The 230,686-nt window shown below is 58.3% G+C and carries 211 protein-coding genes (1 of these 211 cut by a window edge); 98 read left to right on the forward strand and 113 right to left on the reverse strand.

Features of this window, described 5'->3' with window-relative positions:
• Positions 1 to 445 precede the first annotated feature (445 nt).
• Positions 446 to 1,333 (forward strand): threonine/homoserine exporter RhtA, encoded by an 888-nt coding sequence (gene rhtA, locus CKW14_RS08060; RefSeq protein WP_095048642.1) that lies wholly within the window; start codon positions 446 to 448, stop codon positions 1,331 to 1,333.
• Positions 1,334 to 1,501: 168 nt separating this feature from the next.
• Entirely contained in the window at positions 1,502 to 1,783 is a 282-nt protein-coding gene (locus CKW14_RS08065) for a hypothetical protein (RefSeq protein WP_093434980.1), read from the forward strand.
• Between the two features lies 1 nt (position 1,784).
• Here CKW14_RS08065 and CKW14_RS08070 read toward each other — a convergent pair whose 3' ends face one another.
• Positions 1,785 to 2,348 carry a TetR/AcrR family transcriptional regulator gene (locus tag CKW14_RS08070; protein ID WP_095125116.1) on the reverse strand — a complete coding sequence of 188 codons (564 nt, stop codon included), beginning with the start codon at positions 2,346 to 2,348 and terminating at the stop codon, positions 1,785 to 1,787.
• A 91-nt stretch (positions 2,349 to 2,439) separates the two neighbouring features.
• Here CKW14_RS08070 and CKW14_RS08075 point away from each other — a divergent pair, with 91 nt between their 5' ends.
• Positions 2,440 to 3,168 (forward strand): SDR family oxidoreductase, encoded by a 729-nt coding sequence (locus CKW14_RS08075; protein ID WP_095048398.1) that lies wholly within the window; start codon positions 2,440 to 2,442, stop codon positions 3,166 to 3,168.
• 35 nt (positions 3,169 to 3,203) lie between these two features.
• Positions 3,204 to 3,800, forward strand: a complete 597-nt coding sequence (locus CKW14_RS08080) for a 2-hydroxychromene-2-carboxylate isomerase (protein ID WP_093434986.1) — start codon at positions 3,204 to 3,206, stop codon at positions 3,798 to 3,800.
• A 42-nt stretch (positions 3,801 to 3,842) separates the two neighbouring features.
• Here CKW14_RS08080 and CKW14_RS08085 read toward each other — a convergent pair whose 3' ends face one another.
• The 4 genes from CKW14_RS08085 to CKW14_RS08100 form a co-directional block, all read right to left on the reverse strand.
• On the reverse strand, positions 3,843 to 5,651 hold the full coding sequence (locus tag CKW14_RS08085; protein ID WP_095048399.1) for an aminopeptidase P family protein: 1,809 nt from the start codon (positions 5,649 to 5,651) through the stop codon (positions 3,843 to 3,845).
• A 56-nt stretch (positions 5,652 to 5,707) separates the two neighbouring features.
• Positions 5,708 to 6,874: a cysteine desulfurase family protein gene (locus CKW14_RS08090; protein ID WP_095048400.1), complete on the reverse strand. Its 1,167-nt coding sequence runs from the start codon at positions 6,872 to 6,874 to the stop codon at positions 5,708 to 5,710.
• A gap of 205 nt (positions 6,875 to 7,079) precedes the next feature.
• Positions 7,080 to 7,694 (reverse strand): LysE family translocator, encoded by a 615-nt coding sequence (locus CKW14_RS08095; RefSeq protein WP_034155169.1) that lies wholly within the window; start codon positions 7,692 to 7,694, stop codon positions 7,080 to 7,082.
• A 101-nt stretch (positions 7,695 to 7,795) separates the two neighbouring features.
• A complete protein-coding gene (locus CKW14_RS08100; RefSeq protein WP_007917547.1) occupies positions 7,796 to 8,053 on the reverse strand; it encodes a hypothetical protein in 258 nt (85 codons plus the stop codon).
• A 390-nt stretch (positions 8,054 to 8,443) separates the two neighbouring features.
• Between CKW14_RS08100 and msuE the strand changes: the two genes are divergently transcribed.
• From msuE to CKW14_RS08120, 4 genes are all read left to right on the forward strand, one after another.
• A complete protein-coding gene (gene msuE, locus CKW14_RS08105; protein WP_095125117.1) occupies positions 8,444 to 9,007 on the forward strand; it encodes an FMN reductase in 564 nt (187 codons plus the stop codon).
• Between the two features lie 10 nt (positions 9,008 to 9,017).
• The gene (ssuD, locus tag CKW14_RS08110; protein WP_007949711.1) at positions 9,018 to 10,163 is read left to right on the forward strand and encodes an FMNH2-dependent alkanesulfonate monooxygenase; all 1,146 of its coding nucleotides are present in this window, start codon (positions 9,018 to 9,020) and stop codon (positions 10,161 to 10,163) included.
• 123 nt (positions 10,164 to 10,286) lie between these two features.
• On the forward strand, positions 10,287 to 11,474 hold the full coding sequence (locus tag CKW14_RS08115) for an acyl-CoA dehydrogenase family protein (protein WP_095125118.1): 1,188 nt from the start codon (positions 10,287 to 10,289) through the stop codon (positions 11,472 to 11,474).
• A 36-nt stretch (positions 11,475 to 11,510) separates the two neighbouring features.
• On the forward strand, positions 11,511 to 12,614 hold the full coding sequence (locus CKW14_RS08120) for a sigma-54-dependent Fis family transcriptional regulator (protein ID WP_007917735.1): 1,104 nt from the start codon (positions 11,511 to 11,513) through the stop codon (positions 12,612 to 12,614).
• On the opposite strand, the gene CKW14_RS08125 is transcribed toward CKW14_RS08120, so the two are convergent.
• On the reverse strand, positions 12,611 to 12,964 hold the full coding sequence (locus CKW14_RS08125; protein ID WP_095048403.1) for an antibiotic biosynthesis monooxygenase: 354 nt from the start codon (positions 12,962 to 12,964) through the stop codon (positions 12,611 to 12,613). The two genes, CKW14_RS08120 and CKW14_RS08125, sit on opposite strands and share 4 nt — an antisense overlap.
• Before the next feature lie 93 nt (positions 12,965 to 13,057).
• Between CKW14_RS08125 and soxR the strand changes: the two genes are divergently transcribed.
• From soxR to CKW14_RS08145, 4 genes are all read left to right on the forward strand, one after another.
• A complete protein-coding gene (gene soxR / locus CKW14_RS08130; protein WP_007917730.1) occupies positions 13,058 to 13,510 on the forward strand; it encodes a redox-sensitive transcriptional activator SoxR in 453 nt (150 codons plus the stop codon).
• 105 nt (positions 13,511 to 13,615) lie between these two features.
• On the forward strand, positions 13,616 to 14,074 hold the full coding sequence (locus tag CKW14_RS08135; protein WP_095048404.1) for a VOC family protein: 459 nt from the start codon (positions 13,616 to 13,618) through the stop codon (positions 14,072 to 14,074).
• Between the two features lie 240 nt (positions 14,075 to 14,314).
• Complete coding sequence (locus tag CKW14_RS08140; protein ID WP_095125119.1) at positions 14,315 to 15,190, forward strand: alpha/beta fold hydrolase; 876 nt, start codon at positions 14,315 to 14,317, stop codon at positions 15,188 to 15,190.
• A 61-nt stretch (positions 15,191 to 15,251) separates the two neighbouring features.
• The gene (locus CKW14_RS08145) at positions 15,252 to 16,166 is read left to right on the forward strand and encodes a LysR substrate-binding domain-containing protein (protein ID WP_095048643.1); all 915 of its coding nucleotides are present in this window, start codon (positions 15,252 to 15,254) and stop codon (positions 16,164 to 16,166) included.
• A 150-nt stretch (positions 16,167 to 16,316) separates the two neighbouring features.
• Here CKW14_RS08145 and leuD read toward each other — a convergent pair whose 3' ends face one another.
• Positions 16,317 to 16,931 carry a 3-isopropylmalate dehydratase small subunit gene (gene leuD / locus CKW14_RS08150; protein WP_095125120.1) on the reverse strand — a complete coding sequence of 205 codons (615 nt, stop codon included), beginning with the start codon at positions 16,929 to 16,931 and terminating at the stop codon, positions 16,317 to 16,319.
• Entirely contained in the window at positions 16,928 to 18,346 is a 1,419-nt protein-coding gene (gene leuC / locus CKW14_RS08155; RefSeq protein ID WP_095125121.1) for a 3-isopropylmalate dehydratase large subunit, read from the reverse strand. The genes leuD and leuC overlap by 4 nt, the downstream gene beginning before the upstream one ends.
• Positions 18,347 to 18,752: 406 nt before the next feature.
• Between leuC and CKW14_RS08160 the strand changes: the two genes are divergently transcribed.
• Genes CKW14_RS08160 through CKW14_RS08195 form a run of 8 tightly spaced genes read left to right on the forward strand, consistent with a single transcriptional unit; the run spans position 18,753 to position 25,028 of the window.
• Positions 18,753 to 19,952, forward strand: coding sequence for a PepSY domain-containing protein (locus CKW14_RS08160; protein WP_095048408.1), 1,200 nt, complete (start codon positions 18,753 to 18,755; stop codon positions 19,950 to 19,952).
• Positions 19,949 to 20,491, forward strand: a complete 543-nt coding sequence (locus CKW14_RS08165) for a thiamine pyrophosphate-binding protein (protein ID WP_095048409.1) — start codon at positions 19,949 to 19,951, stop codon at positions 20,489 to 20,491. Before CKW14_RS08160 ends, CKW14_RS08165 begins: the two co-directional genes overlap by 4 nt.
• A complete protein-coding gene (locus tag CKW14_RS08170) occupies positions 20,488 to 20,829 on the forward strand; it encodes a hypothetical protein (RefSeq protein WP_095125122.1) in 342 nt (113 codons plus the stop codon). Before CKW14_RS08165 ends, CKW14_RS08170 begins: the two co-directional genes overlap by 4 nt.
• A complete protein-coding gene (locus tag CKW14_RS08175; RefSeq protein ID WP_095048411.1) occupies positions 20,826 to 21,401 on the forward strand; it encodes a DUF6162 family protein in 576 nt (191 codons plus the stop codon). Before CKW14_RS08170 ends, CKW14_RS08175 begins: the two co-directional genes overlap by 4 nt.
• Positions 21,402 to 21,436: 35 nt before the next feature.
• Positions 21,437 to 22,366 carry a metal ABC transporter substrate-binding protein gene (locus CKW14_RS08180; protein WP_093435032.1) on the forward strand — a complete coding sequence of 310 codons (930 nt, stop codon included), beginning with the start codon at positions 21,437 to 21,439 and terminating at the stop codon, positions 22,364 to 22,366.
• The gene (locus tag CKW14_RS08185; protein WP_095048412.1) at positions 22,363 to 23,223 is read left to right on the forward strand and encodes a metal ABC transporter ATP-binding protein; all 861 of its coding nucleotides are present in this window, start codon (positions 22,363 to 22,365) and stop codon (positions 23,221 to 23,223) included. The genes CKW14_RS08180 and CKW14_RS08185 overlap by 4 nt, the downstream gene beginning before the upstream one ends.
• Positions 23,223 to 24,122 (forward strand): metal ABC transporter permease, encoded by a 900-nt coding sequence (locus CKW14_RS08190; protein ID WP_007917717.1) that lies wholly within the window; start codon positions 23,223 to 23,225, stop codon positions 24,120 to 24,122. The genes CKW14_RS08185 and CKW14_RS08190 overlap by 1 nt, the downstream gene beginning before the upstream one ends.
• The gene (locus CKW14_RS08195) at positions 24,123 to 25,028 is read left to right on the forward strand and encodes a metal ABC transporter solute-binding protein, Zn/Mn family (protein WP_095125123.1); all 906 of its coding nucleotides are present in this window, start codon (positions 24,123 to 24,125) and stop codon (positions 25,026 to 25,028) included. It begins immediately after the preceding gene.
• A 178-nt stretch (positions 25,029 to 25,206) separates the two neighbouring features.
• Here CKW14_RS08195 and CKW14_RS08200 read toward each other — a convergent pair whose 3' ends face one another.
• The 5 genes from CKW14_RS08200 to CKW14_RS08220 form a co-directional block, all read right to left on the reverse strand.
• Positions 25,207 to 25,431 (reverse strand): MbtH family protein, encoded by a 225-nt coding sequence (locus tag CKW14_RS08200; protein ID WP_038364139.1) that lies wholly within the window; start codon positions 25,429 to 25,431, stop codon positions 25,207 to 25,209.
• A gap of 83 nt (positions 25,432 to 25,514) precedes the next feature.
• Complete coding sequence (locus CKW14_RS08205) at positions 25,515 to 26,927, reverse strand: aspartate aminotransferase family protein (protein ID WP_095048414.1); 1,413 nt, start codon at positions 26,925 to 26,927, stop codon at positions 25,515 to 25,517.
• Positions 26,928 to 27,069: 142 nt separating this feature from the next.
• A complete protein-coding gene (locus tag CKW14_RS08210) occupies positions 27,070 to 27,555 on the reverse strand; it encodes a GNAT family N-acetyltransferase (RefSeq protein WP_095048415.1) in 486 nt (161 codons plus the stop codon).
• A 208-nt stretch (positions 27,556 to 27,763) separates the two neighbouring features.
• Positions 27,764 to 29,086, reverse strand: a complete 1,323-nt coding sequence (locus CKW14_RS08215; RefSeq protein ID WP_095048416.1) for an ATP-binding protein — start codon at positions 29,084 to 29,086, stop codon at positions 27,764 to 27,766.
• Positions 29,086 to 29,766, reverse strand: a complete 681-nt coding sequence (locus CKW14_RS08220; protein ID WP_095125124.1) for a response regulator — start codon at positions 29,764 to 29,766, stop codon at positions 29,086 to 29,088. The genes CKW14_RS08215 and CKW14_RS08220 overlap by 1 nt, the downstream gene beginning before the upstream one ends.
• Positions 29,767 to 29,919: 153 nt before the next feature.
• On the opposite strand from CKW14_RS08220, the gene dsbD reads away from it, so the two are divergent.
• From dsbD to dsbG, 3 genes are read left to right on the forward strand one after another with little or no spacing between them, the layout of a single operon-like run.
• Positions 29,920 to 31,677 (forward strand): protein-disulfide reductase DsbD, encoded by a 1,758-nt coding sequence (dsbD, locus tag CKW14_RS08225; protein ID WP_095125125.1) that lies wholly within the window; start codon positions 29,920 to 29,922, stop codon positions 31,675 to 31,677.
• Complete coding sequence (locus CKW14_RS08230; protein WP_095048418.1) at positions 31,677 to 32,558, forward strand: TlpA disulfide reductase family protein; 882 nt, start codon at positions 31,677 to 31,679, stop codon at positions 32,556 to 32,558. Before dsbD ends, CKW14_RS08230 begins: the two co-directional genes overlap by 1 nt.
• Positions 32,534 to 33,304, forward strand: a complete 771-nt coding sequence (gene dsbG, locus CKW14_RS08235) for a thiol:disulfide interchange protein DsbG (RefSeq protein WP_095048419.1) — start codon at positions 32,534 to 32,536, stop codon at positions 33,302 to 33,304. The genes CKW14_RS08230 and dsbG overlap by 25 nt, the downstream gene beginning before the upstream one ends.
• A 33-nt stretch (positions 33,305 to 33,337) precedes the next feature.
• On the opposite strand, the gene CKW14_RS08240 is transcribed toward dsbG, so the two are convergent.
• From CKW14_RS08240 to CKW14_RS08250, 3 genes are all read right to left on the reverse strand, one after another.
• Entirely contained in the window at positions 33,338 to 34,366 is a 1,029-nt protein-coding gene (locus tag CKW14_RS08240; protein ID WP_095125126.1) for a ParB/Srx family N-terminal domain-containing protein, read from the reverse strand.
• Positions 34,367 to 34,543: 177 nt separating this feature from the next.
• A complete protein-coding gene (locus CKW14_RS08245) occupies positions 34,544 to 35,368 on the reverse strand; it encodes an alpha/beta fold hydrolase (protein WP_095048421.1) in 825 nt (274 codons plus the stop codon).
• 182 nt (positions 35,369 to 35,550) lie between these two features.
• On the reverse strand, positions 35,551 to 48,549 hold the full coding sequence (locus tag CKW14_RS08250; RefSeq protein WP_095125127.1) for a non-ribosomal peptide synthetase: 12,999 nt from the start codon (positions 48,547 to 48,549) through the stop codon (positions 35,551 to 35,553).
• 372 nt (positions 48,550 to 48,921) lie between these two features.
• Here CKW14_RS08250 and CKW14_RS08255 point away from each other — a divergent pair, with 372 nt between their 5' ends.
• On the forward strand, positions 48,922 to 49,476 hold the full coding sequence (locus tag CKW14_RS08255) for an RNA polymerase factor sigma-70 (protein ID WP_095048423.1): 555 nt from the start codon (positions 48,922 to 48,924) through the stop codon (positions 49,474 to 49,476).
• Positions 49,477 to 49,584: 108 nt separating this feature from the next.
• Here the strand turns inward: CKW14_RS08255 and CKW14_RS08260 are convergent, their stop codons facing one another.
• The 3 genes from CKW14_RS08260 to CKW14_RS08270 all read right to left on the reverse strand — a co-directional run bounded on the left by CKW14_RS08260 (position 49,585) and on the right by CKW14_RS08270 (position 52,199).
• Complete coding sequence (locus tag CKW14_RS08260; RefSeq protein ID WP_095048424.1) at positions 49,585 to 50,598, reverse strand: GNAT family N-acetyltransferase; 1,014 nt, start codon at positions 50,596 to 50,598, stop codon at positions 49,585 to 49,587.
• A gap of 87 nt (positions 50,599 to 50,685) precedes the next feature.
• A complete protein-coding gene (locus tag CKW14_RS08265) occupies positions 50,686 to 51,483 on the reverse strand; it encodes an ABC transporter substrate-binding protein (RefSeq protein WP_093435061.1) in 798 nt (265 codons plus the stop codon).
• Between the two features lie 92 nt (positions 51,484 to 51,575).
• Positions 51,576 to 52,199 (reverse strand): TetR/AcrR family transcriptional regulator, encoded by a 624-nt coding sequence (locus CKW14_RS08270; RefSeq protein WP_095048426.1) that lies wholly within the window; start codon positions 52,197 to 52,199, stop codon positions 51,576 to 51,578.
• Between the two features lie 184 nt (positions 52,200 to 52,383).
• Between CKW14_RS08270 and CKW14_RS08275 the strand changes: the two genes are divergently transcribed.
• The 8 genes from CKW14_RS08275 (at position 52,384) to CKW14_RS08310 (ending at position 61,728) form a co-directional block, all read left to right on the forward strand.
• A complete protein-coding gene (locus tag CKW14_RS08275; protein WP_095048427.1) occupies positions 52,384 to 54,168 on the forward strand; it encodes an acyclic terpene utilization AtuA family protein in 1,785 nt (594 codons plus the stop codon).
• Positions 54,169 to 54,180: 12 nt separating this feature from the next.
• On the forward strand, positions 54,181 to 55,050 hold the full coding sequence (locus CKW14_RS08280; RefSeq protein ID WP_095125128.1) for an SDR family oxidoreductase: 870 nt from the start codon (positions 54,181 to 54,183) through the stop codon (positions 55,048 to 55,050).
• Positions 55,051 to 55,053: 3 nt separating this feature from the next.
• The gene (gene atuC / locus CKW14_RS08285) at positions 55,054 to 56,670 is read left to right on the forward strand and encodes a geranyl-CoA carboxylase subunit beta (protein ID WP_095048429.1); all 1,617 of its coding nucleotides are present in this window, start codon (positions 55,054 to 55,056) and stop codon (positions 56,668 to 56,670) included.
• A 30-nt stretch (positions 56,671 to 56,700) separates the two neighbouring features.
• The gene (atuD, locus tag CKW14_RS08290; protein ID WP_095048430.1) at positions 56,701 to 57,858 is read left to right on the forward strand and encodes a citronellyl-CoA dehydrogenase; all 1,158 of its coding nucleotides are present in this window, start codon (positions 56,701 to 56,703) and stop codon (positions 57,856 to 57,858) included.
• Entirely contained in the window at positions 57,855 to 58,652 is a 798-nt protein-coding gene (locus CKW14_RS08295) for an enoyl-CoA hydratase/isomerase family protein (protein WP_095048431.1), read from the forward strand. Before atuD ends, CKW14_RS08295 begins: the two co-directional genes overlap by 4 nt.
• Positions 58,653 to 58,763: 111 nt before the next feature.
• Positions 58,764 to 60,725 carry an acetyl/propionyl/methylcrotonyl-CoA carboxylase subunit alpha gene (locus tag CKW14_RS08300; protein WP_095048432.1) on the forward strand — a complete coding sequence of 654 codons (1,962 nt, stop codon included), beginning with the start codon at positions 58,764 to 58,766 and terminating at the stop codon, positions 60,723 to 60,725.
• A gap of 70 nt (positions 60,726 to 60,795) precedes the next feature.
• A complete protein-coding gene (locus CKW14_RS08305) occupies positions 60,796 to 61,338 on the forward strand; it encodes an exonuclease domain-containing protein (RefSeq protein WP_095048433.1) in 543 nt (180 codons plus the stop codon).
• A gap of 105 nt (positions 61,339 to 61,443) precedes the next feature.
• Entirely contained in the window at positions 61,444 to 61,728 is a 285-nt protein-coding gene (locus CKW14_RS08310; protein ID WP_003226701.1) for a pyrimidine/purine nucleoside phosphorylase, read from the forward strand.
• A gap of 70 nt (positions 61,729 to 61,798) precedes the next feature.
• Here the strand turns inward: CKW14_RS08310 and CKW14_RS08315 are convergent, their stop codons facing one another.
• On the reverse strand, positions 61,799 to 62,605 hold the full coding sequence (locus CKW14_RS08315; RefSeq protein ID WP_095048434.1) for an MOSC domain-containing protein: 807 nt from the start codon (positions 62,603 to 62,605) through the stop codon (positions 61,799 to 61,801).
• A 167-nt stretch (positions 62,606 to 62,772) separates the two neighbouring features.
• Positions 62,773 to 63,708 (reverse strand): chemotaxis protein CheV, encoded by a 936-nt coding sequence (locus tag CKW14_RS08320; RefSeq protein ID WP_064391361.1) that lies wholly within the window; start codon positions 63,706 to 63,708, stop codon positions 62,773 to 62,775.
• Between the two features lie 454 nt (positions 63,709 to 64,162).
• Here CKW14_RS08320 and CKW14_RS08325 point away from each other — a divergent pair, with 454 nt between their 5' ends.
• The 3 genes from CKW14_RS08325 (at position 64,163) to CKW14_RS08335 (ending at position 66,665) form a co-directional block, all read left to right on the forward strand.
• Positions 64,163 to 64,630 (forward strand): hypothetical protein, encoded by a 468-nt coding sequence (locus tag CKW14_RS08325; protein WP_095048435.1) that lies wholly within the window; start codon positions 64,163 to 64,165, stop codon positions 64,628 to 64,630.
• Between the two features lie 485 nt (positions 64,631 to 65,115).
• Complete coding sequence (locus CKW14_RS08330) at positions 65,116 to 66,009, forward strand: sensor histidine kinase (protein WP_095048436.1); 894 nt, start codon at positions 65,116 to 65,118, stop codon at positions 66,007 to 66,009.
• On the forward strand, positions 66,006 to 66,665 hold the full coding sequence (locus CKW14_RS08335) for a response regulator transcription factor (RefSeq protein WP_093435094.1): 660 nt from the start codon (positions 66,006 to 66,008) through the stop codon (positions 66,663 to 66,665). The genes CKW14_RS08330 and CKW14_RS08335 overlap by 4 nt, the downstream gene beginning before the upstream one ends.
• On the opposite strand, the gene yegS is transcribed toward CKW14_RS08335, so the two are convergent.
• Positions 66,649 to 67,566 carry a lipid kinase YegS gene (gene yegS / locus CKW14_RS08340; RefSeq protein WP_093435097.1) on the reverse strand — a complete coding sequence of 306 codons (918 nt, stop codon included), beginning with the start codon at positions 67,564 to 67,566 and terminating at the stop codon, positions 66,649 to 66,651. The two genes, CKW14_RS08335 and yegS, sit on opposite strands and share 17 nt — an antisense overlap.
• Before the next feature lie 312 nt (positions 67,567 to 67,878).
• On the opposite strand from yegS, the gene CKW14_RS29935 reads away from it, so the two are divergent.
• Positions 67,879 to 68,187 carry a hypothetical protein gene (locus CKW14_RS29935; RefSeq protein ID WP_175559630.1) on the forward strand — a complete coding sequence of 103 codons (309 nt, stop codon included), beginning with the start codon at positions 67,879 to 67,881 and terminating at the stop codon, positions 68,185 to 68,187.
• A 61-nt stretch (positions 68,188 to 68,248) separates the two neighbouring features.
• On the opposite strand, the gene glp is transcribed toward CKW14_RS29935, so the two are convergent.
• Both glp and moaB read right to left on the reverse strand, forming a co-directional pair.
• A complete protein-coding gene (glp, locus tag CKW14_RS08350; RefSeq protein WP_095048437.1) occupies positions 68,249 to 69,475 on the reverse strand; it encodes a gephyrin-like molybdotransferase Glp in 1,227 nt (408 codons plus the stop codon).
• On the reverse strand, positions 69,459 to 69,998 hold the full coding sequence (gene moaB / locus CKW14_RS08355; RefSeq protein ID WP_095048438.1) for a molybdenum cofactor biosynthesis protein B: 540 nt from the start codon (positions 69,996 to 69,998) through the stop codon (positions 69,459 to 69,461). The genes glp and moaB overlap by 17 nt, the downstream gene beginning before the upstream one ends.
• Before the next feature lie 81 nt (positions 69,999 to 70,079).
• Between moaB and mobA the strand changes: the two genes are divergently transcribed.
• Entirely contained in the window at positions 70,080 to 70,682 is a 603-nt protein-coding gene (mobA, locus tag CKW14_RS08360; protein WP_095125129.1) for a molybdenum cofactor guanylyltransferase MobA, read from the forward strand.
• A gap of 78 nt (positions 70,683 to 70,760) precedes the next feature.
• The gene (locus CKW14_RS08365; protein ID WP_007908660.1) at positions 70,761 to 70,982 is read left to right on the forward strand and encodes a YgdI/YgdR family lipoprotein; all 222 of its coding nucleotides are present in this window, start codon (positions 70,761 to 70,763) and stop codon (positions 70,980 to 70,982) included.
• 80 nt (positions 70,983 to 71,062) lie between these two features.
• Here CKW14_RS08365 and CKW14_RS08370 read toward each other — a convergent pair whose 3' ends face one another.
• From CKW14_RS08370 to CKW14_RS08380, 3 genes are all read right to left on the reverse strand, one after another.
• Positions 71,063 to 71,953 carry a pseudouridine synthase gene (locus tag CKW14_RS08370; protein ID WP_095125130.1) on the reverse strand — a complete coding sequence of 297 codons (891 nt, stop codon included), beginning with the start codon at positions 71,951 to 71,953 and terminating at the stop codon, positions 71,063 to 71,065.
• A 70-nt stretch (positions 71,954 to 72,023) separates the two neighbouring features.
• Positions 72,024 to 72,341, reverse strand: a complete 318-nt coding sequence (locus CKW14_RS08375; RefSeq protein WP_093435111.1) for a transcriptional regulator — start codon at positions 72,339 to 72,341, stop codon at positions 72,024 to 72,026.
• 112 nt (positions 72,342 to 72,453) lie between these two features.
• Positions 72,454 to 72,690, reverse strand: a complete 237-nt coding sequence (locus CKW14_RS08380) for a glutaredoxin family protein (protein WP_016985470.1) — start codon at positions 72,688 to 72,690, stop codon at positions 72,454 to 72,456.
• Positions 72,691 to 72,897: 207 nt separating this feature from the next.
• Between CKW14_RS08380 and CKW14_RS08385 the strand changes: the two genes are divergently transcribed.
• On the forward strand, positions 72,898 to 74,610 hold the full coding sequence (locus CKW14_RS08385) for a monovalent cation:proton antiporter-2 (CPA2) family protein (RefSeq protein WP_095048441.1): 1,713 nt from the start codon (positions 72,898 to 72,900) through the stop codon (positions 74,608 to 74,610).
• On the opposite strand, the gene CKW14_RS08390 is transcribed toward CKW14_RS08385, so the two are convergent.
• Positions 74,607 to 75,815, reverse strand: coding sequence for an ammonium transporter (locus CKW14_RS08390; RefSeq protein ID WP_095048442.1), 1,209 nt, complete (start codon positions 75,813 to 75,815; stop codon positions 74,607 to 74,609). The two genes, CKW14_RS08385 and CKW14_RS08390, sit on opposite strands and share 4 nt — an antisense overlap.
• A 305-nt stretch (positions 75,816 to 76,120) precedes the next feature.
• On the opposite strand from CKW14_RS08390, the gene CKW14_RS08395 reads away from it, so the two are divergent.
• From CKW14_RS08395 to CKW14_RS08430, 8 genes are all read left to right on the forward strand, one after another.
• Positions 76,121 to 76,435 carry a YqjD family protein gene (locus CKW14_RS08395; protein WP_007908653.1) on the forward strand — a complete coding sequence of 105 codons (315 nt, stop codon included), beginning with the start codon at positions 76,121 to 76,123 and terminating at the stop codon, positions 76,433 to 76,435.
• Between the two features lie 2 nt (positions 76,436 to 76,437).
• A complete protein-coding gene (locus CKW14_RS08400; RefSeq protein WP_007908652.1) occupies positions 76,438 to 76,824 on the forward strand; it encodes a phage holin family protein in 387 nt (128 codons plus the stop codon).
• Positions 76,821 to 77,159: a hypothetical protein gene (locus CKW14_RS08405; protein WP_093435122.1), complete on the forward strand. Its 339-nt coding sequence runs from the start codon at positions 76,821 to 76,823 to the stop codon at positions 77,157 to 77,159. The genes CKW14_RS08400 and CKW14_RS08405 overlap by 4 nt, the downstream gene beginning before the upstream one ends.
• Before the next feature lie 123 nt (positions 77,160 to 77,282).
• Positions 77,283 to 78,446 (forward strand): EAL domain-containing protein, encoded by a 1,164-nt coding sequence (locus CKW14_RS08410; protein ID WP_093435124.1) that lies wholly within the window; start codon positions 77,283 to 77,285, stop codon positions 78,444 to 78,446.
• A 76-nt stretch (positions 78,447 to 78,522) separates the two neighbouring features.
• The gene (locus CKW14_RS08415; protein ID WP_095048444.1) at positions 78,523 to 79,851 is read left to right on the forward strand and encodes a deoxyguanosinetriphosphate triphosphohydrolase; all 1,329 of its coding nucleotides are present in this window, start codon (positions 78,523 to 78,525) and stop codon (positions 79,849 to 79,851) included.
• A gap of 367 nt (positions 79,852 to 80,218) precedes the next feature.
• Entirely contained in the window at positions 80,219 to 80,845 is a 627-nt protein-coding gene (locus CKW14_RS08420) for a response regulator transcription factor (RefSeq protein WP_007908640.1), read from the forward strand.
• Between the two features lie 8 nt (positions 80,846 to 80,853).
• Complete coding sequence (locus CKW14_RS08425) at positions 80,854 to 84,498, forward strand: transporter substrate-binding domain-containing protein (RefSeq protein WP_095125131.1); 3,645 nt, start codon at positions 80,854 to 80,856, stop codon at positions 84,496 to 84,498.
• A 47-nt stretch (positions 84,499 to 84,545) separates the two neighbouring features.
• A complete protein-coding gene (locus CKW14_RS08430; protein ID WP_095125132.1) occupies positions 84,546 to 87,491 on the forward strand; it encodes an HD domain-containing phosphohydrolase in 2,946 nt (981 codons plus the stop codon).
• On the opposite strand, the gene CKW14_RS08435 is transcribed toward CKW14_RS08430, so the two are convergent.
• A complete protein-coding gene (locus tag CKW14_RS08435) occupies positions 87,492 to 87,974 on the reverse strand; it encodes a GAF domain-containing protein (RefSeq protein ID WP_095048447.1) in 483 nt (160 codons plus the stop codon).
• Positions 87,971 to 88,861 carry an ATP-binding protein gene (locus CKW14_RS08440; RefSeq protein ID WP_095048448.1) on the reverse strand — a complete coding sequence of 297 codons (891 nt, stop codon included), beginning with the start codon at positions 88,859 to 88,861 and terminating at the stop codon, positions 87,971 to 87,973. Before CKW14_RS08440 ends, CKW14_RS08435 begins: the two co-directional genes overlap by 4 nt.
• Positions 88,862 to 89,028: 167 nt before the next feature.
• On the opposite strand from CKW14_RS08440, the gene CKW14_RS08445 reads away from it, so the two are divergent.
• The gene (locus tag CKW14_RS08445; protein ID WP_095048449.1) at positions 89,029 to 91,350 is read left to right on the forward strand and encodes a response regulator; all 2,322 of its coding nucleotides are present in this window, start codon (positions 89,029 to 89,031) and stop codon (positions 91,348 to 91,350) included.
• Here the strand turns inward: CKW14_RS08445 and CKW14_RS08450 are convergent.
• The 3 genes from CKW14_RS08450 to msrB all read right to left on the reverse strand — a co-directional run bounded on the left by CKW14_RS08450 (position 91,334) and on the right by msrB (position 92,782).
• Positions 91,334 to 91,795 (reverse strand): MarR family winged helix-turn-helix transcriptional regulator, encoded by a 462-nt coding sequence (locus CKW14_RS08450; protein ID WP_095125133.1) that lies wholly within the window; start codon positions 91,793 to 91,795, stop codon positions 91,334 to 91,336. The genes CKW14_RS08445 and CKW14_RS08450 overlap by 17 nt on opposite strands.
• Positions 91,792 to 92,277, reverse strand: coding sequence for a glutathione peroxidase (locus CKW14_RS08455; RefSeq protein WP_016985485.1), 486 nt, complete (start codon positions 92,275 to 92,277; stop codon positions 91,792 to 91,794). Before CKW14_RS08455 ends, CKW14_RS08450 begins: the two co-directional genes overlap by 4 nt.
• A 109-nt stretch (positions 92,278 to 92,386) precedes the next feature.
• On the reverse strand, positions 92,387 to 92,782 hold the full coding sequence (msrB, locus tag CKW14_RS08460) for a peptide-methionine (R)-S-oxide reductase MsrB (protein WP_095125134.1): 396 nt from the start codon (positions 92,780 to 92,782) through the stop codon (positions 92,387 to 92,389).
• A gap of 224 nt (positions 92,783 to 93,006) precedes the next feature.
• On the opposite strand from msrB, the gene CKW14_RS08465 reads away from it, so the two are divergent.
• On the forward strand, positions 93,007 to 94,218 hold the full coding sequence (locus CKW14_RS08465) for a pyridoxal phosphate-dependent aminotransferase (protein WP_007908620.1): 1,212 nt from the start codon (positions 93,007 to 93,009) through the stop codon (positions 94,216 to 94,218).
• Between the two features lie 303 nt (positions 94,219 to 94,521).
• Positions 94,522 to 95,409, forward strand: coding sequence for a protease HtpX (gene htpX / locus CKW14_RS08470; protein WP_007908619.1), 888 nt, complete (start codon positions 94,522 to 94,524; stop codon positions 95,407 to 95,409).
• Between the two features lie 184 nt (positions 95,410 to 95,593).
• Here the strand turns inward: htpX and CKW14_RS08475 are convergent, their stop codons facing one another.
• Positions 95,594 to 96,241 carry a thiopurine S-methyltransferase gene (locus CKW14_RS08475; RefSeq protein WP_095048452.1) on the reverse strand — a complete coding sequence of 216 codons (648 nt, stop codon included), beginning with the start codon at positions 96,239 to 96,241 and terminating at the stop codon, positions 95,594 to 95,596.
• Between the two features lie 103 nt (positions 96,242 to 96,344).
• Here CKW14_RS08475 and CKW14_RS08480 point away from each other — a divergent pair, with 103 nt between their 5' ends.
• Complete coding sequence (locus CKW14_RS08480; RefSeq protein WP_095125135.1) at positions 96,345 to 97,112, forward strand: class III extradiol ring-cleavage dioxygenase; 768 nt, start codon at positions 96,345 to 96,347, stop codon at positions 97,110 to 97,112.
• Between the two features lie 94 nt (positions 97,113 to 97,206).
• Here CKW14_RS08480 and CKW14_RS08485 read toward each other — a convergent pair whose 3' ends face one another.
• Positions 97,207 to 98,880 (reverse strand): DEAD/DEAH box helicase, encoded by a 1,674-nt coding sequence (locus tag CKW14_RS08485; RefSeq protein ID WP_008088238.1) that lies wholly within the window; start codon positions 98,878 to 98,880, stop codon positions 97,207 to 97,209.
• A 422-nt stretch (positions 98,881 to 99,302) separates the two neighbouring features.
• Between CKW14_RS08485 and CKW14_RS08490 the strand changes: the two genes are divergently transcribed.
• On the forward strand, positions 99,303 to 100,094 hold the full coding sequence (locus CKW14_RS08490; RefSeq protein ID WP_034155234.1) for a crotonase/enoyl-CoA hydratase family protein: 792 nt from the start codon (positions 99,303 to 99,305) through the stop codon (positions 100,092 to 100,094).
• Positions 100,095 to 100,226: 132 nt separating this feature from the next.
• Here the strand turns inward: CKW14_RS08490 and CKW14_RS08495 are convergent, their stop codons facing one another.
• A complete protein-coding gene (locus CKW14_RS08495; protein WP_095125136.1) occupies positions 100,227 to 100,982 on the reverse strand; it encodes a spermidine synthase in 756 nt (251 codons plus the stop codon).
• A gap of 153 nt (positions 100,983 to 101,135) precedes the next feature.
• Here CKW14_RS08495 and CKW14_RS08500 point away from each other — a divergent pair, with 153 nt between their 5' ends.
• Positions 101,136 to 102,482 (forward strand): class II 3-deoxy-7-phosphoheptulonate synthase, encoded by a 1,347-nt coding sequence (locus CKW14_RS08500; protein ID WP_077573929.1) that lies wholly within the window; start codon positions 101,136 to 101,138, stop codon positions 102,480 to 102,482.
• 98 nt (positions 102,483 to 102,580) lie between these two features.
• Here CKW14_RS08500 and CKW14_RS08505 read toward each other — a convergent pair whose 3' ends face one another.
• Positions 102,581 to 103,807, reverse strand: coding sequence for a winged helix-turn-helix domain-containing protein (locus tag CKW14_RS08505; protein ID WP_095125137.1), 1,227 nt, complete (start codon positions 103,805 to 103,807; stop codon positions 102,581 to 102,583).
• 80 nt (positions 103,808 to 103,887) lie between these two features.
• Positions 103,888 to 104,109, reverse strand: a complete 222-nt coding sequence (locus CKW14_RS08510; protein WP_095125138.1) for a DUF1127 domain-containing protein — start codon at positions 104,107 to 104,109, stop codon at positions 103,888 to 103,890.
• A gap of 96 nt (positions 104,110 to 104,205) precedes the next feature.
• Between CKW14_RS08510 and CKW14_RS08515 the strand changes: the two genes are divergently transcribed.
• Positions 104,206 to 105,060, forward strand: coding sequence for a LysR substrate-binding domain-containing protein (locus tag CKW14_RS08515; RefSeq protein ID WP_007908606.1), 855 nt, complete (start codon positions 104,206 to 104,208; stop codon positions 105,058 to 105,060).
• Here CKW14_RS08515 and CKW14_RS08520 read toward each other — a convergent pair.
• Positions 105,050 to 105,799 carry a sulfite exporter TauE/SafE family protein gene (locus CKW14_RS08520; protein ID WP_176471265.1) on the reverse strand — a complete coding sequence of 250 codons (750 nt, stop codon included), beginning with the start codon at positions 105,797 to 105,799 and terminating at the stop codon, positions 105,050 to 105,052. The two genes, CKW14_RS08515 and CKW14_RS08520, sit on opposite strands and share 11 nt — an antisense overlap.
• Positions 105,800 to 105,908: 109 nt before the next feature.
• On the opposite strand from CKW14_RS08520, the gene CKW14_RS08525 reads away from it, so the two are divergent.
• The 4 genes from CKW14_RS08525 to CKW14_RS08540 all read left to right on the forward strand — a co-directional run bounded on the left by CKW14_RS08525 (position 105,909) and on the right by CKW14_RS08540 (position 109,184).
• Positions 105,909 to 106,865 (forward strand): LysR family transcriptional regulator, encoded by a 957-nt coding sequence (locus CKW14_RS08525; protein WP_095125139.1) that lies wholly within the window; start codon positions 105,909 to 105,911, stop codon positions 106,863 to 106,865.
• Positions 106,866 to 106,937: 72 nt separating this feature from the next.
• Positions 106,938 to 107,393 (forward strand): MarR family winged helix-turn-helix transcriptional regulator, encoded by a 456-nt coding sequence (locus tag CKW14_RS08530; RefSeq protein WP_176471266.1) that lies wholly within the window; start codon positions 106,938 to 106,940, stop codon positions 107,391 to 107,393.
• A 326-nt stretch (positions 107,394 to 107,719) separates the two neighbouring features.
• Positions 107,720 to 108,139, forward strand: a complete 420-nt coding sequence (locus tag CKW14_RS08535) for an organic hydroperoxide resistance protein (protein WP_007908600.1) — start codon at positions 107,720 to 107,722, stop codon at positions 108,137 to 108,139.
• A 34-nt stretch (positions 108,140 to 108,173) separates the two neighbouring features.
• Positions 108,174 to 109,184 (forward strand): alpha/beta hydrolase, encoded by a 1,011-nt coding sequence (locus tag CKW14_RS08540; RefSeq protein WP_095048460.1) that lies wholly within the window; start codon positions 108,174 to 108,176, stop codon positions 109,182 to 109,184.
• A 122-nt stretch (positions 109,185 to 109,306) separates the two neighbouring features.
• Here the strand turns inward: CKW14_RS08540 and CKW14_RS08545 are convergent, their stop codons facing one another.
• Both CKW14_RS08545 and earP read right to left on the reverse strand, forming a co-directional pair.
• Entirely contained in the window at positions 109,307 to 109,876 is a 570-nt protein-coding gene (locus tag CKW14_RS08545; RefSeq protein WP_007908599.1) for an elongation factor P, read from the reverse strand.
• Positions 109,877 to 109,924: 48 nt separating this feature from the next.
• Complete coding sequence (earP, locus tag CKW14_RS08550; protein ID WP_095048461.1) at positions 109,925 to 111,067, reverse strand: elongation factor P maturation arginine rhamnosyltransferase EarP; 1,143 nt, start codon at positions 111,065 to 111,067, stop codon at positions 109,925 to 109,927.
• Between the two features lie 124 nt (positions 111,068 to 111,191).
• Between earP and CKW14_RS08555 the strand changes: the two genes are divergently transcribed.
• A complete protein-coding gene (locus CKW14_RS08555) occupies positions 111,192 to 111,599 on the forward strand; it encodes a hypothetical protein (protein ID WP_095048462.1) in 408 nt (135 codons plus the stop codon).
• Between the two features lie 2 nt (positions 111,600 to 111,601).
• Positions 111,602 to 112,084 carry a GreA/GreB family elongation factor gene (locus CKW14_RS08560; RefSeq protein WP_095048463.1) on the forward strand — a complete coding sequence of 161 codons (483 nt, stop codon included), beginning with the start codon at positions 111,602 to 111,604 and terminating at the stop codon, positions 112,082 to 112,084.
• A gap of 9 nt (positions 112,085 to 112,093) precedes the next feature.
• On the opposite strand, the gene cysB is transcribed toward CKW14_RS08560, so the two are convergent.
• The 5 genes from cysB to CKW14_RS08585 form a co-directional block, all read right to left on the reverse strand.
• The gene (cysB, locus tag CKW14_RS08565; RefSeq protein ID WP_003183769.1) at positions 112,094 to 113,068 is read right to left on the reverse strand and encodes an HTH-type transcriptional regulator CysB; all 975 of its coding nucleotides are present in this window, start codon (positions 113,066 to 113,068) and stop codon (positions 112,094 to 112,096) included.
• 113 nt (positions 113,069 to 113,181) lie between these two features.
• The gene (locus tag CKW14_RS08570; protein WP_095048464.1) at positions 113,182 to 113,685 is read right to left on the reverse strand and encodes a universal stress protein; all 504 of its coding nucleotides are present in this window, start codon (positions 113,683 to 113,685) and stop codon (positions 113,182 to 113,184) included.
• Between the two features lie 97 nt (positions 113,686 to 113,782).
• Positions 113,783 to 114,688, reverse strand: a complete 906-nt coding sequence (locus CKW14_RS08575) for a 5'-nucleotidase (protein WP_034155247.1) — start codon at positions 114,686 to 114,688, stop codon at positions 113,783 to 113,785.
• Between the two features lie 22 nt (positions 114,689 to 114,710).
• Positions 114,711 to 115,667: a putative 2-dehydropantoate 2-reductase gene (locus CKW14_RS08580; RefSeq protein ID WP_095125140.1), complete on the reverse strand. Its 957-nt coding sequence runs from the start codon at positions 115,665 to 115,667 to the stop codon at positions 114,711 to 114,713.
• Positions 115,664 to 116,050 (reverse strand): co-chaperone YbbN, encoded by a 387-nt coding sequence (locus CKW14_RS08585; protein WP_095125141.1) that lies wholly within the window; start codon positions 116,048 to 116,050, stop codon positions 115,664 to 115,666. Before CKW14_RS08585 ends, CKW14_RS08580 begins: the two co-directional genes overlap by 4 nt.
• On the opposite strand from CKW14_RS08585, the gene CKW14_RS08590 reads away from it, so the two are divergent.
• Entirely contained in the window at positions 116,049 to 116,492 is a 444-nt protein-coding gene (locus tag CKW14_RS08590; protein WP_095048467.1) for a PilZ domain-containing protein, read from the forward strand. The genes CKW14_RS08585 and CKW14_RS08590 overlap by 2 nt on opposite strands.
• Positions 116,493 to 116,622: 130 nt before the next feature.
• On the forward strand, positions 116,623 to 117,699 hold the full coding sequence (locus tag CKW14_RS08595) for a 3-deoxy-7-phosphoheptulonate synthase (RefSeq protein ID WP_007908583.1): 1,077 nt from the start codon (positions 116,623 to 116,625) through the stop codon (positions 117,697 to 117,699).
• A 60-nt stretch (positions 117,700 to 117,759) separates the two neighbouring features.
• Here the strand turns inward: CKW14_RS08595 and CKW14_RS08600 are convergent, their stop codons facing one another.
• Positions 117,760 to 118,041, reverse strand: a complete 282-nt coding sequence (locus CKW14_RS08600) for a GNAT family N-acetyltransferase (protein WP_003226804.1) — start codon at positions 118,039 to 118,041, stop codon at positions 117,760 to 117,762.
• Positions 118,042 to 118,680: 639 nt separating this feature from the next.
• On the opposite strand from CKW14_RS08600, the gene oprI reads away from it, so the two are divergent.
• Positions 118,681 to 118,932, forward strand: coding sequence for an outer membrane lipoprotei OprI (gene oprI / locus CKW14_RS08605; protein WP_003199355.1), 252 nt, complete (start codon positions 118,681 to 118,683; stop codon positions 118,930 to 118,932).
• 126 nt (positions 118,933 to 119,058) lie between these two features.
• Here oprI and CKW14_RS08610 read toward each other — a convergent pair whose 3' ends face one another.
• The 3 genes from CKW14_RS08610 to CKW14_RS08620 all read right to left on the reverse strand — a co-directional run bounded on the left by CKW14_RS08610 (position 119,059) and on the right by CKW14_RS08620 (position 121,167).
• The gene (locus CKW14_RS08610; RefSeq protein WP_093435185.1) at positions 119,059 to 120,030 is read right to left on the reverse strand and encodes a L,D-transpeptidase family protein; all 972 of its coding nucleotides are present in this window, start codon (positions 120,028 to 120,030) and stop codon (positions 119,059 to 119,061) included.
• A 180-nt stretch (positions 120,031 to 120,210) separates the two neighbouring features.
• Complete coding sequence (locus CKW14_RS08615; protein WP_007908575.1) at positions 120,211 to 120,504, reverse strand: hypothetical protein; 294 nt, start codon at positions 120,502 to 120,504, stop codon at positions 120,211 to 120,213.
• 57 nt (positions 120,505 to 120,561) lie between these two features.
• Positions 120,562 to 121,167: an arylesterase gene (locus CKW14_RS08620; protein ID WP_016985507.1), complete on the reverse strand. Its 606-nt coding sequence runs from the start codon at positions 121,165 to 121,167 to the stop codon at positions 120,562 to 120,564.
• Positions 121,168 to 121,177: 10 nt separating this feature from the next.
• Between CKW14_RS08620 and CKW14_RS08625 the strand changes: the two genes are divergently transcribed.
• Genes CKW14_RS08625 through greB form a run of 3 tightly spaced genes read left to right on the forward strand, consistent with a single transcriptional unit; the run spans position 121,178 to position 124,897 of the window.
• Positions 121,178 to 121,861: an ABC transporter ATP-binding protein gene (locus tag CKW14_RS08625; protein ID WP_007908572.1), complete on the forward strand. Its 684-nt coding sequence runs from the start codon at positions 121,178 to 121,180 to the stop codon at positions 121,859 to 121,861.
• A complete protein-coding gene (locus CKW14_RS08630; RefSeq protein WP_095125142.1) occupies positions 121,861 to 124,365 on the forward strand; it encodes an ABC transporter permease in 2,505 nt (834 codons plus the stop codon). The genes CKW14_RS08625 and CKW14_RS08630 overlap by 1 nt, the downstream gene beginning before the upstream one ends.
• 34 nt (positions 124,366 to 124,399) lie before the next feature.
• Positions 124,400 to 124,897 carry a transcription elongation factor GreB gene (gene greB / locus CKW14_RS08635; protein ID WP_003226818.1) on the forward strand — a complete coding sequence of 166 codons (498 nt, stop codon included), beginning with the start codon at positions 124,400 to 124,402 and terminating at the stop codon, positions 124,895 to 124,897.
• Positions 124,898 to 124,903: 6 nt separating this feature from the next.
• Here the strand turns inward: greB and CKW14_RS08640 are convergent, their stop codons facing one another.
• From CKW14_RS08640 to CKW14_RS08650, 3 genes are all read right to left on the reverse strand, one after another.
• Entirely contained in the window at positions 124,904 to 125,212 is a 309-nt protein-coding gene (locus tag CKW14_RS08640; RefSeq protein ID WP_093435191.1) for a hypothetical protein, read from the reverse strand.
• 248 nt (positions 125,213 to 125,460) lie between these two features.
• Positions 125,461 to 125,895 (reverse strand): DoxX family protein, encoded by a 435-nt coding sequence (locus CKW14_RS08645; RefSeq protein ID WP_007908568.1) that lies wholly within the window; start codon positions 125,893 to 125,895, stop codon positions 125,461 to 125,463.
• Between the two features lie 111 nt (positions 125,896 to 126,006).
• Positions 126,007 to 127,428 (reverse strand): transglycosylase SLT domain-containing protein, encoded by a 1,422-nt coding sequence (locus CKW14_RS08650; RefSeq protein ID WP_095048524.1) that lies wholly within the window; start codon positions 127,426 to 127,428, stop codon positions 126,007 to 126,009.
• A 236-nt stretch (positions 127,429 to 127,664) separates the two neighbouring features.
• Here CKW14_RS08650 and CKW14_RS08655 point away from each other — a divergent pair, with 236 nt between their 5' ends.
• From CKW14_RS08655 to CKW14_RS08665, 3 genes are all read left to right on the forward strand, one after another.
• Entirely contained in the window at positions 127,665 to 128,471 is an 807-nt protein-coding gene (locus CKW14_RS08655; protein WP_095125143.1) for a TatD family hydrolase, read from the forward strand.
• 175 nt (positions 128,472 to 128,646) lie between these two features.
• Positions 128,647 to 130,128 (forward strand): methyl-accepting chemotaxis protein, encoded by a 1,482-nt coding sequence (locus CKW14_RS08660; protein ID WP_095125144.1) that lies wholly within the window; start codon positions 128,647 to 128,649, stop codon positions 130,126 to 130,128.
• 213 nt (positions 130,129 to 130,341) lie between these two features.
• Entirely contained in the window at positions 130,342 to 130,707 is a 366-nt protein-coding gene (locus CKW14_RS08665) for a terminase (protein WP_095048527.1), read from the forward strand.
• A gap of 1 nt (position 130,708) precedes the next feature.
• On the opposite strand, the gene CKW14_RS08670 is transcribed toward CKW14_RS08665, so the two are convergent.
• From CKW14_RS08670 to CKW14_RS08680, 3 genes are all read right to left on the reverse strand, one after another.
• Complete coding sequence (locus tag CKW14_RS08670; protein WP_093435202.1) at positions 130,709 to 131,503, reverse strand: acyl-CoA thioesterase II; 795 nt, start codon at positions 131,501 to 131,503, stop codon at positions 130,709 to 130,711.
• A gap of 234 nt (positions 131,504 to 131,737) precedes the next feature.
• Positions 131,738 to 132,502 (reverse strand): CHAD domain-containing protein, encoded by a 765-nt coding sequence (locus tag CKW14_RS08675; RefSeq protein WP_095048528.1) that lies wholly within the window; start codon positions 132,500 to 132,502, stop codon positions 131,738 to 131,740.
• A gap of 78 nt (positions 132,503 to 132,580) precedes the next feature.
• Positions 132,581 to 132,859, reverse strand: coding sequence for a hypothetical protein (locus CKW14_RS08680; RefSeq protein WP_007908543.1), 279 nt, complete (start codon positions 132,857 to 132,859; stop codon positions 132,581 to 132,583).
• Between the two features lie 216 nt (positions 132,860 to 133,075).
• Here CKW14_RS08680 and CKW14_RS08685 point away from each other — a divergent pair, with 216 nt between their 5' ends.
• Positions 133,076 to 134,125: a patatin-like phospholipase family protein gene (locus tag CKW14_RS08685; RefSeq protein ID WP_095048529.1), complete on the forward strand. Its 1,050-nt coding sequence runs from the start codon at positions 133,076 to 133,078 to the stop codon at positions 134,123 to 134,125.
• 141 nt (positions 134,126 to 134,266) lie between these two features.
• Here the strand turns inward: CKW14_RS08685 and CKW14_RS08690 are convergent, their stop codons facing one another.
• The 6 genes from CKW14_RS08690 to kdpF form a co-directional block, all read right to left on the reverse strand.
• Complete coding sequence (locus tag CKW14_RS08690) at positions 134,267 to 134,965, reverse strand: response regulator (protein WP_095048530.1); 699 nt, start codon at positions 134,963 to 134,965, stop codon at positions 134,267 to 134,269.
• 48 nt (positions 134,966 to 135,013) lie between these two features.
• Positions 135,014 to 137,665, reverse strand: coding sequence for a sensor histidine kinase KdpD (locus CKW14_RS08695; RefSeq protein ID WP_095125145.1), 2,652 nt, complete (start codon positions 137,663 to 137,665; stop codon positions 135,014 to 135,016).
• A gap of 130 nt (positions 137,666 to 137,795) precedes the next feature.
• Complete coding sequence (gene kdpC, locus CKW14_RS08700; protein ID WP_095125146.1) at positions 137,796 to 138,341, reverse strand: potassium-transporting ATPase subunit KdpC; 546 nt, start codon at positions 138,339 to 138,341, stop codon at positions 137,796 to 137,798.
• Positions 138,342 to 138,910: 569 nt separating this feature from the next.
• Positions 138,911 to 140,974, reverse strand: coding sequence for a potassium-transporting ATPase subunit KdpB (kdpB, locus tag CKW14_RS08705; RefSeq protein WP_095125147.1), 2,064 nt, complete (start codon positions 140,972 to 140,974; stop codon positions 138,911 to 138,913).
• A 10-nt stretch (positions 140,975 to 140,984) separates the two neighbouring features.
• A complete protein-coding gene (gene kdpA, locus CKW14_RS08710) occupies positions 140,985 to 142,679 on the reverse strand; it encodes a potassium-transporting ATPase subunit KdpA (RefSeq protein ID WP_095125148.1) in 1,695 nt (564 codons plus the stop codon).
• A gap of 8 nt (positions 142,680 to 142,687) precedes the next feature.
• A complete protein-coding gene (gene kdpF, locus CKW14_RS08715) occupies positions 142,688 to 142,777 on the reverse strand; it encodes a K(+)-transporting ATPase subunit F (protein ID WP_007899818.1) in 90 nt (29 codons plus the stop codon).
• Positions 142,778 to 143,176: 399 nt separating this feature from the next.
• Here kdpF and eat point away from each other — a divergent pair, with 399 nt between their 5' ends.
• From eat to CKW14_RS08730, 3 genes are all read left to right on the forward strand, one after another.
• The gene (eat, locus tag CKW14_RS08720) at positions 143,177 to 144,541 is read left to right on the forward strand and encodes an ethanolamine permease (protein ID WP_095125149.1); all 1,365 of its coding nucleotides are present in this window, start codon (positions 143,177 to 143,179) and stop codon (positions 144,539 to 144,541) included.
• Between the two features lie 221 nt (positions 144,542 to 144,762).
• Positions 144,763 to 144,930, forward strand: coding sequence for a DUF2897 family protein (locus CKW14_RS08725; RefSeq protein ID WP_007908505.1), 168 nt, complete (start codon positions 144,763 to 144,765; stop codon positions 144,928 to 144,930).
• 137 nt (positions 144,931 to 145,067) lie between these two features.
• Positions 145,068 to 145,622 (forward strand): TetR/AcrR family transcriptional regulator, encoded by a 555-nt coding sequence (locus tag CKW14_RS08730; RefSeq protein WP_095125150.1) that lies wholly within the window; start codon positions 145,068 to 145,070, stop codon positions 145,620 to 145,622.
• Here the strand turns inward: CKW14_RS08730 and fabF are convergent.
• The 10 genes from fabF to gmd form a co-directional block, all read right to left on the reverse strand.
• Entirely contained in the window at positions 145,619 to 146,893 is a 1,275-nt protein-coding gene (gene fabF / locus CKW14_RS08735; protein WP_095048537.1) for a beta-ketoacyl-ACP synthase II, read from the reverse strand. The genes CKW14_RS08730 and fabF overlap by 4 nt on opposite strands.
• Positions 146,894 to 146,915: 22 nt before the next feature.
• Positions 146,916 to 147,719, reverse strand: a complete 804-nt coding sequence (locus CKW14_RS08740; RefSeq protein ID WP_095125151.1) for an SDR family oxidoreductase — start codon at positions 147,717 to 147,719, stop codon at positions 146,916 to 146,918.
• Between the two features lie 216 nt (positions 147,720 to 147,935).
• Positions 147,936 to 148,271: a helix-hairpin-helix domain-containing protein gene (locus CKW14_RS08745; RefSeq protein WP_093435238.1), complete on the reverse strand. Its 336-nt coding sequence runs from the start codon at positions 148,269 to 148,271 to the stop codon at positions 147,936 to 147,938.
• Between the two features lie 110 nt (positions 148,272 to 148,381).
• Complete coding sequence (locus CKW14_RS08750; RefSeq protein ID WP_095048539.1) at positions 148,382 to 150,376, reverse strand: nucleoside-diphosphate sugar epimerase/dehydratase; 1,995 nt, start codon at positions 150,374 to 150,376, stop codon at positions 148,382 to 148,384.
• Between the two features lie 84 nt (positions 150,377 to 150,460).
• Positions 150,461 to 151,510, reverse strand: a complete 1,050-nt coding sequence (locus CKW14_RS08755; RefSeq protein ID WP_095125152.1) for a glycosyltransferase family 4 protein — start codon at positions 151,508 to 151,510, stop codon at positions 150,461 to 150,463.
• Positions 151,507 to 152,478, reverse strand: a complete 972-nt coding sequence (locus tag CKW14_RS08760) for an SDR family oxidoreductase (RefSeq protein ID WP_095125153.1) — start codon at positions 152,476 to 152,478, stop codon at positions 151,507 to 151,509. Before CKW14_RS08760 ends, CKW14_RS08755 begins: the two co-directional genes overlap by 4 nt.
• Positions 152,479 to 152,936: 458 nt before the next feature.
• Positions 152,937 to 154,046: a glycosyltransferase family 4 protein gene (locus CKW14_RS08765; RefSeq protein ID WP_095125154.1), complete on the reverse strand. Its 1,110-nt coding sequence runs from the start codon at positions 154,044 to 154,046 to the stop codon at positions 152,937 to 152,939.
• On the reverse strand, positions 154,043 to 155,188 hold the full coding sequence (locus CKW14_RS08770) for a glycosyltransferase family 1 protein (protein WP_095125155.1): 1,146 nt from the start codon (positions 155,186 to 155,188) through the stop codon (positions 154,043 to 154,045). Before CKW14_RS08770 ends, CKW14_RS08765 begins: the two co-directional genes overlap by 4 nt.
• On the reverse strand, positions 155,185 to 156,084 hold the full coding sequence (locus tag CKW14_RS08775) for a GDP-mannose 4,6-dehydratase (RefSeq protein ID WP_095125156.1): 900 nt from the start codon (positions 156,082 to 156,084) through the stop codon (positions 155,185 to 155,187). The genes CKW14_RS08770 and CKW14_RS08775 overlap by 4 nt, the downstream gene beginning before the upstream one ends.
• A complete protein-coding gene (gene gmd, locus CKW14_RS08780; RefSeq protein ID WP_095048546.1) occupies positions 156,084 to 157,115 on the reverse strand; it encodes a GDP-mannose 4,6-dehydratase in 1,032 nt (343 codons plus the stop codon). The genes CKW14_RS08775 and gmd overlap by 1 nt, the downstream gene beginning before the upstream one ends.
• A gap of 572 nt (positions 157,116 to 157,687) precedes the next feature.
• Between gmd and CKW14_RS08785 the strand changes: the two genes are divergently transcribed.
• From CKW14_RS08785 to CKW14_RS08835, 11 genes are all read left to right on the forward strand, one after another.
• Complete coding sequence (locus CKW14_RS08785) at positions 157,688 to 158,488, forward strand: ABC transporter permease (RefSeq protein ID WP_095125157.1); 801 nt, start codon at positions 157,688 to 157,690, stop codon at positions 158,486 to 158,488.
• A gap of 14 nt (positions 158,489 to 158,502) precedes the next feature.
• Positions 158,503 to 159,246: an ABC transporter ATP-binding protein gene (locus CKW14_RS08790; RefSeq protein WP_095125158.1), complete on the forward strand. Its 744-nt coding sequence runs from the start codon at positions 158,503 to 158,505 to the stop codon at positions 159,244 to 159,246.
• An 80-nt stretch (positions 159,247 to 159,326) separates the two neighbouring features.
• Positions 159,327 to 160,091: a glycosyltransferase family 2 protein gene (locus tag CKW14_RS08795; protein WP_095125159.1), complete on the forward strand. Its 765-nt coding sequence runs from the start codon at positions 159,327 to 159,329 to the stop codon at positions 160,089 to 160,091.
• Entirely contained in the window at positions 160,082 to 160,711 is a 630-nt protein-coding gene (locus CKW14_RS08800) for a phosphodiesterase (protein WP_095125160.1), read from the forward strand. Before CKW14_RS08795 ends, CKW14_RS08800 begins: the two co-directional genes overlap by 10 nt.
• Positions 160,708 to 161,331 (forward strand): HAD family phosphatase, encoded by a 624-nt coding sequence (locus CKW14_RS08805; RefSeq protein ID WP_095125161.1) that lies wholly within the window; start codon positions 160,708 to 160,710, stop codon positions 161,329 to 161,331. The genes CKW14_RS08800 and CKW14_RS08805 overlap by 4 nt, the downstream gene beginning before the upstream one ends.
• A 1-nt stretch (position 161,332) precedes the next feature.
• Complete coding sequence (locus CKW14_RS08810) at positions 161,333 to 162,061, forward strand: glycosyltransferase family 2 protein (RefSeq protein WP_095125162.1); 729 nt, start codon at positions 161,333 to 161,335, stop codon at positions 162,059 to 162,061.
• 1 nt (position 162,062) lies between these two features.
• On the forward strand, positions 162,063 to 162,392 hold the full coding sequence (locus CKW14_RS08815) for a hypothetical protein (protein ID WP_095125163.1): 330 nt from the start codon (positions 162,063 to 162,065) through the stop codon (positions 162,390 to 162,392).
• 5 nt (positions 162,393 to 162,397) lie between these two features.
• A complete protein-coding gene (locus tag CKW14_RS08820; RefSeq protein WP_095125164.1) occupies positions 162,398 to 163,438 on the forward strand; it encodes an FkbM family methyltransferase in 1,041 nt (346 codons plus the stop codon).
• A 16-nt stretch (positions 163,439 to 163,454) separates the two neighbouring features.
• A complete protein-coding gene (locus CKW14_RS08825; protein WP_095125165.1) occupies positions 163,455 to 165,452 on the forward strand; it encodes a hypothetical protein in 1,998 nt (665 codons plus the stop codon).
• A 39-nt stretch (positions 165,453 to 165,491) separates the two neighbouring features.
• Complete coding sequence (locus CKW14_RS08830; RefSeq protein WP_095125166.1) at positions 165,492 to 166,676, forward strand: glycosyltransferase; 1,185 nt, start codon at positions 165,492 to 165,494, stop codon at positions 166,674 to 166,676.
• Between the two features lie 192 nt (positions 166,677 to 166,868).
• Complete coding sequence (locus CKW14_RS08835; RefSeq protein WP_095125167.1) at positions 166,869 to 167,924, forward strand: acyltransferase; 1,056 nt, start codon at positions 166,869 to 166,871, stop codon at positions 167,922 to 167,924.
• Between the two features lie 269 nt (positions 167,925 to 168,193).
• Here the strand turns inward: CKW14_RS08835 and CKW14_RS08840 are convergent, their stop codons facing one another.
• The 18 genes from CKW14_RS08840 to mtnA form a co-directional block, all read right to left on the reverse strand.
• Entirely contained in the window at positions 168,194 to 169,582 is a 1,389-nt protein-coding gene (locus CKW14_RS08840; protein ID WP_095125168.1) for a glycosyltransferase family 1 protein, read from the reverse strand.
• Positions 169,582 to 170,688: a glycosyltransferase family 1 protein gene (locus tag CKW14_RS08845; protein ID WP_095125169.1), complete on the reverse strand. Its 1,107-nt coding sequence runs from the start codon at positions 170,686 to 170,688 to the stop codon at positions 169,582 to 169,584. Before CKW14_RS08845 ends, CKW14_RS08840 begins: the two co-directional genes overlap by 1 nt.
• 207 nt (positions 170,689 to 170,895) lie before the next feature.
• On the reverse strand, positions 170,896 to 172,260 hold the full coding sequence (locus CKW14_RS08850) for a phosphomannomutase (protein ID WP_095125170.1): 1,365 nt from the start codon (positions 172,258 to 172,260) through the stop codon (positions 170,896 to 170,898).
• A gap of 147 nt (positions 172,261 to 172,407) precedes the next feature.
• Positions 172,408 to 173,850: a mannose-1-phosphate guanylyltransferase/mannose-6-phosphate isomerase gene (locus CKW14_RS08855; RefSeq protein ID WP_095125171.1), complete on the reverse strand. Its 1,443-nt coding sequence runs from the start codon at positions 173,848 to 173,850 to the stop codon at positions 172,408 to 172,410.
• Between the two features lie 436 nt (positions 173,851 to 174,286).
• Positions 174,287 to 175,183, reverse strand: a complete 897-nt coding sequence (gene rfbA / locus CKW14_RS08860; RefSeq protein WP_095125172.1) for a glucose-1-phosphate thymidylyltransferase RfbA — start codon at positions 175,181 to 175,183, stop codon at positions 174,287 to 174,289.
• Positions 175,180 to 176,073, reverse strand: a complete 894-nt coding sequence (gene rfbD / locus CKW14_RS08865; protein ID WP_095125173.1) for a dTDP-4-dehydrorhamnose reductase — start codon at positions 176,071 to 176,073, stop codon at positions 175,180 to 175,182. Before rfbD ends, rfbA begins: the two co-directional genes overlap by 4 nt.
• Complete coding sequence (gene rfbB / locus CKW14_RS08870; RefSeq protein ID WP_095048559.1) at positions 176,070 to 177,146, reverse strand: dTDP-glucose 4,6-dehydratase; 1,077 nt, start codon at positions 177,144 to 177,146, stop codon at positions 176,070 to 176,072. Before rfbB ends, rfbD begins: the two co-directional genes overlap by 4 nt.
• 203 nt (positions 177,147 to 177,349) lie before the next feature.
• Positions 177,350 to 177,610 (reverse strand): lipopolysaccharide assembly protein LapA domain-containing protein, encoded by a 261-nt coding sequence (locus tag CKW14_RS08875; RefSeq protein ID WP_095125174.1) that lies wholly within the window; start codon positions 177,608 to 177,610, stop codon positions 177,350 to 177,352.
• Between the two features lie 27 nt (positions 177,611 to 177,637).
• The gene (gene ihfB / locus CKW14_RS08880; protein ID WP_003189779.1) at positions 177,638 to 177,934 is read right to left on the reverse strand and encodes an integration host factor subunit beta; all 297 of its coding nucleotides are present in this window, start codon (positions 177,932 to 177,934) and stop codon (positions 177,638 to 177,640) included.
• 152 nt (positions 177,935 to 178,086) lie between these two features.
• A complete protein-coding gene (locus CKW14_RS08885; RefSeq protein WP_095048561.1) occupies positions 178,087 to 178,365 on the reverse strand; it encodes a hypothetical protein in 279 nt (92 codons plus the stop codon).
• Between the two features lie 203 nt (positions 178,366 to 178,568).
• Entirely contained in the window at positions 178,569 to 180,254 is a 1,686-nt protein-coding gene (rpsA, locus tag CKW14_RS08890) for a 30S ribosomal protein S1 (RefSeq protein ID WP_093435292.1), read from the reverse strand.
• 119 nt (positions 180,255 to 180,373) lie between these two features.
• Entirely contained in the window at positions 180,374 to 181,063 is a 690-nt protein-coding gene (cmk, locus tag CKW14_RS08895; RefSeq protein WP_064391442.1) for a (d)CMP kinase, read from the reverse strand.
• Positions 181,060 to 183,267, reverse strand: coding sequence for a bifunctional prephenate dehydrogenase/3-phosphoshikimate 1-carboxyvinyltransferase (locus CKW14_RS08900; protein WP_256587195.1), 2,208 nt, complete (start codon positions 183,265 to 183,267; stop codon positions 181,060 to 181,062). The genes cmk and CKW14_RS08900 overlap by 4 nt, the downstream gene beginning before the upstream one ends.
• A 28-nt stretch (positions 183,268 to 183,295) precedes the next feature.
• Positions 183,296 to 184,408, reverse strand: a complete 1,113-nt coding sequence (gene hisC / locus CKW14_RS08905; RefSeq protein ID WP_095125176.1) for a histidinol-phosphate transaminase — start codon at positions 184,406 to 184,408, stop codon at positions 183,296 to 183,298.
• 12 nt (positions 184,409 to 184,420) lie between these two features.
• On the reverse strand, positions 184,421 to 185,515 hold the full coding sequence (pheA, locus tag CKW14_RS08910) for a prephenate dehydratase (RefSeq protein ID WP_016770924.1): 1,095 nt from the start codon (positions 185,513 to 185,515) through the stop codon (positions 184,421 to 184,423).
• Complete coding sequence (serC, locus tag CKW14_RS08915; RefSeq protein ID WP_095125177.1) at positions 185,515 to 186,600, reverse strand: 3-phosphoserine/phosphohydroxythreonine transaminase; 1,086 nt, start codon at positions 186,598 to 186,600, stop codon at positions 185,515 to 185,517. Before serC ends, pheA begins: the two co-directional genes overlap by 1 nt.
• Positions 186,601 to 186,831: 231 nt before the next feature.
• Positions 186,832 to 189,606 (reverse strand): DNA gyrase subunit A, encoded by a 2,775-nt coding sequence (gyrA, locus tag CKW14_RS08920; RefSeq protein WP_093435302.1) that lies wholly within the window; start codon positions 189,604 to 189,606, stop codon positions 186,832 to 186,834.
• A 434-nt stretch (positions 189,607 to 190,040) separates the two neighbouring features.
• Positions 190,041 to 191,117, reverse strand: a complete 1,077-nt coding sequence (gene mtnA, locus CKW14_RS08925; protein WP_095048565.1) for an S-methyl-5-thioribose-1-phosphate isomerase — start codon at positions 191,115 to 191,117, stop codon at positions 190,041 to 190,043.
• A gap of 108 nt (positions 191,118 to 191,225) precedes the next feature.
• On the opposite strand from mtnA, the gene CKW14_RS08930 reads away from it, so the two are divergent.
• The 5 genes from CKW14_RS08930 to CKW14_RS08950 all read left to right on the forward strand — a co-directional run bounded on the left by CKW14_RS08930 (position 191,226) and on the right by CKW14_RS08950 (position 196,094).
• Positions 191,226 to 192,560: a TRZ/ATZ family hydrolase gene (locus CKW14_RS08930; protein ID WP_095125178.1), complete on the forward strand. Its 1,335-nt coding sequence runs from the start codon at positions 191,226 to 191,228 to the stop codon at positions 192,558 to 192,560.
• 56 nt (positions 192,561 to 192,616) lie between these two features.
• The gene (gene ubiG, locus CKW14_RS08935) at positions 192,617 to 193,315 is read left to right on the forward strand and encodes a bifunctional 2-polyprenyl-6-hydroxyphenol methylase/3-demethylubiquinol 3-O-methyltransferase UbiG (RefSeq protein ID WP_093435309.1); all 699 of its coding nucleotides are present in this window, start codon (positions 192,617 to 192,619) and stop codon (positions 193,313 to 193,315) included.
• 4 nt (positions 193,316 to 193,319) lie between these two features.
• A complete protein-coding gene (mupP, locus tag CKW14_RS08940; RefSeq protein WP_095048567.1) occupies positions 193,320 to 193,991 on the forward strand; it encodes an N-acetylmuramic acid 6-phosphate phosphatase MupP in 672 nt (223 codons plus the stop codon).
• Between the two features lie 72 nt (positions 193,992 to 194,063).
• Positions 194,064 to 194,804 carry a YciK family oxidoreductase gene (locus CKW14_RS08945; RefSeq protein ID WP_095125179.1) on the forward strand — a complete coding sequence of 247 codons (741 nt, stop codon included), beginning with the start codon at positions 194,064 to 194,066 and terminating at the stop codon, positions 194,802 to 194,804.
• 363 nt (positions 194,805 to 195,167) lie between these two features.
• Positions 195,168 to 196,094, forward strand: coding sequence for a GGDEF domain-containing protein (locus tag CKW14_RS08950; RefSeq protein WP_095048569.1), 927 nt, complete (start codon positions 195,168 to 195,170; stop codon positions 196,092 to 196,094).
• 135 nt (positions 196,095 to 196,229) lie between these two features.
• On the opposite strand, the gene CKW14_RS08955 is transcribed toward CKW14_RS08950, so the two are convergent.
• The 7 genes from CKW14_RS08955 to CKW14_RS08985 all read right to left on the reverse strand — a co-directional run bounded on the left by CKW14_RS08955 (position 196,230) and on the right by CKW14_RS08985 (position 204,066).
• Positions 196,230 to 196,991 (reverse strand): TenA family transcriptional regulator, encoded by a 762-nt coding sequence (locus CKW14_RS08955; protein ID WP_371857736.1) that lies wholly within the window; start codon positions 196,989 to 196,991, stop codon positions 196,230 to 196,232.
• A gap of 79 nt (positions 196,992 to 197,070) precedes the next feature.
• Entirely contained in the window at positions 197,071 to 199,530 is a 2,460-nt protein-coding gene (locus CKW14_RS08960; protein ID WP_095125181.1) for an EAL domain-containing protein, read from the reverse strand.
• A gap of 201 nt (positions 199,531 to 199,731) precedes the next feature.
• On the reverse strand, positions 199,732 to 201,558 hold the full coding sequence (locus CKW14_RS08965; protein WP_095048572.1) for an ABC transporter ATP-binding protein: 1,827 nt from the start codon (positions 201,556 to 201,558) through the stop codon (positions 199,732 to 199,734).
• Positions 201,551 to 202,153, reverse strand: coding sequence for a DsbA family protein (locus CKW14_RS08970; protein ID WP_176471270.1), 603 nt, complete (start codon positions 202,151 to 202,153; stop codon positions 201,551 to 201,553). Before CKW14_RS08970 ends, CKW14_RS08965 begins: the two co-directional genes overlap by 8 nt.
• Positions 202,154 to 202,188: 35 nt before the next feature.
• Positions 202,189 to 203,130, reverse strand: coding sequence for a rhodanese-related sulfurtransferase (locus tag CKW14_RS08975; protein WP_095048574.1), 942 nt, complete (start codon positions 203,128 to 203,130; stop codon positions 202,189 to 202,191).
• A 102-nt stretch (positions 203,131 to 203,232) separates the two neighbouring features.
• Positions 203,233 to 203,532, reverse strand: coding sequence for a BolA family transcriptional regulator (locus CKW14_RS08980; protein WP_095125183.1), 300 nt, complete (start codon positions 203,530 to 203,532; stop codon positions 203,233 to 203,235).
• Between the two features lie 12 nt (positions 203,533 to 203,544).
• Positions 203,545 to 204,066 carry a DUF2059 domain-containing protein gene (locus tag CKW14_RS08985; RefSeq protein WP_095120531.1) on the reverse strand — a complete coding sequence of 174 codons (522 nt, stop codon included), beginning with the start codon at positions 204,064 to 204,066 and terminating at the stop codon, positions 203,545 to 203,547.
• Between the two features lie 193 nt (positions 204,067 to 204,259).
• On the opposite strand from CKW14_RS08985, the gene CKW14_RS08990 reads away from it, so the two are divergent.
• The gene (locus tag CKW14_RS08990; RefSeq protein WP_007908383.1) at positions 204,260 to 205,654 is read left to right on the forward strand and encodes a class II fumarate hydratase; all 1,395 of its coding nucleotides are present in this window, start codon (positions 204,260 to 204,262) and stop codon (positions 205,652 to 205,654) included.
• 85 nt (positions 205,655 to 205,739) lie between these two features.
• Here CKW14_RS08990 and CKW14_RS08995 read toward each other — a convergent pair whose 3' ends face one another.
• Entirely contained in the window at positions 205,740 to 206,693 is a 954-nt protein-coding gene (locus tag CKW14_RS08995; protein WP_095125184.1) for a DMT family transporter, read from the reverse strand.
• Positions 206,694 to 206,903: 210 nt separating this feature from the next.
• Between CKW14_RS08995 and CKW14_RS30155 the strand changes: the two genes are divergently transcribed.
• A complete protein-coding gene (locus CKW14_RS30155) occupies positions 206,904 to 207,098 on the forward strand; it encodes a DUF6316 family protein (RefSeq protein WP_095125185.1) in 195 nt (64 codons plus the stop codon).
• 135 nt (positions 207,099 to 207,233) lie between these two features.
• On the opposite strand, the gene CKW14_RS09005 is transcribed toward CKW14_RS30155, so the two are convergent.
• Both CKW14_RS09005 and pap read right to left on the reverse strand, forming a co-directional pair.
• Positions 207,234 to 208,418, reverse strand: a complete 1,185-nt coding sequence (locus tag CKW14_RS09005; protein WP_095125186.1) for a thiolase family protein — start codon at positions 208,416 to 208,418, stop codon at positions 207,234 to 207,236.
• 102 nt (positions 208,419 to 208,520) lie between these two features.
• Positions 208,521 to 210,035, reverse strand: a complete 1,515-nt coding sequence (gene pap, locus CKW14_RS09010; RefSeq protein WP_095048579.1) for a polyphosphate:AMP phosphotransferase — start codon at positions 210,033 to 210,035, stop codon at positions 208,521 to 208,523.
• A 172-nt stretch (positions 210,036 to 210,207) separates the two neighbouring features.
• On the opposite strand from pap, the gene mnmC reads away from it, so the two are divergent.
• From mnmC to CKW14_RS09040, 5 genes are all read left to right on the forward strand, one after another.
• Positions 210,208 to 212,187: a bifunctional tRNA (5-methylaminomethyl-2-thiouridine)(34)-methyltransferase MnmD/FAD-dependent 5-carboxymethylaminomethyl-2-thiouridine(34) oxidoreductase MnmC gene (mnmC, locus tag CKW14_RS09015; protein ID WP_095048580.1), complete on the forward strand. Its 1,980-nt coding sequence runs from the start codon at positions 210,208 to 210,210 to the stop codon at positions 212,185 to 212,187.
• A gap of 162 nt (positions 212,188 to 212,349) precedes the next feature.
• Entirely contained in the window at positions 212,350 to 214,122 is a 1,773-nt protein-coding gene (locus CKW14_RS09020; RefSeq protein WP_093435339.1) for an N-acetylglutaminylglutamine amidotransferase, read from the forward strand.
• 3 nt (positions 214,123 to 214,125) lie between these two features.
• The gene (gene ngg / locus CKW14_RS09025; protein WP_095125187.1) at positions 214,126 to 215,871 is read left to right on the forward strand and encodes an N-acetylglutaminylglutamine synthetase; all 1,746 of its coding nucleotides are present in this window, start codon (positions 214,126 to 214,128) and stop codon (positions 215,869 to 215,871) included.
• 156 nt (positions 215,872 to 216,027) lie between these two features.
• Positions 216,028 to 217,218: an osmoprotectant NAGGN system M42 family peptidase gene (locus CKW14_RS09035; RefSeq protein ID WP_095125188.1), complete on the forward strand. Its 1,191-nt coding sequence runs from the start codon at positions 216,028 to 216,030 to the stop codon at positions 217,216 to 217,218.
• Positions 217,219 to 217,416: 198 nt separating this feature from the next.
• Complete coding sequence (locus CKW14_RS09040) at positions 217,417 to 217,644, forward strand: YheU family protein (protein WP_003199186.1); 228 nt, start codon at positions 217,417 to 217,419, stop codon at positions 217,642 to 217,644.
• A gap of 5 nt (positions 217,645 to 217,649) precedes the next feature.
• Here CKW14_RS09040 and csrA read toward each other — a convergent pair whose 3' ends face one another.
• The 3 genes from csrA to CKW14_RS09055 form a co-directional block, all read right to left on the reverse strand.
• Entirely contained in the window at positions 217,650 to 217,835 is a 186-nt protein-coding gene (gene csrA / locus CKW14_RS09045; protein WP_016985988.1) for a carbon storage regulator CsrA, read from the reverse strand.
• A 135-nt stretch (positions 217,836 to 217,970) separates the two neighbouring features.
• Entirely contained in the window at positions 217,971 to 218,303 is a 333-nt protein-coding gene (locus CKW14_RS09050; RefSeq protein ID WP_008088571.1) for a YnfA family protein, read from the reverse strand.
• Between the two features lie 63 nt (positions 218,304 to 218,366).
• The gene (locus CKW14_RS09055) at positions 218,367 to 219,182 is read right to left on the reverse strand and encodes an SDR family oxidoreductase (protein ID WP_095048583.1); all 816 of its coding nucleotides are present in this window, start codon (positions 219,180 to 219,182) and stop codon (positions 218,367 to 218,369) included.
• A gap of 323 nt (positions 219,183 to 219,505) precedes the next feature.
• Here CKW14_RS09055 and CKW14_RS09060 point away from each other — a divergent pair, with 323 nt between their 5' ends.
• A complete protein-coding gene (locus CKW14_RS09060; protein ID WP_169432680.1) occupies positions 219,506 to 219,664 on the forward strand; it encodes a DUF3309 family protein in 159 nt (52 codons plus the stop codon).
• 74 nt (positions 219,665 to 219,738) lie between these two features.
• On the opposite strand, the gene CKW14_RS09065 is transcribed toward CKW14_RS09060, so the two are convergent.
• The 10 genes from CKW14_RS09065 to CKW14_RS09110 all read right to left on the reverse strand — a co-directional run bounded on the left by CKW14_RS09065 (position 219,739) and on the right by CKW14_RS09110 (position 229,147).
• On the reverse strand, positions 219,739 to 221,832 hold the full coding sequence (locus tag CKW14_RS09065; protein ID WP_095048584.1) for an LTA synthase family protein: 2,094 nt from the start codon (positions 221,830 to 221,832) through the stop codon (positions 219,739 to 219,741).
• A 300-nt stretch (positions 221,833 to 222,132) separates the two neighbouring features.
• Complete coding sequence (locus CKW14_RS09070; RefSeq protein WP_095048585.1) at positions 222,133 to 222,738, reverse strand: START domain-containing protein; 606 nt, start codon at positions 222,736 to 222,738, stop codon at positions 222,133 to 222,135.
• Between the two features lie 41 nt (positions 222,739 to 222,779).
• Positions 222,780 to 223,034, reverse strand: a complete 255-nt coding sequence (locus CKW14_RS09075) for a YkgJ family cysteine cluster protein (RefSeq protein WP_007908349.1) — start codon at positions 223,032 to 223,034, stop codon at positions 222,780 to 222,782.
• Positions 223,035 to 223,200: 166 nt separating this feature from the next.
• On the reverse strand, positions 223,201 to 223,671 hold the full coding sequence (locus tag CKW14_RS09080) for a translation initiation factor 2 (protein WP_095048648.1): 471 nt from the start codon (positions 223,669 to 223,671) through the stop codon (positions 223,201 to 223,203).
• A gap of 79 nt (positions 223,672 to 223,750) precedes the next feature.
• The gene (locus tag CKW14_RS09085) at positions 223,751 to 225,190 is read right to left on the reverse strand and encodes a PLP-dependent aminotransferase family protein (protein ID WP_016985994.1); all 1,440 of its coding nucleotides are present in this window, start codon (positions 225,188 to 225,190) and stop codon (positions 223,751 to 223,753) included.
• 201 nt (positions 225,191 to 225,391) lie between these two features.
• Positions 225,392 to 226,204, reverse strand: a complete 813-nt coding sequence (locus CKW14_RS09090) for an OmpA family protein (RefSeq protein WP_034155321.1) — start codon at positions 226,202 to 226,204, stop codon at positions 225,392 to 225,394.
• Entirely contained in the window at positions 226,201 to 226,557 is a 357-nt protein-coding gene (locus tag CKW14_RS09095) for a DUF4398 domain-containing protein (RefSeq protein WP_093435356.1), read from the reverse strand. The genes CKW14_RS09090 and CKW14_RS09095 overlap by 4 nt, the downstream gene beginning before the upstream one ends.
• A gap of 9 nt (positions 226,558 to 226,566) precedes the next feature.
• Complete coding sequence (locus tag CKW14_RS09100) at positions 226,567 to 227,388, reverse strand: ABC transporter substrate-binding protein (protein WP_095048587.1); 822 nt, start codon at positions 227,386 to 227,388, stop codon at positions 226,567 to 226,569.
• A gap of 79 nt (positions 227,389 to 227,467) precedes the next feature.
• Entirely contained in the window at positions 227,468 to 228,397 is a 930-nt protein-coding gene (locus tag CKW14_RS09105) for an electron transfer flavoprotein subunit alpha/FixB family protein (RefSeq protein ID WP_093435361.1), read from the reverse strand.
• The gene (locus tag CKW14_RS09110) at positions 228,398 to 229,147 is read right to left on the reverse strand and encodes an electron transfer flavoprotein subunit beta/FixA family protein (protein WP_095048588.1); all 750 of its coding nucleotides are present in this window, start codon (positions 229,145 to 229,147) and stop codon (positions 228,398 to 228,400) included. It lies immediately after the preceding gene.
• A 548-nt stretch (positions 229,148 to 229,695) separates the two neighbouring features.
• Here CKW14_RS09110 and CKW14_RS09115 point away from each other — a divergent pair.
• Positions 229,696 to 230,686, forward strand: partial view of an electron transfer flavoprotein-ubiquinone oxidoreductase gene (locus tag CKW14_RS09115; RefSeq protein ID WP_064120345.1) — the 5' portion only. It continues 674 nt past the right edge of the window; the window shows 991 of its 1,665 coding nt (coding positions 1-991); it begins with the start codon at positions 229,696 to 229,698; its stop codon lies beyond the right edge, outside the window.

Raw genomic sequence — 230,686 nt, forward strand, 5'->3', positions numbered from 1 at the left:
TTAAGATCTTTCGTCTCAACCGAGGCGCGCATTCTACAGCAGCCTCATTTGCTGTCAAGTGATTATTTTCAGAAGTTTTCGAAGAATTCTTCAACAACTTCAACCACTTGCGCTTCCGATCTCTCGTCAGCGGGAGGCGAATTCTACAGCGTTACACGCTGCTGTCAACACCTCTTTTTCAACTTCCTTTTGGCTTCGATGAACTGAAGCAACCTGCCGCCAAAACCTACATAACTCATTGAATCTCAAGGAGTTTTCCGTTTCGACTGCGCCGGAAGTGGGGCGAATTATAGACATCCTGAATCTGCCGTCAACCGTTAATTTCACTTTTCTATCGATTGGCGGAAAAGACGGCCTCTATATAGACGTAATCGCAACGAATGCGCAGTATATTGCCCACTATCAAAATAAAACCCTGCTTTTTTACCTTGGACGATGCCGCGCAATGAATGACCAGCCACGCTCTCTTGCCTCAATGCTGTTCCCGGTTGGCCTGCTATTAATAGCCATGGCATCAATCCAGTCCGGCGCCTCACTTGCCAAAAGCATGTTCCCCATCGTTGGCGCTCAGGGAACCACTACGCTGCGGCTGATCTTTGCCAGTGTAATCATGCTGTTGATACTGCGTCCCTGGCGAGCCAGGCTGACCGCCAAGTCGCTACGCACGGTCATCGTTTACGGCATGGCTCTAGGCGGAATGAATTTCCTCTTCTATATGTCATTGCGCACTGTACCGCTGGGGATTGCCGTTGCCCTCGAGTTCACCGGGCCGCTGGCCGTAGCCATCTATGCCTCCCGTCGTGCTATCGACTTTCTCTGGATCGCTCTCGCCGCCGCGGGATTGATGTTGCTGATTCCAACAGGTGCCACCAGCGCCGGAATCGATCTGGTCGGCGCTGGGTATGCATTGGGAGCAGGTATCTGTTGGGCGCTCTATATCCTGTTCGGCCAGAAGGCAGGTGCCGATAACGGTGTGACGACCGCTGCATTAGGCGTAATGATCGCGGCATTGTTCGTGGCCCCTATTGGCATCGTGCATGCTGGTTCAGCGCTTTTGACCCCCTCCCTGATTCCCATTGCCATTGGCGTAGCCATTCTATCCACCGCCCTGCCCTACACACTGGAGATGGTCGCACTTACCCGCATGCCGGCACGTACATTCGGCACACTGATGAGTATCGAACCGGCTTTCGGAGCCTTATCGGGCCTGCTGTTTCTGCACGAATTCCTCACACTGTCACAATGGATGGCGATCCTATGCATTATTCTGGCGTCTGTCGGCGCAACCATGACCATGGGTAGCGCCGCGAAGCCTGCAATAGCGGCTGACTGAAAGAGGTTTTGACGAAGGTCTGGCAATTGGTGCGTATTTAGGCCATGTTTAGACCCGTCACCCAATGCCAGACATGGATTTTTTCGGACAGGGATTTCAAAACGCTTAGAGCGCAGGCGAACACAGGCAAACCCGGGCATTAGACTCGTGGCCGCTATAAGGACGGTAATGAAACGAATTTTGATACTGATCGCCATACTGGCTATTGCGGGTTGTGCGGCGACTTCGGAAACCAAGGTAAAACGCGGAAAAAAAGGGCTGCACATCAACTGCTCAGGGCTATCGTCCTCCTGGGACAAATGCTACGCCAGCGCCGCCAATGCTTGCTTGCCGAAAGGCTATAAGGTCATCGCCAAATCCGGTGACACCGTGGAAGAACCCGGCGATTACCCGTTCGGTCTCAATCCTGCGGGTTACACCAGTCGCAGCATGATTGTCATCTGTAAATAGATCAGCGCTGCGCGGCAATCTGCCGGCCAATTTCTTTATGGCTGGACTTCAGCACCGCTTGCTGAAGGTCCGGCGTGGCCAACATGCGCGCCACCACCAAGGCCCCGACGCATTGCGACAGCACCGACCACGCCAGGGTCTCACTCTCAAGTATCTGTGCCCAGCGCTCTTGCAGCCGACGAATCCATAACTCGGCTTGCTCCCGTACTTGGATATCCGATCGGGCAATTTCCGCGCCCAGCGCCGGCAACGCGCAACCGGCTTCAGGTTGTTCTACGTGAGCCATGCTCAGATAGTGCTTGAGACAGCGCTCCAGTCGCTCACGATCCTGCGCGCCCTCGCCCCCCAGTCGCTCAAGGCTTTGCCCCAACTCTCGCTCGACGATGGCGGTGAACAACGCATCTTTCGACGAAAAGTGACTATAGAACGCCGCGCCACTCAATCCGATAGCCTTCATCAAGCCGTCGACGCCTACCGTGGAAAACCCCGAACGCTTTGCTGACAGCGAGCTGCTCTGCAATAGCTTTTCCCGAGTTTCCAACTTGTGACTGGCGGAGTAACGCATGTGTTTGCCCTCGAATCGACTGCCTTGACGTGGTCTGGATCCTAGCATAACGTTCGTTCACTTAACGATCGTTTAATAAAGGCATCTATCCATGAATAACAAGAAGGTCGTATTAGTGGTTGGCGCCGGCGATGCCACGGGAGGGGCGATTGCCAAGCGTTTTGCCAAAGAAGGATTCATCGCCTGCGTCACCCGACGCAGCGCCGACAAATTGCAGCCGCTGGTGGACGCGATCAAGGCTGAAGGCGGTGAAGCCCACGGTTTTGCCTGCGATGCGCGCAAAGAAGAAGACGTAATCGCTCTGATTGAAGACATCGAGACTCGCCTCGGTCCGATCGAAGCTTTTGTATTCAATATCGGCGCCAATGTGCCGTGCAGCATTCTTGAAGAAACCGCACGCAAGTATTTCAAGATTTGGGAAATGGCCTGTTTCTCAGGCTTCCTCAATGCCCGTGAAGTGGCCAAACGCATGGTCACGCGCAATCGCGGCACGATTCTCTTCACCGGTGCCACCGCTGGGCTGCGTGGCGCTTCCGGATTCGCCGCATTCGCCGGCGCTAAGCACGGCATCCGCGCACTGGCGCAAAGCATGGCGCGGGAACTCGGGCCGATGAACATCCACGTCGCCCATGTGGTGGTCGATGGTGCGATCGACACCGATTTCATTCGCAACAGTTTCCCCGAGAAGTACGCCACCAAAGATCAGGATGGCATCCTCAATCCCGAGCACATCGCCGAGAACTACTGGTATCTGCACAGTCAGCCACGGGATGCCTGGACGTTCGAGCTGGATCTGCGCCCCTGGAACGAACGCTGGTAAGGCCCCGCCATAACAATAACGACAGAGACGCGAAAATGACTAAAACCGTGGAGTTCTATTTCGACCTTGGCAGCCCTGCCACCTATCTGGCCTACACCCAATTGCCGAAGATTTGTGCCGAGACGAACAGTGAGCTGATTTACATCCCGATGCTGCTCGGTGGCGTATTCAAGGCAACCGGCAACGCGTCACCGGCAATGATTCCGGCGAAGGGTCGGTATATGTTTCAGGATCTGGATCGCTACGCGAAACGCTACGGGGTACCGCTGAGATTTAATCCGCATTTCCCGATCAACACACTGATGCTGATGCGTGCGGTCACGGGTATCCAATTACGTCAGCCAGAACGCTTTGAGGCGTTTATCGATTGTCTGTTCACGGCGCTATGGGTTGAAGGACGCAGCCTTGACGAGCCCGCGACTGTCGCCGCTGTACTGAGCGAACACGGTTTCGACCCACAGGAAGTTCTGGCGCTGAGCAACGATGAATCTGTCAAAGCAGCGCTTAAGGAGAACACCGAAACGGCGGTTAAACGCGGCGTGTTCGGCGCACCGAGCATGTTCATCGGTAATCAGCTGTTCTTCGGCCAGGATCGGCTCGACTTCGTTGAGGAAGCCTTGCGCCAAGGCTAAGCGATCATTCAGGCGCTGGACACAGCGCCTGAATTCAGCCGATCAGATCGCAGCAGTACGGGTGTTCAACCACTCCAGCGCAGCCCCCTCAAGCAACGGACTCAGGCGCTCACGCACTTCTGTGTGGTAGCTGTTGAACCATTGCTTCTCTTCCTCAGTCAGCAGCGCCGGCAGCAGGCATCGCGTATCGATCGGGCACAGCGTCAAGGTTTCAAACTTGAGGAATTCACCGAATTCGCTGCTACCCGCCTCACGGTTCATCGCCAGATTCTCGATACGCACGCCCCAACGGCCCGGACGATACGTACCCGGCTCGATCGACGTGATCATCCCCGGCTGCATGGCCGTCTGCGGCGCAGGCGCGGCCTGATAGGCAATCACCTGTGGTCCTTCATGGACGTTAAGGAAGTAGCCAACGCCGTGACCAGTGCCGTGGCCGTAATCCACGCTGTCGGCCCAGATCGGCGCACGGGCGATGGCGTCCAGCAGCGGCGAGAGAATGCCTTTCGGGAACTGCGCGCGCGACAGCGCGATCACGCCCTTGAGCACGCGCGTGCAATCGCGCTTCTGCTCTTCGCTCGGCGTACCGACCGGCACCATCCGCGTGATGTCCGTGGTGCCGCCCAGGTACTGTCCACCCGAGTCGATCAGCAGCAAGCCGTCACCCTCGATCACCGCGTGTTCTTCTTCGGTCGCGTGGTAATGCGGCATCGCGCCATTGGCGTTAAACGCAGCAATGGTGTTGAAACTCAGCGAGACATAATCCGGACGACGCTCGCGAGCAGCGGTGAGCTTCTCATCGATGGTCAGTTCGGTAATGCGTTCGCGGCCCCAAGCAGATTCCAGCCAGGTAAAGAATTCGCACAGCGCCGCACCGTCCTGCTCCATGGCTTGGCGGATGTGTTGAGCATCGGCTTCACTTTTCTGCGACTTGGCCAGCGTGGTCGGATTCAAGCCTTCGACCAGTTTCACTGCGCTGTCGAGATTATCCAGTAAACCGCTGGTCACTCGTGCCGGATCGACCAGCAGGCTCGCGCCACTCGGTACGGCACGCAGGGCATCAGCGACTTCGCTGTAATCACGCAGCGTTACGCCATCCTGTTCCAGCACAGCGCGCAATTCGCCATCAACTTTGCTCAGCGCCACGAACAACGTCGCCTGCTGCTGATCGATCAAAGCAAACGAAACAAACACCGGGTTGAACGACACATCGCCGCCGCGCAGGTTGAACAGCCAGGCAATGTCGTCGAGGGTGGCGATGAAATGCCAGTCGGCCCCGCGCTCCCGCAAAGTTTCGCGCAGTTTGGCGAGTTTCTCGCCACGGCTGACCGTCGCCTGCGGTGGCAGATGCTGATAGATCGGTGCATTCGGCAGGCTCGGGCGATCACTCCAGACTTCCTGCAGCAGATCGATATCGGTACGCAGGCGCGCACCGCGTGCTTCAAGCTTGCTGCTCAGGGTACGCGCCGACGCCACGGCCATCACCGCACCGTCAACCGCGACCACACCACCTTCCGGTGTTTGCTCGGCCAGCCAGTCCAGCGGACTCGGCTGACCCGGTTGCAGTTTGACCAGTTCGATGCCGCTGCCCTTGAGTTCCTTGGTCGCTTGCTCCCAATAACGGCTGTCGGCCCAGACACCGGCGAAATCAACGGTGACAATCAACGTCCCGACCGAACCATGGAAGCCCGACAACCACTGCCGGCCCTGCCAGTAACCCGGCAGGTATTCCGACAAGTGCGGGTCGGCGGACGGCACCAACAACGCATGAATGCCTTCACGGCGCATCAGTTCACGGGTCTGCGCCAGGCGCTGGGGCACCGATCCTTCGGTCGAGGTCTGGGTACTCATCATGTCTCCTGCTAATCACTTCATCGTTATTGTTCGTAGCCGAGAGATCGGCTCGTTTAAAGCCCGGTCGCCCAGAATGCCGGAGCACTGGCGCAGGCGGTCTTGATCAATGCACAAGCCTTGTCGATATCCTCGGCGGTGGTGAAACGACCGAGGCTCAGCCGAATGGTGCGACCGGCCAGGTGCGCGTCATGCCCCAGCGCCAACAACACGTGGGATGGCGTGTTACTGGCCGAGTTGCAGGCCGAGGTCGCGGAAAAGGCAATCGAATGACTCAACGCCGCACTGTTGAATTCACCTTCGCTGAAGGTCAGGCTCAAGGTGTGCGGAATGCGTTGAGTGGCGCAACCATTGAGACGTACGCCCGGCAGGCTGAGCAGTTGTTCGAGCAAGCGTTCACGCAACACGACGATAGTTTTTTTCTCGTCATCGAACGTCTCGGCGGCCAGCGCGAACGCTGCGCCCATGCCGGCAATCTGGTGCGTCGCCAACGTCCCGGAGCGCAAGCCACCTTCATGTCCGCCGCCGTGAATCTGCGCCTGTAACCGCTGCTGCGCCCGTGGGCCGACATACAATGCGCCGATGCCTTTGGGGCCGTAGAGTTTGTGTGCGGAGAAGGACATCAGATCCACCGGCCATTGCCCCAGATCGATTGCCACTTTGCCGGCGCCCTGCGCCGCATCGACGTGGAACAATGCCTCGCGACTACGCACCACTTCGCCAATCGCTTGAACATCATTGACGGTACCCAACTCGTTGTTGACCAGCATCAGCGACACCAGAAAGGTGTCGTCGCGCATAGCTTCACTGACCGCTTGCGGGGTGATCAGGCCATCGGCATCCGGCACCAGATAGGTTACGGCGACGCCGGCGTCCTGCAATTGGCGGGCGGTATCGAGAATGGCTTTGTGTTCGATCTGACTGGTAATGATGTGGCCGCCGGGGACACCGCGGGCCTGCGCCACGCCTTTGAGGGCGAGATTATTGGACTCGGTGGCACCGGAGGTCCAGACGATCTGCTCAGCCTTGGCGCCGACCAGTTCGGCGACCTGTCGGCGGGCCTGCTCGACCGTGTGTCGGGCTTGCTGGCCGAACGCGTGGGAGCTGGAAGCCGGGTTGCCAAAGTTACCGTGAAACCCCAGACACTCGATCATCACCTGGATGACCCGCTCGTCAACCGGGGTGGTGGCGGCGTAATCGAAATACAACGGACGTGTGTTCATAAAAGACTCGCAGAGCGTGTTCCGGGATCAGGAGGCTCGTGTCTGCAAACGGCACGGCGCAGCCTTGTGAGCTGCGCGTCGGTTCGAGAGCGTCATCAATACCTGATCGGATGCCGTTAAAGAAGAACAACTTCATTTAAAAGTGCGTAGGAACGCTCCTGAGGCCGAGCTTAACAGGCATCCGGCCTGCGGTTGAAGCAATGCGTCAGCTAAAGCTTTCGAGAAGTAACGGGTACAGCGAAATCACCAGCAATGCGGCCATGCCCCAGTTGAACACGCGCAACCAGCGCGGATCCTTCAGCACATTGCGCAACAAAGTACCGCAGGCGGCCCAGACGCCGACGCTCGGCAGGTTGATGATGGCGAACACTGCAGCAATCACCACGACATTGGTGAAATAGCCCTGCATCGGCGTGTAGGTGCTGATGGCCCCGATGGCCATGATCCACGCCTTGGGATTGACCCACTGAAACGCGGCCGCGCCGAGGTAGCTGATCGGCTTCGCCTCGCCTTCGGCGCTGTCGCCGACCGGTCCCGAGTGAGCAATTTTCCAAGCCAGATACAGCAGATAGGCCGCGCCGACATAGCGCAGAACCGTGTAGAGAATCGGGTAGGTCTGAAACACCGCACCGAGGCCAAAGCCCACGGCCACGACCAGAACGAAGAAGCCGCAAGTGATCCCGAGCATGTGCGGGATGGTGCGGTTGAAGCCGAAATTCACTCCCGATGCCAGCAACATGGTGTTGTTCGGCCCCGGCGTAATAGAGGTGACTAGGGCAAACAGGGCAAAGCCCAACAGCAGGTCAAGCGAGAGGTTCATGGCAGGCAATCCATCAGGGTCATTCAGGTGTAGACCCTATCCCACGCCGCTCGGCAAGCCCACGGACAGTTGGGGAAAACTTCCACCAGTACAGTTTGTTTTCAGCTAGGACGACCGTGCAGCTGTACGGCACGTTCGGCGCTCATTTCAGCTTTCTTGTCGAACTGAGTCTGACCGAGCAATTGCGCTTTTTTTGCGTGGTATTCGTCGAAGGACAAGCCGCTGCGATTCAGTGCTTCCATCGCCAATTCACGGGATTCTTCATCGGTGTAAGGGCGCAGTTCCGGTGATACATGCCCAGCACAACCGGCGAGTACGGAGACAGCGAGCAACAGGGAAACGGTGAGTAAACGATTCATGGGAGCGTCCTGGCGAGCAATGGGGGGTCGATGGACAAAGGCTACGCCCGGGCACGCTTGCGCAGAAATCAACGCTCTCAATAGTGGCTATCAGGAAATCGACACGTGCTGGCACATATCTCTTAACGATCTATAAATATCAATTAACGTTCTTTTACGGAATAACAAACTGCCTCTATAACTCCCTGCATGCGCTGAGCACTGTTGCTCCAGCAACTGTTGCTCAGCCAACACTGATTCAACAAAGCACCCTGCTACTCACAGGCGCGACCGCCGCGCTAACGCTCAACGCCTTGTAAACCGGGGCTTCCAGGAATTGGTACAGCGCTTGCTCTGACCCGGTGACTCACTCACTGCTCGCTGAGCAACTGTTGAAAAAAGGAACTGATCATGTCGCGTCCCCTGAAAGTCGTCGCCCTCTCCGGCGGCACCTGGCGTCCGTCCCGTACTTTGGTGCTGACCCAAGCCTTGCTCGCCGAACTGGCCGGGCATCTGACCATCGAAAGCCATTTGATCGAACTCGGTGATATCGCTCGCCCGCTCGGTGGCGCGCTGTCGCGTCAGGAGCTCAGTGCCGAGGTTGAAGCCGAGTTGCAGGCCATTGAACAGGCCGATCTGCTGATCGTTGCCGCGCCGGTTTATCGCGGTTCTTATCCGGGCTTGCTCAAGCATCTGTTCGACCTGATCGACCTCAACGCCTTGATCGACACCCCGGTGCTGCTCGCCGCTACCGGCGGCAGCGAACGCCATGCGCTGGTGCTCGATCACCAGTTGCGGCCGCTGTTGAGCTTCTTCCAGGCCATGACCTTGCCGATCGGCGTGTACGCCACCGAAGCCGACTTCGCCGATTACCAGATCACCAGCGAGCTGCTGAAGGCGCGCATCCGCCTGGCGGCCGAACGCGCCGCGCCGCTGTTCGCCACCCAAATCAAACCTTTGCTGAAAATCGCCTGAGGAGCCGTTCATGGATGTTTTCTGGTTCCTGCCGACCCACGGTGACGGCCACTATCTGGGCACTACCCAAGGTGCGCGCCCGGTCACCCTCAATTATCTGAAACAAGTGGCGCAGGCGGCTGACAGCCTCGGCTACCACGGCGTGCTGATCCCCACCGGACGCTCCTGCGAAGACTCCTGGGTGATCGCCTCGGCGCTGGTGCCGCTGACCGAACGTCTGCGTTATCTGGTGGCGATCCGTCCGGGAATCATCTCGCCGACGGTGTCGGCGCGCATGGCTGCGACGCTTGACCGGTTATCCAACGGCCGCTTGCTGATCAACGTCGTGACCGGCGGCGATCCGGACGAAAACCGTGGCGACGGCAGTTTTCTCAGTCACGCCGAGCGCTATGAAGTTACCGATGAATTCCTGAAAATCTGGCGCCGCGTGTTGCAGGGCGAGGCGGTGGATTTCGACGGCAAACACCTGAAGGTGCAGAACGCCAAAGCCCTCTATCCGCCCGTGCAGAAACCCTATCCGCCGCTGTACTTCGGCGGCTCATCCGATGCCGCGCATGATCTGGCCGCCGAACAGGTCGATGTCTATCTGACCTGGGGCGAACCGCCGGCCGCGGTTGCGGAAAAACTCGCCGACGTGCGCGAACGAGCGGCGCGGCATGGGCGCAAAGTGAAGTTCGGCATCCGCTTGCACGTGATCGTGCGCGAGACCGCCGAAGAGGCGTGGAAAGCGGCGGACAAACTGATCGAACACATCAGCGACGAGACTATTGAGGCGGCACAGAAATCCTTTTCCCGGTTCGACTCCGAAGGCCAGCGACGCATGGCGGCTTTGCACGATGGTCGTCGCGACAACCTCGAAATTGCCCCCAACCTGTGGGCCGGTGTCGGTCTGGTGCGTGGCGGTGCCGGTACGGCGCTGGTCGGCGATCCGCAGCAAGTGGCGGCGCGGATCAAGGAATACGCGGATCTGGGCATCGAGAGTTTCATCTTCTCCGGTTATCCGCATCTGGAAGAGGCTTACCGCTTTGCCGAGCTGGTGTTCCCGCTGTTGCCCGAGCCTTACGCCAGTCTGGCCGGGCGTGGCGTGACCAATCTGACCGGGCCGTTTGGCGAAATGATTGCCAATGATGTGTTGCCCACAAAAGCCTCGGCGTAAACAAATCCCCTGTAGGAGCTACTGCAGGCTGCGATCTTTTGACTTTGATTTCTAAAAACCAGATCAAAAGATCGCAGCCTGCGGCAGCTCCTACAAGGGCAGTTTGAATTCAGGAGTGTTGGTGTGACCGCCAAACCGCAAAGTACCTTGTTATCCCCATTGCAGACCGCCCGCCAACTGGCTGCCGAGTTTGCCCTGACCGCCGTCGAACGTGACGAACGTGGTGGCACGCCAAAAGTCGAGCGCGATGCCCTGCGCGACAGCGGCCTGCTGGCCCTGAGCATTCCCACCCGCTACGGCGGCCTCGGCGCGAGTTGGAGCGAAACCCTGCAGGTCGTTCGCGAATTCGCCAAGATCGACAGCTCGATCGCCCACGTTTTCGGTTTTCATCATTTGATGCTCGCCACCGTGCGCCTGTTTTCCCGGCCGGAACAATGGCAGCCGTGGTTCGAACAGACCGCGCGGCAGAACTGGTTCTGGGGCAATGCGCTCAACCCGCTCGACACTCGGACCGTGGTCAAGGATCTCGGCGGCTGGCGCGAATTTTCCGGGAAGAAAAGCTTCTGTTCCGGCGCCAGCGACTCACAAATGCTGATCGCCTCGGCCGTCGATGAGAGCGCTGGCGGCAAATTACTGATCGCGGCGATTCCCAGCGGCCGCAGTGGTATCACCCTGCACAACGACTGGAACAACATCGGCCAGCGCCAGACCGACAGCGGCAGCGCGACCTTTGAACGGGTGCGGGTCGAAGAGTCGGAATTGCTCCTCGATCCCGGCCCGCTGAGCACGCCGTTCGCCTGCCTGCGGCCATTGATCGCGCAACTGACTTTCACGCATATGTTTCTCGGGATTGCCGAAGGCGCCTTTGAAGACGCGCGGCAATACACCCTCAATGAAACCCGGCTCTGGCACAAATCCTCGGCGCGCGATGTGCGCGAAGATCCGTACGTGCTCGCGCATTACGGCGAGTTCTGGGTGGCGCTGGAAGGCATTCGTCTGCTGGTCGAACGCGCGGCCGCATTGCTCGATGAAGCCTGGGCCAAGGGTGCGAATCTCAGTGCCGAGGAGCGCGGCCAAGTCGCGACAGCGATTGCCACCGCGAAAGTTGCCGCCAGCCGTCAGGGCCTGGAGATTTGCAGCCGTCTGTTCGAAGTGACCGGCGCGCGTTCCACCCATGCTTCCCTGCGCCTCGATCGTCACTGGCGCAATCTGCGCACGCAAACCCTGCACGACCCGCTGGACTACAAACTCCATGAGCTGGGCGACTGGGCGCTGAACCAGTCGCTGCCGGTGCCGACTTTCTATTCCTGACTTGCCTGCATTTGAACTAAAAAGAAGGACGAGCCCATGCAACTGCTGACCCTACCGCCCTCCCCCGCGCTCGCCACGTCGATCCGCGCCACCGCGCAGGTGTTCGAAGACCCGAAATCCCAGGCCCTGCTCGCGCATTTGCAACAGGTCGCGCCGAGTGAAGCCAGTGTGCTGATCATCGGTGAGACCGGCACCGGCAAAGAGCTGGTAGCGCGGCATATTCATAACCTCAGCAACCGCCGTCATCGGCCGTTTATCGCGGTCAATTGCGGGGCGTTTTCCGAGTCGCTGGTGGAAGCGGAATTGTTCGGTCATGAAAAAGGCGCGTTCACCGGTGCGCTGAGCGCCAAGGCCGGATGGTTCGAGGAAGCGGACGGCGGCACCTTGTTTCTCGATGAGATCGGCGATCTGCCGATGGCGATTCAGGTGAAGTTGCTGCGGGTGTTGCAGGAGCGCGAAGTGGTGCGGCTGGGCTCGCGCAAAAGCATTCCCATCGATGTGCGGGTGCTGGCAGCGACCAACGTGCAGCTGGAGAAGGCCATCAATGCCGGCCATTTCCGCGAGGATCTGTATTACCGCCTCAACGTGGTCAATCTGGAATTGAGCCCGTTGCGTGAGCGTCCTGGCGACATACTGCCGCTGACCCGCCATTTCATCGAGGCCTATAGCCAACGCCTCGGTTACGGGCGGGTCAGCATCAGCCCCGGCGCCGAACACAAACTGCGCGCTTACAGTTGGCCGGGCAATATTCGCGAGCTGGAGAACGTCATCCATCACACCTTGCTGATCTGCCGCAACGGCGTGATCGAACGCGATGATTTGCGTCTGTCGAACCTGCGCATCGAACGCCCGGACGATCATCACAGCAGTGCCGATGATTCACCGGAGGCCTTACTGGAACAGGCCTTTCAAAAACTCTTCGCGCAACAGGCCGGCGCGCTGCACGAAAAAGTCGAAGACGCTTTGCTGCGCGCGGCGTATCGCTTCTGCCATTACAACCAGGTGCACACCGCCGCGTTGCTCGGTCTGAGCCGCAACGTCACCCGCACGCGACTGATCAAGATCGGCGAACTGGCGGTAAACAAGCGGCGGCTCACGGAAAATCTGCAGGGCGAACGCCTGATCCAGTTGTCGATCTAGCCGACCAGGTGACAGTGCAGCGCATCGTCGTGACTGCGGGCGATGCTGCTTAGCACCTGGAACGAATTGAAGTTGATGGTTTTCGCCTGGTGGGCGTGAATCAGTTGCCAGAAGTCCTGCTCGCCGCTTTCGAAGCTGCGAAATGCCGCTTCACCCGCCTCGCGGGACTGCCATTGGAGGAAACTCAGCACGCGCCGGCCGTCATCGCTGGCCTGCACACTGGCGCTGACAAAACCGGCATAACGTTGCGCCAGGCGCTCGGTTTGCATTGATAGTGCAGTGACCAAGGCGGGTTGTTGGCGTGGTTCGATTTCGAATTCGATCAATTGGGTAAAACTGCGGTTGTTCATGGAATGCCCCCACTCAGCGTAAGACGAGCCTTGCGACTCGAAGACCTGCAGGGTAAAACCTCTAGTTAAGTCAAGGTCAAGAGCTGTCTTCAAATGATCAGCAAAGAAAATGTGCACAAACAGTTAACGGTTGGTGAAGTCGCAGCGCGCAGTGGCGTGGCCGTCACCGCCCTGCACTTTTATGAATCCAAAGGCCTGATCAAGAGCCAGCGCAATGCCGGCAATCAGCGGCGCTATCCGCGCGAAGTACTGCGCCGCGTAGCGTTGATCAAAGTCGCGCAGCGGCTGGGGATTCCGCTGGCGGAAATTGGCGAGGCATTGAAAATCCTCCCGGAGGATCGTGCGCCCAGCGCGGCAGACTGGAAAATCCTCTCACAGCAATGGCGACAGGAACTGGACGCGCGGATCGAGCAACTGACGCTGCTGCGCGATCGGCTCAATGGCTGCATCGGATGTGGCTGTTTGTCGATGGAGGCCTGTCCGCTGCGCAATCAGGGCGATGTACTCGGCGAACAAGGGCCTGGCCCGCACTTTCCAAAGGATTGACTGCTCGTCGGGCAAAAGTCTGCACGGCGAGGACGGTTCTATAGTGAATCTTCCACAAATTCGGTGGAGTCCTGTCCCATAGAACAACAATTCAGGGAGAACGTCATGAGCGTCAAACCCATTCCCGAGGGGTATCACAGCATTACCCCGTATCTCGGCATCCACAAAGCCGCCGAGGCCATCGACTTCTATAAAACAGCCTTCGGCGCCACCGAGGTCATGCGTCTGGCCATGCCTGACGGCGGCATCGGCCACGCCGAACTGCGCATTGGCGACAGCGCGATCATGCTCGGTTCGCCGTGCGATCAGGGGCCACTGAGCAATCCGGATCAAGCAGTGTCGGTTGGTTTGCATCTGTATGTGACTGATGTCGACAAATCGTTTCAACGGGCGCTGGAGGCCGGGGCGACGACAGTATCCGAGGTCAAGGATCAGTTTTACGGGGATCGCAGCGGGACGTTGAAGGATCCGTATGGGCATCTGTGGTTTCTCGCCTCGCGCAAGGAGGATCTGACCGAGGAGCAGATCAAACAGCGGGCGATGGAGATGTTTAGCCAAGGCTGATTTTTTCTGTGTGTTCAATGGCCTCATCGCGGGCAAGCCCGCTCCCACAGGGTTTTGTGGTTGGACATAGATCGTGACCACACCAAAGATCCCTGTGGGAGCGGGCTTGCCCGCGATGGGGCCGGAACGGCCAACAACCATCACACTTCATGAACCTGCCGACCACGCTTTGCCCCTTGCCGCAAACGCCGGACAATTTCAGGATGCAGCCAACCAGAACCCTGAACAAGGATCAGCCCGATGTTTGCCGGATTCCGCAAAGACCAGCGCCACGTCAACGGCGTCGACATCGCCTACCGCCTCGGCGGCAGCGGCCCCGGCCTGTTGCTGTTGCACGGCCACCCGCAGACCCATGTGATCTGGCACAAGATTGCCGAACAACTGGCCGAACACTTCACCGTGGTCGCCGCCGACCTGCGCGGTTACGGCGACAGCAGTCGCCCGGCCGCTGATGAGCTGCACGCCCATTACTCGAAACGCGAAATGGCCCGCGACAATGTCGAGTTGATGCAGTCGCTGGGCTTCGAGCAGTTTTCGATTCTCGCTCACGACCGTGGCGCGCGGGTCGCCCATCGTCTCGCGCTTGATCACCCGAACGCCGTGCAGCGCATGATGCTGCTCGACATCGCCCCGACCCTGTCGATGTATACGCAAACCAACGAAGCCTTTGCCCGCGCGTATTGGCACTGGTTCTTCCTGATCCGCCCGGCACCACTGCCGGAAACCCTGATCGAAGCGGATCCGGAAGGCTATCTGCGCAGCGTGATGGGCAGCCGCAGCGCCGGACTCAAGCCGTTTACCGATGAAGCCTTTGGCGAATACCTGCGCTGCCTGCAACGACCGGGCAGCGCTCGCGGCATCTGCGAAGACTATCGCGCCAGCGCCGGCATCGATCTTGCGCACGACCGCGCCGACATCGCCGCCGGGCATCAGCTGAATCTACCGCTGCGCGTGTTGTGGGGCGCCGAAGGTACGGTCGGGCGCTGCTTCGATCCGCTCAAGGAATGGCAGCAAGTGGCGTCGAACGTCAGCGGTCAGGCATTGCCCGCTGGCCATTACATTGCCGAAGAAGTCCCCGAACGGTTGCTCGCCGAAGCACTGGCCTTTCTGCGCTGACCGGAAACACTGGATCTCGGTGCTATGCTGGCGGCTTCTGCCGCCAGTGTTCGTTTTTGACATGTCCCAGAAGAAAGACACCGTGCCCCTGCCCGAAGACCTGCGCGTACTGCTCACCGTAATCCGCAAGAACGGCTTTGCCGCTGCAGCGGATGAGTTGGGCCTGTCACCGGCCTACGTCAGCAAACGCATCCAGATTCTCGAAACCACCCTCGGCACGCGTCTGTTGCACCGCACCAGCCGTCGCGTCTCGCTGACCGAGGACGGTGAGCGCGTGCAGCGCTGGGCGTTGCGCATTCTCGATGATTTCCAGCAGTTGCACGATGAACTCTCCGACGCCCACGGCAGCCCGCGTGGGCGTTTGCACATTTGCAGCAGTTTCGGTTTCGGTCGCAATCACGTAGCCCCGGCGGTGTCGTTGCTGGCCGAACGTTATCCAGAACTGGAGATTCGCCTCGACCTGTTTGACCGGGTGGTGGACATCATCAACGAAGGCTTCGATCTGGAGATCCGCGTCGGCGATGACCTGCCCGGCCAGCACATCGGTCGACGCCTGGTCAGTAACCGGCGGGTGCTGTGCGCCGCTCCCGGTTATCTGCAACGTCGCGGCACACCGCAGACGCTGGACGAACTGCAACAGCACGATTGCCTGGTGATCAAGGAGCGCGACAACGCCTTTGGGATCTGGAATCTGGATCGCGATGGCGGACAAGAGAGCGTGCGCGTCAGTGGGCCGTTGTCGTCAAACAATGGCGAAATCGTTTTGCAATGGGCGCTGGATGGACGTGGGGTTTTGTTGCGGTCGTTGTGGGATGTGAAGCCGTTGCTGGAGCAAGGACGCCTGGTGCAGGTGCTAGAGGATTACAGCCAGAGTGCCAATGTCTGGGCGGTGTACCCGACGCGGCTGGCACATTCGGGGAAGTTGCGCGCGTGTGTGGAGTTTTTGCAGGCGCATTTCAAAAGCCTGTCGCTATAGCTCAAAACACCACAAAAACCTGTGGGAGCTGGCTTGTCGGAACGCCGCATCGCAGCGATGGCGTCAGCTCAGCCAACACAAATGCTGGAAGTGCCGGCCTCATCGCTGCGATGCGGCGTTCCGACAAGCCAGCTCCCACAGGTTATGCGTTCAGCCTAACCAAGGGTTGTTGGCCAGATGTTGGCGTTCGAAGGTTTTGATCTGCTCGCGCCGTTGCAAGGTACTGCCGATAGCATCCAGACCGAGGATCAACGCAGTCTTGCGCAGGGTGTCGATCTGAAAGTCGATTACGCTGCCATCCGCCAGGCCAATCTGCTGCGTCTCTAAATCAATACTGATCCGCGCCGTTTCAGCCTGACCGACAAGCTGTCCGATGCGTTGCACCTGCGCGTCCTCCAGCGTGATCAACAACACCCCGTTACGCTGGCAATTGTCGTAGAAGATCCCGGCAAAACTGCTGCCGATCAACGCGCGGATGCCCATCTGCTGCAAGCCCCAAACCGCATGTTCGCGGCTGGAACCGCAGCCAAAATTCGCTCCGACTACTAGAAAACTCGCGCCCTGCCATGTCGGTTTGTTCAACACAAAATCGGGATCGGGGCTGCCATCGCGCAGAAACCGCAGATCGAAAAACAGCCCGCGATCGAGTCCTTGGCGATCAATGCCTTTGAGGAATTGTTTGGGCATGATCACGTCCGTGTCGACGTTGGCCGCCAGTAACGGTGCGGCCCGACCGCTGATGTGGGTGAAGGGTTGCAGGCTCATGGGCGTTCTCCAAATTGGCGAATATCGGTGAGTCGACCGCAGATCGCAGCGGCGGCGACCATGGCCGGGCTCATCAAATGAGTGCGCGCACCGGCGCCCTGACGGCCTTCGAAATTGCGGTTGGTACTCGACGCGCAGCGGTCGCCGGGCGCAAGTACGTCGTCGTTCATCGCCAGGCACATCGAGCAGCCAGACTGACGCCATTCAAAACCGGCATCGATAAAGATCTGCGCCAACCCTTCGGCCTCGGCCTGAGCGCGAACTTCGCTGGAGCCGGGGACGATCATCGCCCGCACATGTCCGGCCACTTGCTGACCGCGCACGACGCTGGCGGCATCGCGCAGGTCTTCTATCCGCGCGTTGGTGCACGAGCCGATAAAGGCGTGGCTGATAACAATGTCGCTGAGCGCCATGCCCGCTTCGAGGCCCATATAGTTGAGGGCGCGGCGCATGTCCTGACGCAGGATCGGATCGCTGATCGCTTGCGGATCTGGTACCCGCGCACCAATTGCAGCTGCCTGATCGGGGCTGGTGCCCCAGGTGACCATCGGTTCCAGGCCGCTGGCGTCAAGGTGAATCTCGCGGTCAAACAGCGCACCGGGATCACTGCGCAGTTCGCGCCACTTCTTCACGCCCTGTTCCCATAGCTCTCCTTGCGGCGTTCGCGGCTTGCCCTTGAGATAGGCGAAGACTTTGTCATCCGGGGCCATGAATGCGCCGCGCGCTCCAGCCTCGACAGCCATGTTGCAAATGGTCATGCGCGCTTCAACGCTGAGGGCATCAATGGTCGAGCCGCAGAATTCGATCGCGTAACCGCTGGCCCCGGAAGCACCGATGCGGCCGATCAGGGCCATGATCACGTCTTTCGAGGTCAAACCCGGCGCCAACTCGCCGTCGACGGTCACGCGCAGGCTTTTCAGTCGTTTGTAGACCAGCGTCTGCGAAGCCAGCAGGTGTTCGATCTCGGAGGTGCCGATGCCGAAACCGAAAGCACCGAGTGCGCCATAGGTGGTGGTGTGGCTGTCGCCAGCGGCAATGACCATGCCAGGCAGAATAAAGCCCTGCTCGGGGGCGATAACGTGTTCGATGCCCTGACGCTTGTCGAGGATGTCCAGCAACTCGATGCCGAAGTCCCGGCAGTTCTCCGCCAGATACGACACTTGCCGCGCGCCGCCGGCGTCGGGCATTGCTGCGATACGCACAGGCGTGGTCGGGTTGACGTGATCGACCACCGCCAGCGCCGTGCCCGGCCGCCAGACGTCGCGCCCGGCCGCGCGCAAACCGCTGAAAGCCTGCGGGCTGGTGTATTCGTTGATCACCTGACGATCGATATACAACAGGACATGACCCTGATCGTCGAGGCGGCACACCGTGTGCGAATCGATGTGTTTGTCATAGAGGGTTCTGGCGGTCATCAAGGCGCTCACTCAGGGAAATCAGGTGATTCCCATCATAGGGAGCGCGGGTCGGCCATCAATTGGCAGACAGTGATGGCGTGGATCATGAATCGTGTTTGATCCCCTGTACGCAGCAAAGCCCTGTGGGAGCGAGCCTGCTCGCGAAAGCGGTGGATCAGGCAACGGATGAAGTGACTGACCCGGCGCTTTCGCGAGCAGGCTCGCTCCCACAAAGGGATTTGTGGTGAGCGGGGAATTGGGAAACATTTGCTTTCATATCACCTTTCGGGATTTGTCCCGCTCATTCGTCCTATAGAGATGCAGGCCGTTCGCGTAGGCAAAAGCCACGTTCGGTCTTTCGGGGTCTGCCGTGCTGCGAAGCCCGTAGCCACGCGCCCTTTCACCGCTATAAAGACGCGCAATCATGTCGAAGAAATCCCGCTCCAAACTGTGGTTCCTCGTTCATAGCTGGCTGGCGTTACCGATCTGGTTCTTTGTCCTGATCGTCTGTGTCACCGGCACGCTGGCGGTGGTCAGCCAGGAAATCGTCTGGCTGGCCAACCCGCAGATGCGCGCCAGCCAGCCTGCGGACGATGCGCCGCTGCTCAGCTATGACCAGATCATGGCAGCGATCAAAACAGCCGAACCACAGACCATCGTTGAAAGTATCAGTCGTCCCGACGAATCCCACTTCGCCCTCGACGTTGCGGTCAGCTATCCGGACGGTCGTTCGCAGACGGTCTACGTCAATCCTTACACCGGGGTGATTCAGGGCCCTGCCCCGACGTTCGATTTCAAGGCCTTCACCCGCGCCCTGCATGGCTGGTGGCTGGTGCCGTTCACCAACGGTTTCAGTTGGGGCTGGTATCTGGTGTCGTTCCTCGGCGTGCCGATGCTGGTGTCGCTGATCACAGGTCTAGTGGTCTACAAGCGCTTCTGGAAAGGTTTTCTGCGTCCGACCCTGCGCGTGCGTCACGGCGCGCGGATCTTCTGGGGTGACTTCCATCGCTTGTGCGGTATCTGGTCGATCTGGTTCATTGCGGTGATTTCCATCACCGGGATCTGGTTTCTGATTCGGGCGATTCTGTTCGACAACCAGATCGCCATTTCCAGCGAGCCGATCATTCCGGCCATGTCCCGCGAGAGCGTGCCGATCTCTGCCGCCGGCACACCGCCGCCACGGATCAGCCTGGACCGTGCCGTCGAGCTCGCGCAAGAGAAGATTCCGGGGCTGGAAGCCAGCTTCGTCAGCCTGCCGGGCAATGCCTACAGCCACATGAGCGTCGGTGGGCGCGGCTGGTATCCGTTGATGTTCCAGACCGCCACGCTCAATCCGTACAACGGCGACATCGCCGCTTCACGGCTTCTGTCCGATCGTTCGTCGCTGGAGTTCGTCACCGAGTCCATGCGGCCACTGCACACCGGCGACTTCGGCGGCATCTGGATCAAGCTGATCTGGTTCTTCTTCGGTTTGATCCTGAGCATGATGATCCTCAGCGGCTTGTTGATCTGGACCAAACGCACCGCGCTGGCCACCGCCAACGCGTTGAAGCGCGAAGACAAGAAACACCGCCTCAAGGCACAACCGGCGATGAGCCGTGAAACCTCGGAGGCCAGCCTGTGAGCAAATCAATCACCAAGGCACAGCCTTCTCGACTCGCGCGTTTCTGGCACAAATGGCGCTTCCACATCAATGTCCTGCTGCTGTTGATCCCGCTGGGGTTCATGCCCAAATACTTCGCCGACGCCTCTCTGTTTCGCGGTGACAGCGGGCTGGGCCAACATGAAATCGGCAATATCCAGGTTGGCCCGTGGAGCCTGCGCCTGGCCGAACTGCGCAACGAAGCGCCGGTGCTCACTGGCCCGGCCGGCTACATGAAAGACTTCAGCGCCGCCCTTTGCGATGCCTGTGTCGAGCAGGTCAAGGCCACCTACCTGCGCATCGGCAAGCCACGCAGCCTGCGCGCCGCCGGTACGATTTTCTTTGGCACGCCATACCGCATGGGCACGCAGATGCCGATCCCGGAGAAGACCAGACCCGACGCCGAACTGTGGATCACCATGGAAGGCTGGGACGGCAGCATGCATCAGGCTTCGATTCCCCTGAGTCAGGCCTCCCCCGCCACCTTCGCCTGGCTGAACAAACAAGGAGTCAAACCATGACTTGTTCCCAACGCCCTTCCCGCCTGCGCCTGAAGGCCGTGCTGCTGGTGCTGTGCGCCGGTTTCAGCGCCAGTGCGCTGGCTCACAACCCGATGTGCGAATGTAAAGCCATCGACGCCGAGCAGATCAAATGCACCGGCGGGTTCTCCGACGGCAGCGGCGCGCCGGGGGTGACCCTCGATGTGATCGGTTACGACGAAACCATTCTGGTGCCGGGCAAACTCGGCGCCGATTCCACACTGACGTTCAAGAAACCCGGCAGCGAATTTTACGTGCTGTTCGACGCGGGCCCGGGCCACGTGGTGGAAATCGACCAAGCGGATATCGAAGCCCCATGAGTACGCCCACTCGACAAATCGTGCGTCCGGCCGGTGCCGGTCATGAAACCCTCAATGTGCTGCTGTTGTGCCTGTTGATCCTCGCGGTCGCAGGTTCTGTGGTCGCGTGGCGCGGGGTTTCCCATGAGCCCGAGCCAGTGGCGACTAACCAGCTCGACGCACGCCGCGACCTCAGTGCTGCCGAGCAAGGCATCTATGCCGACCTGCGGGTGACCCTCGATGAAATCCGCTTGCTGCGCGAGGAACAACAAGCCCTGCCGACGCCGCAGAATCTGGCCGACGAAGGGTTTGCGCCATTTGCCCAGGATGCGAGTTCGGTCAGCCGCGGCGGTCATGCCTGGCAATTGCTGGCGGACGCCGCGTATTTCGGCCAAAGCCAGAATCCGGCCGTCGCCGGTTCGTTTGTGATGCTGCTCAGCGCCGATGACAAGGCTGCGCCGGACATCTGGCTCAGCCGCGATGCTGCCGCTCAAGCCCCGGCGCAACTCACTGCGGCGGCGCTGTCCGCTGCCGGCTGGAAACAGATCGTCGCGCAATACGATGCCGGGGTTACCCGCGAACATCGCCATTGATTCCTCGCCCTCCTCCGAGAGAAGACCGCTTGCCCATGTCTATTTCATCGCCACGCCGTCCATTGTTACGCCTCTTTTTATTGGGCCTGTGTGCCTGTCTGCTGAGCCCTTTGGCCAGCGCCGATCAGGCCAAACGCCTGCGCATTGGCATCACCCTGCACCCTTACTACAGCTATGTGGCCAACATCGTCGGCGACAAGGCCGAGGTGGTGCCGCTGATCCCGGCCGGTTTCAACCCGCATGCCTACGAGCCACGGGCCGAAGACATCAAACGCATCAGCGGGCTGGATGTGATCGTGCTCAACGGCGTTGGCCATGACGACTTCGCCGACCGCATGATCGCCGCCAGCGAAACGCCAAACATCAAAACCATCGAAGCCAACGAAAACGTGCCGTTGCTGGCGGCCACCGGGGTCGCCGCACGCGGGGCCGGCAAAGTGGTGAACCCGCACACGTTCCTGTCGATCAGCGCTTCTATTGCCCAGGTCAACAACATTGCTCGCGAACTGGGCAAACTAGATCCGGACAACGCCAAGACCTACACCCAGAACGCCCGCGCCTACGGCAAACGCCTGCGGCAGATGCGCGCCGACGCGCTGGCAAAACTGACGCAAGCGCCGAACGCGGAACTGCGCGTGGCCACGGTGCACGCGGCTTACGACTATCTGCTGCGTGAGTTCGGCCTGGAAGTGACCGCCGTGGTCGAGCCGGCCCACGGTATCGAGCCGAGCCCAAGCCAGTTGAAGAAGACCATCGACCAGTTGCGTGAACTGGACGTGAAAGTGATCTTCTCGGAGATGGATTTCCCGTCCACTTACGTCGACACCATTCAGCGTGAGTCTGGCGTCAAGCTGTATCCGCTGTCGCACATTTCCTACGGCGAATACACCGCCGACAAGTACGAAAAGGAAATGACCGGCAACCTCAACACCGTGGTGCGGGCGATTCAGGAGTCTGGCGCATGACTTCCAGAGAAACGATCTCGACCGAACTCCAGTCCCCTGGGGGAGCGAGCCTGCTCGCGAAGGCGCCGGATCAGCCAACATCTGTATTGAATGACACGCCGCATTCGCGAGCAGGTCGAATCGTCGCACCGTCGCTCCCACAGACCTGCGGGCCGACGCTGGATTTTGCGGAGGTTTGTCTGACGCTGGGGCGCACGACGATTTTGGATAACGTCACCTTCCAGGTGCAGCCCGGCAGCGTACATGCCCTGGTCGGCCCAAACGGTGGCGGCAAGAGTTCGCTGATCAAGACCCTGCTCGGGCAAATGCCCCATCAGGGCCAGCTCAGCCTGCAATGGCCCGGCGAACCCGGCACCATCGGTTATGTACCGCAGGCGCTGGAATTCGATCGCGGTCTGCCGATGACCGTCGACGATTTCATGGCTGCCATGTGCCAGCGACGTCCGGCGTTTCTCGGTTTGAGCAAGCGTTACGCCGGCGCCATTGGTGAAGCGCTGGAACGCGTCGGCATGCAGGACAAACGCAAGCGCCGCATGGGCGCGCTGTCTGGCGGTGAGCGGCAGCGGGTGCTGCTCGCCCAAGGTTTGATTCCGGCGCCGCAATTGCTGGTGCTGGATGAACCGATGTCGGCCCTTGATGAAGCAGGGATTCAAGTGTTCGAACGTCTGCTCGGCGATTGGCGTGCAGCGGGCATCACCGTGCTGTGGATCGAGCACGATCTGGAAGCGGTTGGGCGTCTGGCCAGCCGTGTCACTGGTCTAAACCGCCGCGTGCTGTTCGATGCCTCACCGCAAGAGGCGCTGACCCCGGAACGTCTGCTGACCTTGTTCTCGACCCATCCACGGAGCGCTGCCTGATGAGTTACGAAGCCTTTCGTTTGATGGTGCAAGGCTGGGCCTCGTCCGGTTATCTGCCGGAAGCGCTGGCCTACGGTTTTGTGGTCAATGCGTTGCTTGCCGGCCTGTTGATCGGCCCGGTACTCGGCGGCCTTGGCACTCTGGTAGTGGTCAAGCGCTTCGCGTTTTTTTCCGAAGCGGTGGGCCATGCGGCGCTCACCGGTGTAGCCATCGGCATTCTGCTCGGCGAGCCTTACACCGGGCCCTACGGCAGCCTGTTCGGCTACTGCCTGCTGTTCGGCATCCTGCTCAATTACCTGCGCAACCGTACCGGTCTGGCACCGGACACTTTGATCGGCGTATTCCTCTCGGTGTCACTGGCACTGGGCGCAAGCCTGCTGCTGATTCTGGCGGGCAAGATCAATGTGCACATTCTCGAGAACGTACTGTTCGGTTCGGTACTGACGGTCAACGGCAACGATCTGGCGGTATTGGCCATCGTCGGTTCGCTGGTCATGGCGTTGGCCCTGCCGCTGTACAACCGCATCATGCTTGCCAGTTTCAACCCACAACTGGCGGCGGTGCGCGGGGTGGCGGTGAAGACCCTGGATTATCTGTTCGTGATTCTGGTGACGCTGATCACCGTCGCAGCGGTGAAAGTCATCGGCGCGATTCTGGTCGGCGCGCTGCTGGTGATTCCAGCGGCGGCGGCACGTTTGCTCAGCCAGTCGCTCAAGGGCTTCTTCTGGTGCTCGGTGTTGATCGCCACGGTCAGCACACTGTGCGGGATCCTCGCGCCGATCGTGTTTGATCTGCCGATTCCGTCCGGCGCCGCGATCATTCTGGTCGCCGGCATTGCCTTCGCCCTCGCCGCCATTGCGCGTGGGGTTGTCCCGAGTCTGAAAGGGAATCTTGGATAAATGAGTTTTTCACTGCGCAAACTGACCCTGGCCATGACCCTGTGCGGTGTGATCTGCACGCCGTTGATGGCCGCCGAAAACACTAAACCGCTGCGAGTGCTGGCCTCGTTGCCGATCACCTATGGCTTGGGCGAAGTGCTGCTAAAAGGCACTGACGTCAGTCTGGAACGTGCAGCCCCCGCCAATTTGCCGGGCAGTCGCCAGACCGCGTATTTCACCGGTCGCGGTGCGCCGGCGCTGAGCAAACTGGCAACCGGCGCGGACGCGGTCATTGGCGTGCGTTCACTGTGGGCCGATGATCCGCTGTACCCGATCGCCCGTCGCAGCAATATTCGCATCGTTGAAGTTGATGCGGCGCGCCCGGTCGACGGCGCCCTCCCGGGCATTGCCGTGCAACCGGATCTGAAGGTTGATGGTTTGAACAGTCAACCGTGGCTGGCGAGCAACAACATGGGGCGCATGGCGGACGTGATGGCGGCGGATCTGGTGCGCCTGGCACCTAGCGCCAAGCCTGCGATCGAGGCGAATCTGGCGACGTTGAAGCAGCGTTTGCTGAAGCTCAGCGCCGACAGCGAGGCGCGGTTGGCGAGTGCCGACAATCTGAGTGTGATGAGTTTGAGTGATCACTTTGGTTATCTGATCGGTAGTCTGAATCTGGAACTGATCGGCGAGGATCCACGCCCTGATGCGGAATGGACGCCGCAGGATCTGAAAAAACTGACGGCGACGCTCAAGGACAATGATGTGGCGGTGGTGGTGCATCATCGGCAGCCATCGGAGCCGGTGAAAGCGGCAATTGCTGAGTCAGGCAGTCGTTTGGTGGTGTTGAGTACCGATGCGGTAGATCCGGTGGCGGAGCTGGAAGGCAATGTGGATTTGTTGCTTAAGGGTTTGAGCGGGGCTTAGTTTCAGCCGGAACCGCGTTATCGTTCATCGCGAGCAGGATCACTCCTACAGGGCGAGCGCATTCCAAATGTAGGAGTGAGCCTGCTCGCGATGAGGCCAGCCCCGCCGACACAAATTCAAGGCAAGAAAAAACCCGCTGACTGTTTCCAGTCCAGCGGGTTTCTTTTTGCCCGGCCGCTTATTGCGCGGCGGCCTGGGCTTCCATCTTCTGACGCAGACTCAGCGGACGCATGTCGGTCCAGACTTCTTCGATATAGGCCAGGCATTCCTTTTTCAGGCCGCTCTTGCCCACGGTGCGCCAGCCTTGCGGCACGGCTTTGTAGTCCGGCCAGATCGAGTATTGCTCTTCGTGGTTGACCACGACCTGAAAGAGGATGTCCTCGCGGTCGAATACTGACGTCATGCTGGTTCTCCATCGTTATAAGGGTGGGCTGCACGCTGAGTGCAGCCGGGTATGTAGAAAGAACGTTCGGCGCGGCGAAAAATTTACAGCGCAGCGGTGGCAGCGGCCAAAGCACGGCCAAAGATTTCTGCGACACGGTCGATTTCGGCGGCAGTGATCACCAGCGGCGGCAGGAAACGTACTACTGCGCCATGCCGACCGCCCAGCTCCAGAATCAGCCCACGCTTGAGGCATTCGCGCTGGACCAGCGGCGCCAGTCGTGCGAACGCCGGCGGATGACCGAGCGCATCCGGTGTGCCGTTCGGCTCGACCAGCTCGACGCCGAGCATCAGGCCGCGACCACGAATGTCGCCCAATTGCGGGAAGTCCCGTTGCAGGATGCGCAGGTGCTCGCTGAGGCGCTCGCCCATGGCAGCAGCGTGTTCGCAGACCTTGTGCTCAACCAGATAACGCATCACCGCAGAACCTGCCGCCATGGCCATTTGATTGCCACGGAACGTGCCGGCGTGCGCGCCCGGCTGCCAGGTGTCGAGCCAGTCGCGATAGACCACCACGGCCAACGGCAGGCTGCCGCCGATGGCTTTGGACAACACCACCACATCCGGGGTGATACCGGCGTGTTCGAAGGCAAACATCTTGCCGGTGCGGGCGAAACCGCTCTGGATCTCGTCGACGATCAACGCCACGCCGGCCTTTTCGGTGATCCGGCGCAAGCCGCGCAGCCACTCGATATCCGCCGGAATCACACCGCCCTCGCCCTGCACCGCTTCGACGATCACCGCTGCGGGCAGTTGCACGCCGGCTTCCGGGTCGTTGAGCAAGTTTTCCAGATAGCTCAGGTTAGCCTTCACGCCCGCCGCGCCACCAAGGCCGAACGGGCAACGGTAGTCATACGGGAACGGCATGAACTGCACGCCATTGCTGAGCAACGCACCTAGCGGTTTTTTCGGCCCCAGGCTGCCCATCAGGCTCAGCGCGCCCTGGCTCATACCGTGATAACCACCGGAGAACGACAGCACGGTGCTGCGCCCGGTCGCCGTGCGTACCAGCTTCAATGCCGCTTCCACGGCATCGGTACCGGTCGGGCCGCAGAACTGGATTTTCGCTTCAGCCGCGAGGGCAGATGGCAGCAGGCCGAACAGGTCCTGGACGAACTGATCCTTGACCGGCGTGGTCAGGTCGAGGGTATGCAATGGCAATTCATCGGCCAGTACCTGCTGGATCGCTTCGATCACCACCGGGTGGTTATGCCCCAGCGCCAGCGTGCCGGCCCCGGCGAGGCAGTCGATGAACGTGCGCCCTTCAACGTCTTCGACATACAGGCCTTTGGCGCGCTTCAGTGCCAATGGAATGCGTCGTGGATAGCTGCGCGCGTTGGACTCCTGCCGGGCCTGACGAGCCAGCAATGGCGATTCATTGAACTGGTACAGCGTTTCGGCCGGCGCCGAGGTAACCCGGGCCGACGACTCTTCGATAAGGCTGGTGGCGACTGACATCTCTCGACCCCTCAATTGGCTATGGATAGTGACCAAAACAGCACACCGGACAGGTGCGCATTCCGATCGCGGGGCGCACTTGCAGGTTTTCCTGTTCTGGAAACGCTTAAGGGGCCTGAGGATTTAGCCCGTGATCGTGTTGTCAGGCCGGCGCTGCCAACGACTTGTGCATGGGCAGGGTCTGCACGCCTTGATATTCGACGGGCGGCGCTGACTCGCGATAGCCCAGACGGCGATAAAAAGCACGGCCGGTGCGCGTGCTGTTGAGATTCGCTTGAGCAACGTCGCGAACCCGCAACCAGCCTTCCAGATCGTGCATCAACGCGCGCCCGACGCCCCGGCGAAAGGATTCCGGCTGCACGTAACACAGGGAAATGTCACCACTGGCCTGTGCCATGCCGACACCGACCGGTTTGTCCGCCAGTAAAGCCATGCATAAATAGAAGTGCGGGTCGGCGAGGCGGGCGCTGATGAAGTCGGCGGATTGCTGAGTGATCCAGGTGCTGACCCGTGTCGGATCGTTACGGTGGTCGAGCGCACAACCGATACGGATCGAACGTTCGATGATGCGGCTGATGATGCCGGCGTCGGCCAGTGTGGCGGGACGAATGCAGATGGGTGCTTCCATGGCGCAATTCCCTCAATCCATTGAGTCAAAGCTGCGTTGACCTTACCCCCACCTCTGCCGGATAGCGAATGTCGAAAAGTTACATTTGATGTGTCTGGCGCGATTTCCTGTAGGAGCTGCCGAAGGCTGCGATCTTTTGATCTTGATCTTGAAAAACAAAATCAAAAGATCGCAGCCTTCGGCAGCTCCTACACAAGCTCTACTGGAATCAGACAGGTTGCAATGGCATGGTCAGCTCGACACTCAGGCCATCCGGGCGGCTGTCGAAATGCAGGGCGCAGTCGCAGCGCTGGACGATCGCCTGAACAATCGCCAGGCCAAGGCCGCAACCGGTGCTCTGGCCGTTGCGCCAGAAGCGTTGGGTCAGGTGTTGCAGATCATCCGCCGCAATCCCCGGGCCATGGTCGCGCACGACAAACCGCACACGGTTGCCAATGGTTTCCAGGCTCAGCTCAACCGCGCAGTCTTCTGGCGTATGGCGCAGGGCGTTGTCGAGCAGATTGCGCAGCGCCGCAATCGACAGCACCGCCGGCATTTGCAGCGGTGCAACGGAAAGTCCGGTCGGCAGTTGCAGTTTGATGCGCTGGTGCTCGCCACCGGTGGCGTCCTGAATGGCCAGGCGTGCCACTTGCTCGGCGCTGCACTGCGAACCGTCATCGAACGACAGACTACCCTCGACCCGCGCCAGCAACAGCAACTGTTCGAGGGTGCGATGCAAGCGATCGGCGCCCTCCTCGGCCCGCGCCAGCGACTGATCGCGGGCGCTGCCATCGGTCATGCGCGCAACTTGCAGGTGGGTCTTGATCGCCGTCAGCGGGCTGCGCAGTTCATGCGCCGCGTCACCGGTCAGGCGCCGCTCGCGCTCGATGGTTTTGCCGATGCGTTGAAACAACTGATTTTGCGTTTCCAGCAGCGGCTTCAATTCGCTGGGGAAGGTCTGGATCTGCAACGGCTCAAGCGAGTCGGCATTGCGCCGCATCAACGCTTCACGTAGACGGTTGAGCGGCGCCAGCCCTTGGCCGATACCCAGCCACAACAGGCACAGACAACCGAGCAGCGCCACGCCCACCGGCACCGACGCTGCCAGCAGGATCGACATGTTCAGCGCCTCGCGCTCGATCTGCCGGTCGGCTGTGGTAATGCGCACATCGCCCCGGGCGAGGGTGAAGCTGCGCCACGGTGCACCGTCGATCATCTGGTCATGGAAGCCCATTTTCTCGGCTTCCAGCGCTTGTTCGGGATTGTTGTGGCTGCGCGCAAGAATTTCCCCACGCAAGGAGCTGACCTGACAGGCCATGCCACCGGGGATATTCAGTTGTTCGGCACTGAAATGCGTGCCCTCGCCTTTGCTCGGCAGCGTCGGCAACTGTTCCAGCAGCCCGGCGACCATGCGCGCCGAGGCCACCAGACGCTGGTCGAGAGAGAACATCATCTGATTGCGCAGGTCACTGAGCATCCAGGCCGCCGCCAGCGCCCAGATCAGCGCAAACGCAGCACCGAGGGTCAGGCTCAGGCGCAGTCGCAGGCTCATCACTTGTCTTGATCTCCACCGTCGGCCGGGCCGAGGCGATAGCCCAGACCGCGCACGGTTTCGACGATGCCTTTGCCCAGCTTGCTGCGCAGGTGATGGATGTGCACGTTCAGCGCGTTGCTTTCCAGTTCATCGTTGAAGCCGTAGACACTGTCCTTCAATTGCTCGGTGGACAGCACCCGGCCACGATTGTGCAGCAGCGCCTGCAACAGCGACTGCTCGCGACGCGACAGGTCCACCGGTTGCCCGGCCAGCGTGGTTTCGCGGCTGCTCGGGTCGTACGTCAGTGCGCCATGCTCGATCAGGTTGACGCTGCGCCCGGCGACCCGGCGCAACAGGGTTTGCAGGCGGGCGAACAGTTCACGCAGATCAAACGGTTTGAGCAGGTAATCGTCAGCCCCGGCCTGCAAGCCGTCAACGCGGTCGGTGACCGAGTCGCGCGCGGTCAGAATCAGCACTGGAATCTCCAGACCACTCTGACGCAGTTGTTGCAGCAACTTGAGGCCATCTTCGTCGGGCAGGCCGAGATCGAGCACCATCACGTCAAATTCGGCAACCTTGAGCATCGCCCGCGCTTTCGATGCGGTGTTGACGTGCTCAACGGTCAAACCCTGAGCCGTGAGACCGGCAACGATGCCGCTGGCAATCAGCTCATCGTCTTCGCAAACCAGTACGTGCATGGTGAGTCCCGTAGAAAAAAGCCGATTAGGCAGTTGGCCGATTAAGCTGACATTATGCCCCGAACGTCACAGCGACAAGGGCGTGGCGGTTAATCATCGGTTAATCGCCGCCGCCCATTGTGCACCTCACTTGCACAGGGACAAGGCTCCTCCATGCGTCATTTTTTTCTTTTGTTTGCTCTGCTGATCTCCAGCCTGGCCCAGGCCGGGAACAATCCATTTGAGACAAAACCGGAGTTTCTCCTGGTCGACCAGGCATTCGTGCTGACATCCGAGCGCCTGGAATCCGGTGAGACCCAGTTGTTCTGGCAAATCGCCGACGGTTATTACCTGTATCAGAAACGCCTGAAATTCGAAGGGCTGAGCGCAGAGCAACAGCCCGCGCTGCCTGAAGGCGAATCCCACAGCGACGAGTTTTTCGGTGAGCAACCGGTCTATCGCCAAGGGCTGGAAATTAAAATTCCAGCCTCGGCCACGGGGCAGATCAAGGTCGGCTATCAGGGCTGTGCCGATGCCGGCCTGTGCTATCCACCGCAAACCCGGGTCATCGACCTGGGCGGTAAAGCGCCAGCCACGACAACACCGGCGACAACAGCGACAACGAACGACCAGGCACCGGATCAAGCCCTGGCCAGCAGCCTGCAAGAACACGCGTTGGGCTGGAGCTTGCTGGCGTTTTTCGGTTTCGGCTTGCTGCTGGCATTTGCGCCGTGCTCATTGCCGATGCTGCCGATTCTGGCCGGAATGGTCGTCGGCAGTGGTGCCACCCCGCGTCGCGGATTTGTACTGGCCGGCAGTTATGTGATTTGCATGGCGCTGGTGTATGCAGCGATGGGCGTGATTGCCGCGCTGCTCGGCGCGAACCTGCAGGCATGGTTGCAAAATCCATGGCTGCTGGGGACCTTTGCCGCGATCTTCGTGGTGTTGGCGTTGCCGATGTTTGGCTTCTTTGAACTGCAATTGCCGGTGGCCCTGCGCGATCGCCTGGAACACGCCTCGCGCAGTCGCAGCGGTGGCAGCGTGATCGGTGCCGGAGCGCTCGGTGCATTGTCCGGTCTGCTGGTCGGCCCGTGCATGACCGCGCCACTGGCGGGTGTCTTACTGTATATCGCGCAGACCGGCAACGCGCTGCACGGTGGTTTGATTCTGTTTTCGCTGGGCATCGGCATCGGTGTGCCGCTGCTGTTGCTGGTGACCGTTGGCAATGGCTTCCTGCCCAAACCCGGTGCGTGGATGAACCTGCTCAAAGGCGTGTTCGGATTCTTCTTCCTCGCCACTGCGCTGGTGATGTTGCGCCCGGTGCTGGATGCGTCGTTATGGCTGGGCCTGTGCGGCGCGCTGCTGTTGATCGCCGCGTTCTGCGCCTGGAAACAGTCCGAAGGTTTTGGCCGCGTTGCGCAGTTGTTCGGCGCCAGTTCGCTGCTGCTCGGGCTGTGGGGCAGTTTGCTGGTGATTGGTGCGGCGGGCGGCAGCGATGATCCGTATCAACCGTTGCAGGTCTACAGTGCCGGCCGCGCTGGCGCCGCCGCGCCTTCGGGTCATGAAGCGTTCACCACGATCAAGGAGCCGGCGGCGCTGCAACGCGAACTCGATGCCGCCAAGGCTCAGGGTCAGTGGGTGCTGCTCGATTACTACGCCGACTGGTGCAAGTCTTGCCTGATCATGGAGAAGCAGGTGTTCGGTAAGGACAACGTGATGCAGGCGTTGAGCAACGTGCGCCTGCTCAGGCTTGATGTCACCGACGACAATGCCGCCAGCGCTGAACTGCTCAGCCGCTACAAAGTGCCGGGACCGCCGACGTTCATCTGGATCGGTGCTGATGGTCTGGAGCGCCGCAGCCAGCGCATCACCGGCGAAGTCGACGCCGAGACGTTCCTGCAACACTGGACTGCCACCCGAGATGCCCATTAATGCTGACTTTCACCCTCGGCACCTTTGCCATCGCGCTTAACCACCTGCTGCTGATCAGTGCCCTGGCGCTGGCGACCTTTGTCGGCTGGCGGGTGGCCAAGCGTGGCGGTGATAACCCCGAGTCAGCATTGTTCAGCCTGTTTCTGCTGGGCATGCTCGCGGCGCGAATTGCCTTTGTGCTGCTGTACTGGTCGCACTATCGCAATGACCCGTGGCAGATCATCGATTTGCGCGACGGTGGTTTCCTCGCCTGGCCGGGGGTGATCGTGCTGTTGCTGGTCGCCCTGTATCGCGGCTGGCGGCGTCCAGGGCTGCGTCGCCCGTTGGGTTTTGGCGTGGCCAGCGGCGTGGCGTTCTGGCTGTTGGCGACGTTGTCGTTAAACCTCTACGAACAAGGCACCCGACTGCCGGACATCTCTCTGCGCAACGCGGCCGGGGAAACCATCCAGCTCAGCGATTATCAGGGCGGCCCGCTGGTAATCAACCTGTGGGCGACCTGGTGCCCGCCGTGCCGGCGCGAGATGCCGGTGCTGGAAAGCGCTCAGCAACAACGCCCGGATCTGACCTTCCTGTTCGTCAATCAGGCCGAAAGCATGCAGAGCGTGGCGACGTTTCTCGAAACCCAGGGCCTGAGCCTCAATAACGTGCTGTTCGACCGCAGTGGTCGGCTGGGTCAGGCCGTCGGTTCCATGGCATTGCCGACTACGCTGTTCTATAGCCCTGACGGTCGGCTGCTGACCAGCCACCTGGGTGAGCTGTCCAACGCCAGCCTGGCGCGCGCGCTGGAAAACTTCGCCACCCCAACCCCGAATTCGAACCCGGCCACTGCACCGGCCACCTCTGCAAGGAAACTGCCATGCCCCGCCTCCGCCACCTGCTGACGCTGACTCTGGGCACCGCCCTGCTGCACTTGCCGTCGGTGCAGGCTGCTGAAGAACTGCCCGCGGCGATCAAGCAGATCGAAGCCAAAGGCGCGAAAATCGTCGGCCAGTTCGACGCCCCCGATGGCCTGCGCGGGTATGCGGCGCAGTATCAGAATCGCGGCATGGCGCTGTACCTGACCCCGGATGGCAAACACGTGTTGCTGGGCAATCTGTACGACGCCGACGGTAAAGACCTGAGCAGCGAGCCACTGCAAAAACTGGTCTATGCGCCGATGGCCAAGGAAGTCTGGGCCAAATTCGAGGCGAGCAACTGGATTCAGGACGGCAACAAGGATGCACCGCGCACGGTGTACCTGTTCAGCGATCCGAACTGCCCGTACTGCAACATGTTCTGGGAACAGGCACGGCCATGGGTCAAGGCCGGCAAGGTGCAACTGCGGCACATCATGGTTGGCATCATCCGCGAGGACAGCCCGGGCAAATCCGCCGCGTTGCTGGCCGCGAAAGATCCGGCCAAGGCCCTGGAGGATCACGAAAAAGCAGGCAAGGGCAGCTCGCTCAAAGCGCTGAAAGACATTCCGGCGGCCGTGCAGACCAAACTGGCAGCGAACATGCAGTTGATGGAAGACCTGGATTTGCAGGCGACGCCGGCGATTTTCTACATGGATGACAAGGGTGAGTTGCAACAGCAACAAGGCGCGCCTTCGCCGGACAAGTTGGTGAAGATTCTCGGCCCCAAGTAACGATTACTGGCTCCCGCCTCAGTGCGGGAGCCATCAATATTCGCTTCGGCCGATAATGTCCTCCAGATGCTCCGTTGTCCCCTGCTCTTTCAGGAACGTCGTAACCTCAGCGATCCACTGTTGATCCGACGCGATGCCCGCCCAGGCGTGCGTACCCGCCCAGTGATAGGGACGATCATCAAAGGTGCTGATCAGCGCCTGATTCAATGTTCGTACATCAAAATCCGGATTTTTTGCGCTTTGCATCATCAGTGAGCTGAACACTCGCTGTTGTGTGTCTTCGCACAATTTGACCTGCCGGGCCTCTGTGGAGCTCAAAACGATAAAGTCGGGCTTGATGCCCTCGTCGAGCGCTGCCTGCAACCGGTAGTGGCCATCGATGATCACGTACGAGCACAACGCGCCCACATACCAGAGCAAGATGGGCGGCAAGCTGCCTTCCCTGGCTTTTTTACGCCACCATTTCATCCGGCCTGCCAATGGATCCACCGTGTGCAAGCCGATCAGATGACCCAGATCCCAATCGAGCCAATGCACGGTTTGCGGCTGCACATTGTCGAGAATGCCGTCACCGCGCGCGTACCATTTCGGCAAATGGCTGGAAGCTTCTGCAGGCGTTGAGAAATACCAGCCCTTTGCGCCTTCGCCGTAGGTATAGCGGGCAGCAGCGGGCAGCAGAGGACGCGCCACCCAATGGCCGGGATAGAGAAAGTCCGCCTGATTATCCATCAACCTGTTGATGAAATAACGGCACCAGTGGCGGATGCGCTCATCAGGGGGTAAATCAAAATGTTCCTGAACGTCAGCCGCACCAATGGCAGGAACCGGTGACGAGTCCAGTTGAGTGGACTGCGGATTGCGAACCAGCCACGCACCGTAATACGAGGTGGCGATGGTGCCCCAAAACAACGGGATGTCGTTGAGCATCAGCTTCATCCGACCGTTGTTACCGCTCTGCAGATGCAGCGGAGGTTTGGCTGATTTCGCTCGTTTGACTTCAACGCTCAAGCCGGCCCACTTGTCCTCAAGATCCTTGAGATCGCGCCAGTAAAATTGCTCCACATCAGTCCCTTAATGATTGTCTTTGCGGGCGGCAGTATCTCAGATTTCAGCTTTGCGGTGCCTGGGCTGGCCCCATCGGCGGATCTGCGCGCGAAGCCGGCTCGCTCCTGCTTTTAGCCGCGCGTCCTCAGTCAGGGTGCGGTCGAGTATCGGAGCGAGCTTGCCCGCGAAGTGCAATTACCCGGTAATTCGGTTGCGCTCGCTGAGGAAGGTAAGCAACGCCTCGGTGACAAACTGCGGATTCTCCAGATTGGAGATATGCCCCGCTTCCGGCACCAACACCCACGGGCAACCGATCAACTCAGCCATTTCCTGCGCTTCCGACGGTGGTCGCGGCTTGTCCTGATCGCCGCACATGACCAGCGTGGTCGCCGCATTCAACTTGCCCAACCGTGGCAACAAGTCATCACGGCCAAAGGTGATTCGCCCCATCGGCACGATGCTTTCGCGCAGCCGATCCGAAGAGTACGCCGCCAGTTTCGCGCGGAAATCCTGATACAGCGCCGACTGCGGATCGATCCCCGGACGGAAGAAAATCGGCACAACGATATCCAGTAGTTGCTCGGAGATTTCGCCGGTTTCCTCAATTTGCTTGAACAGCGAGAAGTAATACTGACGGGTGGGTTCAGGTTCGACGCCAACGTAGGTGTCCATCAATACCAGACCGTTGATCCGTTGCGGTGCCGACAACGCCAGACGCACGCCCCACATGCCGCCGACCGACAGGCCAATCAGGGTGACACGTTCGATATCCAGATGATCGAGCAGAGCCTGCGCCTGACTGGCAATGTCATCCAGTGATGTCGTGCCTTCAGGCAACCGTCCCGACTCACCGTGGCCCCACAGATCCAACGCAATCACCCGATAGTGCGGCGATAACGCGGCGATCTGCGGCGCCCACATGGCCTGATCCCACAGATAACTGCCGGCCAGCAAAACTGCCGGACCAGTGCCTTGATCAATGTAATGCAGCGCTTGTCCGTCAACCGTGAAAAAAGGCATCGACCACCCCCGCGACAAAAAAGAGAACCGGCAGACTGAGCTGCCGGTTCTTTATCGTCAACCTTGGAAATGTACATGAATGTACCGGCCTCATCGCGAGCAGGCTCACTCCTACATTTTGGAATGCGTTCCCCTGTAGGAGTGAGCCTGCTCGCGATGAGGCCATTGCAGGCGCTAAGGAACTAGAAGCCCTCCAGCTCCGCCATCAGATCATTCAACCGATCAACCTTCTCCTCGGTGATATCACTCGCCGCCAATCCATCGACGTACTCAGCCAACTCCTCCACCGTGCTGCACTCGAACATCGCCCGCAGCGGCACATCGCGTTGCAGGGTTTTCTGCACCCGCGAGGCGATCTGCGTGGCCAGCAACGAATGCCCGCCCAGCTCGAAGAAGTTGTCGCGTACACCGACCTTTTCGACCTTCAGCACCTCGGCCCAAATATCAGCCAACGTCTGTTCAAGATCATTGCGCGGGGCCAGATAATCCTGGCTCTGCAACAGGCCGATCTCCAGCGCCGGGAGGGCCTTGCGGTCGAGCTTGCCGTTGGCATTCAGCGGCATTTGCTCGAGCCACAACCAGTGCAGCGGCACCATGTACTCTGGCAGTTCGGCGCGCAGGCGCTGCTTGATCCGCTCCAGGCGTTCGCTCGGATTGAGTGCTGAATCGGCCGCAACCAGATAACCGACCAAGTGTTTACCGTTGACGCCCTCCTGCACAGCGACCGCGCCATCGCGCACTTCCGGCTGTTCATGCAGGCGCGCTTCGATCTCACCCAGCTCGATGCGATAACCGCGAATCTTCACTTGGTGATCGACCCGGCCGACGTACTCCAGCACACCGTCACTGCGACGCCGCGCCAAGTCACCGGTGCGATACAGACGCTCGCCCGGCGCACCGAACGGGTTTGGTACAAACACCGGCGCCGTACGCAACGGATCGCTGACATAACCGCGCCCGACGCCGGTCCCGGCAACACACAACTCACCCACTGCGCCCAACGGCACCAGTTCCAGCGCGCCATCGACCAGGTACAGCAAGTTGTTGTCGGTCGGCGTGCCGATCGGCAGGTAACTGCCGCGCGTCGAGGCCATGTCGACGCGGAAGAACGCCACGTCGTCCGAGCACTCCGCCGGGCCGTACGCATTGACCAAACCAATGTCCGGATAACGCAGCAGCCATTGGTGCGCCAGCTCCGGCGGCATTGCTTCACCGGTCGGCAGCATCCAGCGCAAGCCATCAAGACTCAGGCGCTCCGAGGCGAGCATGCCCTGAATCAACGAGGGCACACTCTCCAGCACGGTGATGCCCTGCGCTTGCACATGCACCAGCAAACCTTGCGGATCGTGGGCGATGGTGTTCGGCACGATGTCCACTCGCGCTCCGAACAACGGCGCGGCAAGGAACTGCCAGACCGAAATATCGAAGCTTTGCGAAGCGGTCTGTGCAATCACATCGGCATCACTCAGATCCAAGTACGGCACCTTGCTCAACTGGTTATTGAGCATCCCGCGCTGCTCGACCATCACGCCTTTCGGCAGGCCGGTGGAGCCCGAGGTGTAGATCACGTAGGCGAGGTTGTCCGGGCCGCTGTAAATGCCCAGGTTCTGCGCCGAAGTCGCTGCCGCCTGAATCTCCTCCCACACCAGCAAGCGCGGGCGATTGGCGCAGCTGAATTCATCCAGCAAAGTCTGCGCTTGTTCAAAGCATGCTTTGGAGCAGACCAGCACCGGCGTGCGACTCAGCTCGATGATGCGTTGCAGACGCTGGCTCGGCAGGCCCGGATCCAGCGGCAGATAACCCGCGCCGGCCTTGAAGCTACCGATGATCATGCCGAGAAGATCAAGGTTACGTTCGCCGAGCAAGGCCACCGGTTGATCCATCTGCACACCGGCGGCGATCAGTGCATGACCGAGACGGTTGGCGTTGTGGTTCAGCTCGACGTAGCTCTGTTGTTGATCAAGGCACGTAGCGGCAATCCGTTGCGGATGCGCAGCGACCTGCGCTTCGAACAGCGCAACGTAGCTTTGCTCCAGCGGATAATCGTGGGCACTCTGGTTGCAACCGTGCAGCAGGAAGTCCTGTTCCTCTGTGCCTAGCAGCGGCAGATCGGCCATGTCGCCATGGAAGCCATCGACCAGCGCCAGCAGCAGACGTTTGAACTCGCCGAGCATGCGTTCGATGGTCGATTCGTCGAAATAACGCTGGTCATACGACAGGTGCAGACCGAGGTCATCGCCTGGGTAACACACCGCCGTCAGCGGGAAGTTGGTGTGCGTACGGCCCGAGTCCGAAGTCGCATTCAAGCTCTGCGCATGATCGAGTACCGAAACTTCCACCGGGGCGTTTTCGAAGACAAACAGGCTGTCGAACAGCGGCTGGCCTTTCGGCAATTCGCTCTGTTCCTGGATGTTCACCAGCGGCAGGTATTCGTACTCGCGCAGTTGCATGTTGCTGTCGAGCAAACCACTGAGCCACTGACGCACGCTGCTGCGCTGATCGTCCTCAGGCATTTTCACCCGCAGCGCGATGCTGTTGATGAACAGGCCGACAGTTCGCTGCATTTCCGGCATGTCCACCGGGCGCCCGGCCACGGTCACACCGAAGAGCACGTCACGATCGCCGCTCAGGCGCCGCAGGACCAAGGCCCACGCCGCTTGGGCGAAGGTGTTGATGGTCAGTTGATGGGCCTGCGCCAGTTCCCGCAGACGCGCCCCGTCCTCGACTTTGAGGCGGGTGTAGCGGTCGCCGACGACCATGCCGCCGCTTTCACCGGCATGTTCACGCAGGAATGGACGGTCGCTCGGGATCGGCGTGGTGCGCTCAAACCCTTGCAGATTGTGCTGCCACCACTGCCGCGCCTCGGCCAGGCTCTGACGTTGCAGCCAGCCAATGTAATCACGATAACGCGGCGGCACGGCGAGTTGCGTTTCACGGTCCTCACCCAGTGCGGTGTAAATCTCGAAGAAGTCGTTCATCAGCAACGAGCGGCACCAGGCATCGATGAGGATGTGGTGGTTGCTCATCATGAACCAGTAACGCGCCGCGCCGACCTTGATCAGGCGCAAGTGGAACGGCGCCTGATTGAGCAGATCGAAACCGGCCTCGCGCTCGCTTTTCAGCAGGGCTTGCAGCTTCGGTTCCTGCTCGTTTTCAGCAATGGCGCTCCAGTCCAGATATTCGATTGGCGTACGACCCGGCGTATGAATCACTTGCAGCATGTCTTCGCCGACGTTCCAGCAGAACGAGGCTCGCAGCGCTTCGTGACGGGCGACCACCGCTTGCCAGGCCTCAGCGAAACGCTGCGGGTCGAGTTCGCTGTTGATGCGGTAGCGATCCTGCATGTAGTACAGGCCAGTGCCCGGTTCGAGCAAGGTGTGCAGCAACATGCCTTCCTGCATCGGCGTCAGCGGATAAACGTCTTCGATGTGCGCGGCCGGCACCGGCAAGGCATCGAGTTGCGCCTGAGTCAGTCTGGCCAGCGGGAAGTCCGATGGCGTCAGGCCGCCGGCCTCGTCTTGCAGGCAATGGGTGATCAGGCTTTGCAGTTCACCAAGGTAGGCGTCGGCCAGATCGTTGATGGTTTGCGCGTCATAACGCTCGGCGCTGAAGGTCCAGCGCAGGAGCAATTCACCGCCGTAAACCTGGCTGTCGATGCTCAACTCGTTGGGCAATGGCGCCTGCGGATCGTGGGCGCCACCGACCGGCTCGTCCAGCGGACGGAACAGCGCATCACTGCCGAAGCTCTGGTCGAACTGGCCGAGGTAGTTGAAGGTGACCGGCGCATGCGGCAGCGCGGCCATGCTGCGCTGGCTGAGGTCATCGGCGAGATAACGCAGCACGCCATAACCGAGGCCTTTGTGCGGCACCGCGCGCAGTTGCTCCTTGATTGCCTTGATCGAAGCGCCCTGCCCCGCAGCTTCTTCGATGTTGTGCGGGGTCAGACGCAGCGGGTAAGCGCTGGTGAACCAGCCGACGGTGCGGGTCAGGTCGATCTCGTCGAACAGGGTTTCGCGGCCGTGACCTTCCAGTTGAATCAGCGCCGACGGTTGACCGCTCCAGCGGCACAACACTCGGGCCAACGCCGTCAGCAGCAGGTCATTGACCTGCGTGCGATAGGCCGCCGGAGCCTGTTGCAATAACTGTTTGGTGTGCTCGGCATCGAGGCGCACGCTGACGGTTTGTGCGTGACGATTCTGCTGGCCGCCCTGTGGATTTTCGCAGGGCAGATCAGCGTTCGGCCCGGCCAGTTGGGTCTGCCACCAGTCGAGTTCTTCGCGCAGTGATTCGCTGCCGGCGTAGGCCTGCAAACGCGCAGCCCAGTCCTTGAAAGAGCTGGTTTTCGCCGGCAGTTTTACCGCTTGTTCGGCGTCGAGTTGGCGATACACGGTTTGCAGATCGTCGAGCAAAACGCGCCACGACACGCCGTCGACCACCAAGTGATGAATCGCGATGAACAGGCGTTGCTGAACTTCAGGGCCGTCAACCAGCAGGGCACGCAACAACGGACCTTGCGCAAGATTCAAGCTGCGTTGGGCATCAGCGAACAGCGCTTCGCACTTGTCCATCGATGCGACGCGTACTTGCCAGAGAACAGCAACGTCGGACACCGGTTGATGCGTGGCTTGCCACTCAGCATTGGCCTCGGTGAAGCGCAGACGCAAGGCGTCATGCTGCTCAATCACCGCCAGCAGCGCCTGCTCCAGACGATGCGGTTCCAGCGCCACAGTTGGCTCCAGCAACAACGCCTGGTTCCAGTGCTGACGTTCAGGGATTTCTGTGTCGAAGAACCAATGTTGAATCGGCGTCAGGGCCGATTCGCCAGCCACCAGGCCCTGCTCGGCCGTCACCTGCTCGGTACGACTGGCTACAGCGGCCAAAGTCTGTACGGTCTGATGCTGGAACAGATCACGCGGGCTGAAATGAATACTTTGCTGACGCGCACGGCTGACCACTTGAATCGACAGAATCGAATCGCCGCCGAGTTCGAAGAAGTTGTCGTTGAGGCCGACCTGTTCGACGTTGAGCACCTCGCACCAGATCTGCGCCAGGGTCTGCTCCAGTTCGTTACTCGGCGCGACGTAGTCCTGACGATTCAACTCAGGATCCGGCGCCGGCAAGGCGCGGCGGTCGAGTTTGCCGTTGGCGGTCAGCGGCATGCTCGCCAGCAGAATCAGGTGGGTCGGCACCATGTAATCCGGCAGTTGTGCCTTGAGGTGCGCCTTGAGGGCGTCGCGCAGTTCAGCCTGACGGGCTTCACTTTGCTCAGCAACTTCGGTGACCAGATAGCCAACCAGTTGTTTGCCGCTCGGGGCATCCAGTGCGAGCACCACGGCTTCACGGATCGAATCGTGATCAAGCAGACGCGTTTCGATTTCGCCCAGTTCGATACGGAATCCACGGATTTTCACCTGATGGTCGATTCGTCCCAAATATTCCACCAAACCATCGGCACGCTGGCGCACCAGGTCACCGGTGCGATACATGCGCCCGCCATCGGTGGCGAACGGGTCAGCGACAAAACGCTCGGCGGTAATGCCCGGACGGTCGTGATACGCCTGCGCCAGACCGGCCCCACCGACGAACAACTCACCGGTCGCACCTTGCGGTACCAATGCCAAATCGGCGTCGAGAATGTACGCGACACGCGCGCCAATCACGCTGCCAATCGGCACGCTGCCGGCGCCCTCGTCCAGCACCTCCGGCGCCAGACTGGCCAGCGGCATGACCACGGTTTCGGTCGGGCCGTAAGCGTTGAAGAACATCGCCGGTTTGAACGCCGCGCGAATCCGTTGCAGGTGTTCACCGGTCAGCGCTTCGCCGCCGGTAATGATCATCCGCACCGGCAAGATTTCGTTTTGCGTTGAGAGGAACTGCGCCAACTGGCTGCCGTAGCTCGGGGTGAAACCAAGCACGTTGATTTTATACGTGCGGATCAAACCGCAGATTTCTTCCGCGTCCCACTGACCCTGCGCACGCAACACCACCTGCGCGCCACTGAGCAACGGCACCAACAGACGCTCGGTCGCCGCGTCGAAGTTGATCGAATAGAAATGCAGTTCGCAGTCGTCCGGGCGCATGCCGAAACGTTCGATCACGGCTTGGCAGTGCATAGCAATTTCACCGTGGGAGACCACCACGCCTTTCGGTTTACCGGTCGAACCCGAGGTGTAAATCAGGTACGCCTGATGCTGCGGCAGACTGATAAACGGCAGCTCGCTGGCCGGGTAAGCGGCGAGTGCCGCGCTGTCGTCTTCCAGACACCAGCGCGCCACACTTGGCGGCAGATCGCCGAGAGCTTTGAACATGGCGCGATCACTGAGCAGCAGGCCGATGCGGCTGTCTTCGATCATGTAATGCAGACGGTCGAGCGGGTATTCCGGGTCTAGCGGCACGTACGCACCGCCGGCCTTGAGAATCGCCAGCAGGCCGATGACCATTTCCAGCGAACGCTCCAGCGCCAGGCCAACGCGCACTTGCGGGCCGACACCGCGCTCACGCAAGGCCCAGGCCAGACGATTGGCGCGGGCGTCGAGTTCGGCGTAGTTCAGGGTCTGCCCGGCGAAGGTCAGGGCCGGCGCGTCTTTGCGCGCCAGCGCCTGTTCGGCGAACAGGTGATGGATGCACTGATCGAGACGATGCTCACCCGACTCGATGCCGAGGCTATCGAGCAGGTGCTGTTGCTCAGGCGCATCGAGCAGCGGCAATTCACTGAGGCGCTGTTGCGGATCGGCGATCAGCGCTTCGAGCAGATTGCGCCAATGCTTGGCCATGCGCGCGATGGTCGGCTCGTCGAACAGATCGGTGCTGTAAGTCAGGCAGCAACCGAGGCGATGGTCGAGGTCGGTGACTTCCAGGTTGAGGTCGAACTTGGTCGCTCGTGCATCGTTGGCCAGGTACTCGACGGTCATGCCAGCGAGCATGCGGCTCTGCTGGAATTCCCAGCGCTGCACGTTGCACATCACCTGAAACAGCGGGTTGTACGCAGCGCTGCGCGGCGGTTGCAAGGCTTCAACCAGATGATCGAATGGCAGATCCTGATGCGACTGGCCTTCGATCACGGTGTGACGCACCTGCTCGAAGAGTTCGCCGACCGACATCATGCCGTCGAGCTGGCAACGTAGCACTTGGGTGTTGAGGAATGCACCGATCAGCCCTTCACTTTCCGGGCGAATGCGGTTGGCCACCGGCGCGCCAATGCGCAGATCAGTCTGGCCGCTATAGCGGTAAAGCAGCGTCGCGAGTGCGGCGGTCATGGTCATGAACAGGGTCAGACCGTTTTGCGCGTTGAACGCACGAACCCGCGCGGCGAGTTCGTCGCTAAGGTCGAAACGGAACAGCTCACCCTGATGGCTTTGCACTGGGGGACGCGGACGGTCACCCGGCAATTCCAGCAGCGGATGTTCACGACCGAGTTGCGCGGTCCAGTAGTCGAGTTGGCGCTGACGCTCGCCGGATTCCAGCCAGTTGCGTTGCCAGACGCTGTAGTCGAGGTACTGCACCGGCAGCGGCTCAAGCGGCGAATCACGGTCATCGACAAAGGCTTCGTACAGCGCACTGAGTTCTCGGGCGAAAATATCCATCGCCCAGCCTTCGGTGACGATGTGGTGCAGAGTCAGGACAAAGTAATGTTCGTGCTCGGCAGTCTTCACCAGACAGGCGCGCAGCAGCGGGCCGGTTTCCAGATCGAACGGCAGATGAGCTTCGTCATCGGCCAGTTGCTGAACCTTTTGCTCACGCACATCGGCGGCAAGTTTTGAAAAATCCTTCCAACCCATGCGCACACCGGTTTCGCCATGCACCTGCTGACGGGCGACGCCGTCGACGCTCGGGAACGTGGTGCGCAGGGTTTCGTGGCGCAGGATCAGCGCTTGCAACGCCGCCTCGAAACACTCGACATGCAACACGCCGCGCAGGCGCGCCATGCCGCCAACGTTGTACGCCGGGCTGTCCGGCTCCATCTGCCAGAGGAACCACATGCGCTGTTGCGAGTACGACAACGGCACCGGTTGGCTGCGATCGACCTTGTCGATCGGTGGCTGTTTGTTCGTGCGACCGCTGGCCTGGATCAGGTGGATCTGTTCGGCAAAATCACCGAGTTCGCTGTGTTCGAACAAGGCGCGCAACGGCAGCTCGACGTCGCAGGCCTGACGAGTACGCGAGATGATTTGCGTGGCCAGCAGCGAGTGGCCACCAAGGGCGAAGAAGTCGTCGCGCAGACCGACTTGAGGCAGACCGAGCACTTCGCGCCAGATCGCGGCGATCTGCTGTTCAAGTGCAGTGACCGGTTCGACGTGTTCACGCACTTGCCATTGCGGCTCGGGCAAGGCGCGGCGGTCGAGTTTGCCGCTGGGGCTGAGTGGCATGGCGTCGAGACGCATCAGTTGCGCCGGGACCATGTATTCCGGCAGCTCGGCGGCCAGCGCGGTTTTCAGGCGAGTGTTTTGTTCGTCGTGATCTTCGCTGGCATCGGTGGCGGTGAAGTAGCCGATCAATTGCGCGCCGGCAGCGGTTTCACGCACCAGGACCACGGCTTGGGCGACGCCGTCCTGGGCGAGCAAGCGTGCTTCGATTTCTTCCGGTTCGACGCGAAAGCCACGCAGTTTGACTTGCTGATCGAGACGGCCGAGGTATTCGATCACGCCATCGGAGGTCCAGCGCGCGCGGTCGCCGGTGCGGTACAACCGCGCGCCCTGCTCGCCCAATGGATCGACCACAAAACGTTCAGCGGTCATCGATGGACGACCAAGGTAACCACGAGCCAGGCCGATACCGCTGATGCACAACTCACCCGGCACGCCTGCCGGCACTGGATTGAGATCGGCGTCGAGCACGCGGCAGATCACGTTGCCCAGCGGACGACCAATCGGCGAGCGCTCACCATCGGCAGTGGTGCAATGCCAGTGGGTGACGTTGATCGCGGTTTCGGTCGGGCCGTAACGGTTGTGCAGTTGCACCGCTGGCAGTTGCGCGAGGACGCGGTTGCGCAGTTCGGCTGGCAGCGCTTCGCCGCCGGAGAACACCCGGCGCAGGCTGGTGCATTCAGTGCTCAGTGGTTCGTCGATGAACAGCGAGAGCAATGGCGGCACAAAGTGCAGCGTGGTCACGCCATAGGCCTGAACCAACTGGGCGATGCGATGCGGATCGCGATGTTCGCCGGGGCCGGCAATCAACAGACGCGCGCCGGTGATCAGTGGCCAGAAGCATTCCCACACCGACACGTCGAAACTGATCGGTGCCTTTTGCATCAGCACATCGGTTTCATCGAGGCGGTAGGTGTTCTGCATCCATTGCAGACGCTCGGCCAGTGCCGCGTGGGTGTTGCCGACGCCTTTCGGTTGGCCGGTGGAACCCGAGGTGTAAATCACGTAAGCGAGGTTGTCGCCGTGCAGGTGCAAGCCCGGTGCCTGGCTCGGCCAGTTTTCCAAGTGCAACGCGTCCATGGCGATGACACTGACGCCATCGCTGGCCGGCAAGCGGCCGAGCAATTCGGTTTGGGTCAGCAGCAGTTCGACGCCGCTGTCGCTGAGCATGTAAGCCAGGCGATCCGCCGGGTAATCCGGGTCCAATGGCACATAGGCGCCGCCGGCCTTGATGATCGCCAGCAGGCCGATCAGCAGTTGCGGCGAACGCTCGGCGGCGATGGCCACGCAGACATCCGGGCCGACGCCTTTGTCGCGCAGATAATGCGCAAGGCGGTTGGCTTGCGTGTGCAGTTCGGCGAAATCGAGGCTGCCACCGTCCCACACCAGTGCGGTGCGTTCCGGGGTCAGGCGCGCCTGTTCATTGAGCAGTTCTGGCAGCCATTGTTGCGCCGGGGTGCATGGCGCAACGCCCCAGTGTTGTTGCTGATCGTGCTCAGTGGCGGTCAGCAGTTGCAGATCACCGATGGCTTGCTCCGGACGTTCGCAGACGTCGCGCAACAGGTTGCTGAAATGCTCGGCCAGACGCTCGATGGTCGCCACATCGAACAGTTCGCTGGCGTAGTCGAACGACAGGGTCAGGCGACCGTTACGGTCTTCTTCGCTGTGCAATTGCAGGTCGAACTTGGCTTCGCGGCTGTGCCACGGCAGTTCTTCGGCGAGCAGACCCGGCAGACGTTTGAGCGCACTCAGATCACGTTGCTGGTGGTTGAACATGACCTGGAACAGACCTTGTTCGCGGGCCTGCGGGAAGGCTTCGAGGAGTTGTTCGAAGGGCAGATCCTGATTCGCCTGGGCACCGAGTGTGGCGTTGCGGGTCTGGGCCAACAGCGCAACGAATGACAGGCGCGAATCGATCTCTGCTCGCAGCACTTGGGTGTTGATGAAGAAGCCGATCAGGCCCTGGGTTTCCAGGCGTGGACGGTTGGCGTTCGGTACGCCGATGCGGATGTCGCGCTGACCGCTGTAGCGATGCAGCAGGCTCTGGAATGCCGCGAGCAACAGCATGAACGGGGTCGATTGCTGAGCCTGTGCCGTGTTACGGATCGCATCGCTGAGGCTCGCGCCCAGACGCACGGAGTGACGTGCGGCGCTGTGAGTTTGTTTGGCGGATCGTGGGTAATCGGTAGCCAGCTCCAGCGCTGGATGCTCGTCGCCCAACTGCGCTTTCCACCAGGCCAGTTGCCGCGCGCTCTCGCCTTGCGCTAGCCATTGACGCTGCCAGCTGCCGTAGTCGGCGTACTGGGTTGGCAATGGCGCGAGGTTGGCTGTCGCTCCTTGCGAAGCAGCGGCGTAAAGGCGCGAGAATTCGTCGATCAATACGTTCAGGGACCAGCCGTCGGCAATGATGTGGTGCAGCGTCACCAGCAATTGGTGATCTTCGTCGTCGAGACGCACCAGCGTCACCCGCAGCAGCGGACCTTTTTCCAGGTCGAACCGGGTGCGTGCTTCGTCTTCGCGGATTTGTTGCGCACGGGCCTCGCGCTCGGGCGCCGGCAAGTCGCTGATGTCGATCAGTTGCAGGTTGAATTCGGTGCCGGCAATCACTTGTTGCAGAGCCACGCCGTCGCGCTCGAAGAAACGCGTGCGCAGGGATTCGTGGCGCTCGATCAGTTGCTGGAAGCTGGCATGCAAGGCGTCTTCGTCCAGTTCGCCGCGCAAACGCAGGGCACCGGGAATGTTATAGGCGCTGCTCTGTGGGTCGAGTTGCCAGGTGATCCACAAACGGTTTTGTGCCAGCGATTGCGGCATCGGCTCGCTGCGCGACAGTGTGGTGATTGCACCTTGGGCGCTGCCGCCGTCCTGCTGCTGTTGCGCAACGGCTGCGGCGAACGCTGACAGGGTCGGTGCTTCGAACAACAGGCGCAGGTTCAGCTCAAGCGCGAGCTCTTCACGCACGCGGGCGACCACTTGCGTAGCGGCGATCGAGTTGCCGCCGAGCAGGAAGAAGTGATCGTCGGCGTTGACCTGTTTGACGTTGAGTTGCTCAGCCCAGATCTTGCCGATCAAGCCCTCAAGTTCTGAGGCGCTGGTGACTGCGCCCTGGCTTTCAGCGGTGCTCGACGGGAACACCGCGTAGCTGTCGAGGCTGCCATCGGCCAGACGATTGCGGCACGCCGAGCGCTGCAATTTGCCACTGGAAGTTTTCGGCAAGGCGCCGGGATTAAGCAGCACCACCACGCTCGGGGCTTCCTGAAAAGCCTCAGCCACGGCTTGGCGAATGGCTTTGATCAACGCCTCCGGCGGGAGGATTTTCTGCACGCTGCGGCTGATTTCCGCCGCAATGCCGATGCCCTCCTCGCCATCCTGATTGACCGCAAATGCAGCGACGCGACCCTTGCGCACCACTTCCACTTCGTTCTCGACCGTTTTTTCGATGTCCTGTGGATACAGGTTGTGGCCGCGCACGATCAGCATGTCTTTCAGGCGTCCGGTGATGAACAGCTCACCGTCGCGCATGAAGCCCAGGTCGCCGGTGCGCAGCCAGGTGCGGCCGGCGTGCTGGACGAAGGTCTTGGCGCTCGCTTCAGGATTGCGCCAGTAGCCGTGGGCGATGCTCGGGCCTGCGGCCCAGACTTCGCCGACCGCGTTGTCGGCGAGTTCGACGAGTGTGTTTGGCTCGACGATCAGCACCGCGTGTTCCGGTTGGCTGATACCACAACTCATGATTGGGCTGCCATCGCCCGGCTCGGCGCGGTTTTGTGCCAGCGCCTGATCGTCCACGCGCAGTGCCGGGATACCGGTGCCGCGCGGGGTGCCGGCGACGAACAGCGTGGCTTCGGCCAAACCGTACGAGGCCATGAAGCTGTGCTCACTGAAACCGCATGCGGCGAACTTCTCGGCGAAGCGCTCCAGGGTGTCGAGACGGATTGGCTCGGAACCAGAATAGGCCACGCGCCAGCGACTCAGATCGAGACGTTCCAGCGCCGACTCGCTGATCCGTTCGCTGCACAAGCGATAGGCGAAGTCCGGTCCGCCGCTGATGGTGCCGCCGTATTCGCTGATCGCTTCCAGCCAGCGCAATGGCCGACCGAGGAAGTACGCCGGCGACATCAGAATGCATGGCACGCCGCTGAAAATTGGCTGCAGCAGACCACCGATCAAACCCATGTCGTGGTACAGCGGCAGCCAGCTGACGATGACATCATCAGGGTTCACGTCGATGCCGAAACCGTGACGGATCAGGAGTTCGTTGGCGACCAGATTGCCGTGGCTGACTTGCACGCCTTTGGGCAGTGCAGTCGAACCGGAGGTGTATTGCAGGAAGGCGATGTGGTCTTGCGGCAGGCTCGGTTCAACCCAGTTTTGCGCCAGTGTCTTGTCGAGAGTGTCGACACACAACAACGGCGGCGCACCCTCGATCTGCTGCAAGGCGTCGCGCAGGTCGGCGCTGGTCAGCAGCAGACGCGGTTCGGCGTCGGCAATGATCGACAGCAAACGCTCCTGATGGTGACGGCGCGCGGATTCCGGCGGATAGGCCGGCACTGCGATCACGCCGGCGTATAGGCAGCCAAAAAATGCCGCGACGTAATCCGGACCGCTGGGAAACAGCAGCACCGCACGGTCGCCGAATTCAGCGTCAGCCTGCAACGCGGCGGCGATCATGCGTGCGCGCTCATCCAGCTGACGATAACTGAGTACCACAGCCTGCTCTTCGTTTTCGGCGAGAAAACGCAAGGCCAGTCGATCCGGCGTCAGGGCCGCGCGGCGCTGGAGGGCTTGGACCAGGGTGCTGGGGAGTTCGAACGCGTCGGTCATGAGGTTTCCTGCCTGAATTCGGCTTGCTAATGGAATCGGGTTTGCTGCGTCACGCCCCTCGAAGGGCATGCAGGGCGCGGTCTGTGCCGACCGCGCAAGGCTGCGGAATGCGGTGTGGCCGGGGTTGTGCACCGGGAACCATTCACCAATGAGAACGGATGACGTCTTGAAATAATTAGTCGGCAGGCTGGATCGCCAATGGGGCCGGGGTGTGGCGGCGTGTCGCAGTTCTCAGAACGCACCTTTGTGGCGCATTACTTCTCTTTCTCAATTGACAATCATTATCATTCAACATAATTTGTCGCTCGATGTGTAGGACGCCCCCATCCCCCAAGGCGTCCCACGAACCTATTTGGCAGCAAGGTGATTTCCATGACGGAACAAGTATCCACAAGCAAGTGCGATTCACCGCTACTTCAGGCATTCGTCGACAATCGACTGATTCTGGTCAAGATTGCAGCCCGCATTACCGGCTGCCGGTCGCGCGCCGAAGATGTGGTGCAGGATGCGTTTTTCCGACTGCAATCGGCGCCACCGATCACGTCGTCGATCAAGGCTCAACTGAGCTATCTGTTCCAGATCGTGCGCAACCTCGCCATCGATCATTACCGCAAACAGGCGCTTGAGCAGAAGTACTCCGGCCCTGAAGAGGAAGGGCTGAATGTGGTCATCCAGGGTGCTTCGCCGGAAACCTCGCATATCAATTTCTCGACCCTGGAAAACATCGCCGACGCGCTGACCGAACTGCCCAGCCGCACGCGCTATGCGTTCGAGATGTACCGGCTGCACGGCGTGCCGCAAAAGGACATCGCCAAGGAACTGGGCGTTTCGCCAACCCTGGTCAACTTCATGATTCGTGATGCACTGGTGCACTGCCGCAAGGTCTCGGGCAGCCGTCAGGATGCGGTAGCCGTGGGTCGTCGCTGAGACCGCGCCGACAGATAAAAAAGATCGCAGCCTTCGGCAGCTCCTACATGGAAATGCATTCCTCTGTAAGAGCTGCCGAAGGCTGCGATCTTTTGCTTTTAAATGACCTCAAGCCAACTTGCAGCGATCAAAAAACCGCTCACGCCCCAGCATCATCAGCGCCGCGCGCTTGTGCGGAAAGTCGAATTCCTTCTCGCAGTGAAAGCACTGATTCTGCATATGGCCGATCATCTTCGCGTTGTCGGCCCGCGGCTCGGCGACCACCCGCTGAGTGCGCGGATCATCAAGAAACAGGTAATGCACCAGCGCCGATAACCAGCTCGCCACTTTATGCGGACCACGGTGCTCTTCCTCGCCGACCAGCATGTGAATACCGCGATCGTAGTTGTCGGCATCGTAGAACGGCGCGATGCGATCTTCCTTGGCCCAGTAGGCTTCGAAATAGGCAAACGGCTGATCATCGAAACAGCCAATCAGCGTCAGCGTATGCGGGTCAGCATCGAGCTTGCTCAGGTATTCGCGATGCTTCTCGAGGCTGCCCTCTTCCTGCCAGAAACTGGCAACGCGCGGGCTGTTCTGCCAGCGGTTGAAGCGCGCCAGGTCTGCTTCGATCTCTACAGTGCGCAGGGAAATCCACGCACCAAGGCGGGCATCGAAACGCCGATACACTTCACCGCGCGGTTTGACTGGCCGCAGCGGATGACGCTTGCCCTGGCTGATGACCATCTGCTGCGGATAACTACCACTCAGCGAAGTGCCGAGCCACGGTTGCGGCAACTGCCAGAACAGCGTGCGCTCGCAGCGATATTCGCCGGCCACTTCGGTGCTCACCAGCAAGCCACTGAGCAAGGCTTCGGTCGGTGGCTGATCGAGTTGCCAGGTCAATTGACGGCACGCCGGATCCCGTGCGAACAGCCAGTAACAGGCTGCCCACAACGCCTGCCCGGGCGGCAACGCAAAACGCTCATCGATCTGGATCGGCCCCTTTGCGTCTCGATCGAGGCGCAAGCGGATCAGCGGTTGTCCGTCCAGGCTCAGGCTCAGACGGTTTTCGCTGACATCAGCGATCAGTTGACTGCCCGCAGGCAAGGCCAGGGAAGTCAGGTCATTCAGATTGGACATGGGTCGGGCTCACGATAATCGTCGACAGTTCAACGATGGGACGTGATCCGGGAGGGAAAATTTAGGCTTTGCCCAGAAATCGCTGCCTCAGTGGTGAGGCACCGGCACTACGGCAATCTTGTACGGATCGAAAATCTTCAGCATTTCACCGTTGTCGCGCAAACCCTGCAACAACTTGCCAAACGCCGCGCCGGTGATCGGCGCGGTCGGACGAAGAATCGCGTAATGGTGATAGACCTGATCGATGCGCTGCGACACCAGCAACTCGTCGCGCACCTTCTCGTTACGCAGCAGGTAATCGAACAGATAGGAACGGGTCACCAAGGCAACATCGGCGCGCCCGCGCAGCACCATCAGCAGGTTGCTGTCGTGGGAATAGGTCAGCGTGGCGTTGTAATTCTGTGCGAGGTATTTCGGGTCAGCGTTGAAGTTGGCGAACTCGTAGTGATAACCGCTGAACAGAGCCAGGCGCTTGCCAGTGAGGTCGGCGAAATAATTCTGCTGCCGGCCATCTTCGCGTTGTGCGACGAAAATTTCCGCATCCTCAAGACCCATGTCGACATCTGTGTGGGGAATTTCCTTCCAGCCCCAATCGGGATTCTCGAAAATTGCCATGTCGATCCGGCCCTGCTTGAAGTCACCGAAACGCCGGGGAATCGAGGTGGGCACGAGGACGAACTGATAGTCGCTTTGCAGGCGATTGAGGGCCTCGACCAATTGCGGCAGAAGGCCTGTGTCGGCACCGTTTTCCGGGCGAACGGTGTAAGGCGGAAAATGCGCCGCGCCGACCCGGACCAATTGCGCTGCCTGAGCGGGCAATACCCAAAATGCAGCCAGCGCTGCGAGCATCAAGCCCGCGGCCGTCCGAATTGGCAAAGACTTCAAAACACCCCACTCCCCGAAAAAATACCGATCAATGCATTCAAGCTAGGCGGTTTCGCCCAGTTAGCCAGTTTCCCGGCCCGATAGAAAGTGCTTCAACGCTCTTCGAGGACCAGAATCAACGCCTCGTCGGCCAACTGATCGAGGCTCAAACTGCCGCCGGCACGGAACCAGGTGGTCGTCCAGGACAGTGCGCCAGTGAGGAAACGTCGGGTAATAAATACATCGCCACGGATAAATCCTGCGTCCTTGGCCTCACCCAGCACTTGCAGCCAGATGTCCTCGTAGACATCGCGCAGTGCCAGCACTTGGGTCTGACCTTCTTCGGACAGCGAACGCCACTCATAAACCAGCACCGCCATGGCTTCACCGCTGCCGCCCATGATTGACTGCAGTTCGCAGCGAATCAGCGCCAGCACGCGTTCGCGCACATTGGCCGCATCGGCCAGAGCTGCCCGCATTAACGCGGTGTTGTAGCGGATGGTTTCCTCCATCACCGCCCGGAGGATTTCATCCTTGCTTTTGAAGTGATGAAAAATGCTTCCCGACTGGATGCCGACGGCGCCGGCCAGATCGCGCACCGTGGTACGTTCGTAGCCTTTGTTGCGGAACAGGTGAGCGGCCACTTGCAGCAATTTGCCGCGGGCGCTGTCAGGGTCAGTCAACTGGCCTTCGTCGACCAAATCGCGCATGACCCTCAGGGCTTTTTGCTCGTCCACCCGTTCTCTCCTACAGTCGATCAGTCTGTTGCCCCCTGAAACCGCAGGGTTGCGCGCAATTTAAGCCGCCAGCGGCAACCAAGCAAGCGCTTGGGCAGAAGATAGTCTCAACTGTTTACAAACCAAGCGCTTGCTTGGTAGCCTCCAGACACTTCTGTCGCAGGTTGCTGAGTCGGAGATAAAAATGCCCACCACCGTTCGCATCGGATGCGCCAGTGCATTCTGGGGAGACACCTCGACCGCCGCCGCGCAGTTAGTGGACGGCGGCAAGCTGGATTATCTGGTGTTCGATTACCTGGCCGAGATCACGATGTCGATCATGGCCGGGGCACGCATGAAGGACCCACAGGCGGGGTTTGCCGGCGACTTCATCGACGCGCTGACACCCCTGCTGCCACAACTGGCCGAGCAGAACATCCGCGTGATCAGCAATGCCGGCGGGATCAATCCGCAAGCCTGCGCCGCCGCCCTGCAAGCGGCCTGCGACAAGGCCGGCGTCGCACTGAAAATCGCCGTATTACTGGGCGATGATCTGCAACCACAGCTCAAACAGCTCAGCGGCATCACCGAAATGTTCAGCGGCGCCCCGCTGCCGCCAATGTGCGTGTCGACCAACGCCTACCTTGGCGCGCCGGGCATTGTCGAAGCGCTGCGCCTGGGCGCCGACATTGTCATCACTGGGCGCGTGGTCGACAGCGCGGTGGTCAGTGCGGCGCTGGTGCATGAATTCGGCTGGTCATGGCACGACTACGACAAACTCGCCCAGGCTGCGCTCGCCGGGCACATCATCGAATGCGGCGCGCAATGCACCGGCGGCAATTTCACCGATTGGCGCGAAGTGCCGGATTACGAGCACATCGGCTTTCCGATCGTGGAAGTCAGCGCCGACGGCCAGTTCATCGTCAGCAAACCGCAAGGCTCAGGCGGACTGGTCACCCCGCTGACTGTCGGTGAACAGATGCTGTATGAAATCGGCGATCCGCAGGCGTATCTGTTGCCCGATGTAGTCTGCGATTTCACTGGGGTCAGACTTCAGCAACAAGGCAAGAATGCCGTGCACGTCCACGGCGCCAAAGGCCTGCCACCAAGCGATAAATACAAGGTCAGCGCCACCTACCCGGAAGGGTTTCGTTGCACCGCCAGTTGCCTGATCGCCGGTATCGATGCAGTGGAAAAAGCGCAGCGGGTCAGTCAGGCGATTATCGACAAGACTTCGCAAATGTTCAGCCAGCGCGGCTGGGCGCCCTACAGCGAAATCAACATCGAACTGCTCGGCAGCGAAGCCACCTACGGCCCTCATGGCCAACGCCGCGACAGCCGCGAAGTGGTTATCAAGCTCGCCGTACGTCATCCAGACAAACAGGCGCTGGTACTGTTTTCCCGGGAGATTGCCCAGGCCGCCACCGGCATGGCGCCGGGGCTGACCGGCATCGTCGGCGGGCGGCCAACGGTGTATCCGCTGATTCGTCTGTTTTCATTCCTGATCGATAAAAGCGCCTGCACAGTACAGATCGACATGGCCGGTCAACGTTATCCATGCGCCCTGCCTTCGCTCAGCGCACTCGACAGCGCGGATTTGCCCCTGCCCCATCAGCCGCCCAAACCACAGGGCCGCGCCGATGCCAGTGTGGCGCTGGTGAAACTGGCCGTCGCGCGCTCCGGTGACAAGGGCAATCACAGCAACATTGGCGTGATGCCGCGCAAACCCGAATACCTGCCGTGGATCGCCGAAGCGCTGACCCCGGCCGTGGTTGTCGACTGGATGAGCCACGTACTCGACCCGATCCACGGCCGGGTCGAACGCTGGTATCTGCCCGGCACCCACAGCCTGAATTTTCTATTGGAAAACGCCCTCGGCGGTGGCGGCGTGGCCAGTCTGCGCATCGATCCGCAAGGCAAAGCCTTCGCCCAGCAACTGTTGGAAATCCAGATCCCGGTGCCACAGAGCATCGCCGAACAGCTCGACTAGAGGATTGTTTGCATGGCTTACGCGTCGATTTTCAACGCCGGTCTGTTCAGCGGCCAGACCATCATCGTCACCGGTGGCGGCAGTGGCATCGGTCGCTGCACCGCCCATGAACTGGCGGCCCTCGGCGCCAATGTACTGCTGGTCGGGCGCAAGCCGGAGAAAATGCAAAAGGTCACCGACGAAATCGCCGAGGACGGTGGCCGCGCGCACTGGAAGGCTTGCGATATCCGCGATGAAGAAGCGGTAAAACAACTGGTCAGCGAATTGATTGCTGAACACGGACCGATCCACGGTCTGGTCAACAATGCCGGCGGCCAGTACCCGTCGCCCTTGGCCTCGATCAATCAGAAAGGTTTCGAAACCGTGCTGCGCACCAATCTGGTCGGCGGTTTTCTGATGGCGCGGGAAGTGTTCAACCAGTCGATGAGCAAACACGGCGGCAACATCGTCAACATGCTCGCCGACATGTGGGGCGGCATGCCCGGCATGGGTCACTCTGGCGCGGCGCGGTCGGGCATGGACAACTTCACCAAAACTGCCGCGTTCGAATGGGGTTATGCCGGCGTGCGGGTCAACGCGGTGGCGCCGGGCTGGATTGCCTCCAGCGGCATGGACACTTACGAAGGCGCGTTCAAAGCGGTGATTCCGACCCTGCGCGAACACGTGCCGCTCAAGCGTATTGGTACCGAGTCGGAAGTCAGTGCGGCGATTGTTTTTTTGCTTAGCCCGGCCGCCGCATTTATCAGTGGCAGCACCTTGAAAATCGACGGCGCGGCCAGCCTCGGCAGCCGTGCATGGCCGTTGCACAAGGCGACCCACAGCGAGTCGTTCAACGGTTTCCACCGCGCGTATTTACCCGATGTGCTGAAGGACAAGGAGTAAGCCATGCCGCAGATCCAGTCCCGACTCGACCCGCACAGCGAAGCGTTTGCCCGCAACCGCTCGGCCATGCTCGCGGCGATCGAACATGTGCAGCAACTCGAACAGAGTCTGCTGAACAAGGCCACCGAAGCCAAAGCCAGGTTCGACAAGCGCGGGCAACTGCTGCCCCGTGAGCGCTTGAATCTGTTGCTCGATCCCGGCGCGCCGTTTCTCGAACTGGCCAGCCTCGCCGGCTACAAGTTGCACGACGACAAGGACGGCAGTTCCGCCGGTGGCGGACTGATCGCCGGTATCGGTTACGTCTGCGGCATTCGCGCGATGGTGGTGGCGAACAACAGCGCAATCAAGGGCGGGACGATCTCGCCCACTGGCCTGAAAAAATCCCTGCGCCTGCAACAGATCGCCCAGGAAAACAAACTCCCGGTGATCACCCTCGCCGAAAGTGGCGGCGCCAACCTCAATTACGCGGCGGAGATTTTTGTCGAAGGCGCGCGCAGTTTTGCCAATCAGGCGCGGATGTCGGCAATGGGTTTGCCGCAGATTACCGTGGTGCATGGTTCGGCCACGGCCGGTGGCGCTTATCAGCCGGGGTTGTCGGATTACGTGGTAGTGGTGCGCGGCAAGGCCAAGCTGTTTCTCGCCGGTCCGCCACTGCTGAAAGCGGCCACCGGCGAAGTCGCCACCGATGAAGAACTCGGTGGTGCCGAGATGCACGCGCAGGTCGCTGGAACGGCCGAGTACCTGGCGGAAAACGATGCCGATGGCGTGCGTCAGGTGCGCGAAATTCTCCGTATGCTGCCGTGGAACGAGCAACTGCCGTGGCTGCCGGAGCCACAATACAAAGAGCCGCTCTACCCCATCGATGAATTGCTCGGGCTGATCCCCGACGATCCGAAAAAACCTTACGACGTACGCGAAATCATCGCGCGCATTGCCGACGAATCCTGCTTCGTCGAATTCAAGGGCGAGTTCGATCAGCAAACAGTTTGCGGCCAGCTAAAGATTCAGGGCCGCGCCTGCGGGTTCATCGGCAACAACGGCCCGATCACACCCAACGGCGCGAGCAAAGCGGCGCAGTTCATTCAGTTGTGCGATCAGAGCCAGACGCCGCTGCTGTTCTTTCACAACACCACCGGTTTCATGGTCGGCACCGAATCCGAGCAGCAAGGCGTGATCAAACACGGCTCGAAACTGATTCAAGCGGTAGCCAATGCACGGGTGCCTAAACTGACGATGGTCGTCGGCGGTTCCTACGGTGCCGGCAACTACGCGATGTGTGGGCGTGGTCTCGATCCGCGCTTCATCTTCGCCTGGCCGAACAGCCGCACGGCGGTGATGGGCGGTGCGCAGGCCGGCAAAGTCTTGCGCATCGTTACCGAAGCCAAGCAGTTGAAGGACGGCCTGACGCCAGACCCGAAAATGCTCGACATGCTCGAACAAGTCACCGCGCAGAAACTCGACAGTCAATCCACCGCGCTCTACGGCAGCGCCAATCTGTGGGATGACGGGCTGATCGACCCCCGCGACACGCGCACCCTGCTTGGCTACTTGCTGGACATCTGCCACGAGGCCGACATTCGCAAGCTGCAACCCAATAGCTTCGGCGTCAGCCGGTTCTGACCGCCACGGATCTTACGGAGAACAATAAAAATGATCTTCACCCCGGAACACGAAGCCCTGCGCCGCACCGTCCGCCAGTTCGTCGAGCACGAGATCAATCCGCACGTCGATGAATGGGAAAAGGCCGGACGCTTTCCCATTCACGAAATTTTCCGCAAGGCTGGCGACCTCGGTTTGCTGGGTATTTCCAAACCGGAAAAATTCGGCGGCATGGGCCTCGACTACAGCTATTCGATTGTCGCCGCCGAAGAGTTCGGCACCATCCATTGCGGCGGCATTCCGATGTCGATCGGCGTGCAGACCGACATGTGTACGCCTGCCCTCGCCCGCTTCGGCTCCGATGAACTGCGCGAAGAATTCCTGCGCCCGGCGATCACTGGCGAGCAGGTTGGTTGCATCGGCGTCTCTGAAGTCGGTGCAGGCTCCGACGTCGCCGGGCTGAAAACCACCGCGCGCAAGGACGGCGACGACTATGTGATCAACGGCAGCAAGATGTGGATCACCAACTCGCCGAGCGCCGATTTCATCTGCCTGCTGGCCAACACCTCGGACGACAAACCACACATCAACAAATCGCTGATCATGGTGCCGATGAACACGCCTGGGATCAGCCTCAGCTCGCACCTGGACAAGCTCGGCATGCGCAGCTCGGAAACCGCCCAGGTGTTTTTCGACAACGTGCGCGTGCCGCAGCGCAATCGCATCGGCCATGAAGGCGCCGGATTCATGATGCAGATGCTGCAGTTTCAGGAGGAACGTCTGTTCGGCGCGGCGAACATGATCAAGGGCCTGGAATATTGCGTCGACAGCACCATCGAGTACTGCAAGGAGCGCAAGACCTTCGGCAATCCGCTGATCGACAATCAGGTCATCCACTTCCGCCTCGCCGAATTGCAGACCGAAATCGAATGCCTGCGCGCGCTGGTCTATCAGGCCACCGAGCAATACGTGAAAGGCCAGGACGTCACGCGGCTGGCGTCGATGGCCAAGCTCAAGGCCGGGCGCCTCGGCCGCGAAGTCAGCGACAGCTGCCTGCAATATTGGGGCGGCATGGGTTTCATGTGGGACAACCCGGTGGCCCGCGCCTACCGCGATGTCCGGCTGGTATCGATTGGCGGCGGCGCCGACGAGATCATGCTGGGGATTATCTGCAAACTGATGGGCATCCTCCCGGGGAAAAAGAAATGAGCAGCCTGCCGCAATGCCAGACGCTGTTGCTGGAGCTGCATGGCGGCGTGCTGCACGTCACCCTTAATCGGCCGGACAGTCGTAATGCGATGAGCCTGCAGATGGTCAGCGAACTGCGCGAGGTGCTGGCGGCTGTGCGTGATGACCGCGCTGTTCGGGCGTTGGTGCTCAGCGGTGCCGGCGGGCATTTTTGTGCCGGCGGCGATATCAAGGACATGGCCAACGCCCGCGCTCAGGGCACCGAGGCTTACCGCGATCTGAATCGCGCGTTCGGCGCCCTGCTGGAAGAAGCACAGCACACGCCGCAAGTGCTGATCACCGTGCTGCAAGGCGCGGTGCTCGGTGGTGGTTTCGGTCTGGCCTGTATCAGCGACATCGCGATTGCCGATCATCAAGCGCAATTCGGTTTGCCGGAAACCAGTCTCGGTTTACTGCCGGCGCAGATTGCGCCGTTTGTGGTGCAGCGCATCGGCCTCACCGAAACCCGTCGACTGGCACTGACCGCCGCACGTTTCGATGGGCACCAGGCACGCCGTCTGGGGCTGGTGCATTTCGTCGAGCAGGATGCACAAGCGCTGGCTGAGCGGCTGGATGAGGTGTTGCAACATGTGCTGTGTTGCGCGCCGGAGGCGAATGCCATGACCAAGAAATTGTTGTTGGCGAGTGCCGGGCAGCCTTCAAGTGAATTGCTCGATGAGGCGGCGCAGTGGTTTAGCGAAGCGGTGACAGGCGACGAAGGGATCGAGGGCACCATGGCATTTGTGCAGAAGCGTAAACCTCGGTGGGCCACTTAAAAGCATCGCGAGCAGGCTCACTCCTACAGGGGAAATCCATTCCAAATGTAGGAGTGAGCCTGCTCGCGATGAGGCCATCACATTCACCGCCAAATACTCAGGAAGATCACCATGCCCGCCATCCACAAAATCCTGATCGCCAACCGCGGTGAAATCGCCTGCCGCATCCAGCGCACCGCCCAAGCCTTGGGCTATCGCACCGTCGCCGTCTTCAGCGATGCCGACGCCAAGGCCCTGCACGTTCAGATGGCTGACCAAGCCGTTCGCATTGGTCCGTCCCCCGTTCAACAGTCATACCTCAACATCCCTGCGATCCTCGACGCCGCTCGCCGCAGCGGCGCTGACGCGATCCATCCCGGCTACGGCTTTCTTTCGGAAAACGCCGAATTCGCCCGTGCCTGTGAACAGGCCGGGCTGATCTTCATCGGCCCCAGCGTCGAAGCCATCGAATTGATGGGTAGCAAACGCCAGTCAAAAATCGCCATGCTCGAAGCGGGTGTGCCGTGCATCGCCGGTTATCAAGGTTCCGAACAGGACGACGCCACTCTGCTGCGCGAAGCCGAGCGAATCGGCTACCCACTGATGATCAAGGCCAGTGCCGGCGGTGGTGGGCGCGGCATGCGTCTGCTGCAAAATGCGGCTGATCTGCCGGCGCAACTGCGCACCGCGCGCTCCGAAGCATTGAACGCGTTCGGCAGCGACGAATTGATCCTTGAACAGGCGCTGATCGAACCGCGGCATGTCGAAGTGCAGTTGTTCGGCGATCAGCACGGCAACCTGATCTACCTGGGCGAACGTGACTGCTCAATCCAGCGCCGCCACCAGAAAGTCATCGAAGAAGCGCCCTGCCCGGTGATGACCGCCGAGTTGCGTCAGGCCATGGGTGAAGCGGCATTGAAAGCCGGGCGCGCAGTGAACTATGTTGGCGCTGGCACCGTTGAGTTTCTGCTCGACACACGCGGCCAGTTCTACTTTCTGGAAATGAATACGCGTCTGCAAGTCGAGCACCCGGTAACTGAACTGATTACCGGGCTGGATCTGGTCGCATGGCAATTGCTCGTTGCCGAAGGGCAGCCGTTGCCGCTGACCCAGGATCAGGTTCAGCTCAACGGACATGCCATGGAGGTGCGGCTTTACGCCGAAGATCCCGCGCAAGACTTCCTGCCACAAACCGGCCGAGTGCAAGCCTGGGAACCGGCGCTGCAGCACGGTACGCGAATCGACCATGGTTTGCTTGAAGGGCAATCGGTTAGCCCGTTCTACGACCCGATGCTCGGTAAGCTGATCGCCTGGGGTGCCACTCGCGAGGAAGCCCGACGCAAACTGTTGCGCGCGGTACAGGACACGGTGCTATTGGGTGTACAGAGTAATCAGCGCCTGCTCGCCAGTCTGTTGCAACACCCGCAGTTCATCAGCGGCTACTTCAGTACTGCCTTCATCGCCCGGCACTTCAGTGATCACCCTTGCCTGCACCGCTCCATTCCGGATGCCGAGCAGTTGGCGATCGCAACGGTACTTTTCTATCAAACCAGCGCCCGCAGCCACCGCGCACCACTTAACGGCTGGCGCAATAACGCGAATGTGCCGCTGCATTATCGCCTCGGCCTCGACGATCAGACCTGGACCGTGCAACTGCTCGCTGAGGCACAAGGCGTGTTCAAAGTGCAGATAGCCGAACGCACACTTGAATTGAAACTTATCGATCACGATGCCCAGTCGGTCACGCTGGAAGTTGACGGCCTTCGTCAGCGCCACACCTACCGCCAGAATGACGAGCAACTCTGGTTGTTCTGCCATCCCGGCAGTCTGCGCCTTGAGGATCGAACTCACGCCGTGATCGACAGTCAGACCAGCGTCAGCTCCGGCACCCTGAAAGCCCCCATGGACGGTGCCATCGTCGACGTACTGGTCAGCGAAGGCAGTCCGGTCAGCAAAGGTCAGTTGCTGGTGGTGCTGGAGGCAATGAAAATGGAGCACCCGCTCAAGGCCGGCATCGACGGCGTGCTCAAGCGGGTGCAGGTCAAGGTCGGCGATCAGGTAAAAAATCGTCAGGTTCTGTTACAGGTCGAGTAGTCGCCCACACGCCCGTGCGGGTTTTGACTACGCTCTGAGTTATCAGAACGCGGAAATCAGGAACCCTGCGATGCCTCACTGGCTGGTCATAGATCTGGAAGCCACCACCGATGAGGGTGGCTGGCCAGTCACCGAAATGGAAATTATCGAGATCGGCGCCACCCTGGTCGATCGCGCCGGGCGCGAGCAGGATCACTTCCAGCGTTTCGTCAAACCGACGCGACGGCCGTTGCTTACGCCTTTCTGTCGTGAACTGACACACATCACCCAAGCCAATATCGACTCGGCACAGCCGTTGACTGAGGTCTGGCCGGCGTTCGAACGCTGGCTCGCGCAACATCAGACACGCCTTGAAGGCTGGGCCAGTTGGGGCGATTACGACCGCAAGCAGTTGTTGCAGGAATGGCAGCGTCTGCAAATCGACAGTGGCTTGAGCAAGGTGCCGCACATGAATCTCAAACAACGCTTCGCCAAGGCCCGCCGCCTGGAGCGTCCATTAGGCCTCAACGGTGCGCTGCAATTGGCTGGCATGCAGTTCAGCGGCCAGCAGCACCGGGCGCTGGAAGATGCGCGCAACACCGCGCGGTTGTTGCCACTGGTCTTGCCACTCTAGGGTCAATTCGAGAACTCACCGGACAGACGCCGGGCAGGTGACGGCGCGAAAAGCCTTGTGCATACTGGCCGCCTCCAATTTCTAACCCTTTTCGAGGAATCGCCCATGTTTAAAGTCAACGAGTACTTCGACGGCACCGTCAAGTCGATCGCCTTTGGCACCGCTGAAGGTCCGGCGACCATCGGCGTCATGGCCCCGGGCGAATACGAATTCGGCACCGCTCAGCGTGAAATCATGCATGTGGTTTCCGGCGCACTGACCGTCAAACTGCCCGACAGCAGCGACTGGGAAACCTTCGCCGCCGGCAGCCAGTTCAACGTCCCGGCCAACAGCAAGTTCCAGCTGAAAGTTGCGGTCGACACCGCTTACCTGTGCGAGTACCGCGGCTAAACCCACGGCTTTCACTGCGATAAAAAATGCCCGTGTCCAAGGACACGGGCATTTTCGTTTCAGAGACGGGTTACTCGAGAATCTCCACCGGCATGCCGACTTCGAGTCGGCCATTGTTGTCGTTGACCAGATTCTGGCCGAACATCGCACCATCGGCTTCGGCGCGGTACTTCTGCAAGGTGGCCAGAGGCTCGCGATCGGCACTGCGCTCACCGGTTTGCGGGTCGATGGTGGTGAGGATGCAACGCGAACACGGCTTGACCACGCGAAACTCGACGTCACCGATGCGAATGCGCTTCCAACTGTCTTCGGCATATGCCTCACTGCCTTCGATCACCAGGTTCGGCCGAAAACGCAGCATTTCCAGCGGTCGTCCGACCTTTTGCGCAAGATCCTGCAGGGATGCCGCGCCGATCAACAACAGTGGAAATCCGTCAGCGAACGCAACCTGATCGTCATCCTTGCCGAAGCCTGCCTGGGTGGTCCGGGCGCGATCCAGCGGCACCTGCACCAGCCGGGTCGGCTTGCCGATGAAATCGCTGACCCAGCGCGCCGCCTCATCACCGGCATCCGGCACGCGCAAGGTGTCACGCCAGATCGTCACGCCGCGCAGTTCGGCATCGTTGCCCGGCAAGGCGATTTCGATGGGAGGCTGTTGCGGCGCACTAAGGGTCAGACCGCCCTGCGCATTCCATAGCGCCGACAACTGACTCATCTTCGCTTCAGCGCGCTGGGTCAGAAAGCGGCCGCTGGCCTCGTCCACGAGCATCCAGCGTCGATCGCCATCAAGCCCCAGCTTGTCGAGATCAACACTTTGCAGCACATCGACTTTGCCGGATTTCAACGGGTAACGATAAAGCGCGCTCAGACGCAGCATGGCCAGCTCCCTGAAGGGTAAAAACGCCACCCTATACGAGCTTGATCAGGAATCAAAGAGCAATAACTGTAGGAGTGAGCCTGCTCGCGATAGCGGTGTGTCAGGTAATGATTCGGGGCTGACACACCGCGATCGCGAGCAGGCTCACTCCTACAATGGGTGTGTGATCAGGCCGGAACTTCGTCGAGCATCAGACGCTGGCGAACGACGTCGACCAGTTTGTCCGGCTGGAATTTGGAGAGGAAGTTGTCGCAGCCGACCTTCTTCACCATCGAGTCGTTGAAGCTACCGGACAGCGAGGTATGCAGCACCACGTACAAGCCACGCAGACGCGGATCGTTACGAATTTCGGTGGTCAGGCGATAGCCGTCCATTTCCGGCATTTCCGCATCGGTGAAGATCATCAGCAGCTTGTCGGTCATGTTCACGCCGGTATCCGCCCAGGCCTTGAGCATGTTCAACGCCTTCAGGCCATCGCTGGCAATGTGCATTTTTACCCCGAGCTGGCCGAGGGTGTCGCGCAATTGCGAAAGTGCCACGTTGGAGTCGTCCACCAACAGCACTTCACGGCCACGGGCGCGCTCGAGCACCGGATCATCGAGTTTTTCACGCGAGACCTTGGCGTTGTACGGGACGATTTCGGCGAGGACTTTCTCGACGTCGATGATTTCCACCAGTTGATCGTCGACCTTGCTGATCGCGGTCAGATAGTGCTGACGCCCGGCGCTGGTCGGCGGCGGCAGAATGGCTTCCCAGTTCATGTTGACGATGCGATCCACACCGCCCACCAGGAAGGCCTGCACCGAGCGGTTGTATTCGGTGACGATGATCGTGCTGTTGGGCCCCGGCACCAACGGACGCATACCGATCGCCTGCGACAGATCGATCACCGGCAAGGTCTGACCGCGCAGATTGACCACTCCGCATACAAACGGGTGACGCTGCGGCATCAAAGTCAGTTTCGGCAGTTGCAGCACTTCCTGAACCTTGAACACGTTGATCGCGAACAACTGACGCCCGGCCAGTCGAAACATGAGAATTTCCAGGCGATTCTCACCCACCAGTTGCGTGCGTTGGTCTACCGTGTCGAGAATGCCGGCCATCAATGACTCCTGGGCTTGTTCTGATGAATTCACTATGTGAGGTTATCGGCGGCAAATCGCAGTTCTTGATTGCCATACCCGACCCCATCAAAAATGCCATGAACAGGCATTGATGTCACATTAACATCATGGTTTACTGGCCCGGTGATTTTCATCTGCTACATTCTCTGCGGCGCGACCTCGGTTTGCACGGTAGGTTCCCGCGCCTAAGGGATTCCCCTAGTAACAATCAGGCCCAACCTGATATTCGCAATATCCAATAGCCATTAATGTGACGCCATTCTCATTGCATGAACGGAGTCAGGCTATTGTGTGCGATCGCAGTTCAGTGGAAACAAGCCCTCTGGAACCTCTCAGTCTGTGCACTTGCACGTCTGGGCGCGATCTCCCGACGATTCACGATCGTCGCCACACACGGCATTCCCTCATCAGACATGACGTTGTGGAGATAAGCATGCCAATGGACCGCAAAGAGTGGGTACAACGCTTCCCCGAATTCCTTGTCGAGGCCGAGCAACTCCTGGCCAAGTCCGAAGAATGCCTCAGCCACCTGCAATTGATCAGCAATGACAAGGACGCCATCGAGTGCATGCTCAGTACTCTGCTGAAACTCGCACGCAGGGCTGAAGCCCTCGCGCTGGAGGCGATTTCCGAGTTTTCCCTGCACATTTACAGTCTGCTCAACCTCAATCAGGAACACGTCGACCTTCACGAACAGGCCCTGCAGGCCTTGCAGGATTGCTTCACATTGATGGCCTGGCAGCTTGAACTGGTCGATCAGCAGACCGGGCAACTGAGTCTGGATGAAAGTGAGCAGGCTTTGCTGCTCGAAGCATTCGCCTTCCAGGTCAGCCAAAGCCGCCATCAGCCGCCCCGCACGGGCAAACGTTTGCCCCAACTGCCCTACTCGGGACAAGCCTGACCCGCACTCGGTACCCGCGCAAGCACTTGGAACACAAGCGTTGAACGTCGCAATTGAATAGTTCATACCTGCCAGCGACAAGTCGAACTAAATAATCACTGAAAGCCGACGCCGATATTTTTGCCGGCCTCAGGGTTTACCTGTGTGCAAACAAGCACAACTTCAGGCAACACTGACATCTATCGAACACAACAAATCGACTTTTCCATTATGGAACTTGCGTCCAATATCACGTATTTCCTGACTCAATGGACATATATAGCAAACGCGACCAACGGTATCTTAAGTGGTATTATGCCGCCCATTAGTTGCTTTCAAATTAGTGGCACAGTGACTTCAGAGATCGCTGTCCACTGATAGTTGGCGGCCAATACGTTTACTGAACCGCGTTGAAATCAATAATATAATTGACAGCATTTTCAGACAGAGACCCGTCAGCCTCCGGCCGGTCTGCCCGCAGCGAACATCCATTGGCTCCATCCGTTATGTACGCCAGCCTCAAGTCAATCACTACATGGCCACCCTCCCGCGAAAATGCTCGCCGGTTCACACTCATACTGTGTGTCGCGGCCACGCTCGGCAGTCTGCTGACCTACGCTCTTTCAACACCACTTTGCCTGGGATTGCTGCTGCTCGAGATCGCTGCTACTGCGTGCGTCTGGGTGCAATATCGACTGTCACGCAAATCAATCAAGTTTCAGCCGCAGGAACTCGCTGACCGCTTGCTGGAAGTCCAGGAAAACGAGCGCCATCGCCTCAGCCGCGAACTGCATGACGATATCGGCCAACTGCTAACGGCCGCCAAACTGCAAAGCGAATGGCTCAAGCGGCGCATGCCCGACGACTTGCAGGAACAATGCACCGCGTTGTGCGACACCCTGGAAGAAACCCTCAACAAGGTGCGCGACGTTTCAGCCATTCTCAACCCACGCCAGTTGACCAGCCTGGGACTTGAAGCCAGCCTGCGTGCGCACCTGCTCAAGACATTGGCCAACACTAACGTGCACTGGAGCCTCGATTGCCAGCAGCGGCTCAATGGCATTCCGGAAGAAATGGCAGTCGCCGCCTTTCGTATTACCCAAGAGGCTGTTACCAATATCCTGCGTCATGCCCAGGCAAAAAATCTGGTGATACGCGTGCAACGTCTGCCCAAAGGTCTGACGTTGCTGATCAGCGATGACGGCCTGGGATTCGCCCCGGCGGCCAACCCCGGTCGTGAAGGACAACGAGGCATGGCCGGGATGGCCGAACGAATCGAGCAACTGGGTGGCACCCTGAACGTCATCAGCGAACCGGGCAAAGGCACTCAAATCGAAGCACTCTTCCCGTGGGCGCCACGCGCACTCGAGCGGGCCAGTACGAATAAGGTTATGCGTTGACTTGCAACTTACTTCTGGTGGATGACCACTCGCTGATCAGGGCCGGCGTGCGCGCTCTGGTGCTGGATATTCCCGGTTACGCGGTGATTGGCGAGGCCAATGACGGTTCGCAGCTGCTCGAAATGGTCGAGCAACTGAATCCGGATATCGTGTTGCTGGATATCTCCATGAAAGAAACCGGTGGCCTGGAAGCCCTGCAACGGCTCAAGCGGGTACGCCCGCAGAGCAAGGTGCTGATCCTGTCGATGCACACCGATCCGGCGCTGATCATGCAGGCGCTGGAATCCGGCGCCCACGGCTACCTGCTCAAGGACACCACAGCGACAGAACTTGAGCATGCACTGGAAGCCTTGCGCAACAACGAGCGCTACCTGAGCCCGGCCATCGCCCATACCGTGATCAATCAAGCCCTGACCCGTAATCAGAAGCAGCAGCCGGAGGCAGCCGACTCGCACAATCTGACCGCGCGCCAACTGGAAATCCTGCGCTTGATCGTGCGCGGAAAATCCACCCGGGAAATCGCCAATGGCCTGGGCCTGAGCATCAAGACTGTCGAGACCCACCGTTCACAGATCATGAAGCGACTGCAAATCTACGACGTGGCGGGTCTGGTGCTGTTCGCCGTGCGTGAGCAGATCATCAGCCTGGACGACTGACCAGCCCGGCGCTGCTCAACAAGGGAGAATGTTCCGGCAAATGCACGCGCAACGCCGCCGGACGCGCCTCGAATCGCATGCTGTCACCTTCGAGCGGTTCGCCATCAAGATTGATGCACAGCCCCTCGGCCACCTTGATTTCGACCCATGGCAAACGGGTGCGAACAAACATGTTGTCGATCCCGAAGCCATCGCTGAGCAGCGTCTTCAAGGTGCCCACCAACTCCTGTGGCGCCGGCAGAATACTGATATCCAGCAAGCCATCATCGGCCAGCGCCTCCGGGCACAACACGTGTCCACCGCCGGCCTGTCGGCCATTGCCGATACCCAGTGCCAACAGCTCGCCACGCCAGTGAAAATCCGGCCCCTGAAGTTCGCCGTAAGCGGCATGCAGCTCGCTGAATCGTGACAAGCCAGTGAACAGATAGGCAGCACCGCCAAGTACTTTTTTCAAGTCCTCGGAGGTATTGGCCGTGACCTGGCTGCCGAAACCACCGGTGGCCATGTTGAGAAAAATCTGCCCGCCCACTTCACCCAGATCGATGGCGCGCGGTGGCACATCGAGCAGCTCAAGGGCTTCGGCAGGCTCCAGTGGTACGCCGGCGGCACGGGAAAAATCGTTGGCAGTGCCCAAAGGCAGGAGTACGAGACTGGCTTTGCCAGGATGCGCGGCGAGCGCTTCGGCGATATCGCGCAAGGTGCCATCGCCGCCCCCGGCAATGATTTTCGTGTAGCCGTCAGCCAAGGCTTGTTCTACCCAGCGCTGTGCGTCCCCTGCCTCCCAGGTCAGACGCACGGCCAGCTCCCAGCCTTGCTTGCGCTTGTCCTCGACGGCGGTGCGTACCGCCTCGTTGAGTGCCTGCTTGCCATGCAGAATCAACAGCGCCCGGCGTTCACTCATAACATCACTCCCAAATTGATCGGTTAAGACATCTTGACCACTGGCGCACGCAAAAAAGCCGTCATACCCGTAATTAATTCAGCCTCCTAGCGCCGGACGTCCTACACAGCGGTACTTTTTCTTACAAAACATGCGGAATCGGCTTAATTGACCCGGTTCGAGCATTGAGTCACCGTGTGTTGGCGGTATCGATTTTCAATCCAACACACAGGGACGTGCATGTAATGAGTGGATACACCCCATGGGCTCTTGCCGGTTCGAGAGCTGGAAAAGGTTGCAAGCAAACAGTTGAAACAATCGGTGGATGCTTCCATGCCTGGTCATGAAGCGAGAATACCCATGAGCCCGGTTGGCCCCATTGTCGAAAGTCGCGCGAATCACAAGTCCGATTTCAAAAACAGCGCCAGAACCACTGGAGAAGTTGATATGGAACCCCGTGTTACCGAGCTGGAAACCCATCTCAAATACCTTCGACGGGACATGGACGAAATTCGCGGTGATGTCCGAACGATCAAACACCGGCTTGCCTACTCGGCGGGTGCAACAGCGGTAGTGCTGGGTTTGCTGGGCTGGGTGGCCAATAGCCGATTCGATCAGCTTGTGACATTGATCAGCAATTAATTGAATCAGTCATTGCAGGCGCCGCCTGAGTCAGCCGACGCCTGCATTTACGAGATAGCGATCAGTCGAGCAAGTCACTCAGCGGGATGAAGACCACTTCGTCTCCGACGCTCAGCGTGCGACCTTCCAGCACTTCGACCAATCCATCTGCCCACGCGGCGCTACGCAGTACACCTGAGCTCTGGTTGCGGTAGACAGTCGCCCGTCCTTGCTCAAGACGGCCTCGCAGGTACTCACGCCGATTGCCTGCCACCGGCCAGTCAAACCCCGCTGGCACGGTGAACTTCAGCGGCTCGACGACCCGAACGCCCTGACGGCGTAACAGATAAGGCCGAGTGAGCAGCGCAAAGGTCACCAGTGTCGACGCAGGGTTGCCTGGCAAGCCAATGACCGGCACGTTGCGGAAATGGCCAAAAGTTAGCGGTTTTCCGGGTTTGATCGCCAGCTTCCAAAGGGCAAGCTCGCCCTCTTCACGCAATGCGACACCCAAAAAATCCGCCTCACCCACCGACACGCCACCGGTGGAAAGAATCAGATCAACATCCTGCAACTCACCCAGACGCGCTCGGGTTGTGGCCAGATCGTCCGGAAGAATACCGGCATCAACTACCTCACAGCCCAGGCGTTGCAGCCAACTGCACAGCAACACTCGATTGCTGTTGTATATCTGTCCCGGCCCCAGGGCCTGGCCCGGCTCGACCAATTCATCGCCAGTGGAAATCACCGCGACACGAACCTTGCGCACGACCTTCAACCCGGCACAGCCCAACGATGCGGCTAATCCCTGCTCTATCGGACCCAGCCGAGTTCCGGCGGGCAGGATCAGTTCACCGACTGTGGTTTCCTGACCTTGCGGGCGAATGTTCTGCCCGGCCTTCATCGGTTCAAGGAAACGCACCCTTTCATCGGTTTGAACCTCAGCGTTTTCCTGCATTTCCACGCAATCAGCGCCCGCGGGCACCGGCGCCCCGGTGAAGATCCGTGCACAGGTGCCCGGCTTCAGCGGTTCGGGGGATTGCCCGGCAAACACCTTCTGACTGACCGGCATCGGTTCGCCCGTCCAGTCGGTCAGATTCAGCGCATAACCGTCCATGGCACTGTTTGGCCAGGGTGGCAGATCCAGCGTCGAAATCAGGTCTTCGCTCAGCACACGCCCCTGAACCTGAGCCAGCGGCAAATACTCATGCTCGACAATCGGCGAGGCCTCGGCCATGTCGAGCAGGCGCTCCAGCGCCAGCTCGACCGGCATCAGCGCTCCGGTCTTGCCCGGCTTACCCACGGGATTCACAAGGCGCTGCCTGCTTCAAATGAGTCACGAAGTTGCACGGACGATGACGCGCGTCCAACTGCTCGCCCAGGATGCCATCCCAACCGGTGCGTACGGCATTGGTCGAACCTGGCAAACAGCACACCAGCGTGCCGTTGGCCAGACCGGCCAGCGCCCGGGACTGAACTGTCGAGGTACCGATATCGGCTACCGAAATCTGCCGGAACAACTCCCCAAACCCGTCGACCTGTTTATCCAGCAGGCAGGCAACCGCTTCCGGCGTGCTGTCACGACCGGTAAATCCGGTACCGCCGGTGATCAGCACGACCTGCACGACATCGTCGGCAATCCAGCTGGCGACTTGCGCGCGAATTTTGTAGAGGTCATCTTTGAGCAAAACCCGCTCCGCCAAACGGTGGCCCGCCGCCGTCAAGCGATCGACGAAGACCTGGCCTGAGGTGTCGGTTTCCAGAGTTCGGGTGTCACTGACTGTCAGCACCGCAATATTGAGCGGCACGAAAGGTACATCAGCCTTGGCTTTCATAGGCTCGTCCAGTTGTAGGAGAAACAGCCCGGTGTTATATCACAGCGCCCTATTTTTTCGCCGCCCCTCTGGAGAGCTGCCATGACCCGCGATTCGCAATTGCCCCCCTGCTCCATTCTGCTCCTGGCAGGCGGGCGCGGCCAACGCATGGGCGGTCAGGACAAAGGCCTGGTCGAGTGGCTGGGCGAACCGTTGATTGCACATTTGCAGCGTAAGGTACGCGGGCTGACTGACGACCTGATCATCTCCTGCAACCGCAACCGCGAGCGTTACGCACCGTTTGCCGATCAATTGGTGGTCGATGACGAGGGCGATTTTCCGGGGCCATTGGCGGGTATTCGTGCCGGTCTGAAAGCGGCGCGCCATAGCCACCTGCTGGTTTTGCCGTGCGACGTTCCGCGAATTGACGCCGCGCTGCTGCAAAGCATGCGCGAGACTGCCAATCAGCATCCTGAAAAACCTTTAATGTTGCGCCATGACGAGCATTGGGAACCCTTGCTGTGTGTGATTCCGGTGGCCCTTCTAACGGCCTTCGAAGATGCCTGGAATGCCGGTGAACGCAGCCCCGGCCGGGTCATGCGCAATCTAGGCGCCACTGCCCTGGAGTGCCCTAAAAACGACCCGCGGCTGGCCAACCTGAACACCCCCGAACTGTTAAATTCCCATAACACTGTGTCAGACTGACACCATTCAAGGAACTCTCAAGCCTTGTATACGTCTCAAGCTCAGTAACCAAAAGAATTCCCATTCGGAGACACACCCATGACTCAACGGACCCTCGCCACTTTCATGCTCGCACTGGGCCTTGCCACCCTCGCCGGTTGCTCGTCGCCTACAGTGATCACCTTGAATGACGGTCGCGAAATCCAGGCCGTCGACACCCCGAAATACGATGACGATTCGGGCTTCTACGAGTTCAAACAGCTGGACGGCAAAGAAACCCGCATCAACAAGGATCAGGTTCGTACCGTTAAAGAGCTGTAAGCTCTGGTTCGATACCGGATACAGAAAAGCCCGCATTGATTGCGGGCTTTTTCATGGGCGCTCTAAAAGTGAAGTCAGTATCACCACTGCAAGGTGATCCGGCTCTCGAATTCGCGCTCCTCACCGGTCACCGGGTCGATAAACCGCAAGCCTTGCGCCAGCAGCTTCAACGGATTGGCATAGTCATCCTCGACGTCTTTCAGCACCTGGGGATAAAACGGATCGTTGCAGATGCTCGCCCCCAGCGCAGTCATGTGGACGCGCAGTTGATGTTTCTTGCCGGTCACCGGAAACAATCCATAACGCCACAGATCGCCATGCTTTTCCCGAACCTCCACCGCCGTTTCGGTATTGCTGGCTCCGGCGCCTTCCTGCATGCGGAAAAACGGTTCTCCGTCGACCAGACGGCTCTTGTGCACCAGGGGGAAATTCAGATCGGGCAGTGCCGGAGCGATGGCCTCATAACGCTTGTCGATCTGCCGCGTGGGGAACAGCGACTGATAAGCCGATCGGGTTTGCGGATTGGCCGAGAAAATGACCAGCCCCGCCGTATGCCGGTCGATGCGGTGCAGCGGCACCAAGTGAGGATTGTCCAGGCGATGAATCAGCCTGCGTAACAGGGTTTGCTCAACGTATTCGCCGGCGGGCGTCACCGGCAGAAAATGCGGTTTGTCAGCCACCACCAGATGTTCGTCCGCATACAGGATCGACTCCACTACCGGGATCGGCTTCTCGTCCGGCACTTCGCGAAAATAATGAATCCGCAGACCTTCCTTGTAAGGCAAGTCCACCGGGATCGGCTGGCCATGGCCGTCCAGCACACGTCCCCGAGCGATGCGGTCCAGCCATTGAACGCGGTCAATGGCGCTGAAATGCTCGCACAGACAATCGAGTACGGTCAGCCATTTACCGGGCGGCAGATAAAGCGTGCTCGCCTGATTCTGAGCAGCAGAAAATGTAGATGTGGACATACGAAAATCGAACCCTCAATGCAGGGCGGCATTATCCAGCACTGAGGGAAACGAACCTAGCGCAGAATGTTCAGGCCGGAATTGTTTTCAGCGCTGCGGCGTCAGTGAATTCCTTGAGCCAGCGCAATACATCAACTGCCTCCCAGCGGCCCGGATCGTACAAGGCGTAGAGCAGCCCCTGATAACCGACCACATCCAGTTGCTTGTGGTAACCGGCACGCTGAAACAAGGCCTCGATTTCGGCAAAGCAAGTGTTGAAATGCAGCTTGTTGAACGGCGTCTTGCCTTCCGTGACCAGCCCGTCCAGGCGCAATTCGAGAACGGCCTCGCGCACCACGTCAACCGACATCCGGTTCACGCTGTTTTTCAACTGTTCGACATTGACCACGGTTCATCCCTCTGACGCATTTACTGTATGAACATACAGTAACCGATGAAACCGCAAAATGCCAAGGAATGCATGGCAGTAGCGACCGGCGGGATAAACCAGAAAATGGGGATTAACGCAGAAATGCCACGACCTCATCAGCGCTGAATGGCCAGCCCAGCTCAGCACCTGTATCGACACGGCGCAGTACCGGAATTCGCAGGCTGTAAGCCGCATACCAAGCCTCATCCTCAGCAATATCGACCAGTTCAACCAACAAACCATGCTCGACAAGAGGCATCAGCTCGGCTTCGGCGACTTCACACAAGTGGCATCCAAGGGTGCCGAACAGCTGACATTCAGGAGGCATGATTGCTCAACCAAAAAATGAGTGGGCCTATTCTAGGCCGCACCTGAAAACCCGTCGAGCCAGCGCCGCCCAAAGGCTCCAGCTCCCCAACAAAGGTTCACAGGCAAAACCCTGACGCAAATCAGTCCACAGAAAAATCATTTGCGCGATCCTCCCGGTCTTTTTGCCTCTACGCTTGAAAAGCCTGATCTGCCATCGGAGTGTCCAGTGTTTGCCAATCTGTTGATCATCCTCGCCTCGTCCCTCGTGGTCATTGCCCTGTTCCGTCGCCTGCGTTTGCCGCCGGTTCTGGGTTATCTGTGCGTGGGTCTGCTGGTCGGGCCGAGCGCATTCGACTGGGTCAACGAAAGCGAACACTTGCCTGACGTAGCCGAGCTGGGCGTGGTGTTTCTGTTGTTCTCACTGGGCCTGGAGTTCTCCCTGTCGAAGATGATCGCCCTGCGCCAGGTGGTGTTTCGTCTCGGCAGCCAGCAGGTGCTGATCAGCACCGCGCTGCTCGGTTTGCTGCTGATGCTGTTGGGCATGCCGATGACGCCGGCGCTGTTGCTCGGTGCCGGGCTTTCGCTGTCCTCAACGGCGATTGTGACCAAAGAGTTGGGCAGCCTCGGCGAGGTATTCAGCAGTCACGGCCAGAATGCTGTCGGCGTTTTGCTGTTTCAGGACGTTATCGCGGTATTGCTGCTGACGTTGGTGCCGGTGTTCGCCGGCAGCAGCGAGCAAGTCTGGTACTGGGCGTTGCCTTTGACCCTGGCAAAAACCGTGGTGCTGTTTGTCGGTCTGCTGCTGGCCAGTCGCTGGTTACTGCCGCGGCTGTTTCATGAGGTGGCCGCCTCGCGCTCGGCAGAACTGTTTGTGCTGCTGGCGCTAGTGATTGTGCTTTTGACCGCCTGGCTGACGCACCTGCTGGGGCTGTCCCCTGCCCTTGGTGCATTTCTGGCCGGCATGTTGCTCGGTGAAAGCCACTATCGACACCAGATCGAGGCGGATATCCGGCCGTTCCGCGACATTCTGCTCGGGGTGTTTTTCGTCAGCATCGGCATGCTCATCGACCTGCAACTGTTCGTCAGTCACAGCCTGCTGATCCTCGGGCTCACCGTCGGTTTGATGGTGATCAAGGGTATCGTCGTCGCCTTGCTGGTGAAGTGGCGCGGCAGTGACAGCGAAACAGCATGGCGCAGCGGTCTGGCGCTGGCCCAGGGGGGCGAGTTCTGCTTCGCCCTGATGGCACAGATGCAACAACACAGCATGATGCCCGAAGCACTGAGCGACCTGCTGCTCGCAGCGACGTTCTGCTCGATGTTGTTGACGCCCCTGTTGCTGCGCGCAGCGCCACGCATCGCAGCAGTGCTGCACCGCAAACCCAATCAGGAGGCGCAGATCGAAGAGATCAGCGCACTCAATGCCGACCTCAACCAGCATGTGGTGATTTGCGGCTACGGCCGCGTCGGCCAATCCATCGGTCGTTTCATGCGCAACGCCAAGCAGCCTTTTATTGCGCTGGACAATGACCCGGTGCGGGTACAGGAAGCCGCCAGTGGAGAAAGCGACGTGCATTACGGTGACTCGTCGCGCGGCGATCTGCTGACTGCTGTTGGCCTGTTGCGCGCCAGACTGCTGGTGGTTGCCGTGGATCAGAGCGACATTGCCCTGCGTATCCTCAAGGAAGCACGTCGGCTCAACGCCCACGTACCGATACTGGTGCGTACCCGCGACGACAGCCAGTGGGCCGAACTGAAAGCCGCCGGCGCCACCGAAGTGGTGCCGGAACTATTGGAATCGAGCCTGATGCTCGCCTCCCACGCCTTGATCATGCTTGGCTTGCCGGCACATCAGGTGCAGGAAAAAGTCGATCAGGTGCGCATCGACCGCTATCGGCTGCTTCACGGTTTTTATCCCGGTAGCGACGATGCCGAGACTTAATCCTGACTTACCGCGCCGATCTTGTGCAGCGACAGGTCGGCGCCGTAATACTCTTGTTCCTGACTCAGGCGCAGCCCATGCAACGCCTTGATCACGCCGTACACAGCGAAGCCACCGATCAGCGCCACCGCGACACCCAGCGCGGTGCCGATCAACTGGCTGATCAAGCTGACGCCGCCAATACCGCCGAGCGCAGTCTGGCCGAAGATCCCGCAGGCAATCCCGCCCCACACGCCGCACAAGCCGTGCAATGGCCACACACCCAAGACATCGTCGATGCGCCATTTCACCTGGGCGGCGGTAAAGCACCAGACAAACAGTGCACCGGCGATCGCGCCCGTCACCAGGGCACCAACCGGATGCATCAAATCCGACCCGGCACAGATCGCCACCAACCCGGCCAACGGGCCGTTATGCAGGAAGCCCGGGTCATTACGTCCGACAAGCAGCGCCGCCATGGTGCCGCCGACCATCGCCATCAACGAGTTGACCGCCACCAGACCGCTGACGCCTTGCAGCGTCTGCGCACTCATCACGTTGAAGCCGAACCAGCCGACAATCAGAATCCACGAACCCAACGCCAGAAAGGGAATGCTCGACGGTGCGAACGCCACCAGACGACCGTCGCGATAACGGCCATTACGCGGCCCCAGCAGCAATACCGCCGCCAGCGCCAGCCAACCACCCATGGCGTGCACCACTACGGAACCGGCAAAGTCATGAAAAGCGGCACCAAACTGCGCCGTCAGCCACGCTTGCAAACCGTAGTTGCCGTTCCAGATCATGCCCTCGAAAAAGGGGTAGATGAACGCGACAATCAAGGCCGTAGCGCACAACTGCGGCACGAAACGCGCGCGCTCGGCGATACCGCCGGAAATGATCGCCGGGATCGCTGCGGCAAAGGTCAGCAGGAAGAAAAACTTCACCAGTCCATAACCGTGATCGGCACTCAGTACCGCCGCCGGCTGCATAAACGTCACGCCATAGGAAATCCAATAACCTATAAAGAAATAGGCCAGGGTCGAGACGGCGAAATCACTGAGAATTTTCGACAGCGCATTGACCTGGTTTTTCTGGCGCACCGTACCGACTTCCAGAAAGGCGAAACCGGCATGCATCGCCAGCACCATCACCGCACCGATCAGAATGAACAAGGTATTGGAGCTGTGAACCAGGGTGTCCACAGCGCTTTGCAGATTTTCCATAAGCAGGCAGACCTAAAGGCGAAAAAGGCACCAAAGCGGTTCATACGCACATTTCATGCACCAAGTTGCGACCGCGCAGTCACAGATCCGAAGGTCCGGCGAACCGCTTTGGCGCACGAGGTCGATGTCCTGACACGAACCGGGCTTGTTTGGGATAAGGTTTCTCGAGGCGCACGCCCGACAACAGCGCACAACCGCCGGGGAACGCACCACGACACAGCAAAAGTTGTACCAGTCATTTGTACTGAACCTTCGCGCAAGGCTCATACTCGAACGCTTCAGACGTCACTTACGGAGATCCACCCATGGCCAGCATCAAGGCAAAGACCGCTCAAGAAATCCTGATGAACGACTTCCAGACTTTGGTCGCCGACACCGAACGCTTGCTCGAGCACACCGCCACCCTGGCCGGCGATCAGGCCGATGAGCTGCGCGAGCAGATTCACGACAGCCTGCTGCGCGCCCGCGAAACCTTGAAACTGACCGAAGAAACCTTGCGTGATCGCGGTCAGGCGGCAGTCACTGCTACCGAAGATTACGTCTCGGCCAACCCTTGGCAGTCCGTCGGTATTGCCGCCGGTGTCGGCTTCCTGATCGGCCTGTTGGCTACCCGGCGCTGATTATGTCGATCGGTGAATCCGGCCCGACTGCGGGCACCGCCTCTTCCACGCGACGCCTGGGCGCCGCCGTTCTCGGTCTGCTGCACAGTCATGTCGAATTGTTCGGCATTGAATTGCAGGAGCAGAAATCACGTACCGTCAGCCTGTTGCTTTTCGCAGGCCTGGCGTTAGTCTTTGCCCTGTTATTACTGGTGGGCTTATCGACACTGGTGATGATTGTGTTCTGGGACACTTATCGCCTTGCTGCGATTATCGGCCTGTGCGTGTTCTATACCCTGGCCTCGATCTTCTGCGCGCTGCGCCTCAAGGCTGCGATCTTCGATGAGTCCTCGCCTTTCCACGGCACGCTCGAAGAGCTGGCCAACGACCGGGAGCGCCTGCTGCCATGAGCCTGCCTGAACTGCCACACAACAGCTCGCGTCGGGAAATGCGCAAGGCGTTGATCCGCTTGCGCATGGAAATGCATCGTCAGGAAATCCGCCATGAAGCCGGGCAAGTGTTGCAGCCTCTGCAGCGCATGCGCGGCATGTCGCAAAACCTGCAAGGTGGTTTCGGCATCAAACACGCGCCTTTGTGGGGCGTGGCCGCCGTTACGCTATTGGGTTTCATCACCGGCAAAGGCGCGAAAAGCGGCGGTGTCGGTGGCCTGACCCGCTTGATCCGGCTCGGCACCAGCCTCGGGCCGCTGATCAAACTGGTGATGCAGAGCTCGGCGAAACGCTAAACAGATACATCTGGCTACATTCTTGCACTGTCGGCGGGATGAATCTCTTTATCCGGAGATTCGATCCCGTGCGCCTACCCGGTCGGCGGGGTTCACCAGAACAAGAACCACTAAGGAGGCCCCGTGATCGACGGGCAACCGCTCGCCTGCTTTCAGCCTTTCATCGATACCGCCACCGGACGCATTGCCGGCGTCGAAGCGCTGGGGCGCCTGCGCCAAGCCGACGGTCAACTGAACTCGGTTGGGCCTCTATTCGCCGACCCGCGCACGCCCGCCATTGCCCTGCGCCGTCTCGACCGGCAGATCCGCGATAACGCCTTGAGCCGCTTGCATGAAGCGCCGGCAGACTGGTTTCTCAGCCTGAACATGTCGCCACGCTGGATCAGTCGCCTGCGCGCCGATCAGGCCCTGCCCAGCCTCAAACAATTGGCGCGCTACGGTATCGATCCGCAACGCATCGTCTTCGAGATCACCGAACTGGGTGGCAATGGTCAACGTCTGGCCGAAGTCGTCGCGCGCTATCGCGAGGCGGGAGCAAGAATCGCCATCGACGACTTTGGCGCCGGCTACTCGCAACTGGATCGGGTGCTGGCGCTGCAACCGGACATTCTCAAACTCGATATGCGCCTGTTCCAGGCCGCGGCACTGGGCGGGCCGAGCAGCGACGTGGTCAAGGCCCTCGCGCAGATGGCCGAGAAGACCGGCTGCTGGATCATCGCCGAAGGCGTCGAGACCGAAGCGCAGTTGAATTTCGCCCTGGAATGCGGATCGCGCTATGTGCAGGGATTCCTGTTCGCACGGGCACAGGAGGCGTTTTTCCCCAGTGACGCGTTCGTCCAACGCTTCGCCGAGCTGCGCCAGCGCTATGTCCGGCAGAAACTCGTGGAGCGCGGACGACTGATGCAAATGCGCCAGCAACTCGCTGAACTGATGTCGATCCTGCAAGCCTGGGCTCAGGCCCATGCCCCTTTGAGCGCTTTGCCACAACTGGACGCCTTCCCCTGGCTGCTGCGGTTTTATCAATGCGATCGCCACGGCACGCAACTGACGCCCAATCTGGAATGGCGGCAGCATGGCTGGGTCGCCGACAATCGCTATCTGGGGCACAACTGGTCGTGGCGCCCGTACTTCTATCATTTGCTCGCCGAAGGTTGGGAGGAGCGGCGCTTGACGCTCTCCAATACCTACCGCGATGCCACCAGCAATCAGTACTGCCTGACAGCCGGGCAGTTTTTCGACAACGGTGAACGTTTGCTGCTGATCGACATTGACGCCGCCGGACTGTAGTTCCGCTTGCAGGGGCGGACGTGAACCGGGAAGCTAGGGGCCAACGCCCCCAGTCACCTGACGGAGAGAATCAGCCTTGGATTGGCACACCCTGCTCAACCGCGAACGCCTCGGCAAGCCGCTGCACAGCCCGCAAGAACTTGGCCGCAGCCCTTTCCACAAAGACCATGACCGCATTATCTTCTCCGGCGCCTTCCGCCGTCTCGGGCGCAAGACCCAGGTCCACCCGGTCACCAGCAACGATCATATTCACACGCGCCTGACCCACTCGCTGGAAGTCAGTTGCGTCGGCCGTTCGCTGGGCATGCGGGTGGGTGAAACCCTGCGCAATGCCTTGCCCGAATGGTGCGACCCGGCCGATCTCGGCATGGTGGTGCAATCGGCGTGTCTGGCCCACGATATCGGCAATCCGCCGTTTGGTCATTCCGGTGAAGACGCCATCCGCCACTGGTTCCAGCAGGCCGCCGGACGCGGCTGGCTCGACGGCATGAGCGAAGCCGAACGCGCTGACTTCCTCAATTTCGAAGGCAATGCCCAGGGTTTCCGGGTCCTGACTCAGCTGGAGTATCACCAGTTCGACGGCGGCACCCGACTGACCTACGCCACCCTCGGCACTTACCTGAAGTACCCGTGGACCGCGCGCCACGCCGACTCCCTGGGCTACAAGAAACACAAATTCGGCTGCTATCAGAGCGAGTTGCCGCTGCTCGAGCAGATCGCCCACAAACTGGGCCTGCCGCAAATCGAAGACCAGCGCTGGGCGCGTCACCCGCTGGTGTACCTGATGGAAGCCGCCGACGACATCTGCTACGCGCTGATTGATCTCGAAGACGGTCTCGAAATGGAGCTGCTGGACTACGCCGAAGTCGAATCGCTGCTGCTCGGGCTGGTGGGTGATGATCTGCCGGAAACCTATCGCCAACTCGGCCCGCAGGATTCGCGCCGACGCAAACTGGCGATCCTGCGCGGCAAGGCCATCGAGCATTTGACCAACGCCGCCGCACGGGCCTTTGTCGAACAACAGGACGCCCTCCTCGCCGGCACGCTGCACGGCGATCTGGTCGAGCACATGCACGGCCCGGCCAAGCGTTGCGTGCTGAATGCCAAGGACATCGCCCGCAAGAAAATCTTTCAGGACAAACGCAAAACCCTGCATGAAATCGGCGCCTATACCACGCTCGAGATTCTGCTCAACTCGTTCTGCGGCGCGGCGCTGGAACAACACAACGGTCGTACACCGTCGTTCAAAAGCCGGCGCATTCTCGATCTGCTGGGCAGTAACGCACCGGATCCGCAGGGTTCGTTACACACGTCGTTTCTGCGCATGATCGATTTCATCGCCGGCATGACCGACAGCTACGCCAGCGACATGGCGCTGGAAATGACCGGGCGCTCCAGTCACTGACCCGCTCGCCTACGGGCGGCCATAACGATGGCCGCCCGTATCCACACAGCCTGTGATTATCGACCCACAAGTGTCGACGGGCGTCTGATATGGCTGGAATAGCGGCAATTATTGCGCCGATGACTCAGCAACTTTAAACATCTTTAAAAAGCCATTTACGGCCAGTACTTGCAAATCATTCAAGTCAAACTATAAGCCCGTTCAAATCCAGCACTTCCTTACGTCAAACCTAGTTTGGTTGTAGTCCGCTTCCTCATTAATTGTAGGATTAATCCGATATCGTGACTGAAGCCATGTCACTTCATGCGAGTGCTCATTCAACTGAGCTAAGGTGCGCGCTTTATTCGTGCTTGCATGGGATTTGATTATGAACTCCGTTTTTATTGTCGACGATCACCCGGTCATCCGTCTCGCCGTTCGAATGCTGCTGGAGCATGAAGGTTACAAGGTCGTCGGTGAAACCGATAACGGAGTCGATGCCATGCAAATGGTGCGCGAGTGCATGCCCGATCTGGTCATTCTCGATGTGAGCATCCCCAAGCTGGATGGCCTCGAAGTACTGGCTCGCTTCAATGCCATGGGTTCCCCGTTAAAGATCCTGATCCTGACGGCACAGTGTCCGACGCTGTTCGGCATTCGCTGCATGCAATCCGGCGCATCGGGTTATGTCTGTAAACAGGAAGACTTGAGTGAACTGGTCAGTGCGATCAAAGCGGTACTGTCCGGTTACAACTATTTCCCCAGCCAGGCATTGAATCCGGTGCGCAGCGACGATATCCGTTTTGCCGAACTTGAATTATTCAAATCTGTTAATGATCGTGAGTTGATGGTCTTGCAACTTTTCGCCCAGGGTCGCACTAACAAGGAAATAGCCAAGGGCATGTTTCTAAGTAATAAGACCGTCAGCACCTACAAAAAACGTCTGATGCAAAAACTCAAGGCCAAATCCCTTGTAGAACTTATCGAGATGGCCAAACGAAACGCACTCGTGTGAGAGCCCGCATGCCCAGCCGTTTAAAGGACTATTTAATTGCGTTGAGCGCAGGTTTTTACCTGAGCGCCAATGTGTTCGCCATGCCCGGCACCTCACCTGACTATGCCTTGCTCAGCCGGTCGGCGGACGAGCCAGTTCCGGTCACGCTCGAACACTCCCAACGGCAGTGGCTGCTGACACGTAACGAACTGGTCGTGGGCACCTCCGCGCCCGACTACCCGCCTTTTGACATGACGACCAGTGGCAAGGATTACGAAGGTCTGACGGCCGATTACGCCGGGCTCCTAGGCCAGGCCACCGGTCTACCGATCCGGGTGCAGCGCTTTCCCTCTCGGGACGCGGCGATTAGCGCACTGGTCGATGGCCGGATCGACCTGCTCGGTACCGCGAACGGCTTCGAAGCGGGCAATGCCAACCTGGCGCTGTCGATACCCTACGCCGTTGACATGCCGGTGCTGGTTACCCGCGAGGACGAAACCCGCTCACTCACCGAAGGCCTGGCCGGACTGCGATTGAGCATGGTCTATCATTATCTGCCGTTGCCCGAAGTCAAAGCGCTGTACCCCAAAGCGCTCATCACCTGCTACCCCTCCTACCAGAATGCAATCAACGCCGTAGCGTTCGATCAGGCCGATGTGTTTCTCGGCGACACGCTTTCAACTCACTACATGATCAACAAGGGTTATCTGAACAACGTGCGCATGGCCAATTTCGGCAAGCAGGAAGCCCAGGGATTCAGCTTCGCCGTGCGCCGCAACAACCCACAACTGCTGGCCATCATCGACACAGTACTAAAAGCTGTGCCGGCCAGTGAGCGTGACAATATTGCCAAGCGCTGGAGCGCTGGCAGTGATCTGCTGCTCACCGACCGGAAACTGCAACTGACCCAGCGCGAAGAAGCGTGGCTCAAACAACATCCGGTGGTCAGTGTGGTGGTCAATGAAGCGTTCGCGCCGCTGACATTCTTTGACAACGACGGTAATTTTCGCGGCATCAGTGCCGACCTGCTCGAGCTGATCCGCCTGCGCACCGGCCTGCGTTTCGAGATCCGTCGCAGCCGCAACGACGCGGAAATGATCCAGCAGATCGACCATCATCAAGCCGATCTGATCGCCGCATTACTGCCGACGGCGGAGCGCGAGAAAACCCTCAACTTCAGTCGTCCCTATCTGGAAAACTCCTACGTTCTACTGACCCGCAAAAGCGCGGATGGTCCGACCAATCTGGGCAAGCTCAAGGGCAAGCGACTGGCGATTGCCCAAGGCAATCCGATGGTCGAGTACCTGCGTCGGGAATATCCGCGCATCCAGTTGATCGAAACGGCAGATACGTTCAGCGCGGTGTCCCAGCTCGCTGAAGGCCATGTCGACGGTGCGGTGAACTCGCTGGTGATTGCCAACTATTTCATTTCTTCGCGAATCTTCAATCAGGCGCTGCAGATCACCACCACGATCGGCACGGGCCAGGCGGCGTTTTCACTGGCGACCGCGCGGGACAACACGGAACTGACGTCGATCATCAACAAGGCGTTGTTGAGCATCGCGCCCGACGAACTGGGGGTGATCAATGGGCGCTGGCGCGGTTACTCCACTGTCTCGCAGAACATCTGGCACAACTACCAACGCCTGTTCTATCAAGTGATCATCGGCGCTTTCCTGTTACTGCTGTTGCTGTTGGTCTGGAACGCTTACATGCGCCACCAGATCAAAAAACGCCAGGCTGCCGAACGAGCGCTGAACGACCAGTTCGAATTCATGCGTTCGCTGGTCGACGGCACACCGCATCCAATTTACGTGCGCGACCGCCAGGGCCGGTTGCAAAGTTGCAATGAGAGCTATCTCGAAGCATTCAATGCCCGCCGCGAGGAAGTCATCGGCAAAAACGTCATCGAGGGCTCCCTGAGCAATGCCTTTGAGGCCCAAGCGTTTCAGGCCGATTACCAGCGTGTCATCGCCGAAGGCACGCCGATGGTCGTCGACCGGCCCCTGCACATCGGCAACCGGCGTCTGACGATCTATCACTGGATACTGCCGTACCGCGACTCCAGCGGTGAGGTGAAAGGCATCATTGGCGGCTGGATCGACATCAGCGAGCGCCGCCAGCTGTTCGACGAGTTGCGTACGGCCAAAGAACGGGCGGATGAGGCCAACCGGGCGAAAAGCACCTTTCTGGCGACCATGAGCCACGAGATCCGCACGCCGATGAACGCGGTGATCGGCATGCTCGAACTGACGCTCAAACGCATGGATCCGCAGCACCCGGATCGCTCATCCATCGACACCGCGTACCACTCGGCCAAGGACTTGCTGGGTTTGATCGGCGACATTCTCGACATCGCACGGATCGAATCCGGGCGTCTGAGTCTTTGTCCGGAACGGGTCAATCTGGTCGATACGGTGACGTCAGTGGCCAGGATCTTCGACGGTCTCGCCCGGCAGAAAAACCTCTCCCTGCAAGTCATCTTCAACCCACCAGATCTGGCCGTCGATGTGCATCTGGACCCACTGCGTTTCAAGCAGGTGCTGTCGAATCTGGTCAGCAATGCGATCAAATTCACCGAACAGGGGCATGTGCGGATCACCCTCGACCTCATGAACACCGATGTACCTGCCCGCGCCCTGATGCAGCTGACCGTACAGGACAGCGGCGTCGGTATCAGTGCCGAGGATCAGCAGCGCTTGTTCGAACCGTTTGCCCAAGCGGAAAACAGCAGCCAGCAAGGCAGAGGTGGTGCCGGCCTGGGGCTGGTGATCAGCCGCAACCTGTGCGAAATGATGGGCGGGCAATTGCAATTGAGCAGCCAGCCTGGCATCGGCACCCAGGTCTGCGTCTCGCTGGCACTGGAAACGCTGCCGATACAGCTGAGCACGGTCAAAAGTGAATCCCCAATCAAGGCATCGCAGACCCCCTTACGCGTTTTGGTGGTGGATGACCATCCCGCCAATCGCCTGCTGATGTGTCAACAACTGGAGTTTCTCGGCCATCACTTCAGCATTGCCGAGAACGGTTGCAGCGGCCTGGAACTGTGGAAGACCGGTCACTTCGATCTGGTGATTGTCGACTGCAACATGCCGTTGATGAATGGCTATGATCTGACCCGCGCCATTCGTCAGCAGGAACTGCAAGCGCGCTGTCCGCCATGCACCGTGCTGGGTTTCACGGCCAATGCGCAGCCCGAAGAAATCCAGCGCTGCAAGCAGGCCGGCATGAACGACTGCCTGTTCAAACCCCTGAGCCTGAGCCTGCTCAGCCAGTGGGTCGATGGCATCACACCGACATCAGCGCCGCCGGCTTTCAACCTGCAAAACCTGAACATGCTGACCGGTGGCAATCCGGCCCAGGCTCGCCGTCTGCTGGCGGAATTGCTCAAAAGCAGCCGTCTCGACCGAGAGGAACTGCTCGCGCTGTCGCCGGAACAGGATCGCGGGGCGCTGGCGGTGGTCGCTCACAAAATCAAGGGCGCGGCACGTATCGCGCAGGCATCGCGCGTAATCGAGTGTTGCGATGCCCTTGAGCAGGCCTGCGCCGAGGCCATGGCGACAGACGAAGTTGCTCGCCGTTGCGAGGCGAGCAACCGCGCCATGCTCGAACTGGAGCAGGCATTACAGCAACAATTGGCGGTGTCGGATCGAAGCACAATGAGCTTGCCTTAACTATGCTTGGCGCTGAGCAGTGAGTTAACCATCATGGAGAGTCCGAAATGCCCAGCCCACTGCGCCCGGAGCAACGCCGGTTTCCGCTGCATGTGCACATCAGCGTCATGTTCACATTCCTGTTGCTGCTCACCGGGGTCGTACTGGGCCTGTTCAATTACCACCAGACGACGCAGATCATCCTGTCGAGCAGCGAAAAGCTGTTCGAAAGGATCGAACAAGACGTACGTCTGGACATGTCCGCAACCTATCAGCCGATTCGTCACCTGCTGAGTTTGCTGGCGGATGACCCCGCCACTCAGGCCGCGCGCCTTGAACAACGCTTGCCCTTGCTCCGACCGTTTAGCCAGTCGCTCAACGACAATCCCAATCTGGCATCGCTATATCTGGGTTATGCCAATGGCGATTTCTTCATGGTGCGTCCGCTGCGCAGCGCCGCCATCAAGACATTGCTCAAGGCCCCTGAAGCGGCGGCATATCAGGTCTGGAGTATCGAACATGACCCGCAGGGCGCGGTGCACTCGCAATCGCTGTTTCTTGACCAGACATTGTCGCTGATCAGCCGTCAGGACAACCCCGACGACAGCTACGATCCGCGTAGCCGCGCGTGGTTCAACCATGCTCGCCAGCAAAACGAACAAATCACCACCGAGCCCTACGTGTTTTTCTCCACGCGCAATGTCGGCACGACGCTGGCCCGACGCAGCGGCGAGAACGCCGTCATCGGTGCTGACCTGACGCTGGTCGCCCTGTCGGCGGCGCTGAGCAAACATGTCGTCACACCCTCCACCGAAATTGCCCTGTTCGATGCCGACGGCAACGCCGTGGCCTATCCCGACAGCGAACGCCTGATCGTCGACAGTAGCGGCGCGCATCTGGCCAAAGCGGCGGATCTGAGTCCGGGCTTGCATGCGCTGTTGTCCGGCGCAGCCGCGGGCAATCGCCTGGAAGCCGATGGTCGCCAGTGGATCGTCGCCCGCAGCAGCATTCAGGAGGGCGGCCCGAAAGGTTTGCAGTTGGCGCTGCTGGTGCCCGAGGACGAGTTATTGATCGATGCCTACCGCCTGCGCTGGCAAGGCGCGCTGATCACCCTCGCGACCCTGCTGCTGTGCTTGCCGCTGGGCTGGGTGATTTCGCGGATATTGGTCAAGCCGTTGCATGCGCTGGTCAAGGAAGCCGACGCGATTCGCAGTTTCGATTTCAACTTTCCTCTGGCCCGCCGCTCGCCGGTGCTTGAAGTCGACCAGTTGAGTGTGTCGATGGCGCGGATGAAAGACACTCTGGCGAGTTTCTTTCGGATTACCGACACCCTCGGCGCCGAAACCCGCTTCGCCCCGCTGCTGCAACGGGTGCTGTTTGAAACGGTGCAGATTGCTCAGGCACAGGCAGGGCTGATCTATCTGCGTGAAAGCGACAGCAGCCGCATGGAGCCATACGGGCTGGTGATCGATGGTACGTCTCAGGCGTTGGAAGCATTCGACATTCAGGGACACGACCTGCAACAGAACAAAGGGCCGGCGTGGTTTGAACAATTGGTCGGCGCCAACAACGTGGTGAGCAACTTCGGCGTCGATCAGGCCGGCGACTTGCAGAAGGTCCTGCTGGCAATGCAATCGCCCCGCATCCATCTGATCGGCATCCGCCTGCACAACCGCCACGACGAAACCATCGGCCTGCTGATTCTGCTGGTGAGCGACAGCGGCACGGCAGCCGATCTGGAAAAACTGCGCCCTGATCGCATCGCGTTCCTCCAGGCTGTCTCGGGCGCGGCGGCGGTCAGTATCGAGAGCCAACGCCTGCAAGCCCGCCAGAAGCAATTGCTCGACGCCTTCATTCAACTGCTCGCTGGCGCTATCGACGCCAAGAGTCCGTACACCGGCGGCCATTGTCAGCGCGTGCCAGAGTTGACGCTGATGCTCGCCCAAGCGGCAGCGGCAAGCGAGGCGCCGGCGTTCAGTGCCTACCAACCGAGCGAGGATGAATGGGAAGCCTTGCACATTGCCGCGTGGCTGCACGACTGCGGCAAAGTGACGACGCCGGAATATGTGGTCGACAAGGCCACCAAACTGGAAACCATCAACGACCGTATTCATGAAATTCGCACGCGTTTCGAAGTGCTCAAGCGTGATGCCTGGATCAGCTATTGGCAGGCGTGTGCTCTGGGCGGCGATGAGACTGCACTGGCCGAATTGCGCGATGCCACGCTGACGGCGCTGGACGACGATTTTACGTTTGTCGCGCGCTGTAATCTGGGCAGTGAAGCGATGGCAGAGGCGGATCTGCAGCGCCTTGACCATCTGGCGCAACGCACCTGGCTGCGCACCCTTGATGACCGCTTGGGCGTGTCATGGGAAGAGAACCGGCGTCAGGCGCGCACGCCGGCACCGAATCTGCCGGTCAGTGAAAAGCTTTTGGCAGACAAGCCGGAGCACTTGCTTGAACGCGACCCGAACGAGTTGATCCCCGAAGACAATCCATGGGGCTTCAAACTGGATGTACCGCAACACAAATACAATCGCGGCGAGCTGTACAACCTGAGCATCAACCGTGGCACCCTGACCCGCGAAGAGCGTTACATGATCAATCACCACATGGTGCAGACGATCATGATGCTCAGCCACCTGCCCTTCCCCGGCCACCTCGACAGCATTGCCGAAATCGCCGGCGGCCATCATGAAAAAATGGACGGCTCCGGTTACCCGAAACGCCTGAAGCGTGAGGACATGAGCCTGCCCGCGCGGATGATGGCGATTGCCGATATCTTTGAGGCGCTGACCGCAGCCGATCGCCCGTACAAAAAGGCCAAAACGCTGAGCGAGGCCTTGGCGATCATGGCCACCATGTGCCGTGAGGCGCACATCGATGCCCAGCTTTTTGGATTGTTCATCAACGAAGGCGTTTACATGCAGTACGCCGTGCGTTTTCTCGATCCCGGTCAAATCGATAACGTCGATCCGGCCAGCCTGTTGCACAAGGCTGGCCTCACCGCGTGATCAGCAGTCGGTCAGACGCAGGAAAATTGCCGCCAGTTGCTCGATGCCGGCCTGATCCTGCGCGGTAAAACGCGACAGTTTCGGGCTGTCGAGGTCGAGTACACCGATCAGGCGCCCGTCCTTGACCAACGGTACGACCAGTTCGCTGTTCGAGGCGCTGTCGCAGGCGATATGCCCCGGGAACGCGTGTACGTCTTCAACGCGCTGGGTTTGCCGAGTGGCCGCCGCCGCGCCACACACACCACGACCAAACGGAATGCGCACGCAGGCGATCTGCCCCTGGAACGGACCAAGCACCAGTTCTTCGTTGCGGTTGAGGTAAAAACCCGCCCAGTTCAGGTCATCGAGCTGGTTGAACAGAAACGCCGAAAACTGCGCGGCGTTGGCGATAAAATCACGCTCGTCCGCCAGCAGCGATTCCAGTTGTGCGGCCAACATGCCATAGCCTTCGAGGCCCTGGCCGCTTTGTTGCAAATCAATCATGCCTTGTGCTCCAACAATTTCAGTCCCACCCAGTAACGGGCGAATTGGTACGCGCAACGTCCGTTGCGATTACCGCGGCCGGTGGCCCAACGCACCGCAAGGATGTCCAGTGCTTCGTCGCGCTGCCAGCTCAGGCCGGCCTTGGCGGCCAACTGGCCGATCCAGTGTTCGACGACGTTAAGGAAGTGTTCTTGGGTAAACGGATAGAACGACAGCCACAGACCGAAACGGTCCGACAGCGCGATCTTGTCTTCAACGGCTTCGCTGGGATGCAGTTCGCCGTCGACGCGTTTCCAGTTTTCGTTATCGCTCTCCTTTTCCGGCACCAGGTGGCGGCGGTTGGAGGTGGCGTACAGCAATACATTGTCCGGGGCCTGCTCAAGCGAACCGTCGAGGACGCTTTTGAGCACGCGATAATCGCCTTCACCGGATTCGAACGACAAGTCATCGCAAAACAGCACGAAGCGTTGTGGCAGCTTGCCGATCTGCTCGACCACCCGCGGCAGATCCGCCAGATGATCACGCTCGATCTCGATCAGGCGCAGGCCGGCGGCGGCGTGTTCCGCCAGCAAGGCCCGCACCAGCGACGACTTGCCGGTACCGCGCGACCCCCAGAGCAACGCATGGTTGGCCGGCATACCATCGAGAAACTGCTGGGTGTTGCGCCCCAGTTGTTCGAGCTGACGGTCAACGCCGATCAGGTCGGACAGGCGCATGTCGAGGCTGACTTCCAGCGGCATCAGATAGCCGCTGCGCCCGTCGCGTTGCCAGCGCGCCGCCAGACAAGTGCCCCAGTCGATCACCGGCCGTGGTGCCGGCAACAACGGTTCGATACGCGCCAGAACCGACTCGGCGCGTTCAAGAAAAGCATTTAATCGGGAATCCACGTCTTCTCCTCGGGCACGTTCACAGTGATGATGGTGAATCCTGCGACGACACACAGATAAAAATCACCCTACCAAGCCTTGTTACAAGGCGATTCGGGAACCTCGGTATCCATACATGATCGACTATGCTTGAGCAGCGAAGGGAAACGGAAGTGGTTCAACACCCCATGGATATCAAATTCACCCACCGGCTGTCTTACAAGCAAGCCAGGCTTACCGTGCTGGTCGGGTTCATTCTGGGCACGCTGCTCAGCCTGCTGCAAATCGGCATCGATTATGCCAGTGAAGACGCCTCCATCAACCGTGAAATCCTGTCTTTGCTGGAAATCAGCCATAACCCGGCCTCACGGATCGCCTACAACATCGACGCCGAACTGGCGCAGGAACTGACCCTGGGCCTGTTGCGCTCGCCGGCAATCATTTCTGCGCAACTGATCGACAACAACAATACGGTGCTGGCCAGCGTCAAACGCCCGGAACTGCAAAGCGGCTATCGGGTCATCAGCGACTTCCTGTTTGGCGCCAAACGCCAGTTCGAAGACCGTCTGTATCTGGATCATCTGCCCAATGAATCGCTGGGCGTGTTAAGCCTTGAGGTCGACACCTATGCGTTCGGCAGCCGCTTCCTGCGCCGCGCCGAGGTGACCCTGCTCAATGGCTTCGCCCGCAGCCTGATTCTCACCGGCATCCTGTTGGCGCTGTTCTATGTGATGTTGACCAAACCACTGGTGCGGGTCATCCGCGAACTCAGCGGGCGCGACCCGCGCAGCGCCGAGCCGACCACGCTGGAGTGCCCGTCCGGCCACGGCAACGATGAAATCGGCGTGCTGGTCAAAGTCGCCAATCAGCAATTCGAGAACATTGCCACCGAGATCCAGCAGCGACGCAACGCCGAAAACCGTCTGACCGACTACCTCGGACAACTGGAAAACATCGTCTCGGCGCGCACCGCTGAACTCAAGGCGATCAACGCACGGCTGAGCCAGTCCAATCAGGAACTCGAAGTCGCCCGCAGCACCGCCCTGGAAATGGCCGAGGCCCGCTCGGCGTTCCTCGCCAACATGAGCCATGAGATCCGCACGCCGCTCAACGGCCTGCTGGGAATGATCGCGCTGTCACTCGACGGTCCGTTGAATGCCGAACAGCAGCAACAACTGTCGATCGCCCACGACTCGGGCAAAGTGCTGGTCGAATTGCTCAACGATATTCTCGACCTGTCGAAGTTCGATGCCGGGCAACTGGAGCTTGAGCACATCCCGTTCGATCTTGGCTCATTGATCGAAGACACCGCCAACCTGCTGTCGCAGAATGCCGCGCCGAGCGTCGAACTGACCTGCCTGATCGACCCGCACTTCCCGGCACTGGTACTGGGCGATCCGACCCGCGTGCGGCAGATCGTCAGCAATCTGCTGTCCAACGCGCTGAAATTCACCCGCTTCGGCCGGGTGGATGTGCGCTTGTCGACCTACAAGGATGGCGTGCGCATCGAGGTCTGCGACACCGGCATCGGTATCGCCCAGGACGCGCAGCTGAAAATCTTCCAGCCGTTCACTCAAGCGGGCGCCGGCATCACTCGACAATACGGCGGCACCGGGCTGGGTCTGGCGCTGACTTACAACCTCTGCGAAGCCATGCAGGGGCGCCTGACCATCAGCTCCGAGACCGGGTTCGGCAGTCAGTTCTGTGCCGAGCTGCCACTGCCGTGTCATACCCGCGCACTGGTTCCGGCGCCGCTGCACGGGAAAATCCTCGCCATCACCGCTGCCAGCAGTGGACTGGCGGAACTGTTGCAGAGCCTGCTGCCGGTGTGGGGACTTACATATGAGCAGCGCACCATCGATGACTCACTGCTGGGCCTGACGCCGGACGTGGTGATCACCGATTGTCCGGAGTGTCTGTTCGGCTTGCGCCCGACGCTTGGGGCGCCGATTTTGCTGGTAACCGCCTACGGCAGTTTCCTGCCGAGCGAAGAAGCCGCCGCACTCGCGCCTCTGCAGCAACAGGCCCGACCATTGGCGCGAAATGCTCTGTACCAGAACCTGCGACGCACCCTGCAACCGGACGTGGTCGCCGTTAACGATGCGCAACTCGAAACGTCTCCCTCGGTGCGGCGCGGGCGGGTGTTGCTGGTTGAGGACAACCCGGTCAATCAACTGGTGGCCAAAGGCATGCTCGGCAAACTGGGCTGCGAGGTCATCGTCGCCGCCCACGGTGCCGAAGCGCTGGATCAGTTGGAGTATCACGAATTCGATCTGGTGCTGATGGACTGCAACATGCCCGTGATGGATGGCTACGAAGCCAGCCGGCAGATCCGTCAGAGCGGGCGCTGGCCGAGCCTGCCCATCGTCGCTCTGACCGCCAACGCCATGTCCGAGGAACGCGAACGCTGCCGCGCAGCCGGCATGAGCGACTATCTGGCCAAGCCGTTCCGCCGTGAAGAGCTGGCGGCACTGCTCGATCAGTGGATCCCGACTACGCCAGCGCTTTGATCTGTCCCAACAAGTGATCGAGGCCGTCACGCAACTCATTGAGACGGTCCAGATCCACCCCGCTGTCGCACAACAATCGGGCCTTGAGCGGCCCGACCTGCTCGCGCAAGGCTTGGCCTGCCGGTGTCAGACTCAAGTGCACTTCGCGCTCGTCACGCGTTGAACGCTGGCGCTGTACCCATTGCAACTGTTCCAGACGCTTGAGCAATGGCGTCAGCGTGCCCGAGTCCAGTGCCAGACGCTCGCCCAACGCCTTAACCGTCGGTTGCTCCGGCGCAGCGTCCTGCCATTCCCACAACACCAGCATCGCCAGGTATTGCGGGTACGTCAGGCCGAGCTGATCGAGCATCGGTTTGTAGGCACGAATCACCGCCCGGGAAGCGGCGTACAGCTTGAAGCACAACTGGTTGTCGAGCTTCAGCGAATCGACCGGCAAGCTGTTCATTTGAGCAGGGCTTCGATCTCGCCGCTCAGCTCCTGCGGCTTGGTGGTCGGGGCAAAACGCTTGACCAGTTTTCCGTCCTTGCCAATCAGGAACTTGGTGAAGTTCCACTTGATGCCCTGGGAGCCAAGCAGGCCCGGCGCGCGTTTTTTCAGCTGCACGAACAGCGGATGCGCGTCTCCACCGTTAACGTCGATCTTCTTGAACAGCGGGAAGCTGACGCCGAAGTTCAGCTCGCAGAACTCACTGATCGCCCCTTCGTTACCCGGCTCCTGCTTGCCGAACTGATTGCACGGAAAGCCCAGGACCACCAGACCCTGATCCTTGTAGGTCTGCCACAGTTCTTCGAGGCCTTTGTACTGTGGGGTGAAACCGCATTTGCTCGCGGTGTTGACTACCAGAACCGCTTTGCCGGCGAAATCGGCCAGGGTCTTTTGCTCACCCTTGATGGTGGTGCACGGAATGTTCAACAGGTTGTCGCTCATGGCGTCGGGCTCCGCAGACAGTCAAGAAAGATCAAACATAGCGAGCAATTAAATTGTGTGCAATTTAATTATCGAATAATAAGGCGACCCGAAGGTCGCCTTCATTCGTTTATGCGCGTGGAACCAGATCCAGGCAAACCGAATTGATGCAATAACGCAAACCAGTCGGCGGCGGGCCGTCCGGGAATACATGACCCAAATGCGCATCGCAGCGCGCGCACTTCACTTCCGTGCGGATCATGCCGTGGCTGATGTCACGGATTTCGGTCATCGCGCTTTCGCCAATCGGCGCGTAGAAGCTCGGCCAGCCGCAGCCGGAATCGAATTTGGTCTTGGAATCGAAAAGCGCTTCGTTGCAGCAAACGCAGTGGTAGACACCGTCGGTTTTGGTGTCGTTGTATTTGCCGGAGAACGGGCGCTCGGTCGCACTCAGACGACAAACTTTGTATTGCTCAGGGTCGAGCATCGCACGCCATTCTTCCAGGGTTTTTTCCAACTTTTCCATCATCACACCTCAGCGGCTGAAAAAGCCCGATCTGTACCTTTTCCACGGATCGGGCGGCACGTATGATTGCGCCTCGTCACGCACCAGTCTGGCAGCCAGACCGGGCGCATTCAAACGGATTATGGGAGCCACGGCTCAAGACGTCCGCCTGTGTGAAGACGCAGGAATCCCAGTACGGTTGTCCACCCGCCGCCTGGATCGTTCATTTTCGGGATCACATCGCCATGCAGTTCAGCAAATCGAACAAGCTCGCCAACGTCTGCTACGACATTCGCGGCCCAGTGCTCAAGCACGCCAAACGACTGGAAGAGGAAGGCCAGCGCATCCTCAAGCTGAACATCGGCAACCCGGCGCCGTTTGGTTTCGAAGCGCCGGACGAAATTCTTCAGGATGTGATCCGCAACCTGCCGACCGCGCAAGGCTACAGCGACTCCAAAGGTCTGTTCAGCGCGCGTAAAGCGGTGATGCAGTACTACCAGCAGAAGAATGTTGAAGGTGTCGGCATTGAAGACATCTATCTGGGCAACGGCGTATCCGAACTGATCGTGATGTCGCTGCAAGCGCTGCTCAACAACGGCGACGAAGTGCTGGTGCCCGCCCCGGACTATCCGCTGTGGACTGCCGCCGTCAGCCTCGCCGGCGGTAACGCCGTACATTACCTGTGCGACGAAGGCGCCGACTGGTTCCCGGATCTGGCCGACATCAAAGCCAAGATCACCCCGAACACCAAAGCGATGGTGATCATCAACCCGAACAACCCGACCGGCGCGGTGTATTCGAAGGAAGTGTTGCTGGGCATGCTGGAAATCGCCCGCGCGCACAACCTGGTGGTCTTCTCCGACGAGATCTACGACAAAATTCTGTACGACGATGCCGTGCACATCTGCACCGCGTCGCTAGCCCCGGACTTGCTCTGCCTGACCTTCAACGGTCTGTCGAAGTCCTACCGTGTGGCGGGTTTCCGCTCCGGCTGGATCGCCATTTCCGGACCGAAGCACAACGCGCAGAGCTACATCGAAGGCATCGACATGCTGGCCAACATGCGCCTGTGCGCCAACGTGCCAAGTCAGCATGCGATCCAGACCGCATTGGGCGGCTATCAGAGCATCAACGACCTGGTGCTGCCGCAGGGTCGCCTGCTGGAACAGCGTAACCGCACCTGGGAATTGCTTAACGACATTCCAGGCGTGAGCTGCGTCAAGCCGATGGGCGCGCTGTATGCGTTCCCGAAGATCGACCCGAAGGTCTGCCCGATCCATAACGACGAGAAATTCGTCCTCGACCTGCTGCTCTCCGAGAAACTGCTGGTGGTACAGGGCACGGCGTTCAACTGGCCGTGGCCGGATCACTTCCGCGTGGTCACCCTGCCCCGCGTCGACGATCTGGAAATGGCCATCGGCCGTATCGGCAACTTCCTCAAGTCCTACCGCCAGTAACTGGCCAGCAGTGCGCAACGGCCAAACGTTGCGCACTGTCTGATTCAGCAACACTTCTGCGTTCCGCGTCCGCGCACGCCTTCTACACTTGCGATTCGTACCGTTTACCTGCGTCCAGCTTAATGGCGACGGGTCGCGGCTGGCCGTCATCCCTATCGTTATCTGTCGTGGGAAATGTGCCAGGCACCGAAGAATCCGCTGTAGGACACAGTTTGAAATAGTCACTCAGTTGAATAGCCCGGTGCAGCACCTTATATACCCCGCAGTACGCTACATCTTTAGCTTGAGGAGATTTCTACAACCATGATGCGCATCCTGCTGTTTTTGGCCACTAACCTGGCGGTCGTGCTGATAGCCAGCATCACCCTGAGCCTTTTCGGCTTCAACGGGTTCATGGCGGCCAACGGGGTTGATCTCGACCTTAGTCAGCTGCTGGTTTTCTGTGCAGTCTTTGGTTTCGCCGGCTCGCTGTTCTCGCTGTTCATCTCCAAGTGGATGGCGAAGATGAGCACTGGCACCCAGATCATCAGCCAGCCACGTACCCGGCATGAGCAATGGCTGCTGCAAACTGTCGAGCAACTGTCCCGCGAAGCCGGGATCAAGATGCCCGAAGTCGGTATTTTCCCGGCCTACGAAGCAAACGCCTTCGCCACCGGCTGGAACAAGAACGACGCACTGGTCGCGGTCAGCCAGGGCTTGCTCGAGCGCTTCTCACCCGATGAAGTGAAAGCCGTGCTGGCCCACGAAATCGGCCACGTCGCCAACGGCGACATGGTCACCCTGGCGCTGATCCAGGGCGTGGTGAACACCTTCGTGATGTTCTTTGCACGGATCATCGGCAACTTCGTCGACAAGGTGATCTTCAAGAACGAAGAAGGCCAGGGCATCGCCTACTACGTGGCGACCATTTTCGCCGAACTGGTACTGGGCATTCTCGCCAGTGCGATCGTCATGTGGTTCTCGCGCAAGCGCGAATTCCGTGCCGACGAAGCCGGCGCCCGCCTGGCCGGCACCAGCGCAATGATCGGCGCACTGCAACGCCTGCGCGCCGAACAAGGTCTGCCGGTGCACATGCCAGACACCCTTAACGCCTTTGGCATCAACGGTGGTATCAAACAGGGCTTTGCCCGCATGTTCATGAGCCACCCGCCGCTGGAAGAGCGTATCGACGCCCTGCGTCGTCGCGGTTGATCCGACCGGTGTAACAATGAAAAAGGCCCGCAGTGATGCGGGCCTTTTTTTGTTTCTGTGCAAATAATGGACTGTTGCTGATGACCTCTTCGCGAGCAGGCTCGCTCCCACACGAGCCCTGCGAACACCCATCCAATGTGGGAGCGAGCCTGCTCGCGAAGAGGCAGGCACTGTCAGCCAAAAACTATCGAGAAGAAACCCGATAAACCCGCTCCTCCAGCCGCGTCACGCCAGCCTGAAGGAACTTCCCGCTCTCCCCCAGCACATCCTGCTCTTCCAGCACCGGCACCTGCCAGGCACCACTCAGCAACCGCTGCACCTCATCATCCCCCACCGCAAACGGCGGCCCCGGCATCTGCGCCTGATCGTAATCCAGGGTAATCAGCAACCCGTGCACGCCCTGTGGGAGGATCTGCTGAAGATGCGCCGCATAACGCTCACGCATCGGCGCCGGCAAGGCAATCAGCGCGGCGCGGTCGTACAACGCGGCGCAATCGGCCACATCGGCGGCCGTCAGCGCAAAAAAGTCACCGCACCACAGTTCGATGGCATCACCGCGATAGACCTTGAACGCGCCCTTCTGGCTAATCTGCGGCTGCACCTGATATTCACTGAAAAAGTCCTCGATAGCCTTTTCCGACAGTTCGACCCCGAGCACCTGATGACCACGTCCGGCCAGCCACGCCAGATCCAGACTTTTCCCACACAGAGGCACGAGCACTCGCGCCGCAGCCGATACCGCCCAGTGCCGCTGCAAATACGGGTTTACCTCGGGCAGATGGAAACCAATCTGCCCCGAAGCCCACTTCTTGTGCCAAAACTCAGGCTGCATGCATCACTCCCAATAATTCGATCAAAAAGCGTTAAAACTTATATTAGATTTAGATCAATGATCTGACTGAAGATGAAGCCATCTTAACGCTCAGGAACCCGCCATGTTGCCCAGCCTGTTCATTTCCCATGGTTCACCCATGCTGGCCCTGGAGCCCGGCGCCAGTGGCCCGGCTCTGGCTCGTCTGGCCGCCGAATTGCCGAAACCCAAAGCCATCGTCATCGTCTCCGCGCACTGGGAAAGCCAGGAACTGCTGGTCAGCAGCCATGCACAACCGGAAACCTGGCATGACTTCGGCAGCTTTCCCCGGGCGCTGTTTGAAGTGCAGTATCCGGCGCCGGGTAATCCGCAACTGGCTGCTGAGGTGGCTGATCTACTGACTGCCAACAACCTGCCTGCCCGTCTCGATCCGCAACGCCCGTTCGATCACGGTGTTTGGGTGCCACTGTCGCTGATGTACCCGCTGGCGGATATTCCAGTGGTGCAGGTTTCGCTACCGAGCCGCGCGGGCCCGGCGCTGCAAACCCGGGTCGGCCGCGCGCTGGCGAGTCTGCGTGATCAGGGCATTTTGCTGATCGGTTCCGGCAGCATCACGCACAACCTGCGCGAACTGGACTGGCACGCCGGCCCGGAAAGTGTCGAGCCGTGGGCGCGGGATTTCCGTGACTGGGTGATCGAGAAGTTGGCGGCCGACGATGAGGCAGCGCTGCATGATTATCGCCAGCAGGCACCAAATGCGGTGCGCAGCCATCCGAGCGATGAGCATTTGTTGCCGTTGTATTTTGCCCGGGGCGCGGGGGGAGAGTTCAGCGTTGCTCATCAGGGTTTCACGATGGGCGCGCTGGGCATGGATATTTATCGTTTCGATTGACGCCTTCGCGAGCAGGCTCGCTCCCACAAAGGCAAAAAAAATCCCCGAACCAGTCGGGGATTTTTTATGTGCGATCAATCAGCCCAAGGGCGGATCAATCTTCGCGATAGCGACGCAGTTTCAGCTGCTTACCGGCAACGCGAGTGTCCTTCAGTTTGGTCAGGAGTTTGTCCAGACCATCTTCCGGCAGCTCGACGAGGCTGAAGCTGTCACGCACCTGGATGCGACCGATCGCTTCACGGGCCAGACCGCCTTCGTTGAGGATGGCGCCCAGCAGGTTTTTCGCAGCGATACCGTCACGCGCGCCCAGCGCGGTACGGCAACGAGCACGGCCTTCGCCCAAAGGCATTGGCGCGCGACGCTCACGGTCACCACGATCAGGACGATCACCGGTGCGCTCAGGACGGTCGCCACGCGGTGCGTTGTTCGGCACCAGTGGACGTTCCTTCTCGATGGCAGCCAGGTTCAGCGCTTGACCGTTGGTGGCTTTGCGCAGCAGCGCAGCAGCCAGAGCACGCGGGGTGCAGCCGATGTCTGCAGTCAGACGATCGAGCAGCTCACCGTGGGTCGATTCGGCATCAGCGACCAGTGGCGACAGGCTGTTGGTCAGTTTCTTGATGCGTGCATCGAGAACGGCTTGAGCGTCCGGCAGGCGAACTTCAGCGACTTTCTGACCGGTTACACGCTCGATCACTTGCAGCATGCGGCGCTCACGTGGAGTCACCAGCAGCAGTGCACGACCTTCGCGACCGGCACGGCCAGTACGGCCGATACGGTGAACGTAGGACTCTGGGTCGTACGGCATGTCAACGTTGAACACGTGAGTGATGCGCGGAACGTCCAGACCACGAGCAGCAACGTCGGTCGCGACAACGATGTCCAGACGGCCATCTTTCAGCGAGTCGATGACGCGCTCACGCTGGTTCTGGGCGATGTCACCGTTCAGCGCCGCGGCTTTGTAGCCTTTGGCGTCGAGGGCGCTGGCCAGATCCAGGGTCGCTTGCTTGGTGCGTACGAACATGATCAGAGCGTCGAAATCTTCCACTTCCAGCAAGCTGAGAACGGCCGAAGTCTTCTGGTCAGCGTGAACCAACAGGTGAGCCTGTTCGATCGCGGTAACGGTCTGGGTCTTGGTCTGGATCTTCACGTGTTGCGGATCGCGCAGGTGGCGTTCGGCAATGGCGCGGATCGACTGCGGCAGGGTCGCCGAGAACAAAACGGTCTGACGGGTCGCTGGCAGAGCCTTGAAGATGACTTCCAGGTCATCCATGAAGCCCAGTTTCAACATTTCGTCAGCTTCGTCGAGAACCAGGTGGTTCACGGTCGACAGAACTTTTTCGTCGCGACGCAGGTGGTCGCACAGACGGCCCGGAGTGGCGACAACGATCTGTGCGCCATTACGGATTGCTTTCAGTTGTGGGCCCATAGGCGCGCCGCCGTAAACGGCCACAACGGTAACGCCCGGCATTTGCTTGGCGTAGGTTTCAAAAGCGGTTGCTACTTGCAGCGCCAACTCACGAGTTGGCGCCAGGATCAGGGCTTGCGGTTCGCGCTTGGCAGGATCGATGCGGTGCAGAATAGGCAGTGCGAACGCGGCGGTTTTACCGGTACCGGTTTGCGCCTGACCAATCATGTCCTGGCCGGCCATGATGATCGGGATCGATTGCTGCTGAATCGCCGAAGGCTCTTCGTAGCCAGTCGCTGCGACGGCTGCAAGAATATTCGGGTTAAGATTAAAAGCGGCGAATCCGCCGGTTTCCTGGGTCATGGGTCTGCCTCTAAGTGCATCCGCAAAGACCCATGCTCCAAAGCTGCGCATGCCGTGTTGAGACTCAAGAGTCGCCCTGGCAGCTTTGTCGGCGGGGATTTGCGAAAACGAATGAATGAAAAAAAGAATCGTCCGGGAAGAGCCCGCAATGCGGACGTGCAGCCGAAGCTGACTTCGGGAAATGCGCTACCTAAACGCGGCCCGGTTAAAGGCCGGCGCGCACTATACCGGATTTTGCCCAAAAAGGGAGCTTTTTTTATTGCCTGAATGAGCGTGTCACCGCTGTGTAACGGGGTTTTGCGGATAATCGCGCGAAGGTCTATTTTTCAAAGGCCCGGCCCTGCGGGCGATGACGCTTAAACGATTCACTGATGTGCGGCATACCGTCGCTGCACCCGCCCTTCCCGCCCGAGGATTTCGCCATGAATCAGCCCTGCCCCGGCCGCGTCAGCCGTGAACGTCGTGGTCACGTCCATCTGATTGGCCTGGATCGAGCGGCCAAGCGCAATGCTTTCGACCTCGACCTGCTCAACGAGCTGAGCTTGGCCTACGGCGAGTTCGAGGCCGACAGCGAAGCGCGGGTGGCGGTGGTGTTCGGGCATGGCGAGCACTTTACCGCTGGCCTGGATCTGGTCAACGCCAGCTCCGCCCTCGCCCAGGGCTGGCAGGTTCCGACCGGCGGTTGCGATCCATGGGGTGTTTTCGTCGGGCCACGGGTGAGCAAGCCAGTGATTGTCGCCGCGCAGGGTTACTGCCTGACCATCGGCATTGAGCTGATGCTGGCAGCCGATATAAACCTGTGTGCGAGCAATACCCGCTTCGCGCAGATGGAAGTGCAGCGTGGGATCTTTCCTTTTGGTGGTGCGACTTTACGTTTTCAGCAGATTGCCGGTTGGGGCAACGCGATGCGCTGGCTGCTGACCGGCGATGAGTTTGATGCGCACGAGGCGTTGCACCTGGGGTTGGTGCAGGAAGTCATGGCCAGCGAAGACCTGTTGCCGCGGGCGATTGAATTGGCTGAGCGGATTGCCCGGCAGGCGCCGTTGGGGGTGCAGGCGACGTTGATGTCGGCGCGGCAGGCAAGGTATGAGGGTGAGACGGCGGCCGCGCAAGGGTTACCGGCGCTGGTGAAGAAATTGTTGGCGAGTGAGGACGCCAAGGAAGGGGTGCGGTCGCTGGTGGAGCGGCGGCCTGGCATATTCAAGGGGATCTGAGAATTATGGCGCCTGTCAGGGCGCCATCGCTGGCAAGCCAGCTCCCACAGTGACCGAGTCGTTCACACATTTTGCGTACGGCGCGAACCCTGTGGGAGCTGGCTTGCCAGCGATGGGGACAGCACTGACGCCTCAGGTGGCTGGGCGAATACTGTTGATCAACGACTGCAACGAATACCCCAACCGCGGCGCCAGCGCTTCAGCCCGGGCCGTCAGTGCCTGCATGTCCAACTCCTGATCGAGGTCCGCCGGCACAATCAGAATCACGTTGCCCTCCTTCACCGGCAACTCCCAGTAATGCCGGTGATAGAGCCCGCGCAACAACGCCGCGCCCAGAGGCTTGCCGTCATCGGTGGCCCACTGATTGATCACCAGCCAGCCACCCGGATTCAGACGCTTCTGGCAGTCGCCGAGAAAACTCCAGGCCAGATGCCCGACGCCCGGGCCGACATCGGTATACAGGTCGACAAAAATCAGATCCGCCGGCTCAGCCGTCGGCAGTAACTCCAGCGCATCGCCAACACGGATGTACAGCCGCGGATCATCGTCCAGGCCAAGGTATTCGATGGCTAGGCGCGGCACATCCGGACGCAGTTCAATGGCTTCGACATCTTCCAGCGGCAGGAACTTGAGGCAGGCCTGGGTCAATGTACCGGCGCCGAGTCCTAGAAACAGCGCGCTTTCCGGCTGCTCGTGGCACAACGCGCCGATCAGCATCGCCCGGGTGTAATCGTATTCGAGCCAGCTCGGGTCGGCGGTGAACACGCAGCTCTGCTCGATCGCATCGCCGAACTCGAGAAAGCGGTAATCGGCCACTTCCAGCACGCGAATCACGCCGAACTCATCCTGTACTTCGGCGAGCAGATGCTCGACGCGCTCCTCAGTCATTTCGTCTCCTGATGGTCACCGGGCGCGGTGACGCGATGGCACCGCTGTGGCGCCGTGGCAAAGCGGCGATTGTCGGCGATGGGGCGGGAGCAGGTCACGCACTAATTGCTGCTACCATGGGCTTCCCGTGCGTAGAACCAATTAGAGACCGTGATGAGCCAACCGTGGAGTCCTGATAGCTGGCGCGCCCTGCCGATCCAGCAACAACCTCAATATCCTGACGCGGCGCATCTGCGCCAGGTCGAGCAGACGCTAGCCAGTTATCCGCCACTGGTGTTTGCCGGCGAAGCGCGCGAACTGCGCCGCCAGTTTGCCGAAGTCACCCAGGGCCGGGCATTCCTGCTGCAGGGCGGCGATTGCGCGGAAAGCTTCGCCGAATTCTCCGCCGCGAAGATTCGCGACACGTTCAAAGTGTTACTGCAAATGGCGATCGTCATGACCTTCGCCGCCGGCTGCCCGGTGGTCAAAGTCGGGCGCATGGCCGGTCAGTTTGCCAAACCGCGTTCGGCCAACGACGAGACCATCGACGGCGTGACGCTGCCGGCTTACCGGGGCGACATCGTCAACGGCATCGGCTTCGACGAAAAGAGCCGCGTGCCGGATCCGGAGCGCCTGCTGCAGTCCTATCACCAGTCCACCGCGACCCTGAACCTGCTGCGCGCGTTTGCCCAGGGCGGTTTTGCCGACCTGCACCAAGTGCACAAGTGGAACCTCGATTTCATCGCCAACTCGGCGCTGGCAGAAAAATACAGTCACCTCGCCGACCGCATCGATGAAACCCTGGCGTTCATGCGCGCCTGCGGCATGGACAGCTCGCCGCAACTGCGCGAAACCAGCTTCTTCACCGCCCACGAAGCACTGCTGCTGAACTACGAAGAAGCCTTCGTGCGCCGCGACAGCCTGACCAACGATTACTACGATTGCTCGGCGCACATGCTGTGGATCGGTGACCGTACTCGTCAGCTCGACGGCGCGCATGTCGAATTCCTGCGCGGGGTGAACAACCCGATCGGCGTCAAAGTTGGCCCAAGCATGGACCCCGATGACCTGATCCGCCTGATCGACGTGCTCAACCCGGACAACGATCCGGGGCGCCTCAACCTGATTGCGCGAATGGGCGCGAACAAGGTGGGCGATCACCTGCCGGCGCTGATCCGCGCAGTGCAGCGTGAAGGCAAGCAGGTGTTGTGGAGTTCCGACCCGATGCACGGCAACACCATCAAGGCCAGCAGCGGCTACAAGACCCGCGACTTCGCGCAGATCCTTGGCGAGGTTAAACAGTTCTTCCAGGTGCACGAGGCGGAAGGCAGTTATGCCGGCGGCATTCACATCGAGATGACCGGGCAGAATGTCACCGAGTGCATCGGTGGTGCACGGCCGATTACTGAAGATGGCTTGTCGGATCGCTATCACACGCACTGTGATCCACGGATGAATGCTGATCAGTCGCTGGAGTTGGCGTTTTTGATTGCCGAAACCCTTAAGCAGGTTCGCCGCTAGACCGCGTCGCCTCCTTCACGAGCAGGCTCGCTCCCACACTGGATTTGTGTCGTTCGCATATCCCCTGTGGGAGCGAGCCTGCTCGCGAAGGGGCCCGCTCAGTCACAGCCTATCTGCGCCAATGCCACCCGCAACCGCGCCGCACTCTCGCGCTGACAATTCAACTGCACCCGCGCCAGCCCCAACCAATCCGCCATCCGCCGCAGATTCTCCGCCAGCGCCAGCATCCCCTGCTCATCCAGCCCCGGCTCTTCCTCGTGCACCGCATGCACCGCCAACTGCCCCGCCGCCCGCTCAGCCCGCAAATCCACCCGCGCAGCAATCCGCTCGTTGTGCAAAAACGGCAACACGTAATAGCCGTAAACCCGTTTGTCCTGTGGCGTATAAATCTCCAGCCGATAACGGAAATCGAACAAGCGCTCAGTCCGGCTGCGTTCCCAGATCAACGAATCAAAGGGCGACAGCAGCGCACTGGCCATGACCTTGCGCGGGACGCTCGGCTCCGGCAGGCAATAGGCGATTTGCCGCCAACCGGCAACCTCGCACATCTGCAACTGCCCGGCTTCAATCAGTTCCGCGAGACGTGGCCGCGCATCCGCCGGATTCAGGCGAAAGTAATCACGCAGGTCTTTTTCAGTACCGACACCCAAGGCCTGTGCCGCGTGCAACAGCAACCCGCGTTGCGCTTCGGCCTCATCAGGCAACCCCTGTTGCAGGATCGATGAAGGGATCACCCGCTCCGGCAAATCATACAAACGCTCAAAACCACGCCGCCCCGCCACCGTCACTTCACCCGCCGCGAACAGCCACTCCAGCGCATGTTTTTCCGCGCTCCAGTCCCACCACGGCCCGGCCTTGTCTGCACGGGTTGAAAGGCTGCCGGCGCCCAACGCGCCCTGCTCTTGCACCGAATTCAAGACCCGACGCACCACGTCCTGCTGCTCGCGACCGAATCTGGCCAGTTGCTGATAAATATCCTCGCCACGCCTGGCCCGCTGCATGCGCCAGCCCAGCAACGGATACATCGACATCGGCAGCAGCGAGGCTTCGTGTCCCCAGTATTCGAACAACGTGCGACGTCGCCCCGAACTCCAGGCAGCCTGGTCGAGCAAGTCGGAAGAATAGGAACCGAGACGGGAAAACAGCGGCAGGTAGTGCGAGCGCACCACGGCGTTGACGGAGTCGATTTGCAGCAAACCCAGCCTTTCGATCAGCCGGTTGACGTGTGGCGCCTTGACGGTCGGCGGCTGGCGCCCGTTGAACCCTTGGGCAGCCAGCGCCAGTCGTCGCGCCTGTTTGAGGGAAAAGGCCAGAGTCGCGGGCATGAGCATCTCCTTGTCTGCTCGCAACCTACCTCACTGGAAGAGGGTTTGTGTAGCGTTCTGCTGATCATTTATGCAGCGGGTCATTTATGCATCGGATCATCCCAGAACGGCCGCACGGACTCATGTTCAACATCGGCACGACTGACGCCGATGTCTTTCAACGCTTCGTCGCTCAGACTGGCAAGCAACTCGCGTTCACGGTGCAATTCGTACCAGCGGCTAAACTTGTGCAGCAGGTCGGAAACGATATGGCCGTGGCCGGAAAATTTTGCGTTGTCTACATACTCTCTTTGACCTTTCATCGTGTTGCCTCCTTTGTGGATGGCTCAAGTCTCGCGCCGGCGCTAAGATCAATCCAACGAATGTTTCTGATGGCATGCATCACGGAGATTCATCAATTGTCGGCCTACCCCAGTATCGATACCGATGTCCTGCGCACCTTTGTCGCGATTGCCGATCAGGGCGGTTTCACCCGCGCCGGCGAAATGGTCAACCGCACGCAATCGGCGGTGAGCATGCAGATGAAGCGTCTGGAAGAAGACGTGTTGCAGCGGCAGTTGTTTGAGCGCGACGGACGCCAGGTGCGCCTGACCGCTGAAGGCCAGGTGCTGCTCGGATACGCGCGGCGCATCCTCAAGCTGCACAGCGAAGTGTTCAACACCTTGCGCGAGCCGCACATGGTCGGCACCGTGCGCATCGGCACGCCGGATGACTACGTGATGCGTTTTCTGCCGGGGATCCTGTCGCGGTTTGCGCAGTTCTATCCACTGATCCAGATCGAAGTGCATTGCGAATCGACCAAACAACTGTTGCAGCGTACTGACCTGGATTTGTCGATCGTCACCCGTGAACCGGGCAACGAAATCGGTCAGTTGCTGCGCAAGGAGCGTTTTGTCTGGGCCGAGGCGCAGAATTTCAGCGCCCACGAACAAACGCCACTACCTCTGGCGATGTTCAACAGTGATTGTTTCTGCCGCTTGTGGGCGTGTAACGCACTGGATGCGATGGGCCGCGAATACCGCATCGCTTATAACAGCACCAGCCTCTCGGCGTTGATGGCGGTGGTGAGCGCGGGTCTGGCGATCACCGCGCAACTGGAAAGCCTGATCACCCCGGACATGCGCATTCTCGGCGCCGCCGAAGATCTGCCGCTGTTGCCCGAGGCCAGCATCATGCTGATCCGCAACCTGAACAATCCGTCGCCGATCACCGAGTGCCTGGCCGAGCATATCGTCGAAGGTTTTAAACTTTAAACGCGAGCATCACCGCACACAGCACCAGGAAACCGCAGAACAGCCCGCGCAGAAGTTTTTCCGGCATGGCGTGGGCAACTTTCACCCCCCAACTGATGCTCGCCAGACCGCCGATGGCCAGCGGCAGGCCGATCATCCAGTCCACTTCGTTATGCACCGCGTAGGTCACCAGGGTCACGCCGGTGCTTGGCAACGCCAGCGCCAGCGACAAGCCCTGAGCGACCACTTGCGTGGTGCCGAAGAGGCTGGTCAGCACCGGCGTTGCTACCACGGCACCGCCGACACCGAACAAGCCGCCCATGGTTCCGGACGCCGCACCGAGGACGCCGAGCCAAGGCCAGGAATAGCGCATCTCGGAAGTCGCAGCGGGTTGCCTGCCGAACATCTTCAGCAGGTTGTACGCCGAGAGCACCACCAGGAAAGCGACAAAACCGATGCGCATGGTTTGCGCATCGATACCCACCGCCCAGATCGAACCGATCCACGCAAAGCAAAAACCCATCACCGCCAAGGGCAACGCATGCCGCAGTTCGATGCGATTGCGCTGGTGATAGCGCCACAGCGCCAGCATCACGTTCGGCACCACCATGACCAGCGCCGTGCCTTGGGCAATCTGCTGATCGAGGCCGAACCACACACCGAGCAACGGAATGGCGATCAAACCGCCACCGATACCGAAAATGCCACCAAGGGTGCCAAGCGCGGCGCCGAACAGCAGGTACAACAAAAACTCCATCACAGCTCAATTCCTCTTACGTCAGGCGATTCATCCTACGCAGTCGTGGCTGGCGGGGAAACGCACAGCAACGCACAATGGCAATGCTGATTTCGCACAAGCGTGAATTCTTATGAACCCCAACCAACTGACTGAACAATTAGGGTTGTTTCTCGATGTGCTGGAGAGTGGCAGTTTTTCCGCCGCCTCGCGCCGTCATCCGCTGACACCTTCGGCCGTTGCGCGACGCATCGACAGCCTGGAAAGCGCCGTCGGCAGCCAGTTATTTATACGCAGCACCCACGCCGTCAGAGCCACACCCGCCGGTCTGGCGTTTGCTGAACGTGCCCGGCGCATTGTCGCCGAGTTGCAACTGGCGCGGGCCGAAGCCGTGTCCTTGAGCAGCGCGCCGGAAGGTTTGATTCGCATCGACGCCCCCGCCGCGTTCGGGCGACGGCATCTGGCACCGGTGATTGCCGACTTTCTCATCCTCTACCCGGGGCTGGATGTGCAGTTGCACTTGATCGACAGTTTCGTCGACATGGGCGGCTCGAACCTGGGCAAGGTCGATCTGGTACTGCGTGCCGGGCAAATGGCTGACACGCGATTGGTGGCCACGCCTTTGGCGAGCATGGTGCGCATAGCCTGTGCCAGTCCTGACTATCTCAAACGCCGGGGCGTGCCCGGCAGTCCGGCACAACTTGGTGAACATGACGGTCTGGACTGGGAAGGCCTCGCCCCGCCCTTCGCCTGGCGGTTCGAGCAGGACGGCCAGATGCATTTGCACCGCCCGGCGCGCATCCGCATGAGCGCCAACAATGCCGAAGCGCTGGTGTGTGGGGCTTTGGCGGGATTAGGGATTGCGCATTTGCCGACCTGGCTGGCGAGCGAATACCTGCTGCGCGGTGAACTGGTCCCGCTGTTCTGCGAGAACGGTCTGCCGGCCCCGGAATCCACCGGCATCTACGCACTGCGCATGGAACAGCAAACCAACTCGCGCAGCCGCTTGTTGCTTGAATACCTCAAGACTCGTTTCAGTCCAGTGCCGCCGTGGGATCTGGCGCTGCAACGAGATCTCGACCGCCATTAGACCCGGAGAATTATCTGGCGCATTAAAGATTCGAGCGCTAGATTCATGACCATCACCGAACAAGGCTTTGACATGACTTCCCAACGCGACACCTGCGACGACCTGCTGCTGGATAACCAGGCCTGCTTCGCCCTGCATTCCACTTCGCTGATGATGACCAAGGTCTACAAGCCGCTGCTGCAAGCCTTGAACCTGACCTATCCGCAGTACCTGGCGATGATGGTGTTGTGGGAGAAGGATGGATTGACGGTCGGAGAAATCAGCTCGCGGTTGCTGACCGATCCCGGCTCGCTGACTCCGCTGCTCAAACGCCTGGAGGGCGAAGGGTTGCTCAGCCGCACGCGCAGTCGTGAGGATGAGCGGGTAGTGATTGTCGAGCTGACCGAGCAAGGCCGAGCGCTGAAAGAAAAAGCCCAGACCGTTCCGCAATGCATCCTCGGCGCCAGCGGCTTCTCTCTGGAACGCCTGCAGAAGCTGCAATCAGAGTTGCAGGCGCTACGCGGTCACTTGCAAGAAAGCCTGATCTGACCTTCACACAGTCCCTGTGGGAGCGAGCCTGCTCGCGAATGCGTAGTGTCAGTCGGTATGAATGGTGACTGATACACCGCATTCGCGAGCAGGCTCGCTCCCACATTGGGTTCATCGACAGCAAAATATTTTCACCACCTGATCTACCGCGCAATCCGCTCTAACTCAAGCCTTACAGCCACCCTCTCATACCCGCCCCTTCGTGGAAGTGCAGCTTTTTCAAAAATTTATCTTGCGCACTAAATATTCGCGCGATACATTTACCTCGCACTTACTTGGCGCGCAAACAATTAGCGCACAAAACCACACCCAATGAGGCTCACACCATGCAAACTCTCTACACCGCAATCGCAACCTCCACTGGCGGCCGTGATGGTCGTGCGATCTCCAGCGACAACATCCTCGACGTCAAACTCGCCACTCCGAAAGAACTCGGCGGTGCCGGCGGCGCGGCAACCAACCCTGAGCAACTGTTCGCTGCCGGCTACTCGGCCTGCTTCATCGGCGCACTGAAATTCGTCGCCAGCCAGACCAAACGCAAAATCCCTGACGACGCCTCGATCACCGCTCATGTCGGTATCGGCCAGATCCCCGGTGGCTTCGGTCTCGACATCGATTTGCACATCAGCCTGCCTGGCCTGGAACAAGCCGACGCACAAGCGCTGGTCGACGCGGCCCACCAGGTCTGCCCGTACTCCAACGCCACCCGTGGCAACGTCGATGTGCGTCTGCACGTCACCGTTTAACTGCTGATACCCCAGGCCCGAACAGGAAATGAACATGCACACTTTCAGCAAAGTCTTGACCGGTACCCTTCTCGCCCTGTCCATCCACAGTGCATTTGCCGGTGATGTCGAACACAACACTCAGGCATTTCTCGATGTGCTGAATGCCGGCACCGGCAAACCGATGGAACAGCTGACACCCAAAGATGCCCGCGCCGTGCTGGTCGGCGCGCAGTCCGGGGTCAAGCTGACGCTGCCCAAAACGGACGTCAGCGAGAAAACCATCCAGATCGATGGCCAACCGTTGAGCCTGACCATCGTCCGGCCGGCCGGGGTCAAGGGCGAGCTGCCAGTGTTCATGTTCTTCCACGGTGGTGGCTGGGTGCTGGGCGATTTCCCGACGCACGAGCGGCTGGTGCGGGATCTGGTGGTCGGTTCAGGAGCGGCGGCGGTGTTCGTCAATTACACGCCTTCACCGGAAGCGCATTACCCGGTGGCGATCAACCAGGCCTACGCGGCAACGAAGTGGGTCGCCGAGCACGGCAAAGAAATCAATGTCGATGGGAAACGTCTGGCCGTCGCAGGCAACAGCGTCGGCGGCAACATGGCGGCCGTGGTTGCACTGATGGCCAAAGACAAAGGCACGCCGGCGATCAAGTTCCAGGTGCTGTTGTGGCCTGTGACGGACGCCAATTTCGACACCGGCTCCTACAACCAGTACGCCGAAGGGCACTTCCTCACGCGCAACATGATGAAGTGGTTCTGGGACAACTACACCACCGACGCCAAGCAGCGAAACGAGATTTACGCGTCGCCGCTGCGGGCCACCACTGCACAACTGAAGGGCCTGCCGCCAGCACTGGTGCAGACCGCAGGCGCCGATGTGCTGCGTGATGAAGGTGAAGCCTACGCACGCAAACTCGACGAGGCCGGTGTAGCGGTGACGTCGGTGCGTTACAACGGCATGATCCACGATTACGGTTTGCTTAACGTGGTCAGCCAGGTGCCGGCAGTACGTTCGGCGATGTTGCAGGCATCTGAAGAACTCAAGCAACACTTGAAGTAACCACAATCCCATTGTGGGAGTGAGCCTGCTCGCTCCCACAGGGGATTGTGTGAAGCTCAAATCGCAGGCACAAAAAAGCCCGGCTCAATGGCCGGGCTTTTTCTTTCCGTAAAAAGCAGTGCTTATTTGGCACGGCCTTTGTAGGAACCGCCTTCGCGGGTGTCGATTTCGATCTTGTCACCGATTTCGATGAAGTCAGCAACTTGCAGCTCGGTACCGTTGGCCAGCTTGGCTGGCTTCATGACTTTGCCGGAAGTGTCGCCACGAGCCGAACCTTCGGTGTAGTCAACTACGCGCACGATGGTGGTCGGCAGCTCTACGGAAACCAGACGCTCTTCGAAGAAGATCGCTTCGCAAACATCGGTCATGCCTTCTTCAACGAAAGGCAGAACAGCTTCGATGTCTTCAGCGTTCAGCTCGTACATGGTGTAGTCAGTGGTGTCCATGAACGTGTAGGTGTCGCCGCTGATGAAGGACAGGGTCGCTTCTTTGCGGTCGAGGATTACGTCGTCCAGTTTGTCGTCAGCGCTGTAAACGATCTCGGTCTTGTAACCGGTCAGCAGGTTTTTCAGCTTGGTCTTCATGATCGCGCTGTTACGGCCCGACTTGGTGAATTCAGCTTTCTGAACCAGCCAAGGATCGTTCTCGAGACGGATCACGGTACCGGGTTTCAGTTCTTTACCAGTTTTCATTGCGAATATCCGAATTTGGATGGGATTTACAAAAATCTAGGCCGCGTATCATATCCAATTTAGGTAAAACTGTACCAGCGCTGCGGCAAGATCGGCCTGCAAGCCTTGTTCCAGACACCACGCTTCGGCATTTTCCTGCAGTTCTGGCCAATGATTGCGGACTTCGAGCCACTGTTCACCGATGGGCTGACCGGCGCTCCAGGCTCGCCACAGACCGTTCATCGCCTCGGCAGCGGCCGGTGATAGACCTTTTGTGTAAAGCGCGAGGAAGGCATCAAGCTTGTCCAGATGGATGTCTTCGTCCTGCTGATAGATGTGCCAGAGCATCGGCCGCCCCGCCCACTGCGCCCGCACGAACGAGTCCTCACCACGCACCGCGTTGAAATCACAGCACCAGAGCAACTGATCGTATTGATCCTGACGGACGAACGGCAACACCTGCACAGTCAAAGACTGCCGCACATTAATCTCGCCCACCGTCAGGGCTTCCACCCCGAGCCAGCGCGCCACGTCGCCAAGAATCCGCCCCTCCGGCACCAACAGGTGAGTCGGCGCAGCGTCCGCCGCCAAAACGTCCAGCCAACTGGCCAGCCCGGCATTCTCGTAGGCAAACAACGAAATCAGCTCGGCGTCAGACGCAGGATCGATCCCGAGACCTTGCAGGAATTGCCGTTGAGCTTCGGCATCCTGTTGAAACTGCCGACGCTGCTCGAGCAAGCCGCGCTCACGCAACAGCCCGCCAGTGCCTGGCTGGAATCCGGGAAAGAAAAAGAACTTCTGCACCGATTTGTATTTGACCGACGGCAAGCCGTGACAACCAATCACCCAGTCTTCGGCGCTGAGATAGTCGAGGTTCATCCACAAGGGCGGCGGCTCTCGCGTGGCCATCGCGTCCATGTAATCACTGGGCAACTGACAGGCGAACGCAGCGATCACCACATCCGCCGCCTCTATGTGCACCCACTCGGCTGGCCAGTGCCGCACTTCGACACCTTGTTGCCATTGCTGTGAGGCGTTGATATCAATCGCCGGACAAATGCGTTCGAAGGCGCGCAGATCATCGACCCACAATCGCACCGTCAAACCGTGCTCAGCGGCCAATTGCCGGGCCAGGCGCCAGGTCACGCCGATGTCGCCAAAGTTGTCGACCACGGTGCAAAAAATATCCCAGCGGGGTTTCAATTGCGGCATTCAAGACTCCCGTTGGCAAAAGCTGCGATTGTCCGCATAAATCACCTCGCGCAGAAGAGCCGACGGCGATTAATCTTCGTGCGACAATCGCCACTTGCCCGCAATCATCCGCCAGGAGGCAGCCATGCCGTATCGCCCCAATCCGCGTCGCCCGTTGCCTGTTCAGCTTAGCGCGCTGCATTTGACCGGCAGCATTGCCCTGGGCATGTGGCTGGGCTTTGTCGCCATTGCGCTGACTTGCTGGCTGCTGTCGCAGTTTGTCTTCAAAGAACAACTGGCACCGGTTGCACAAGCGGTGCAGCAACTGGCCAATCCGCCGGCCGTGCAGGTACAACCGGATATTGCGCCGCCGAGCCCGCAGTTCCAGCAGTACGAAGAAAACCTGCGCAAGAACGAACAACAGGCACGTCTGGATCAGGCACGCGGCAGCACGCGTAACCTGTCCAATCCGAAGTGCCAGTTCTGGCTGCAACAGGATCAGACGGCCCCGAGCGAAAAAAGCCGCGCCAACGTTTTGCAATTTTGCGATTGATCATGAACAAGCACATCGTCCACCAACTGATTCTCGACAAACTGCGCATCGACCTCGACATCGCCGAACGCGCCGCGCAAACCGCTTACGAAACCGCGACGCACGAAGAAAACATCGCCGAAAACAAGTACGACACGCTGGGTCTGGAAGCGTCGTATCTGGCAGCCGGGCAAGCAAAACGGGTCGAGGAAATCCGTAAGTCACTGGCGTTGTGCCAGAACCTGACGCTGCGAGCCTACGATGAAAATCGTGGTATCGAAGTCGGTGCCCTGCTCGGCCTGGAGGACGAAAAGGGTCGCGAGCAATGGCTGTTTCTGGCGCCGGATGCAGCAGGCCTGAAAGTCGATGTGGTCGGTCAGCCGATTACCGTCATCACTCCGCGCTCGCCGCTGGGCAAAGGTCTGCTGGGCAAGTGCGAAGGTGATGAGGTGGAGATTCTGGTGGCGGGCACCCGGCAACAGTTTGCTGTCACCGAGGTGCTTTGATTCAACGAATCAGTGAACCGGCAGTTCGACGCCGTCGAACAGTTCTTCCAGTTCCTGCTTGTTGTGGCACTGAATGGCTTTGGCCATGACTTCGCGAGTCAGGTGCGGCGCGAACTTCTCGATGAAGTCGCACATGAAGCCGCGCAGGAAAGTGCCGCGACGGAAACCGATCTTGGTCACGCTCGATTCGAACAGTTCGCTGGCGTCCAGCACCACCAGATCGTTGTCGAGTTTGGTGTCGACTGCCATTTTAGCGACGATGCCCACGCCCAGCCCCAGACGCACGTAAGTCTTGATCACGTCGGCGTCGGCTGCGGTGAACACCACTTTCGGTGTCAGACCACGATGGCTGAAAGCTTCGTCGAGTTTCGAACGACCGGTAAAACCGAACACGTAAGTCACGATCGGGTATTCGGCCAGCGCTTCCAGGGTCAGCTTTGGCAACTTGGTCAGCGGATGGCCCTGCGGTACGACCACGCAACGATTCCAGCGGTAGCACGGCATCATCACCAGATCGCCGAACAGCTCCAGCGCTTCAGTGGCGATGGCAAAATCCACAGTGCCATCAGCGGCCATTTCGGCGATCTGCATCGGCGAACCCTGGTGCATGTGCAGCGCCACGTCCGGGTATTGCTTGATGAAATTGCTGATCACCGGCGGCAGTGCATAACGTGCTTGGGTGTGGGTGGTGGCGATCGACAGGGTGCCTTTCTTCTCGTTGGAGAATTCCTGGGCGATCTGCTTGATGCTTTCGACCTTGCGCAGAATCTCACCGGCGGTGGTGATGATGCGCTCGCCGGCCGGGGTCACGCGGGTCAGGTGTTTGCCGCTGCGGGCAAACACTTCGACGCCGAGTTCGTCTTCCAGCAGGCGGATTTGTTTACTGATGCCCGGTTGCGAGGTGTAAAGGCTTTGGGCTGTAGCGGAAACGTTGAGGTCGTGGTGCGCCACTTCCCAGATGTAGCGCAATTGTTGAAGCTTCATATGAATCCCTCAAAGCAGGTAGACGCCACGGGCATCAGCGACGGTATATAACTATATTAATGGTTTGAATAATAAATCTAGAACTTTTTTATCAAAGCGCCATTATTCCTGCCTTAGCGATCCTCCCGCCGCCGCCGCTCCACTAACGGCACCAGATAAACCGGCACCTTGGCCAATTGCAGGACCCGCGCCGCCGTGCGCCCCAACGGCGTTTCCGCGCCCACCCCATGGCTATGACTGCCTACGATCAGCAGATCGACGGAGAGTTTCTGCACCTGGTCGAGAATCACCTGCGACGGATCGCCCTGCAGCACGCGCACGGCGCGAATGCGCTGCAGATCCAGCTCGCCTTCATCTCCCAATTCTTCGCGAAAACTGTCCAGCACCCGCTGCTCGATATTGGCAATGACAGTTTTCAGACCCTGGCTGTGAAATTCGTTCAATGCCTGCTCGTCGAGATAACTCTGCAATACCGATTCGGCAAACAACCCCATCGGCTCCACCGCGTGCACCACGTACAGATCGGCATTGAACGTTCGCGCCAATGCCAGGGCATGCTGCATGACTAACGGTGCGTACAGACCGAGGTCAGTGGCATACAGCATCGAACGAATCATATGACCTCCTCGCGTGCCAACATGGCGGAGATTTGATTCAGCTTAGCAGTGCCTTGGCGACTACGACGGGCGACGCAACGTCTTGAAGCACAGGGCTTTAGATGGACGGCTCATTGCTGATGCCGTGAGGCACGTGACCGGTGGCGACCACTTCGCGGGCGAGCTCGCAGTGGCCGGCCTGATCGTCGAAAAACACGTCGGCAGCAAACGCTTCGAGAAACGCCGACTTGGTCAGGCCACCGAGAAACAGTGACTCGTCGAGACGAATGTCCCACTCGCGCAAGGTGCGGATCACCCGCTCATGGGCCGGCGCCGAACGTGCAGTGACCAGCGCCGTGCGGATCGGGCAATCGTCATCGGGAAACTCGCGCTGCAACAGATTGAGCGCCGCCAGAAAGCCCTTGAACGGCCCACCGCGCAACGGCTCGCGAGCCGACTCACGCTCCTTGGCCTGAAACGCTTCGAGCCCGCCGGACTGATAGACGCGTTCCGACTCGTCGGAAAAAATCACTGCGTCGCCGTCGAAGGCGATGCGCAATTCGTCGCTGGCCGCACGGCTCGCTCCGCCGGAAAGAATCGTCGCAGCGGCGAAACCGGCATCCAGCGCCGCGCGCACATCTTCGGCATGGGTCGACAAAAACAGGTCACAACCAAAGGCTTTGAGATACGGATACGGACTGCGCCCACCGACAAACGCCGCACGGGAAATCGCCAGACCGTAATGGTGAATCGAGTTGAACACGCGCAGGCCGGTGTCGGCGCTGTTGCGCGAGACCAGAATCACCTCGACCCGCGCGCGGCCGAGGCGACTGTTGAGTGCCAACAGTTTTTCCACCAGCGGGAAGGCATCGCCGGGCGCAAGAATTTCGTCTTCGTGCTCGATCTGATATTGCCGATAGGCTTCAACGCCGCTCGACAGATAGACCTTGTGGCTCTCGCTCAGGTCGAACAAGGCGCGCGACGAAATCGCCAGCACCAGTTTGTCATCGATGTTTTTGGCCATGCTTTCCCCCAGAGCGACCGGCTTAAATGTTGCGCCGGTCGATAAAACTCAAATTGCGATACAACGCTTCGATGCGCGGCAACTCACAACCCGCTGCTTTCGCTGCCGCCAATGGCCGAGCGTAGATCGCTTCCAGCTCCAGCGGTCGTTTATGCAAAAAGTCGTGGTACATGCTCGGCCAGTAGTCGGGCATTTTCTCGGTAATCATGAACAGATACTCGGCGTATCCCGGCGGCACGTCGTGGCCGCAGGCCTTGGCGCCCTGCACCACTTCGGCCATCAACGCCTGGATCAACGCGCGGCTGTCGACATCGGCCATCAACGGCGTGGTGCTTGCACCGAGCAACACCGAGAGTCCGTTGTAGGGAATATTCCACACCAGTTTCTGCCAGCGCGCCTGTTGCAGATTGGGCATTGCCTGGGAATCGATGCCGGCAGCGCGAAACAACCCGCTGCCCTCCTCGACAATCGCCATGCGCGCGCCATCATCCATGGCCGGGCCGCTGTGATAGCCAACGTTGACCGCGCCGAGTGCCTGATGGGTCACCAGACCCGGACCTTCGCGGTGTACGCAAATCAGGCACAAGCCGCCCAGCAGATGCAAGGAATCGGGAAGCACCTCACGCAAGCTGTCTTCGACGTCGAGACCGTTTTGCAGCACCAGTACTTTCGCGTCCGGTTTGGCCGCTTGAATGATTGAAGGCGCGAGACCTGCGTTGCTGGTGGTTTTCGCCCCCACCAGCAACCAGTCGCACTTGGGCATGTCTTCGGCGGACGAATAGGCCTGCGCCGGATGCAACGTCAGCGGGCCATGCACCGCGCTGTTGATTTGCAAACCGCGCTCAGCCACCGCCGAAAACTCGCTGCGCAACAGAAAGTGCACATCGAAACCGGCGCGCGCCAGCATCACACCGTAAAAACCACCAATTGCGCCGGTGCCGATGATCCCTACGACCGGTTTATTAACTGCCCCCATCATGGCAACTCCTCTGCAGTTCGCCCCAGTGCCTGCGCCAGCGCCGCGTTCAACGCATCGGCCGTCAGGCGCGTGTGCAATGCCCCAAAGAACTCGCCGTCGCGCACCACGAACAACGCCGGTAAATGAAAGACCTGATAGCGCTCGACCAACCCGCCGTTGTCGCCGGCATCGATCCAGCACAGACGATCAATCCCCAGCGCCATAGCCGGCAACACTTCGCGGGCATAACGGCAACTGGCGCAGCCGACGCTGGTGAAAATCACCAGCGAAACGCCGCTCATCGCCAACAGCCGTTGGTCGGCGTCGAAATCGGTCAGTTCGGATTCGACCACTATACTGGGGGAAACAATGTCAAATGGCTGACACAGGGAGTCTGTGCTCATGGGACGTTTCATTCCTCATCCGGACGAGGTGCCGGTTGAATTAACCTTGCTCAAGCCTGAGTGTATTTCCAGGCAACAGCTGCACACTATCAGCCTCGGCGGCATCGCTTGCAATTACCACCGTGCCTGGCGCCATGGCACGGCGCTGCAAGTGCGCATGCCGTCAGTGAATGCCGACATTTGTTATCCGGGCTACGTGGCGTGGTGCCTGCGGCGCAAAAAAGGCTATCTGGTGGGCATCGCGTTTACCGATGAGCAGACGCTGTTCAGTGCGCGAATGGGTGAGCAAGTGTGTCAGATCGAGCGCTACTGCCGCATGCACGACACCCACGATGACCTGCAAGAAATTCAGGCGGTGGCCCTGCAATGGGTCGAGCAACACGCCGACGAGTTCTCCCACGACAGCGTGCGCAAGGCTTTTGCGCAGCCAGCGCTGGACTAAAGCACCTTTTGCCCATTGTCGAGCAGGCGCTTTACGCGCTAAGGTTCCGCTCCCCGACGCGCTTAAATCTGCTGTGCTCCGCCGCGCGGGGATCGCTGGCGGCCGGCACCCGTGACCTGACGAGTAAACGATGGCTGATTTACCGATCAACGACCTAAACGTCGCCTCTAACGAGACCCTGATCACTCCCGATCAGCTCAAGCGTGATATCCCTCTGAGCGATGCTGCCCTGCGCACTGTCACCAAGGGCCGCGAAGTCATTCGCAACATTCTTGATGGCACCGACCACCGTCTGTTCGTAGTGATCGGCCCGTGCTCGATCCACGATATCAAGGCTGCCCACGAATACGCCGATCGCCTCAAGGTGCTGGCTGCGGAAGTTTCCGACACCCTGTATCTGGTCATGCGCGTGTATTTCGAGAAGCCACGCACCACCGTGGGCTGGAAAGGCCTGATCAACGATCCATACCTGGACGACTCGTTCAAGATTCAGGACGGTCTGCACATCGGTCGTCAGTTGCTGCTGGATCTGGCCGAAAAAGGCCTGCCGACCGCGACCGAAGCCCTTGACCCGATTTCCCCGCAGTACCTGCAGGATCTGATCAGTTGGTCGGCCATCGGCGCACGTACCACTGAATCGCAGACTCACCGTGAGATGGCTTCCGGCCTGTCCTCGGCCGTCGGCTTCAAGAACGGCACCGACGGCGGTCTGACTGTGGCGATCAACGCCTTGCAGTCGGTCTCCAGCCCGCATCGCTTCCTCGGCATCAACCAGGAAGGTGGCGTGTCGATCGTCACCACCAAAGGCAATGCCTACGGTCACGTGGTGCTGCGCGGGGGTAATGGCAAGCCGAACTATGATTCGGTCAGCGTTGCCCTGTGCGAGCAGGCGCTGAACAAAGCGAAGATCAAGCCGAACATCATGGTCGACTGCAGCCACGCCAACTCCAACAAGGATCCGGCCCTGCAACCGCTGGTGATGGAGAACGTCGCCAACCAGATCCTCGAAGGCAACCAGTCGATCATCGGCCTGATGGTCGAAAGTCACCTGAACTGGGGCTGCCAGGCGATTCCGAAAGACCTCGCCGACCTGCAATACGGCGTGTCGATCACCGATGCCTGCATCGACTGGTCCGCTACCGAGAACACCCTGCGCAGCATGCACGCAAAGCTCAAGGATGTTCTGCCAAAACGCCAGCGCAGTTGATACACGTTTTACAGGCATAAAAAAACGCCGGGCAATGCCCGGCGTTTTTGTGTATGCGATTCAGATCTTGGCGGCGCGGCGCTGATGACGCTCCATGTAGCGCTCGACGTAGGAGCACGACGGGATCACCGTATAGCCCATTTCTTCGGCGTACTGCAGCGCGCTTTCGGTCAGCGCTGCGGCAATGCCACGGCCACGCAGGGCATTGGGCACGAAGGTGCGATAGATATCCAGGGTCTGTTTCCCCAGATCCATATAGGTCAGGTAGGCACGATGACCGTCCACATTGGTCTCGAACTGATGACCAGCCTGGTCATGGTGGATGGACAACGCCTCGCTCATCACTACTCCTCGCGGGTCTTGAATTCTGACCCCTACCTTACCGATGTTTTTCCGGCGAAGGAACATCTACGCCACCCCGTGCCTGATGGACACCGAGAAGAGCCACACCGATCTCGCGCAACCTGGCACCTGATAAATAGTAGGCACCATTGGCAAAAATGCTCAAGGTACGCTCGTCATCAAGCGGGTTGACGGGGGGTTGCTCCGATGGACGCAGGGTGGGCCTGGAAGAAGATCTTGCCAAACCGGTCACCTGAACATTGCCGGATGTTGAGACTTAAGACGTGCAGCCTTTTTTAAAGTCACCTCAACATGGACAAAGATAAGCGAAGCAGCACGCAAATTCGGAACAAAAGTGTCGACGTATTCATCTAGAAAGACTTTAGCCAAGACTGCAAAAACAGCACGTGGCAACGGGAACTTTTTCGCATTAACTCGCTCAGCTCGGGGCTTGTAGCTGTATATTTTTTAAACAGCACAGTTAAAAGTTGCTCGAAAAAGAATCAACGCCTACAATTTTTTTTGCTTCTTGCCTTACGTCAGTTTACTTACTACAAGTAATGGGTAGTATGTACGCCGGCTATTTCCTCAATCGTGAGGAGACAGCCACTTAATTGAAAGTCCTTGAAGGGGAACACGATGAACAACGTTCTGAAATTCTCTGCTCTGGCTCTGGCCGCAGTTCTGGCTACCGGTTGCAGCAGCGCATCGAAAGAAACCGAAGCACGTCTGACCGCTACTGAAGACGCAGCTGCTCGCTCCCAGGCTCGTGCAGACGAAGCTTACCGTAAAGCTGATGAAGCTCTGGCTGCTGCTCAAAAAGCACAACAGACTGCTGACGAAGCTAACGAGCGTGCTCTGCGCATGCTGGACAAAGCTAGCCGCAAGTAATAATCCTTCGGGGTTGTTATCGAGCCGACCCGATTTTTCGGGTCGGCTTTTTTGTGCCCGATGCTTTTGCCCGGGCATTAAAAAACCCGCCGGCGCTGTACGCATCGGCGGGCCTTTAACCTCGACTTACTGCTGCAAGTCGATCGGTGTACTCGAAACCATCGGGGCCGAGGCACTCGGCGTGCCGATTTCCGTTGGCAGGCCATCTTCGGCCGCGACCACATCACGCACCACATCCCAGTTCACGCGCAGGTTGCTGGTGACGTCTTCACGCTTGAGCATCGCGTTGATCACTGCGGTGTGCTTGTCGACCACAGACGGGTTGCCCTTGTCGTCGATCGGCGTGTGCGCTTCCAGATAAACCTTGCCGCCACTGCTGCCGAACTTGTAGGCATCGTTGAGGATACGCACCGACGTGCCTACCGGCACCATGCCGGCCATTTCCAGCACGTTATTGTTGAACATGCGGAAGCAGCCGTGGCTGGTACGCATGCCGATACCGAATTTCTTGTTCGAACCGTGGATCAGGTAACCCGGCGTACCCAGGGTGAACTTGAACGGGCCTAACGGATTGTCTGGGCCGGCCGGCACTACGTTTGGCAGCGGATCACCGTCGGCGGCGTGTTCAGCCTTGATAGATGCTGGAGGCGTCCAGGTCGGGTTTGGCGTTTTGGCGATGATCGAGGTGTGTGCGATTGGCGAACCCCACCCCTCGCGACCGATACCCAGCGGGAACGTGTACACCACGTTGCGGCCTTTCGGGAAGTAGTAGAGGCGGTATTCGGCAAGGTTGATAACGATGCCTTCGCGCGGGCCCGGCGGCAGAATGAAGCGGGTCGGCAAGACGATTTCAGTGCCGGCACCCGGCAACCAGGCATCGACGCCCGGGTTGGCCGCGACCATCTCCGAGTAGCCCAGATCGTACTTCGTGCCCAGATCGGCGAAGGTGTCTTCGTACTTGGCTTTGATCACCTGCACCTGACCGATGATGTCTTCACCGGGTGGTGGCAGGGGAAACTCCAATGCAGCAACGGGACCGGCCACACACAGGGCGGCAAGTGACAGGCAGCGGGTGACGGCAGGAAAGCGCGGCAACATCCGGAAAATCCTTCGCATGATCAACAAGGGTATAAGAGCGCGATTGTACACCGCACTTTGAATATTCGGGGAGCCACGCCGATGGAGCGTGCTGAATGCGAAAAGATCGCAGCCTTCGGCAGCTCCTACAGGATTACGCGAACCCATGTAGGAGCTGCCGCAGGCTGCGATCTTTTGCTCTTAAAGCTCGAAACGCAGCTCTGGCCAGATCGGCGAGGTGCCGCGCTTCTGCGATTCCAGAATCGCCCGGCACAGCGAACACAGGCGCTGATCCTGAAACACCCGGCGATCAACGCTCGACCAGCGCGGTTGCGCCGGCAGCAAGCTGCCGCACAGGGTGCGATCAGCCGAGCCACCGAGTTCGAGTTGACGGGTCACCAGATGCACCCGCACTTCCTGGCAGGCGAACAGATCCAGCTGTTCGTCAGGCTCGATCAGTTGGTAGGCAAACAGGGACCAGGCAGAACGCGACATCGGGGGCTCCAGATAAGGGGGCGCCACATTAGCCGAAAGCCTGTCCTTAGAAAAGCCTCATAACAGCGGTTTTAGCGTCGGCCAGACATTTTCCAGCAACTTGCCCTGAGCCCCGGCTGCCGGGTGCAGACCATCGGCCTGCATCAGGTCCGGATGACCGCCCACACCGTCGAGGAAAAACGGCACCAGGGGGATCTTTTTATCGTCGGCGAGTTTGCCGTAGACCTCGGCGAAGGCATCGGTGTAACGCTTGCCGTAATTGGGCGGCAGTTGCATGCCAAGCAGCAGCACCTTGGCCCCGCTCTGACGAGAGCTGTCGATCATCGAGGCAAGATTTTGTTGCAATTGAGTTGGCGGCATTCCACGCAAGCCATCGTTGCCGCCGAGTTCGAGGATCACCAGCTCAGGCTTATGCTCTGCAAGCAGCGCTGGCAGCCGTGCCTGGCCTCCGGCGCTGGTGTCGCCGCTGATGGAGGCATTGACCACTTTGTCGTCGAAACCCTCCTGTTTGAGCCGTTGTTCGAGCAACGACACCCACCCCAAGCGGGTATCCAGTCCGAAACCGGCGCTGATACTATCGCCAACGATCAGGACAGTACCCGCCGCTGCGTTCTGGGCCATGCACATCAAGGCCAGGCCAGCACTCAAAAACCACACACGCATCGGATTCTCCATGGGCGCAAGCATTCTCACCGCGAAGAACCTCAGCAAAGTGGTTCCCAGCGCGGAAGGTGAACTGACTATCCTGCACGAACTCAGCCTGGAACTGAACAAGGGCGACAGCCTCGCCATCGTCGGCGCGTCCGGTTCGGGCAAATCCACCCTCCTGGGCCTGCTCGCCGGCCTCGACTTGCCGAGCAGCGGCGAAGTCATCCTCGCCGGCCAGGGCCTGAGCAATCTTGATGAAGACCAGCGCGCACGCATTCGTGCCGAGCATGTCGGCTTCGTCTTCCAGTCCTTTCAGTTGCTCGACAGCCTCAACGCACTGGAAAACGTCATGCTGCCGCTGGAACTCGACGGCCGCAAAGATGCGCGTGAACGGGCCACCGAATTGCTCCAGCGCGTCGGCCTCGGCCAGCGCCTGACGCACTCGCCGCGCCAGCTCTCCGGTGGCGAGCAGCAACGTGTGGCCATTGCCCGCGCCTTCGCAGCCGAACCTGACGTGCTGTTTGCCGACGAACCGACCGGCAACCTCGATAGCCACACCGGTGAGCGCATCAGCGATTTGCTCTTCGAATTGAACAAGGAACGCGGCACCACCCTGGTGCTGGTGACACACGACGAACGCCTGGCCCATCGCTGCCGGCGCCTGATCCGTCTTGAAGCCGGGCTGTTGGTCGCCCCTCTGGAGCCTTGATGGCACGTTTGCCGCTGTTGCGTCTGTTCAGTCTCGCCATACGCCAACTCATGCGCGATGCCCGCGCCGGGGAATTGCGCGTGTTGTTCTTCGCGCTGGTGGTGGCGGTGGCGGCAAGTACCGCCATCGGTTATTTCGGCGCCCGCCTCAACGGCGCAATGATGCTGCGCGCGACCGAATTTCTCGGTGCCGATCTGGTGCTGGAAGGCAGCTCTCCAGCCCGTGAAGAACAGATTCGCAGCGGCACCGAACTGCGCCTGAAGCATGCGCAAGTGGTGGAATTCTCCAGCGTCATCGCCACTGACAACGGCATTCAGCTGTCGAGCATCAAAGCCGTCGACCGCGCCTATCCGTTGCGCGGCGAACTGAAGAGCGCGCCAGCGCCTTTCGCCACTGAAGAAACCGGCGGTGAACCGCAACCCGGCGAAGCCTGGGTCGAGGCACGCCTGCTGACCGCGCTGGATCTGAAAATCGGCGACAGCATCGATGTCGGCATGAAGACATTGAAAATGACCCGCGTGCTGACCTACGAACCGGATCGCGCCGGCAACTTCTATAGCCTTACGCCGCGGGTCATGATCAACCTCGACGACCTCGCGGCCACCGGCGTGGTACAGCCCGGTAGCCGCGTGAGTTACCGCGAACTGTGGCGCGGTGAACCGCAGGCGCTGGAAACCTATCGGCAACTGATCAAACCCGGGCTCGCCGCGAACCAGCGGATTCAGGACGCCCGCGATGGCAACCGGCAGATTGGCGGTGCACTCGGTAAGGCTGAGCGTTATCTGAACATGGCCAGTCTGGTCGCCGTACTGTTGGCCGGGGTCGCAGTGGCGTTGTCGGCCAACCGTTTCGCCAGTCGCCGCTTCGACGCGAGTGCCTTGCTGCGTTGCCTCGGATTATCGCGCCGGGAAACCATGGTGCTGTTCAGTTTGCAGCTGACCGTGCTCGGCCTGCTCGCCGCACTCAGTGGCGCATTGCTCGGCTGGCTCGCGCAGTTGGGCTTGTTCGCCCTGCTCCATGACTTGCTGCCAACCGACGTCCCGCCGGGCGGTCTGTTTCCAGCCATCGCCGGGATCGGCACCGGGCTGGTCGCCTTGGCCGGTTTCGCCTTGCCGCCGCTGGCCGCATTGGGTCGTGTGCCGCCGCTGCGTGTATTGCGCCGCGACATGCTGCCGATTCCGTCGAGCACCTGGATGGTTTACGGCGCCGCCCTGGGTGCGCTCGGCCTGATCATGTGGCGCCTGAGCCTCGATCTGCTGCTGACATTCGCTCTGCTCGGCGGTGGCGTGGTTGCCGCGTTGGTGTTGGGCGGTCTGCTGTTGTTGCTGCTGCAAAGCCTGCGGCGGATGCTCGCCCGTGCTTCGCTGCCGTGGCGGTTGGGTCTGGGCCAGTTGCTGCGCCATCCCTTGGCAGCGGCTGGTCAGTCGCTGGCATTCGGTCTGATTCTGCTGTCGATGGCTTTGATTGCCCTGCTGCGCGGCGAATTGCTCGACACCTGGCAAAACCAGTTGCCGAAAAATGCGCCGAACTACTTTGCTCTGAACATCCTGCCAGCAGACAAACAGGCGTTCACCGATCATCTGATCAAAGTGTCCGCGCAAGCCGCACCTCTTTATCCGGTCGTACCCGGCCGATTGATCAGCATCAACGGCGAAGCTGTGCAGCAAATCGTCAGCAAGGATTCGGCGGGCGATCGCGCTGTGCAGCGCGACTTGAGCCTGACCTGGGCGGCGGATTTGCCGGCGGGCAACAAGCTCACTGCCGGTGAGTGGTGGAAAGATCAGCCAACCGACGGTGTTCCCGGCGTATCGGTGGAAGGCAAAGTCGCCGAAAGCCTCAAGCTCAAACTCGGCGATCACATGGTGTTCAGTGTCGGCGGCGTCAATCGCGAGGCGAAGGTCACCAGCCTGCGCGAAATCAACTGGGACAACTTCCAGCCGAACTTCTTCATGATCTTCCAGCCCGGCACCTTGAAGGATCTGCCGGCGACTTACCTGACCAGCTTCTATCTGGCGCCGGGCCATGACCAGCAGATCGTCGAACTGTCGCGTACCTTCCCGGCGGTGACCATTCTTCAGGTAGAAGCGCTGCTCGAACAGCTGCGCAGCATCCTCGCCCAAGTCACTTTGGCGGTCGAATATGTGCTGTTGTTTGTGTTGGCAGCGGGTATGGCCGTGCTGTTTTCCGGTTTGCAGGCAACGCTGGATGAACGTATCCGCCAAGGTGCGCTGTTGCGGGCATTGGGCGCGGAACGGCAGTTGCTGATCAAGGCGCGGCGCATCGAATTCGGCCTGCTTGGTGCAGTCAGCGGATTACTCGCCGCGATCGGCTCGGAAGTGGTGAGTCTGGTGTTGTATCGCTACGCGTTCGATCTACCGTGGCACCCGCATCCGTGGTTGCTGGTGCTGCCATTGATTGGCGCGGCGTTGATTGGTGGCGCCGGCGTGTTCGGTACGCGCCGGGCACTCAATGCAAGTCCACTGACAGTGTTACGTGAGGGTTGATAGACTCAAGCGGTCTTAATCACAAGAAGTTGCCATGAGCCGTTATCGCCCTCCCCGCACCGCCGGCACCGCGCTGATCACCCCTGAAGGTGAAGCGCGGATGCGCGCCGAATTCCATGAGTTGTGGCATGTGCGCCGCCCGCAAGTGACGCAATCGGTCAGCGAGGCCGCGGCTCAAGGCGATCGCTCGGAGAACGCCGAGTACACCTATGGCAAGAAGATGCTGCGCGAGATCGACAGTCGCGTGCGCTTTCTGACCAAACGTCTGGAAGCGTTGAAAGTCGTCAGTGAAAAACCCAGCGATCCGAACAAAGTCTACTTCGGCGCCTGGGTGACCATCGAAGACGAAGACGGCAAGCAATCGCGCTACCGCATCGTCGGCCCCGATGAACTGGATCTGAAACTGGGCCTGATCAGCATCGACTCGCCACTGGCCCGCGCCTTGATCGGCAAGGCGCTGGATGCAGAAGTCCGGGTGCAGACGCCGACCGGCGAGCAGTTCGTTTACATCGTCGCCATCGACTATCCGTAAAGCGAATCAGCGGCGGGTGATCAGGCCCTGCCGAGCAACGCGGACCAGTTGCTTGATCATCTCCGGCGCATCTTCAGCGCTCGGTGTCTGAATCACCGCGAGATCAAAACTGTCACTGGCAAAACGTGACAGCGACTCGCCGTCTTCAACGAACTGGATCAGGAACGCGGCAGGACCGCCACTGCGCCGTGGCCAGCCATCGAGATAACGCAGCAGCGTTGGCTGATGTTTGCCGCCAAGAAGGATTTTCGGGTTGCGCTGGGTGATATGCGCCGTGATCGGTGCGGGACGTGCTGGAGGGCGTAGTGCATTCATCGTGTCGTGTCTCTGCCTCAAAAGTCTGCATGGCAGGTGAGAGGCAACACCGAACCAGCGCTTTAGCGGTATTTCGAAGCCCTGTTCCGGCTTCTGACGGCAACTGTTTAAGTCACCTGGCGCCCCGCAAGTAGCTGTTTAAATCGGCGCATGGGCAACATCCTAGAGAACGTGACCGATCAGTGTCAAGAATCAGCCACAACAAAAAAGGCCCGCATAATGCGGGCCTGTTCCTTGAGCCAGAGCGCTTAACCGGCGATGGCGCGATCCACCGAGAGCTTGCCGGCGCCTTCGATCAGGACGGCGAGGCTGCCACCGAGCAGAGCCAGGGCGAACTCGTAACCGTTGTTGGCCATAAACAGACCGTTGCTGATATGTACGGTGAAGATCGCCACCAGCGACAGGAAGGTCAGGCCCAATGCTGCCGGACGCACCAGCAGGCCAATGATCAACGCCAGGCCAGCGAAGAACTCAGTACCGCCCGCCAATGTGGCCATCAGGTAGCCCGGGTGCAGACCGATGCTGTCCATGTACTGCGCCGTGCCTGCCAGACCATAACCACCGAACAGACCGAAAAGTTTTTGCGAACCGTGAGCCGCGAAGATCACGCCGACAGCGATGCGCAGGATGGTCAGACCGTAGCCAGCGCGAGTGAACAGTACTTTGTTGATCAGAGAGCTCATGGGCATTCCTTGTTTTTGCGAGAAGTTGTGTGTGTTGGTTGGCCGCTATATTAATCAATAAATTTCATGTTAAAAGCGCAAATATTTCGCCATAACAATCAGTTTATTAGATCATTTACGTGAGACGACTTTTTGTGCCCCGGGCTCCAACGACTCCCGCTCCCGGTCGAACGCCAAGTAATACTTGTTCACGCTATTAACATAGCTGACCGGCCCCATTCCTACCTGCTCCATGGCGATGCGCTCGACCTGGAAGAACCACTGGTTGGGATTCAACCCGCGCCGCCGGGCCTCTGCGCGCATGCCCTGCACGCGCTCGGGGCCGATGTTGTAGGCCGCCAGGGTGAACGCCATGCGTTCACGCTCATTGAGCTTGGGGCTGTTGAAGAACTTGCGGCGGATCATCGCCAGGTACTTGGCCCCGGCCTGCACATTCGCATCGAGATTCTGAATGTTGTTCACGCCGACTCGCTGAGCGGCAGAAGGCGTGATCTGCATCAGCCCGGTCGGACCACTGCCGCTGCGGGCATTGGGTTGCAGGCGTGACTCCTTAAACGCCAGTGCGGCCAGATTCAGCCAGTCCATGTTCTGCGCGTCGGCATGCTTTTGCAGGGTCGGGCGCAGTTTTTCCAGGCGCTGGCGATCAGCCTTGGCCAAGGGATAGTGGACTTGATAGAGACGACGATAGATGCGCAAAAACGCCGCATCTTCATTGGATGGCTTCTTGTAACCGCCGAGAAAGCGATCGATGCTCGCGCGCAACATCGAGGCATCGCGGCGTACGAACCAGTACTCCTCTCCCGGCTCGCTGATTATCAGTTGCCGGTCAAAACGCAGCTTCGGCAAGATCTTGCCCCAGCGCTCGGCGATAGGTTGCTCGACGATGGTCAGGTGGAAAATGCCACCCTGAACCATCTCCAGCACGTCTTCGACCGCCAGGGTCGGATCAACCCATTCGATCTTGATCGGCGCCAGTTTGTGCAACGCCAGTTTCTGATTGAGCTGACTGACCGCCTCCCCCGCCGCACTGCCGGTGGGCAACGCCAGGGTTTTGCCGGAAAGCTGCTCGACCTTGGTGTAGCGCCGCTCGCCCTTGATCCCGACCAACACCAGCGGCACATTGCTGGCAATCGGTTCGCTGCTGGCTACGGCATAGCCCGGTTGCAGATCGAGCAATTCGCCCGGCGCGACCAGATCACCTTCGCCACGTTGCAAGGCGCCGAGCAGTTGATCCTTGGCTTTGGGAATGATCTTGAGGGTGACTTCCTGACCATCGCGGGCGTGGCCATTGAGGTATTGCTCGAAGGCGCGCAGGCGATGGTATTCGACGCCGATGGCCTGGCCCTGGACTTCGCCGGAGCTGTTGCGGCTCTGATTGACCAGTACGCGCAACACGCGGCTGCTGCGAATCTCGGACAAGTCACGCACCTTGGCCGCCGGCACGGCTTGCAGTGGCCCGGGCAGGCGCGCGACCGCCGTCATCGGCAGTAGCAGCGAGCCACACAACAGGAGCAAAACCGAGGGACGAACCATCCACTCTCCGGAAAGAATACGGGGCGATTTCATCTTTAAAAGGTCGAAATCACCGACGAAAACAGAGCGCCATGAGCGCTGGCAACGTGCGAGAGACTGGCACAGTAATGGCACTTCTACCAAACCGGTCTGCGTCGCGGCATCAACAGACAGCTATAACTCGTTGTAGTTCTTGGCTTTTCTTATGAATCTACAGCTCTGGTATGCTTTCCGGCCTTCGGCCCGAGGTAGCAACCATGCAACTCATCGATATCGGCGTCAACCTGACCAACCCCAGTTTCGCCGACAAACATCAGGCCGTACTCGAGCGCGCCTATGCCGCGGGCGTATGCCAACTGGTGCTGACCGGCACCAGCGTCGAGGGCAGCGAGCAAGCCCTGGAGCTGTGCCAGCAACTCGATGAAAGCGGCCAGCGCCTGTTCGCCACCGCCGGTATTCATCCGCATTCGGCCAGCGACTGGAACGCAGACAGCGCGCGCCGCCTGCGCAATTTGCTGAAAGAATCCAATGTCGTCGCGGTAGGCGAATGCGGGCTGGATTTCAACCGGGATTTCTCCCCGCGCCCACAGCAGGAAAAAGTCCTTGAGGAACACTTGGCGCTAGCCGTTGAACTGCAAATGCCAGTGTTCCTGCACGAGCGTGATGCCAGCCAGCGCCTGCTGGAAATCCTCAGAGACTTCCGCGATCAATTACCCGCCGCTGTAGTGCATTGCTTCACCGGCGAGCAAAAAGCCTTGTTCAGCTATCTCGACCTGGATCTGCATATCGGCATCACCGGCTGGATCTGCGACGAGCGCCGTGGCACGCATTTGCATCCGCTGGTGAAAGAGATCAAACGCGGGCGCTTGATGCTGGAAAGTGACGCGCCTTACTTGCTGCCGCGCTCCTTGCGCCCGAAGCCGAAGAACGGGCGTAATGAGCCGGCCTATCTGACCGAAGTACTGCGCGAAGTGGCGCTGCATCGTGGCGAAACCGAGGAAGATCTGGCGGCACACACCACCGCGTGTGCCCGCGCGTTCTACAACCTTCCCGCATTGGCGTAAGCCACAAAAGATCGCAGCCTTCGGCAGCTCCTACAGGGCATACGCCATCCCAATGTAGGAGCTGCCGAAGGCTGCGATCTTTTGATCTCTTGACCCACATCAAATCGAGCCTTCTGCATAGCGGCACAATAATGGCACCTTGCCAAAACTGTTTCCGCTATCAGAGAAGACCTCCATGGGTGCCTGGCTTAGCAATATCTCGCTGAAATACAAATTCTGGGCGGTCAATGCGGTCGCCTTCGTCACTACCCTGTTGCTGGTGCTGTACGCCGTGCAACTCGAACAACAGGCGCGCAGTCACGCATCACAGGCCTCGGCGCAAGCCCAAGCACAACTGCTTAAAGCCTGGCCGGTCGGTCAGCCATTGCCCAAGGCCGATCAGGTGTTGACCTTCAAACGCGGCGAAGCACCGCGCCTGAATGATCAGCCCTTGCTGGAAATCACGGAAAGCAACGGCTGGAACGAGATCAATCAGCTGCCGCTGTTCGGCGAAAATCCGTTGATGGGCGCCGAAGTGTTCAGCCGCGCCGATGGTCAGCAGGTCGCGGTGATTGCCTATGGTCCGAGCCTGAGCCAAGTGTTCAGCGAACGTTTCGCCAACTATGCGGTGGCGGTGTTCATCCTGATGTTCGCCATGCTGTGCGCCTCGCAACTGTTAATCCGCTTCCTGCTCAGCCAGCTCAACACCTTGAAAGACGTGATGCTCCACGTCGAGAAAAGCGGCGATCTCTCGGCCCGTGTGCCGCTGGCCGGCAAAGACGAAGTCGGGCAGATGGCCAATGCGTTTAACGCGATGCAGGCCGGTTACCAGCGCGTTGTGACGACCGTCGCCAACACCGCGCGGCAACTGGATGTCGGCGCGGCACGGCTAGCGTCGAGCATGAACGAAGTGCGCCACGGCATGCTCGGCCAGCAGAGCGAAACCGATCAGGCCGCCACCGCGATCAACGAAATGACCGCCACCGTTTACCACATCGCCCAGCACGCCGGCGCCACCCGCGACCTGTCGCAGACCGCCGATGGCCTCGCCGGCAGCGGTCAGCAAGTGGTCGCGCGGGTGCAGCAGTCGATTGCCGGACTCTCCAGCGGAGTGCAGCAGACGGCCGAGATGATTCAACGGCTGGCCGAGGACAGTCAGAAGATCAACGGCGTGGTCAGCGTGATTCACAGCATTGCCGAGCAAACCAACCTGTTGGCACTGAACGCCGCCATCGAGGCGGCCCGCGCCGGTGAGATGGGCCGCGGCTTTGCGGTGGTGGCCGATGAGGTGCGCAACCTGGCCAAACGTGTGCAGACCTCGACCGACGAGATCACCACGATGGTCTCGGCCTTGCAGGCCGGCACCCGCGACGCGGTGGATTTCATGCAGGAGAGTTCGTACAAGGCCGACGACTGCGTGCAGCAGGCGCAGGAGGCTGGCGCGGCGCTGGCGGAAATCACCGGCGCGGTGGCGCAGATGCGTGAAAGCAATACGCAGATTGCCGTGGCAGCGGAGCAGCAAAGTCAGGTCGCCGAGGAGATGAACCGAGCGGTGGTGAGCATTCGCGATGTGACCGAGAACACGGTGCAGCAGACTGTGGATTCGGCGACCACGAGTAATGAACTGGCGACGTTGGCCGGGGAATTGAGCAAGGCGATCGGTCAACTGAAACTCTGATGCCCCCTTCGCGAGCAGGCTCGCTCCCACAAGGGGATTTGTGTGCGCACCGATCCAATGTGGGAGCGAGCCTGCTCGCGAAAGCGTCAGCCCCGGCAACATCGAATCTTGCGATGACGCCTATCACTTCAATAGCCAACCTTGATTCGCCGCCCTCCGTGCCCAGGCCTATTCTTCAACCATGTGTTCAACAAGGATCGAGGAGTAGAAAACATGGGCAAACGTCATCCCAACCTTCCCGCGTGGCAATGGCGCGCGTACCCGGGCAATCATCAGCATCCGACCAATCTGGTGCTGCACCTGATTGCCGTGCCGTTGTTTATCGTCGCGTTTCTGCTGATCGTCTCCGGGGTATTCAGCCTGAGTCTGGCCAGTGTGGCCATCGGCGTGATCGGCATCATCGCGGCGCTGGGTTTGCAGCGCCACGGCCACAGCCTGGAGGCGCAAGCCTCCGAGCCGTTCAGTGATCGTAAAGATGCGATGTCGCGTTTACTGGTCGAGCAGTTCCTGACCTTCCCGCGCTTCTTTCTCAGTGGCGGCTGGTGGCGCGCCTGGCGTGAACGCCACCGTCGGCATTGAGTCAGGCGAAAATCGTAACGGTCTGGCGACTCATGGCAATCAACTCCCCTTCCGCGCTCCACAGCTTGGCGGCGACATGGCCGTAGCCGTCGGCGGCGTATTCGATATCGGCCAGATATTGGCACCAGTCCAGCGTGCTCAAATCGTGTAGCGGCTGCACGAATTCGATGGTCCAGGTCAGCGTGCTACCCGGTGCCGGCCTCTTCAGATATGGCAACAGCGCGGGCGGCCACGCGTCCACCAGGGCCAGCAGATGCGCCTCGTTGACCGGTTCTTCTTTGACATCTCCGCGTAACCGCACCCAGCCGCCCATCAGCCGCGATTGCGTGCCGGTGAACGGCATGCCGCCGACGCTCCAGCGCATCGCCAAATGACGCATGAATTCTGGGGTCACGCCTTTGATGTAAGGCAACTCCTGGCATTCGTCCCAGTGCTTCATTGATGGCGCCGGATAGGCTTCGACTGCCACCTCCGACGGCCGCGAAGCACCGAAGCTGCCTTGAACGATCGTTACCACCTGACCATTCTGCATCGCCCGGCCCATGACCTGGCTGACGGCCTTGCCTTCGCGCAGTACATCGACTTCGAAACTCACCGGGACTTCAGGTTCGACAGGGCCGACAAAGGTGATCGCCAGCGAACGCACCGGGCGATCTGCCGGGACTTTCGCGCGCATGGCTTCGTATTGCAGCGCAGCCACCAGACCACCGAAACTGGCACGGCCCTGGCCCCATTCGGCAGGGATCGTCAGTTCCGGTTGGCGGCGGACCGCCTCGAGCAGATCGCTAAAGCGCATGGCAACCTCAGAAAACAAGAAAGGAATGCAGGGATCTTAACCAGAGCTGCAGAGCGCCGCAGCGTCTATTCCGGTCAAATGGGCTGACAGAAAGGCCTTAGCGTATTTCAAATACAGACACAAAACCCTGTAGGAGCTGCCGAAGGCTGCGATCTTTTGATCTTGTTGTTAAAAATCAAAATCAAAAGATCGCAGCCTTCGGCAGCTCCTACAGGGGATATCGCGGGGCTAAAGTTATTTGAAGCAGGCTGAACTGAGTTTTTCCAGCACGCGATCAGCCTTGCTTTCGGCTTTGATCATGGTCGCCTGCCAAGTGGCGACACAGGGCTGCAGATCCGCCTCAAGCTCAGCCTTCGCCAGCCACTGCCAGCAATCGTGCCAGTCGCCCAGCGCGCCTTGGGCAGACTTGAGGCGAGCCAGCGCCGCCTCGGGCAAGCGATCCAGTTCGGGATAGGCTTCGATGCCGTAGCGCACGCGCTTGATCAACAGGCGCAGGCGATGACGGTCGTGAGCGGGATCGTGCAGCGCCTCGTCGAGTTTCTGCCATTGCTTGCCCAAGCGTTTTTCGATGCGTTTGTCCAAGCCCTTGAGCAAGCCCTGACGCTGAGACGCACGCAGAAATCGCGGGAAAGCGTCGAGAATCATCAACAGCGAAGCCACCTCGGCGCTCGCCGCCAGCGCCGGATAGGCCTCGGCCATTTGCGCCATGCGCCGTTGCGCGGCCTCAGGCTGATCATGCAGGAGCAGATACGCCGCGAGCACTTCGCGATCACGCCACGGCGTGGTCAATTGGCCGACCGCCGAGGCGGCATCTTCCAGTTGCTCGACCCCGGGCAAGCCACGCAATGGCCGCAACAGACTGCGCAAGCGCCGCACTGTGGTGCGTAGATCATGCAGCGCCTCGGGGTCGGTCCGTGCAGTGAGCCGTGCCTGACAGGCTAGCAGGCGCACTTCCAGACTCAGGACATGAGCCACCAACCGGTCAACCAACGCAGACATCACTTGCTCCTGATTCAAATGGCTTGAAGATCATTCTGCTGCCCAGCGAACGCAGCCTCCTTGCTTCACGTCAGCAGCTTAGCGGCCGGCGCGGGATTCGCGAATGTAGAAACGCGCCTTCTCGGCTTTCTTGCTGCAGCCTTCGAACCCTTCGAATTGCTGCTGAGTCTTGGCAGCGGTCAGCAGCGACAACGCTTTGGAGTAGCTGACAGTGCCGGCAAAGCCTTCAGCCTTGGCCAGATCCAGCTCATGCCAGGCCGCGTCGAGCTGGCTGCCGCAGCTGTCGCGGTAAGCGGTTTTACCGGCGCAACCGGCCAATGCCAGAGCCATCAACGGCACACAGATCCAGGCTTTCATCACTCACACCTCAAAATAGGTCAACAGTCGTGCAGGTAAGACGGTAAGGCTGCGAAAAAGTGCCTTGCCGGCGGGTGAAACCGCGCAACTGAGAAGGATAGCGCTGAAGGGCCATGCAGTAGCGAAAAAACGACGTCACCGACGCACTCAACGACCTCGGCGATTGAGCCTGCCCGGCGATGGGTGCATTGTGGAACCTTGTCGGGAGGACGCTGGATGAAAAAAAAACGTGTCGCGCTGGTACTGGGCTCCGGTGGCGCCCGGGGCTATGCCCATATCGGGGTCATTGAAGAGATCGAGAAACGCGGTTACGAAATCGCCTGCATTGCCGGCTGTTCGATGGGTGCCGTGGTCGGCGGGATCTACGCCGCCGGCAAACTCGACGTTTACAAGAACTGGATCGAAAGTCTCGATTATCTGGATGTGCTGCGCCTGGTCGACGTGAGTTTTCGCCTCGGCGCGATTCGCGGCGAAAAGGTCTTCGGCCAGATCCGCAAGATCGTCGGCGATGTCAACATCGAAGACTTGCGCATCCCCTACACCGCCGTCGCCGCTGACCTCACCAACCAGCAGGAGATCTGGTTTCAGGAAGGCTGCCTGCATCAGGCGATGCGAGCCTCGGCGGCGATTCCCAGCCTGTTCACCCCGGTGATGCAGGGCAATCGCATGCTGGTCGACGGCGGCATTCTCAACCCGTTGCCGATCGTGCCGGTGGTGTCGAGCCACTGCGATCTGATCATTGCGGTCAATCTCAATTCGACCAATCAGCGTCACTACAAACTGCCGGTGATCCAGCGCCCTGCCGCTTTTCGCTCACGCTTCGATAGCCTGATCAGTTCGCTGGGATCGAAGATGCCATTCCGCCGTACACAGGCAGAGCAATTGTTGCGGCTCGAACAGGAAGCGCTGCGCGCCGAAGCGGCGGACATCAATCCCTGGCTGGACGGCGCCGAGCCGGAGAGCCAGCAACCGGCAGCCGCGCCCGAGCGTGAAGGCGCACCGAAATCGGCGACCGGTTCATTCATCATCGATAACGTCGGACCGGCCTCGTTGCTGGACTTGATCAACCAGAGTTTCGAGGTGATGCAGACCTCGCTGGCGCAGTACAAGATCGCCGGATATCCGCCGGATATCCTGATCAATGTGCCGAAGCGGGTGTGCCGGTTTTTCGAGTTTTACAAGGCGCCGGAGCTGATCGCGTTGGGGCGCGAGATTGCGCGGGATACGCTGGATCGGTACGACAGTGAGCAGAGCAGAGAGCCCTGAAGTTTTCCGCAGTCTTTAAGGGCCTCATCGCTGGCAAGCCAGCTCCCACAGTGATCGAGGTGATACACAGATTTCAATCACAGCTGAAAAACCTGTGGGAGCTGGCTTGCCAGCGATGGCGTCTGCCGGGACAACAAATGGCTAAAGAGTGTTGTCACTCAACAGCCGATAGCCAACCCCCGCCTCGGTCACGATAAACCGCGGCCGCGTCGGATCATCCGCCAGCTTCTGGCGCAAATGCCCCACCACAATCCGCAGATAATGGCTGTCCTCGGTGTGGGTCGGCCCCCAGATATCCTTGAGCAATTGCTGCTGGGTAATCACCCGCCCCGGATGCCGTGCCAGTTGCGCCAGCACCGCGTATTCCTTGCGGGTCAGCGCCACTTCGACACCGTCGAGCAACACCCGCCGATAAGCAAGATCCACGGTCAGCGGGCCGAAGCTCAGCGCCGCCTGCTGCGCCTCCCCTGCCGGAGCCTGGCGCAACAAGGCGCGGACTCGGGCGAGAAACTCCTGAATGCCAAACGGCTTGGTCACGTAGTCATTGGCGCCGCCATCCAGCGCCTGGACTTTCTGCCCTTCGCTGGCGCGCACCGACAGCACCAGCACCGGCGCCGTCGCCCACTCGCGAAACTCGCGCAGCACTTGCTGGCCATCCATGTCCGGCAGGCCTAAATCGAGCACCAGCAGGTCCGGTTTGTTCAGCGCCGCTTGCGCCAAACCCTCGGCACCGTTGCCGGCCTCGAGCACTTTATAGCCCTGTGAGGTAAGGCTGATGCGCAGGAACTTACGGATCTGCGGTTCGTCGTCGATGACCAAAATGGTCGTGGTCTGGCTCATGAATTCACATCAACACAAATGATTGGCAAGAGAGTAGCGCAGTCAGCTTCAGCCTTCATCGTCCATCCCCGGTTGCGTCTGCAACGGCAAGTGCAAAGTGATGCAGGTGCCGTGCCCCTCGATGCCGTCGGCGACGCTGATGCGCCCGCCGTGCGCGCCAACCATGCCCTGACAGATCGCTAGGCCGAGGCCCGTGCCCTGGCCGCCACGATCACCCCGGGCAGCGGTGTAGAACATGTCGAAAATCTTCGCCCGCTCCTCTTCGGGAATCCCCGGCCCTTCGTCGCTGACCGAGAAGAAAATCTCTTGGTCATCCGCGCCTGCGCTCAGTTGCAAGCGACCGTGAGCGGGTGAGAAACGTGCGGCGTTTTCCAATACATTGACCAGCGCCTGTTCGATCAGCGCCGCATGCACGAACAACAGCGGTAACTCGGCCGGCACATCAGTGCTGACCTGCAACGGCGCGAGCACCGCGCGCAGGCGATTGAGCGAACTGCCGACGATATCGGCCGGCGACACCCAGTCCCGCGCCAGCTTCAGCGCGCCGTGGCCGAGGCGGGTCATGTCGAGCAGATTCTGAATGTAGCGATCGAGGCGCTCGGCTTCATCGCGGGTGCCTTCGAGCAGTTCACGACGATCTTCCAGCGGGATCGCTTCGCCGAGGGCCAACAGGCTGTCGATGCTGCCGCGCATGGCCGTCAGCGGCGTGCGCAAATCGTGGGATACGGAGGCCAACAAGGCACTGCGCAGTTGTTCGGTTTCACCGTGCAGGCGCGCGGCTTCCAGGTCATCAGCCAACTGCGCGCGCGCCAGCGCTTGGGCGAGCGGCTGACTCAATGCGGTGAGCAAGCGCCGACGCTGGCCACTCAAGGTCTGGCCTTCTTTGGCGCAGACACCGAGCAGCGCCAGCGGCCCGTCCTCGACCGACAGCGGCCACCACCACCAGCGTCCGAACGGCAGCGTGCCAGTGCCCATGCCTGCCGGTTGATCGTGTTGCCAGGCCCAGTCAGCGGCGGCGCGTTCGGACTCGGTAAACTCCAACGGCCCGCCGGTCTCGACCTTCCAGCCGCCCTGCCCGTCCCGGTTGAGCAGACATAACTGCAGATCGCTCCAGCCATTGAGGTGTTGCGCGGCAGCGCTGACCACCGCTTGGCGATCCGTCGCGGCAGTGAGTTTGCGCGACAGGTCGAGCAGTTCAGTGGTCTCTTCCTGGGTGTCGCGCAGGGCCTGCAATTGCCGACGCTGACGCGCCGCGAGGTTGCCGGTGAGCGCCGCCATCAACAGGAAAAACAATAGAGTCAGGACGTCTTCTTCGCGCTGAATGCTGAAGGAAAAATTCGGCGGGATAAACAGGAAGTCATAGGTCAGAAACGACAGCGCGGCACAGGCCAGCGCCGGGCCGAGACTGCTGCGCACCGCCACCAACAGCACCGCCGCAAGGAACACCAGCGAGATGTTCGGCAGCGGCAGCACGCTCGACACTGCCCACGCCAGGGCGGTGGCCAATACGGTGGCGACCAGCGCCAAGGCATAGTCGAACCACACCAGGGTCAGCGCGTTGCGCGGGCGCGGTTGATGCTGTTGCTGATCGCTGTCGAGGACGTTGATCTCCAGCCCGTGAGCCTGACGCAGCAGGCGCGCCGCGAGTCCGCCGCCGAATAGACGCCGGCGCAGACGTGGCCGGGACTGCCCAACCAACACCAGGCTCGCACGGCGTTCGGCAGCGTGCTGGATCAGGGTTTTCGCCACCTCACCGGCGCGCAGCAACACCACTTCACCGCCCAGGCGCTCGGCCAGTTGCTGAGCGCTTTGCAGGCGCAGGCGCGATTGCTCGTCGCGTACGCTGCCGTTATCGACATGCACCAGACTCCACGGTAAATGCCGGCGCTGGGCAACGCGACTTGCATGGCGCACCAGGCGTTCGGCCTGAGCATCACCATCGACGCCGACCAGCAAGCGCCCGCGCACTGCCGGGGCCGCCTGACCGAGTTGGCGATAGCCTTGGGCGAGATCGTTATCGACCTGTGCGGCAGCGGTTTGCATCGCCAGTTCGCGCAATGCGGTGAGGTTGGTCTGGGTGAAAAACGCATCGATCGCCGCACGCGCCTGCTCCGGCACGTAGACCTTGCCTTCACGCAAGCGCTCGAGCAATTCGCGCGGCGGCAGGTCGATCAGCAGCAGTTCGTAAGCTTCTTGCAGCACCCAGTCCGGCAGGGTTTCGCGCACTTGCACGCCGGTGATGCCGCGCACCTGATCATTGAGACTTTCCAGGTGCTGGACGTTGACCGTGGTGAACACGTCGATGCCGGCGGCGAGCAGTTCCTGAATGTCTTGCCAGCGTTTCGTGTGGCGACTGCCGGGGGCGTTGCTGTGGGCCAGCTCATCGACCAGCACCAGTTTCGGTTTGGCCGCGAGAATGCCGTCGAGGTCCATTTCTTCGAGCATCACGCCACGGTATTCCGAGCGCACCAACGCTTGCTGCGGCAAGCCGCCGAGCAGCGCTTCGGTTTCGGCGCGGCCATGGGTTTCGACGACGCCCGCAATAACTTTCACGCCTTGGCGCAGTTGTGTGTGCGCAGCCTGAAGCATGGCGTAGGTCTTGCCGACACCGGGGGCGGCGCCGAGAAAAACCTTGAGCCGCCCACGGCCATCACGGGGCAGGTCTGCTAACAGCGCGTCGGCGCGGCCGGAGTCGCTCATGCTTGATGTTCTCTCTTGCTGATAGTTATGCGGTGTTCTTTCGGCCCTATTCGCGAGCAGGCTCGCCCCCACAAGGAGTATGCATTCCACTGTGGGAGCGAGCCTGCTCGCGAATGGCCGCGCCGCTGATTCAGAGTTTTTCCAGTGCCATATTCAGCTCAAGCACATTCACCACCGGCGGCCCCACCAGCGGCTGTTCGATATGCGCATCGAGCAGTTGCTGAAGAGTCGATACCGGCACATTTCGCGCTGCCGCGACACGCGCCAGTTGATAGGCAATTGCTGCCGGTGGCAAGTGCGGATCAAGGCCGCTGCCGGAGGTGGTCAGCAGGGCCAACGGCACCGGGCCTTGGCCGGGAACCTGCAATTTGTTGGCGTCGTCGATCACGCGGGTTGCCAGTGCCGGATTGCTCGGGGCCAGGTTGCTCGCGCTGCTGGAAACGGTCGCAAACGCACCGGCGGAGGGACGTGGATGAAACCACGCATCGCCGACAAAATCCTGCGCGATCAGCGACGAGCCGCGGACCTTGCCGTCGGCGTCTCGCACCAGGCTGCCATTGGCTTGGGCGGGGAATGCGACTTGCGCAACACCGGTCACCACCAGTGGATAGGCGACACCGGTGACCAGGGTCATCAGCACCAGCAGGCTCAGGGCCGGACGTATCATTGTGGACATTTCAAGATCCTCGAATTCGTTGGGCAAACTTTTGCGGGGTGTCAGGGAGATCTTTTCCCCCTCACCCCAGCCCTCTCCCCCAAGGGGGCGAGGGGGAAAGGGAGCCGATTTCCATGCTTTTCAAAACTTGCGTTCGGCTCGGTATTTCAAGTCGGTGTAGCTCCCGTAAACACCTCGGTCAGTCCCCTCTCCCCTAAGTTCGCGAAGGGAAAGGGAGCCGATCTTTGTGCAGTTCAAGACCTGAGTTCGGCTCGGTATTTCAGGTCGGTGTAGCTCCCGTAAACACCTCGGTCAGTCCCCTCTCCCTTAAGTTCGCGAAGGGAAAGGGAGCCGATCTTTGTGCTTTTCAAGACCTGAGTTCAGCTCGGTATTTCAGGTCGGTGTAGCTCTCGTAAACACCTCGGTCAGTCCCCTCTCCCTTAAGTTCGCGAAGGGAAAGGGAGCCGATCTTTGTGCTTTTCAAGACCTGAGTTCGGCTCGGTATTTCAGGTCGGTGTACCTCTGTTGAACCACTCGGTCAGTCCCCTCTCCCTCTGGGAGAGGGTTAGGGTGAGGGGCTTTTTCCGGCCTCACACCAGATGCAGCGCCGTGAGCAACATGTCGATCGCCTTGATCCCCACGAACGGCACCAGAATCCCGCCCAGTCCGTAGATCAGCAGATTGCGTCGCAGCAACGCTGCAGCACTCGCCGCCTGCACGCGTACACCGCGCAGCGCCAGCGGAATCAGCACAACGATGATCAAGGCATTGAAGACGATCGCCGAGAGAATCGCGCTCTGCGGACTGGTCAGTTGCATGATGTTCAGCACGCCCAGTTGCGGATAGATCGAAGCGAACAACGCCGGCAGAATCGCGAAGTATTTGGCCACGTCGTTGGCGATGGAAAACGTCGTCAGCGCACCGCGTGTCACCAGCAACTCCTTACCGATCTGCACCACGTCGAGCAGCTTGGTCGGGTCGCTGTCGAGGTCAACCATGTTCGCCGCTTCGCGGGCAGCCTGGGTGCCGTCGTTCATCGCCATACCAACGTCCGCCTGAGCCAGCGCCGGCGCATCGTTGGCACCGTCGCCGCACATCGCAACCAGACGACCGTCGTTTTGCTCGTGACGAATGCGCGCGAGTTTTTTCTCCGGCGTGGCCTCAGCGAGGACGTCATCGACGCCTGCTTCAGCGGCGATGGCAGCGGCGGTCAGCGGGTTGTCGCCGGTGACCATCACGGTACGAATCCCCAGTTTGCGCAGTTCGGCAAAACGCTCACGAATGCCGGGTTTGACCACGTCCTTGAGATGGATCGCGCCAAGCAGTTTGCCTTCGGCGCAGACCAGCAACGGCGTGCCGCCGCTCTGGGCGATCTTGTCGATTTCCCGCGACAGGGCCGGAGCCAGATCCGAGCGCTTTTGGCCGAGGAAACTCAGCAGCGAATCCACCGCACCTTTGCGGTAGACACGACCTTGATAGTCGACGCCGGACAAACGGGTTTCAGCGCTGAACGGCACAGCGGTCAAGGTTTCCAGCGCCGGCTCAGGCTGCGGGTGCAGACCACGCAGGTATTCGACGATGGATTTACCTTCAGCGGTTTCGTCAGCCAACGAGGCGAACAGCGCGCCTTCGGCCAGCTCGCGACCACTCACACCCGGCGCGGCATACACCGCACTGCAACGACGGTTACCGAAGGTGATGGTCCCGGTCTTGTCGAGCAGCAACACATGCACGTCGCCCGCCGCTTCCACCGCACGACCGGACTTGGCGATCACATTGAGGCGCACCAGACGATCCATCCCGGCGATACCGATGGCCGACAGCAGACCGCCAATGGTGGTCGGAATCAGCGTGACCAGCAGCGCCACCAGAAACACCAGCGGCAGGCTGCCGTTGGCGAAATGGGCGAACGGTTGCAGGGTCACGACCACCAGCAGGAAGATCAGGGTCAGGCCGATCAGCAGAATATCCAGCGCCACTTCGTTCGGGGTTTTCTGGCGTTTGGCGCCTTCGACCAGCGCAATCATGCGATCGAGGGTCGACTCGCCCGGATTGGCGGTGATCTGCACCAGCAGCCAGTCGGAGACCAGTCGCGTGTTGCCGGTGACGGCCGAACGGTCACCGCCGGATTCGCGAATCACCGGCGCCGATTCACCGGTGATCGCCGCTTCGTTGACCGCCGCGATACCTTCAATGACTTCGCCATCACCGGGGATCATCTCCCCGGCTTCGACGCGCACCACATCGCCTTTGCGCAGACTTGCCGCTGGCACCACTTGAAAGCTGCCGTTAGCCTGTTTACGACGTGCGCTGAGGCCTTCGCTGCCGGCCTTGAGGCTGTCGGCACGGGCCTTGCCGCGACCTTCGGCCAAAGCTTCAGCGAAGTTGGCAAACAACACGGTGAACCACAACCACAGGGCGATTTGCGCGGCCACGAAGGTCGGTACATCCGCGTCAGGAATGAAGCACAGCACGGTGGTGAATATCGCCGTCAACTCAACCACCAGCATCACCGGCGAACGCTTCAGTTGCCGTGGGTCGAGCTTGACGAAAGCTTGCACCAGCGCCGGCCGCCACAGGGCCGAGATCGCGGTTTTCGGTGCTTCTGCCGACTTGGTCGGCTCTGCAGGTTTTGCAGGAACGTGCATATTCATGATGGATTCCTTAGAAGCCCATACTTAAATGTTCGGCAATCGGGCCGAGCGCCAGAGTCGGCAAGAAGGTCAGGCCGCCCACCAGCAAAATGGTCACGGTCAACAGGGTCACGAACAGCGGGCCATGAGTCGGGAAACTGTTCTGGCCGATCGGTGCGGTTTTCTTCATCGCTAGACTGCCGGCCAATGCCAGAACCGGAAGGATGTAGCCGAAGCGACCGATCAACATGCCCAGGCCCAGCATCAGGTTATGGAAAGGCGTGTTCGCGCTCAGGCCACCGAACGCCGAGCCATTGTTGGCGCTCGCCGATGTGTAGGCGTAGAGCAACTGGCTGAAACCGTGCGGACCGGGGTTGCTGATGGTTGCCGCGGCACTGGGAACCGCTGCGGCAATCGCACCGAGCACCAGCACGCCAACCGGCATCACCAGCAAAGTCACCACCAGCAATTGCACTTCGCGCGCCTGGAGTTTCTTGCCGAGGTATTCCGGCGTACGGCCGATCATCAGACCGGCGAGAAACACCGCGATCAGCACGTTGAGCAACATGCCGTAGAGCCCGGCACCGACACCGCCGAAGATCACTTCGCCGACCATCATGTTGACCAGCGCGACCATGCCGCTGAGCGGGTTGAGGCTGTCATGCATGCCGTTGACCGAACCGTTCGAGGCGGCCGTGGTGGTCACCGACCACAGCACGGTAGCGGTGGTGCCGAAGCGCGCTTCTTTACCTTCCAGCGGCGCGGTCTGTTCGACAGCAGCGTTGTTCAGGGTCGGGTTCGGTTGATATTCAGCCCACAGCGAGGTCGCGCCGCCGATCAGGAACAGCGCGAGCATGCAGGCGATGATCGCGCGGCTCTGACGCAGGTCCTTGACGTAGTGGCCGAAAGTGAACACCAGCGCCACCGGAATCAGAATGATCGAAGCGACTTCGAACAAGTTGCTCCACGCGGTCGGGTTCTCGAACGGATGCGCCGAGTTGACGCCGAAGAAGCCACCACCGTTGGTGCCCAGTTGCTTGATCGCAATCTGACTGGCCGCCGGACCGAGCGGGATCACTTGATCAACGCCTTGCATCGTCACCGCGTTCACATACTGCGCAAAGGTCTGCGGCACGCCCTGCCAGACCAGATACAGCGCCAGCAGCAGGCACAGCGGCAACAGGCCGTAGAGGGTGGCGCGGGTCATGTCGACCCAGAAGTTGCCGAGGGTTTTCGTCGATTTGCGGCCGATGCCACGGCACAGTGCGACCAGAACGGCGAGGCCGGTAGCGGCGCTGACAAAGTTCTGCACGGTGAGGCCAACCATCTGGCTCAGATAGCTGAGCGTCGCTTCACCGCTGTAGGACTGCCAGTTGGTATTGGTCATGAAACTGACCGCGGTGTTGAACGCCTGGGTCCATTCCTGGCCGGGCAGATTTTGCGGGTTCAGCGGCAAGTGATCCTGAAACAACAGAATCGCGAACAGCAGCAGGAAACCGGCGAGGTTGAATGCCAGCAGCGCCAGCGTGTACTTCTGCCAGCTCTGCTCGGCGTTAGGATCAACCCCGGCGATGCGATAGCAACCGCGCTCGACCGGGCCAAGAACCGGCGTCAGCCAAGTCCGCTGACCTTCCATCACCTTGTAGTAGAAGCGCCCGAGGAACGGCGCCGGCAGCAAGACCACCGCAAAAAACGCGAGGATCAGCCAATAGTCATAACTGTGCATAGCCGCTCCTAGTTCCGATCCGCGCGCAACAGCGCAACCAACAGATAAATGAACAGCCCCACTGCCAACAGCAGTGACACCCCGTCCAGAACGCTCATGGAAGATCTCCGTGTTACGGCGTATTGCCGCGTGTGGAGGCATTGTCGGAAAGGAGGCTGTAAAGGAACGAGAGCGAGGGGTCTGGCTGGGCATAAAGAAAGCGTAAAGAGTGGGTTTATGCCGGCGTTACAGGTGGGTTTTGCGCCGTATGGGCAGGCCTCTTCGCGAGCAGGCTCGCTCCCACAATTTGAAATGCATTCCCCTGTGGGAGCGAGCTTGCTCGCGAAGACGGCATAACGAACAACATCGCACTCAACTGGCGCACAAAAAGCAGCTATCCCACCGCGAACATCCCCGATACGACAGCTTTCAACTCATTACGACTTGTTTCACAGCAATGGCACGCCCACTGCACACGCCCTCCCCCGAGCTTTCCAAACCGTTCAGGGAGCAAACGCATGAACACACAACTCAAACCCACACTGGGCACCTTGCACCTGTGGGGCATTGCCGTAGGGCTGGTGATTTCCGGGGAATATTTCGGCTGGAGTTACGGCTGGGGTGTGGCCGGGACGCTGGGTTTTCTGGTGACCTCGTTCATGGTCGCGACCATGTACACCTGCTTCATTTTCAGTTTCACCGAACTGACGACCGCGATTCCTCATGCGGGCGGGCCGTTTGCCTATAGTCGTCGAGCGTTTGGTGAAAAAGGCGGATTGATCGCCGGGCTGGCGACGCTGATCGAATTCGTCTTCGCGCCACCGGCCATCGCGCTGGCGATTGGCGCCTACCTGAATGTGCAGTTTCCGGCACTCGATCCGAAGCATGCGGCGGTCGGCGCTTACATCGTGTTCATGGGGCTGAACATTCTCGGGGTGAAACTGGCGGCGACCTTCGAGCTGGTGGTCTGCGTACTGGCGGTGGCCGAGTTGCTGGTGTTCATGGGCGTGGTCGCGCCGGCCTTCAGCTTCAGCAACTTCGCACTGAATGGCTGGGCCGGTTCGGATGTGTTCGGTGCGCCAGCGATTGCCGGGATGTTCGCCGCGATTCCGTTTGCGATCTGGTTTTTCCTGGCGATTGAAGGCGCAGCGATGGCTGCCGAAGAAGCCAAGGATCCGAAACGCACGATTCCAAAGGCCTACATCAGCGGCATCCTGACGCTGGTGTTTTTGGCCATGGGTGTGATGTTCTTCGCCGGCGGCGTTGGCGACTGGCGCACCCTGGCCAACATCAACGACCCGCTACCGCAGGCGATGAAAACCGTGGTCGGCGACAACTCCGGCTGGCTGCATATGCTGGTATGGATTGGCCTGTTCGGGTTGGTGGCGAGTTTCCACGGGATCATCCTCGGCTATTCACGCCAGTTCTTCGCCCTCGCCCGCGCCGGCTATCTACCGGCCTCGCTGGCGAAACTCTCGCGCTTCCAGACGCCGCACCGGGCAATCCTTGTCGGCGGCATCATCGGCATCGCCGCGATTTACAGCGACGGCCTGATCAACCTCGGCGGCATGACACTCACCGCCGCGATGATCACCATGGCCGTGTTCGGCGCCATCGTGATGTACATCATGAGCATGCTCAGCCTGTTCAAACTGCGTAAATCGGAACCGAATCTGGAACGCACCTTTCGCGCGCCGTGCTATCCGCTGATTCCGCTGATTGCATTGGTGCTGGCGGTGGTGTGTCTGGTGGCGATGGCGTGGTTTAACACGTTGATCGGCTTGATCTTCCTTGGCTTCATGGCGGTCGGTTTCTGCTACTTCCTGCTGACCGGACAACTGCGTGCCGACGCACCAGCCGATGCGATGCTCACCGGCCTGTAAAGACCCGTCTACTGTAGGAGCTGACGAGTGAAACGAGGCTGCGATCTTTGCTTTTCAAGATCAAAAGATCGCAGCCTTCGGCAGCTCCTACAGGGATTTCGGGTGTACCGGGTGCAAGCGGCCTAGAATGGAACCACTGCGAGTTCACTTCGCTCAAAAGTGGTATGCAGCGTTGCACGGCGAAATCCTCGTCCGTCGACCTGCCCTTAAGGAGAGCCGTTATGCCTTGGTATGCCTGGTTGATTCTGGTCGTTGCAATCGGCTCGATCGTGGGTGGATTAATGATGTTGCGCGACACCGCCAATAAGGTCGATCTGACCGATGAAGAACGCCGACGCGTTGCCCAACGCAATGCCGAAGCGGACGCCAAAGACGCCCAAGACCGCTGAACACAACCCCGCCTGATCGGCGGGGTTTGTGCTTTTTATAGCCATTGGAGCTATCTGCACGCTTTTAAGAAGTAGAAGTACAGTCACCATCTAATTTTCCTTGGTTAAGATGGGGACATTGTTGCGGAGAGTTCCAGATGCGTTATTCGCAGGACCATAAAGCCCAGACCCATAAGCGCATCATCAAGGAGGCTTCGGCACGCTTTCGCAAGGACGGAATCGGCGCTACCGGCCTGCAACCTCTGATGAAAGCGCTGGGTCTGACCCATGGCGGTTTCTACTCACATTTCAAGTCCAAGGACGAGTTGGTCGAGAAGGCCTTGCAAGAGGCCGGCAACCAGGTCGACGGGTTATGTGCCGAGATTTTTGCCCAGGACAACGCGCTAGATGTGTTCATCGAGACGTATCTGTCCGAATGGCACCAGACATCGCCAGATGAAGGCTGCCCGCTGCTGACCATTTCTTCCGAGTTGGGGCTGCGCGGGCAACCGAGTCCCACCAGTGACGTGGTACTCAACGCACGGCTGGAGCAGATCGAAAACAGCCTCGAAGGCGAGAACAGCGCTGACCGCGCCATCGTCATCATGTCGACCCTGGTCGGTGCACTGATGCTGTCGCGCAGTGTCGCGGATGCCGGGTTTGCGCAACGCATCCTCGATATCACCCGCGATCACCTCAAGAACCGCGACTAAGCCTGCCAGCGCTTGAACAATACGCTGGCATTGACCCCGCCAAACCCGAAACCATTGGACAGTGCATATTCGATCGGAATTGACCGCGCCTCGCCATGGACGATATCCACACCGGCACTCGCCGGATCCGGGTTGTCGAAGTTGAGCGTCGGCGGCACCACCTGATCACGGATCGCCAATAGAGTGAAAATCGCTTCAAGCCCACCGGCAGCGCCGAGCAGATGACCTGTGGCCGATTTTGTCGACGTCACCGCGATTTTATTCTCTTCGCCGAAAACACTTTTGATCGCCGCCAATTCACCCAGATCCCCGACCGGGGTCGACGTGGCGTGGGCATTGAGATGCTGCACCTGATCCGGCTCGATACCCGCCTGCGCCAATGCCAGCGTCATCGCCCGACGTGCCCCACTGCCATCTTCCGGCCCGGCCGTCAGGTGATAGGCGTCGGCGCTGGTGCCATAGCCGACCAGCTCCGCCAGCGGCGTCGCGCCACGCGCCAACGCATGCTCCAGGGATTCGATCACCAACAACCCCGCGCCCTCGCCCATGACGAAACCGTCGCGCCCGCTGTCGAACGGCCGCGAGGCGCGCTGCGGGGTGTCGTTGTAACCGCTCGACAGTGCCCGCGCTGCCGCGAAACCGGCCAGACTGACGCGGTCGATGCAGGCTTCCGCACCGCCACACACGGCAATATCCGCTTCGCCGGCGCGGATCAAGCGCGCCGCATCGCCGATCGCTTGGACACCCGCAGCGCACGCCGTCACCGGCGCACCCAAAGGCCCCTTGAGGCCGTGTTGAATGGACACGTGACCTGCCGCGAGATTGACCAGAAACGACGGGATGGTAAACGGTGACAAACGCCGAGGACCGCGACTGTCGGTCGTGCGTACGGCGTCAGCAATCGCGCCGAAACCACCGACACCGGAACCGATGATCGTTGCGCTACGCTCCTGACTTTTGCTTTCTGAAGGATGCCAGTCGGCCTGCTCCAGCGCCTGTCGGGCAGCCTCCATGGCGAACAGAATGAAGCGATCCATCTTCTTCTGCTCCTTGGGCGGCGTGGCGCGATCCGGATCGAAACCTGCTTCAGCGTCCTCTTCCAGCGTCGGCACCGCGCCGCCGACTCGCGTGGGCAAATCAGCGACCGTTGCCTCAGGCAAGTTACGCAAACCAGAACGCCCAGCCAGCAAACGCTGCCATACGACTTCGAGATCGCTGCCCAAGGGTGAAACCAGGCCCATGCCCGTGACGACTATTCGACGCGAATCCATACTGTGGTGACCTCTGATCAATTCAATTGCCGGACTTATAGCGTTGCGCAGCAGCACTGCGGGAAAGGTTCGGCGCCATGACATGGCGAGCCGCAACAAAGGCGTGCCATTCGCCTGCGTCAGGCAGCGAAGGAATGGTGATCAACTCGCCCTGATCCAGACCGGCCAGCGCCGCATCAACCATCTCGCCCGCCTCCATGACCATTTCTGCCGGAATGCCACTGGCATCGATACCGGAACGCTCCCAGATTTCGGTGCGGGTCACACCCGGCAGCACGGCCTGGATCTGCACGCCGGTGCCTTCGAGTTCAGTGTTCAGCGACTGCGTCAGGCTCAGTACATAAGCTTTGCTGGCGCTGTAAGTAGCGTTGAAACGTTCCGGAAACAATGCCACCACCGAGGCGATATTGATGATCGTGCCACGCCCGGCCTTGGCGAAACTGGCAGCAGCCGCCGATGCCAGGCGCGTGACGGCGGTGATATTCAACTGGATCAACCGCTCCAACTGATCCATGTCGGCGTTAGCCAGTAAACCGTCCGACGCCACACCGGCGTTATTCACCAGCAAACTGATGCTGGAATCGCTGCGCAGGCGTTGTTCGAGTTTGAGTACATCATCCTTTTGCGTCAGGTCTGCTTTCAGCACTTCGACCTGAACGCCATGGGCATCACGCAACTGGCTCGCAGCACTTTCCAGACGATCCTTGTCACGGGCAACCAGCAGCAAATCAAAACCACGCGCCGCCAGGCGCTGAGCGTAAATCGCACCGATTCCGGACGATGCGCCAGTGACGAGAGCAGTACCTAGAGATTGTGCGGAATTCATGAGAATGCTCCTGGAATGCTTGATGAAGGGAGTTGCCGATGAGACGTGTTGGCTCGACGCATCGGCAAATTATTATAGGCATAATCCAAACGCAATATGATAGCCGTAATTTTAAATCGTCGGACTGCTGCCCTCTCTTCCACTACCCGCAGCCATGCGCTGCGCAAGTAAAAAAGGCCGGTCAATGACCGGCCCCCTTGGCATTAAACACTCAGCTTAGTTGACTTCCAGCTTGTCGCGATTGCGATCCAGAATCGCCTTACCGATACCCTTCACTTCCAGCAACTCATCCACCGACGCAAACGGCCCGTTTGTTTCACGATAAGCAACAATCGCTTTGGCCTTGGCCTCTCCGACTCCCGCCAGTTCCTTTTGCAGCGTTGCCGCATCGGCATCGTTGAGGTCGACTTTTGCGCTTTGGGAAGGTGCAGTTGTCTCCATCACCAACGGCGCCTTGGGTGACTCCGCTGGCGCAACAGGCGCGGCAATAGCGGCGATCGAGGCGCTGGTGAGGAAAGCAAAGATCAGAGAATAGAAGTAACCGGTACGCATTAGTGACGCTCCATCATCGTTTGAGAAAGCAGCTTTTCCGAAGCTGCTCTCCAAACTTAGGTCATGGTGGAGGGATGTCAAAAATGCGTGCGTTACAGGATGTGAAACAATCAGGGTTCGAGACGACGCTGCTGGTAGATCCAGTCGACGATCTCGCCATCGGGGGTATAGCCGCTGACGGTTTCGCGCAATAACTGGCGAACGCGCGAGTAATCATCCTCATCAACCGCCGCCAACAAACTGGCCAACCTAACCTTTAACACTTCCCAAGGTAGATGATCCTCATTGGCCGTCATGATCATCGGATGCGGTGTTGCAGCAACGTTGTCGCCGATCAACAGCTCTTCATAGAGCTTTTCACCTGGACGCAACCCCGTGAACTCGATGGAGATGTCGCCCTGCGGATTGCGATCGGAACGAATACTCAAACCGGACAAGTGGATCATCTTCTCTGCCAGTTCGACGATTTTCACCGGCTCGCCCATGTCCAGCACAAACACATCGCCACCCTGCCCCATCGAACCGGCCTGAATAACCAGTTGCGCGGCTTCGGGGATGGTCATGAAATAACGGGTAATCTTCGGATGAGTGACGGTCAGCGGCCCGCCGGACTTGATCTGGCTGTGGAACAACGGAATCACCGACCCGGAGGAGCCCAGCACATTCCCGAAGCGAACCATCGTGAAACGGGTTTTGTTAACCCGGGAAACTTTTGCATTGTCTCCGAACAATACCGGCGCGACTTCACGACTGAGCGCCTGAAGCGTCAACTCCGCCAAGCGCTTGGTACTGCCCATGACATTAGTGGGCCGCACCGCCTTATCGGTCGAGATCAGTACAAAATTTGCTACGCCGGATTGCAAGGCAGCCTGAGCAGTATTGAGCGTCCCGATTGCATTGTTCAACACACCTTCGGCGATGTTGTGTTCGACCATGGGCACATGCTTGTAGGCGGCCGCATGATAAACCGTGTCGACCTTCCAGGTTTTCATCACATCGAGCAATTTATCCTGGTGACGTATGGACCCGAGTATCGGAAGCAATCGAACCGGAGCCGACTCTCGAGAGCTGCGTTGCTCCAGCTCTGAAAGAATGTTGTAGAGATTGAATTCACTGTGTTCGAACAACAGAAGCGCGGTTGGCTCCAACGCAAAAATCTGCCGACACAACTCCGAACCGATCGAACCGCCGGCACCTGTGACCATGACAGTCTTGCCTTTGATACAACGCTCCAGAAGATCAGGCTGAGCTGGAACGGCATCGCGCCCCAGCAGGTCCGCAATATCGACTTCCTGAATATCTTCGACTTTGACCCGGCCACTCGCCAGATCGGAAAAATTCGGCACACTGCGAACATGCAGTGGAAAGCCTTCCAGCAAGTTAAGAATTTCCCGGCGCCGAGCACGAGTCGAGGATGGCAAAGCGAGAAGGATTTCCTGCGCCCCTGTGACGTCGATCATCTGCTGAATATGCTTGGGTTTATAAACCTGCAAGCCTGAGATCGAGCGATCGGAAATACCCGGGTCATCATCGATAAAAGCAACAGGGCGCATGACGCGCCCCATACGCAGTGCGGCGACAAGTTGATTGCCTGCAACACCTGCGCCGTATATCGCAACTTTGGTCAGACCATCGTCGCGACTGGCAAAAGGAACATGCTGCGCGGCTGTAAACCAGTCCCCCATGAAGTATTGCCGCATACATAACCGCAACCCCCCAATGATGACCAGGCTCAACCACCAGTAATTGAAAATGATCGAGCGAGGCACAACCGCTTCGTGATTGCTGTACCAATAAACGACAACCGCCAGAATCAGCGAAGACAAACTGACAGCCTTGATAATCGCAATCAACGCGTCATTGCCAAAATAGCGCATGACGGCACGATACATGCCGAAGCGAATGAACAATGGAATGGCCACAACAGGGGCGCAGACGAATAGCCAGAAGTGGACTTTGAAGGGGTTGTACATATCATCGATACCCAAGCGCACGATGAATGCCAACCACAGGGCCACCCAAACCAGAAAGATGTCTGTGCCAACCTGTATCAGTCGTTTGCGCCGCCGTGGAAGTCCAACGAGACGCTCTCTGACTTTATCCATTAACTCTTCAAGCACCTCAGTTTCCCTCTTTCAAATGCTGATCACCGTAATGAATCACCACAAGCCGGCATCATGACTCTAAACCTAGATGACAGAATTGTTTTCTTTTCCATCATCAGCGGTCTTTTCAAGCTCCCCTGCATGAAACCTGATCGCGAGAAAAACCAGCGGGATATAGGCTAAAAGTACACCCCATACGCCGCCCAGCCCAAACCGTGTAACACCTACCGCAATCGGCAACAGCCAGCATAGATTGATCAAGCCTGTTGCCAAGGTTACGGGCAAATGCCGGCCAAATTGCCTGGAAGCAAACTGATAGGCGTGGCTTCTGTGAGCCTCATACAGTTTGTCTCCTCTGAGCAGGCGCCGGAACAACGTGAAGGTGGCATCCACGATAAACACACCGAGCAGGATGAGCCAGCCCCAAAATAGTGAAGGATCATGCCACGCAGCCTGCAGAGAAAGACCGCCCAGAACAACGCCAAGAAATCCGCTACCCGCATCACCCATGAAAATTTTTGCCGGCGGAAAATTCCAGCAGAGAAAGCCCATCACCGCCGCAGCCAACATCAACGGAGCCCAGATCAACGCTGCTGCATCGACAAGCCAATACAACACACACGCCCCAAGACAAACACAAACCGCCTCGACACCTGCGATGCCATCGATGCCATCCATGAAGTTGTAAAGATTGAGCAGCCATACGAGATAAAACAGTGCCAAGAAATGACCAAAGATACCCAGATCGACCTGCGCTCCGAGTACCTCCACCACGGGCATGCCGCCCATCCAGAACAACAGCCATCCCGCAGCCAGAAAATGCCCCAGCAGACGCCAGCGCGCCGCGATATGGCCGTGGTCATCCATGAAGCCAATCACTGCAACCAGACTTCCAGCGCCGGCAACAGCGAGAAAAGCGCTACCCGAAGTAATTCCGACGCCCCATAACACTACTTGCGCAAAAACAAATGCGATCACTATCGCTACGCCACCGCCACGAGGAGTAGGCACAGAGTGCGAACTGCGCGCATTCGGAATATCCATCAAACTGCGCGCCAACGCGTAACGGCGTAACGCCCAAGTGAGGGAGAAGGATAGGCAGAGAACGACGGAAAGGAACCATCCATAAGTCATGATTTGCGGGTTTCCAGAAAATGCTGTGCGGTCAGGCCTAGGCCCTTATCGACACTGATGGGCGGGGTCCAACCCAGTAACTGTCGATTTTTACTGATATCGACCTGCAGAGAGCCGAAAAGCCGCTGAGATATAGACCGCCGTCCTACCAATGCCAACAGCCGCTCCATCATCCATACCGGAACAGGCAAGAGATAACTGGTCTTCCCCAACGCTTGGCCCAGCTTGCGCAACAGGTCACTTGTAGAAACATCTTCGCCATCGCTCGCCATAAAAGTTTGATTGGCAGCACCCGGATGGTCGGCACAGGTCACGATGAGATCCACAAGATTGCCTACTGACACCAGACTGCGGCTATTACGCACTGAGCCAAATGGCAACGGAACACCACGATCCAGCCATTGCATCATAGTGAGAAAATTAGCTTTCACCCCCGGACCGTAGACCAGAACCGGGCGAATAATCACCACTTCCATATCCGTAACCTGCGCCAGTCGCTTCAAGCCCTGCTCGGCTTCAAATTTGGAAATGCCATAAGCGTCAAGCGGGGCAGGCACATCATCAGCGTAAAAAGGAGCGCCTGGAGAAGTGCGCTCGCCGTTAACTTTCACCGAACTGACGAAGATAAACCGTTTAACTCCCGATGCCGCAGCCTGACGAGCGAGGTTCAAAGTCGCGTCGACATTGATTTCCCGGAAGGCAGCCAAGGGATCGACCGCGACTTCGTCCATGACGTGAACGCGCGCTGCCGCATGAACGACAACATCAACTTCTGTCAGGACGCGACTCCAATCGTTAGCCCCACTGAGACCTTCGAAGGGTATAACGTCCACGCCTGGAGCATGCTCATGAGTTGTGGAACGCATCGGCGCGACGACAGAACAATCCGATTCCAGCATTAGCCGATCTATAAGTGCTCTCCCCAGAAAACCATTACCGCCGGTAATCAGGAATGTCTTGGATCTCATGAAAGCACCTTGAGCTAAGAAATCAATGCTTGCCTGTCGACAACAGCCTCGTTGAAGCGGCAAATGGATGCGTGACTGCAGCAACCATGGAGATCGCTTCGTCGAGGGATATGCGAGTGGCAGTCTATTGAATTACGCGATTCTTGGCCACTTCAAAGCAGCAGGAAAAGACAACTTGCGCCACGTCATAAAAACACACCCTGAAACCCGCCTTCATTGAGGCAAAATTCACTGCTGCATTTTGCGCGGCTTACAGACTGTTAACAAACCAAGTTCTTTGGCAAACTCACGCACACACTCTGCAACAAGCAATATTAAATGAAACAAACTTTGCTTGAGAAAAACCTGCGCGCAAGTAGCCAGACAATAAAACGAAAAAAATCGACTCTAATTATCCGCAAACATCCGCCAGACAAGGCATTGTCCTGACAGCCCATTAACATGGGTTGCGAAAAGCTTTATAGCAACGAGCGATAAATATCAGCGTAAGATTGCGCCATCAAACTTGAGGAAAACACCTCCTCAAACCGGCGTTCGGCGGCCAAGCCCATCCTGGCAGCTGTCGCAGGTTCGCTCCACAGCCTTGTCATAGCCTGTGCCAATGCAATGGAATCCCTGGGAGGGACGACCAATCCGGTTTCTCCGGCAATATTAATGTAGGTGGTGCCCGAGCCAATTTCACAAGAGATCATCGGTTTTCCGTACATAGCCCCTTCGAGCAGGGAAATTCCGAAAGACTCCGATCTCAAATGCGACGGAAAGACAAAAGCGTAGCAAAGCGTCAGCAGCGCAGCCTTGTCTTCGTCAGGTAACATTCCCAGAAAATGCACGTTGGACAGACCCGCTTCCGCGGCTTGAGCCTTGAGTTCTGCTTCAAGATGCCCTCCTCCAAGAATGGCCACCGGTAACCCGGTTGTCCTGGCTGCCTCAAGCAGATAATCCAGGCCCTTGTAATAACGCAGGGCACCTACAAAAAGAAAAAAACGCTCACCCAACCGGTCTCGCCAGAATGCCAGTTTCTCTGCAGAAGGGACGGGATAAGTCGAGCGATCAAGACCGTAAGGAACAACACGTACCTTATCTTCAAATCGGGTCAAAACCGGGCTGCTTGCCAGATAATTTGGCGACGACGCGACAATACAGTCAACGCTGGACAGGAAGCGATTCATCAATGGCTGATAAAGTTTGAGCAGCGTTTTCTGCTTGACGATATCGGAGTGATAGCTGACCACACTGGGCTTGCCGACTCGACTCGCAAAATGAACGAGATCCATGTAAGGCCACGGAAAATGGTAATGAACAATATCCGCTTCTCGAGCCAGCTCGATGAAATCCCTGAGCGCCGAAAACGAGAATCCCGTAGAAGCAACGTGAAGATCCAGTTTTGAGCGATGGGTCAGATGATGCGCAATCGGTTCATTGCGTGCAGCCCCTCGCTCACTGAGATAGAGCACCTGGGACTCGTACCCGTGTTGTAAACCACCTTCGGCAATCTGAAAGATGACTTGTTCGATGCCCCCCATTGTCTCCGGGTAATAAGTCTTGAAGAAGTGCAGAACCTTGATCATCGCCCGTCGACCACCTTCTGATAAACCTCGAACGTTTCTTTTGCGCACCGCTCCCAGGAAAACTTCGCTGCGTGCAGTAATCCCTGTTCAATGGCGCTGGCGCGCCACACCTCATCTTCAAGGCCTCGGCGCAAAAGCTCAGTCAACGCCAGCGTGTCCGTTGCTTCGCACATAAGTGCCGCATTACCGGCAACCTCTGGCAGGGAAGAACTGTTGGAGCAAACGACGGGAACGCCCGAACTCATAGCCTCTAGCACCGGTAAACCGAAACCCTCGTACAACGAAGGGAAGGTAAATAGCCGCGCACCGGCAAACAACAGAGGCAAGTCTTCGCTGGGAACAAAACCGAGATAGTAGGCCCAGCCCTCGCGACGTGCGCTTTCAAGCCGGTTATGAATATCCTCGTTTTGCCATCCATAGTAACCCGTCAACACGAGCGGCCAGCGCTTGCGCAGCTCCAGTGGCAGACGTGAATAAGCATTGAGCAAGGTATCAATATTCTTGCGCGGCTCGATGGTACCCACAAACAAGCTGTAGCCGCCCGCCTCAAGACCATGTCGCGACAGAGTCAACCGGAGGTCGTCCGCGGACCGAGGATGAAACTCGGCAGAACTGGCCAACGGCACAGTGTGTATCCGCTCAATAGGCCAGGAAAAATAGTCGGACAACTCTTTACGCGTGTATTCAGAGTCCGTTATCAAAGCGTCAGCCCTGACCAACGTCGTCTTGAGCTCCTTCTGCAAATAGCGCACAAGTTGCGGCGCATGACAGTGGGACCACGTAAAGGGAGAAAGATCGTGAAAGGTAGCAACACTGCGTCCTGCAAACGGAGGCAGATAATAATTGGGGCTGTGGTAAAGAAATTCACCATGACCTTTAAGCGCTCGCTTCCTGAGCAATGGCATCAGCAAACGATAGGCCTCAACCGCCAGGAAATTCTTCTGAACGGCTCGCTTCAGACCATAACCGTTACCCGACGTATCGGAAGCAGCAGGCAACGACGGTAGAAATCGCCGACCTGCAAAAAACTGCAGGTCAGTAATTTCACGATTCTGCTGCAGTCGCAGCGCCAACTCATAGGTGTAGCGACCAATGCCGGTCAGTGGAAAACGGACCGGCTCAACAGAAAGAATTAACTTCATTTATCAACCGTCAGCATCCAGCTCAGGGTTTCGCTCAAAGGCGCCGTTGCCCATCCGGGAACCAGATCCCGCAGCTTCGAGTTATCCCCGCACAAGGTTTTCACCTCGTTGGCGCGAACAAACGCTGGATTCACGTCGACTTCGATGTCATGCCCAGTCAGCGACTTGCACAACTCGATAACCTCTCGAAGTGAGTGCGTTTGTCCCGAACTGACATTCACGATCTGCCCCAAGGGTTTCGCGTCGATCAAACCACGATAAGCCTTGACCAAAGCCCGAACATCACTGAAGTCGCGCCAAACATCGAGGTTACCCAATTCAATCCTTGGCGCCTTGCGCAGGAAATGGGAGACGATTTTCGGCAACAGGAAGTTCTCGGCCTGCCCAACACCTGTGTAATTGAATGGCCGCGCGATAACTATGGGAAGACGATCCATCCAGAGCTTGGCCATGTACTCCATGGCCAGCTTGCTAACGGCGTAATCGTTGGCAGGAGCCGGCACTGTAGCTTCCGACAACATGCCACCTGATGCATTGCCATAGACATTGGCGCTGCTCGCAATCAGAACGCAATCCGGAGCCTTCCCGCTAGCGGCAATAGCATCCAGCAGATTACGCGTGCCTATCAAGTTGACCTGATAGAACGCATCCGCCGCACCATGTCCGACAAATGCCAGAGCTGCAAGGTGCACAACGACATCCGGCTGAATCTTTGCCAGCAACGTGCGTAGACCAATACCGTCAGCCAGATCGACTTGATGATAATTGTGATCGTCGGAGGGTTGACTACCCATCCCGACAACTTCGTAGCCATGAGCTTGCAACTCAGCCGCCATGTAGCGACCGGTAAATCCATGAATACCCGTAATCAGCGCACGTTTGCCAGCATTGATCATCAGAAAGAGAACCCTTGCTTGTTACGGCGCAGGTCAGCCTCGACCATCATGCGGCAAAGCTCTTCAAGCGAAGTTTTCGGTTCCCAACCCAACACTTCCTTGGCCTTGGCCGGGTTGCCGATCAGCAACTCAACTTCGGTAGGACGGTAGAACTTCGGATTGATGGTAACCAGTACCTTGCCGGTAGCAGCATCAGTGCCCTGTTCGGCTTCAGCAGTACCCGACCAGGAAATAGTGATACCAGCGGCCTTGAACGCCATGGATACGAAATCACGGACGGTCTCGGTACGATTGGTCGCCAATACGAAGGTATCCGGTACGTCGGCCTGCAGCATGCGCCACATCCCTTCTACGTACTCCTTGGCAAAACCCCAGTCACGTTTGGCATCGAGGTTGCCCAGCTCCATTTTATCGAGCAGACCGAGCTTGATCTTGGCCACGGAGTCAGTGATTTTGCGGGTTACGAACTCACGACCACGCAGAGGCGATTCGTGGTTGAACAAAATGCCGCTGGTCGCAAAAATACCGTACGACTCACGGTAGTTGATGGTCATCCAGTGAGCGTAAAGCTTGGCGACACCGTAAGGGCTGCGCGGATAGAAAGGCGTGCTCTCGACCTGCGGAATAGCCTGTACCTGACCAAACATTTCAGAAGTCGATGCCTGGTAGAAACGCACCTTTGGATTGACGATGCGGATCGCTTCCAGAAGGTTCACGGCACCAAGGCCGGTGATTTCGGCCGTAGTGATTGGCTGCTCGAACGACACGCCCACAAAGCTCTGCGCGGCGAGGTTATACACCTCGGTGGCTTCAGTGGTTTGCAGCAAACGGATGCTGGCAGAGAGATCTGTCAGATCATATTCGACCAAATGCAGGTTAGGGTTCTGCTGGATACCCAGCTCTTCGATACGCCAGAAATTGACAGAACTGGTACGACGGTAGGTACCGTAAACGGTGTACCCCTTCTCCAGCAGCAGTTCCGCCAGGTAGGCGCCGTCTTGACCGGTAATGCCAGTAACGATTGCTTTCATGCGAATCCTTTAAACTCCATTTGAACACGAATGCGAATAGACAGGCGCTATCAAAAAAAGCGCCATGATAGCATTTTATCACAGTCTAACATTATACAGTCCCGGCCATTTTACATCGAGACCAGCGCAAGAATCACTTAAGACGTCAACCGCAAGCTATGCCGGTGCCGTACTCATACGGGATTCAACGAATACCGGTGTCAAGAATGCGCCAGAGAGGCACACAGATGCCCCGATTGGACTCACCCTCAAAAGACGTCTTCAGTGAGAATCAGCAAGCAAGCCTTATCTGCAGCCAATAAATACCGAGCTTAAGCAAAGAAAACCAGGGGAGAAGATTGATTTTCCCTTCGGGCGAGCCACAACTTTCCGCCCTAAGTCGAACCAAGCGCCCCGAGAACAACCAATTGCCCCCCGTCAGGGAAGCAACCCTGCACAGAGCCTAGGCCCACAGCCGCACTTCTCTAGTTGACACGTCGTGCGGAGAAGCGAAAATGGGCGGATAGAAAAGTGGAGGCGGCAGAGCCGCGAAATCACATTTCTGGCTTTTTCACAATAAACCGGATTTTCTAATGCTAAATAGGTCAATAACCGCCGCTTTTTCGGACATATTCGCCGCCTCGCGCCGTTATTCTTTGGTTGGAATGTTAGGGTGGCAAGATGTTCGCCAGCGGTATAGGAGATCTGCGCTAGGGCCATTTTGGCTCACGATTAGCATGGGAGTTATGATAGGCACAATTGGAATTGTTTTTGGCCAAATCTTCAACGCTCCAATCAAAGAGTTCCTTCCATTCCTTGCAGCGGGAATGATTCTGTGGAGTTTTATCTCCACAGCGATCAATGAAGGGTGTACTACATTCATTACCGCGGAAGGGATAATCAAACAACTACCAATTCCACTGTTTGTACATATATTGCGCATGATCTGGCGCAACATATTAATACTTGCGCACAACATTGTAATATTCCCAATTGTTCTGATAAGCGTTGGAAAGCCTATCGGTCTAGTCGCCTTCTTGAGCATTCCCGGCTTTGTACTTGTGGCGATTAATCTTGCTTGGGTCGCCCTGCTGCTGAGCGTATTATGTGCAAGGTACAGGGATCTTCCACAGATAATTGGCAGCCTGTTGCAGATTGCCTTTTATCTGACGCCAATCATGTGGATGCCAAATCTGATACCTCAGCGAGCTGGCTTGTACTTACTTGACCTTAACCCTATATACCATCTGATTGAAGTAATCCGCACACCTCTGCTTGGCGGAACACCCACAATGACAAACTGGCTGGTCTCAGGGGCTTTAGCGCTAACCGGATGGTTCCTTACCCTCGCGATCTATGGTCGGTACAAACGCCGAATTGCATACTGGCTCTGAGAAAACAAACAACCATGGCTTTTATTGAGTTTAACAATGCTTGCGTCGATTTCCCTATCTACAATGCAAATGGGAGGTCATTAAAAAAACGGTTGATTCAAGTTGCCACTGGAGGGCAACTGGGGGCTGACAACCAAGGACGAGTTATCGTTCGAGCGCTTGAAAATCTAAACTTCAAGCTCAATGATGGCGATCGCGTCGGATTACTTGGTCATAACGGCGCTGGGAAAAGTACCTTATTAAGACTTCTTAGCGGTGTCTACACGCCCTCCTCCGGAACCGCGACAATATCCGGCGATATTGGCTCACTAATCGACATCTCTTTAGGGATCGACCCTGAAGCCACAGGCAGGGAAAATATATTCCTCCGTGGCGGCTTACTCGGGATGACACGAAGTGAAATAAGTCAAAAATTAGATGAAATCATCGACTTCTCTGAGCTTGGCGACTTTGTCGATATGCCCCTTCGAACTTACTCGACCGGCATGCACTTACGCTTGGCATTTGCGGTATCAACGGTTGTTCGACCTGAAATACTCCTAATGGATGAATGGCTTTCAGTCGGAGACGAAAGCTTCAAGCATAAAGCAGAAATTCGGATGACGGAGTTAGTACAATCGACAAACATTCTTGTCATTGCAACACACTCACGAGAATTGATCATGCATACCTGCAATCGAGTCATATGGCTTGAACACGGAAAAATTCGCATGGACTCTGATCCGCAAACTGTCGCGGCCGCATATTTTGGTGGTTGAGCTTCAATTTCCATAACTAAGGAAAATTGACGCAGCGACAAAATACGAGACTTTCACCCTCATGATGACGGGCAATTAAAATGTTGAACATAGTTATTCCAATGGCTGGAAAGGGAAGCCGATTTGCTAACGCTGGTTTTACGGATCCCAAACCGTTAATCCAGATTCACGGCATGCCTATGATCCAACTTGTGATTGCCAATCTGCGCCCGAACCGCGAGCACCGCTTTATATTTATTTGCCAGCGCGAGCACTATTCACTCTATAAACTTGACGAAATGCTTCCAACATGGGCGCCAAACCATGAAGTCATATTGCTCGACGGTGTAACTGAAGGTGCCGCTTGCACAGTTTTGACTGCAAAACATCTAATCAACAGCGACGACGCTCTGATGATTGCCAATAGTGATCAATTCATTGATACATCCATTGATGACTATCTGAATGACATAGATACACGTTCCTTGGATGGCTTGATCATGACAATGAAAGCGAATGATCCAAAGTGGTCTTTCGCCGCAACTGACGCTAACCAGCATGTGACCAACGTAGTAGAAAAAGAACCAATATCCGACGACGCGACCGTCGGAATCTATAATTTTTCGCGTGGTCGTGATTTTGTTAGCGCCGCAGAGAACATGATCGCAGCCAACGAACGCGTAAACGGTGAATTCTATGTTGCACCTGCATACAATAGAATGATCAAAGAAGAAAAGGTTGTCGGAATTTATAGCGTTGGCTCAGAGGCAAATGGCATGTACGGACTGGGAACCCCTGCAGACCTGGCACTGTTCATCGATCATTCCATATCAAGACCAGCGGTCGAGAACGCCAAATGGAAATAATCAGCCACAGAGGTTACTGGTTACAAGCAGAAGAAAAGAATACTCCGCAGGCATTTGAGCGGTCTTTTTCTCTCGGATTTGGTACGGAAACTGATGTTCGGGATCTCTCTGGAAAGCTCGTCATCTCACATGATCCCCCAACCGGAAATGAAATTACGTTGGATGAACTGCTTGAGATCGCCGGTAAAAACAAACCAACTCTTGCCTTGAATGTGAAGGCAGACGGGCTCGCCGTTGCCATTGGCTCAACAATGAAACGGCATGATTATGCCAATTGGTTTGTTTTCGACATGTCGATCCCTGACACCAGAGCACAACTCGCAGCAGGAAATCCTACGTTCGTAAGGGTGAGCGAGGAGGAGCCGATAATTGCATTTAAGAAAAATGCCTGCGGTATTTGGTTTGATGCATTCGAAAGCGATGAATGGCGAATAGAAGAGCTGACAAAGCTTGTAAAGCAAAACATCAGAGTTTGTATTGTTTCTCCCGAACTGCACCGTCGCGACCACATTCAATTTTGGCAAAATTTGAAAAACGCCGACCTACATAGTAATAACAATATTTTGCTATGCACTGATCTCCCAGAACACGCAGTAAATTTTTTTGAGACCACGTTATGATTAAAGCTATAGTTTTTGACATGGATGGTGTCTTAATCGACGCTAAAGAATGGCACTACGAAGCTCTCAACAAGGCTCTAGCTTTATTTGGCTTTGAAATCTCCAGATATGATCACCTAACGTCTTTCGACGGACTTCCAACAAGCACTAAACTCAATATGCTCAGCAAAATGAGCAATTTGCCCATTGAGCTACATTCATTTATCAATGAACTGAAGCAGTCTTACACGATGGACATGGTGCATGAAAAATGCCGTCCGCGCTTCATTCACGAATACGCACTTTCATCACTACGGGCGAATGGTTACAAACTTGGAGTAGCATCCAACTCTATCCGAGCAACCGTCCAGACAATGATGCAAAAAGCTGATCTCGACGATTATCTGGATGTTATGCTCTCTAATGAAGATGTAGAAAAACCAAAGCCTTCTCCCGACATTTATATTAAAGCAATGCAGCAACTTGGCTTCACCCCTGCCGAGTGCCTTATCGTAGAAGACAACGAGAATGGTATATTAGCGGCTCGAGCATCCGGTGCACATGTCTTAGTCGTCAGCGATGTTGACGAAGTAAATTATGAAAACATCATGAATGCGGTTCGACGCGCAGAAGGTAATTAAAATGACTAACGTATTAGTTCTTGCCGCGAATGAGCCACATGACGATAAGGATAGCGGTTACCCTCTCTGCCTCACCGAAGTTGATGGCAAGCCTCTTATCCAACATTTAAGCGAGCAATGCAACGTAATTAAAGACTCAAAGCTAATTCTCGCAGTGAGAGAAGATGACTGCAAACGCTGGCATCTCGACAACATTGTAAGGTTGCTCTCTCCTAAAGCTCAAGTATTACAAATACGGCGAAAGACCGGCGGCGCCGCCTGTACTGCACTGCTCGCAGTTGCAGAAATTGATAATGAAGAACCACTGCTCATTCTCAATGGCAATGAGTTGATTGACTTGGACTTCAGCGCCATTATTTCCAGCTTTTATGCATCACAGTTTGACGCTGGAGTAATCGTATTTCCATCTGTTCACCCTCGCTACTCATACGTTCGGATAAATTCGGAACAGCTCGTCGTTGAGTGCGCTGAAAAAAACCCTATCAGTAACAATGCTACAGTTGGATTCTATTGGTTCCGTCACGGAAAGGATTTTGTTAGTTGCGCAAAACAGGCAATTCTAAAGAATGCTCATGTGGATGGACAGTATTACATTTGCCCAACCTTAAATGAACTGATTCTTCGTCAAGGACGCATTGGTGTTCATAGAATTGATGCGCAGAAATTCCATCCATTAAAATCTGCGCGTCAAATTGAGAAACTAGATCATTTCAAAGAGAGCGGAGCATAGAATGAAGTCAGATCGCCTGGAAAGCATGGTCAAGGGCTGGTTTGTAGGCGCATTCAGTCCGTCCGTATTAAATACTGATGCCTGTGAAGTCGCTGTAAAGCACTATACACAAGGCGACTCCGAAGGTGCACATTATCACAAAATCGCTACTGAAATTACCGTAGTTGTTGAGGGGACGGTAAGAATGTGCGGCCGCGAATGGACCGCTGGAGACATCATTACTATTGCGCCAGGAGAGGCTACAGACTTTCTTTCCATCACAGACTCTATAACGGTGGTTGTCAAACATCCGGGAGCACTGGATGATAAATTTGTTATCAGTGAAGAGTGATATCAATGACTAAAACTTGTATTCTCGACATTGGAGCAAACAACGGTGATTTTTTGTTTCCTGTTGCAGCTCGGTCTTCAGGCATACCAATAATTGGTATCGAACCAATACCCGAGCTGTATCAGGCTCTGGAAGAAAAAAAAGACAGCATGAGCCTGGCTAACATTCAGCTGTTTAAAGCAGCTATTGATGTTATCCCTTGCCGGACCACGTTCAATGTTGCCCGTCATGCCGACTGGGGAGTATCTAGCCTTCTTCCCTTTAACTCAAGCTCAATTACCAACGATGAATATTGGAAAGAGCGATCTGACTTATACTTCGACGAAGTAATCGATGTAGATGTTATTCGTTTGGACTCCCTTCTGGAACGAGAGGGATACGACCATATAAGTTTTATAAAAATTGATGCCCAGGGTGTGGATCTAAGAGTACTGGAGTCACTGGGCAAGTATCTTTCATCAGTCGACGCTGGAATGCTGGAAACACCTACCACATCTGCGACATCACTCTATAACGGGGAACCAGCACTATTTGAGGTTCTTTCTTTTTTAGATAACCATGGCTTTGAACCATTCGCCATCAAATCAAACGATCCGGCCTGCGCTGAAGTTAATGTTTTCTTTAATCGAAAAGGCGTAAACTGGCGTGAAGTGGAAGATAATCTGAAACTTAGGGGCGTTCCATTATACGATGGCAAGCACTACTGGCACGTAGCGTCTGACTCTCCAACTCTTCCCCCTGGTGATCCGGTATCTCTGTCCGTACAACAGGAACTTGCGCGCGCTCGTCATTATGTGGCTGAAAATTCCGCAGCATGGGCACGTGTGCTGTACTGGAAATCAGAAGCAAAAAAAATCAAAGCCCAACTCGACTCTGAACTGCAGGGTGCTGCTGGTTCGCACTGTGCTGAATTTTCATCTAATGATGAAAACAATAGACTGAGAGACGAAAATAACTTTCTCAAATCACAAATTGAAGCCATCTACCTTTCCACAAGCTGGAAATTTAGCGCTCCCCTGCGCGCACTAAAAAAGCTTATACGATAAAGGCGATTAACTGAGAATGCTCGACTCAAAATTAATGAGTGAAATTTGCGGCGTCAAAACCGTATTCTGGGCTGGAGTATACCCTCCCGCTAACAATTTCGTATCGTCGCCTCGGATATTTGATCCTAGCAGCGATTTCCGGGAGCTACCGTCTTTACATGGAAATTTTAGTGCCGTTTATCTTACTGAAAACGATCTCGGTAAATTTAAACAATGGCCATTGATCATTGATGAGGCGCTGAGACTTCTACAACATAATGCAAAGTGCTTGCTCTTTGTCAGGTTTTCGCAATCTAACCTGCTCACTTTATTTTCTTTCGGTGCATTTTTAAGAAGACACAAAGAGTGCACCTTTGAACTACTCAATCAAGATACCGATGAAGACGGGACCATCGTCTACAGTATGTATTGCACTAGAAATAGTGTACCACCTACCCTGTCAACGTTTGAGTTTGCGCTTATTACAGATGGTCGGCGTCCAGAGAAAGTAATACGCTTTATAGATAGCGTTCAGCAAGTGCGTGGCATAGATAATATCGCGTGGAGTGTTGCTATTTGTGGGCCAGCCTCTTTAAGGGAGTCACTTGAACAATACAACGAAAAAGTTCGGTATATTGATGCTCCTGATGACCATTCTGCGAAAGGATGGATCACTAAAAAGAAAAATATTATCGTCGAGACTTCAAACGCCGAAAACTTGTTGATAGCACACGACCGCTATGAAATACCGAGGGGTTTCCTGGATCAAATGTTTGAGTTTGGGGCGGACTTTTCAGTTATTGTTCCAGCCCAAATAGATTTGGAAGGCAATCGTTTCCCCGACTGGGTTACCCTTGGCAGCACTTGGAGCTGGAGTCCAAGCAGTATGCTGCAATATGGCGATTACAATCCTAACGTCTACGTGAACGGAGGTGTGATCATTAGCAAGAGGGCGACACTTTTAGAAACTCCCTGGAACGAACTTTTGTTCTGGAACCAAGGTGAAGATGTTGAGCTTTCTCGCTGCATGAGCGAAAAAGGGATAACTCCACGCCTTGCAAGAACCGTTGAACTCATTGTTACAGACTCACGGCCTGGCTATATCTACGAGTTCGCTCGACTCCCAGACCTGAATTACAACTACTCCTTGCCTTATGGATGCACTGACCCGTCTTACGCGTCGGCTAGCACTATCAAACTTGATAATAAGGTCAGCCTATTTGGCAAGAGTTCGCAACAATTATCCGCCGACGGGATTATTCTAGATCAGTCCGTATGGACCATCACCAATGAAGGGTTAGTATCACTTCAGCGGAATAAAAATCTCTCGGTCTGTCTTGAACCAAATAGCAAAGATCTTAGTCTTGAAATCTTCTTTCATAGCAACACTAACAAATCAGATATTGAAATCAAGACGAATGGTATTAATCAAGTCTTGAACTGGGACACGAATGAGGAAGAGACCTCATGCACCATCCTCATTGACACAACTATTTTGGCACCGAACTCTTCACAAGTAGTAATCGACATCAGATCTGATACCTCTTTGGTATTGACAGCCATCCTAGTAAAGAAACAACCAATAACTACTCAATATCCAATTCTATTTGAAAAAAATGCAAACATATCGAATTCTATTTTAGGTAGCGGTTGGGCAGCTCGTGAGGCATGGGGTGTTTGGTCACTTGGAGATCAATCAATCTTGAATCTTCCTGTGCCTGAAGTTGACGTCAATCATGATTTGAACCTTGAGGTTACAGCCAGAGGTTTCGCGCCCGCAAATACAAAAAATCAGCTGGTCTGGGTCACTTGCAACGGCACCCCTATAACACTCTTGACATTGTCGAAGAAAAAATCCGCTAAGAAGTACTCTTTTCGACTACCAAGGACAATTTTCAAAGGCGCTAGAACTCTACAATTTGCGTTCACTCCGCTTTCCCCGTCCTCTCCTAGCGATGACGGAAAGTCCAAAGACGTCAGAAAATTGGCTGTAGCGCTGATTAAAATTGATGCAAAACCAGTGAAAGCAGACTAGATATTCAATTTATCCGTGCCCTTTATATAGATAAAACACATGAAACAAAAAAAGATATTAATGATAGTGGAGCGTAACTTTTATAGTACGCATATCGGAGTTCGACGTGTCATCCGATATCATTGGCATCAGTTAGCCGCACAAGGGCATAGCCTCACATTAGCGACCCCCCACCAGGGTCGCTTAGCTGCATGCTCGAAAGATGACGCTAAAACAATGATGAGCGACATTGAGCACTCATCTCTTCTAATGCACTCAGCTCCGGACTGGGCTAAAGGTGATCCAGTCCCAAACGAAGCTCCAATACAATCAACGACAAAGACTGGTAAGACATATAATTGCCATTGGGACGACCCTAAAGAAATCCGTCTGGAAGATTTCGACGAATCAATACTGACCACTCCTTGGATGTGTTCTCCTTCAGGCTCGGTGCCTGAGGGGCAATATACAATGGGCTTCGTCTATGACATGGTGCCAAATCTTCTAGCGATTGGCGCCCTTCGTATGCCTCGCTTCTTGAATGCCTATCATTTTGCTCATGAACACAGCATAGGTTATGACTTTTATATCAAGAACGCTCAAAAAATCATCTGCATCAGCGAAAGCACCAAAAATGACTTTATTAGCTTCTATGGTAAGAGTTTAGAGCCAAGATTGGAAATCTGCATTCCGTTCAAAGACTTCGGAAATACGAATTCTATCGAAAGTGAAAATCGCGACTATATCTTATTAGTGAACGTGCTTGACCATAGGAAAAACTTTATTGCAGTCTCCGAATCGTTAAAAAAGGCTGCAGCACAAACAGATCTGAAGATTATCGTTGTCGGACGTGAACGCATGCCTTTTACGGAGGTTACTCGTTTTCTAGAGGAAATCTCATCCATCAGCTCGAATGTTGAATGGTATCGATCGCCCTCAGATCAACTTCTCGAATCACTTATGAAAAAAGCCAAAGTTCTTTTCTTTCCTTCTATTTACGAGGGCCTGGGCCTTCCGATTTTAGAAGCGCAGGCTCAGGGTATTCCGGTAATTTCATCGAATAACTCATCCTGTGGTGAAATCAATCAGAATCCGACACTCACAGCGGACCCATATGATCACGATGGATTTGCATCAAAAATTGTTGGTGTCATTAACAATACCCAACCTATACTCCATGGTGGCATCTTAACAAACAAGCAAAATAGCTTTCTTGAAAATAGAAACAAACTATTGCTCGATTAATCGAGTGCGTTTCTAGTGTCACGCTCTTCTCAGGATCAGAATCGGCATAAAATAACAATAGCAGATTCTGAAACGACCTCTCATACACTACGCTATTAGATCAAGGCCTCCAAGCTACCAGCTGCAATATAAAAAAGCGCCGTTGATGATATGGAGTACAGAACATTAATTTAGACACGAAGGAAGACTGACTTGAATAGGATTAAGTCACTGGACGGGGCGAGAGGTATTGCGGCGCTTCTGGTCGTGCTAGATCACTATGTGACCGCACTGATAGAGGCACCGATAGATAGCGTCGCGTATTACATCGCAAGTTTTATAGGCAGTTATGCCGTAGGACTTTTTTTCATAACAAGCGGCTTCGTGGTAGCCGCCAGCGCAACCGTCAGTTCCGGTAGTGATTTTTTTGTAAAACGCATTTTTAGACTCTACCCTATCGCCATAGCTGCCGTGGCACTGAGAATACTGTCAGAGTACCTAATAGATAGCCCGAGAAACCTAGATTTTGAAAATTTTTTACTCAGCGTGAGCTTATTTGGATCAGACGTCCTACCAAATGAGTTTCTCGTGGAGCCCATTTTTTGGACACTCGCAATCGAGGTAAAATTTTATCTACTAATTGGTTTCGCTTATTTCTTTGCGCGTGCTTTTAAAGCAGACTTATACTCTATTGCACTGATTACTTTGATTTTTTTGGCTGTAGGCCGCGTTCATATTATCCCCCACCACCCAATGCATCAATGGGCAACAAACTTCGGCGTACTAGCCTCAACGCTCCCAATGCTTATCTTAGGCTGGATTTTCTGGTTATTTCACTCTAATCAAATCTCACTGCAAAAACTGATAGCAGGACTGGTTGGCATACTATTGGTATTTAGCATAGCGCCGTTTCCAATATATGTATCACTCGATAAAGGCACCCCAAGTTGGCTGTTAGCATTTGCAACATTTTGCTATTTGATTTACTTCCAAAACCACTGTGCTTTTCTTTACAATAAAATTTTCCAGCTTTTAGGTAGATTATCTTACTCCCTTTACGCCTGCCATATGGCAGTAGCAGTTCTAATAAAGCACTTCTCACCAGAAAACAATTTAATCACTTTTATAGTATTTATTTCTGTAAGTTTAATCGTCTCATATGGCGTCCATGTGTTAATAGAAACGCCAATGGTGCGTTTCTCAAAAAGCCTTATGAAACCAAAAAAAGTAAAACTAACGTCTACAGAGGAGAATCAAAAGCTTCAATAAGAATCTAGTGTTTTATAGGATAAGCACGGACGCAAGCGAATCTTAAGATACTCAAAATTTTTAATAAATCGCCGCAGCAATATGCGTAGCGCAGTAAACATGGAGCCATTGACAAGTCACACTTATCCCTTTGAATAAAAATTGCCCGATGCATTGCATCGGGCGTTTAATAAACAACAGTTTAAGAAATGGCTAAGTATCCTGAGGGAGCGGGCTGCTTATATCCCTATCATCCCTTCGACTTTATAAACAAAATCCAACCAACTTCATTATTTTACAGCATTATAAAAAACACTTCTTGCAGTCTCAGCCCAAGGAACAATACGGTAGTCGCATTTTATATGCTGTTCTTTGAGACGTAGCGCCTCGGAGTCAGAAATATATTTTTCCAATTCAGACTCCCACGATAAAATATCCCACGGATCAATATAGTCAAGCAACTTACCTCCCACCTCAGGTATGGAGGCTGCATTAGAAGCCAGACAATATTTACCTGCCGCAAGACTTTCGGCAACAGGTAGTCCCCAGCCTTCATAGAGAGAAGGAAAAAGCGTGAACATGCAGTTTCTATATAGGCTCACCAGATCAGAGTCTGAAACATTGCTCAGAACCTTTATATACTCCTTTACCCTAGGATCCAGTTCCAGATCCTTCAAGAAATCATTAACTCCCCACCCAGGCATCCCAACAAATACTAGCAGTGGTAAATCTTTGACACCCTTGTTTATAAGCCTTGTGTATGCCCGATATAACACTTCATGATTTTTTCTACGCTCGATAGTAGAAACAAAAAGAATGAATTTTTTCTGAAGTAGCGATAACACTTCCACACTAGTTACTGGACTTTTTTGCTGAAGTATATCGCCACCCAACTTTATAACTGGCATATCAGGAACTGGGGCACCCAACTCTTCAAGTAAAAGTTTTAGGTCTGTCCGCGTATATTCCGATATGCATAGGATCTGATCCGCACACCACGCCACGTCAGAAAAATAGTTTGCAAATTTAGCTGCCACATCGCCAACACAGAGATGCGGAAGTCTTACAGGAATAATATCGTAGCAACATAGTACGACTCTCATACCCACATGTTTTTTCAATCTATAAAGATACGGTAGGTCTTTATTATCCCAGTCCAAACCAACGGAAATATAACAGTCTCCTTTTTTAAACGGATTTACCTCTATACTTAGATTGGTTTTATTCTTGGCAGGAACAAACTTATTATTCGCCGGCTTGAAGAATAACGATAAAGCTAAGCGAAAATGCCTAAACGATACAAGCGCCTCAACTATTGCTAATCTACGACGTTGAAAAGCCTGATACAATAAACCACGAACCCGCGAAGGTAGTCGACTAGTTATACGTAAGGCAATTTCTTTAAGTCGTGTTTCGAGTGCTTTTTTTTGCGGTTGACTATTTGGAATTCTGACAGTCGTTTGAGCATGATCACCCGAAATTCTTTTTAGGGTTTCAGCCACTTCAACCGCCGAAACCTCATTGAACCCAGACATGCTATCGAATGAACAAAACTTTATGCTCGCACCATTTGAAACTTCTTCCAACGCATAGCCCGCGCATTCTGTTTCGGTTCTGATAATCCCAACAGCCGGACGCCGCCAAGCTAATATGGTAGTAACATCAAACCAAGTAGTCATTAACTTAGAGCCTTTTGAGTAATTTTCGTCTTTGCGGCTTGAGGAATGGCGGCTAGGCACTGAGTCCAAGTCAGAGACTCCCTGCTAACTCTATCGGCCCCCTCCAAACTAAGCTGCTTCGGACCGCATAAACGCGCTCTTATTGCTGCATGAAACTCACTTGCATTTTTTGCAATTGTTAACTCTGGAAGATGGAGGTACTGCTCAAACCCTCTAAAAGCTGACTCAGTGCCGATTACATACTTCCCAGAATAAATTGCTTCTGCTGTTTTTATATTGGAGCCACCACCATGAGGAATAGGAAGAAGGAACGCATGAGCAAGAGTTTTTACAGCGTCTAGATCTTCGTCAGGCAGCATATATAGTAGTTGCAATCGCGACAAATTCAGAGCGCCCCAGCGGCTGTCACGAAGAGTTGCCTCGAGGTGTTCACAAACGCTTCCAACAACTACTAACTTACTATCTGGCGGGATGCATGCCAGTGAACTGCCCAAACACTCGTTAAACCCCATGAAATTTGGAGGATGAGCACTTGCAACATATAAAATCCACGGACTTTTAGGGAGCCGCTCTTTCCATATTTCCAAATTTTTTTGCTGTGCTTCCCAAGGAGATATGCCATTGGGAGCTAATAACGGAGATTTTGCTCCCCAGCTTGAAATAATTTCAAAATCAGATTGTGTTACCGCGGTAGCGATATCAGCCTCAATAGCAGCGGTTTGCTCCAATCGATCGATATCCGCAATAACTTCGTCGGTGCCCTTAATTTGATAGCTGTCTAAAATTTCTTTTTTTAATGGCGACTCTATATTTTGAGATCCATAAATAAGGCAGGCATCTTTATATTTTTCAATCGTTTTTATTTTTCGAACCAGCGGCCACAACCAGGGCTGCTCTACATGAATAGCATCGATGATCGGAGGCAGCTTTTTCAATATTGACTGAAACGCCCCCCCTTCCGAGCTTGCATACTCACCGGAGAGTAAGTCGTTGATCAAAGGCACGAATTTATTTTTATATTTTCTAAAACTGGAACCCGGAGGAAATTCGATGTCATTTTTTCCCAACACCGCTGGAGGGTATCCCTCTGGCTCGTAAATCGCCATATGGAAAACATTCCAACCATTGGCGCTAAACGTTCTGGCGATATTTGCGACCCTAACCTGCCCTCCATGCCGCGGGCTGGCAATGGGATATGTGCTTAACAATAAGACCGTTTTCAAAATATAAACCTACTGTATCAATAGTCAGAACGCCACCACGGCACCAAACAAATCGCATCCAAAACTACTCATTAACAACACACAAACATTTTAAACAGCATTAATCAATGATTCGAGTTCTTTCAAACGTTCCCAAATCACGGCTTTATCTGCTTTCGCCTCGATATTCAAACGCAACAAAGGCTCAGTATTTGATCCGCGCAAATTGAACCGCCAGTCCACAAAGGAAACACTTACCCCATCTGTTCTATCAATTAATGGGTTTTGCGGCAGATAATAATCCACGACTTTCTGCAGGGTGGTCGAAACGTCTTCTACTCGATAATTAATCTCGCCCGTGCACGGATAAGCCTCAATACGCTCATCTACTAATTGCGCAAGACTCTTTCCACTGGTAGACATAAGCGCAGTTACCAGTAGCCAAGGGATCATCCCACTATCACAGTATGCAAAATCACGGAAATAATGATGTGCGCTCATTTCCCCGCCATAAACGGCGTCTTCAAGACGCATGCGCTCTTTGATAAACGCGTGTCCTGTCTTACATAGCACTGGGAGTCCACCCGCCCGTTCTACTTGATCTATGGTATTCCAGGTCAATCGGGGATCATGAATGATTTTGCTGCCTGGATGATTTTTTAGAAGCATCTCAGCCAATAAACCAACGACATAATAGCCTTCTATAAAACGGCCTTTGCCGTCGAAAAAGAAGCAACGATCAAAATCGCCGTCCCAAGCCAGACCCACATCGCAAGAGTTAGACAGTAGAGCTTGTCGGGTTAGTTCTCGATTCTCCGGTAACAGCGGGTTGGGTACGCCGTTGGGGAAGTTGCCGTCGGGCTCGGCATTTATTAGAACCCAATCAAAAGGCAATTTATCGATTAATTCCAGCAGAACGGGACCAGCAGCGCCATTGCCAGGGTCGGCAAGTATTTTCAGCGGTTTGAGGTCTGCAACTTTTATGTAACTTAGCAAATGCTCTATATACCGGGACTTTACGAGCTCGAAGCGAGTTTTTCCTGGTGAGTCGGCCAAGCTTCCGAGATCGCCACTTTCTACCCTGAGACGAATGGCGTCGAGTCCTGTGTCTCCGCTAATTGGACGTGACTCGGACTTTACCAACTTCATCCCGTTATAACCTTTGGGATTATGGCTCGCGGTTATCATCACCCCGCCGTCGGCGTTGAACGCACTGGTCGCGAAGTAGACCTCTTCGGTGCCACACAAACCAATATCGATGACATCCGCACCTGCATCACGCAAACCGCGAGACATCGCGTCAGCAAGCATTGGGCTTTCAAGCCGCATATCGCGTCCCAGTACAATACTTTTGCCCTTCAACTCGGTCACCATAGAGCGACCGATTCGATAGGCTACATCCTCATTGAGATCCAACGGGACTTGACCACGAATATCGTAGGCTTTGAAACACTGGGTTTTTATAGGGCTATGCATACCGCTCTCTTGCTGGGTATGTGGAAGCGAGGCAACAGATGCTGCTTTTTACTCGCCAGGTAGAAGCACGTCATTCTAACGCGGGATAAAAATATGCCCGCCCAATAGTAATCCTATCAAGCGGGCAAAAAATCGTCCTAAGAGCGTTTACTTATCGACACGACCATAGTTGTCTTCAAAACGCACGATGTCGTCTTCGCCCAGATAGTCACCACTCTGCACTTCGATCAGCACCAGATCGATGACTCCTGGGTTCATCAGGCGATGCTGGTGGCCGGCGCGAATGAACGTTGACTCGTTGGTATTCAACATCAGTTCTTGCTGATCGTTGACCACCACCGCCATCCCGCTGACAACGATCCAGTGCTCGCTTCTGTGGTGATGCATTTGCAGCGACAAAGAAGCTTTAGGCTTCACAACAATGCGCTTGATCTTGAAACGCTCGCCGTTTTCCAGCGTGGTGTAAGTACCCCACGGACGATGCACGGTACGGTGAAGCAAGTGCACCGTATGACTGCAGGCCTTGAGCTGATTGACAATATGCTTCACGTCTTGAGCGTGATCCTTGTGAGCAATCATCACCGCGTCAGGTGTATCAATGACCAGCAAGTCCTCAACGCCGACAAGCGCGGTCAGTCGGTCTTCACTGTTGACGTAGTTATTGCGCGAATCATGAGACAGTACCTCGCCCTCAAAGCGGTTACCGTTCTCGTCGGGCTCGGTCAATTCGCTGACAGCGTTCCACGAACCGATGTCACTCCAACCGATGTCACAGGGAACAGTCACAACTTTGGAAGAGCGCTCCATCAACGCGTAATCGATGGAGATGTCCGGCACCGCTGCGAATGCTTCGGCATCAAGCGCCAGGCAACGGTATTTGGCGGACGAGGTCAGACGCGAGCTATTGATCGTTTTGCTCACAGCCTCTACTACGTCCGGTGCATGCTGACGCAGCTCTTCCAGGACGGAGCCCACCCGGAAACAGAACATCCCGGAGTTCCAGTAGTAGTTCCCCGCGCCGACGTAGTTTTGAGCGGTTTCAAGGTTAGGCTTTTCGACAAACCGCGCGACTTTCAAGCCACCTTTAACAGGGGCATCTTTCTGCGCTTCAATGTAACCGAAACCAGTCTCAGGGTAGGTTGGCTGAATACCAAACGTCACCAACCAGCCGTCGGCAGCCAGCGCCATGGCGCTGGAAACGGCCGCAGCGAAAGCCTTTTCGTCTTTGATCAGGTGGTCAGCAGCCAACACCAGCATCTGGGCATCGGGGCCGTGCGTGGATTCGAGTTGAAGTGCCGCTGCTGCAACGGCCGCCGCTGTATTACGGCCGAAGGGTTCAAGAATGAAACCTTGAGCATGCTTGGCAGAATTGACTGTGCTGTACTCATCTTCAGTCTTGAACAGGAGTTCGCGGTTGGTCACCGTCAGAACTTCCACCACACCTTCCAGACGCGAAGCACGAAGGAACGTTTTCTGGATTAGATTCTGGCCATCTGGCAGCGCCATGAATGGCTTTGGATGGGTTTCTCGAGAAACAGGCCACAACCGGCTGCCCACTCCGCCAGACAAAATTACGGGAATCAGTTCCATGCTCTCAATCCTTAGTCCCCTCTCCAGTAGATACTTCCAGAAACGGGTTCAGTTATATTTCCGGTCATTTGTGCGTCCTGACTGACGCAAATACTTGCTCCAAGCCGCCAGAGAAAACAGCCGCTCGGCCTAAATCCAAATCCGTAAGCAACACCAGGATCCTTGCCGATCAACGATTGGGGCGGGGCTTCTTTTATGAGGCGTACCCAATGAGGCGAAGCTGCCCGCCCACAACCGCGAGTCGCAAGAACCGGTATGATTGCTGATCATTCTACAGCTTGTGCCTGGACATTAATAACTCCCTCCCGGCGGAAGGCACAAAAAACGCCCTGAAAATTGAAAGCATCCGAACAAGATCGATATCAAACCAACATCAACCCGGCTCGGCGTAACCACATCACAATCTTTACGAAAAATGGCTACTGCGCCAACAATGTCAGCCCTCGCGCACTGCGGAATCCAGAAGCTTCTCCAGGTACTGTCCATAGCCGGTTTTCTTCAGCCGCTCGGCTTGAGCACGCAACTGCGCCATGTCAATCCAGCCATTACTGTATGCAATCTCTTCAAGGCAGGCGACTTTCAGGCCTTGGCGCTTTTCAATGGTATGCACGAAATGACTGGCCTCTAGCAGCGAATCATGCGTACCGGTATCAAGCCATGCGAAGCCTCGACCGAGCATTTCAACTTTCAGCGACTTTTGCTGGAGATAGGCCAGATTGACGTCAGTAATTTCCAGCTCTCCGCGAGCGGACGGTTTGATACTCTTCGCGATTTCGACAACCTGGTTATCGTAGAAATAGAGTCCGGTCACAGCATAGTTGGACTTGGGCGCCGTCGGTTTTTCCTCGATACTCAACGCAGATCCATTAGCGTCAAACTCAACCACACCAAAGCGCTCGGGATCGGATACGTGATATCCGAAGATAGTTGCACCGTCCTCCTGCAGACCGGCCGAACGCAGGTTGTCCGAGAAGTGCTGACCGTAGAAAATGTTGTCTCCCAGGATCAGACAGCAGGGATCATCGCCGATGAACTCCTCACCGATAATGAAAGCCTGTGCCAGCCCGTCCGGGCTCGGCTGTTCGGCGTAACACAGCTTGATGCCATATTGGCTACCGTCGCCCAACAGCTTTTGAAAGCACGGCAGATCTTCAGGCGTGGAAATAATCAGAATTTCGCGCATCCCCGCCAACATCAGCACGGACAAGGGATAGAAGATCATCGGCTTGTCGTAGATCGGCAGCATCTGCTTGGACACGCCAAGGGTCAGCGGGTGCAAACGAGTACCCGAACCGCCAGCGAGGATGATGCCTTTACGATTTATCGTGGTCATTTATTGAGAACTTCCGTAAGCATTCGGGTTACGCCACTGCGCCAATCCGGCAAGTGCAAAGAAAAATTGTCGCGCAGCTTTCCCGTATTCAACCGGGAGTTCAGTGGGCGACAGGCTGGCGTTGGGTAGACAGACGTTTCGATCGCATTGATGCCTTTCACACAGAGCTCTTCCCCACGCGCTTTGGCGAAGTCAATCACGTGAGTTGCATATCCATGCCAAGAGACTTCGCCAGCGGCCGCCAAGTGATAAAGACCCGACAATTCAGGACGCAGAAAAACCTGTCGAAGGGTCAAGGCACTGATGTCCGCAATCAGGTCTGCACCGGTTGGCGCCCCGATCTGATCAGCGATGACACTCAGACTTTCGCGCTCTTTTGCCAGACGCAACATGGTTTTGGCGAAATTATTGCCACGAGCGCCATAAACCCAGCTGGCGCGAAAGATAAGATGCTTGCAGCCGGATTCGATGATCAATCGCTCTCCCGCAAGTTTGCTGGCACCGTAGTGATTCACCGGAGCCACGGCGTCACTCTCCCGCCATGGTGCAGATCCATGCCCATCGAAGACATAATCTGTCGAGTAATGAACCAGCCACCCGCCAAGCGCTCTGACCTCTTGCGCCAATACTCCAACAGCACGCGCGTTCACAAGATCTGCCAGCTCAGTCTCGACCTCAGCCTTGTCGACTGCGGTGTAAGCAGCCGCATTGACAACGACATCTGGCCTGATTGCGCGGAGAGTTGCCCGTAACCCATCAATATTGCTCAGGTCACCGCACAAGCCATCGGTTACTTGACGATCCAGTGCCACCAACTCACCGAGGGGCGCGAGAGATCGCTGCAACTCCCAACCGACCTGGCCGTTTTTTCCCAGAAGAAGGATTTTCATGCCTTGCCCGTACGATCTGCGTAGTTCTGATCAATCCACTGCTGATAGCTGCCGCTCTTCACATGCGCGACCCATTCAGTATTGTTCAGATACCACTCCACCGTTTTGCGGATACCACTATCAAACGTTTCTTCCGGCGCCCAACCAAGCTCTTGCTGTATCTTGCTTGCATCAATCGCGTAACGCTGATCATGACCGGGGCGGTCCTGCACGTAAGTGATCAGACTCGCATGGGGGCAATGAGGCGAAGCCGGGCGCAACTCATCAAGCAGCGCGCAGAGAGCATGCACTACTTCGATATTTTGTTTCTCGTTGTGGCCACCAATGTTGTAAGTCTCGCCGATGACGCCATCGGTGACGACTTTGTAGAGCGCGCGAGCGTGATCCTCCACATACAGCCAGTCACGTACCTGGTCGCCCTTGCCGTAAACCGGTAGCGCCTTGCCTTCCAGAGCGTTAAGTATGATTAGCGGAATCAGCTTTTCCGGAAAGTGGTACGGACCATAGTTGTTCGAACAATTGGTAACCAGGGTCGGCAGACCATAGGTGCGAGACCACGCGCGAACCAGGTGATCGGAGCTAGCCTTGCTGGCAGAGTAAGGCGAACTTGGCTGGTAGGGCGTGGTTTCGGTAAACAGATCTTCAGGCCCTTCCAGATCGCCGTACACTTCATCAGTAGAGATATGATGAAAGCGAAAAACGGCTTTACGACCTTGCTCCAGGCCGCTCCAGTAATGACGCGCTGATTCCAGAAGCGTGTAGGTGCCAATGATGTTGGTCTGGATGAATTCCGACGGACCCGATATGGAGCGGTCAACGTGCGACTCTGCCGCCAAATGCATGATCGCGTCAGGCTGGTGCTCACGCAGAACTCGATCCATTTGACCGCGATCACAAATGTCTACGCGCTCAAATGCATAGCGCGAACTCTGACTCACATCAGCCAGAGACTCCAGATTGCCGGCATAGGTCAGCTTATCGACGTTAACGACAGAATCGCCGGTATTGGAAATGATGTGACGGATAACTGCTGAGCCGATAAACCCGGCGCCGCCGGTTACTAGAATTTTCACGCGGTACCATGCCTTTGAGCTGCTGACAGCGATTCGGGAGCGCTGTCCAATCCACGAATGCAAAAGCTACCAATCGTAGCTTTTATCAAATTCAGTCTGAATGGGTGTGAAAACCTCACAACCAAAAGAGGATCGCATTTTACAGCTTCATAGGCGTTTTACTATTGGATATAGCTAAGCCTGGAAGCAAGCATATGAGGCTTTCACTCTGTCAAATGCTTGCGCGCAGCTCTGTTTCTACTCGCGACTCTTGATGAGCGCCCCAAAAACCAGCCTAACACCGGCCCGATCAGCATTCCGACAAGCAAAGCCAAAACCACGATCAACGAAATCGGCAACTGAGGCCCAGACAAACCCAGAAACAATAACGAAACCGACTGCTGATTCTCGAGAACAAACGCCAGAATCACCAAAATCAGTAAAAGAATAAAAACGCCAAGAAGTATGCGCTTGAGGTTACGCATCAGCGCCCCCTTGAAAAATAGCGAAGATCAAACCCCCTCCTCCTCTTCCTCATTCACCCGGTCACGCAATTCTTTACCCGGCTTGAAATGCGGAACGAATTTACCGTCAAGACTGACGGATTGACCGGTCTTTGGATTGCGGCCAACACGCGGAGCACGGTAATGCAGGGAGAAGCTGCCAAACCCACGGATCTCGATACGATCACCGGTGGCGAGGCACTGGGACATTTGTTCAAGCATGGTCTTGATGGCCAGCTCCACATCCTTGGATGAGAGCAGCCCTTGATGGGTGACAATTCGTTCGATCAACTCCGACTTCGTCATATTTTTCCCTTCTTTTTCAAGCAGCTAGATCAGCGCTTGAAAGGTTTTAGCACGCCCGGAAGATTTTGAACAGCCCAGGGATTGACATATCTTCCTCCGCGTCGAAACGCCCGTTTTCAGGGCATCACAGCAACAAACAGGGCACGGCATGCTTAACGGCATATCACCAGCATGGTTCGTGTCACGTAGCCTGCCGGGTTGAAGCCAAAAGGAAACTCGTCCTCATCCTTGGCATCATCTGATCGCGTGATCACTTTGTACCCCGCGCCCTTGCACTCCTTAGCCGCGCGCTTCTGGCACTTCTCCCAGCCTGAGCCCAACCCGGAGCAGTCGACCTCTATACCACTGACACCACGCACGGCATGGGTCTTGGCACTGGTCGTACAGCCAGCCAGAGCCAGCACAGCCATGAGGACAATAAACTTGTTCATCCACTTCCTTATGCCAGGCAATGCCCGACCGCTACACGCTTAAGATCAAGCTTAGTCGTGAATAGGCGATTGATCCGATTAAAGAAACAGACCACCCGGAAGCAAGATTGGTTTCACCAAAAACCCTAAACAAGCCGTGAGCACTAAATCGCAGGCACAAAAAAGGGCGACCGAAGTCGCCCTTTTTCATGATCAAGCAGAACTTAGTTCTGTTTGGCCATTGCTTGACGCAGCAGTGCAGCCATAGTGGTATCGGCAGGAGCAGCAGCTTCACCTTCTTTCAGGCTCTGGATAGCTTCTTTCTCTTCAGCATCGTCTTTCGATTTGATCGACAGCTGAATTACACGGCTCTTACGATCAACGCTGATGATCTTGGCTTCTACTTCCTGGCCTTCTTTCAGAACGTTGCGCGCGTCTTCAACGCGGTCACGGCTGATTTCGGAGGCTTTCAGAGTCGCTTCGATATCGTCGGCCAGAACGATGATGGCGCCTTTGGCGTCAACTTCTTTCACGGTGCCAGTAACGATTGCGCCTTTGTCGTTAACCGAGACGTACTCGGAGAACGGATCGCTTTCCAGTTGCTTGATACCCAGGGAGATACGCTCGCGCTCTGGGTCAACCGACAGGATAACGGTGTCCAGCTCGTCGCCCTTCTTGAAACGACGAACAGCTTCTTCGCCAACTTCGTTCCAGGAGATGTCGGACAGGTGAACCAGACCGTCGATGCCGCCGTCCAGACCAATGAAGATACCGAAATCGGTGATCGACTTGATGGTGCCGGAGATTTTATCGCCCTTGTTGAACTGGCCAGAGAAATCTTCCCATGGGTTAGATTTGCACTGCTTGATGCCCAGGGAGATACGACGACGCTCTTCGTCGATGTCCAGAACCATAACTTCCACTTCGTCGCCGACTTGTACGACTTTCGAAGGGTGGATGTTCTTGTTGGTCCAGTCCATTTCCGAAACGTGTACCAGACCTTCAACGCCTTCTTCCAGCTCAGCGAAGCAGCCGTAGTCGGTCAGGTTGGTTACACGAGCGGTAACGCGAGTGCTTTCTGGGTAACGGGCTTTGATAGCAACCCATGGATCTTCGCCCAGTTGCTTCAGGCCCAGGGAAACACGGTTGCGTTCGCGATCGTATTTCAGAACCTTAACGTCGATTTCGTCACCAACGTTGACGATCTCGGAAGGATGCTTGATGCGCTTCCAAGCCATGTCGGTGATGTGCAGCAGGCCGTCCACGCCACCCAGATCGACGAATGCGCCGTAATCGGTGAGGTTTTTGACGATACCTTTGACTTGCTGGCCTTCCTGCAGGGATTCCAGCAGAGCTTCACGCTCGGCGGAGTTCTCGGCTTCCAGGACGCTGCGACGGGAAACGACAACGTTGTTGCGCTTCTGGTCCAGCTTGATGACCTTGAATTCCAGCTCTTTGCCTTCCAGGTGCGTGGTGTCGCGCACTGGACGGACGTCAACCAGGGAACCTGGCAGGAACGCACGGATGCCGTTAACGTCGACAGTGAAGCCGCCTTTAACCTTACCGTTGATAACGCCCTTGACCACTTCCTCGGCTGCGAAGGCTGCTTCCAGAACGATCCAGCATTCAGCGCGCTTGGCTTTTTCACGGGACAGCTTGGTTTCACCGAAACCGTCTTCAACCGAGTCCAGCGCAACGTGAACTTCGTCACCGACATTGATAGTCAGATCGCCAGCATCGTTGTAGAACTGCTCAAGCGGGATGAGTGCTTCAGACTTCAGGCCAGCGTGAACGGTTACCCAGCGAGCTTGGTAATCGATATCAACGATAACACCGGTGATGATGGAGCCTGCCTGAAGGTTCAGGGTTTTTAGGCTTTCTTCAAAGAGTTCCGCAAAGCTTTCGCTCATTTTAATTCCTGTAAATGAGGGCGAAGGATACGCCCATCTCCACACCCCAGACGGTGTGGGTTAGTTTCATATAGAAGAAGCGTCGCAGGACTATGACTGGTCCCCTGCGGCCTTCTTGGTCACCCGGCGATATCGCGAATGGCGATCTCGCTCATGATGCGTTCAAGCACCTGATCGATGGACAACTCCGTGGAATCCAGCTGTATGGCGTCAGCCGCCGGCTTAAGCGGGGCTACCGCTCGCTGGGTGTCACGCTCGTCGCGTGCACGGATCTCATCTAGCAGACTCGACAGACTAACACCCTCGACTTTGCCCTTCAACTGCAAATATCGACGGCGCGCCCTCTCCTCGGCACTGGCGGTCAGGAAAATCTTCAGCGGTGCATCCGGAAAAACCACCGTGCCCATGTCGCGACCATCGGCCACCAGACCCGGCGCTTCCTGAAAAGCACGCTGGCGCTGCAGCAGCGCCTCGCGTACGGCCGGCAATGCAGCCACTTGCGAAGCGCCGGAGCCGACGCTTTCGGTGCGGATCACATCGCTGACTTCGTCACCTTCCAGAATGATCCGTTGCAACTGACCTTCGGTCGCCGCAATGAACTGAACATCCAGATGAGCGGCAAGCTTCTTCAGCAGCTCTTCATTGGTCAGGTCGACACCATGGTTATGCGCAGCAAATGCCAGCAAGCGGTACAACGCACCGGAATCCAGCAGGTTCCAGCCCAGACGCTTGGCCAGTATTCCGGCTACGGTGCCTTTGCCCGAGCCGCTTGGCCCATCAATGGTGATGACCGGTGCGATGTTTTTCACGACTGAGCCTCTTGTGCCACACGAATGCCGACCTGCCCGCACAGCGCGAGGAAGTTGGGGAACGACGTCGCGACGTTGGCGCAATCATGGATGCGGATCGGTGCGGTGGCGCGCAGGGAGGCCACACTGAAAGCCATCGCGATACGGTGATCGCCGTGACCATGCACTTCGCCGCCGCCGATCTGGCCGCCGTCGATGATGATACCGTCCGGGGTTGGCTGGCATTTCACGCCCAGCGCCAACAGACCGTCCGCCATCACCTGGATACGATCCGATTCCTTGACCCGCAGCTCTTCAGCGCCAGTCAGCACGGTACGCCCTTCGGCGCAGGCAGCCGCCACGAACAGCACCGGGAATTCGTCGATGGCCAGCGGAACCAGCTCTTCGGGAATCTCGATACCTTTGAGTTTAGCTGCCCGCACGCGCAGGTCAGCCACAGGCTCGCCGCCGACTTCACGCTGGTTTTCCAGGGTGATGTCAGCACCCATCAGGCGCAGGATGTCGATCACGCCGGTACGGGTCGGGTTGATGCCGACGTGCTCAAGCACCAGTTCCGAACCTTCAGCGATCGACGCTGCGACCAGGAAGAACGCCGACGACGAGATGTCGCCCGGCACTTCAATATGGGTCGCAGTCAGCTTGCCACCGGACTCAACCGATGCCGTAGCGCCATCAACGCTTACCGAATAACCAAAACCACGCAGCATGCGTTCGGTATGGTCACGGGTAGGTGCCGGCTCGGTCACTGTGGTCTTGCCTTCAGCGTACAGACCGGCGAGCAGCAGGCAGGATTTCACCTGAGCACTGGCCATCGGCATGGTGTAAGTCAGGCCTTTGAGTTTATGCCCGCCACGAATAGTCATCGGTGGACGACCTTCGGCAGCAGTTTCGATCACGGCGCCCATTTCGCGCAGCGGATTGGCCACGCGGTTCATCGGGCGCTTCGAAAGCGAGGCATCACCCGTCAAAACACTGTCGAAGTTTTGCGCAGCCAACAGGCCGGACAGCAGACGCATCGACGTGCCGGAGTTGCCCAGATAGATCGGGCCCGGCGCCGGTTTCAGGCCGTGCAGGCCGACACCGTGAATGGTCACGCGGCCGTGGTGCGGGCCTTCGATGACCACGCCCATGTCGCGGAATGCCTGCAAGGTCGCCAGGGCGTCTTCACCCTCAAGGAAACCTTCGACTTCGGTGACACCTTCGGCCAGCGAGCCGAGCATGATCGAACGGTGGGAAATGGATTTGTCACCCGGTACGCGAATCCGACCGGACAGGCGGCCACCAGGTTGAGCCAGGAAGATCAGATCGTTGGAATTCATAGCGTCCACATAGGCCCTGCGGGCCAGGATTTTACTGAAATGCTCGCGGGCAACCCGGGCGCGCGTGAAGACGCCCAACAATTGGTGCCCATCCCCTGCATCGACCGCGTCGCGCAAAGCGTCGAGGTCGCTGCGAAATGTATCGAGTGTGCGCAGGACAGCCTCGCGGTTGGCGAGGAAGATGTCGTGCCACATCACCGGGTCGCTTCCGGCGATTCTTGTGAAATCGCGGAAACCGCCCGCAGCGTAACGGAAGATCTCAAGATTTTCATTGCGCTTGGCCAATGAATCGACCAGACCGAAGGCCAGCAGGTGCGGCAGATGACTGGTCGCGGCCAGCACTTCATCATGACGCTCGACTTGCATGTGCTCGACATCGGCACCCAATTCGCGCCACAGACGATCGACCACAGCCAATGCGGCCGGGTCGGTTTGCTCAAGCGGCGTGAGGATCACTTTGTGGCGACGGAACAGCTCGGCATTGGAGGCTTCCACCCCGCTCTGCTCGGAGCCGGCAATCGGATGGCCCGGCACGAAACGCGCCGGCATGCCGCCAAACGCCTCGGTCGCCGCGCGCACCACATTGCCTTTGGCGCTGCCAACATCAGTCAGAATCGCCGCCCCCAGATCAATACTCGCCAAACGCGCGAGCACTTTTTCCATGGCCAGAATCGGCACCGCCAACTGAATTACGTCAGCGCCCTGACAGGCCACCACCAGATCATCTTCACAACGGTCGACCACACCCAACTCGACCGCCAGCTTGCGCGATTGCGGATCGAGATCGACCCCGACCACTTCGCGGCAGATGCCACTTTCACGCAAGCCTTTGGCAAACGAACCACCGATCAACCCCAGACCGACCACCACAAGGCGCCCGATCATAGGTGCAGCAGATTGCAGTGCAGTGACATCACCCACGAGCCAGAACCTTGCGCAGCGCTTCGAGGAAGCGGCTGTTTTCCGCCGGCAGACCAATGGTCACCCGCAGGTGGTTCGGCATGCCGTAGTTGGCCACCGGACGCACGATCACGCCTTCGCGCAGCAAGCCCTGAAATATCGGAGCAGCTACCTGACCGAGATCGACGCAGATGAAGTTGCCTTTGGATTCGATCCAGCTCAGGCCCAACTCACGGAGACCGGCTTGCAGCTGCTGCATACCCGCCTCGTTGAGCTGGCGGCTTTGCGCCAGATATTCCTCATCCTTCAGCGCCGCACAGGCTGCCGCCAAGGCGAGGCTGTTGACGTTGAACGGTTGGCGAACACGGTTCAGCACGTCCGCCACCACCGGGGTCGACAGACCGTAGCCAACACGCAATGCCGCCAGACCATAAGCCTTGGAAAAAGTGCGCGAAACCAGCAGATTGGGGTAAGCCGCGAGGAAATCCAGACCGTCCGGCAGATCGCTGCCTTCGGCGTACTCGATGTAAGCCTCGTCCAGCACCACCAGTACATGCTCCGGAACATCCTGCAGGAACTCGTCCAGCGCTTCTGCGCCGAACCAGGTGCCGGTCGGATTGTTCGGATTGGCGATGAACACGACACGGGTATTGGCATCGATGGCCGCGAGCATCGCCGGCAGGTCATGCCCCCAATCCTTGGCCGGCACCACTTTGGCTTGTGCGCCGACGGCCTGAGTGGCGATCGGGTACACCGCGAACGCGTGCTCACTGAACACGGCATTCAGGCCCGGCGCCAGATAGGCACGCGCGACCAACTCAAGAATGTCATTGGAACCGTTGCCCAGAGTGACCTGGCTCAGTTCGACACGGCATTGCTCGGCCAGCAGGGATTTCAGCGCAAAACCGTTGCCATCCGGGTAACGGGTCAGCTCGGCCAGCTCTTCGCGGATGGCTGCCAAAGCTTTCGGACTGGCGCCTAGCGGGTTTTCGTTGCTCGCCAGTTTGACGATTTTGGCCGGATCCAGGTCCAGCTCGCGCGCCAGTTCGTCCACAGGCTTGCCCGGAACGTACGGCGAAAGTTGTTGCACGCCCGGCTGTGCCAGAGCGAGGAAATTGCCACTCATTTGCTACCGCCCTTAGAGAACTGCTTTCGGGTAGGAACCCAGCACTTTGAGTGCTACTGCTTCCTGACTGATCTTTTCCAGCACACCTTTGATCAACGGATCACGGTGGTGGCCGACGAAGTCGATAAAGAACACGTAGGTCCATTTGCCGCTGCGCGACGGACGGGTTTCGATGCGGGTCAGGTCGATCCCGTTGTCATGGAACGGCACCAGCAGCTCGTGGAGCGCACCCGGCTTGTTGCTCATCGAAACGATGATCGAGGTCTTGTCGTCACCGGTCGGCGGCACTTCCTGGTTACCGATCATCAGGAAGCGCGTCGAGTTATCCGGACGGTCTTCGATCTTCTCGGCCAGACGGGTCAGGCCATACAGACCGGCCGCCATGTCGCCGGCAATCGCCGCCGAGTTCCACTCGCCCTTGACCCGCTTGGCCGCTTCAGCGTTGCTCGACACCGCGACGCGCTCGACATTCGGGTAATGCGCGTCCAGCCACTTGCGGCACTGTGCCAGCGACTGCGCGTGGGAATAGATACGGCTGATGCTGTCGGTCTTGGTGTTTTCACCGACCAACAGGTGATGGTGAATGCGCAGCTCGACTTCGCCACAGATGACCATGTCGTGTTCGAGGAAGCTGTCCAGCGTGTGGTTGACCGCGCCCTCGGTGGAGTTTTCCACCGGCACCACGCCAAAATTCACCGCACCGGCCGCCACTTCACGGAACACTTCGTCGATCGCCGCCATCGGCTTGCTGATCACCGCGTGACCGAAGTGTTTCATCGCTGCAGCCTGGGTGAAGGTGCCTTCAGGGCCGAGGTAAGCCACTTTCAGCGGCTGCTCCAGCGCTAGGCACGAGGACATGATTTCGCGGAAAAGCCGCGCCATCTCTTCGTTGCCCAGCGGCCCCTGATTGCGCTCCATCACGCGCTTGAGCACCTGAGCTTCGCGCTCAGGACGATAGAACACCGGCACTTCGCCTTCGGCCAGCGAGGCCATCTTTACTCGCGCGACTTCCTGGGCGCAACGCGCACGCTCACTGATCAGCTCAAGGACTTTGGTGTCCAGAGCGTCAATACGAACGCGCAGTGCCTTGAGTTCTTGCTCGGACATCAGCCGTGTTCCTTCTCGAATTCAGCCATGTACGCCACCAGCGCGTTAACGGCGGTGATGTCGACGGCGTTGTAGATGGAGGCGCGCATGCCGCCCACGGAGCGGTGGCCCTTCAGATTGAGCAAGCCGCGCTCTTCGGCACCGACCAGGAAAGGCTTGTCCAGACGATCATCAGCCAGACGGAACGGCACGTTCATCCACGAGCGGTCCGACTTGTTGATCGGGTTGCTGTAGAGGCCGCTGGCGTCGATGAAGTCGTACAGCGTGCGCTGCTTGACGTCGTTGAGCCTGGCGATCGCTTCAACGCCACCCTGCTCTTTCAGCCACTGGAACACCAGACCAGACAGGTACCAGGCCAGCGTCGGCGGGGTGTTGTACATCGAGCCGTTATCGGCCGCGACTTTGTAGTCGAGCATGGTTGGGCACAGCGAACGCGCCTTGCCGAGCAGGTCTTCGCGGATGATGTTGACGACGATGCCGCTCGGGCCGATGTTTTTCTGTGCGCCGGCGTAGATCATGCCGAAACGCGAGATATCAACCGGACGCGAGAGGATGTCCGAAGACATGTCCGCTACCAACGGCACGTCACCGGTTTCCGGGATCCACTGGAACTCCAGACCGCCGATGGTTTCGTTCGGCGCGTAGTGAACGTAAGCGGCGTCTTTCGACAGTTTCCACTCGTTCTGGCCCGGGATGGCGAAATAGTCGTAAGGTTTGGCGGTGGCGGCAACATTGACGTGACCGTAGCGCGAGGCTTCTTCGATGGCTTTCTGCGACCAGATACCGGTGTCGATATAGTCGGCAGAACCGCCTTCAGGCAGCAAATTCAGTGGAATCTGCGCGAACTGCTGACTGGCGCCACCTTGCAGAAACAGCACTTTGTAGTTCGACGGGATATTCAGCAGGTCACGCAGATCCTGCTCGGCCTGGGTGGCGATGGACACGAACTCATCGCTGCGATGGCTCATTTCCATGACCGACAGACCCTTGCCGTGCCAATCAAGGAGTTCACCCTGGGCACGTTGCAGGACAGCTTCAGGAAGCGCCGCAGGACCGGCGCAGAAGTTATAGGCTCGCTTGCTCACATCCAATCTCGCTCTGATTTGGTGGTATCACGCAATAAATCACACTACCGATCAACACGGCCCTGTGGGAGCGAGCCTGCTCGCGAATGCATCACCGCGGTGCGTCAGAGGTACCGCAGCGCCTGCATTCGCGAGCAGGCTCGCTCCCACAGGGGATCTCCATGATGTCGAAATTTCATACCGGACAAATAACAAGGGGGCGAATTCTCATCCGCCCCCTCGTTTGTCCGCTTATTCTTGCGGTTCTTCGTCTGCTGCGGCGTCGAGTTGCTGGTCTTCGGCAGCATCGTCGATCACGACATTGCCTTCGAACTCCTCGCCCTCTTCACCCTCAAGCTCTTCACCTTCAACTTCCGAAGGCTCCTGAACCCGCTCCAGCCCAACCAGGGTTTCATCCTTGGCCAGCTTGATCAGTGTGACGCCCTGAGTGTTACGACCCAGGCTCGACACTTCGTCGACACGGGTACGCACCAGAGTGCCCTGATCGGAGATCAGCATGATTTCTTCACCGTCCTGCACCTGAACCGCGCCGACCAGACGGCCGTTACGCTCGTTGCTGACCATGGCGATAACGCCCTGACCGCCACGCTTGTATTCAGGGAACTCGGTGATCGCCGTACGCTTGCCGTAGCCGCGCTCGGAAGCAGTGAGAATCTCGCTGCCTTCTTCTGGAATCAGCATGGAGATCAGCTTCTGCCCTTCTGGCAGACGCATGCCACGCACACCGCGGGCGGTACGGCCCATGGCGCGAACTTCGGATTCCTTGAAGCGAGTCACTTTGCCGCCGTCGGAGAACAGCATGATTTCCTGCTCGCCATCGGTAATGGCGGCGGAGATCAGGATGTCGCCTTCGTCCAGTTCCAGCGCGATCAGACCAACGCTGCGCTGACGGCTGAAGGCCACCAGCGGGGTCTTCTTCACGGTACCGTTGGCGGTCGACATGAAGATGAACGGGGCTTTCTTGCGGTCAGCAGCCTTGATGCGAGCACGACGTTCTTCATCGGTCTCGTTGCTGTTTTCGATTTCTTCTACATCAGCCTCGGCGCCTTCGGCTTCTTCTTCATCAGCCTGACGCTTCATGGCTTCGAGATCGACCGGCAGCATGGTGGTGATGTATTCACCTTCGCTCAATGGCAGAAGGTTGACCAGCGGACGACCACGGGCGGCGCGGGACGCTTCCGGAATCTCGTAGGTCTTGAGCCAGTAAACCTTGCCCTTGCTGGAGAACAGCAGCAGCGTGGTGTGGCTGTTGGCAACCAGCAGGTGAGCGATGTAGTCCTCATCCTTGACGCCGGTGGCCGACTTGCCTTTACCGCCACGACGCTGAGCCTGGTACGCAGCCAATGGCTGGGTCTTGGCGTAGCCACCGTGGGAGATGGTCACGACGCGCTCTTCTTCCGGGATCATGTCACCCAGGGTCAGGTCGAGACGGGCATCGAGAATTTCGGTGCGGCGCTGGTCGCCGTATTCGGCGCGGATCACTTCCAGCTCTTCGCGGATCACTTCCATCAGGCGCACGGCGCTGTTGAGGATGCGGATCAGCTCGCCGATCTGGTTGAGGATCTCTTGATACTCGGCCAGCAGTTTTTCGTGTTCCAGACCGGTCAGACGGTGCAGACGCAGTTCCAGAATGGCTTGCGCCTGTTCTGGCGACAGGAAGTACTTGCCTTCACGCAGACCGTATTGCGGATCGAGGTTTTCCGGACGGCACGAGTCGGCACCGGCACGCTCAACCATCGCCACCACTGCCGAGGATTCCCACGGCGTGCTGACCAGCGCTTCTTTGGCTTCCGACGGCGTCGGCGAAGCCTTGATCAGGGCGATGACCGGGTCGATGTTCGACAGGGCAACGGCCTGACCTTCAAGGATGTGACCACGCTCACGCGCCTTGCGCAGTTCGAACACGGTACGGCGAGTGACGACTTCGCGACGGTGACGGACGAAGGCTTCCAGCAGATCCTTGAGGTTCAGGATGCGTGGACGGCCATCGATCAGCGCAACAATGTTGATGCCGAATACCGATTGCAGCTGAGTCTGGGCGTAGAGGTTGTTGAGGATCACCTCAGGCACTTCGCCGCGACGCAGTTCGATCACGACGCGCATACCGTCCTTGTCGGACTCGTCGCGCAGTTCGGTGATGCCTTCGAGCTTCTTCTCTTTAACCAGCTCGGCGATCTTCTCGATCAGACGCGCCTTGTTCAACTGGTAAGGGAGTTCGGTGATGACGATCTGCTGACGGCCACCGACCTTGTCGATGTCTTCGATGATCGAGCGGGCGCGCATGTAAATACGGCCACGACCGGTACGGTAGGCTTCGATGATGCCGGCGCGACCGTTGATGATCGCGGCGGTCGGGAAGTCCGGACCGGGGATGTATTGCATCAGTTCATCGACGGTCAGCTCAGGGTTGTCGATGAGCGCCAGGCAACCGTCGATGACTTCACCGAGGTTGTGCGGCGGAATGTTGGTCGCCATGCCCACGGCAATACCGCTGGAGCCGTTGACCAGCAGGTTGGGGATACGGGTCGGCATGACCGCCGGGATCATTTCGGTGCCGTCGTAGTTCGGCACCCAGTCCACGGTTTCTTTGTGCAGGTCAGCCAGCAGCTCGTGCGCCAGCTTGGTCATGCGCACTTCGGTGTATCGCATGGCCGCAGCGTTGTCGCCGTCGACCGAACCGAAGTTGCCCTGACCGTCTACCAGCAGGTAGCGCAGGGAGAAAGGCTGTGCCATACGAACGATGGTGTCGTACACCGCGGTATCACCGTGCGGGTGATACTTACCGATCACGTCGCCGACAACACGGGCAGATTTCTTGTACGGCTTGTTGAAGTCGTTGCCCAGCTCGCTCATCGCGAACAGTACGCGACGGTGCACGGGCTTGAGGCCATCGCGCGCATCCGGCAGTGCACGGCCGACGATCACGCTCATCGCGTAGTCGAGGTAGGACTGTTTCAGCTCGTCTTCGATATTGACCGGGAGGATTTCTTTGGCCAGTTCGCCCATGAGAAGCCTGATTCCTTTTTCTGGTGAAACTTCGTCATATCCATATGGGACCAACGAAGCTCGTCGGGGCAGACCGAGTGCCATGCACCGACTTACGACAAATCAACATTGGATCGCGGATTTGCGCAGTAAAGACAGCTCCGTGGAGCTGCCTCGGAAAACGCCGGATGTTATCACAAGAGCCGCCACGCACCTATCCCCCTGATGCGCATGGAGCATAGTTAGTTGACCGGTGACAGGCTTAACGGGGACGAGAGAGGCTCAGAGCTTCTTTGAATGCAGAATTGGGGCTTGGTTTAGCGATGTTTATTGACATTTAGGACCCCAAACACCTGTAGGAGCTGCCGAAGGCTGCGATCTTTTGATCCTGACCTGTAAAAAGCAAGATCAAAAGATCGCAGCCTTCGGCAGCTCCTACATTGAGCAGGCCAGCATCAATGCAGGCGTTTGCGGCACATCAACTGGGCCATTTTCGCGGTATCCGGGCGCTCGACGATGCCTTTTTCGGTGACGATCGCATCGATCAGGTCGGCCGGCGTCACGTCAAATACCGGGTTGAACGCTTCAACGTCCGCGCCGACGCGCTTGCCACCCACTTCGAGCAACTCGGCGCCATCACGCTCCTCGATCGGGATGTCGTCACCGCTGGCCAGATTCATGTCGATGGTCGAACTTGGCGCCACCACCATGAAACGCACACCGTGGTGCATGGCGTTGACCGCCAGTTGGTAGGTGCCGATCTTGTTGGCCACGTCACCGTTGGCGGTGATGCGGTCCGCACCGACGATCACCCAGGTCACGCCTTTGGTTTTCATGATGTGCGCAGCGGCGGAGTCGGCATTCAGGGTGACCGGAATGCCTTCGTTGGCCAGTTCCCAAGCGGTCAGGCGCGAGCCCTGCAGCCACGGACGGGTTTCATCGGCGTAAACACGCTCGACCATGCCTTCCAGATAAGCCGCGCGAATCACCCCCAGCGCCGTACCGAACCCGCCGGTAGCCAGCGCACCGGTGTTGCAGTGAGTCAGAATCGCCTGCGCATTGCCCTGGTGCTTGCGGATCAGGTCAACGCCGAGCTGGGCCATGGTCAGGTTGGCTTCGCGGTCGCTTTCATGAATGGCAATGGCTTCGGCTTCCAGCGCCGCCAACGGGTCGGCGTTGCCTTTCAGACGATCCAGTCGATCGTGCATACGGCCCAACGCCCAGAACAGATTGACTGCGGTCGGACGAGAATCGGCCAGCAAGGCGAAATCTTCTTCCAGCGCCGCAGCCCAGTCGCCACCTTCGGCCAGACGGGCACGGGCCGCCAGCACAATGCCATAGGCCGCGCTGATGCCGATGGCCGGCGCACCGCGCACCACCATCGAACGAATCGCCTCAGCCACGCCGGCGGCGCTGGTGTAGGCAATCCAGGTTTCCTCGAACGGCAAAATACGCTGATCCAGCAGGTGGAGCGCGCCATCTCGCCAATCGATGGCCTTTACTTTCTCCGCAGCCAACAGTCGATCGCGCATCCCTCACCCCGCACTCATGAACAAAAGCCGCCGATTATAGCGATCCCCCCGCGAAGACGCTCGGGTATACTTCGCCATCCTTTACAAAAGCACTGGAACCGACCCTCGATGCCGAAACCTGCCATTGCGCTCGACTTATTATTGCTGCCGACCTGGCTGGTACCCGTCGAACCTGCAGGCGTTGTGCTCAAGGAGCACGGCCTGGGCATCCGCGACGGGCGCATCGTGTTTATCGGCCCGCGCGCCGAAGCATTGAAGTGTAACGCCACAGAAACCCGGGAATTGCCGGATGTGCTGCTCGCCCCCGGTCTGATCAATGCGCACGGTCATGCGGCGATGACGCTGTTTCGTGGCTTGGCCGATGATTTGCCGCTGATGACCTGGCTGGAAAATCACATCTGGCCGGCCGAGGCCAAGTGGGTCGATGAAGATTTCGTTCGCGATGGGACTGATTTGGCTATCGCCGAGCAGATCAAGGGCGGCATCACCTGTTTCTCGGACATGTATTTCTACCCGAAAGTCGCCAGCGAGCGCGTGCACAACAGCGGTATTCGCGCGCAGATCGCCATTCCGATCCTTGATTTCCCGATTCCGGGCGCCAGCAGCGCCGATGAAGCCATTCGTCAGGGCGTCGAACTGTTCGGCGATCTCAAGCACCACGAACGCATCAAGATCACCTTCGGTCCTCATGCACCGTACACCGTCGGCGACGAAAACCTGGAGAAAATCCGCGTGATTGCCGAGGAGCTGGACGCCTCGATCCATATGCACGTGCACGAAACCGCTTTCGAAGTTCAGCAAGCGCTGGAGCAGCGCGGCGAACGTCCGCTCGCGCGCCTCGGTCGTCTCGGCCTGCTTGGCCCGCGCTTCCAGGCCGTGCACATGACCCAGATCAGCGATGACGACCTGGCGTTGCTGGTAGAAAGCAACACCAGCGTGATCCACTGCCCGGAATCGAACCTCAAACTCGCCAGCGGCTTCTGCCCGGTCGAGCGTTTGTGGCAGGCTGGCGTCAACGTGGCCGTTGGCACCGATGGCGCCGCCAGCAATAACGATCTCGATCTGCTCGGCGAAACCCGTACCGCTGCACTCCTGGCCAAAGCCGTCGCCGGCTCGGCCACTGCGCTGGATGCCCATCGAGCACTGCGCATGGCCACGCTGAATGGCGCGCGCGCACTGGGGATCGAGGCGCAAGTCGGCTCGCTGGAAATTGGCAAAGCTGCCGACATCGTCGCTTTCGACCTGTCCGGCCTGGCCCAGCAACCGGTATATGACCCGGTCTCGCAGCTTATATATGCCACCGGTCGCGATTGCGTGAAACACCTGTGGGTCGCCGGCAAGCAACTGCTCGACGACCGCCGCCTGACGCGCATGGACGAAGAGCAACTGGGCGTCACCGCCCGGACCTGGGGCCAGCGCATCAGCGGCCACACCGAATCGTAAACACCTTGGCGCAAACGCCAGGGCTACAGCACTTTTAAAGTTTTAGAGGATTTAACATGAGCAACGTCGACCACGCCGAAATCGCCAAATTCGAAGCCTTGGCCCATCGCTGGTGGGACCGCGAAAGCGAGTTCAAACCACTGCACGACATCAACCCGCTGCGGGTCAACTGGATTGACGAGCGGGTCAATCTGGCCGGCAAGAAAGTCCTCGACGTCGGTTGCGGCGGCGGCATCCTCAGCGAAGCCATGGCGCAACGCGGTGCCACGGTGATGGGCATCGACATGGGCGAAGCGCCGCTGGCGGTCGCGCAACTGCATCAGCTGGAATCCGGCGTCAGCGTTGAGTACCGCCAGATCACCGCCGAAGCCCTGGCCGAAGAAATGCCGGAGCAGTTTGACGTGGTCACGTGCCTGGAAATGCTCGAGCACGTGCCGGATCCGTCGTCAGTGATCCGCGCCTGCTTCCGCATGGTCAAGCCGGGCGGTCAGGTGTTCTTCTCGACCATCAACCGCAACCCGAAGGCCTACCTGTTCGCCATCATCGGCGCTGAATACATCATGAAGCTGCTGCCGCGCGGCACCCACGACTTCAAGAAATTCATCCGCCCGTCCGAGCTGGGTGCCTGGAGCCGCATGGCCGGCCTGACCGTCAAAGACATCATCGGCCTGACCTACAACCCGCTGACCAAGCACTACAAGCTGGCCAGCGACGTTGACGTCAACTACATGATCCAGACCCTGCGCGAGGAGTAAGCCGATGGCGATCAGAGCAGTTCTCTTCGACATGGACGGCACCCTACTCGACACGGCGCCGGACTTCATCGCCATCTGCCAGGCCATGCGTGCAGATCGCGGCTTGCCGCCGATCAACGACAAGCACATCCGCGACGAGATCTCCGGCGGCGCCAAAGCGATGGTTGCGGTGACGTTCTCGATGGACCCGGAGTCGCCGGGCTTCGAAGAACTGCGTCTGGAGTTCCTTGAGCGCTATCTGGTTGGCTGCGCCGTGCACAGCAAGCTGTTTGACGGCATGGGTGAACTGCTGGCCGATATCGAAAAGGCCAAGCTGATCTGGGGCGTGGTGACCAACAAGCCACTGCGCTTTGCCGAGCCGATCATGCAGCAACTGGGATTGGCTGAGCGTTCGGCGCTGCTGATCTGCCCGGATCACGTGAAGAACAGCAAGCCGGATCCGGAGCCGTTGATCCTCGCGTGCAAGATGCTTGATCTGGATCCGTCGACGGTGCTGTTTGTCGGCGATGATCTGCGTGATATCGAATCGGGGCGCGATGCCGGTACGAAAACGGCAGCGGTGACGTTCGGCTACATCCACCCGGACGACAACCCGCGGCATTGGGGGGCGGACGTGGTGGTGGATCATCCGTCGGAGCTGCGCAAGGTGCTCGATAGCGCGCTTTGCAGTTGCTGAGACCTGACGCAGAGCGTCATTGGCTGCATTCCCACGCAGAGCGTGGGAACGATCTGACTTGATGAGGTTTTTATGTTTGATTACTCCGCTCGTCCCGAATTGCTCAAGGATCGGGTCATTCTAGTCACCGGTGCCGGTCGTGGCATTGGCGCGGCGGCCGCGAAAACCTACGCCGCCCATGGCGCTACGGTACTGCTGCTGGGCAAGACCGAGGCCAATCTGACGCAGGTGTACGACGAGATCGAAGCTGCCGGGCATCCGCAACCGGCGGTGATTCCGTTCAATCTGGAAACCGCCCTGCCCCATCAGTACGATGAGTTGGCCGCGATGATCGAGACCGAGTTCGGCCACCTCGACGGCCTGCTGCACAACGCTTCGATCATCGGCCCACGCACGCCGATCGAACAGTTGTCCGGCGAAAACTTCATGCGCGTCATGCAGGTCAACGTCAACGCCATGTTCATGCTGACCAGCACCCTGCTGCCGCTGCTCAAACTGTCGCAGGATGCCTCGGTGGTGTTCACCTCCAGCAGCGTCGGTCGCAAAGGCCGTGCGTACTGGGGCGCTTATGGCGTATCGAAGTTCGCCACCGAAGGCTTGATGCAAACCCTGGCCGATGAAGTCGACGGTGTCGCGCCGGTACGCTCCAACAGCATCAACCCAGGCGGCACGCGCACCAGCATGCGCGCCCAGGCGTATCCGGGGGAAAACCCGCTGAACAACCCGACGCCGGAGGAGATCATGCCGGTCTACCTGTACCTGATGGGCCCGGACAGCTCGGGCATCAACGGCCAGGCCTTCAACGCGCAATAACTGCCATACGTCACTTTTGTTGCCGCGGCAGATTCCTGTCGCGGCATGCATTTGCCGCTGGCGACCGTCATATTTCAGTCAATTTTCCAGCACACTCCTCCCCCTTGATCAGCCAACTTATTGATTCAAAACGGTTTAAATAAAACCGAACCGAATGGCACGACTTTCGCTCTAAATTTCCTCAAAGCATGCCGTGTGAAGGCAGTGGGGCAAAGCCGATTTCGATAGCTGACTAATCGTCTTCAGGCAGACTAAACTTACGCCAAATGTCCTACGGGACTGATGGATCAGTATGACGCGCAGCCCATAGCCGCTCTCACCCAGCCTGTAAGACAGACTTACTGCTTTAGGGGCTCACGCCATATGAAATCACCCTCCCAGACCAATGCAATTGACTTTGACAGTGCCAAATTGCAACGCCTGGGCTTTGGTCAGCTGCCTCCCCTTCTGGAGCGACCGGCCAGTCTTGCGCAATTGCGCCAGCAAATGAGCCTGCAACTGCAAACCAGCCTCGAACCGCAACGCATCCTCGGTCTGTTTTTCCGCGAAGTTCAGCGCCTCGTGCCCCTGGACGCGCTCAGCTACGTGCATCAGGGCAGCGACCTGCGCCTGGAATTCGGTGCCCGCGGCCACCACTCGATCAGCTATACCCTGAGCCACGAAGGCGAGCACATGGGCGAACTGGTGTTCCGTCGCAATCAGCGCTTCAACGACACGGAACAAGGTCAGCTGGAGTCGTTACTCTCATCCTTGCTGTACCCGATGCGCAACGCGCTGCTTTATCGCGAGGCGACTCAGAGTGCCCTGCGCGATCCGCTGACCGGCGCCGGTAACCGCATCGCCATGGAGCAAACCCTGCAGCGGGAGATCGATATGTCTCGCCGACATCAACAACCGTTGTCGCTGCTGATGCTCGATATCGACCACTTCAAACGGGTCAACGACAGCCATGGCCACAGCGCCGGCGATGACGTGCTTAAAGCCATCGCCGCGACAATCAAGGCGCAACTGCGCAACGTCGATATGGTGTTCCGTTACGGTGGCGAAGAGTTTCTGGTGCTGCTGTCCAACACCAGCCGGGAAGCGGCAGCGATGGTCGGCGAACGACTGCGTTATGCGACGCAGGCGGCCGAATACTATGCGGATGGGCAGTTGATTGAATTGACGGTGAGCCTGGGCTGCTCGACGTTGTTGCCGGGGGAATCGGCCGACAGCTTGCTGCGCCGCGCTGACAGTGCGTTGTATGTGGCCAAGCGTGAAGGTCGCAACCGCCTGGCGATGGCGGGCTAAGCCTTTCAGGCAACACAAAACAGTGTGGGAGCGAGCTTGCTCGCGAATGCGATCTGACATTCAACCATGAGTTGACTGGCATACCGCTTTCGCGAGCAGGCTCGCTCCCACATTGGTTTTGCGTGAAGACGAATATCAGCTCTCGACTACCGCCCTGCGCTCTCGGTTGACCAGCAAGCGTTCCGACGTCTCCAGTTGCATGCAACGCTCCAGAAACAGATACATGTAGTCATAGCTCTTGCAGACGGCCTGACGCAACTCGGCCTGCAAGGCCTTGCTAGGGTTCATCCCGGCCAGGGTGCAGATGATTTCCAGCGCCTCCCACGGATGGGCATCGTCGTACTGGGCATGCATCTTCAACCACTTCATCGCGCGCTTGCGATCCTCTTCGGGAAACGCTGCGGCATACACGCCGGTGGAGCAGACCAGCGCCGACCACTCCCCGGTCGCGCCTTCGATGGCATAGTTGGTGGCCGCGATGGCCACAATCAACGAATCGGCTGAGCTGGTGTGCCAGCACCAATGACTCAAGGCATGCAGTTCGGGCGGCACATGTTGGGCCTGAAGGTCTTCCAGACTGACGCCATGTGCACGACTCCAGTGCACCCAATAATCCGCATGATTGAGTTCGACGCGGATATTGCGCATCAGCCAGCGCCGCGCCATGTCTTCGCCCGGATGCCGGGCAAACCTGGTTTTGGTGAGATTCTGCGCCATGTACAACGCAAACTGCTCAACCACCGGCCAGCCCCCGATCAGGTACTGACGCATGGTTCTGGCGCTGAGTTTGTTATCACGCATGCGCAGGTAAAGTTCATGTTCGACAACCCGGCGCTTGCTCTCGCTGCAATCCTCAATGAGCTGTTGTGCCCAGGCAGGATAACTTGCAGCTTCCATGAGTGGTCCGGTTCGGTTGAATGTGTCGATCACTGTTCGGCTCCTTTTGATTTGTGATTGTAAGGATCGGCGAGAGACTTCAACGGAACGTGCCAGGCGCTTTGAATAACAGCGGTTGCGGTCTGGCGGGCCGACTTTGCAAACTGTCGCAGGTAAACAACTGTGGGCGTTCTATAACATAACCCTGAGCGTAATCCACACCAATTTCAAGCAGGGCCTGCTCGATCTGGGTTGTTTCAACAAACTCGGCAATTGTCTTTTTACCCATGACATGCCCGATGTGATTGATCACTTCGACCATTGCGCGGTTAATCGGGTCGTCCAGCATATCCTTTACGAAACTCCCGTCGATCTTCAGGAAGTCTACAGGCAAATGTTTCAGATAAGCGAATGAAGACATTCCGGCGCAAAAATCATCTAACGAAAAATAGCAACCTAAGTCTTTGAGTTCATTAATAAATCTTATTGCACTGCCCAGATTTGAAATTGCACTGGTTTCTGTAATTTCAAAACAAATCATTTCAGGCGGTATTGCATAGTTAACAAACTGTTCCCGCAGAAAGTGCAAAAACGCGTCATCTCCTATAGTAATGCCTGACAGATTAATCGCACACATTGCTAAAGGTTGTTGATGTTCTTGTGCAATACATTGAGCAATAACCTTAAATACATTCTGAACTACCCAACGATCCAGTTGACTCATCAAACCATAGCGCTCGGCTGCGGGAATGAAACTGTCCGGCAGAATCATCCGCCCGGCTTCATCGTGCAGACGCAGCAGAATCTCGATATGCCCACCGTTGTTGTCACCCGACTTGAGCGGAGCGATTTCCTGGGCGTACAGACAAAAACGGTTTTCTTCCAGGGCCATGTGCAAGCGTTGCACCCAGGCCATCTCACCAAAGCGCAGGGACAGTTCGGAATCGTCAGCGTGATAGACCTGCACGCGGTTACGGCCCTTTTCCTTGGCCATGTAACAGGCCATATCTGCGGCACGCAATGAGGCTTCGAGGGTCGTCGGGATTTGTGCGATATGCACCAGGCCAATGCTCACGGTGGTCAGGAACGGCCGCCCCTTCCAGACAAAGTGCAGATTCTGCACAGTCTGACGCAGCGCCTCGGCAATCTTTTCCGCCGCATCCGGCGCGCAGTTCTCCAGCAAGATGCCGAACTCATCACCACCCAGTCGCGCCAGCGTATCGCCCTCGCGCAGTCCGGACTGCAGCAGCGTACAAATGTGCCGCAACAACTCATCGCCGGCGGCATGGCCGCAGGTGTCGTTAACCAGTTTGAATTGATCAAGATCGAGGAACATCAGCGCATGCCGCCCGGTATGGCGCGCGAGATTGTGCAGCGCCTGCTCCAGGCGATATTCGAACTCGCGACGGTTAGCCAGCCCGGTCAGCGCGTCATGGGTGGCCTGCCACGACAGATTGGCGATGTATTGCCGTTCCTGGGTCATATCGTGCAAGACCAGCACCGTGCCACTGACCTTTCCGGCATTACGGATCGGCGCGCCGACCAGGGTCACCGACAATGTCGTGCCATCGAGGCGCTGGATCAGCTTCGAGTGCTCGCTGCCGCCACTAAGCTTGCCGCTGAGAATGTGCTCGATCAGGGTCAGCCCTTCGGACTGGGCGTTGTCGTCGAGCAGATTGAACAATGCCGCCAGCGGCAAACCCGCCGCCTGTTCGGCTTTCCAGTGGGTCATGGCTTCAGCGGCCGGGTTCATGTAATCGATAGCGCCGCTGACGTCGGTGGTAATGACGCCATCACCGATCGAATGCAAGGTAACGTGCGCCCGATCCTTCTCCAGTTGCAGCGCCTCGGCAAAGGCATGGCGCTGTTTGAGCAACTTGTGCGTACGCCACAGGGCCAGCACGATCAACCCCAGCGCCGTGGCGAGATTGGTCAACAGCAGCAGCCGCAGGATCATCCGCGAGCCTTCGCCCAAGGCATCGCTGAAGGCTTTCGCAGCCGGAGTCACGCCATCGTTGATGGCGAAAATCCGTGCCTTCCAGTGCTGGATATCAGTGCTGCTGGCACTGTTTTGCGAAATGCTGCGGTGCATCTCCTGCGCCACGTCATCCAGCTCGACCAGGTAGGCGTCACCGACCGTCCAGCGGTCAATTGCGGTTTCCAGATAACTGAAATGGCGGAAGTTGAGGTACAGCCAGATCAGGCTGGAAACGTCGTCCGGGTGGTTACCACCCTTTAGAATGCCTTCGCGCGCCGCGGCCAGATCCGGCGGTTGATGATCCAGCGCCAGACGCAACTGATGCCCGCCTTGCGGCACACCGATCGCAGTGCGGTACTTGAGGAAAATCGCCTCGTCACGGCTGTCGGCGTAGAGATTGAGGTAGTAAATCGCGTCTTTCTGGCCCTTGGACCAGAGGCTTTCACCAGCGACGTAACCGCGAACCGCCGAGAGCACGTAAAGACTCACGCCGCCCAATAACGCTTGAAACAACACGACGGCAATAAATGGCCAGACGATGCCCAACAACCGTGGCGTTCCGAGAGTCCGCTTTTGCTTCATGAGATCCCTTGCGCAAGCACTGCCAGATGAACACCGGAAAATCCCGCTCCTGACAGCTCAGCCTAGGCTAATTTTCGCCAAGTCAAAGGGACAGCTCTGCCGTCCACTAGGTCGATTGTGCAAATGGCGGGACTGTGCGGGAGTTCCGAGTGATTTTACTTAATGCAATTCAAGCACTAAGCACAGAAACCGGCACGAAACTCAAGGGCGCTGGATCTGCTGCAGATGACCATAGAGCTTGGCATACAGGCCACCGTCGGCAATCAACTGCTGATGATCGCCGTCTTCAGCGACCTGGCCACCATCGAACACCAGCACGCGATCAGCCTGTTTCACCGCCGACAGTCGGTGGGCAATGATCAGCGTGGTGCGGCCATTGAGGAAGCGCGCCATGGCCTGGTGCAGGTTGTACTCGGTGGCCGCGTCGAGGGCCGAGGTGGCTTCGTCGAGGATCACGACTTTCGGTTCGGCGAGGATCATCCGCGCGATGGCCAGACGTTGCCGCTGCCCACCGGACAGGCGCACGCCGGAGCGGCCGACGATACTGTCCAGACCATTGGGCAAGGCGCGGATGGTCGCTTCGAGCTGAGCGATTTCCAGCGCCTGCCAGCACGCCTCGTCACTGCGGGTGCGGCCCATGGTCAGGTTGGCGCGCACGGTGTCGTTAAACAGCGCCGGGTGCTGCAACACCACCGCGACGTTTTCGCGAACCGTGTCCAGACCGATTTCCTGCTGGGTCGAACCGCCGAAGCGGATGGTGCCGGACAGTGGTGTATACAGCCCGAGCAGCAATTGCACGAGGGTACTTTTGCCGCCGCCACTGGCGCCAACAATCGCGACTTTTTCACCGGGAGCAATCGACAGATTCAACTGATCCAGCACTAGGTCATCGCCGTAGCCGAAGCTCAGGCCCTGTACCTGAATACCTACGGTGTCACGGCCCTTGAACGGATCGACACCGCCGGGATATTGCGGCTCATCGGCGCGCGCCAGCAGTTCGTTGATCCGCGCCAGCGCCCCGCCCGCCGCGTAATAGGCGTATTGCAGATTGAGCAGTTGCTCGACCGGGCCGATCATGAACCACAGGTAACTGAACACCGCGAGCATCTGGCCGATCGACAGGTCGGAGAACAACACCGTGAGCATCGCCGCCGCGCGGAAGATGTCGATACCGAACTGGAACAACAAACCGCTGGCGCGGTTGGAAGCGTCGGTTTTCCACTGCGAATTGACCGCGTAGTTGCGCACTTCCTGCGCCCGCAGACCGAGCCGCCCGAGGAAGAAACCCTGACGGTTGCCGGCACGGATCTCCTGAATCGCATCAAGGGTTTCGCTCAACGCCTGGGTGAAGCGCGAGGTGCTGTCGTTCTCGAGTTTCTTCAGGTGTTTGACGCGTTTGCCCAACTGCACCGTGGCGTAGATCACCAGCGGGTTGAACAGCAGAATCAGCAGCGCCAGTTTCCAGTGCATCCACAGCAGGATGCTCGCGGTGCCGACCAGCGTCAGCATCGCCACCAGAAAGCGACTGAGGGTTTCGCCGACGAATTTGTCGAGGGTATCCAGATCAGTGACCAGGTGCGTCGTTACTGTGCCGCTACCAAGGCTTTCGTATTCGCCGAGGGAAATCCGCTTGAGGCGTTCGATCAGACGCACGCGAATACGATAGACGATGTCCTTGGCCAGCCGTGCAAACAGCCGCGACTGCAACACGCCGAAGCACAGCGAACTGCAACGCAGGGTAAGGGTCACCAGCAGCATCAGGCCTATATAGCCGGCCGCTTGCTGCCACATCGTCGGCAGCACATGGTTCATGACTTTCAGCGCGGCATCGCCATGGCCGAGCAGGACTTCGTCCACTAGCAATGGCAGCAGCAATGGGATCGGCACGCTGCACAGCGTCGCCAGCACAGCCACGCCGTTGGCAATCCATAGGGATTTTTTGTGAGTGAGTGCCAGTCGCCGGACTTCTGCCCAGCTCAGCCGGTCGACACGCTTTACGGCTGGCGTGTCATCGGCCAGGTCAGGCACAGGCGGCGCGCTCCAGCCAGCGGCCGAGCAATGGCGACAGTTCGCTGAGCGGTTGATAGCCATTGGTCAGCAGCGCCAGTTGGCCATTGCGTTCGGCGAGCAGGGTCGGGAAACCGGCGATGCCCAGATCTTGCACCCAACTGAAATCGGCCTGAGTGGCTTTGTGTTGATCGGCATGATCGAACAACGCCGCGAACTCGATGCGCGGCACACCCGCCTGCTCCGCCAACTCGACCAGTACACTGGCCTGGGTGACATCGCGGCCTTCAGCGTAAAACGCCTGCTGGATCAGGCCGACCAACTTCCACGCGCAATCCGGCGCCAGACTGCGCGCCGTGACGATTGCGCGGCAGGCAGGCTCAGTGTCGTAGACAAAACCGTCGGGCAACGCGCCGTCAAATTTGAACGCCTGGCCGGTGGCATCGGTGACCGCTTGCCAGTGTTCAAGAATGTAGCGACGCGTGGTCGGCTCCAGCGCCGAGCCGCTGCCGGTGCGCAAACCACCGACCACCAGATGCAACTCCACCCCGGCTGCTTGCGCCTGCTCGACCAATGCCTTGGCCACCGGAGCAAAACCCCAGCACCACGAACACATCGGATCCATCACATAGAGCAGGCGCGCAGACATGGTTAAGCCTCGGTGGATGCTTGCTTGTAGTTGTAGCCGATCGGGTGCGGCTGGTTACGCGCCTTGGCCAGTTCGATCTGTTTCTGCCGATCGATGGCGCTGCGGCGGGTTTTCTCGCTCAACGTGTCCCAGCAATGCGGGCAGCTGATGCCGGCAACGTAATGCTCGCTGGTGCGATCTTCAACGCTAACCGGTGTGCGGCAGGCATGACATTGATCGTAGTCGCCTTCGCTGAGGTCGTGACGCACGGTCACGCGGTTGTCGAACACGAAGCAGTCGCCCTGCCACTTGGTTTCTTCCTGCGGCACCTCTTCGAGGTACTTCAGGATGCCACCCTTGAGGTGGTAAACCTCTTCGAAACCCTCGCCGAGCATGTAGCTCGAAGCTTTCTCGCAGCGAATGCCACCGGTGCAGAACATTGCGACCTTCTTGTGCACGGCCGGGTCGAAGTGTTCTTTGATGTAGTCGGGGAATTCGCGAAAACTGGTGGTTTTCGGATCGATGGCGCCTTCGAAAGTGCCGATCGATACTTCGTAATCGTTACGGGTGTCGATCAACAGCACTTCCGGGTCACTGATCAGCGCGTTCCAGTCTTGCGGATCAACGTAGGTGCCGACCTTTTTGTTCGGGTCGACGCCTTCGACACCGAGGGTGACGATCTCTTTCTTCAGTTTGACCTTGGTGCGATAGAACGGCTGCTCGTCGCAGTACGACTCTTTGTGATCGATGTCGATCATGCGTGGGTCGTTCTTCAGCCAGGCGAGCAGACCGTCGATGCCTTCGCGAGTGCCGGACACCGTGCCGTTGATGCCTTCTTCGGCGATCAGCAGGGTGCCTTTGATCTGGTTGTCGACCATCGCTTGCAGCAGCGGCTCGCGCAGGTTGACGTAATCTTCGAGGGTGACGAACTTATACAGTGCCGCCACGACAATCGGTTGTGTCATGGGTATTTCTCCAGGTGGCTACCCTCGCAAAGGGTGAACCGGATTCAAAAAAAAACGCGCCGGGTGAGCGGCGCGTTGCGGATTCTAGCAAAAAACCGAAGCTTAATGCTTACTGCCGCCAGCACAGGTCGGCGATGCCGGAGCGGCGCCGATCTCTGCCCATTCCTGCGGGGTGTAGGTGTGCAGCGCCAACGCATGGAACTCGCCCATCAGCTCACCGAGCGTGCCGTAGACTTTCTGGTGGCGCTTGACCCGGTTCAGGCCGTCGAACTGCGCGCTGACCACTACGGCCTTGAAGTGCGTCTGCAACCCGCGACTGTGCATGTGGCTTTCATCCAGCACTTGCAGGTGCTCAGGCTGAAGCAGGCCCAGCGTCGATTCGATGCGTTGTTGCATGGTCATCACGAACTCCGCTTACTTCTTCTTGGCCGGCGCAGCAGCGCCTTTCGGGTCCAGCTCTTTGGTCATGTCGTCGAGCAGCTTGTTGACGACAGGCACGGCGCTTTCCAGTTTGGCCTGGGTCATCTGGGCCGATTGCTGAGTCAGCTGCGGCATTTTTTCCAGGACTTTCTTGCCCAGTGGCGACTTGTAGAACGCGACCAGGTCTTTCAGCTCGGATTCGCTGAAGTTGCTGGTGTAAAGCTTGACCATGTCAGGCTTGAGCTTATTCCAGCCGATGGCCTGGTCCAGGGCGGCGTTGGCCTTGGCCTGGTAGGTTTCCAGAACGGCTTTCTTGGCTTCCGGGGCTTTGGTCTGTTCAAAACGCTGAGCGAACATTTGCTGCACTTGCATGTACACCGGAGTGCCCAGCTTGTCAGCGTGCGCCAGGGTCAGGAAAGCTTCAGCACTGGCGTTGTGGCTGGCGGTATCGGCAAGCACCTGGCCGCTGGCGCAAACCAGTGCAACCGCGGTGCAGATGGCACGAAGACGAGTCATCGAGTTTCCTTTTCAGCTAGGCGAGGTAAAACCCCAAGGGCGACCATTCTGCGCCTAAAAAACCTCGTGGCTCAACCCCCGAGCCTTGCCGTGCTTGATTGGCCGGGTTTTACCGGTCAACAATCGGTTCGAGGGAACCACCACGGCCGATGCCGGCCTAAACTGCGCAAACAGACCAACAGGAGTGTGCACGATGAGCCGTATCGAAACCGACAGCCTGGGCCAGATCGAAGTCCCGGACGACGCCTACTGGGGTGCTCAGACGCAACGCTCGCTGATCAACTTCGCCATTGGTCAGGAACGCATGCCGCTGCCGGTACTGCACGCTCTGGCCCTGATCAAGAAAGCCGCTGCACGGGTCAACGACCGTAACGGCGATTTGCCCGCCGACATTGCCCGCCTGATCGAGCAGGCTGCCGACGAAGTGCTCGACGGCCAGCACGACGACCAGTTTCCGCTGGTGGTCTGGCAGACCGGCAGCGGCACGCAGAGCAATATGAACGTCAACGAGGTGATTGCCGGTCGCGCCAACGAACTGGCCGGTAACCCGCGCGGCGGCAAGACGCCGGTGCACCCGAACGATCACGTCAACCGCTCGCAAAGTTCCAACGACTGCTTCCCCACCGCCATGAGCATTGCCACCGCCCAGGCTGTGCAGGAACAACTGCTGCCGGCGATCGCCGAGCTGTCCGGTGGTCTCGCCGAACTGGCGGCGCGGCACATGAAACTGGTAAAGACCGGTCGTACGCACATGATGGACGCGACACCGATCACCTTTGGTCAAGAGCTTTCCGGTTTTATCGCGCAGCTGGATTACGCCGAACGCGCAATCCGCGCTGCATTGCCAGCGGTGTGTGAACTGGCTCAGGGCGGCACCGCGGTCGGCACCGGGCTGAATTCGCCGCATGGTTTTGGTGAGGCGATTGCTGCAGAACTGGCGGCGCTGTCCGGCCTGCCCTTCGTCACCGCGCCGAACAAGTTCGCCGCCCTCGCCGGCCACGAACCACTGACCAGCCTGTCCGGTGCGCTGAAAACCCTCGCCGTGGCGCTGATGAAAATCGCCAACGACCTGCGCCTGCTCGGCTCCGGTCCCCGCGCAGGTTTTGCCGAGGTGCGGCTGCCGGCAAATGAGCCGGGCAGCTCGATCATGCCCGGCAAGGTCAACCCGACCCAGTGCGAAGCGCTGTCGATGCTCGCCTGTCAGGTGCTGGGCAACGATGTGACCATCGGCATTGCCGCGAGTCAGGGTCACTTGCAGTTGAACGTGTTCAAACCGGTGATCATCCACAACCTGCTGCAATCGATTCGCCTGCTCGCCGATGGCTGCAGCAACTTCCAGCAGCACTGCATTGCCGGGCTGGAACCAGATGCCGAAGTCATGGCCAGACATCTGGAACGAGGGCTGATGCTGGTGACGGCACTGAATCCGCATATTGGTTATGACAAGTCGGCGGAGATCGCCAAGAAGGCTTACAGCGAAGGGCTGACTTTGCGTGAGGCGGCGTTGGCGTTGGGCTATCTGACGGATGAAGAGTTTGATGCGTGGGTGCGGCCGGAGAATATGATCGAGGCTGGCGCCAAGGGCTAAACAGCAAAAGATCGCAGCCTGCGGCAGCTCCTACATTGGAATGCGTCCTCTGTAGGAGCTGCCGCAGGCTGCGATCTTTTGATCTTCAAGCCATACGCATGCGCCGCGCCTTGAGCCCGGCAATCAACGAAGGCCCCAACGCCACCAGCGCCGAACCCAACACCACTAACACCGCCCCGCCATAGCCAAGCCCATTGATCTGCTCGGCATGCACATAGTCCGGCCAGATCCCAGCCGCAATGGCCACTGCGCCAAACGTCACCAACGGCGTAATCGCCAACGTCGCACTGACCCGCGACGCCTCCCAATGCGCCAGCGCTTCAGCGAACGCGCCATAGGCAATCAGCGTGTTCATACAGCACGCCAGCAGCAGCCAGCCCTGTAACGGGCTGAGGTTCAGCGCTTCGAGCGGATGCACCCACGGCGTCAGCAACAGTGCGCAGAACAGGTAGATCACCATCATCACCTGCAACGAATTCCATACCGTCAGCAATTGCTTCTGGCCCAGCGCATAGAAGGTCCACACCGTCGACGCCAACAGCACCAGCAAAACCCCGGCGGTGTAATCCGACAACGAGGTCAGCAGCTCCGCCAGACGCTGATTGAAAAACAGCACGAAACCGATCAACAGCACCGCCAACCCGATTCCCTGACCAATACTGAAACGCTCCTTGAACACAAACAGACTGGCGATCAACAACATGATCGGGCCCATCTGCACCACCAGTTGCGCGGTGCCGGGGCTGAGCAGATTGAGCCCCATCAGGTACAACACATAGTTGCCGACCAGCCCGAGTACCGCCATCAGCACCAGCCAACCGCCCCTGGGACCCAGCACTTTGCGACTGGGCAGACGTTTCACCGCCGTCAGATAGATGAACAGACAGCCACCGGACACCAGCAGACGAAACCAGGTCACCGTGACCGGGTCCATCACCAGCAACACCTGTTTGAGCTTGATCGGCAGGATGCCCCACAGAAACGCGGTCAGCAGCGCCAGGAACAAGCCGTACACCCAGCGACCCGATGAAATGTGCATGGAAACCCCAAAGCCTGCTGACAAGTGCGCTCATTCTAGGCGCGCCATTAACCGACACACAGGGACAGTTAAGGCCAGGACGTGAATGAAACTGTGCAGGTCGCAGCATTAAATTGACGTCGTGCCGTTGATCGGCTGCGCAGGCGCGCCAAATGCTTCAGGCATAAGCTCATTGGATCCCTTCCAGCACATCCGCCAAGGAGACCGATCATGTTAGCAATGCGCGCCCAGGACCCAGCACCTGCTACGCACTTTCGCAGCGACCGGGTGTGTCGGGTCAATGGTGAACTTTATTTCAGTACACGGGAAAATACCCTTGAGGGGCCGTTTGAGAGTGCCGTACAGATTGAGAAGGAAATCCAGGCTTACATCGCGCGGATGCAAGGACTGAATTCCAGTCGTTAAGCGGTGGTGATCCAATCGCTGGCAAGCCAGCTCCCACAGGATTAGTGGCGTACACAATTTGTGCGACCGCTACGAAACCTGTGGGAGCTGGCTTGCCAGCGATAGCAATGGAACAGACAACAAAAATGCTCTGGCTTAGCTAACCGCCTCAAACAACCCGGTCGCGCCCATCCCGCCGCCCACGCACATGGTGACGATGCCGTAACGCAAATTACGCCGCTGCAACTCCCGCACCAGATGCCCGACCTGCCGCGACCCGGTCATACCAAACGGGTGACCAATGGAAATCGAGCCGCCATTGACGTTGTATTTCTCATTATCGATCTCCAGCCGATCCCGGCTGTACAGGCACTGCGAAGCAAACGCCTCGTTCAGTTCCCACAGATCGATATCCGCCACCTGCAAGCCTTTGGCCTTGAGCAGCTTCGGCACCGAGAACACCGGGCCGATGCCCATTTCGTCCGGCTCGCAACCGGCCACGGTGAAGCCGCGAAAAAATGCTTTCGGCTTGAGGCCCAACTGCAAGGCTTTCTCCAGGCTCATCACCAGCGTCATCGACGCACCGTCGGACAGCTGCGACGAGTTGCCCGCCGTCACCGAACCATCCTCGGCGAATACCGGTTTCAACCCGGCGAGACTTTCATAGGTGGTGTCCGGGCGATTGCAGTCGTCGCGATCAACCACACCGTCGAGAATCTGCACTGCACCGGTGTTTTTGTCCTCGACGCGGTACTTCACCGCCATCGGCACGATTTCATCGTTGAACAGTCCGGCAGCCTGCGCCTGAGCGGTGCGGATCTGGCTCTGCAATGAATAGCGATCCTGCGCTTCACGGCTGACGCCATAACGCCGCGCGACCACTTCGGCGGTCTGGCCCATCGTGTAGTAGATGCCCGGCGTTTGCTGTTTGAGCAGCGGGTTGATCAGGTGATCGGTGTTGACGCTTTTCATCGTCAGGCTGATCGACTCGACGCCGCCGGCAACGATGATGTCGCTGCAACCCGAGGCAATCTGGTTGGCAGCAATCGCAATCGCCTGCAAGCCCGATGAACAGAAACGGTTGAGGGTCATGCCGGCGGTGCCGGTGCCCAAACGCGACAGCACCGCGACGTTACGGCCGATGTTGTAGCCCTGCGCGCCTTCGTTGGAGCCGGCGCCGACGATGCAATCCTCGACGCTGGCCGGGTCGATGTCGTTGCGCTCAAGCAGCGCGTTGACGCAATGAGCCGCCATATCATCGGGGCGGGTCTGGTTGAACTTGCCGCGAAAGGACTTGGCCAGGCCAGTCCGCACGCTGTCGACGATCACCACTTCACGCATGGCATACCTCATTGTTGTAGTCGGTTGAGAGTGGACCGAGCATAAGTCCACCGCATCAACCACCGCGACAATCATTCACCCCGCGTATGCGCGTCTATCGGCTCAGTCCTTGTGTTTCTTCGCGTGCTTGTCGGATTTCTCGAAGGCCTCTTCCAGTGCACGGTTGATCGTGCGCAACACCTTCACCCGAGCCCAGCGCTTGTCATTGGCCTCGATCAGCGTCCATGGCGAGATTTCCGAGCTGGTGCGGTCGACCATATCGCCGACAGCAGCGCGATAGGCGTCCCACTTGTCGCGGTTGCGCCAGTCGTCTTCGGTGATCTTGAAGCGTTTGAAGGGGATCGCTTCGCGCGCCTGAAATCGCTCCATCTGCGTGTCTTTATCAATCGCCAGCCAGAACTTGACGACGATCACTCCGGCGTCGGACAGCTGCTCTTCAAAATCGTTGATTTCGCCGTAGGCACGCAACCAGTCGGCCGGCGTGCAGAAGCCCTCAATCCGCTCTACCAGCACCCGGCCGTACCAAGAGCGGTCGAACACGGTGAACTTGCCGCGCGCCGGAATGTGCCGCCAAAAGCGCCACAAGTACGGCTGAGCGCGCTCCTCCTCAGTCGGTGCGGCGATCGGCACGATGTTGTATTGCCGTGGATCGAGCGCCGCCGCGACCCGACGGATCGCCCCGCCCTTGCCGGCGGCATCGTTGCCTTCGAACACCGCCACCAGGGCGTGGCGGCGCATGCGTTTGTCGCGCATCAGCCCAGACAAGCGCGCCTGCTCGGTGATCAGTTGTTCTTCGTAGTCTTTCTTCTCCAGACGCTGGGTCAGGTCGAGGCTGTCGAGCAGGTTCAACTGATCGACCGGCGTGCCCAACGGCGCGGCGCTGACATCGTGCGGATGCACGTCCGGACGCTTCAGCGCATTTTGCAAACCTTCGAGGAGAATCTTGCCGACCGCCAGGCTGCGATAGTTGGCGTCGGCGCCTTCGATCACATGCCACGGCGCGTAATCGCGACTGGTACGGCGCAGCACGCGCTCGCCGTATTTGACGAACTTGTCGTAGGTTTCCGATTGCTGCCAGTCCAGCGGGCTGATGCGCCAGCTGTGCAGCGGGTCATCAGCCAGCGCCTTGAGCCGGGCCTTCATCTGTTTTTTGGACAGGTGAAACCAGAATTTGAAAATCAGTGCGCCTTCATCGCAGAGCATCTTTTCCAGACGCTCGGCGCCGGCGATCGCCTGATCCAGACGCGGATCCTTGAACAGGCCATGCACCCGCCCCTGCAGCATCTGGCTGTACCAGTTGCCGAAAAAAATGCCCATGCGCCCCTTGGCCGGGAGCATTCGCCAGTAGCGCCATGCCGGAGGCCGTGACAACTCCTCATCGGTCTGCTGATCGAAGGTGCGCACTTCGATCAGGCGCGGGTCCATCCACTCGTTGAGCAACTTGACCGTCTCGCCCTTGCCCGCGCCTTCAATGCCGTTGATCAAGATGATCACCGGAAAACGCTTCTGCTGCTGCAGTTCGAACTGAGCTTCGAGCAAGGCTTCACGCAATGCCGGGACGGCCGCATCAAAGGTGTCTTTGTCGATGGCGTGACCGATTTCAGCGGATTCAAACATGGGACGGCTCCTTCCAGGATTCAGCAAGACTAGCGGATTGGGCACAGCAGCGGCGCAGAAATTCCCGCGGCTGGCGGATTGTCCGTGAGTCAACGGGCGCAAGCCTTGCCATGGATCAAGCAGCCCCTGCGCGATCGGCTAGAATGGCCGCCTTGTCGTTGCCGAGCCTGCCATGAAACCTGTATTGCCCCACGCCCAACTCGATTGGGATGACCACGGACGCCCGCGTTCGCGGGTGTTCGATGACGTGTACTTTTCCGATCAGTCGGGGCTGGAAGAAACTCGTTACGTGTTCCTCGAACAGAACCGCCTGGCCGAGCGTTTTGCCGCGCTGCCGGCGGGTGGGCGACTGGTCATCGGTGAAACCGGTTTTGGCACCGGGCTGAATTTTCTCTGCGCCTGGCAGTTGTTCGAGCAACACGCCATGGCGGGTGCGCGCCTGCATTTCGTCAGCGTCGAAAAATACCCGCTGAGCCCCGCCGACCTGAAACGTGCCTTGGCCCTGTGGCCGGAACTCAAGCCACTGGCCGATCAGTTACTACGGCATTACGTGGCGATCCATGCCGGCTTTCAGCGCATCACCCTGGCCCACGGCCGCGTGACGCTGACGCTGTTGATCGGCGATGCCCTGGAACAACTGCCGCAGCTCGACGCGCAGATTGATGCGTGGTTTCTCGACGGTTTCGCCCCGGCAAAAAACCCCGACATGTGGACTGCCGAACTGTTTGTCGAGCTGGCGCGACTGGCAGCGCCCGGCTCAACCATCAGCACCTTCACCAGTACCGGTTGGGTCCGCCGTTTGCTCAACGCCGCCGGGTTCAAAATGAAGCGCACGCCGGGCATCGGTCACAAGTGGGAAATCCTCCGTGGCGAGTTTCTCGGCTGGCCGGCGGAAGTGACGCCGCCGACACCGGAAAAACCCTGGTTCGCTCGTCCTGCACCGATCGCGGCTGAACGTCGAGCGCTGGTGATTGGCGCCGGTCTCGCCGGCTGCGCCACCGCGTCCAGCCTGGCCGCACGTGGCTGGCAGGTGACGTTGCTCGAACGCCATGCGGCGGTGGCGCAAGAAGCCTCGGGCAATCCGCAGGGCGTGCTGTACCTGAAATTGTCTGCCCACGGCACGGCACTGTCGCAACTGATCGTCAGCGGTTTCGGTTACACCCGACGCCTGCTGGAAACCCTGCAACGCGGCACCGACTGGGACGCTTGCGGCGTGCTGCAACTGGCGTTCAATACCAAGGAAGCCGAGCGTCACGCCCAGTTGGCCGAAGCCTTCCCGGAAGACCTGTTGCAGTGGCTGGATCAGCCCGAGGCGCAGGCCCGTGCCGGAGTCGGTCTGGCCCATGGCGGCTTGTACTATCCCGAAGGCGGTTGGGTGCATCCGCCGGCGCTGTGTCAGGCGCAAGCGGCGCAGGCGAACATCGAACTGCTCAACCATTGCCAAGCACTGCAACTGCGCAGGGTCGATGACCAGTGGCAAGCCCTCGACGGTGACCGCTTGCTCGCCAGCGCGCCGGTCGTGGTGTTGGCCGGTGCTGCCGACATCAAATGTTTTGCGCAGAGCGCCGAGTTACCGCTCAAGCGCATTCGCGGGCAGATCACCCGTCTCGCCGAAACTGCAGAAAGCCAGGCACTGGCCACTGTGGTCTGCGCCGAAGGCTACGTCGCGCCTGCCCGTCTAGGCGAACACACCCTCGGCGCCAGTTTCGATTTCAACAGCGATGACCTGACGCCAACCACCGCCGAACACGTGGGCAATCTGGCGATGCTCGAAGAGATCTCAAGCGATCTGGTTACGCGTCTGCACATCAGCGAACAGCCCGTCGAAAATCTTCAGGGCCGCGCAGCCTTCCGCTGCACCAGCCCTGACTATTTGCCGATTGTCGGCCCCCTCGCCGACCGCGAAGCGTTCCTCGACACCTACTCGGTGCTGAGCAAAGACGCCCGCCAAGTGCCGGACATCGCCTGCCCTTGGCTGGACGGTTTATACGTCAACAGCGGCCACGGTTCTCGCGGGCTGATCACCGCGCCATTGTCCGGCGAACTGCTCGCTGCGTGGCTGGACAACGAACCGCTACCGCTGCCACGCAGTGTCGCCGAAGCCTGCCACCCCAACCGCTTTGCATTACGTCGGTTGATTCGCGGCAAATGAACTGAAGACCACGGGCCATGACGGTGGCCCACTGGTCTGACGGCGCCGTTTATAACTTATCGTTCTAAAACTCCCACAACCGCACCGGGTCAGTTTCTGAGTACCGGCCATTTTGGCCGCTGAAGAAACACCCTCCCCAACGGAAAAACCGGTAAGGACTTTATGTGCGGATTAGCTGGCGAGTTACGTTTTGATCAACAACCTGCAGACCTTGCAGCGATCGAGAGAATCACCCATCACCTGGCCCCTCGCGGCCCCGACGCGTGGGGTTTCCATGCCCAAGGGCCGATTGCCCTGGGTCACCGTCGCCTGAAAATCATGGACCTGTCGGACGGCTCGGCGCAGCCGATGATCGACAGCCAGTTGGGCTTGTCCCTGGCCTTCAACGGCGCGATCTACAACTTCCCGGAACTGCGTGCCGAACTTGAAGCGCTGGGTTACGCGTTCTACTCCGGTGGCGACACCGAAGTGCTGCTCAAGGGCTACCACGCCTGGGGCGAAGCGCTGCTGCCGAAGCTCAATGGCATGTTCGCGTTTGCCATTTGGGAACGCGACGCCAAACGCCTGTTCATCGCCCGCGACCGTCTCGGCGTGAAGCCGTTGTACCTGTCGCGCACCGGTCAGCGTTTGCGCTTTGCTTCGGCCTTGCCGGCGCTGCTCAAGGGCGGCGACATCAACCCGATCCTCGATCCGGTGGCGCTCAATCATTACCTGAATTTCCATGCCGTGGTCCCTGCGCCACGCACCCTGCTGGCCGGCATCGAAAAACTGCCACCGGCGACCTGGATGCGCGTTGAAGCCGATGGCACCACCGAACAGAAAACCTGGTGGACGCTGCCTTACGGCCCACACGATGATGAGAAAAATCTGACCCTCGAAGATTGGGTTGATCGCGTCCTCGACAGCACCCGCGAAGCGGTGGCGATTCGTCAACGCGCGGCAGTAGATGTCGGTGTACTGCTGTCCGGCGGCGTCGATTCGAGCATGCTCGTCGGCCTGTTGCGTGAAGTCGGCGTCGACAACCTTTCGACCTTTTCCATCGGTTTCCAGGATGCCGGCGGCGAACGCGGTGACGAATTCCAATACTCGGATCTGATCGCCAAACACTACGGCACTCAGCATCATCAACTGCGCATCGACGAGAAAGAGATCATCGAGCAATTGCCCGCCGCGTTCCGCGCGATGAGCGAGCCGATGGTCAGCCATGACTGCATCGCCTTCTATCTACTGTCGCGCGAAGTGGCCAAGCACTGCAAAGTGGTGCAGAGCGGCCAGGGTGCTGACGAGTTGTTCGCCGGTTATCACTGGTATCCGCAAGTCGACGGTGCGGCGGATCCGTACGCGGCGTATCGCAATGCGTTTTTCGACCGCAGCTACGATGACTACGCCGCCACCGTGCAGCCCAAATGGCTCACCGCGAACGATGCAGCCGGCGACTTTGTGAAAGAACATTTCGCCCAGCCCGGCGCCGATGCGGCGGTGGACAAAGCCTTGCGTCTGGACAGCACGGTGATGCTGGTCGATGACCCGGTCAAACGCGTCGACAACATGACCATGGCCTGGGGCCTGGAGGCGCGTACGCCGTTTCTCGACTATCGACTGGTAGAACTCTCGGCCCGAGTGCCTGGCCAATTCAAGCTGCCTGACGGCGGCAAACAAGTGCTCAAAGAAGCCGCGCGCCGAGTCATCCCGAGTGAGGTGATCGACCGTAAAAAAGGCTACTTCCCGGTGCCGGGCCTCAAGCACTTGCAGGGCGACACGCTGAACTGGGTGCGCGAACTGCTGCTCGATCCGAGTCAGGATCGCGGTCTGTTCAACCCGGCCATGCTCGACAAATTGCTAACCGATCCGCAAGGCCAACTGACGCCGTTGCGCGGTTCGAAGTTGTGGCAACTGGCTGCCCTGAACCTGTGGCTCAGTGAACAAGGAATCTGATTGATGAAACCCCACGCCACGGCCATCAACCAACGGCTGCTACGCGGTCAGACGCCGTCCTATGAACGCTTGCAGGCGCGTCTGGCCGAAGATGGCAGCATGCTGGCCGCCGACCCGATTGCCGTACATTGCGGCTGGGGCCGGTTGCTGATCGGCCACACGTTTCCCGACCCGGCATCGCTGGCGCAGGAGCTGCTCAAAGAGCAGCCCGGCGAGCGTGATATCGCGCTGTACGTCGCGGCGCCGCAGCAGATCCTCGGCCTGGAACCGACGCAACTGTTTCTCGACCCGTCGGACACCCTGCGCCTGTGGTTCAGCGATTACCGCCAGGCCACCCGTGTGTTTCGCGGCTTTCGTATTCGCCGCGCGCAAAGTGAGGCGGACTGGCAGGCGATCAATCTGTTGTACCAGGCGCGCGGCATGTTGCCGATCGATGCCACGCGGCTCACTCCGCATCATCAGGGCGGCCCGGTGTACTGGCTGGCCGAGGATGAAGACAGCGGCGCGGTGATCGGCAGCGTCATGGGCCTGAACCATCAAAAGGCTTTCAACGACCCGGAAAACGGCAGCAGCCTGTGGTGCCTGGCGGTTGATCCGCAATGCTCGCGGCCGGGTGTTGGTGAAGTGCTGGTGCGGCACCTGATCGAGCACTTCATGAGTCGCGGCTTGAGCTATCTGGATCTGTCAGTTCTGCATGACAACCGGCAGGCGAAAAACCTCTACGCCAAGCTCGGCTTTCGCAATCTGTCGACTTTCGCCATCAAGCGCAAAAACGGCATCAACCAGCCGCTGTTTCTCGGCCCGGGGCCAGAAGCGCAGTTCAATCCGTATGCGCGGATCATCGTTGAAGAAGCTCATCGACGCGGCATCGACGTGCAAGTGGATGACGCCGATGCCGGGCTGTTCACTCTCAGCCACGGCGGGCGTCGCGTGCGTTGCCGCGAATCGCTGAGCGACCTGACCAGCGCGATCAGCATGAGCCTGTGCCAAGACAAAAGCCTGACCCACAAAGTGCTCAAAGGCGCCGGACTGAACCTGCCCTCGCAGCAACTGGCCGGTAATGCCGACGACAATCTGGCCTTCCTCGACGAGCATCAACGGGTGGTGGTCAAACCGCTCGACGGTGAACAGGGCCAAGGCGTAGCAGTGGATTTGCAGAGCATCGAAGAGGTGCAGCAAGCCATCGAAACGGCGAAGCAATTTGACAGCCGCGTGCTGCTCGAAAGCTTCCACGAAGGGCTTGATCTGCGGATTCTGGTGATTGGCTTTGAAGTGGTGGCCGCGGCGATTCGCAAGCCGGCGGAAGTAGTCGGCGATGGCCAGCATTCGGTGGGCGCGTTGATCGAGGCGCAGAGCCGTCGTCGGCAAGCGGCGACCAGTGGCGAAAGCAAGATCCCGCTGGATCACGAAACCCAGCGCACCCTGCATGCGGCCGGTTATGACTACAGCAGCATTCTGCCGGCCGGCGAGCACCTGTTTGTGCGGCGTACGGCGAATCTGCACACCGGCGGCACGCTGGAGGATGTCACCGCGATTCTGCATCCGACGTTGATTGATGCCGCCGTGCGCGCGGCGCGGGCGCTGGATATTCCGATGGTCGGGCTCGACTTGATGGTGCCGGCGGCGGATCAGCCCGAGTACGTGTTTATCGAGGCCAATGAACGTGCCGGTCTGGCCAACCATGAGCCGCAGCCGACGGCGGAACGCTTTGTCGATTTGTTGTTTCCGCACAGTCAGCCGGCTATTTAACCCTTTCCTGATCGTTCCCACGTCGAGGCGTCGAACCGTCTGCGTGGGAACGCCTCACCGGACGCTCTGCGTCCACTCTTGGGACGCAGAGCGTCCCCGGCTGCATTCCCACGCAGAGCGTGGGAACGATCAGTGCTCAACCCATCAGGAGTTTCCATGACCACGCAAATCCCCGAACCGGATCTCAACTACCTGCAAAAAGTCTTGCTGGAAATGCTCGCCATTCCCAGCCCCACCGGGTTCACCGACACCATCGTGCGTTACGTCGCCGAGCGTTTGGAAGAGCTCGGCATCCCCTTTGAAATGACTCGACGCGGCACCATTCGCGCCACGCTCAAAGGCAAGAAGAACAGCCCCGACCGCGCCGTTTCCGCGCACCTGGACACCATCGGCGCCGCCGTTCGTGCGATCAAGGACAACGGCCGCCTGACCCTCGCCCCGGTCGGCTGCTGGTCGAGCCGCTTTGCCGAGGGCAGCCGCGTCAGCCTGTTTACCGACAACGGCGTGATTCGCGGCAGTGTCTTGCCGTTGATGGCGTCCGGGCATGCCTTCAACACTGCCGTCGATGAAATGCCGATCAGTTGGGATCACGTTGAACTGCGTCTGGATGCCTACTGTGCGACCAAGGCTGACTGCGACTCGCTGGGCATCAGCATCGGCGACGTGGTCGCATTCGATCCGCTGCCGGAGTTCACCGAAAGCGGTCACATCAGCGCCCGTCACCTCGATGACAAGGCCGGCGTTGCCGCGCTGCTCGCGGCACTCAAAGCCATCGTCGACAGCGGCCAGGAGCTGATGATCGACTGCCACCCGCTGTTCACCATCACCGAAGAAACCGGCAGCGGCGCGGCGGCAGCATTGCCGTGGGACGTCAGCGAATTCGTCGGCATCGACATCGCACCGGTCGCGCCGGGGCAGCACTCCAGCGAACACGCGGTAAGTGTGGCGATGCAGGATTCCGGCGGGCCGTATGACTATCATCTGTCGCGGCACTTGCTGAAACTGGCCAGCGAGAATGAATTGCCGGTGCGCCGCGACCTGTTCCGCTATTACTTCAGCGATGCGCACTCGGCGGTGACCGCCGGCCACGACATCCGCACCGCCCTGCTCGCGTTTGGCTGCGATGCGACCCATGGGTATGAGCGCACGCACATCGACAGTCTGGCGGCACTCAGTCGCTTGCTGGGGGCTTACATCTTGAGTCCGCCGGTGTTTGCCAGTGATGCAGCGCCGGCGAACGCTTCGCTGGATCGCTTCAGTCATCAGATTGAACATGACACGCAAATGGAGAGCGATACGCGAGTGCCGTCGGTGGACAGTCTGGTGGGGCAGCGTTCCGATAGTTGATCCGGCTTTGTGATGACAGGACTGGCCCCATCGCTGGCAAGCCAGCTCCCACAGGTATCGGAGGTGTACACAAATTTGTGTTGCCCCAATTACTGTGGGAGCTGGCTTGCCAGCGATGAGGTCGGTACAGGCAACACAAAACTGGCAGGCAAACCGCAATCGCCGTAGCATCCCGCCATTGATTCAGCCGAGGTGCCCATGCTTATTCCCCACGACCAACTTGAAGTCGACACCCTCACCCGCCTCATCGAGGATTTCGTCACCCGCGACGGCACCGACAACGGTGATGACACGCCGCTGGAAACCCGCGTGCTGCGCGTGCGTCAGGCATTGACCAAAGGCCAGGCGCTGATCGTCTTCGACCCGGAAAGCGAGCAGTGCCAGTTGATGCTCAAGCACGACGTGCCCAAGCACCTGTTCGACTGAAATCCTCAGCGAACTTTCTGCGTGGCTTGCTTGCGCTGAATCCGCTCATAGACCTCCGCGCGGTGCACGTTGACCTTTTGTGGCGCCTCGACGCCAAATCGCACGCTGGCACCATTCACTGACAGAACGCGCAAGGTGATGTCATCACCGATTGAAATCAACTCACCAACGACACGGCTGAGTACAAGCATGAGATTCGTCCTTCAGGGTTAGCGAACCCTGAAGATGCGCGGCTTGCCGCGCCTCTTCAATGCACGGCGCGCAAATCAGTTTTGCCTTACACCCATGATCGCCGCGAGCTGTCAGACACTTCCCACAAAAGGTCTTCAGGCAGCAGAAAAGCGTGGCCCGAACAGAATCACGCTGGCGCCGATCACGCACAGCGCCACGCCGATCCAGTCCGAACCCAAGGGACGCACGCGCTCGACCACCATCAGCCAGCCAATCGAAGCGACGATGTAGATGCCGCCATAAGCGGCGTAGGCACGACCGGCATAGTTGGCTTCAACACGGGTCAGCAACAGTGCGAACAGGGTCAGGCTGAGCAGCGCAGGAATCACCCACAAGGCACTTTTGCCCTGACGCAGCCACATGAAGAAGGCGAAACAACCGGCGATTTCAAACAGCGCCGCAAGAAAGAACCACAGGTAATTGAGCATTGACGTGTCTCGACAGGGTGACCATTGCGGCCACCCTAGCGACGCTGTCTCCGACGGGCAAGCTCAGCCGTTGCTCTGTTTGGCTTTGGCGCGCATTTTCTCCGCCATTGAGGTCATTTCGTTGTAGAGCAGTTGCGGGTTCTTCTGTTTCAGCGCCCAGGCCATGCGCCCTTGTTCGTGGGGCAGGATCATGAACTCGCCAGCGGCGACTTGCTGATAGATGTAGTCAGCGATATCCGCCGCCGTAATTGGCGAACTTTCCAGCAACTTGCCGACCTGCGCTTTCATCGCCGGGGTCGGCCCACGGAACGAATCGAGCAAGTTAGTCTGGAAGAACGAGGGGCAGACCACGTGCACGCCGACTTCCTGCTGCGCCAGTTCGATCAGCAGACTTTCCGACAGTGCTACCACGCCGGCCTTGGCCACGTTGTAGTTGCTCATCGCCGGGCCTTGCATCAGTGCCGCCATGGAGGCGATGTTGATGATTTTGCCTTTGCTTTGTTCAAGCAGCGGCAAGAACGCCTTGCAGCCCTTGACCACGCCCATCAGGTTGATCGCGATCTGCCAATCCCAGTCTTCCAGGGACAGTTCGCTGAAAAAGCCACCCGAGGCCACGCCGGCGTTGTTGACAATGATGTCGATGCCGCCGAGCTTTTCTTCACAGGCCTGAGCGAACGCGGTGAGCTGGCTGTAATCACGTACATCACAGCGCTGGGTAAAACCGTCGCCACCGGCCTCGCGGACCATTTTCAGGGTTTCCTGAAGACCGGGTTCGCTGACGTCGGACAAGGCCAGTTGCCAGCCTTCACGTGCCCAGCGCAGCGCGATTTCGCGACCCAGGCCCGAGCCCGCACCAGTGATCATCATGCGATTTTGCATAGCACACAGCCTTGTTGTTCTGGGAAAGATGCGCCGAGTGTAGCGAAGGATCGGCGCGCGCCCACGCTCCATCAAGTTGCTGAATGCAAGATCAAAAGATCGCAGCCTTCGGCAGCTCCTACACGCGTTCAATGTAGGAGCTGCCGAAGGCTGCGATCTTTTGATCTTGTGCTTCAAAGGAAATAAACGAGCAATCCAAATACATTAAAAAAACATTGAATTTTCTTTCACGCGCACCGGTCGGAATTTGTAAGCCGTCTGGAATTACTTAGTCTCCAGTCGCCCTTGAATACCAAGACTTCTCGAACACTATCAACAAGGAAATCGACATGGGCACAATTCTAATCATTATCCTGATCCTGTTGCTGATCGGTGGTCTGCCGGTCTTCCCGCACTCCAGAAGTTGGGGCTACGGTCCATCGGGCATTATCGGCGTGGTGTTGGTGGTGCTGTTGGTGCTGCTGTTACTCGGTCGGATATAACGATTCACGCGTAAAAAAAGAGGCCCTGTTAAGGGCCTCTTTTTTATTGCGCGGATCTTTCTGTTATAGATCGATCAGTCCGGCTTGCCGTGGATGACACCGGCGGTGTTATCCATCAGGCTCTTGGTTGCCGTTTGCAGGAACGCTTCGAGTTTGAGTTTCAACTCGGCGGTGCGCGGCGCATTCGGTACCACTTCGGCGTGCGGATTGGCCCCCAGTTGGTACTGCCACATCTTCGGCCCCATATCCTTGTCTCTCGGCAACACCAGAATCTGGTCAGCGGTGACGATAGCAGTGGTCTGCTCGCTGCCCGACGGCTTGATCACACCGAAACCGGTGTCGCCTTCCGGCAGGTTGAGCAAGTCGCGGCCCCAGCACTGGTGACGCACTTCGCCGCCGAGACGGCCCATGATGGTTGGCACGATATCGATCTGCGTACCCACTGTGTGGTCACGCGTACCGAACTTCTCCTGAATGCCAGGTGCGATCATCAACATCGGCACGTTGAAGCGGCCCAGGTCCATTTCGGTGATCTGGCGCTCGTTGCCGAAGCCGTGGTCGCCGACGATGACGAACAGGGTTTCCTTGAAGTACGGCTCTTTGCGCGCCTTCTCGAAGAACTGACCCAGCGCCCAGTCGGAGTAGCGCATGGCGGTCAAGTGTTCGTTGAGGCTGCCGCGATCGGTCACGCGCTCGACCGGCAATGGCGTCGGCAAGGCGTATGGCGTGTGGTTAGACAGGGTTTGCAGCAGCGCGTAGAACGGCTTGCCGTTTTCCCGCGCCTTCAACTCCTGCAGACCACGGTCGAACATGTCCTGGTCGGACACGCCCCAGGTCGGATCGGAGAACACCGGGTTGACGAAGTCGTTACGGCCAACGAAGTTGGTCATGCCCTGGTTGCTGAAAAAGCCCGACTGGTTGTCCCAGGCGAAGTCGCCGTTGTAGACGTATACGTCGTCGTAGTTGCGGGCGCTGAGCACCTGCGGCAAGCCGGACAGTTTGTGGCTGCCTTCCGGGGTCTGCATCAGGTATTCGAAACCTGGCAGGTTGGGGAAGCAGGCCATGGTCGCGAACATGCCCTGATGGGTGTGCGTACCGTTGGAGAAGAAGCGATCGAACAGCAGACCTTCCTTCGACAGTTTGTCCAGGTATGGCGTGATGTTGCCTGGCGCGCCCAGTGCACCGACCGAGTGACCGGCCATGCTTTCCATCAGGATCACGACGACGTTCTTGATCGGCAGGGTCTTGTCGGCCGGCGGCGTGTAATCACGGCGCACAGCGGCAATATCGGCATCGACCAGTTTTTCGTCTGGCATCAGCAGCATGTCGCGCACGACTTTCTGCGCCTGCTCTTGCGGCAACGTCGCTTTCCAGATGTTGTCGCGATCTTCGCCCATGCGAGATTTGGCGGCCTCGATCAGCGACAGCGTGGCGTTGAGGCCGAGCTGGTTGGCGAAGTTGGAATCGGTGGTGTAGACATCACCCCAGCGCATCGGCGGGCCCTGACGCAAAGTGCCACGGGCGGCAGCCACGCAGATCAGCAGGCAGACCATGAACACCGCCAGACGGGTGTACCACGGCGCAACTTGACGAGTACCCACGCTGCCGCCGCTGAACGGTCCGCGTGGACGCGTGGCACGATCGGCGCCTTTGAACGCAAGGGTCAGGATGACAGTGCCGATGGCCCACGCCAGCAGATAGCGCACTACCGGAAAACCGTACCAGAGCATGCTCATCACGGTTTTCGGGTCTTCCTTCACGTACTGGAACACCAGGCCGTTGAGGCGCTGGTGGAACTCGCGGTAGAAGTCCATCTCCATCAGGCCGAGGAACAGCGCGATGCTTGAGGCGATGGTCAGCCACAAGCGGAAGAAGCCGCGTGCGGCCATGGCGCGGGCACTGAACAGCGCCAGCACCAGCGGAATGCACAGGTAAACCACCAGGCGCAGGTCAAAACGCAGGCCGTTGGCGAAAGCTTCGAGGAAGGTCGAAGCCGGGGTATCGAGGATCATCTCGCGGTTGTAGACCAGCAGCGCGAGGCGCAGCACGGAAAACATCACCATCATGACCAGCGCGCAAAGCAGCGTGTAGGCCAGATGCGATTTGACGGTCGGTTGCAGCAGGCGAGCAGAAGATCGCTGCTGATTCAGGGCGTCCGGGTTTGCCATGTCGTTTTAGGACCCATTGGAAGTTGAAGTTGCAAAAATACAGCGGCGCCATGCCCTCTATTGGTCATTCCAGACCCCGGGGCTTGCGCGGTGCGCAAATGTTGCACGATCACCCGCACCATTGCCATTGATTACTGCCCCGCCGCTAGACACTTTCATTTACAGCAGCGGACAAACAGCGCGGGCGAATTGTCAGGAACACTTTGTGAAAATTTCGTGCAACGCGTATCTGGAAACACAATATAGATACAAAACAAAACGCCCCGACTTGTTCGGGGCGTTTCGTTGAACGCGGGCCGATTACTTCTCGGCGCGCTCTTTCAAAGCTTTGAGGGTGTTGAACGGAGCATCGACGACAAATTTGTTGGCAACCATTGCCGGCACGCTGCCACCTGGTTCGGTGTGCACTTGATAAGTGACTTCAACCTGGTCGCCCTTCGGTACGAACTTCCAGAAGCCTTTGACCTGCTGCACGCGGACAAAGCCTTTTTCTTCAGGAACGTACGTCGGCAGACCTTTGAGGTTGCGGGTCAAGCTGCCGTCGGCGCCTTCGACGGTGGTGACTTCGATCACCGAGTCACGCGGGGTGACTGGCCAAGGGGTGTTGAACTGGGTGTAGGTCCAGCTCTGATCGCCCTCGTGCTTGAGCAGTTTCTGGGTCTTGCACTCGTGAATCCAGGCGCAGGCGCCAGCGACGTCTTCCTGCAGTGCGCGCAATTTGGCGACGGTGGTTTTCATCAGCGCAACGCCCTGGTAGGACTTGTAGTCCGAACCTGGCACTTCACTCAGGGACACCTTGATACCGTCCTCGTTCTTGGCGACTTTCCAGTCTTCAGCCTGAGCGACGGAGGTGGCCAGCACAGCGGTCAAACCACACAACACAGCGATACGATGCAGCGAACCCATAGTCTTATTCCTTATTGTTGAAGTTCCGTTCGTTTGACACATCACGCCGCCGTCATCTGCTCCCACCAGCCAATCAACCTGATCGCTTCTTCCGAGCTGCTGCCACAGACTTCGACATCCGCCGCGAAGCCGGAACAGACTGCCGGGCGCTCGGGGCGGCCGAAAATGCTGCACAGGTTTTCGACCGAGAGTTGCACGCAACGTTCGCCGGCAGGTTTGCCATCAGGCATGCCGGGAATTGGCGAACTGATGGAAGGGGCAATGCAGCAAGCGCCACAGCCTTCACGGCATTTCATGACGAACAATTCCTCGCGACGGGCGATGTGTAAAAGGGACGCGGAACAGAGTAACCGCTAAAACGGCTGTTTCAAATTCCCGGAACCGGGGTTTTCACCGATAACTGAATGTGACTGACCAGTCTCCGACAAAGCGTCTGGTCTGCGGGTCACAGATGAGCTGAGTTTACTGCTTGAATTCAAAGTCCAGCGCCGCACCTTCGACTTCACGGCGCTCTTCATTGCGCAGTTGCAACTGCATTTCGTTGCTGAGCAAGCGGCCGTTGAGCTGGAATCCGTTGTTTTTCTCGCCAAACATCTGCGGCAGGATCGGCTCGCGCTTGGGCAATTCAACCGTGCCCTTGGGCTTCAATTCCTCGACCATGTCCTTGGGCAGGCTCAAATCGAGTTTGGCCGACGGCAACTTGGTTTTTACCACTTCACTGGCGGGTTTCGATTTCGAGGCGACTGGCTTGCGCTTCTTGATGACTTTTTGCTGAGGTTTCTTCGCGGGAGTTGCCTTCTGCGCTGGCGTGTATTTTTTTGCCGGGCTCGTCGCCGCCGGTTTTTCCTGAGCCGCAGCGGCCACGACGCCAGGCGCATGACCGATCATCAGCAAACCCAGCAAAACCCAAGCGGCAGGAGCAATCGCTTTCATGAACCCAACAGTGGCAAACGGCAGATAGCCATATGCTCGCTTGTTGGGCGCCACAAGACAAGCATCACCCACCGCTCGTTCAGAATCCGCCAGCGGTTTCCTGACACAGTTGCGTCGCCAGCAACCCAAGGGTCATCAACGCCCGCTCCGCCTCGCGGTTCCACGGAATCCCGCAGTTCAGGCGGATACAGTGGTTGAACTGCTCGGTATTACTGAAGATCAGTCCCGGCGCAATGCTGATGCCCTGCTGCAGGGCGCGCACATGCAATTCCTGAGTATTCACCCTACCCGGCAAGCTCACCCAGAGGATGAAACCGCCCGTAGGCCGGGTCATTTGCGTACCCTCGGGGAAGTACTGCTGCACCGCCAACTGGAAGGCACTGAGGTTTTTTCGGTATTCCTGGCGGATGTACCGTAAATGCCGGTCATAACCGCCGTTTTCCAGATAAGCGGCAATCGCCATCTGCGTCACGCTGCACGCCGAATGGGTGCTGAAGGTCTGCAGTCGCTGGATTTCCTGCTGGTACTTGCCAGCGATCATCCAGCCGATGCGCACACCGGGTGACAAGGTTTTGGAGAAGCTCGAACAGTAGATCACCCGATCCAGTCGGTCATAAGCCTTGAGCGCTTTGGTTTTGCCCTGCTCGAACATCAACTCGCCATAGATGTCGTCTTCGACAATCTGGATGTCGAAGTCCGAGGCCAGACGCAGCAACTGTTTCTGCCGCTCTTCGGGCATGGTGCCGCCCAGTGGATTGCTCAGGCGCGTGGTAAGCACCAGCGCTTTGATCGACCACTGGTTGGCCGCCAGTTGCAAGGCTTCGAGGCTCATGCCGGTGGCAGGATCGCTGGGGATTTCGATGACTTTCAGGCCGAGCAGATCGGCCAGTTGCAGCAAACCGTAATAGGTCGGCGACTCAGCAGCGATCAGATCGCCCGGACGGGTCAGCACACGCAACGACATCTGCAGAGCATCGACGCAACCGTGGGTGATCACGACTTCCGACGGATCGACCACCACACCGGCATCACGCATGCGGATCGCCACTTGCCGGCGCAGCGGTTCGAAACCGGGGCTGAACATGTAGCTGAAGGCGCGTGGGCTATGAAAACGCGTGACCTTGGCCAGTTGCTGATGCAAGGCGCGCACCGGCAGGTAATCGACACTTGGCACGGCAGCGCCGAGCGGGAACACACCTTCACGGCGTGATTCGACCAGCACCTGTTGAATGATGCTGCTGCGAGTGACCAGACCGGGACGTTCAACCCGCGCAATGTCCGGTGTCGGTGCAGTCAGCGCAGGCGTTTGGTGTACGTAATATCCGGACTGCGGACGTGCGCGAATCAGCCCCTGATCTTCGAGATTGGCGTAGGCCTGCAACACCGTCGCATGGCTGACGTTGAGCTGCGAACTCATCTTGCGTACCGAAGGCACGCGCTCCCCCGGTTGATAGACCCCACGGCGGATGTCTTCGGCCAGTTGCTGAGCAATACGTTGGTAGAGCAAGAGATTGGTCATGACGCAGCACTCGATTTCACGGGCATTTTATTCTTGTGTGAAACAATACCGGAACAGTTTAGAAGTGTACTGGGACAGTTGCCACATTACTCGACCATACAGTGCGGTGTCTGCCCCCTACTGTACGGATTGCGAGCCAATCGACAGACGTAAAAAAGCCCGGCACTGCATGACAGCCCGGGCTTTCCAGAGACGCAACCCTTAACGGGCGGCGCCGAGCTGGCCTTTTTCATCGGAGAAGACAATTTCAACCCGACGATTCTGTGCCCGCCCACGCTCGGAAGCGTTGGCGTCCACCGGGTATTCGTCGCCGTAGCCTTCGACCTGAATGCGTTTGTCGTCGATGCCCAGGTCCATCAGCACGTCCGCCACCGATTGCGCGCGGTCACGGGACAGCTTGAGGTTCTCCTGTTTGCCGCCGGTGCTGTCGGTGTAGCCCTCGATGCGCACTACACGTTTGGGGTTCAGTTGCAGGAACTGGACGATTTTCAGCACAACACGGTTGGCCGAGTTTTTCAGCTCCGCTTCACCGGTGTCGAACAGCACATCGCCGAGGGTCATCACCAGACCACGGTCGGTCTGCGTGGTGGCCAGTGCTACGATCTGTTCTTCCAGCCATTTGCCCTGTTGCTGCACGCTGAGCAACTTCGATTCACGCAAGGCCAGTTGCAGGCGCTGACGCTCCAGCTCAAGTTTGGCTGCGCGCTCCTCATTGAGCACCTGATTGGTATGCTCGCGGGCGATTTCGCTGTAGCGCTGGCTCAGGTAGGCGTAGTGCACAACATCGGAACCGCTGCCCCAATAGGTCGACAGGCGATCGGCACGAGCCAGGGACTCACCGGCGCGGATCACGTCTTTCGGCGCGATGCGCAGCACGTTGGAGTCTTCCTTGACCTTCTGAAAGTCGGCGCTGGCTTCCTGCAGAGCGGATTCGCTGTGCTGACCGGCGCAGCCGTACAGGCTGACGCAACCGGCGAGGATCAGGCCGCCTACAACTTTCGACTTGAGGCTCATTGGGCATCTCCCAGTTGCTTGCGCAGACGGACGATGCGGGTATTAAGCACATTCACCTGTTCTTGACTTTTTTGCGTCAGCACTTTGGCTTCGGCCAGACGTGCATCCAGCTCGGCCTGTTCGGAGCGCATGCGCGCATTCCGGTAGGACTGGTCAGCCATGTTGCCTTTGGCGCGGTTGTACTTGGTTTCGGCCAGTTTCATTTCCGGCACTTCATCGGCGGTGGCGCCAACAGCTTTGGCCTGGGTGATGGCTTGCTCGGTCAGGCGCATTTGTTCATTGGGTGCCGGATCGGTCGCGCAACCGGCCAGGGCCAGAACGGCCACAGCCGCGAAAAGAGGTCGAATACTCACTAAGAATCCCTACTGTTTTGGGGCACTGACAGGTTGTGGCGGCTGTTGCTGCTGCGCCTTCCAGCGCTCGATATTGCGTTGCAGCGCGGCTTCCGTCAGTCCGGACGCGGGCAATTCTGTCATCTTTTTGGCCAACTGTCCGCGCAACCACGGATCGTTGCATGCCGAGTTATGCGAAACCGCGAGGAACAGCCCCGGCCGGTCGACCGGTTGCTCGAACACCAACAGGTCATTGGCCATACCCAATGCCTGCGCGGCGGCCATGCCCGAGTATCGGCCGGCGAGTACATATTCCACTTCGCCCAAGAGCAGTTTCTGTAGCGCCTGAGTGAGGTTGGCTGTCCGGGTCAGGGTCAGATTCTGCTCGGCGAAAGTGCCAAATGCCTGGGTCATACGAGACTTTTCCGACAACGCACCGACGTGACCGTGCAGGTCTTTGGCCTCGCTGTAGACCAGCGTCGAGCCTTTGCGGGTCCACACCAGATAGTCGTTTTCCAGCAACGGCGGATGGATGTAGTCGAGGTTTTCCAGCTCATTGAGGGTCAGCGGCGCGTCGGCGAGCATGTCCATGCGCCCGCTGCGCACTTCATCGAGGGCTTGCGAACGTTTGCCGGCGTAGAGCAATTCGACTTTGATGCCGAGGTCTTTGGCGACTTGTTGCAGCAGATCAGCGCTGGCACCGATCAACTGCTTGGGATTCTGCGGGTCCTGCCACAGGTACGGCGGCGCATCCGGGCTACCGGTGACGACGAGGCGCTCGCATTTGCCAGCGGCCATAGCCAAACCTGGCAACAGGGCCAACCCCAACAACCATCCGCAGCGCAGATCCATGGCAACACACTCCCACTCAAATCCGAGACAAAAAAAGCCCGACCAAAAGGTCGGGCTCTTTATAAGTGAAGCCGCTGGATTAGACCAGCTTCTCCAGCTCAGGGACGGCTTCGAACAGATCAGCCACGAGACCGTAATCGGCCACCTGGAAGATCGGCGCTTCTTCGTCCTTGTTGATCGCAACGATCACTTTGGAGTCTTTCATACCGGCCAAGTGCTGGATCGCGCCGGAGATACCGACGGCAATGTACAGCTGTGGCGCAACAATCTTGCCGGTCTGACCGACCTGCATGTCGTTCGGTACGAAACCTGCGTCGACCGCGGCGCGCGAAGCACCGACAGCAGCGCCCAGCTTGTCGGCCAGAGCGTACAGGTGTTTGAAGTTGTCGCCGTTCTGCATGCCGCGGCCGCCGGAAACGACGATCTTGGCAGCGGTCAGCTCAGGACGATCGGACTTGGCCAGTTCTTCGTTGACGAAGCTGGAAGTGCCCGCGTTGTGCGCAGCAGCAACTGCTTCAACGGCAGCCGAACCACCTTCAGCGGCAACCGGGTCGAAACCGGTAGCACGTACAGTGATCACTTTGATCGCAGCGGTCGACTGCACGGTAGCGATAGCGTTACCGGCGTAGATCGGACGCTTGAACGTGTCAGCGCTTTCGACCGAGATGATCTCGGAGATCTGGTCAACGTCCAGCTGCGCGGCAACGCGCGGCAGGATGTTTTTACCGTTGGAGGTCGCGGCAGCCAGGATGTGGCTGTAGCCAGCGCCCAGCTCTGCAACCAATGGCGCAACGTTTTCCGGCAGCTGATGCGCGTAAGCGGCATTGTCAGCGTTGAGGACTTTGCTCACGCCAGCGATTTTCGCAGCGGCTTCAGCCACGGCGCCAGCGCCTTGACCTGCAACCAGAACGTGGACGTCGCCGCCGATTTTGACCGCAGCAGCCACGGTGTTCAGTGTGGCCGGGGCCAGCACTTTGTTGTCGTGTTCAGCAATAACCAAGATAGTCATTTAGATTACCTTCGCTTCGTTTTTCAGTTTCTCGACCAATTCAGCTACCGACTTAACCTTGATGCCCGCGCTGCGTGCAGCCGGCGCTTCGACTTTCAGGGTCTTGTTGGTGGAGGCGGTGGAAACGCCCAAAGCGTCCGGAGTCAGCACTTCGAGAGGCTTCTTCTTGGCTTTCATGATGTTTGGCAGGGACGCGTAGCGCGGCTCGTTCAAACGCAGGTCGGTGGTGACGATGGCCGGCAGTTTCAGGGAAACCGTCTGCGCGCCGCCGTCGATTTCACGAGTCACGGCAACGCTGTCGCCGGAGACTTCGACTTTCGAGGCGAACGTGCCCTGACCGTAGCCGCTCAATGCAGCGAGCATCTGGCCGGTCTGGTTGTTGTCGCTGTCGATGGCCTGCTTGCCGAGGATCACCAGCTGCGGCTGTTCCTTGTCGACCACAGCCTTGAGCAGCTTGGCCACGGCGAGCGAGGTCAGATCTTCAGTGGATTCGACGAGGATGGCACGGTCGGCACCCAGAGCCAGTGCGGTACGCAGTTGCTCCTGAGCGGTGGTCGGGCCGATGGAGACGACGACGATTTCAGTCGCAACACCTTTCTCTTTCAGGCGTACGGCTTCTTCCACTGCGATTTCGCAGAACGGGTTCATCGACATCTTGACGTTGGCGAGATCGACGCCGGAATTGTCCGCCTTGACGCGAACCTTGACGTTGTAATCCACAACGCGTTTGACAGCTACAAGAACCTTCATGGATTCCTCGTTACTCTCCGGTGAAAAGAAAGTCGCCTAGGCGAACCTGGCGGTTGATGCTCATCAGGCTAAAGGGCACCTCTAAAAACGCCGACTCGGGTGTCAGGTGGCTGCACGGTGGAGGACCTGCGACCGTTCGTCAGGGGTGACCGACGGGTCATTGATCTTCACGCTGTGTAAACTGCGCGCCGGACCTGCGCTGCGCATCACCTTCTACTGCCTGTGCCCTGTCTTTAGACGTGCTCTTGAAACCGCCAGTCTGCCTACGACGAGCGCAAAACCGCCCGTATCTTGACCGGAACGCCTATTCCGGTCAATACAGCAAAATGACCATTCATAAGCCGCGCTTCTTTGATTTCTCTGGGCTGGAGCCAATTCAAACAAACGTTTGTATTGGACGCTCGGAGTGGTGTAGATATAATGCGCCGCCTAGAGAGAAAGGTCGGACTCCAATATTCCCCTTGACGTTAACGTAAAGGAATAGCGGATGCGACATCAAACCTCCAAATTAGAAAAAAAACTGTTGAGCCTTGAGTAGGAGATAGCCTGTGGAACGCGAATACATGGAATTCGACGTGGTCATCGTCGGTGCCGGCCCCGCTGGCCTGTCCGCCGCCTGCCGTCTGAAGCAGAAGGCCGCCGAAGCCGGTAAGGAAATCAGCGTCTGCGTGGTCGAAAAAGGCTCCGAAGTCGGCGCACACATCCTGTCCGGTGCCGTGTTCGAACCACGCGCTCTGAATGAACTGTTCCCGGACTGGAAAGAACTCGGCGCCCCGCTGAACACGCCAGTGACCCGCGACGATATTTTCGTACTGAAAAACGCCGACAGCGCGCAGAAAATTCCTGACTTCTTTGTGCCCAAGACCATGCACAACGAAGGCAACTACATTATCTCCCTCGGCAACCTGTGCCGCTGGCTCGCCCAGCAGGCCGAGAACCTCGGCGTGGAAATCTACCCGGGTTTCGCCGCTCAGGAAGCACTGATCGACGAACAAGGCGTAGTGCGCGGGATCATCACTGGTGATCTGGGCGTCGACCGCGAAGGCAACCCGAAAGAAGGCCTGTACACCCCGGGCATGGAACTGCGTGGCAAGTACACGCTGTTCGCCGAAGGCTGCCGTGGCCACATCGGCAAGCAACTGATCAAGCGCTACAACCTCGACAGCGATGCCGACGCCCAGCACTACGGCATCGGCCTGAAAGAAATCTGGGAAATCGACCCGGCCAAACATCAGCCAGGCTTGGTGGTGCACACCGCTGGTTGGCCGCTGGACATCATGGGCACCGAAAACACCGGCGGCTCGTTCCTCTATCACCTGGAAAACAACCAGGTGGTGGTTGGTCTGATCGTTGACCTGTCCTACAGCAACACTTACCTGTCGCCGTTCGACGAGTTCCAGCGCCTCAAGCATCACCCGGTGCTGGCCCAGTATCTGGAAGGCGGCAAGCGCATCAGTTACGGCGCTCGCGCGATTTGCAAAGGTGGCCTGAACTCGCTGCCGAAAATGGTCTTCAAGGGCGGCGCGCTGATCGGTTGCG

It is taken from the genome of Pseudomonas sp. Irchel s3a12, from assembly GCF_900187485.1.
In the GTDB taxonomy this organism is placed as follows: Bacteria; Pseudomonadota; Gammaproteobacteria; order Pseudomonadales; family Pseudomonadaceae; genus Aquipseudomonas; species Aquipseudomonas neuropathica.

Bases quoted from the DNA above. Each gene is read 5' to 3' on its own strand.
- dsbG (WP_095048419.1), top strand. From the start codon at position 32,534: ATGCCCCGCCTCCGCCACCTGCTGACGCTGACTCTGGGCACCGCCCTG.
- CKW14_RS09070 (WP_095048585.1), bottom strand. From the start codon at position 222,738: ATGGGTTCGCTGCATCGTATCGCTGTGTTGTGTGGTTTGACCGCTGTG.
- CKW14_RS08625 (WP_007908572.1), top strand. From the start codon at position 121,178: ATGGGCGCAAGCATTCTCACCGCGAAGAACCTCAGCAAAGTGGTTCCC.
- CKW14_RS08980 (WP_095125183.1), bottom strand. From the start codon at position 203,532: ATGACCATGCAACAACGCATCGAATCGACGCTGGGCCTGCTTCAGCCT.
- pheA (WP_016770924.1), bottom strand. From the start codon at position 185,515: ATGTCCGAGCAAGAACTCAAGGCACTGCGCGTTCGTATTGACGCTCTG.
- CKW14_RS09035 (WP_095125188.1), top strand. From the start codon at position 216,028: ATGACCACGCAAATCCCCGAACCGGATCTCAACTACCTGCAAAAAGTC.
- kdpA (WP_095125148.1), bottom strand. From the start codon at position 142,679: ATGCACAGTTATGACTATTGGCTGATCCTCGCGTTTTTTGCGGTGGTC.
- CKW14_RS08320 (WP_064391361.1), bottom strand. From the start codon at position 63,708: ATGGCCGGCATTCTCGACACGGTAGACCAACGCACGCAACTGGTGGGT.
- CKW14_RS08120 (WP_007917735.1), top strand. From the start codon at position 11,511: ATGCAACTGCTGACCCTACCGCCCTCCCCCGCGCTCGCCACGTCGATC.
- rfbD (WP_095125173.1), bottom strand. From the start codon at position 176,073: ATGAAAATCCTTCTTCTGGGAAAAAACGGCCAGGTCGGTTGGGAGTTG.
- CKW14_RS09020 (WP_093435339.1), top strand. From the start codon at position 212,350: ATGTGCGGATTAGCTGGCGAGTTACGTTTTGATCAACAACCTGCAGAC.
- CKW14_RS08425 (WP_095125131.1), top strand. From the start codon at position 80,854: ATGCCCAGCCGTTTAAAGGACTATTTAATTGCGTTGAGCGCAGGTTTT.
- CKW14_RS08655 (WP_095125143.1), top strand. From the start codon at position 127,665: ATGCAACTCATCGATATCGGCGTCAACCTGACCAACCCCAGTTTCGCC.
- mupP (WP_095048567.1), top strand. From the start codon at position 193,320: ATGGCGATCAGAGCAGTTCTCTTCGACATGGACGGCACCCTACTCGAC.
- CKW14_RS08170 (WP_095125122.1), top strand. From the start codon at position 20,488: ATGACTTGTTCCCAACGCCCTTCCCGCCTGCGCCTGAAGGCCGTGCTG.
- CKW14_RS08695 (WP_095125145.1), bottom strand. From the start codon at position 137,665: ATGAGCGACTCCGGCCGCGCCGACGCGCTGTTAGCAGACCTGCCCCGT.
- CKW14_RS08545 (WP_007908599.1), bottom strand. From the start codon at position 109,876: ATGAAAACTGGTAAAGAACTGAAACCCGGTACCGTGATCCGTCTCGAG.
- rfbA (WP_095125172.1), bottom strand. From the start codon at position 175,183: ATGACCACGATAAATCGTAAAGGCATCATCCTCGCTGGCGGTTCGGGT.
- ngg (WP_095125187.1), top strand. From the start codon at position 214,126: ATGAAACCCCACGCCACGGCCATCAACCAACGGCTGCTACGCGGTCAG.
- CKW14_RS08630 (WP_095125142.1), top strand. From the start codon at position 121,861: ATGGCACGTTTGCCGCTGTTGCGTCTGTTCAGTCTCGCCATACGCCAA.
- CKW14_RS08145 (WP_095048643.1), top strand. From the start codon at position 15,252: ATGTCCCAGAAGAAAGACACCGTGCCCCTGCCCGAAGACCTGCGCGTA.
- CKW14_RS08490 (WP_034155234.1), top strand. From the start codon at position 99,303: ATGAATCAGCCCTGCCCCGGCCGCGTCAGCCGTGAACGTCGTGGTCAC.
- soxR (WP_007917730.1), top strand. From the start codon at position 13,058: ATGATCAGCAAAGAAAATGTGCACAAACAGTTAACGGTTGGTGAAGTC.
- CKW14_RS08250 (WP_095125127.1), bottom strand. From the start codon at position 48,549: ATGACCGACGCGTTCGAACTCCCCAGCACCCTGGTCCAAGCCCTCCAG.
- CKW14_RS08280 (WP_095125128.1), top strand. From the start codon at position 54,181: ATGGCTTACGCGTCGATTTTCAACGCCGGTCTGTTCAGCGGCCAGACC.
- ssuD (WP_007949711.1), top strand. From the start codon at position 9,018: ATGGATGTTTTCTGGTTCCTGCCGACCCACGGTGACGGCCACTATCTG.
- CKW14_RS08315 (WP_095048434.1), bottom strand. From the start codon at position 62,605: ATGCTGCGTCTGAGCGCGCTTTATCGTTACCCGTTGAAATCCGGCAAA.
- CKW14_RS08590 (WP_095048467.1), top strand. From the start codon at position 116,049: ATGGGACGTTTCATTCCTCATCCGGACGAGGTGCCGGTTGAATTAACC.
- CKW14_RS08505 (WP_095125137.1), bottom strand. From the start codon at position 103,807: ATGCCCGCGACTCTGGCCTTTTCCCTCAAACAGGCGCGACGACTGGCG.
- CKW14_RS09075 (WP_007908349.1), bottom strand. From the start codon at position 223,034: ATGAAATGCCGTGAAGGCTGTGGCGCTTGCTGCATTGCCCCTTCCATC.
- CKW14_RS08135 (WP_095048404.1), top strand. From the start codon at position 13,616: ATGAGCGTCAAACCCATTCCCGAGGGGTATCACAGCATTACCCCGTAT.
- CKW14_RS08430 (WP_095125132.1), top strand. From the start codon at position 84,546: ATGCCCAGCCCACTGCGCCCGGAGCAACGCCGGTTTCCGCTGCATGTG.
- CKW14_RS08775 (WP_095125156.1), bottom strand. From the start codon at position 156,084: ATGATCAATGCTGGCAAACGTGCGCTGATTACGGGTATTCATGGATTT.
- CKW14_RS08825 (WP_095125165.1), top strand. From the start codon at position 163,455: ATGCTCGACTCAAAATTAATGAGTGAAATTTGCGGCGTCAAAACCGTA.
- CKW14_RS08480 (WP_095125135.1), top strand. From the start codon at position 96,345: ATGTTGCCCAGCCTGTTCATTTCCCATGGTTCACCCATGCTGGCCCTG.
- CKW14_RS09100 (WP_095048587.1), bottom strand. From the start codon at position 227,388: ATGGATCTGCGCTGCGGATGGTTGTTGGGGTTGGCCCTGTTGCCAGGT.
- CKW14_RS08390 (WP_095048442.1), bottom strand. From the start codon at position 75,815: ATGGAAAATCTGCAAAGCGCTGTGGACACCCTGGTTCACAGCTCCAAT.
- CKW14_RS08295 (WP_095048431.1), top strand. From the start codon at position 57,855: ATGAGCAGCCTGCCGCAATGCCAGACGCTGTTGCTGGAGCTGCATGGC.
- hisC (WP_095125176.1), bottom strand. From the start codon at position 184,408: ATGAGTGGCAATTTCCTCGCTCTGGCACAGCCGGGCGTGCAACAACTT.
- oprI (WP_003199355.1), top strand. From the start codon at position 118,681: ATGAACAACGTTCTGAAATTCTCTGCTCTGGCTCTGGCCGCAGTTCTG.
- CKW14_RS08755 (WP_095125152.1), bottom strand. From the start codon at position 151,510: ATGACTTATGGATGGTTCCTTTCCGTCGTTCTCTGCCTATCCTTCTCC.
- CKW14_RS08540 (WP_095048460.1), top strand. From the start codon at position 108,174: ATGCACACTTTCAGCAAAGTCTTGACCGGTACCCTTCTCGCCCTGTCC.
- ubiG (WP_093435309.1), top strand. From the start codon at position 192,617: ATGAGCAACGTCGACCACGCCGAAATCGCCAAATTCGAAGCCTTGGCC.
- CKW14_RS09085 (WP_016985994.1), bottom strand. From the start codon at position 225,190: ATGACCAATCTCTTGCTCTACCAACGTATTGCTCAGCAACTGGCCGAA.
- CKW14_RS08690 (WP_095048530.1), bottom strand. From the start codon at position 134,965: ATGAGCCAGACCACGACCATTTTGGTCATCGACGACGAACCGCAGATC.
- mtnA (WP_095048565.1), bottom strand. From the start codon at position 191,117: ATGCGCGATCGACTGTTGGCTGCGGAGAAAGTAAAGGCCATCGATTGG.
- CKW14_RS08815 (WP_095125163.1), top strand. From the start codon at position 162,063: ATGAAGTCAGATCGCCTGGAAAGCATGGTCAAGGGCTGGTTTGTAGGC.
- CKW14_RS08585 (WP_095125141.1), bottom strand. From the start codon at position 116,050: ATGAGCACAGACTCCCTGTGTCAGCCATTTGACATTGTTTCCCCCAGT.
- CKW14_RS08730 (WP_095125150.1), top strand. From the start codon at position 145,068: ATGCGTTATTCGCAGGACCATAAAGCCCAGACCCATAAGCGCATCATC.
- CKW14_RS08760 (WP_095125153.1), bottom strand. From the start codon at position 152,478: ATGAGATCCAAGACATTCCTGATTACCGGCGGTAATGGTTTTCTGGGG.
- CKW14_RS08070 (WP_095125116.1), bottom strand. From the start codon at position 2,348: ATGCGTTACTCCGCCAGTCACAAGTTGGAAACTCGGGAAAAGCTATTG.
- CKW14_RS08555 (WP_095048462.1), top strand. From the start codon at position 111,192: ATGCCGTATCGCCCCAATCCGCGTCGCCCGTTGCCTGTTCAGCTTAGC.
- mobA (WP_095125129.1), top strand. From the start codon at position 70,080: ATGACCCGCGATTCGCAATTGCCCCCCTGCTCCATTCTGCTCCTGGCA.
- CKW14_RS08230 (WP_095048418.1), top strand. From the start codon at position 31,677: ATGCTGACTTTCACCCTCGGCACCTTTGCCATCGCGCTTAACCACCTG.
- CKW14_RS08855 (WP_095125171.1), bottom strand. From the start codon at position 173,850: ATGGAACTGATTCCCGTAATTTTGTCTGGCGGAGTGGGCAGCCGGTTG.
- CKW14_RS08100 (WP_007917547.1), bottom strand. From the start codon at position 8,053: ATGAATCGTTTACTCACCGTTTCCCTGTTGCTCGCTGTCTCCGTACTC.
- CKW14_RS08950 (WP_095048569.1), top strand. From the start codon at position 195,168: ATGAAATCACCCTCCCAGACCAATGCAATTGACTTTGACAGTGCCAAA.
- CKW14_RS08850 (WP_095125170.1), bottom strand. From the start codon at position 172,260: ATGCATAGCCCTATAAAAACCCAGTGTTTCAAAGCCTACGATATTCGT.
- CKW14_RS08525 (WP_095125139.1), top strand. From the start codon at position 105,909: ATGAACCCCAACCAACTGACTGAACAATTAGGGTTGTTTCTCGATGTG.
- CKW14_RS08380 (WP_016985470.1), bottom strand. From the start codon at position 72,690: ATGCCTCCTGAATGTCAGCTGTTCGGCACCCTTGGATGCCACTTGTGT.
- CKW14_RS08930 (WP_095125178.1), top strand. From the start codon at position 191,226: ATGCCGAAACCTGCCATTGCGCTCGACTTATTATTGCTGCCGACCTGG.
- CKW14_RS08830 (WP_095125166.1), top strand. From the start codon at position 165,492: ATGAAACAAAAAAAGATATTAATGATAGTGGAGCGTAACTTTTATAGT.
- kdpC (WP_095125146.1), bottom strand. From the start codon at position 138,341: ATGTCCACAATGATACGTCCGGCCCTGAGCCTGCTGGTGCTGATGACC.
- gmd (WP_095048546.1), bottom strand. From the start codon at position 157,115: ATGAAAGCAATCGTTACTGGCATTACCGGTCAAGACGGCGCCTACCTG.
- CKW14_RS08465 (WP_007908620.1), top strand. From the start codon at position 93,007: ATGCAGTTCAGCAAATCGAACAAGCTCGCCAACGTCTGCTACGACATT.
- eat (WP_095125149.1), top strand. From the start codon at position 143,177: ATGAACACACAACTCAAACCCACACTGGGCACCTTGCACCTGTGGGGC.
- CKW14_RS08185 (WP_095048412.1), top strand. From the start codon at position 22,363: ATGACTTCCAGAGAAACGATCTCGACCGAACTCCAGTCCCCTGGGGGA.
- CKW14_RS08845 (WP_095125169.1), bottom strand. From the start codon at position 170,688: ATGGCGATTTACGAGCCAGAGGGATACCCTCCAGCGGTGTTGGGAAAA.
- CKW14_RS08310 (WP_003226701.1), top strand. From the start codon at position 61,444: ATGTTTAAAGTCAACGAGTACTTCGACGGCACCGTCAAGTCGATCGCC.
- CKW14_RS08455 (WP_016985485.1), bottom strand. From the start codon at position 92,277: ATGAGCGACAACCTGTTGAACATTCCGTGCACCACCATCAAGGGTGAG.
- CKW14_RS08960 (WP_095125181.1), bottom strand. From the start codon at position 199,530: ATGAAGCAAAAGCGGACTCTCGGAACGCCACGGTTGTTGGGCATCGTC.
- CKW14_RS08090 (WP_095048400.1), bottom strand. From the start codon at position 6,874: ATGAACACACGTCCGTTGTATTTCGATTACGCCGCCACCACCCCGGTT.
- CKW14_RS08970 (WP_176471270.1), bottom strand. From the start codon at position 202,153: ATGTGTTCGTGGTGCTGGGGTTTTGCTCCGGTGGCCAAGGCATTGGTC.
- CKW14_RS08125 (WP_095048403.1), bottom strand. From the start codon at position 12,964: ATGAACAACCGCAGTTTTACCCAATTGATCGAATTCGAAATCGAACCA.
- CKW14_RS08215 (WP_095048416.1), bottom strand. From the start codon at position 29,086: ATGAGCCTGCGACTGCGCCTGAGCCTGACCCTCGGTGCTGCGTTTGCG.
- CKW14_RS08160 (WP_095048408.1), top strand. From the start codon at position 18,753: ATGTCGAAGAAATCCCGCTCCAAACTGTGGTTCCTCGTTCATAGCTGG.
- rhtA (WP_095048642.1), top strand. From the start codon at position 446: ATGAATGACCAGCCACGCTCTCTTGCCTCAATGCTGTTCCCGGTTGGC.
- CKW14_RS08955 (WP_371857736.1), bottom strand. From the start codon at position 196,991: ATGGAAGCTGCAAGTTATCCTGCCTGGGCACAACAGCTCATTGAGGAT.
- CKW14_RS09055 (WP_095048583.1), bottom strand. From the start codon at position 219,182: ATGCAAAATCGCATGATGATCACTGGTGCGGGCTCGGGCCTGGGTCGC.
- CKW14_RS08990 (WP_007908383.1), top strand. From the start codon at position 204,260: ATGAGCCGTATCGAAACCGACAGCCTGGGCCAGATCGAAGTCCCGGAC.
- CKW14_RS08805 (WP_095125161.1), top strand. From the start codon at position 160,708: ATGATTAAAGCTATAGTTTTTGACATGGATGGTGTCTTAATCGACGCT.
- CKW14_RS08900 (WP_256587195.1), bottom strand. From the start codon at position 183,267: ATGATCGGGCGCCTTGTGGTGGTCGGTCTGGGGTTGATCGGTGGTTCG.
- csrA (WP_016985988.1), bottom strand. From the start codon at position 217,835: ATGCTTGTACTCAGCCGTGTCGTTGGTGAGTTGATTTCAATCGGTGAT.
- CKW14_RS08650 (WP_095048524.1), bottom strand. From the start codon at position 127,428: ATGGTTCGTCCCTCGGTTTTGCTCCTGTTGTGTGGCTCGCTGCTACTG.
- CKW14_RS08790 (WP_095125158.1), top strand. From the start codon at position 158,503: ATGGCTTTTATTGAGTTTAACAATGCTTGCGTCGATTTCCCTATCTAC.
- CKW14_RS08765 (WP_095125154.1), bottom strand. From the start codon at position 154,046: ATGATCAAGGTTCTGCACTTCTTCAAGACTTATTACCCGGAGACAATG.
- earP (WP_095048461.1), bottom strand. From the start codon at position 111,067: ATGCCGCAATTGAAACCCCGCTGGGATATTTTTTGCACCGTGGTCGAC.
- CKW14_RS08260 (WP_095048424.1), bottom strand. From the start codon at position 50,598: ATGTCCAATCTGAATGACCTGACTTCCCTGGCCTTGCCTGCGGGCAGT.
- CKW14_RS08445 (WP_095048449.1), top strand. From the start codon at position 89,029: ATGGATATCAAATTCACCCACCGGCTGTCTTACAAGCAAGCCAGGCTT.
- moaB (WP_095048438.1), bottom strand. From the start codon at position 69,998: ATGAAAGCCAAGGCTGATGTACCTTTCGTGCCGCTCAATATTGCGGTG.
- atuC (WP_095048429.1), top strand. From the start codon at position 55,054: ATGCCGCAGATCCAGTCCCGACTCGACCCGCACAGCGAAGCGTTTGCC.
- CKW14_RS08370 (WP_095125130.1), bottom strand. From the start codon at position 71,953: ATGTCCACATCTACATTTTCTGCTGCTCAGAATCAGGCGAGCACGCTT.
- CKW14_RS08570 (WP_095048464.1), bottom strand. From the start codon at position 113,685: ATGATTCGTTCGATGCTGTATGCCACTGACCTCGGTCTGTACGCACCG.
- CKW14_RS08085 (WP_095048399.1), bottom strand. From the start codon at position 5,651: ATGAGTACCCAGACCTCGACCGAAGGATCGGTGCCCCAGCGCCTGGCG.
- rpsA (WP_093435292.1), bottom strand. From the start codon at position 180,254: ATGAGCGAAAGCTTTGCGGAACTCTTTGAAGAAAGCCTAAAAACCCTG.
- CKW14_RS08330 (WP_095048436.1), top strand. From the start codon at position 65,116: ATGTACGCCAGCCTCAAGTCAATCACTACATGGCCACCCTCCCGCGAA.
- CKW14_RS08750 (WP_095048539.1), bottom strand. From the start codon at position 150,376: ATGGATAAAGTCAGAGAGCGTCTCGTTGGACTTCCACGGCGGCGCAAA.
- CKW14_RS08500 (WP_077573929.1), top strand. From the start codon at position 101,136: ATGAGCCAACCGTGGAGTCCTGATAGCTGGCGCGCCCTGCCGATCCAG.
- CKW14_RS08075 (WP_095048398.1), top strand. From the start codon at position 2,440: ATGAATAACAAGAAGGTCGTATTAGTGGTTGGCGCCGGCGATGCCACG.
- CKW14_RS08640 (WP_093435191.1), bottom strand. From the start codon at position 125,212: ATGAATGCACTACGCCCTCCAGCACGTCCCGCACCGATCACGGCGCAT.
- CKW14_RS08885 (WP_095048561.1), bottom strand. From the start codon at position 178,365: ATGAACAAGTTTATTGTCCTCATGGCTGTGCTGGCTCTGGCTGGCTGT.
- CKW14_RS09050 (WP_008088571.1), bottom strand. From the start codon at position 218,303: ATGCTCAATTACCTGTGGTTCTTTCTTGCGGCGCTGTTTGAAATCGCC.
- CKW14_RS08975 (WP_095048574.1), bottom strand. From the start codon at position 203,130: ATGACACAACCGATTGTCGTGGCGGCACTGTATAAGTTCGTCACCCTC.
- fabF (WP_095048537.1), bottom strand. From the start codon at position 146,893: ATGGATTCGCGTCGAATAGTCGTCACGGGCATGGGCCTGGTTTCACCC.
- cysB (WP_003183769.1), bottom strand. From the start codon at position 113,068: ATGAAGCTTCAACAATTGCGCTACATCTGGGAAGTGGCGCACCACGAC.
- pap (WP_095048579.1), bottom strand. From the start codon at position 210,035: ATGTTTGAATCCGCTGAAATCGGTCACGCCATCGACAAAGACACCTTT.
- CKW14_RS08795 (WP_095125159.1), top strand. From the start codon at position 159,327: ATGTTGAACATAGTTATTCCAATGGCTGGAAAGGGAAGCCGATTTGCT.
- CKW14_RS08800 (WP_095125160.1), top strand. From the start codon at position 160,082: ATGGAAATAATCAGCCACAGAGGTTACTGGTTACAAGCAGAAGAAAAG.
- atuD (WP_095048430.1), top strand. From the start codon at position 56,701: ATGATCTTCACCCCGGAACACGAAGCCCTGCGCCGCACCGTCCGCCAG.
- CKW14_RS08065 (WP_093434980.1), top strand. From the start codon at position 1,502: ATGAAACGAATTTTGATACTGATCGCCATACTGGCTATTGCGGGTTGT.
- CKW14_RS08560 (WP_095048463.1), top strand. From the start codon at position 111,602: ATGAACAAGCACATCGTCCACCAACTGATTCTCGACAAACTGCGCATC.
- CKW14_RS08450 (WP_095125133.1), bottom strand. From the start codon at position 91,795: ATGAACAGCTTGCCGGTCGATTCGCTGAAGCTCGACAACCAGTTGTGC.
- CKW14_RS29935 (WP_175559630.1), top strand. From the start codon at position 67,879: ATGCCTGGTCATGAAGCGAGAATACCCATGAGCCCGGTTGGCCCCATT.
- CKW14_RS09005 (WP_095125186.1), bottom strand. From the start codon at position 208,418: ATGCGTGAAGTGGTGATCGTCGACAGCGTGCGGACTGGCCTGGCCAAG.
- CKW14_RS08190 (WP_007917717.1), top strand. From the start codon at position 23,223: ATGAGTTACGAAGCCTTTCGTTTGATGGTGCAAGGCTGGGCCTCGTCC.
- CKW14_RS09110 (WP_095048588.1), bottom strand. From the start codon at position 229,147: ATGAAGGTTCTTGTAGCTGTCAAACGCGTTGTGGATTACAACGTCAAG.
- CKW14_RS08245 (WP_095048421.1), bottom strand. From the start codon at position 35,368: ATGCCTTTTTTCACGGTTGACGGACAAGCGCTGCATTACATTGATCAA.
- CKW14_RS08685 (WP_095048529.1), top strand. From the start codon at position 133,076: ATGAAAAAAAAACGTGTCGCGCTGGTACTGGGCTCCGGTGGCGCCCGG.
- CKW14_RS08740 (WP_095125151.1), bottom strand. From the start codon at position 147,719: ATGAATTCCGCACAATCTCTAGGTACTGCTCTCGTCACTGGCGCATCG.
- CKW14_RS08365 (WP_007908660.1), top strand. From the start codon at position 70,761: ATGACTCAACGGACCCTCGCCACTTTCATGCTCGCACTGGGCCTTGCC.
- msuE (WP_095125117.1), top strand. From the start codon at position 8,444: ATGTCGCGTCCCCTGAAAGTCGTCGCCCTCTCCGGCGGCACCTGGCGT.
- CKW14_RS08180 (WP_093435032.1), top strand. From the start codon at position 21,437: ATGTCTATTTCATCGCCACGCCGTCCATTGTTACGCCTCTTTTTATTG.
- CKW14_RS08305 (WP_095048433.1), top strand. From the start codon at position 60,796: ATGCCTCACTGGCTGGTCATAGATCTGGAAGCCACCACCGATGAGGGT.
- CKW14_RS08405 (WP_093435122.1), top strand. From the start codon at position 76,821: ATGAGCCTGCCTGAACTGCCACACAACAGCTCGCGTCGGGAAATGCGC.
- CKW14_RS08205 (WP_095048414.1), bottom strand. From the start codon at position 26,927: ATGTCAGTCGCCACCAGCCTTATCGAAGAGTCGTCGGCCCGGGTTACC.
- CKW14_RS09040 (WP_003199186.1), top strand. From the start codon at position 217,417: ATGCTTATTCCCCACGACCAACTTGAAGTCGACACCCTCACCCGCCTC.
- CKW14_RS08175 (WP_095048411.1), top strand. From the start codon at position 20,826: ATGAGTACGCCCACTCGACAAATCGTGCGTCCGGCCGGTGCCGGTCAT.
- kdpF (WP_007899818.1), bottom strand. From the start codon at position 142,777: ATGAGCGTTCTGGACGGGGTGTCACTGCTGTTGGCAGTGGGGCTGTTC.
- msrB (WP_095125134.1), bottom strand. From the start codon at position 92,782: ATGGAAAAGTTGGAAAAAACCCTGGAAGAATGGCGTGCGATGCTCGAC.
- CKW14_RS08595 (WP_007908583.1), top strand. From the start codon at position 116,623: ATGGCTGATTTACCGATCAACGACCTAAACGTCGCCTCTAACGAGACC.
- CKW14_RS08200 (WP_038364139.1), bottom strand. From the start codon at position 25,431: ATGACGTCAGTATTCGACCGCGAGGACATCCTCTTTCAGGTCGTGGTC.
- CKW14_RS30155 (WP_095125185.1), top strand. From the start codon at position 206,904: ATGTTAGCAATGCGCGCCCAGGACCCAGCACCTGCTACGCACTTTCGC.
- CKW14_RS08810 (WP_095125162.1), top strand. From the start codon at position 161,333: ATGACTAACGTATTAGTTCTTGCCGCGAATGAGCCACATGACGATAAG.
- CKW14_RS08510 (WP_095125138.1), bottom strand. From the start codon at position 104,109: ATGAAAGGTCAAAGAGAGTATGTAGACAACGCAAAATTTTCCGGCCAC.
- CKW14_RS08080 (WP_093434986.1), top strand. From the start codon at position 3,204: ATGACTAAAACCGTGGAGTTCTATTTCGACCTTGGCAGCCCTGCCACC.
- CKW14_RS08095 (WP_034155169.1), bottom strand. From the start codon at position 7,694: ATGAACCTCTCGCTTGACCTGCTGTTGGGCTTTGCCCTGTTTGCCCTA.
- CKW14_RS09080 (WP_095048648.1), bottom strand. From the start codon at position 223,671: ATGAAAGCGATTGCTCCTGCCGCTTGGGTTTTGCTGGGTTTGCTGATG.
- greB (WP_003226818.1), top strand. From the start codon at position 124,400: ATGAGCCGTTATCGCCCTCCCCGCACCGCCGGCACCGCGCTGATCACC.
- CKW14_RS08300 (WP_095048432.1), top strand. From the start codon at position 58,764: ATGCCCGCCATCCACAAAATCCTGATCGCCAACCGCGGTGAAATCGCC.
- CKW14_RS08610 (WP_093435185.1), bottom strand. From the start codon at position 120,030: ATGTTGCCGCGCTTTCCTGCCGTCACCCGCTGCCTGTCACTTGCCGCC.
- CKW14_RS08840 (WP_095125168.1), bottom strand. From the start codon at position 169,582: ATGACTACTTGGTTTGATGTTACTACCATATTAGCTTGGCGGCGTCCG.
- CKW14_RS08580 (WP_095125140.1), bottom strand. From the start codon at position 115,667: ATGATGGGGGCAGTTAATAAACCGGTCGTAGGGATCATCGGCACCGGC.
- CKW14_RS08210 (WP_095048415.1), bottom strand. From the start codon at position 27,555: ATGGAAGCACCCATCTGCATTCGTCCCGCCACACTGGCCGACGCCGGC.
- CKW14_RS08395 (WP_007908653.1), top strand. From the start codon at position 76,121: ATGGCCAGCATCAAGGCAAAGACCGCTCAAGAAATCCTGATGAACGAC.
- CKW14_RS08475 (WP_095048452.1), bottom strand. From the start codon at position 96,241: ATGCAGCCTGAGTTTTGGCACAAGAAGTGGGCTTCGGGGCAGATTGGT.
- CKW14_RS08615 (WP_007908575.1), bottom strand. From the start codon at position 120,504: ATGTCGCGTTCTGCCTGGTCCCTGTTTGCCTACCAACTGATCGAGCCT.
- CKW14_RS08820 (WP_095125164.1), top strand. From the start codon at position 162,398: ATGACTAAAACTTGTATTCTCGACATTGGAGCAAACAACGGTGATTTT.
- CKW14_RS08660 (WP_095125144.1), top strand. From the start codon at position 128,647: ATGGGTGCCTGGCTTAGCAATATCTCGCTGAAATACAAATTCTGGGCG.
- CKW14_RS08680 (WP_007908543.1), bottom strand. From the start codon at position 132,859: ATGAAAGCCTGGATCTGTGTGCCGTTGATGGCTCTGGCATTGGCCGGT.
- leuC (WP_095125121.1), bottom strand. From the start codon at position 18,346: ATGACCGCCAGAACCCTCTATGACAAACACATCGATTCGCACACGGTG.
- CKW14_RS08770 (WP_095125155.1), bottom strand. From the start codon at position 155,188: ATGAAGTTAATTCTTTCTGTTGAGCCGGTCCGTTTTCCACTGACCGGC.
- CKW14_RS08535 (WP_007908600.1), top strand. From the start codon at position 107,720: ATGCAAACTCTCTACACCGCAATCGCAACCTCCACTGGCGGCCGTGAT.
- gyrA (WP_093435302.1), bottom strand. From the start codon at position 189,606: ATGGGCGAACTGGCCAAAGAAATCCTCCCGGTCAATATCGAAGACGAG.
- CKW14_RS08420 (WP_007908640.1), top strand. From the start codon at position 80,219: ATGAACTCCGTTTTTATTGTCGACGATCACCCGGTCATCCGTCTCGCC.
- yegS (WP_093435097.1), bottom strand. From the start codon at position 67,566: ATGAGTGAACGCCGGGCGCTGTTGATTCTGCATGGCAAGCAGGCACTC.
- CKW14_RS08645 (WP_007908568.1), bottom strand. From the start codon at position 125,895: ATGAGCTCTCTGATCAACAAAGTACTGTTCACTCGCGCTGGCTACGGT.
- htpX (WP_007908619.1), top strand. From the start codon at position 94,522: ATGATGCGCATCCTGCTGTTTTTGGCCACTAACCTGGCGGTCGTGCTG.
- CKW14_RS08995 (WP_095125184.1), bottom strand. From the start codon at position 206,693: ATGCACATTTCATCGGGTCGCTGGGTGTACGGCTTGTTCCTGGCGCTG.
- CKW14_RS08255 (WP_095048423.1), top strand. From the start codon at position 48,922: ATGACGGAACAAGTATCCACAAGCAAGTGCGATTCACCGCTACTTCAG.
- CKW14_RS08485 (WP_008088238.1), bottom strand. From the start codon at position 98,880: ATGACCCAGGAAACCGGCGGATTCGCCGCTTTTAATCTTAACCCGAAT.
- leuD (WP_095125120.1), bottom strand. From the start codon at position 16,931: ATGAGCCTGCAACCCTTCACCCACATCAGCGGTCGGGCCGCACCGTTA.
- CKW14_RS08575 (WP_034155247.1), bottom strand. From the start codon at position 114,688: ATGGCCAAAAACATCGATGACAAACTGGTGCTGGCGATTTCGTCGCGC.
- CKW14_RS08670 (WP_093435202.1), bottom strand. From the start codon at position 131,503: ATGCGCTTTAGCGATCTGCTCGAGGCGGTCCGCCGCCAACCGGAACTG.
- CKW14_RS08945 (WP_095125179.1), top strand. From the start codon at position 194,064: ATGTTTGATTACTCCGCTCGTCCCGAATTGCTCAAGGATCGGGTCATT.
- mnmC (WP_095048580.1), top strand. From the start codon at position 210,208: ATGAAACCTGTATTGCCCCACGCCCAACTCGATTGGGATGACCACGGA.
- CKW14_RS08745 (WP_093435238.1), bottom strand. From the start codon at position 148,271: ATGCGTACCGGTTACTTCTATTCTCTGATCTTTGCTTTCCTCACCAGC.
- CKW14_RS08725 (WP_007908505.1), top strand. From the start codon at position 144,763: ATGCCTTGGTATGCCTGGTTGATTCTGGTCGTTGCAATCGGCTCGATC.
- CKW14_RS08985 (WP_095120531.1), bottom strand. From the start codon at position 204,066: ATGACTCGTCTTCGTGCCATCTGCACCGCGGTTGCACTGGTTTGCGCC.
- CKW14_RS09065 (WP_095048584.1), bottom strand. From the start codon at position 221,832: ATGGCAAACCCGGACGCCCTGAATCAGCAGCGATCTTCTGCTCGCCTG.
- CKW14_RS08195 (WP_095125123.1), top strand. From the start codon at position 24,123: ATGAGTTTTTCACTGCGCAAACTGACCCTGGCCATGACCCTGTGCGGT.
- CKW14_RS08140 (WP_095125119.1), top strand. From the start codon at position 14,315: ATGTTTGCCGGATTCCGCAAAGACCAGCGCCACGTCAACGGCGTCGAC.
- CKW14_RS08620 (WP_016985507.1), bottom strand. From the start codon at position 121,167: ATGCGTGTGTGGTTTTTGAGTGCTGGCCTGGCCTTGATGTGCATGGCC.
- CKW14_RS08220 (WP_095125124.1), bottom strand. From the start codon at position 29,766: ATGCACGTACTGGTTTGCGAAGACGATGAGCTGATTGCCAGCGGCATC.
- CKW14_RS09105 (WP_093435361.1), bottom strand. From the start codon at position 228,397: ATGACTATCTTGGTTATTGCTGAACACGACAACAAAGTGCTGGCCCCG.
- CKW14_RS08530 (WP_176471266.1), top strand. From the start codon at position 106,938: ATGACTTCCCAACGCGACACCTGCGACGACCTGCTGCTGGATAACCAG.
- CKW14_RS08435 (WP_095048447.1), bottom strand. From the start codon at position 87,974: ATGATTGATTTGCAACAAAGCGGCCAGGGCCTCGAAGGCTATGGCATG.
- dsbD (WP_095125125.1), top strand. From the start codon at position 29,920: ATGCGTCATTTTTTTCTTTTGTTTGCTCTGCTGATCTCCAGCCTGGCC.
- CKW14_RS08325 (WP_095048435.1), top strand. From the start codon at position 64,163: ATGCCAATGGACCGCAAAGAGTGGGTACAACGCTTCCCCGAATTCCTT.
- CKW14_RS08275 (WP_095048427.1), top strand. From the start codon at position 52,384: ATGCCCACCACCGTTCGCATCGGATGCGCCAGTGCATTCTGGGGAGAC.
- CKW14_RS08875 (WP_095125174.1), bottom strand. From the start codon at position 177,610: ATGCGTAACCTCAAGCGCATACTTCTTGGCGTTTTTATTCTTTTACTG.
- CKW14_RS08785 (WP_095125157.1), top strand. From the start codon at position 157,688: ATGCTAAATAGGTCAATAACCGCCGCTTTTTCGGACATATTCGCCGCC.
- CKW14_RS08495 (WP_095125136.1), bottom strand. From the start codon at position 100,982: ATGACTGAGGAGCGCGTCGAGCATCTGCTCGCCGAAGTACAGGATGAG.
- CKW14_RS08400 (WP_007908652.1), top strand. From the start codon at position 76,438: ATGTCGATCGGTGAATCCGGCCCGACTGCGGGCACCGCCTCTTCCACG.
- kdpB (WP_095125147.1), bottom strand. From the start codon at position 140,974: ATGAATATGCACGTTCCTGCAAAACCTGCAGAGCCGACCAAGTCGGCA.
- CKW14_RS08665 (WP_095048527.1), top strand. From the start codon at position 130,342: ATGGGCAAACGTCATCCCAACCTTCCCGCGTGGCAATGGCGCGCGTAC.
- CKW14_RS08600 (WP_003226804.1), bottom strand. From the start codon at position 118,041: ATGAGCGAGGCGTTGTCCATCCACCATGACCAGGCTGGTCATCAGTTC.
- ihfB (WP_003189779.1), bottom strand. From the start codon at position 177,934: ATGACGAAGTCGGAGTTGATCGAACGAATTGTCACCCATCAAGGGCTG.
- CKW14_RS08675 (WP_095048528.1), bottom strand. From the start codon at position 132,502: ATGTCTGCGTTGGTTGACCGGTTGGTGGCTCATGTCCTGAGTCTGGAA.
- CKW14_RS09090 (WP_034155321.1), bottom strand. From the start codon at position 226,204: ATGAGCCTCAAGTCGAAAGTTGTAGGCGGCCTGATCCTCGCCGGTTGC.